The sequence below is a fragment of the Rhodococcus sp. IC4_135 genome (assembly GCF_011602025.1).
In the GTDB taxonomy this organism is placed as follows: domain Bacteria; phylum Actinomycetota; class Actinomycetes; order Mycobacteriales; family Mycobacteriaceae; genus Rhodococcus_F; species Rhodococcus_F baikonurensis.
The window spans coordinates 115,343-345,055 of sequence record NZ_JAAOLG010000003.1; the positions used below are offsets into that span (position 1 = coordinate 115,343).

The 229,713-nt window shown below is 61.9% G+C and carries 221 protein-coding genes and 2 pseudogenes (1 of these 223 running past the window's edge); 125 read left to right on the forward strand and 98 right to left on the reverse strand.

Annotated elements, in window-relative coordinates; translation table 11 throughout:
* Together G8767_RS08630 and G8767_RS08635 are read left to right on the forward strand one after the other, a co-directional pair.
* Positions 1–1,013: the end of a LuxR C-terminal-related transcriptional regulator gene (locus G8767_RS08630; RefSeq protein ID WP_166809870.1), read on the forward strand. The gene continues 1,687 nt to the left of window position 1, outside the view; the window shows 1,013 of its 2,700 coding nt (coding positions 1,688–2,700); its start codon lies off the left edge, out of view; the stop codon is at positions 1,011–1,013.
* A 14-nt stretch (positions 1,014–1,027) separates the two neighbouring features.
* Entirely contained in the window at positions 1,028–1,849 is an 822-nt protein-coding gene (locus G8767_RS08635; RefSeq protein WP_124568007.1) for a hypothetical protein, read from the forward strand.
* Here G8767_RS08635 and G8767_RS08640 read toward each other — a convergent pair.
* The 3 genes from G8767_RS08640 to G8767_RS08650 are packed head-to-tail and all read right to left on the reverse strand — an operon-like array spanning position 1,841 to position 4,926.
* A complete protein-coding gene (locus tag G8767_RS08640) occupies positions 1,841–3,541 on the reverse strand; it encodes a SulP family inorganic anion transporter (RefSeq protein ID WP_166809871.1) in 1,701 nt (566 codons plus the stop codon). The two genes, G8767_RS08635 and G8767_RS08640, sit on opposite strands and share 9 nt — an antisense overlap.
* A complete protein-coding gene (locus G8767_RS08645; protein WP_166809872.1) occupies positions 3,538–4,251 on the reverse strand; it encodes a GAP family protein in 714 nt (237 codons plus the stop codon). The genes G8767_RS08640 and G8767_RS08645 overlap by 4 nt, the downstream gene beginning before the upstream one ends.
* A 15-nt stretch (positions 4,252–4,266) precedes the next feature.
* Complete coding sequence (locus G8767_RS08650) at positions 4,267–4,926, reverse strand: GAP family protein (RefSeq protein WP_095972315.1); 660 nt, start codon at positions 4,924–4,926, stop codon at positions 4,267–4,269.
* Positions 4,927–5,184: 258 nt separating this feature from the next.
* On the opposite strand from G8767_RS08650, the gene G8767_RS08655 reads away from it, so the two are divergent.
* The gene (locus G8767_RS08655; RefSeq protein WP_095972384.1) at positions 5,185–5,397 is read left to right on the forward strand and encodes a hypothetical protein; all 213 of its coding nucleotides are present in this window, start codon (positions 5,185–5,187) and stop codon (positions 5,395–5,397) included.
* A 97-nt stretch (positions 5,398–5,494) separates the two neighbouring features.
* On the opposite strand, the gene G8767_RS08660 is transcribed toward G8767_RS08655, so the two are convergent.
* A complete protein-coding gene (locus tag G8767_RS08660) occupies positions 5,495–5,911 on the reverse strand; it encodes a hypothetical protein (protein WP_166809873.1) in 417 nt (138 codons plus the stop codon).
* A gap of 145 nt (positions 5,912–6,056) precedes the next feature.
* Between G8767_RS08660 and G8767_RS08665 the strand changes: the two genes are divergently transcribed.
* Positions 6,057–6,230 carry a hypothetical protein gene (locus G8767_RS08665; protein WP_166809874.1) on the forward strand — a complete coding sequence of 58 codons (174 nt, stop codon included), beginning with the start codon at positions 6,057–6,059 and terminating at the stop codon, positions 6,228–6,230.
* Between the two features lie 41 nt (positions 6,231–6,271).
* Here the strand turns inward: G8767_RS08665 and G8767_RS08670 are convergent, their stop codons facing one another.
* Both G8767_RS08670 and G8767_RS08675 read right to left on the reverse strand, forming a co-directional pair.
* Positions 6,272–6,943, reverse strand: coding sequence for a cation transporter (locus G8767_RS08670; RefSeq protein WP_206029121.1), 672 nt, complete (start codon positions 6,941–6,943; stop codon positions 6,272–6,274).
* Complete coding sequence (locus G8767_RS08675; RefSeq protein WP_095972312.1) at positions 6,943–7,287, reverse strand: metalloregulator ArsR/SmtB family transcription factor; 345 nt, start codon at positions 7,285–7,287, stop codon at positions 6,943–6,945. Before G8767_RS08675 ends, G8767_RS08670 begins: the two co-directional genes overlap by 1 nt.
* A gap of 127 nt (positions 7,288–7,414) precedes the next feature.
* On the opposite strand from G8767_RS08675, the gene G8767_RS08680 reads away from it, so the two are divergent.
* On the forward strand, positions 7,415–8,185 hold the full coding sequence (locus tag G8767_RS08680; RefSeq protein WP_095972311.1) for an acyl-ACP thioesterase domain-containing protein: 771 nt from the start codon (positions 7,415–7,417) through the stop codon (positions 8,183–8,185).
* On the opposite strand, the gene G8767_RS08685 is transcribed toward G8767_RS08680, so the two are convergent.
* Positions 8,176–8,772 (reverse strand): CHAP domain-containing protein, encoded by a 597-nt coding sequence (locus G8767_RS08685; RefSeq protein WP_166809876.1) that lies wholly within the window; start codon positions 8,770–8,772, stop codon positions 8,176–8,178. The two genes, G8767_RS08680 and G8767_RS08685, sit on opposite strands and share 10 nt — an antisense overlap.
* A 131-nt stretch (positions 8,773–8,903) precedes the next feature.
* Here G8767_RS08685 and G8767_RS08690 point away from each other — a divergent pair, with 131 nt between their 5' ends.
* The 4 genes from G8767_RS08690 (at position 8,904) to G8767_RS08705 (ending at position 12,103) form a co-directional block, all read left to right on the forward strand.
* The gene (locus tag G8767_RS08690) at positions 8,904–9,419 is read left to right on the forward strand and encodes a toxin-antitoxin system HicB family antitoxin (protein ID WP_095972309.1); all 516 of its coding nucleotides are present in this window, start codon (positions 8,904–8,906) and stop codon (positions 9,417–9,419) included.
* A gap of 64 nt (positions 9,420–9,483) precedes the next feature.
* On the forward strand, positions 9,484–10,359 hold the full coding sequence (locus G8767_RS08695; RefSeq protein WP_095972308.1) for a DUF4097 family beta strand repeat-containing protein: 876 nt from the start codon (positions 9,484–9,486) through the stop codon (positions 10,357–10,359).
* A gap of 14 nt (positions 10,360–10,373) precedes the next feature.
* Positions 10,374–11,315: an ATP-binding cassette domain-containing protein gene (locus tag G8767_RS08700; RefSeq protein WP_166809877.1), complete on the forward strand. Its 942-nt coding sequence runs from the start codon at positions 10,374–10,376 to the stop codon at positions 11,313–11,315.
* A complete protein-coding gene (locus G8767_RS08705; protein ID WP_166809878.1) occupies positions 11,312–12,103 on the forward strand; it encodes an ABC transporter permease in 792 nt (263 codons plus the stop codon). The genes G8767_RS08700 and G8767_RS08705 overlap by 4 nt, the downstream gene beginning before the upstream one ends.
* Here G8767_RS08705 and G8767_RS08710 read toward each other — a convergent pair.
* Both G8767_RS08710 and G8767_RS08715 read right to left on the reverse strand, forming a co-directional pair.
* Entirely contained in the window at positions 12,058–12,852 is a 795-nt protein-coding gene (locus G8767_RS08710) for a 2-phosphosulfolactate phosphatase (RefSeq protein WP_166809879.1), read from the reverse strand. The genes G8767_RS08705 and G8767_RS08710 overlap by 46 nt on opposite strands.
* Positions 12,853–12,865: 13 nt before the next feature.
* Positions 12,866–13,693, reverse strand: a complete 828-nt coding sequence (locus G8767_RS08715) for a transglutaminase domain-containing protein (protein ID WP_166809880.1) — start codon at positions 13,691–13,693, stop codon at positions 12,866–12,868.
* Positions 13,694–13,754: 61 nt separating this feature from the next.
* Here G8767_RS08715 and G8767_RS08720 point away from each other — a divergent pair, with 61 nt between their 5' ends.
* On the forward strand, positions 13,755–14,795 hold the full coding sequence (locus tag G8767_RS08720; protein ID WP_166809881.1) for an ABC transporter substrate-binding protein: 1,041 nt from the start codon (positions 13,755–13,757) through the stop codon (positions 14,793–14,795).
* On the opposite strand, the gene G8767_RS08725 is transcribed toward G8767_RS08720, so the two are convergent.
* The gene (locus tag G8767_RS08725) at positions 14,770–16,062 is read right to left on the reverse strand and encodes an MFS transporter (RefSeq protein WP_166809882.1); all 1,293 of its coding nucleotides are present in this window, start codon (positions 16,060–16,062) and stop codon (positions 14,770–14,772) included. The two genes, G8767_RS08720 and G8767_RS08725, sit on opposite strands and share 26 nt — an antisense overlap.
* Positions 16,063–16,194: 132 nt before the next feature.
* Between G8767_RS08725 and G8767_RS08730 the strand changes: the two genes are divergently transcribed.
* The gene (locus tag G8767_RS08730) at positions 16,195–17,316 is read left to right on the forward strand and encodes an endonuclease/exonuclease/phosphatase family protein (RefSeq protein WP_166809883.1); all 1,122 of its coding nucleotides are present in this window, start codon (positions 16,195–16,197) and stop codon (positions 17,314–17,316) included.
* On the opposite strand, the gene G8767_RS08735 is transcribed toward G8767_RS08730, so the two are convergent.
* Positions 17,287–18,366: an alpha/beta fold hydrolase gene (locus tag G8767_RS08735; protein WP_166809884.1), complete on the reverse strand. Its 1,080-nt coding sequence runs from the start codon at positions 18,364–18,366 to the stop codon at positions 17,287–17,289. The two genes, G8767_RS08730 and G8767_RS08735, sit on opposite strands and share 30 nt — an antisense overlap.
* 106 nt (positions 18,367–18,472) lie before the next feature.
* On the opposite strand from G8767_RS08735, the gene G8767_RS08740 reads away from it, so the two are divergent.
* Positions 18,473–19,075: a TetR/AcrR family transcriptional regulator gene (locus G8767_RS08740; RefSeq protein ID WP_206029122.1), complete on the forward strand. Its 603-nt coding sequence runs from the start codon at positions 18,473–18,475 to the stop codon at positions 19,073–19,075.
* Here G8767_RS08740 and pip read toward each other — a convergent pair.
* Positions 19,063–20,022, reverse strand: coding sequence for a prolyl aminopeptidase (gene pip / locus G8767_RS08745; protein WP_166809885.1), 960 nt, complete (start codon positions 20,020–20,022; stop codon positions 19,063–19,065). The two genes, G8767_RS08740 and pip, sit on opposite strands and share 13 nt — an antisense overlap.
* 100 nt (positions 20,023–20,122) lie before the next feature.
* Between pip and G8767_RS08750 the strand changes: the two genes are divergently transcribed.
* From G8767_RS08750 to G8767_RS08795, 10 genes are all read left to right on the forward strand, one after another.
* On the forward strand, positions 20,123–20,581 hold the full coding sequence (locus tag G8767_RS08750; protein WP_019745870.1) for a hypothetical protein: 459 nt from the start codon (positions 20,123–20,125) through the stop codon (positions 20,579–20,581).
* 4 nt (positions 20,582–20,585) lie between these two features.
* Positions 20,586–21,182, forward strand: coding sequence for a hypothetical protein (locus G8767_RS08755; RefSeq protein ID WP_124567990.1), 597 nt, complete (start codon positions 20,586–20,588; stop codon positions 21,180–21,182).
* Between the two features lie 84 nt (positions 21,183–21,266).
* Positions 21,267–21,881, forward strand: coding sequence for a TetR/AcrR family transcriptional regulator (locus tag G8767_RS08760; RefSeq protein WP_095972295.1), 615 nt, complete (start codon positions 21,267–21,269; stop codon positions 21,879–21,881).
* Positions 21,882–21,896: 15 nt separating this feature from the next.
* Positions 21,897–22,757, forward strand: coding sequence for a 3-hydroxyacyl-CoA dehydrogenase (locus G8767_RS08765; RefSeq protein WP_095972294.1), 861 nt, complete (start codon positions 21,897–21,899; stop codon positions 22,755–22,757).
* Between the two features lie 152 nt (positions 22,758–22,909).
* Positions 22,910–23,953, forward strand: a complete 1,044-nt coding sequence (locus tag G8767_RS08770) for a ParB/Srx family N-terminal domain-containing protein (protein WP_124567988.1) — start codon at positions 22,910–22,912, stop codon at positions 23,951–23,953.
* Positions 23,954–24,135: 182 nt separating this feature from the next.
* The gene (locus tag G8767_RS08775) at positions 24,136–29,604 is read left to right on the forward strand and encodes a glutamate synthase-related protein (RefSeq protein WP_166809886.1); all 5,469 of its coding nucleotides are present in this window, start codon (positions 24,136–24,138) and stop codon (positions 29,602–29,604) included.
* A 36-nt stretch (positions 29,605–29,640) separates the two neighbouring features.
* Positions 29,641–31,431, forward strand: coding sequence for a sulfite reductase subunit alpha (locus tag G8767_RS08780; RefSeq protein WP_166809887.1), 1,791 nt, complete (start codon positions 29,641–29,643; stop codon positions 31,429–31,431).
* A 46-nt stretch (positions 31,432–31,477) separates the two neighbouring features.
* Complete coding sequence (locus G8767_RS08785) at positions 31,478–32,371, forward strand: hypothetical protein (protein ID WP_124567985.1); 894 nt, start codon at positions 31,478–31,480, stop codon at positions 32,369–32,371.
* 129 nt (positions 32,372–32,500) lie between these two features.
* Complete coding sequence (locus G8767_RS08790; RefSeq protein ID WP_166809888.1) at positions 32,501–34,120, forward strand: ABC transporter ATP-binding protein; 1,620 nt, start codon at positions 32,501–32,503, stop codon at positions 34,118–34,120.
* Positions 34,117–35,664: an ABC transporter ATP-binding protein gene (locus tag G8767_RS08795; RefSeq protein ID WP_166809889.1), complete on the forward strand. Its 1,548-nt coding sequence runs from the start codon at positions 34,117–34,119 to the stop codon at positions 35,662–35,664. Before G8767_RS08790 ends, G8767_RS08795 begins: the two co-directional genes overlap by 4 nt.
* Before the next feature lie 11 nt (positions 35,665–35,675).
* Here the strand turns inward: G8767_RS08795 and G8767_RS08800 are convergent, their stop codons facing one another.
* Both G8767_RS08800 and G8767_RS08805 read right to left on the reverse strand, forming a co-directional pair.
* Entirely contained in the window at positions 35,676–36,263 is a 588-nt protein-coding gene (locus G8767_RS08800) for a sugar O-acetyltransferase (protein WP_346842967.1), read from the reverse strand.
* A gap of 101 nt (positions 36,264–36,364) precedes the next feature.
* Positions 36,365–37,522 (reverse strand): acetyl-CoA C-acetyltransferase, encoded by a 1,158-nt coding sequence (locus G8767_RS08805; protein ID WP_166809891.1) that lies wholly within the window; start codon positions 37,520–37,522, stop codon positions 36,365–36,367.
* Positions 37,523–38,189: 667 nt separating this feature from the next.
* Between G8767_RS08805 and G8767_RS08810 the strand changes: the two genes are divergently transcribed.
* On the forward strand, positions 38,190–38,609 hold the full coding sequence (locus G8767_RS08810) for a hypothetical protein (RefSeq protein ID WP_166809892.1): 420 nt from the start codon (positions 38,190–38,192) through the stop codon (positions 38,607–38,609).
* A 96-nt stretch (positions 38,610–38,705) separates the two neighbouring features.
* Here G8767_RS08810 and G8767_RS08815 read toward each other — a convergent pair whose 3' ends face one another.
* Positions 38,706–39,791: an ABC transporter substrate-binding protein gene (locus G8767_RS08815; RefSeq protein WP_166809893.1), complete on the reverse strand. Its 1,086-nt coding sequence runs from the start codon at positions 39,789–39,791 to the stop codon at positions 38,706–38,708.
* A gap of 72 nt (positions 39,792–39,863) precedes the next feature.
* Positions 39,864–40,694 carry a siderophore-interacting protein gene (locus tag G8767_RS08820; protein ID WP_166809894.1) on the reverse strand — a complete coding sequence of 277 codons (831 nt, stop codon included), beginning with the start codon at positions 40,692–40,694 and terminating at the stop codon, positions 39,864–39,866.
* A gap of 169 nt (positions 40,695–40,863) precedes the next feature.
* Here G8767_RS08820 and G8767_RS08825 point away from each other — a divergent pair, with 169 nt between their 5' ends.
* Positions 40,864–42,450: a helix-turn-helix domain-containing protein gene (locus G8767_RS08825; protein WP_166809895.1), complete on the forward strand. Its 1,587-nt coding sequence runs from the start codon at positions 40,864–40,866 to the stop codon at positions 42,448–42,450.
* Between the two features lie 31 nt (positions 42,451–42,481).
* On the opposite strand, the gene G8767_RS08830 is transcribed toward G8767_RS08825, so the two are convergent.
* Entirely contained in the window at positions 42,482–42,796 is a 315-nt protein-coding gene (locus G8767_RS08830; RefSeq protein WP_206029123.1) for a hypothetical protein, read from the reverse strand.
* 172 nt (positions 42,797–42,968) lie between these two features.
* Between G8767_RS08830 and G8767_RS08835 the strand changes: the two genes are divergently transcribed.
* Positions 42,969–44,084, forward strand: a complete 1,116-nt coding sequence (locus G8767_RS08835; RefSeq protein WP_166809896.1) for an agmatine deiminase family protein — start codon at positions 42,969–42,971, stop codon at positions 44,082–44,084.
* Positions 44,085–44,120: 36 nt separating this feature from the next.
* Positions 44,121–44,693 carry a TetR/AcrR family transcriptional regulator gene (locus G8767_RS08840; RefSeq protein WP_166809897.1) on the forward strand — a complete coding sequence of 191 codons (573 nt, stop codon included), beginning with the start codon at positions 44,121–44,123 and terminating at the stop codon, positions 44,691–44,693.
* A 10-nt stretch (positions 44,694–44,703) separates the two neighbouring features.
* On the opposite strand, the gene G8767_RS08845 is transcribed toward G8767_RS08840, so the two are convergent.
* Positions 44,704–45,354 (reverse strand): TetR/AcrR family transcriptional regulator, encoded by a 651-nt coding sequence (locus tag G8767_RS08845; RefSeq protein WP_124567974.1) that lies wholly within the window; start codon positions 45,352–45,354, stop codon positions 44,704–44,706.
* A gap of 167 nt (positions 45,355–45,521) precedes the next feature.
* Between G8767_RS08845 and G8767_RS08850 the strand changes: the two genes are divergently transcribed.
* The 6 genes and pseudogenes from G8767_RS08850 (at position 45,522) to G8767_RS08875 (ending at position 53,299) form a co-directional block, all read left to right on the forward strand.
* Positions 45,522–46,910: an NAD(P)-binding domain-containing protein gene (locus G8767_RS08850; protein WP_206029125.1), complete on the forward strand. Its 1,389-nt coding sequence runs from the start codon at positions 45,522–45,524 to the stop codon at positions 46,908–46,910.
* Positions 46,907–48,061: a serine hydrolase domain-containing protein gene (locus tag G8767_RS08855; protein ID WP_166809899.1), complete on the forward strand. Its 1,155-nt coding sequence runs from the start codon at positions 46,907–46,909 to the stop codon at positions 48,059–48,061. Before G8767_RS08850 ends, G8767_RS08855 begins: the two co-directional genes overlap by 4 nt.
* On the forward strand, positions 48,058–49,098 hold the full coding sequence (locus G8767_RS08860) for an NAD(P)-dependent alcohol dehydrogenase (protein ID WP_166809900.1): 1,041 nt from the start codon (positions 48,058–48,060) through the stop codon (positions 49,096–49,098). The genes G8767_RS08855 and G8767_RS08860 overlap by 4 nt, the downstream gene beginning before the upstream one ends.
* Before the next feature lie 19 nt (positions 49,099–49,117).
* Positions 49,118–50,779: pseudogene (locus G8767_RS08865) on the forward strand (class I adenylate-forming enzyme family protein).
* Positions 50,776–52,521, forward strand: a complete 1,746-nt coding sequence (locus G8767_RS08870) for a hypothetical protein (RefSeq protein WP_166809901.1) — start codon at positions 50,776–50,778, stop codon at positions 52,519–52,521. The pseudogene G8767_RS08865 and the gene G8767_RS08870 overlap by 4 nt, the downstream one beginning before the upstream one ends.
* Positions 52,511–53,299 carry an SDR family NAD(P)-dependent oxidoreductase gene (locus G8767_RS08875; RefSeq protein ID WP_166809902.1) on the forward strand — a complete coding sequence of 263 codons (789 nt, stop codon included), beginning with the start codon at positions 52,511–52,513 and terminating at the stop codon, positions 53,297–53,299. The genes G8767_RS08870 and G8767_RS08875 overlap by 11 nt, the downstream gene beginning before the upstream one ends.
* A gap of 191 nt (positions 53,300–53,490) precedes the next feature.
* On the opposite strand, the gene G8767_RS08880 is transcribed toward G8767_RS08875, so the two are convergent.
* Both G8767_RS08880 and G8767_RS08885 read right to left on the reverse strand, forming a co-directional pair.
* Positions 53,491–54,273 (reverse strand): enoyl-CoA hydratase/isomerase family protein, encoded by a 783-nt coding sequence (locus G8767_RS08880; RefSeq protein ID WP_166809903.1) that lies wholly within the window; start codon positions 54,271–54,273, stop codon positions 53,491–53,493.
* Positions 54,274–54,328: 55 nt separating this feature from the next.
* Entirely contained in the window at positions 54,329–55,945 is a 1,617-nt protein-coding gene (locus G8767_RS08885) for an AMP-binding protein (protein WP_124567967.1), read from the reverse strand.
* A gap of 162 nt (positions 55,946–56,107) precedes the next feature.
* Here G8767_RS08885 and G8767_RS08890 point away from each other — a divergent pair, with 162 nt between their 5' ends.
* The 17 genes from G8767_RS08890 (at position 56,108) to G8767_RS08975 (ending at position 75,266) form a co-directional block, all read left to right on the forward strand.
* Positions 56,108–56,959, forward strand: coding sequence for a LuxR C-terminal-related transcriptional regulator (locus G8767_RS08890; protein WP_166809904.1), 852 nt, complete (start codon positions 56,108–56,110; stop codon positions 56,957–56,959).
* A gap of 663 nt (positions 56,960–57,622) precedes the next feature.
* Positions 57,623–58,420, forward strand: a complete 798-nt coding sequence (locus tag G8767_RS08900) for an amidohydrolase family protein (RefSeq protein ID WP_240952079.1) — start codon at positions 57,623–57,625, stop codon at positions 58,418–58,420.
* A 227-nt stretch (positions 58,421–58,647) separates the two neighbouring features.
* Positions 58,648–59,655 carry a nitronate monooxygenase gene (locus G8767_RS08905; protein WP_166809905.1) on the forward strand — a complete coding sequence of 336 codons (1,008 nt, stop codon included), beginning with the start codon at positions 58,648–58,650 and terminating at the stop codon, positions 59,653–59,655.
* Between the two features lie 270 nt (positions 59,656–59,925).
* Positions 59,926–60,774: an acetoacetate decarboxylase family protein gene (locus tag G8767_RS08910; protein ID WP_166809906.1), complete on the forward strand. Its 849-nt coding sequence runs from the start codon at positions 59,926–59,928 to the stop codon at positions 60,772–60,774.
* 2 nt (positions 60,775–60,776) lie between these two features.
* Positions 60,777–61,484: an RraA family protein gene (locus G8767_RS08915; protein WP_166809907.1), complete on the forward strand. Its 708-nt coding sequence runs from the start codon at positions 60,777–60,779 to the stop codon at positions 61,482–61,484.
* A gap of 222 nt (positions 61,485–61,706) precedes the next feature.
* Positions 61,707–62,618: a 2-dehydropantoate 2-reductase gene (locus G8767_RS08920; protein ID WP_166809908.1), complete on the forward strand. Its 912-nt coding sequence runs from the start codon at positions 61,707–61,709 to the stop codon at positions 62,616–62,618.
* Positions 62,615–63,793, forward strand: a complete 1,179-nt coding sequence (locus G8767_RS08925) for a pyridoxal phosphate-dependent aminotransferase (protein WP_166809909.1) — start codon at positions 62,615–62,617, stop codon at positions 63,791–63,793. The genes G8767_RS08920 and G8767_RS08925 overlap by 4 nt, the downstream gene beginning before the upstream one ends.
* 143 nt (positions 63,794–63,936) lie before the next feature.
* Positions 63,937–64,761 (forward strand): class II aldolase/adducin family protein, encoded by an 825-nt coding sequence (locus G8767_RS08930; protein WP_166809910.1) that lies wholly within the window; start codon positions 63,937–63,939, stop codon positions 64,759–64,761.
* Positions 64,762–64,965: 204 nt separating this feature from the next.
* Complete coding sequence (locus tag G8767_RS08935) at positions 64,966–65,418, forward strand: Lrp/AsnC family transcriptional regulator (RefSeq protein ID WP_124567959.1); 453 nt, start codon at positions 64,966–64,968, stop codon at positions 65,416–65,418.
* A gap of 224 nt (positions 65,419–65,642) precedes the next feature.
* A complete protein-coding gene (locus G8767_RS08940) occupies positions 65,643–66,494 on the forward strand; it encodes a LuxR C-terminal-related transcriptional regulator (RefSeq protein WP_124567958.1) in 852 nt (283 codons plus the stop codon).
* A gap of 268 nt (positions 66,495–66,762) precedes the next feature.
* Complete coding sequence (locus G8767_RS08945) at positions 66,763–67,533, forward strand: enoyl-CoA hydratase-related protein (protein WP_124567957.1); 771 nt, start codon at positions 66,763–66,765, stop codon at positions 67,531–67,533.
* Positions 67,534–67,624: 91 nt separating this feature from the next.
* Positions 67,625–69,040: an aldehyde dehydrogenase family protein gene (locus G8767_RS08950; RefSeq protein ID WP_166809911.1), complete on the forward strand. Its 1,416-nt coding sequence runs from the start codon at positions 67,625–67,627 to the stop codon at positions 69,038–69,040.
* The gene (locus G8767_RS08955) at positions 69,037–70,092 is read left to right on the forward strand and encodes an enoyl-CoA hydratase/isomerase family protein (protein WP_206029126.1); all 1,056 of its coding nucleotides are present in this window, start codon (positions 69,037–69,039) and stop codon (positions 70,090–70,092) included. Before G8767_RS08950 ends, G8767_RS08955 begins: the two co-directional genes overlap by 4 nt.
* Positions 70,093–70,422: 330 nt before the next feature.
* Complete coding sequence (locus G8767_RS08960; RefSeq protein WP_166810080.1) at positions 70,423–71,781, forward strand: MFS transporter; 1,359 nt, start codon at positions 70,423–70,425, stop codon at positions 71,779–71,781.
* A gap of 41 nt (positions 71,782–71,822) precedes the next feature.
* On the forward strand, positions 71,823–72,635 hold the full coding sequence (locus G8767_RS08965; RefSeq protein ID WP_166809912.1) for an enoyl-CoA hydratase/isomerase family protein: 813 nt from the start codon (positions 71,823–71,825) through the stop codon (positions 72,633–72,635).
* 166 nt (positions 72,636–72,801) lie between these two features.
* A complete protein-coding gene (locus G8767_RS08970) occupies positions 72,802–74,427 on the forward strand; it encodes an AMP-binding protein (protein ID WP_206029158.1) in 1,626 nt (541 codons plus the stop codon).
* Positions 74,428–74,489: 62 nt separating this feature from the next.
* A complete protein-coding gene (locus tag G8767_RS08975) occupies positions 74,490–75,266 on the forward strand; it encodes an enoyl-CoA hydratase-related protein (protein ID WP_166809913.1) in 777 nt (258 codons plus the stop codon).
* A 118-nt stretch (positions 75,267–75,384) separates the two neighbouring features.
* On the opposite strand, the gene G8767_RS08980 is transcribed toward G8767_RS08975, so the two are convergent.
* From G8767_RS08980 to G8767_RS08990, 3 genes are all read right to left on the reverse strand, one after another.
* The gene (locus tag G8767_RS08980; protein ID WP_019745891.1) at positions 75,385–75,864 is read right to left on the reverse strand and encodes a carboxymuconolactone decarboxylase family protein; all 480 of its coding nucleotides are present in this window, start codon (positions 75,862–75,864) and stop codon (positions 75,385–75,387) included.
* Positions 75,861–76,985: a dihydrodipicolinate reductase gene (locus G8767_RS08985; RefSeq protein WP_166809914.1), complete on the reverse strand. Its 1,125-nt coding sequence runs from the start codon at positions 76,983–76,985 to the stop codon at positions 75,861–75,863. The genes G8767_RS08980 and G8767_RS08985 overlap by 4 nt, the downstream gene beginning before the upstream one ends.
* 61 nt (positions 76,986–77,046) lie before the next feature.
* On the reverse strand, positions 77,047–77,727 hold the full coding sequence (locus G8767_RS08990) for an NUDIX hydrolase (protein WP_166809915.1): 681 nt from the start codon (positions 77,725–77,727) through the stop codon (positions 77,047–77,049).
* 79 nt (positions 77,728–77,806) lie between these two features.
* Here G8767_RS08990 and G8767_RS35720 point away from each other — a divergent pair.
* From G8767_RS35720 to G8767_RS09020, 7 genes and pseudogenes are all read left to right on the forward strand, one after another.
* Positions 77,807–78,649 (forward strand): annotated as a pseudogene (locus tag G8767_RS35720) (ADP-ribosylglycohydrolase family protein); the annotation flags it as partial.
* Between the two features lie 585 nt (positions 78,650–79,234).
* Entirely contained in the window at positions 79,235–79,744 is a 510-nt protein-coding gene (locus G8767_RS35725) for an O-acetyl-ADP-ribose deacetylase (protein ID WP_240952087.1), read from the forward strand.
* A gap of 270 nt (positions 79,745–80,014) precedes the next feature.
* The gene (locus G8767_RS09000; RefSeq protein ID WP_166809917.1) at positions 80,015–81,157 is read left to right on the forward strand and encodes an Ig-like domain-containing protein; all 1,143 of its coding nucleotides are present in this window, start codon (positions 80,015–80,017) and stop codon (positions 81,155–81,157) included.
* A gap of 29 nt (positions 81,158–81,186) precedes the next feature.
* Complete coding sequence (locus G8767_RS09005) at positions 81,187–82,932, forward strand: Ig-like domain-containing protein (RefSeq protein WP_206029127.1); 1,746 nt, start codon at positions 81,187–81,189, stop codon at positions 82,930–82,932.
* A 104-nt stretch (positions 82,933–83,036) separates the two neighbouring features.
* Positions 83,037–85,160, forward strand: a complete 2,124-nt coding sequence (locus G8767_RS09010; RefSeq protein WP_095972274.1) for a phospholipase C, phosphocholine-specific — start codon at positions 83,037–83,039, stop codon at positions 85,158–85,160.
* An 81-nt stretch (positions 85,161–85,241) separates the two neighbouring features.
* A complete protein-coding gene (locus G8767_RS09015; RefSeq protein WP_124567162.1) occupies positions 85,242–86,711 on the forward strand; it encodes a cellulase family glycosylhydrolase in 1,470 nt (489 codons plus the stop codon).
* Between the two features lie 83 nt (positions 86,712–86,794).
* Positions 86,795–87,856 carry an alpha/beta hydrolase gene (locus G8767_RS09020; RefSeq protein ID WP_166809919.1) on the forward strand — a complete coding sequence of 354 codons (1,062 nt, stop codon included), beginning with the start codon at positions 86,795–86,797 and terminating at the stop codon, positions 87,854–87,856.
* A 7-nt stretch (positions 87,857–87,863) separates the two neighbouring features.
* On the opposite strand, the gene G8767_RS09025 is transcribed toward G8767_RS09020, so the two are convergent.
* Entirely contained in the window at positions 87,864–88,190 is a 327-nt protein-coding gene (locus G8767_RS09025) for a helix-turn-helix domain-containing protein (RefSeq protein WP_019745900.1), read from the reverse strand.
* A gap of 56 nt (positions 88,191–88,246) precedes the next feature.
* On the opposite strand from G8767_RS09025, the gene G8767_RS09030 reads away from it, so the two are divergent.
* Positions 88,247–89,131, forward strand: coding sequence for an NAD(P)H-binding protein (locus G8767_RS09030; RefSeq protein WP_095972271.1), 885 nt, complete (start codon positions 88,247–88,249; stop codon positions 89,129–89,131).
* A 61-nt stretch (positions 89,132–89,192) separates the two neighbouring features.
* On the opposite strand, the gene G8767_RS36290 is transcribed toward G8767_RS09030, so the two are convergent.
* Complete coding sequence (locus tag G8767_RS36290; protein ID WP_003943237.1) at positions 89,193–89,321, reverse strand: hypothetical protein; 129 nt, start codon at positions 89,319–89,321, stop codon at positions 89,193–89,195.
* A gap of 179 nt (positions 89,322–89,500) precedes the next feature.
* On the reverse strand, positions 89,501–90,073 hold the full coding sequence (locus G8767_RS09035) for a TetR/AcrR family transcriptional regulator (RefSeq protein ID WP_095972270.1): 573 nt from the start codon (positions 90,071–90,073) through the stop codon (positions 89,501–89,503).
* A 53-nt stretch (positions 90,074–90,126) separates the two neighbouring features.
* Between G8767_RS09035 and G8767_RS09040 the strand changes: the two genes are divergently transcribed.
* Positions 90,127–90,564, forward strand: coding sequence for a DUF2867 domain-containing protein (locus G8767_RS09040; protein WP_124567164.1), 438 nt, complete (start codon positions 90,127–90,129; stop codon positions 90,562–90,564).
* Here G8767_RS09040 and G8767_RS09045 read toward each other — a convergent pair whose 3' ends face one another.
* From G8767_RS09045 to G8767_RS09055, 3 genes are read right to left on the reverse strand one after another with little or no spacing between them, the layout of a single operon-like run.
* Positions 90,565–92,193 carry a sodium:proton antiporter gene (locus G8767_RS09045; RefSeq protein ID WP_124567165.1) on the reverse strand — a complete coding sequence of 543 codons (1,629 nt, stop codon included), beginning with the start codon at positions 92,191–92,193 and terminating at the stop codon, positions 90,565–90,567.
* A gap of 39 nt (positions 92,194–92,232) precedes the next feature.
* A complete protein-coding gene (locus G8767_RS09050; RefSeq protein WP_166809920.1) occupies positions 92,233–92,898 on the reverse strand; it encodes a YoaK family protein in 666 nt (221 codons plus the stop codon).
* Positions 92,899–92,912: 14 nt separating this feature from the next.
* Positions 92,913–94,466, reverse strand: a complete 1,554-nt coding sequence (locus tag G8767_RS09055; protein ID WP_124567167.1) for an MBL fold metallo-hydrolase — start codon at positions 94,464–94,466, stop codon at positions 92,913–92,915.
* A gap of 244 nt (positions 94,467–94,710) precedes the next feature.
* Between G8767_RS09055 and G8767_RS09060 the strand changes: the two genes are divergently transcribed.
* Entirely contained in the window at positions 94,711–95,688 is a 978-nt protein-coding gene (locus G8767_RS09060; RefSeq protein ID WP_095972266.1) for an ABC transporter substrate-binding protein, read from the forward strand.
* 2 nt (positions 95,689–95,690) lie between these two features.
* On the opposite strand, the gene G8767_RS09065 is transcribed toward G8767_RS09060, so the two are convergent.
* Positions 95,691–96,569 (reverse strand): alpha/beta hydrolase, encoded by an 879-nt coding sequence (locus G8767_RS09065; protein ID WP_166809921.1) that lies wholly within the window; start codon positions 96,567–96,569, stop codon positions 95,691–95,693.
* A 98-nt stretch (positions 96,570–96,667) separates the two neighbouring features.
* On the opposite strand from G8767_RS09065, the gene G8767_RS09070 reads away from it, so the two are divergent.
* Positions 96,668–98,608, forward strand: a complete 1,941-nt coding sequence (locus tag G8767_RS09070) for a BTAD domain-containing putative transcriptional regulator (RefSeq protein WP_166809922.1) — start codon at positions 96,668–96,670, stop codon at positions 98,606–98,608.
* A gap of 10 nt (positions 98,609–98,618) precedes the next feature.
* Here G8767_RS09070 and G8767_RS09075 read toward each other — a convergent pair whose 3' ends face one another.
* The 4 genes from G8767_RS09075 to G8767_RS09090 form a co-directional block, all read right to left on the reverse strand.
* Positions 98,619–100,196 (reverse strand): carboxylesterase/lipase family protein, encoded by a 1,578-nt coding sequence (locus G8767_RS09075; RefSeq protein ID WP_166809923.1) that lies wholly within the window; start codon positions 100,194–100,196, stop codon positions 98,619–98,621.
* Between the two features lie 26 nt (positions 100,197–100,222).
* The gene (locus G8767_RS09080; RefSeq protein ID WP_166809924.1) at positions 100,223–100,900 is read right to left on the reverse strand and encodes a GAP family protein; all 678 of its coding nucleotides are present in this window, start codon (positions 100,898–100,900) and stop codon (positions 100,223–100,225) included.
* Positions 100,901–100,974: 74 nt separating this feature from the next.
* The gene (locus G8767_RS09085) at positions 100,975–102,663 is read right to left on the reverse strand and encodes a two-component system, sensor protein (RefSeq protein WP_166809925.1); all 1,689 of its coding nucleotides are present in this window, start codon (positions 102,661–102,663) and stop codon (positions 100,975–100,977) included.
* Positions 102,660–103,319, reverse strand: coding sequence for a response regulator (locus G8767_RS09090; protein WP_166809926.1), 660 nt, complete (start codon positions 103,317–103,319; stop codon positions 102,660–102,662). Before G8767_RS09090 ends, G8767_RS09085 begins: the two co-directional genes overlap by 4 nt.
* Before the next feature lie 173 nt (positions 103,320–103,492).
* On the opposite strand from G8767_RS09090, the gene G8767_RS09095 reads away from it, so the two are divergent.
* The 3 genes from G8767_RS09095 (at position 103,493) to G8767_RS09105 (ending at position 109,928) form a co-directional block, all read left to right on the forward strand.
* Complete coding sequence (locus G8767_RS09095) at positions 103,493–104,953, forward strand: MFS transporter (protein WP_166809927.1); 1,461 nt, start codon at positions 103,493–103,495, stop codon at positions 104,951–104,953.
* A 76-nt stretch (positions 104,954–105,029) separates the two neighbouring features.
* The gene (locus tag G8767_RS09100; protein ID WP_166809928.1) at positions 105,030–108,425 is read left to right on the forward strand and encodes a BTAD domain-containing putative transcriptional regulator; all 3,396 of its coding nucleotides are present in this window, start codon (positions 105,030–105,032) and stop codon (positions 108,423–108,425) included.
* Between the two features lie 117 nt (positions 108,426–108,542).
* Positions 108,543–109,928, forward strand: coding sequence for an FAD-binding oxidoreductase (locus G8767_RS09105; protein ID WP_166809929.1), 1,386 nt, complete (start codon positions 108,543–108,545; stop codon positions 109,926–109,928).
* On the opposite strand, the gene G8767_RS09110 is transcribed toward G8767_RS09105, so the two are convergent.
* Positions 109,909–111,237 carry a diacylglycerol kinase family protein gene (locus tag G8767_RS09110; RefSeq protein ID WP_166809930.1) on the reverse strand — a complete coding sequence of 443 codons (1,329 nt, stop codon included), beginning with the start codon at positions 111,235–111,237 and terminating at the stop codon, positions 109,909–109,911. The two genes, G8767_RS09105 and G8767_RS09110, sit on opposite strands and share 20 nt — an antisense overlap.
* 143 nt (positions 111,238–111,380) lie before the next feature.
* On the opposite strand from G8767_RS09110, the gene G8767_RS09115 reads away from it, so the two are divergent.
* Genes G8767_RS09115 through G8767_RS09130 form a run of 4 tightly spaced genes read left to right on the forward strand, consistent with a single transcriptional unit; the run spans position 111,381 to position 113,356 of the window.
* Positions 111,381–111,815, forward strand: a complete 435-nt coding sequence (locus tag G8767_RS09115) for a hypothetical protein (protein ID WP_166809931.1) — start codon at positions 111,381–111,383, stop codon at positions 111,813–111,815.
* Positions 111,812–112,075 (forward strand): hypothetical protein, encoded by a 264-nt coding sequence (locus tag G8767_RS09120; protein WP_124567178.1) that lies wholly within the window; start codon positions 111,812–111,814, stop codon positions 112,073–112,075. Before G8767_RS09115 ends, G8767_RS09120 begins: the two co-directional genes overlap by 4 nt.
* Positions 112,063–112,707, forward strand: coding sequence for a TetR/AcrR family transcriptional regulator (locus tag G8767_RS09125; protein ID WP_166809932.1), 645 nt, complete (start codon positions 112,063–112,065; stop codon positions 112,705–112,707). The genes G8767_RS09120 and G8767_RS09125 overlap by 13 nt, the downstream gene beginning before the upstream one ends.
* 10 nt (positions 112,708–112,717) lie before the next feature.
* Complete coding sequence (locus G8767_RS09130; RefSeq protein WP_166809933.1) at positions 112,718–113,356, forward strand: DUF5701 family protein; 639 nt, start codon at positions 112,718–112,720, stop codon at positions 113,354–113,356.
* Here G8767_RS09130 and G8767_RS09135 read toward each other — a convergent pair.
* Positions 113,353–114,786 carry an amidase gene (locus G8767_RS09135; RefSeq protein ID WP_095972381.1) on the reverse strand — a complete coding sequence of 478 codons (1,434 nt, stop codon included), beginning with the start codon at positions 114,784–114,786 and terminating at the stop codon, positions 113,353–113,355. The genes G8767_RS09130 and G8767_RS09135 overlap by 4 nt on opposite strands.
* Before the next feature lie 68 nt (positions 114,787–114,854).
* Here G8767_RS09135 and G8767_RS09140 point away from each other — a divergent pair, with 68 nt between their 5' ends.
* From G8767_RS09140 to G8767_RS09150, 3 genes are read left to right on the forward strand one after another with little or no spacing between them, the layout of a single operon-like run.
* Positions 114,855–115,487 (forward strand): TetR/AcrR family transcriptional regulator C-terminal domain-containing protein, encoded by a 633-nt coding sequence (locus tag G8767_RS09140; RefSeq protein ID WP_206029128.1) that lies wholly within the window; start codon positions 114,855–114,857, stop codon positions 115,485–115,487.
* Positions 115,484–116,338, forward strand: a complete 855-nt coding sequence (locus G8767_RS09145; RefSeq protein ID WP_166809934.1) for an alpha/beta hydrolase — start codon at positions 115,484–115,486, stop codon at positions 116,336–116,338. Before G8767_RS09140 ends, G8767_RS09145 begins: the two co-directional genes overlap by 4 nt.
* A 58-nt stretch (positions 116,339–116,396) precedes the next feature.
* Positions 116,397–117,692, forward strand: coding sequence for an HNH endonuclease signature motif containing protein (locus tag G8767_RS09150; RefSeq protein WP_166809935.1), 1,296 nt, complete (start codon positions 116,397–116,399; stop codon positions 117,690–117,692).
* 76 nt (positions 117,693–117,768) lie between these two features.
* Here the strand turns inward: G8767_RS09150 and G8767_RS09155 are convergent, their stop codons facing one another.
* From G8767_RS09155 to G8767_RS09170, 4 genes are all read right to left on the reverse strand, one after another.
* Entirely contained in the window at positions 117,769–118,467 is a 699-nt protein-coding gene (locus tag G8767_RS09155) for a type 1 glutamine amidotransferase domain-containing protein (RefSeq protein WP_095971771.1), read from the reverse strand.
* 139 nt (positions 118,468–118,606) lie between these two features.
* Positions 118,607–120,040 carry a lipase family protein gene (locus G8767_RS09160; RefSeq protein ID WP_206029129.1) on the reverse strand — a complete coding sequence of 478 codons (1,434 nt, stop codon included), beginning with the start codon at positions 120,038–120,040 and terminating at the stop codon, positions 118,607–118,609.
* A gap of 145 nt (positions 120,041–120,185) precedes the next feature.
* Positions 120,186–120,878, reverse strand: a complete 693-nt coding sequence (locus G8767_RS09165; RefSeq protein WP_095971769.1) for a TetR/AcrR family transcriptional regulator — start codon at positions 120,876–120,878, stop codon at positions 120,186–120,188.
* A gap of 58 nt (positions 120,879–120,936) precedes the next feature.
* Positions 120,937–121,107 carry a hypothetical protein gene (locus tag G8767_RS09170; RefSeq protein ID WP_166809936.1) on the reverse strand — a complete coding sequence of 57 codons (171 nt, stop codon included), beginning with the start codon at positions 121,105–121,107 and terminating at the stop codon, positions 120,937–120,939.
* A 154-nt stretch (positions 121,108–121,261) separates the two neighbouring features.
* On the opposite strand from G8767_RS09170, the gene G8767_RS09175 reads away from it, so the two are divergent.
* Positions 121,262–121,675 (forward strand): hypothetical protein, encoded by a 414-nt coding sequence (locus tag G8767_RS09175; RefSeq protein WP_166809937.1) that lies wholly within the window; start codon positions 121,262–121,264, stop codon positions 121,673–121,675.
* Positions 121,676–121,679: 4 nt separating this feature from the next.
* Here G8767_RS09175 and G8767_RS09180 read toward each other — a convergent pair whose 3' ends face one another.
* The 3 genes from G8767_RS09180 to G8767_RS09190 form a co-directional block, all read right to left on the reverse strand.
* Positions 121,680–122,957: an RNA polymerase sigma factor gene (locus tag G8767_RS09180; RefSeq protein ID WP_166809938.1), complete on the reverse strand. Its 1,278-nt coding sequence runs from the start codon at positions 122,955–122,957 to the stop codon at positions 121,680–121,682.
* A gap of 3 nt (positions 122,958–122,960) precedes the next feature.
* Entirely contained in the window at positions 122,961–123,389 is a 429-nt protein-coding gene (locus G8767_RS09185; RefSeq protein WP_007735729.1) for a YciI family protein, read from the reverse strand.
* Positions 123,390–123,550: 161 nt separating this feature from the next.
* On the reverse strand, positions 123,551–124,144 hold the full coding sequence (locus G8767_RS09190; RefSeq protein WP_124567188.1) for a hypothetical protein: 594 nt from the start codon (positions 124,142–124,144) through the stop codon (positions 123,551–123,553).
* Positions 124,145–124,236: 92 nt separating this feature from the next.
* Between G8767_RS09190 and G8767_RS09195 the strand changes: the two genes are divergently transcribed.
* Together G8767_RS09195 and G8767_RS09200 are read left to right on the forward strand one after the other, a co-directional pair.
* Positions 124,237–125,208, forward strand: a complete 972-nt coding sequence (locus G8767_RS09195; protein WP_166809939.1) for an alpha/beta hydrolase — start codon at positions 124,237–124,239, stop codon at positions 125,206–125,208.
* Between the two features lie 9 nt (positions 125,209–125,217).
* Positions 125,218–126,297: a PucR family transcriptional regulator gene (locus G8767_RS09200; protein ID WP_240952060.1), complete on the forward strand. Its 1,080-nt coding sequence runs from the start codon at positions 125,218–125,220 to the stop codon at positions 126,295–126,297.
* 22 nt (positions 126,298–126,319) lie between these two features.
* Here the strand turns inward: G8767_RS09200 and G8767_RS09205 are convergent, their stop codons facing one another.
* Positions 126,320–127,219 (reverse strand): LysR family transcriptional regulator, encoded by a 900-nt coding sequence (locus G8767_RS09205; protein ID WP_166809940.1) that lies wholly within the window; start codon positions 127,217–127,219, stop codon positions 126,320–126,322.
* Between the two features lie 142 nt (positions 127,220–127,361).
* Here G8767_RS09205 and G8767_RS09210 point away from each other — a divergent pair, with 142 nt between their 5' ends.
* The 5 genes from G8767_RS09210 to G8767_RS09230 all read left to right on the forward strand — a co-directional run bounded on the left by G8767_RS09210 (position 127,362) and on the right by G8767_RS09230 (position 132,973).
* Positions 127,362–128,774 carry an FAD-binding oxidoreductase gene (locus G8767_RS09210; RefSeq protein ID WP_166809941.1) on the forward strand — a complete coding sequence of 471 codons (1,413 nt, stop codon included), beginning with the start codon at positions 127,362–127,364 and terminating at the stop codon, positions 128,772–128,774.
* Positions 128,775–128,787: 13 nt separating this feature from the next.
* Positions 128,788–129,429 (forward strand): histidine phosphatase family protein, encoded by a 642-nt coding sequence (locus G8767_RS09215; RefSeq protein WP_124567192.1) that lies wholly within the window; start codon positions 128,788–128,790, stop codon positions 129,427–129,429.
* Positions 129,429–130,628 (forward strand): winged helix DNA-binding domain-containing protein, encoded by a 1,200-nt coding sequence (locus tag G8767_RS09220; RefSeq protein ID WP_124567193.1) that lies wholly within the window; start codon positions 129,429–129,431, stop codon positions 130,626–130,628. The genes G8767_RS09215 and G8767_RS09220 overlap by 1 nt, the downstream gene beginning before the upstream one ends.
* Before the next feature lie 135 nt (positions 130,629–130,763).
* Positions 130,764–132,239, forward strand: a complete 1,476-nt coding sequence (locus tag G8767_RS09225; RefSeq protein WP_124567194.1) for an aldehyde dehydrogenase family protein — start codon at positions 130,764–130,766, stop codon at positions 132,237–132,239.
* Positions 132,236–132,973, forward strand: a complete 738-nt coding sequence (locus G8767_RS09230) for an SDR family NAD(P)-dependent oxidoreductase (protein ID WP_124567195.1) — start codon at positions 132,236–132,238, stop codon at positions 132,971–132,973. The genes G8767_RS09225 and G8767_RS09230 overlap by 4 nt, the downstream gene beginning before the upstream one ends.
* Before the next feature lie 73 nt (positions 132,974–133,046).
* On the opposite strand, the gene G8767_RS09235 is transcribed toward G8767_RS09230, so the two are convergent.
* Entirely contained in the window at positions 133,047–133,697 is a 651-nt protein-coding gene (locus tag G8767_RS09235; RefSeq protein WP_166809942.1) for a TetR/AcrR family transcriptional regulator, read from the reverse strand.
* 304 nt (positions 133,698–134,001) lie between these two features.
* Between G8767_RS09235 and G8767_RS09240 the strand changes: the two genes are divergently transcribed.
* Positions 134,002–135,351 (forward strand): lipase family protein, encoded by a 1,350-nt coding sequence (locus tag G8767_RS09240; RefSeq protein WP_124567197.1) that lies wholly within the window; start codon positions 134,002–134,004, stop codon positions 135,349–135,351.
* Between the two features lie 17 nt (positions 135,352–135,368).
* On the opposite strand, the gene G8767_RS09245 is transcribed toward G8767_RS09240, so the two are convergent.
* From G8767_RS09245 to fepB, 5 genes are read right to left on the reverse strand one after another with little or no spacing between them, the layout of a single operon-like run.
* A complete protein-coding gene (locus G8767_RS09245) occupies positions 135,369–136,226 on the reverse strand; it encodes a siderophore-interacting protein (RefSeq protein WP_124567198.1) in 858 nt (285 codons plus the stop codon).
* A 21-nt stretch (positions 136,227–136,247) separates the two neighbouring features.
* Positions 136,248–137,072, reverse strand: a complete 825-nt coding sequence (locus tag G8767_RS09250; RefSeq protein WP_124567199.1) for an ABC transporter ATP-binding protein — start codon at positions 137,070–137,072, stop codon at positions 136,248–136,250.
* Positions 137,073–137,095: 23 nt separating this feature from the next.
* Positions 137,096–138,145, reverse strand: coding sequence for an iron chelate uptake ABC transporter family permease subunit (locus G8767_RS09255; RefSeq protein WP_206029168.1), 1,050 nt, complete (start codon positions 138,143–138,145; stop codon positions 137,096–137,098).
* 2 nt (positions 138,146–138,147) lie between these two features.
* Complete coding sequence (locus G8767_RS09260; protein ID WP_260395409.1) at positions 138,148–139,209, reverse strand: iron chelate uptake ABC transporter family permease subunit; 1,062 nt, start codon at positions 139,207–139,209, stop codon at positions 138,148–138,150.
* Between the two features lie 4 nt (positions 139,210–139,213).
* Positions 139,214–140,227 (reverse strand): Fe2+-enterobactin ABC transporter substrate-binding protein, encoded by a 1,014-nt coding sequence (fepB, locus tag G8767_RS09265; protein ID WP_166809944.1) that lies wholly within the window; start codon positions 140,225–140,227, stop codon positions 139,214–139,216.
* A gap of 107 nt (positions 140,228–140,334) precedes the next feature.
* On the opposite strand from fepB, the gene G8767_RS09270 reads away from it, so the two are divergent.
* On the forward strand, positions 140,335–141,951 hold the full coding sequence (locus G8767_RS09270) for an AraC family transcriptional regulator (protein WP_166809945.1): 1,617 nt from the start codon (positions 140,335–140,337) through the stop codon (positions 141,949–141,951).
* Here the strand turns inward: G8767_RS09270 and G8767_RS09275 are convergent.
* Positions 141,939–142,316 carry a VOC family protein gene (locus tag G8767_RS09275; protein WP_166809946.1) on the reverse strand — a complete coding sequence of 126 codons (378 nt, stop codon included), beginning with the start codon at positions 142,314–142,316 and terminating at the stop codon, positions 141,939–141,941. The genes G8767_RS09270 and G8767_RS09275 overlap by 13 nt on opposite strands.
* 97 nt (positions 142,317–142,413) lie before the next feature.
* On the opposite strand from G8767_RS09275, the gene G8767_RS09280 reads away from it, so the two are divergent.
* From G8767_RS09280 to G8767_RS09290, 3 genes are all read left to right on the forward strand, one after another.
* A complete protein-coding gene (locus G8767_RS09280) occupies positions 142,414–143,139 on the forward strand; it encodes a TetR/AcrR family transcriptional regulator C-terminal domain-containing protein (RefSeq protein WP_166809947.1) in 726 nt (241 codons plus the stop codon).
* A 32-nt stretch (positions 143,140–143,171) separates the two neighbouring features.
* Entirely contained in the window at positions 143,172–143,591 is a 420-nt protein-coding gene (locus G8767_RS09285) for a hypothetical protein (protein ID WP_346842968.1), read from the forward strand.
* An 88-nt stretch (positions 143,592–143,679) separates the two neighbouring features.
* On the forward strand, positions 143,680–144,042 hold the full coding sequence (locus tag G8767_RS09290; protein ID WP_234036585.1) for a hypothetical protein: 363 nt from the start codon (positions 143,680–143,682) through the stop codon (positions 144,040–144,042).
* 7 nt (positions 144,043–144,049) lie between these two features.
* Here G8767_RS09290 and G8767_RS09295 read toward each other — a convergent pair whose 3' ends face one another.
* The 3 genes from G8767_RS09295 to G8767_RS09305 are packed head-to-tail and all read right to left on the reverse strand — an operon-like array spanning position 144,050 to position 147,551.
* Positions 144,050–145,687: an AMP-binding protein gene (locus tag G8767_RS09295; protein WP_166810084.1), complete on the reverse strand. Its 1,638-nt coding sequence runs from the start codon at positions 145,685–145,687 to the stop codon at positions 144,050–144,052.
* 14 nt (positions 145,688–145,701) lie between these two features.
* Positions 145,702–146,166: a MaoC/PaaZ C-terminal domain-containing protein gene (locus G8767_RS09300; RefSeq protein WP_166809949.1), complete on the reverse strand. Its 465-nt coding sequence runs from the start codon at positions 146,164–146,166 to the stop codon at positions 145,702–145,704.
* Between the two features lie 14 nt (positions 146,167–146,180).
* Positions 146,181–147,551, reverse strand: a complete 1,371-nt coding sequence (locus G8767_RS09305; RefSeq protein WP_042448184.1) for an MFS transporter — start codon at positions 147,549–147,551, stop codon at positions 146,181–146,183.
* A 219-nt stretch (positions 147,552–147,770) separates the two neighbouring features.
* On the opposite strand from G8767_RS09305, the gene G8767_RS09310 reads away from it, so the two are divergent.
* The 3 genes from G8767_RS09310 (at position 147,771) to G8767_RS09320 (ending at position 149,648) form a co-directional block, all read left to right on the forward strand.
* Positions 147,771–148,469 (forward strand): TetR/AcrR family transcriptional regulator, encoded by a 699-nt coding sequence (locus G8767_RS09310; protein ID WP_240952064.1) that lies wholly within the window; start codon positions 147,771–147,773, stop codon positions 148,467–148,469.
* Between the two features lie 36 nt (positions 148,470–148,505).
* Positions 148,506–149,357, forward strand: a complete 852-nt coding sequence (locus tag G8767_RS09315) for a PHP domain-containing protein (RefSeq protein ID WP_166809951.1) — start codon at positions 148,506–148,508, stop codon at positions 149,355–149,357.
* A 75-nt stretch (positions 149,358–149,432) separates the two neighbouring features.
* Entirely contained in the window at positions 149,433–149,648 is a 216-nt protein-coding gene (locus G8767_RS09320; RefSeq protein ID WP_095971749.1) for a hypothetical protein, read from the forward strand.
* Positions 149,649–149,656: 8 nt separating this feature from the next.
* On the opposite strand, the gene G8767_RS09325 is transcribed toward G8767_RS09320, so the two are convergent.
* The 3 genes from G8767_RS09325 to G8767_RS09335 form a co-directional block, all read right to left on the reverse strand.
* Entirely contained in the window at positions 149,657–150,184 is a 528-nt protein-coding gene (locus G8767_RS09325; protein WP_166809952.1) for a CinA family protein, read from the reverse strand.
* Positions 150,181–150,660 carry a hypothetical protein gene (locus G8767_RS09330; protein WP_166809953.1) on the reverse strand — a complete coding sequence of 160 codons (480 nt, stop codon included), beginning with the start codon at positions 150,658–150,660 and terminating at the stop codon, positions 150,181–150,183. The genes G8767_RS09325 and G8767_RS09330 overlap by 4 nt, the downstream gene beginning before the upstream one ends.
* Before the next feature lie 162 nt (positions 150,661–150,822).
* Positions 150,823–151,971, reverse strand: a complete 1,149-nt coding sequence (locus tag G8767_RS09335; protein ID WP_166809954.1) for a glutamate--cysteine ligase — start codon at positions 151,969–151,971, stop codon at positions 150,823–150,825.
* Positions 151,972–152,142: 171 nt separating this feature from the next.
* Here G8767_RS09335 and G8767_RS09340 point away from each other — a divergent pair, with 171 nt between their 5' ends.
* Positions 152,143–152,436, forward strand: a complete 294-nt coding sequence (locus G8767_RS09340; protein WP_095971745.1) for a hypothetical protein — start codon at positions 152,143–152,145, stop codon at positions 152,434–152,436.
* Positions 152,437–152,493: 57 nt separating this feature from the next.
* Here G8767_RS09340 and G8767_RS09345 read toward each other — a convergent pair whose 3' ends face one another.
* The 4 genes from G8767_RS09345 to G8767_RS09360 all read right to left on the reverse strand — a co-directional run bounded on the left by G8767_RS09345 (position 152,494) and on the right by G8767_RS09360 (position 156,111).
* Entirely contained in the window at positions 152,494–152,763 is a 270-nt protein-coding gene (locus tag G8767_RS09345) for a Rho termination factor N-terminal domain-containing protein (RefSeq protein WP_166809955.1), read from the reverse strand.
* Positions 152,764–152,867: 104 nt separating this feature from the next.
* Positions 152,868–155,036, reverse strand: coding sequence for a catalase (locus tag G8767_RS09350; RefSeq protein WP_166809956.1), 2,169 nt, complete (start codon positions 155,034–155,036; stop codon positions 152,868–152,870).
* Between the two features lie 143 nt (positions 155,037–155,179).
* Complete coding sequence (locus G8767_RS09355; protein ID WP_003943084.1) at positions 155,180–155,416, reverse strand: CsbD family protein; 237 nt, start codon at positions 155,414–155,416, stop codon at positions 155,180–155,182.
* A 230-nt stretch (positions 155,417–155,646) separates the two neighbouring features.
* Positions 155,647–156,111: a hypothetical protein gene (locus G8767_RS09360; RefSeq protein WP_346842969.1), complete on the reverse strand. Its 465-nt coding sequence runs from the start codon at positions 156,109–156,111 to the stop codon at positions 155,647–155,649.
* A 271-nt stretch (positions 156,112–156,382) separates the two neighbouring features.
* Between G8767_RS09360 and helR the strand changes: the two genes are divergently transcribed.
* Positions 156,383–158,605 carry an RNA polymerase recycling motor ATPase HelR gene (gene helR / locus G8767_RS09365; RefSeq protein ID WP_346842970.1) on the forward strand — a complete coding sequence of 741 codons (2,223 nt, stop codon included), beginning with the start codon at positions 156,383–156,385 and terminating at the stop codon, positions 158,603–158,605.
* On the opposite strand, the gene G8767_RS09370 is transcribed toward helR, so the two are convergent.
* On the reverse strand, positions 158,567–159,328 hold the full coding sequence (locus tag G8767_RS09370) for an IclR family transcriptional regulator (RefSeq protein WP_095971733.1): 762 nt from the start codon (positions 159,326–159,328) through the stop codon (positions 158,567–158,569). The two genes, helR and G8767_RS09370, sit on opposite strands and share 39 nt — an antisense overlap.
* Before the next feature lie 69 nt (positions 159,329–159,397).
* Here G8767_RS09370 and G8767_RS09375 point away from each other — a divergent pair, with 69 nt between their 5' ends.
* The 5 genes from G8767_RS09375 (at position 159,398) to G8767_RS09395 (ending at position 163,550) form a co-directional block, all read left to right on the forward strand.
* Positions 159,398–160,225: a fumarylacetoacetate hydrolase family protein gene (locus G8767_RS09375; protein ID WP_166809957.1), complete on the forward strand. Its 828-nt coding sequence runs from the start codon at positions 159,398–159,400 to the stop codon at positions 160,223–160,225.
* The gene (locus G8767_RS09380) at positions 160,222–161,166 is read left to right on the forward strand and encodes an acetaldehyde dehydrogenase (acetylating) (protein ID WP_020909649.1); all 945 of its coding nucleotides are present in this window, start codon (positions 160,222–160,224) and stop codon (positions 161,164–161,166) included. Before G8767_RS09375 ends, G8767_RS09380 begins: the two co-directional genes overlap by 4 nt.
* Positions 161,163–162,191 carry a 4-hydroxy-2-oxovalerate aldolase gene (gene dmpG / locus G8767_RS09385; protein ID WP_020909650.1) on the forward strand — a complete coding sequence of 343 codons (1,029 nt, stop codon included), beginning with the start codon at positions 161,163–161,165 and terminating at the stop codon, positions 162,189–162,191. Before G8767_RS09380 ends, dmpG begins: the two co-directional genes overlap by 4 nt.
* A 160-nt stretch (positions 162,192–162,351) precedes the next feature.
* Positions 162,352–163,050 carry an NUDIX domain-containing protein gene (locus tag G8767_RS09390; protein ID WP_166809958.1) on the forward strand — a complete coding sequence of 233 codons (699 nt, stop codon included), beginning with the start codon at positions 162,352–162,354 and terminating at the stop codon, positions 163,048–163,050.
* 38 nt (positions 163,051–163,088) lie between these two features.
* Entirely contained in the window at positions 163,089–163,550 is a 462-nt protein-coding gene (locus G8767_RS09395; protein WP_166809959.1) for a DUF6389 family protein, read from the forward strand.
* 97 nt (positions 163,551–163,647) lie between these two features.
* Here the strand turns inward: G8767_RS09395 and G8767_RS09400 are convergent, their stop codons facing one another.
* The gene (locus tag G8767_RS09400) at positions 163,648–164,142 is read right to left on the reverse strand and encodes a DinB family protein (RefSeq protein WP_166809960.1); all 495 of its coding nucleotides are present in this window, start codon (positions 164,140–164,142) and stop codon (positions 163,648–163,650) included.
* A gap of 128 nt (positions 164,143–164,270) precedes the next feature.
* Entirely contained in the window at positions 164,271–164,714 is a 444-nt protein-coding gene (locus tag G8767_RS09405) for a hypothetical protein (RefSeq protein WP_166809961.1), read from the reverse strand.
* 162 nt (positions 164,715–164,876) lie between these two features.
* Here G8767_RS09405 and G8767_RS09410 point away from each other — a divergent pair, with 162 nt between their 5' ends.
* Positions 164,877–165,218: a VOC family protein gene (locus tag G8767_RS09410; protein WP_166809962.1), complete on the forward strand. Its 342-nt coding sequence runs from the start codon at positions 164,877–164,879 to the stop codon at positions 165,216–165,218.
* A 10-nt stretch (positions 165,219–165,228) separates the two neighbouring features.
* Here the strand turns inward: G8767_RS09410 and G8767_RS09415 are convergent, their stop codons facing one another.
* From G8767_RS09415 to G8767_RS09430, 4 genes are all read right to left on the reverse strand, one after another.
* Positions 165,229–166,263 carry a MerR family transcriptional regulator gene (locus tag G8767_RS09415; protein ID WP_166809963.1) on the reverse strand — a complete coding sequence of 345 codons (1,035 nt, stop codon included), beginning with the start codon at positions 166,261–166,263 and terminating at the stop codon, positions 165,229–165,231.
* Positions 166,264–166,276: 13 nt separating this feature from the next.
* Positions 166,277–166,942 carry a HEAT repeat domain-containing protein gene (locus tag G8767_RS09420; RefSeq protein WP_346842971.1) on the reverse strand — a complete coding sequence of 222 codons (666 nt, stop codon included), beginning with the start codon at positions 166,940–166,942 and terminating at the stop codon, positions 166,277–166,279.
* 81 nt (positions 166,943–167,023) lie between these two features.
* Entirely contained in the window at positions 167,024–167,494 is a 471-nt protein-coding gene (locus G8767_RS09425; protein WP_166809965.1) for a DUF2269 family protein, read from the reverse strand.
* Between the two features lie 34 nt (positions 167,495–167,528).
* Positions 167,529–168,203, reverse strand: coding sequence for a DJ-1/PfpI family protein (locus G8767_RS09430; RefSeq protein WP_166809966.1), 675 nt, complete (start codon positions 168,201–168,203; stop codon positions 167,529–167,531).
* A 206-nt stretch (positions 168,204–168,409) separates the two neighbouring features.
* Here G8767_RS09430 and G8767_RS09435 point away from each other — a divergent pair, with 206 nt between their 5' ends.
* Entirely contained in the window at positions 168,410–169,354 is a 945-nt protein-coding gene (locus G8767_RS09435; RefSeq protein WP_166809967.1) for a helix-turn-helix domain-containing protein, read from the forward strand.
* Between the two features lie 98 nt (positions 169,355–169,452).
* On the opposite strand, the gene G8767_RS09440 is transcribed toward G8767_RS09435, so the two are convergent.
* Together G8767_RS09440 and G8767_RS09445 are read right to left on the reverse strand one after the other, a co-directional pair.
* Positions 169,453–170,556, reverse strand: a complete 1,104-nt coding sequence (locus G8767_RS09440) for an iron-siderophore ABC transporter substrate-binding protein (RefSeq protein WP_346842972.1) — start codon at positions 170,554–170,556, stop codon at positions 169,453–169,455.
* A 149-nt stretch (positions 170,557–170,705) separates the two neighbouring features.
* Positions 170,706–171,377: a DNA alkylation repair protein gene (locus G8767_RS09445; protein WP_166809968.1), complete on the reverse strand. Its 672-nt coding sequence runs from the start codon at positions 171,375–171,377 to the stop codon at positions 170,706–170,708.
* A 196-nt stretch (positions 171,378–171,573) separates the two neighbouring features.
* Here G8767_RS09445 and G8767_RS09450 point away from each other — a divergent pair, with 196 nt between their 5' ends.
* Positions 171,574–172,920, forward strand: coding sequence for an APC family permease (locus G8767_RS09450; RefSeq protein ID WP_095971723.1), 1,347 nt, complete (start codon positions 171,574–171,576; stop codon positions 172,918–172,920).
* Positions 172,921–172,945: 25 nt separating this feature from the next.
* On the forward strand, positions 172,946–173,314 hold the full coding sequence (locus tag G8767_RS09455; RefSeq protein WP_095971722.1) for a hypothetical protein: 369 nt from the start codon (positions 172,946–172,948) through the stop codon (positions 173,312–173,314).
* Between the two features lie 59 nt (positions 173,315–173,373).
* Here G8767_RS09455 and G8767_RS09460 read toward each other — a convergent pair whose 3' ends face one another.
* Positions 173,374–174,078, reverse strand: a complete 705-nt coding sequence (locus G8767_RS09460) for an SDR family oxidoreductase (RefSeq protein WP_166809969.1) — start codon at positions 174,076–174,078, stop codon at positions 173,374–173,376.
* Between the two features lie 349 nt (positions 174,079–174,427).
* Between G8767_RS09460 and G8767_RS09465 the strand changes: the two genes are divergently transcribed.
* The 3 genes from G8767_RS09465 to G8767_RS09475 all read left to right on the forward strand — a co-directional run bounded on the left by G8767_RS09465 (position 174,428) and on the right by G8767_RS09475 (position 176,167).
* The gene (locus G8767_RS09465) at positions 174,428–174,646 is read left to right on the forward strand and encodes a hypothetical protein (RefSeq protein WP_095971720.1); all 219 of its coding nucleotides are present in this window, start codon (positions 174,428–174,430) and stop codon (positions 174,644–174,646) included.
* 30 nt (positions 174,647–174,676) lie between these two features.
* The gene (locus G8767_RS09470; protein WP_095971719.1) at positions 174,677–175,642 is read left to right on the forward strand and encodes a hypothetical protein; all 966 of its coding nucleotides are present in this window, start codon (positions 174,677–174,679) and stop codon (positions 175,640–175,642) included.
* Between the two features lie 87 nt (positions 175,643–175,729).
* Entirely contained in the window at positions 175,730–176,167 is a 438-nt protein-coding gene (locus tag G8767_RS09475) for an SRPBCC family protein (protein WP_095971718.1), read from the forward strand.
* A 13-nt stretch (positions 176,168–176,180) separates the two neighbouring features.
* On the opposite strand, the gene G8767_RS09480 is transcribed toward G8767_RS09475, so the two are convergent.
* Positions 176,181–176,807 carry a TetR family transcriptional regulator gene (locus tag G8767_RS09480; protein ID WP_240952065.1) on the reverse strand — a complete coding sequence of 209 codons (627 nt, stop codon included), beginning with the start codon at positions 176,805–176,807 and terminating at the stop codon, positions 176,181–176,183.
* Positions 176,808–176,887: 80 nt separating this feature from the next.
* Between G8767_RS09480 and G8767_RS09485 the strand changes: the two genes are divergently transcribed.
* On the forward strand, positions 176,888–177,571 hold the full coding sequence (locus G8767_RS09485; RefSeq protein WP_166809970.1) for an SDR family oxidoreductase: 684 nt from the start codon (positions 176,888–176,890) through the stop codon (positions 177,569–177,571).
* A gap of 25 nt (positions 177,572–177,596) precedes the next feature.
* Here the strand turns inward: G8767_RS09485 and G8767_RS09490 are convergent, their stop codons facing one another.
* Both G8767_RS09490 and G8767_RS09495 read right to left on the reverse strand, forming a co-directional pair.
* Complete coding sequence (locus tag G8767_RS09490; protein WP_166809971.1) at positions 177,597–178,001, reverse strand: DUF4259 domain-containing protein; 405 nt, start codon at positions 177,999–178,001, stop codon at positions 177,597–177,599.
* Between the two features lie 108 nt (positions 178,002–178,109).
* The gene (locus G8767_RS09495; RefSeq protein ID WP_166809972.1) at positions 178,110–179,195 is read right to left on the reverse strand and encodes a PQQ-dependent sugar dehydrogenase; all 1,086 of its coding nucleotides are present in this window, start codon (positions 179,193–179,195) and stop codon (positions 178,110–178,112) included.
* A 500-nt stretch (positions 179,196–179,695) separates the two neighbouring features.
* Between G8767_RS09495 and G8767_RS09500 the strand changes: the two genes are divergently transcribed.
* Both G8767_RS09500 and G8767_RS09505 read left to right on the forward strand, forming a co-directional pair.
* Positions 179,696–181,531 carry an acyl-CoA dehydrogenase gene (locus G8767_RS09500; RefSeq protein WP_166809973.1) on the forward strand — a complete coding sequence of 612 codons (1,836 nt, stop codon included), beginning with the start codon at positions 179,696–179,698 and terminating at the stop codon, positions 181,529–181,531.
* 20 nt (positions 181,532–181,551) lie between these two features.
* Positions 181,552–182,037, forward strand: a complete 486-nt coding sequence (locus G8767_RS09505; protein WP_166809974.1) for a hypothetical protein — start codon at positions 181,552–181,554, stop codon at positions 182,035–182,037.
* Positions 182,038–182,055: 18 nt separating this feature from the next.
* Here the strand turns inward: G8767_RS09505 and G8767_RS09510 are convergent, their stop codons facing one another.
* The 3 genes from G8767_RS09510 to G8767_RS09520 are packed head-to-tail and all read right to left on the reverse strand — an operon-like array spanning position 182,056 to position 185,033.
* Positions 182,056–182,751: a hypothetical protein gene (locus G8767_RS09510; RefSeq protein WP_166809975.1), complete on the reverse strand. Its 696-nt coding sequence runs from the start codon at positions 182,749–182,751 to the stop codon at positions 182,056–182,058.
* The gene (locus tag G8767_RS09515; RefSeq protein ID WP_166809976.1) at positions 182,748–183,776 is read right to left on the reverse strand and encodes a nitronate monooxygenase; all 1,029 of its coding nucleotides are present in this window, start codon (positions 183,774–183,776) and stop codon (positions 182,748–182,750) included. Before G8767_RS09515 ends, G8767_RS09510 begins: the two co-directional genes overlap by 4 nt.
* A gap of 45 nt (positions 183,777–183,821) precedes the next feature.
* The gene (locus G8767_RS09520) at positions 183,822–185,033 is read right to left on the reverse strand and encodes a YbfB/YjiJ family MFS transporter (RefSeq protein ID WP_166809977.1); all 1,212 of its coding nucleotides are present in this window, start codon (positions 185,031–185,033) and stop codon (positions 183,822–183,824) included.
* A gap of 110 nt (positions 185,034–185,143) precedes the next feature.
* Here G8767_RS09520 and G8767_RS09525 point away from each other — a divergent pair, with 110 nt between their 5' ends.
* Together G8767_RS09525 and G8767_RS09530 are read left to right on the forward strand one after the other, a co-directional pair.
* Complete coding sequence (locus G8767_RS09525; protein ID WP_166809978.1) at positions 185,144–186,061, forward strand: LysR family transcriptional regulator; 918 nt, start codon at positions 185,144–185,146, stop codon at positions 186,059–186,061.
* Positions 186,061–186,750, forward strand: a complete 690-nt coding sequence (locus tag G8767_RS09530) for a hypothetical protein (protein ID WP_166809979.1) — start codon at positions 186,061–186,063, stop codon at positions 186,748–186,750. The genes G8767_RS09525 and G8767_RS09530 overlap by 1 nt, the downstream gene beginning before the upstream one ends.
* Before the next feature lie 39 nt (positions 186,751–186,789).
* On the opposite strand, the gene G8767_RS09535 is transcribed toward G8767_RS09530, so the two are convergent.
* Positions 186,790–187,260: a hypothetical protein gene (locus G8767_RS09535; RefSeq protein ID WP_095971782.1), complete on the reverse strand. Its 471-nt coding sequence runs from the start codon at positions 187,258–187,260 to the stop codon at positions 186,790–186,792.
* 115 nt (positions 187,261–187,375) lie between these two features.
* Entirely contained in the window at positions 187,376–188,002 is a 627-nt protein-coding gene (locus tag G8767_RS09540; RefSeq protein WP_206029132.1) for a class I SAM-dependent methyltransferase, read from the reverse strand.
* Positions 188,003–188,105: 103 nt separating this feature from the next.
* Here G8767_RS09540 and G8767_RS09545 point away from each other — a divergent pair, with 103 nt between their 5' ends.
* Positions 188,106–188,354: a DUF3253 domain-containing protein gene (locus G8767_RS09545; protein WP_172436627.1), complete on the forward strand. Its 249-nt coding sequence runs from the start codon at positions 188,106–188,108 to the stop codon at positions 188,352–188,354.
* 43 nt (positions 188,355–188,397) lie between these two features.
* On the opposite strand, the gene G8767_RS09550 is transcribed toward G8767_RS09545, so the two are convergent.
* The 8 genes from G8767_RS09550 to G8767_RS09585 all read right to left on the reverse strand — a co-directional run bounded on the left by G8767_RS09550 (position 188,398) and on the right by G8767_RS09585 (position 197,363).
* The gene (locus G8767_RS09550; RefSeq protein ID WP_166810090.1) at positions 188,398–189,264 is read right to left on the reverse strand and encodes an NmrA family NAD(P)-binding protein; all 867 of its coding nucleotides are present in this window, start codon (positions 189,262–189,264) and stop codon (positions 188,398–188,400) included.
* Between the two features lie 55 nt (positions 189,265–189,319).
* A complete protein-coding gene (locus G8767_RS09555; RefSeq protein ID WP_240952067.1) occupies positions 189,320–189,703 on the reverse strand; it encodes a hypothetical protein in 384 nt (127 codons plus the stop codon).
* Positions 189,704–189,941: 238 nt separating this feature from the next.
* Entirely contained in the window at positions 189,942–190,460 is a 519-nt protein-coding gene (locus G8767_RS09560) for a MarR family transcriptional regulator (RefSeq protein ID WP_166809981.1), read from the reverse strand.
* 20 nt (positions 190,461–190,480) lie between these two features.
* Positions 190,481–191,980 (reverse strand): amidase, encoded by a 1,500-nt coding sequence (locus G8767_RS09565; RefSeq protein ID WP_166809982.1) that lies wholly within the window; start codon positions 191,978–191,980, stop codon positions 190,481–190,483.
* A 57-nt stretch (positions 191,981–192,037) separates the two neighbouring features.
* Positions 192,038–193,546: a carboxyl transferase domain-containing protein gene (locus G8767_RS09570; RefSeq protein WP_166809983.1), complete on the reverse strand. Its 1,509-nt coding sequence runs from the start codon at positions 193,544–193,546 to the stop codon at positions 192,038–192,040.
* Entirely contained in the window at positions 193,497–194,750 is a 1,254-nt protein-coding gene (locus G8767_RS09575; RefSeq protein WP_166809984.1) for a CoA transferase, read from the reverse strand. The genes G8767_RS09570 and G8767_RS09575 overlap by 50 nt, the downstream gene beginning before the upstream one ends.
* Before the next feature lie 46 nt (positions 194,751–194,796).
* Positions 194,797–196,149, reverse strand: coding sequence for an MFS transporter (locus G8767_RS09580; protein ID WP_166809985.1), 1,353 nt, complete (start codon positions 196,147–196,149; stop codon positions 194,797–194,799).
* Positions 196,146–197,363 (reverse strand): M20 family metallopeptidase, encoded by a 1,218-nt coding sequence (locus G8767_RS09585; RefSeq protein ID WP_166809986.1) that lies wholly within the window; start codon positions 197,361–197,363, stop codon positions 196,146–196,148. The genes G8767_RS09580 and G8767_RS09585 overlap by 4 nt, the downstream gene beginning before the upstream one ends.
* Positions 197,364–197,528: 165 nt before the next feature.
* Between G8767_RS09585 and G8767_RS09590 the strand changes: the two genes are divergently transcribed.
* The gene (locus tag G8767_RS09590; protein ID WP_020971326.1) at positions 197,529–198,596 is read left to right on the forward strand and encodes an Lrp/AsnC family transcriptional regulator; all 1,068 of its coding nucleotides are present in this window, start codon (positions 197,529–197,531) and stop codon (positions 198,594–198,596) included.
* 42 nt (positions 198,597–198,638) lie between these two features.
* Here G8767_RS09590 and G8767_RS09595 read toward each other — a convergent pair whose 3' ends face one another.
* The gene (locus tag G8767_RS09595; RefSeq protein ID WP_020971327.1) at positions 198,639–199,271 is read right to left on the reverse strand and encodes a TetR/AcrR family transcriptional regulator; all 633 of its coding nucleotides are present in this window, start codon (positions 199,269–199,271) and stop codon (positions 198,639–198,641) included.
* A gap of 195 nt (positions 199,272–199,466) precedes the next feature.
* On the opposite strand from G8767_RS09595, the gene G8767_RS09600 reads away from it, so the two are divergent.
* Complete coding sequence (locus G8767_RS09600; RefSeq protein WP_166809987.1) at positions 199,467–200,879, forward strand: aminotransferase class V-fold PLP-dependent enzyme; 1,413 nt, start codon at positions 199,467–199,469, stop codon at positions 200,877–200,879.
* Positions 200,880–201,019: 140 nt separating this feature from the next.
* Here G8767_RS09600 and G8767_RS09605 read toward each other — a convergent pair whose 3' ends face one another.
* A complete protein-coding gene (locus tag G8767_RS09605; RefSeq protein WP_240952112.1) occupies positions 201,020–202,435 on the reverse strand; it encodes an amidase in 1,416 nt (471 codons plus the stop codon).
* Positions 202,436–202,501: 66 nt separating this feature from the next.
* Positions 202,502–203,728 carry an MFS transporter gene (locus tag G8767_RS09610; RefSeq protein ID WP_166809988.1) on the reverse strand — a complete coding sequence of 409 codons (1,227 nt, stop codon included), beginning with the start codon at positions 203,726–203,728 and terminating at the stop codon, positions 202,502–202,504.
* Between the two features lie 120 nt (positions 203,729–203,848).
* Between G8767_RS09610 and G8767_RS09615 the strand changes: the two genes are divergently transcribed.
* Positions 203,849–204,748, forward strand: a complete 900-nt coding sequence (locus G8767_RS09615; protein ID WP_166809989.1) for a LysR family transcriptional regulator — start codon at positions 203,849–203,851, stop codon at positions 204,746–204,748.
* Positions 204,749–204,816: 68 nt separating this feature from the next.
* Complete coding sequence (locus G8767_RS09620; protein WP_166809990.1) at positions 204,817–205,305, forward strand: hypothetical protein; 489 nt, start codon at positions 204,817–204,819, stop codon at positions 205,303–205,305.
* Between the two features lie 46 nt (positions 205,306–205,351).
* On the opposite strand, the gene G8767_RS09625 is transcribed toward G8767_RS09620, so the two are convergent.
* A complete protein-coding gene (locus tag G8767_RS09625; protein ID WP_166809991.1) occupies positions 205,352–206,896 on the reverse strand; it encodes an AMP-binding protein in 1,545 nt (514 codons plus the stop codon).
* Between the two features lie 264 nt (positions 206,897–207,160).
* Between G8767_RS09625 and G8767_RS09630 the strand changes: the two genes are divergently transcribed.
* The gene (locus G8767_RS09630; RefSeq protein WP_166809992.1) at positions 207,161–208,882 is read left to right on the forward strand and encodes a CocE/NonD family hydrolase; all 1,722 of its coding nucleotides are present in this window, start codon (positions 207,161–207,163) and stop codon (positions 208,880–208,882) included.
* Positions 208,883–208,961: 79 nt separating this feature from the next.
* Here G8767_RS09630 and G8767_RS09635 read toward each other — a convergent pair whose 3' ends face one another.
* The 4 genes from G8767_RS09635 to G8767_RS09650 form a co-directional block, all read right to left on the reverse strand.
* The gene (locus tag G8767_RS09635; protein ID WP_166809993.1) at positions 208,962–209,789 is read right to left on the reverse strand and encodes a LuxR C-terminal-related transcriptional regulator; all 828 of its coding nucleotides are present in this window, start codon (positions 209,787–209,789) and stop codon (positions 208,962–208,964) included.
* Between the two features lie 130 nt (positions 209,790–209,919).
* Positions 209,920–210,780, reverse strand: coding sequence for an acetylxylan esterase (locus tag G8767_RS09640; RefSeq protein ID WP_166809994.1), 861 nt, complete (start codon positions 210,778–210,780; stop codon positions 209,920–209,922).
* 268 nt (positions 210,781–211,048) lie between these two features.
* Entirely contained in the window at positions 211,049–211,975 is a 927-nt protein-coding gene (locus G8767_RS09645; protein ID WP_166809995.1) for a LysR family transcriptional regulator, read from the reverse strand.
* Positions 211,972–212,862, reverse strand: coding sequence for a LysR family transcriptional regulator (locus G8767_RS09650; RefSeq protein WP_124567251.1), 891 nt, complete (start codon positions 212,860–212,862; stop codon positions 211,972–211,974). The genes G8767_RS09645 and G8767_RS09650 overlap by 4 nt, the downstream gene beginning before the upstream one ends.
* Positions 212,863–213,134: 272 nt before the next feature.
* On the opposite strand from G8767_RS09650, the gene G8767_RS09655 reads away from it, so the two are divergent.
* The 14 genes from G8767_RS09655 (at position 213,135) to G8767_RS09720 (ending at position 227,971) form a co-directional block, all read left to right on the forward strand.
* The gene (locus tag G8767_RS09655) at positions 213,135–214,007 is read left to right on the forward strand and encodes an ABC transporter permease (RefSeq protein ID WP_124567252.1); all 873 of its coding nucleotides are present in this window, start codon (positions 213,135–213,137) and stop codon (positions 214,005–214,007) included.
* 11 nt (positions 214,008–214,018) lie between these two features.
* Positions 214,019–214,792, forward strand: a complete 774-nt coding sequence (locus tag G8767_RS09660) for an ABC transporter ATP-binding protein (RefSeq protein WP_234036600.1) — start codon at positions 214,019–214,021, stop codon at positions 214,790–214,792.
* A gap of 61 nt (positions 214,793–214,853) precedes the next feature.
* On the forward strand, positions 214,854–215,810 hold the full coding sequence (locus tag G8767_RS09665) for an ABC transporter substrate-binding protein (protein WP_166809996.1): 957 nt from the start codon (positions 214,854–214,856) through the stop codon (positions 215,808–215,810).
* 49 nt (positions 215,811–215,859) lie between these two features.
* Entirely contained in the window at positions 215,860–216,957 is a 1,098-nt protein-coding gene (locus G8767_RS09670; protein ID WP_166809997.1) for a hypothetical protein, read from the forward strand.
* Positions 216,954–218,090 carry a CoA transferase gene (locus G8767_RS09675; protein ID WP_124567256.1) on the forward strand — a complete coding sequence of 379 codons (1,137 nt, stop codon included), beginning with the start codon at positions 216,954–216,956 and terminating at the stop codon, positions 218,088–218,090. The genes G8767_RS09670 and G8767_RS09675 overlap by 4 nt, the downstream gene beginning before the upstream one ends.
* Before the next feature lie 79 nt (positions 218,091–218,169).
* Positions 218,170–219,153 (forward strand): nitronate monooxygenase family protein, encoded by a 984-nt coding sequence (locus G8767_RS09680; RefSeq protein WP_166809998.1) that lies wholly within the window; start codon positions 218,170–218,172, stop codon positions 219,151–219,153.
* Between the two features lie 852 nt (positions 219,154–220,005).
* Positions 220,006–220,443: a hypothetical protein gene (locus tag G8767_RS09685; protein ID WP_166809999.1), complete on the forward strand. Its 438-nt coding sequence runs from the start codon at positions 220,006–220,008 to the stop codon at positions 220,441–220,443.
* A gap of 297 nt (positions 220,444–220,740) precedes the next feature.
* Positions 220,741–221,226: a TetR family transcriptional regulator gene (locus G8767_RS09690; protein ID WP_166810000.1), complete on the forward strand. Its 486-nt coding sequence runs from the start codon at positions 220,741–220,743 to the stop codon at positions 221,224–221,226.
* Between the two features lie 926 nt (positions 221,227–222,152).
* Positions 222,153–222,806: a TetR/AcrR family transcriptional regulator gene (locus G8767_RS09695; RefSeq protein ID WP_166810001.1), complete on the forward strand. Its 654-nt coding sequence runs from the start codon at positions 222,153–222,155 to the stop codon at positions 222,804–222,806.
* A gap of 82 nt (positions 222,807–222,888) precedes the next feature.
* Positions 222,889–223,794 carry a metal-dependent hydrolase gene (locus tag G8767_RS09700; RefSeq protein WP_166810002.1) on the forward strand — a complete coding sequence of 302 codons (906 nt, stop codon included), beginning with the start codon at positions 222,889–222,891 and terminating at the stop codon, positions 223,792–223,794.
* Positions 223,791–224,927 carry a PDR/VanB family oxidoreductase gene (locus tag G8767_RS09705; protein ID WP_166810003.1) on the forward strand — a complete coding sequence of 379 codons (1,137 nt, stop codon included), beginning with the start codon at positions 223,791–223,793 and terminating at the stop codon, positions 224,925–224,927. Before G8767_RS09700 ends, G8767_RS09705 begins: the two co-directional genes overlap by 4 nt.
* Positions 224,924–225,358 carry a limonene-1,2-epoxide hydrolase family protein gene (locus tag G8767_RS09710; RefSeq protein ID WP_124567264.1) on the forward strand — a complete coding sequence of 145 codons (435 nt, stop codon included), beginning with the start codon at positions 224,924–224,926 and terminating at the stop codon, positions 225,356–225,358. The genes G8767_RS09705 and G8767_RS09710 overlap by 4 nt, the downstream gene beginning before the upstream one ends.
* Before the next feature lie 217 nt (positions 225,359–225,575).
* A complete protein-coding gene (locus G8767_RS09715; protein ID WP_166810004.1) occupies positions 225,576–226,961 on the forward strand; it encodes a hemolysin family protein in 1,386 nt (461 codons plus the stop codon).
* Positions 226,958–227,971, forward strand: coding sequence for a hemolysin family protein (locus G8767_RS09720; protein ID WP_124567266.1), 1,014 nt, complete (start codon positions 226,958–226,960; stop codon positions 227,969–227,971). The genes G8767_RS09715 and G8767_RS09720 overlap by 4 nt, the downstream gene beginning before the upstream one ends.
* Before the next feature lie 76 nt (positions 227,972–228,047).
* On the opposite strand, the gene G8767_RS09725 is transcribed toward G8767_RS09720, so the two are convergent.
* The 3 genes from G8767_RS09725 to G8767_RS09735 form a co-directional block, all read right to left on the reverse strand.
* Positions 228,048–228,266 carry a hypothetical protein gene (locus G8767_RS09725; protein WP_095971685.1) on the reverse strand — a complete coding sequence of 73 codons (219 nt, stop codon included), beginning with the start codon at positions 228,264–228,266 and terminating at the stop codon, positions 228,048–228,050.
* Positions 228,267–228,320: 54 nt separating this feature from the next.
* On the reverse strand, positions 228,321–228,602 hold the full coding sequence (locus tag G8767_RS09730) for a WhiB family transcriptional regulator (RefSeq protein ID WP_095971778.1): 282 nt from the start codon (positions 228,600–228,602) through the stop codon (positions 228,321–228,323).
* A gap of 297 nt (positions 228,603–228,899) precedes the next feature.
* Positions 228,900–229,064 carry a hypothetical protein gene (locus G8767_RS09735; protein WP_166810005.1) on the reverse strand — a complete coding sequence of 55 codons (165 nt, stop codon included), beginning with the start codon at positions 229,062–229,064 and terminating at the stop codon, positions 228,900–228,902.
* Positions 229,065–229,713: the final 649 nt, after the last annotated feature.

A 229,713-nucleotide genomic window follows, 5' to 3' on the forward strand; every position in this document is an offset into this window, starting at 1 on the left:
TGGGGTATGTCGCTTCCCTCAGCGGCGACATCGGGGCGATGAGAGCGCATTCCACCTACGCTCTCGACTACGCGATCGAACACCGAATCACGACGACAGCGGAATACGAGTTGTCCGCGTCGGTGGTCGCCTTCGCGGCGTACCTCTGCGCCACGGGTGATCTTCCGTACCGCATCCCCACCATCGGAAACTACCGGAGCACAGACGTTCTCGGCGCCAGCGCGCCAGTGTTCGGTTGGCATACCGTCGTGACCTTCGGGCTTCACAGCCTCGACGACGCGGCCGATCGACGGTCGACTGCCGCCGACATTCGCGACGCCATGCTCAGTGCTGTCGAACTACGCACCTTCGCGATGGCGACCCTCGCTCTCCTACCGCCCGTCGTCAACGCCTGCTTGTCGGTCGGCGAAGTGGAATGGGCCGGCCGACTCGTACGCGATGCGGCCGAGCGGTTCGGCGAGACCTCCGAGATACATCTCGCACGAGGTGCCGTCGCGTTCTCTGCCAACAAGTTCGCAGAAGCCCTCGCCGAAGTCTCCGAAGCTCTCGCAACCTCCGAAGCGCCGCTGCTTGCGCATCACGTCTACGCCTGGACACTCGAGGCGGGGATCCACGCCGCAACAGGTCACGAACGCAAGTCTTTTCGCTCTCTTCACAAAGCTCTCCACGCCGCAGAAACCGGTGGCCTCCTGCGGCCCTTCCTCGACTACGGAACAGCCCTGCGGCCGATATTCGACGAGTTCAGTGGACATTTCGGAGATCAGGAAGTTTTTGCCGAACAGGTACGCAATCGAGTACGCCCACAGGAGCTGGTGAGTGCGCCGATCCTCACCCCGGGTGAGTACACCGTGCTACGCGAACTGGCTTCGGGAGACACCACGGAGTCGATCGCCGACACGCTGTTCCTCTCGGTCAACACGATCAAGACGCACCTTCGCGGGATCTATCGCAAGTTGGAAGTGAGCAACCGACGCGACGCGCTCAAGGCTGCGCGACGCGGCGGTCTCATCTGAGCAAGACTGCTTCCATGCTCCCGAAGCTGTACTCCGACTCGCGCGATCGCTTGATGGTGTGGGCAAGACGCACACCGAGCCGTCGCCTGGCGACCGATGCAACCGTCGATGTTTTCGAAGTCGGTCTCGTCGACAGCGCCATGACTCTGGCAGCTCAAGCCTTCACGTCCTTGCTCCCGGTCATGATCGCGGCGTCCACCCTGGAGAAACTGAAGCCGTTGGCCGACGCCGCCAAGGACGACCTCGGGGTCCAACTACCCGACGCCCAAATCATCAACACCTCCACTGCGGCCGCGTTCGGAATCGTCGGTTTGCTCATGCTGCTGATCAGTTCCACGTCCTACGCTCGCGCTCTCGGCCGGATGTACGGGCGCATCTGGAGCGTGCCGACTGCGACGCTTCGTCAGGCGTGGCGTTGGATAGCGGTCGTGTTCGTCGTGGCGACATCGGTGGTCGGGGCGGCCCTCTGCCGAGAACTGAACGGTGTGCCGGGGGTGGGCAGACTCCTGGAATTTGTTGCGGTCTACGTGGTGTGGGCGCTCGTCTGGACTGCCGTGCCGATGCTGTTGACCGCTAATCGCATGACCACTCGTATGTGCGTCGGGTCCGGGTTGCTCACCGCGACGGGTCTGAGCGGACTGCACGTGGCAGGCACCCTTTTCCTGCCCCGTATGACCAAGACCTCTCAGGACGAGTTCGGCCTCCTGGGCGTGATGTTCACCGTCATCGGCTGGCTGTTCGTCTTCTCGGCCATCGTGGTTGTCGCGTCGTCGATCGTCGGATCGGTGGCCAAAGATTCCGGCCCGCTGGGCATCTGGCTGCGAACCTCACGCTGACGTGCCGCCTCCACCGGCAAGCGCCTGCGACACCGTCGGATAGACGTCGACCTTCAGCGCGCCCCGGTCAGCACCGGACAGAACGTCGCGGAACTGTCCGATGTCTCGGGCTACACGGAAGCTCACGTTCTTGCGAGCCAACGAGTCTCGAAGCTGAGCCAACATCTGGGCCGCGCTGACGTCGATGAACGGTGATGTTTCGGCGTCGAGCACCACCATCGTGGTCCCCGCGGTCACCAGGCCGGTGATCTGATCACGCACGTGATCGGCATTGGCGAAGAACAGCCCGGATTCCACCCTGACCACCACGATGCCGTCGAGTGTCCTCAGATCGGGGTGACCGCTGGCGTCGACCCAGCGCGTGCCGTCCTTGGCCAGAGCTGCCACATGCGGTTTGGAGACTCGATAGAGGAGCAGCAACATCGAGACGGCAATTCCGATGATCAAACCGGGCAAGGTGTCGAACAGGAGAACTCCGAACATCGCCGCGATCGCTGCGGCGAAATCGGCCCGCGCGGCGTGGCCGTAGATGCTGCCCAACCTCTTCGTCCAGACCCGGTACAACGCTGCGAGAGAGGAGAAATCGACCAGCTCGATCACGGCGGCGATGACCACGGCGGAGAGCGTCGCCTCCGGCAACTTCTCGAACAAGCCGGTCAGAAACAGCAGTGTCAACAGTGTCAGTGCAGCGACCACCAGTCCGCTGACCTGAGATTTGGCGCCCGCGCCCCCGTTGACAGCGGTCTTCGAGAGGCTGCCGTTGACCACCATTCCGGAGCACAGACCCGATCCGAGATTGGCCGCACCCAGTCCAGCGAGTTCACGATTGGCGTCGATCGTGTACCCCGCCTTGGCCGCGTATGTTTTTGCAGCACCCAGACCTTCGGCGAATCCGATGAGCAGAACGCCGACTGCCGGTCCGACCAGATCGAGATAGTCCTCGGCTCCCACACCACTCGGCAGACCCATCGACGGCAGTCCCGAGTCGATGTGCCCGACGATGTCGATGCCGCGATCGTCGAGGCCGAACAACGCGACTGCGGTAATGCCCAGCAGCACGACGAGGAGCGAACCCGGTACCAGCGGAAGCCATCGCTTGACGCCCAGGACCATTGCCAGGCTGAGCAATCCGATGATCACCGTCGGTCCGTCGACCTCACCCAGTTCCTTCACCACTGTCCACGCCTGGACGAAGAAGTTTCCCTCCCCCTTCTCCACGCCCAGGAGTTTGGGTACTTGACCGATGATGATCGTGAGCGCGAGACCCACGATGAATCCCTTCAGAACCGGCTCGGAGATGAAGGAGGCGATGAAGCCGAGGCGCATGAATCCTGCCAGCAGACCCACGAGCCCGGTCACGATTGCCAATGCGGCCGACAGCGCGATGAATCGGCCGTCGTTTCCCGAAGCCAGTGGCGCGATCATCGCCGCGGACAACGCTGCGGTCGCCGACATCGGCCCGACGATCAGGTGTCGCGAACTACCTGCTGCTGCATACAGAATCAGTGACGGAACTGCAGCATAGAGCCCGACTACCGGCGGAACTCCGGCGATGGTGGCGTACGCGAGCGCTTCGGGAACGAGGACGGCCCACACGGTGAGGCCGGCAATGATGTCGGGGCGGAGCCAGCCGCGCTGGTAGTCGGAGAGCGATCCGAAGACCCACCACGTCCGTGTGTGCGGAGCACTCATAGTCCTTGCACCCCTTTACTGATCTGCATCGCCGCGATCAGGACGAGAAGCCCGACGTTCAGCAAGTGCGTGTTGGTGGCTATCCAGGTGCGGATCTTCTGCAACGGTTCGGTTGCCTCGTCCTTCTTGATCAGAAGGAGGGCGACGGGCACCGCAACCGAGGTCACGGACACCAGCGAGAAGATCACGGCCGAGACGATCTGCGAGGTGGGTTCCACAGTGCTGAGCCGCAGATTCATGGCGGCGGCGATGGCACATGACATGTCGATGGGGTTGAGGACGAACAGCGCGAAACCTAACGCCCCTGATCGCATCGGCCGGAAATGCTCTACCGACTGGAGCATTTTCGGCAGCTGCGGGGCGGCGGCGACCACGTCGCCGGGTGCGACGGCCGCCGCCATGGCCTGGACTCCGCGGCGGCTGCGTGTGTAGACGAACCAGGCTCCCGCCAGCAGAGTCGCGCCGAGAACGAGATGGAGGATGGGCACCCACAACGGGGGGTGAGTTCGCTGGTGCACTTGAAGGGCCGTCAAAATGATGTATGCGCCGGCCAGCGCGACAACTATTCCGAGATACCACCCGATCAGGTACGCGATGCTGTTGATCCGCGCTCGTTCGGAAAAGAGCACGGCAACAACGGCAACCACCGCCAGCGGGCTCATGATGATCCCGAGCGCCAGCGGGATCTGTTGCAGTAGCAACGATCCCATACCTACCTCCAGTTGTCAGAGACCGCCGATGCCCTTACCGATGAGAACAACACCGATAACCAGGATCAACACACTCATCACCGTGGCGTTGTTGTCCTGCAACCACACCTTCAGCTTGGCAAGCGGACCGCGCAGTCGCTCCGCGGCAACGAGGTAACCGATCACAGGCACACACACTGTCGAGGCCGCGATGATCGTGAAAACCAGAATGGCGACAACAACTTCTCCGGATCCAAGCGAAGCGGATCCGATCGAGATTCCGGCCGCGATACACATCATCAGATTCTTCGGATTGATCGCAGCCAGAGCGAAGCCCAAGCCGAGGCCTTTGGCAGCGGTCATGTCGTCGATGGCTTGCATCCACTTCGGGGTTTCGTGCTCGCCTCCGCGTCCGCGCCATTGCTTCGCTCCGAACGCAAGAAGTAACACTCCCAACGCCAGCTTGATCCACGAGACCGTCGCCGACGGATCACCTTCGGAGTCGCCGAGCTTGCTGGACAAGAGCACGAAGATCACAGTGGCGACAACGATTCCGAGTATCCAGCCCAGAGCGAACCCGACGCTCGTGCTGCCGGCTCGCTTGGACAATAACATCAAGATTGCAGCGATGATCGGGATCGGCGATACCGCGACGCCGACCGCGAGGGGTAACAGATCCCCGATGACAGATCCCATGCCGACCTCTTCTCTCTCCCGGTCGACACTAGGGGCGGGGGCCCTGCGCAGCCTCACACGAAAAGGATGAACAGAACCGTGGCGACATTCACCCGTAGGGGATGAAGCCCGAGGAGCATGCGCGAGTAAGACTGGATCTCACGGATGCGGAGTCCTGGATCGAGCAGCGACGCCGATTGCACTTGACGACACCTGATTTCGAGACTCGGCGCGGGGCGGGTCCGAACCTCACGGCCCTACGAAATGGAGCGGACACTGATGAATGCTCCCACTCGGTATCAATTCCTCATCGACGGCGAAGTGTCGGACCGTGTCAAGGCCGCATTTCCCGACCTCAGTGTTGCTAGTGCGGCCGGCGGATTCACCAGTTTGTACGGACCCGTCGCGGACCACACGGCCATGCGAAGCATCATGGCCCGCCTCGATTCCCTCGGGTTGACCGTCGCCGAACTGCGAAGGCTCCCGGACTGATCCGAGCCACCCGTCCATCGGATCGTCTCCGCGCACGAGCGATGGTCCCGACCGAGTCGATTCGGTCGGGACCAACTGCCCTCGAGTTGTTCGGTGCCTAGACTCTGTCTGTATCCCAAGTAGCGACGGCCCAGATCACAACGACATCGAGCGCGATGACCAGGATCGACCACAACGGGTAGTACGGCATCCACAAGAAGTTGGCGATGATCGAGAGCGACGCAATGACTATTGCCGCCGCCCTGGCCCACACTGCACCCGTGAAGAGGCCCAGAGCCACCGCGATCCCGATGATGCCCAAGATGATGTGGATCCAACCCCACGTCGTGATGTCGAACTTGTACGTGTAGTTGATACCCACGACAAACAGATTGTTGTCTGCGACGGCCGCGATGCCCTGAAGCAGAGCGACAATGCCTGCGGTGAGCAGCAGAATCGCTGCTGCAAACGTCGTACCTACCGCGAAACCCTGCCGGACAGGGTGATTCGCGGGTTCCCGCGGTGGAGCAGTCATCAGCGTTCCTTTCGACAGAATGCACTTCCCTTACTCAGTCTCGAGGGGCTGGAAAGCGAAAGCATCACCCGTCGCGGATGAACCGCAGGTCATCGGCCCGTACCCGCTTGCCGGCGTCGCAAACCAACATTGGCAGACTGGCACTGTGCAGCACACCGTCGTCGTGATCACCGATATCCACGCTCCACCTGCGGTGATCTTCGATCTCGAACTCGACATGGACGAACACTCGGCCTCGCTCCGAAAAACGGACGAGGTGGCCGTGACGAGTACGCACAGAAGCTGGCACCCCTTTCATCGAGTGAGCACCCTCTGCTGAAGCAGCGCAGAGAGTGTTCACTCGACTGAACCTGTGCTCACTCAGCAGCAGTCGCACTCGTCACCTTTCTCGGCCGCAGCCACGACCGGGCAGCACGGATCGCCCTTCCACGCGTTGATGCCTTCTTTCACCGCGATGACGGCGATCACCAGTGCCGCAATCGGATCCGCCCACGACCAGCCGAGCACCGAGTTGAGTAGCAAACCGACCAGCAAGACCGCAGAGAGGTACGTGCAGAGCAGAGTCTGCTTCGAGTCCGCGACCGCCGAAAGGGAACCCAGCTCCCGACCGGCTCGGCGCTGCGCGTAGGACAGGGCCGGCATGATCGCCAAACTGACTGCAGCCAAGACTATTCCGACGGTGGTGTGCTGGGCCTCCCCCAGACCGAACAGCGACCGAATCGCGTCGAACGAGACATACGCAGCGAGCCCGAAGAACGAGAATGCGATCACGCGTAGCGCCGTCTTCTCGCGGCTCGCGGGATCCGGGGCCGAAAACTGCCAGGCAACCGCTGCCGCCGAGGATACTTCGATCACGGAATCAAGACCGAACCCGAACAGGGCCGCAGACGACACTCGCGTGCCCTCCGCCAGCGCAATGATCGCCTCGACGACGTTGTAGCTGATCGTGATCGCCACGAAGATGCGGATTCTTCTCGACAACAGCGCTCGTCGGGCAGTCGAGAGACCGACACCGTCAACGGGCGTAGCCATCAGCAGCACCCCTCTGATTCGCTGTCCGGGCAGTACGACGGATCCACGGCGAGTACGACCCCGAGTAGGTCGTCGAGCGCCTGACCGATATGTGCGTCGGCGAGTTCGTATCGCGTGCGACGCCCTTCCGGTACGGCCACCACCAAGCCACAACCGCGCAGACAGGCCAGATGGTTGGACAGCTTCTGCCTGGTCACCTCCAGCGCGTCGGCGAGGTCCGACGGATACCGGGGCGCGGTTTTCAGCTCGAGCAGTATCCGTGTTCGAGTCTCGTCGGACAGTGCATGCCCGAACCTCGCAAGCACCGCCACATTGGTCACCACATTCATGCCCTCGACATCCATACGAACGACAGTACATCGAAATCTGTATTCAGAAAACAGTGACTCCAATGGTTCAAGATCCAGCCATCGGGTAACGCAAGCCTGGAACGACACCGACCAGACTTCGATCAGCGGGAGCCCGCATCCGATGAACCGTACAAAAGCCGACGATCACACAGCGATGCCGGAACTGCCGGAAACCGGCAGCGTCTTCCAAGTCTCGTGGCCGGTGCGAACAGGAGACATTCACACCGACAGAAGCCTGCGCCTCGACGCGATCGCGCGTTACCTCCAAGACGCAGGCTTCGACAACCTCGTCGACCGCGGCGCCATGGATACCCATCCGCTCTGGATGGTGCGAAGAACGGTGATCGACGTATTCGAACCGGTCGTCTGGCCGGATCGAGTTCATTTGCAGCGTTGGTGTTCCGGCCTGTCGAGCAAGTGGTGTTCGATGCGAGTTCGCATCAGGTCCGACGGCGGCGGATTGATCGAAACGGAGGCGTTCTGGATCAACATCGATCCGAAGACGGGAATGCCGGCCACCATCAGTGAAAAGTTCACCGCCGCTCTTGCGTCGACGGCCGTGGACCAGCATCTCCACTGGCGTCGGTGGATCGACCCGGAATCCACAACGACACCTTCGGCGGAGACGCCATTCCCGTTACGCTCGAGCGATTTCGACCCCTTCGATCACGTGAACAACGCGATCTACTGGCAACCCGTCGAAGATGTGCTGCCCGACGAACTACGAAGCGGACCCTTTCGCGCGATCCTCGAGTACACCCAGCCCATCAAGAGAGGCGAGCAGGTGAGCGTGCAAACCGGCACGAACACGCTGCACATCGACGCCGGCGGCGAGGCACGTGCATCAGCTCGATGGTTCGCGCTGGCCCCGAACCGCAACGATCAGGGGTGAAGTTTTCCGAATCCCACAACGGCAGAGTCGGACTGCCAGTCCAGATCATGCACCCGCACCTTGCCGAACTCGTTGCCGCCGACCGTGATCGCCGAGTCACCATCCACTGCCACAACGATATTGGTGTGCTGGCCGACCCATCTCGAACTGTCGTAGATCACCACATCACCCACGTTCGGTGTGTACCCACTGCCGTTCTCGGCGTACGCGCCGATCCCCTGGTAGTACTCCTGCAACGTGTACACCCCCGGGATGCGCCAACTTCCGGAGTTCGGGTTCGACAACGGTCGACCCGCTTCCTTCATGATCCAGCTGACGAAGTCTGCGCACCACTCTTCGTCGATACCGTCGGAATAGAAGGTGCCCGGCCGGTCATTCTCGTGCTCGGACCGGAGTAGGTCGAGCACACGAGCCTGATCCGAAGTCACCGCACCGGCATCGACCGTCGGGAACTCGGCGGTGTCCCAGGGCAGATACCGCGAAGGCGCGACTGCGACGGCAACCGCACCGACCACGATGACGAAGCCGAGCACCCCGGCAATCCAAAGCACGATACGGCGGCGACGTTTGGTTTCGGCAGGACTCACCCTTACAAGTGTGCCAGTCTGCCGAGAATCGATCCGCAAACCACCTCGATGACCTGCCACTTCTCATCAAATCCACACGGATGTGCCATCAAACTATTGCTATGGCACCAAAGTGGTGCCATAGTGGTGCCATGGACTTGACACCGTACGTAGACAACCTTCGCCACGAACTCGCGGTGGCGGCCGAAGCGGGCGGGGAAGACGCAAAGGCACTCGCCGATCGTCTGACCGCACCGTTGGAATCAGCAGTGCGCCTCACCCTCCTCGACGCATTGTCCGCAGCGGCTGCCGAGATCACGCGTGACCTCGCACCGGGCTCGGTGGACCTGCGCCTGCGGGGACGCGAACCCGAATTCGTCGTGGCACCGGCCATCAGTGAACCGGCTCCGGCCCCCGTCGAAGAGGAACCGACTCCGGCACCGCGCCCCGTCACGGAGTCCGACGACGCCTCGATGACTCGAATCAACCTGCGGCTGGGGCAAGACCTCAAAGACCGGATCGAGGCGGCGGCCCGGGAAGCCGGGATCTCCGTCAACGCGTGGCTGGTTCGCTCGGCCGCGACGGCTCTGGAAGGCGGCACACACAGAAGCTCTCCGCGACAACGCGCATCCCAAGGTTCCGAGAGCTTCACCGGCTGGGTGCACTGACACCGGATCCAACTTTCGCTCGACCCCTTTCATCAACCGAGACAACCTCATCGGGAGTATCACCATGCCTACATACAGCACACCTGACCCCATCACCTTGAACTTCGACGTAGCAGTCGGACACATCCGGATCGCAGCGAGCGACCGCAACGACACTGTCGTGGAAGTGTTGCCCAGCAACTCGTCTCGCGAGGTCGACATTCGAGTCGCCGAACAAACGCGCGTCGAATTCGCGGGTGGCCGGCTGCAGATCAAGACTCCGAAACAGCGTGGCCTCGGGATTTTCGGGAAGACCGGATCTGTCGACATCTCCGTTCAGCTCCCCTCCGGCTCGGGACTCGAAGGTACTGCCGCAGTTGCCAGCCTGCGTACCGACGGCACCCTCGGCCGCTCACGCGTGAAGGTTTCGGCCGGCGATTGCACCCTGGACACCACCGGACCGCTCAACGTCAGCACCGGAGCCGGGGCGATCACCGTCGAGCACGTCGCCGGTGACATCGACACGAGCACCGGGTCCGGAAGCATCCGCATCGGCCGCGTCGACGGCAACGCGGAGGTCAAGAACTCCAACGGCGACATCAACATCGGTACGATCACCGGCGCGCTGAAGGCCAAGACCGCCAACGGCAGCGTCGCCGTGGAGCACGCAGAGTCCGACGCTAGCGCCGCAACTGCCAACGGCGACATTCGTTTCGAGAGCATCGAGAGTGGAGTCGTATCCGCAAAGACGGCCGCCGGACGAATCCATATCGGTGTTCGATCCGGAACGGCCGCGCGATTCGACGCTCATACATCCTTCGGTCGTGTCGACAACCAGATGAATGCCACACACGGTCCGGCGTCGTCCGAACGCCGAGTGGACGTCCGGGCACAAACCAGCTACGGCGACATCGTCATTCGACGTTCGGAGCCTCGAGAAGAATCCAACAAGAAGATCTAGCGAAAGGAACGCTGATGTCCCGTAAACCAGCCATCACCGCGACGGGCCTGAAGAAGGCCTACGACGACAAGACGGTACTGGACGGAATCGACATCTCCGTCGACCGCGGAACCGTCTTTGCGCTCCTCGGACCCAACGGCGCCGGCAAGACCACCATCGTGGAAATCCTCTCGACCCTCGTTCCCGCCGACGGCGGCGACATTCGCATCGCCGGGTACAACCCTTCCGACGATCCCGACGCGGTGCGTTCACGCATCGGCGTCACCGGACAGTTCTCGGCGGTCGACGACTACCTGTCCGGCGAGGAAAACCTTCTCCTCATGGCCGACCTTCACCATCTCGGCAAGGATGAACGCCGAACGCGCACTGACGAACTCCTGAAGAAGTTCGACCTGGTCGAATCCGCGGAGAAGCTGGCCTCGACCTACTCGGGCGGAATGCGCCGACGGCTCGACCTGGCAATGACCTTGATCGGACGACCGGAGATCATCTTCCTGGACGAACCCACCACCGGCCTCGATCCCCGGAGTCGACGCACGATGTGGCAGATCATCCGCGAGTTGGTCAAGGGCGGTGTCACCATCTTCCTCACGACGCAGTATCTCGAGGAAGCCGATCAGCTGGCAGACCACATCGCCGTCCTCGACCAGGGACGGATAGTCGCCCAAGGCACTGCTGCGGAACTCAAACGACGCATCCCTGGCGGCCACATTCGTCTTCACTTCTTCGATCGAGACCAACTCGATTCTGCTGCTGCTGTTTTCGACGGGTCTTCACGTGACGATGCCGCCTATGTCCTCCAGGTCCCCAGCGACGGGGGTGTCCGCTCACTACGTTCTCTTCTCGACCAACTCGACGCTCACTCGATCGACGTCAAGGAACTCTCGGTGCACACACCCGACCTGGACGACGTGTTCCTGACTCTGACCGCCACCGAAAGGACCGAAGCGCGATGACCACCATGACGCTTGCCTATCAGGACTCGAAAACCATGCTGCGTCGCAGCATTCGACACATCCTTCGATATCCGTCGATGACGGTGATGCTTGTCGGGATGCCAGTCGTCTTTCTGTTGCTGTTCGTCTACGTACTCGGCGGGACACTCGGGAACGGACTCGGACCAGGCGGTGGTGGCCGAGCCGAGTACGTCAACTACGTTGCACCGGCGATCATTCTGATGACTGTGGCATCAGCGGCACAGGGTACTGCCATCTCTGTCGCAACCGATATGACCGCGGGGATCATTGCACGATTCCGCACGATGGCGATCACGCGTACGTCCGTCCTGACGGGTCATGTTCTCGGCAGTCTCCTTCAGACGATCGTGAGCCTGGTAGTCGTCATCGCCGTGGCGATAGCCGTCGGATTCCGGCCTACGGCAGGCTTCGTGGAGTGGGTCGCGACGTTTGCCCTCCTCATCCTGGTCTCCATTGCCATGATCTGGTTGTCCGTTGCCTTCGGTCTCGTCAGCAAGAGCGTCGAGACGGCAAGCAATCTCCCGATGGTGTTGATCCTCTTACCGTTCCTGGGAAGCGGATTCGTCCCCACCGACTCGATGCCGACCGTGTTGCGATGGTTCGCCGAGTATCAGCCGTTCACTCCGATCATCGAGACCCTTCGAGGACTGCTTCTCGGCGAAGCGATCGGGAACAACGCGCTCCTCGCGATCGGATGGTGCGTCGCGATCACTCTCCTCTCCTACCTCTGGGCGCGGAGTTTGTTCAACCGACGCCCGGTGCGCTGACCTCGAAACACACGATCTTCGAGAACAGGTACGGTGTCGCTGTCGTCGAGTTCCGAGGCGATGGCGACGTCGTGTGGAAACCCGAGGACAATCAATTCGCGTCCTGAGGCACAGTCCCGCAGGTGGTCCTCGTACGAATCCGACACCGCCGCCCAGGCATCCGCCGCCATCCGCGCCTCGGGCGATACGTGGCCGTCCCAGCCCGCCGCGGTCAGTGCGGCCACGACAGCACCAGCGCCCCACAGATCTTCAACCGCCGGACGCAACTCTCCACCGGGCCACTTCTCCCCGGAAGCGACAATGGCCACTCGGGATCGCGGACCATGCTCGTGCACAATCCAATCGGCGACGGCGGAAGCGTTCCTCAACGAAGCGCCGACACACACCGCAACCTGGGACGCCAACGCAAACGCGATAGTCGACCCGTTCGGCGAAGGCAGTACCAGCCGACTCGGCGCCTCGGCCTCGCGAATCGTCTTGGGAGACAGACTGATCTGACCTTCCCTGGCCACACTTCGTCGTACTGCCAGGACCGCATCGGCATCACGTGCGTAGTCGACTGCACTCTCGTCGTTCCAGGAATAGGGAAGTACGTCGATTCCCGCGTCGGCGGCGACGCTCAGCGTCGTCGTGAACGAGAGGACGTCGATCACGACGGCGGTATCGACTCCCGCAGCGATCGCCTCGGCGCCACGCAGGCCCCAGTCGAATCGAAGTCCGTACTCGAGTTGGCGGTGCTCCTGATTCATGCAGGCCAGTCTCTCAGAAAGTAAGCAGCTTCTCCGGCACGCGTAAATCCTCGTGCTCGTACAACGCTCGCACGGCCACGGGATCGTCAGTGGCGCAGACGTCGGCGATGTCGTCGAGCAGTACGTCGTACTCCGCACCGGTCTTTCCGTCGTAGGCGTCGGTCATGCGGCCCCACTCGTCCCATGGCAGGGTTTCGACTTTGTTCATCGCGGCAAGGTCTTTCACGGCGTTGCCGCGGATCTCGGCGGCTCCCCAGTTCTGGGTTCCGTACACCCCGAATTGGGAGGCGTCGATCTCGCCGCGTCGATACGCCAACCACGCCTCGCCGCCACTGAGGAATTCTCCCGGCTGCAGATCGTGGGCGTGAGGAAGCACGTTCTGTCCGAGGATCTCCGAGTCGATGCGGATCCAGCGCTTACCGGCGCCGTCCCAGTACTCGGTGATCCAGTGGTCGACGCCCTGTCCCGGTTGAAAGTAGGTGGCAAAACCACAGCGGACCCGCGCGGCAAAACCGCGATAGCGCAGAAACGCACAACTCAAAACGGCAAAGTGCCGACAGGTTCCGACGACCCTCTTGTCGAGGTCTCGGGCGGAGGTCACGGGTGCGGGATCGAGCGAGAGCAGCCTTTCGAGCAGAACACTTGCCGGCCGGATCTGGTTTTCGTCGAATCGGTCGGTGGTCAGATTCAGCGACTGCGCATCGGCGGGTTGAACGACCAGGTACGGGACCACCCGGCAAATGTCCACGGGATCGGCGGAGAGCGGCTCGATGGCGGGCAGATCCACCCCGTCGACGCGGGTGAACGGTCCTGCTGATGTGTAGTCGAGAACCGCCGTCATGAGCGGAGACTAACAAACACTGCGGACACAACCACTCCACTATGGTTAGGGTCCCATAACCATGAAACCCGAGGTTGCCGTGAACCCCATGTTGAGCCGCCGTGCCATGCTGTCCGTCACCTTCGCCACGGCAGCAGGTTTTGCCCTTGCTGCCTGCGGCGACAGCGCGGAAGACGAATCCACTCCCGGCACAGAAGGTGGTCACGCCGAGGCCAACGCCTTCCCGGTGACCATCGACCACAAGTTCGGTTCCACCACCGTCGAGCAAGCACCCAGCCGCATCGCCGCGGTCGGTATCGGCGACGCAGACGTACTGCTCTCCCTCGGGCTGACACCTGTCCTGGTCCCGGTGTGGAAGGGATCGACCGACGACGGAATCGGCGTCTGGGCCGACTCGGCAGTTCAAGGCGCCGAGCCGACGCCGTTGGCCAACGCCACCACCGATTTCGACATCGAAACGATCGTGGCCGCAGCGCCTGACCTGATCATCGCCGTCAACAATGCGATCGACGAGGACCTGTACAAGCAGCTCAGCGCCATCGCGCCGACGGTGCTTCACGCGGCCGATCAGACGGATTGGGTTCTGCCCTGGCAGGAGGTCACGACCCGCATCGGTACCGCTGTGGGTGTTCCCGCGCAGGCACGGCAGGAGGTCCAGCAAGTGGAGGACCTCATCGTTCGTACCCGCGCGGAGAACCCCCAGTTCGAGGGCAAGACAGCAGCTCTCGTCATTCGCTGGAGTGACGGGAATCTTCGAGCGTTCAGCCCCGAGGCAGCGCGCGCTCAGCTGCTCACGCAACTGGGGTTCACGGCGCCTGCCGCACTGAAGGATCGGTTCGCGGGCAAACTGAACTACGAGATCTCCGCCGAGAACTACGACCTCCTCGAGTGCGACTACCTGCTCTTCGACAACTACGAGAAGGCTCGTCCCGAGATGGAGACGCAGCCGGCGTTCACCAATCTGAACGTGGTCAAGACCGGCGGCCTGATCAGCTTGGACCCCATCGTCAGTGACGCGGTGTCCATGCCCAATCCGCTCACCATTCCGTTCGTGCTGGAAGATTTCGTAGCAAAGATCAATCAGACGATCGCGGGTCGATAACCTTCGTTCGACCGGACCACACCCACAACACCACAGCCGCAACGGCCACGCAGAGCGCAACGATCACCCATGGTGACGCCGGCGCTGCGTGGCCGTTGTCGACGAGGTCGTATACGAATCCGACTCCCACGGTTCCCAGGAGCGCGAGCAGACCGCCGATCGTGTTGAGCATGCCGAAGTGCGCTCCCAGATTGCTTTCGCGACCGAGGATCGCGATGGTGTCTCGCATCGGCGGCACCATCAACATCTGTCCCAGGTGCAGCAGCCCGATCCACACCGCAAGACCGACTATCTGGGTCGGCGCCGAAGCTGCGGCGCTGACGCAGGTGGCCAGCGGAACCAGGAACGATACCGAAATGAGCACGAGCCCGAAGGTGATCGCGCGTCGATGCCCGATGCGGTGGGCGACCGCGACCGTCGGCCCCTGCCCGACGATCACCAAGACCGCTGCACCCACGTAGAACCACCCCAGCGCCGACTGTGAACCTATGCCGCGCTCGAGCTGTTCCGGAAGCATCAGATACAGCTGGCTGTACGCAACCAATTGAAAACTGCAGAGCGTCGCGAAGAGTAGAAAGTTGTTGTTGGTCAGCACGCTTCGCCAGACGTCACGCAGCGTATAGGTCGAGACCTGACCCTCGTGTGCATCACCGGGCCGGGGGAACCAGATGAAGAACCCGACCCACATGATCGCGAAGAGCAACGCCGCACTCGACGCCGTCCACGAGAACGGAAACATCAGGAGTGCGGCACCCAGCGCCGGGCCGATCACGGTTCCCAGTCGGCTGCACATCTGTTCCACCGCAAACAAATCGGTACGACGCATAACTCCGGCGGACTCGAGTTCGCGTCCGTAATCCGCGTTGGCCGACTCCACCGCGGGCGCGAAGAGTGCGGCAGCAAAACCGACCAGAAGCACGCCGACGATGACGGCGGCCATACTCTCGGCCAGTCCGAGCATCAGGAAGCCGACCACCCGAACGGCTATGCCCAGCAGGATGATCGGGCGCTTGCCGAACCTGTCGGCGAGGCTTCCACCGATGAAGAACATGCCCTGTTGGCTGAACATCCGGAGCCCGAGGACCAGGCCGACAACCCAGGCCGCGAATCCGAGATCCTCCGAAAGATGCACCGCGAGAAAGGGGACAACCAGGTAGAACCCGATGTTGAACAGCACCATCGAGAGCAGGAGCAGTTTCACCACCGGCGGCAGGACACGAACCTTCGCAAAGGTCTTGTTACCGGGGAAACGCTCACTGAATACCACGATCAGAAGACTATTGCCCGCACGGCGTTCTGTGGAAATCTGCCATTTTGCAATTGGTTAACTGTCCGTTTAGGTAGCGATGGTAATCATCTTCCGGGGGTTCGAGCACACAACAACGAGAGCCGGGATTTGATGAATGGATTGACGCGCCGCCAAATGGTCAAGGCGATGGCGGTAGCCGCGGGCACAGTCACCGCGAGCGCATTTACATTGGGTGCCAATACTTCCGTCGCGGGGGCGAGTCCCGCGCAGGAAATCAAAGTGCTCTCGCTCAATACCTGGCACGGCGGAACCAAGATCAACGGTGGCTTGCAGCTGATCGCCGACATGATCATCTCGACCCAGGCGTCGATAGTTCTCCTGTCGGAAGCCGGCACTGCTACAACTGCATTGGCCGACATGCTGACCGAATCGGGTAACACGTTCTACGGAGCTGCGTCCTCCGACGTGGGGATTCTCTCCAAGTTTCCGATCGAGGAAACAGCCGAGCTGAACTCGATGATCAAGGCAGTCGTGACGGTCGACGGCAAACAAATCGCTGCTTACTCGGCTCATCTGGCGTACACGTCCTACGCGACCTACCTGCCCCGCGGATACGGCGCGGGCGTTCCCAAACCTGGCGAGTTCTCCGAGTTCGGCTGGAACAAGATGCCGTCAGGCCCCGTCACGGATCCCGAGACGGTTCAGCGCGTGAACGTCAATTCGGGACGCCCCAAGGCAATTTCGACGTTTATCGACGATGCAGCACAAGAACGGGCCAAGGGCAGATCCGTCATACTCGGCGGCGATTTCAACGAACCGTCGGCCCTGGACTGGACCGACGGCACGCGAAATCTGTTCGACCACAACGGTGTCGTCATTCCGTGGGAATCCACCCGCCTGCTCGACCGAGCCGGATTCGTCGATGCATACCGCAGTAAGTACCCGAACCCGGCCACACACCCGGGCTTCACCTGGCCGTCCGACAATCCCGACGTCGACACCTCACAGCTCACCTGGGCACCCGAGGCAGACGAACGCGATCGGATCGACTACATTTTCGCCGACCGCGCGTCGGACCTGAAGCTGGGGGCCGTCGGAATCGTCGGTCCGCGAAAGACGATCGTGCACAACAAAAGAGTGGAAGAGAACTCCCAGGACAACTTCATCGCTTCGCCGACGCCGTGGCCGACCGATCACAAGGCCGTTCTCGCGACGTATCGGTTTGCCGGCTTCGGCGGCGGGTCATCGACCGGTTCGTGGAGCGGTTCCTGACAGGGCATCTCGTAGCCAGTCGATCATCATCGGCGTCAACTCGGGCAGCTTGGTCACTGCGCAGTGCCCCGCATCCGGGATGACGTGTACCTGCGTGTTCGGACGCTCTTCGAAGAGTGTCGTGTCCGAGAGCGGAATGTGAACGTCGTCGGCCCCGTTGACCACAAGCATCGGGGTCCGGCCGTCGTCGGCGGCCATCAAGTCACTGCGATCGAAGGCCAGGAGACCCTGCACCAGCGCCTCTTTGGTTGCCGGCGCATCGAAACCCAGTGCGTTTCCGACGATGTCGCCCATACCGTAGACCAGGCGCTCCGCGTTCGCGGTCTCGAACGCACCCTTGACCGGTGCACCGATGTTGATCACGGCATCGACCGCGCCGGTCAGTCCCGACCGCACGGCGAAGTTGCCACCGAAGGAGACTCCCAGGTGCGCCACCTGCCCGTTGCCGAGAGCGCGAGCCGTCGATACGAGCCCGTCGATCACCTCGTCGCCGAAAGCATCAAGAGGAATGGGTGATTCACCGGTTCCCGGCTGATCGAAAGCAACTACCGTCACTCCGGCATTCTTCGCGAACGCACTGGCCAACGGATGCATGTCCATCTTCCAGCCGTCGACGCCGCCGCTGAGCAACAGGACGGGTGCGTCTTCGTACCTTCCGTCCACGGAGAGGATGTGTACCGGTAGCTCGATCTCGCCGGATCGGTAGGGCAGGGAGAGGATTCGACGCTCGAATTCGAGCCCGAATCCCGGTGCGGCCTTGACGTATTCGTCCACCTGATTCTGCAGGGCCCGACGTCGCGACTCGTTGGCCAGGACGGGGAACTTGGCGATTCCGTAGATCATCGCCGCGAGTGAATGATTGCCGTCGGCGGAGTACTTTGCTGCCAGCGCGGACCATTCGTACGACCAACCACCCGGCGCGTCGGCCCACGTCGAGTTGATGGACGCACGCAGTTCCTCGAGATCCGAGACGGGGAGCCCGAAGCTCAGAAACTGACCTGTGCGTTCTTCGAAGAGGCCTCGGTGATCGACAGGAAATTCGTATGACATGGGAAAACACCCCTCAATTCATCTCTAATGCAACGATCAGTTGCATTAGCTCAGTGAACCATGCGGCCACAACTAACACAACACCTTGTTGCGATAAGGTTGGCCCATGACCTCGACACCACAACGGCCCGGAGGGCGCAGCGCCAGGGTGCGTGAGGCAGTTCTGGCGGCCACCGCGGCCGAACTGTCCGAACGCGGATTCGCGGCGATGACCATCGAGGACATAGCCGCCCGTTCCGGAGTCCACAAGACCACGATCTACCGGCGATGGAGCACCTTGTCTCAACTCGTAGCCGACGCGGCCGTCGAAATATCGGCAACCACCGTTCCCATCCCGGACACCGGCTCCATCGAATCCGACCTGCGCGAGATGGCCAGATCGATAGTCGCACTGGTGACCAGCGAGTCGGGCGGCGCATTGGTGGCCGCACTGTTCTCGGACGCAGTCCGCACACCCGAGGTGGCGAGACTCAAGCGCGAGTTCTACTCCGCACGTTACGAACTGGCAGACATCGTGGTCCGCCGAGCAGTCGAACGCGGGGAGATCTCCGAGAAGGTCTCAGCCGCTGATCTTCTGGCGGCCGTAGCCGCGCCCATCTACTATCGCCTGCTGGTCGCCGATCTACCCGTCGACCGGTCGGTTGCCGATCGTGCTGCTGCCGGCGCGCTCGCCGCGGCCCACGCCGGAGCACTCGATCAGACCGAATGAGCCAGTGAATTCAGCGCTTCCACGATTGCCTCGTTGAATCCACCGCCGCCATGCCCGGCGCCGTCGAGTACCACCAATTCACTGCCCGGCCACCGCTGGTGGATCGCCCAGGCAGTGTCGAGTGGCCCGGAAATGTCATACAGTCCGTGCACGAGAATCGCGGGAATCTCGGCAAGACGGTCCATGCCGTCCAGGATCTGATTCGGCGCCAGGAAACAATCGTTGGCCCAGTAGTGCGTGACCAGCCTGGTCATCACTCGGCGGAAGTCGGGATTCTGGTATCGAACACTCGGAGTCCACCCCGGCATCAGCGACACATGCACGTCTTCCCAACGGCACCACTGCAATGCAGCATTTTCCCGCACAACAGGATCCGGATCGGCGAGCAGTCGCGCGTAGGCCGCGGGGAGGTTTCCGTCACGCTCTTCCACCGGCAGCGGCGCGACGAACTCCTCCCATTCACGCGGAAATATTCTGCCCATGGCACGGGTGATCCACTCGATTTCGAGTCTCGTCCCGCCGGTGACCGCGCCCAATGCCATCGCGATCACCCGCCCGGGAAACGCTTGGGCGTACACCAGACCCAAACTGACGCCCCACGAAAGGCCGGAAACGAGCCATCGTTCGATACCGAGATGTTCACGAAGACGCTCGATGTCGTCGAGGATGTGCGCCGTCGTGTTCACGGTGAGATCGACGTCCGGGCCACTCGCGAGAGGAAGGCTGCGCCCACAGCCTCGTTGATCGAACAGAACTGCGCGAAAGGTTTCGGGATCGAAAAAACGCCTGGCACCGACAGTGCATCCGGAACCAGGGCCACCGTGGAGATAGAGAATCGGGATACCGGCCGGATTCCCGACGGTCTCCCAGTAGAGGCTCTGACCATTCGACACTTCCAACAACCCCGACTCGTATGGTTCGACGGCCGGGTACAGGACAGCGCTCATAGGCGGTAATTCTTCCATCAACCGACGTGTCCGGTAAGCAGCACGCGTGCGGGCTATGGCCTAGCGTGGACAGGACACCTCTGCGACGGGAGTACACCAGATGCGTGACGGGTTCAGGTTGCCGGGGTACGGCGGCGCTGCGGTCTTCCTTCGCAGTCATGCGGTTCCTGCCGCTGTCTTCGAATCCGACGTACCCACACTCGTTTTCGACGTGGGCCTGCTCAGCCCCGATCGATTCAATCAGTATCTCAGCAGACACACCGACGAAGGATTTGTCGAACGGCTGGCGGCGTTCTTCTTTCACGCGGCCGCAGACTTTCATCCCGAGAAATCGCTGCCGGCGTTCACCGACGAACGACTCGGACTGATGATCTCGGTCTGTTCCAGCACCGATCGGGAGGTGGAACTCGACTTCTCACTCGCCGAGGATCCCGAATCGGAGGACACCGAACGCGACGAGATGACCTTCGAGACAAGCCGAGTCGTCCTCGCGACCTCGGCGCAAACAGTTTCTCGACTCACCGGTGGAGTAACCACCCACTTCGACGGAGAGTGGTGACGACATGGGTTTCCTCTTCGAGGTTCTCGATTTTCCCGACGGCAGTCGGATGACCGACCTGTGGAACAACACGTGGGCCGAACCGGCAACCGGAGAGGAGATCGCTTCCGGTCACTTCATTCACCTGGGAGACGATCAGCACGTCGACGTGGAGACCGATTTTCTCAGTAGCCACCTCCCCTTCAACGTGGCAGGCTTCGGCGGAGTCTTTCCCGACGGCAAACCCTGGATGTTCGTCATGCAGAAGGCACCGGCCGACCTCGCGACCAGGCTGCGCGGCGAGGACGATCCACACTCACTTCTGCGCGGATCACTCGACCGCGCCATGTCTTTCAACCCCGATGCACTGGTGGCCGAGGAATTGTCCTGGAGGCATGACGATCTGCTGAAGGTGTACGAGGAAGAGGGAATCCCGGCGGTATCCGTTGCCGGTTGGTCGGCTGCAGATCTCCTGCGCGGTCTCTTGGCGCAGTGTTGCAACGTCGAACTCGCCGCCGTCGTCGCTGGATACCCCGAATGCGCCTACCCCCAATCGGTGCACGCATGCGAAGCCGACGTGTTCGCCGACGTGTTTGCCGGTTGGGTCAGCGGACTGCGGTGATGTGACGGAGGAGACCTCATCCTCCCGTAATTTCGGAGTAGACTCATTTATGAGCGTGATCCGAAATGAGACGAGGTGAGCGGGATGACGAAGCCGGACCAAGGGCTGGGCCGTCGCGAACGCAACAAGCTCGAAAAGCAGACACGCATCTTCGACGCCGCGGCCGAACTGTTCGCGGAAAAGGGCTACAGCGCGGTCACCACTCAAGAGATTGCCGACCGCGCCGATGTAGCCGGCGGAACCCTCTTTCGTTACGCCGCAAGCAAAGCCGAGCTGCTGCTCATGGTGTACAACGCGGAGTACCGTAAGCAGATCGAACTGGGAGAAGAGCGTGAGGCCAAGTCGACGGACACAGAAGCTCGTGTGCTCGAGCTGGTTTCACCCCTGCTGATCGCAAGTCGCCGAAACGACGAGAACACCGGCATCTACCAACGCGAGGTGTTGTTCGGCGAGCCCAGCGAATGCTTCCGGGCCGAAGGCCTGGAGCTCTCGCAACGCCTGCAAACGCGGATTGCACAAATCCTGCACGAGGGTCACCCCCACCACACCACACGAACCACCACTGCAGCGCGAACGATTTCCAACGTGCTGCACTTCGAAATAGCCCGCGCGGCATTGGACCGGATCACGGCTGACGAACTCACGAACATCGTTGCAGCACAGGTCCGATTGACGCTTGCCGGACTACCCACTGAATAGGATTGAGGATCGAAAATGACTGAATTGAAGCAGATCACCGTTCTGGGTACCGGAGTCCTCGGCTCACAGATCGCCTATCAGAGCGCCTATCACGGCTTCGACGTCGTCGCGTACGACATCAACGCCGAGGTCATCGAGAAGGCCAAGGCTCGGTTCGACTCGTTGGCCGCGGCCTACAAGGCCGAGAACGTCGAGGGCGCCAAGGAAGGCAAGGCCGACGAAGCACTGCAACGTATTACGTACTCGTACGATCTCGCCGAAGCCGTCGCCAAGGCCGATCTTGTCATCGAGGCAATTCCCGAGGACATCGCCATCAAGCGCGACACCTACGAGAAGCTTGCCACGGTAGCTCCTGAGCACACGGTGTTCGCAACCAACTCGTCGACGCTTCTCCCGAGCGACCTCAAGGAGTTCACCGGTCGACCCGAGAAGTTCCTCGCACTGCACTTCGCAAATCACGTGTGGGTCAACAACACTGCCGAGGTGATGGGCACCGAGTCCACCGACCCCGCCGTGTACCGCGAGGTCGTCGAGTTCGCGAAGAACATCGGCATGGTGCCGATCGAGCTCAAGAAGGAGAAGGCGGGCTACGTACTCAACTCGCTACTGGTCCCGCTCCTCAATGCAGCATCCGATCTGCTGATCGACGGCATCGCCGATCCCGACATGGTCGACAAGACTTGGCGTATCGGCACCGGAGCCCCGTTCGGTCCCTTCCAGATCATGGACGTCGTCGGGTTGACCACCGTCTACAACATTTCCTCCCAGGGCGGCGAGAAGCAGCGCGAATTCGCCGACTACATCAAGAAGAACTACATCGACGAGGGCAAGCTCGGCGTCGCTGTCGGCGAGGGCTTCTACAACTACAAGAGCTGATCAACCAACCGGCTCACCGCGCGGTGGCTACGACGTGAATTCACGTGGTAGCCACCGCGCGGACGTCTGTTGTCAGTAAGTCCGAAACCACCCTGAGCGATTGTGACGCAAGCTTCCTCACGTGCGAACCCACCCTCAGGAGAGATCCCCACATGCGTCGTTCCGCCATCTCGGCACTCACAACACTGGCACTGCTCGGCGCCGGAACATTGGCGGGCACACCCGCCGTCGCCGCGCCCCTCGCGTGTGGCGGCATCTCCACCGGTTCGTTCTCAGGCTCCGCCGGCGGCTCGGAGTACCTGTGCGCCAAAGAAGGTGACCTTCTGGACGTTCGCATCGGCGACGTTCACGCGACACAACCTTCCCTCGGCTACGACGAGGTGTACTACAAGCTCGGGCGCTACACGCTCGGAAAAGACACGATCAACAAGAAGTTCGACGACTGGTGCGAGGCGAACGGCCAGATCCAGGCCGCGACCGCTACTGCGGCGTCGACACTGAAGGACCCGTCGTCCTTCACCTGCCAGATCCCGGTGGGTCAGGAAACCGCCGAGAGCATCGCGCCCATGAAGACCGTGGTCGTCGGCCCCCGCGGCGATCTCTACCTGACCGACGGTCACCACACCCTCACGTCCTTCATCGAGACGGCCGACGGAGGTCCTGACCTGCACGTGCGACTCCGAGTTCTCGGCAACCTCAGCGGCCTGACCGAAGGCGCCTTCTGGACGGAGATGGAAAAGAACAAGTGGGTCTGGTCGCGTGACGTCGACGGAAACCAGGTGCCGGTCCAGTCCCTGCCGAAAAGCGTCGGCCTGGCGAACTTCGCCGACGACAAGTACCGCAGCCTGATGTATTTCTCCCGCGACATCGGATTCGCCGCAGGCTCGATCCCGTTCCAGGAGTTCTACTGGGGCGCGTGGGTCCGCGACACCGCGCCCGTCGACCTCACCAACTGGAATCGCGATGATCTCTCCAGCTACCTGAGCACGGTGAAGTCGGTGACCAAAGCGCAGACCGCGTTGGCGGGCGATGCGGTCGTCGACAGCGGATTCACTGCCACCGATCTTGGCGTCCTGCCGGCCTGGAACGATGGCAAAGCGGAGTCCAAGGGCGAGTTCGCAAAGCTCTCGAAGCCGTACACAGACGACAAGCCGGGCAAGATCGCTTACGCCCTCGCCTACAAAGCAACCCTCTGACCTGCTCAGATCCAAGTCACACCCAGCAGACTTGACTAAGGTAAGCCTCTACTCAGTAGTCTGATCCCATTCGGGTGCCGCTTCATCGAAGCAGCGACGCCCTGCCCTGACGGAATACATGCCGTCGTATCTGCCCGGTCGAACAATCTCCGGGCAACCAGGACAGGGAGAAGGTTGCTGCAGTGAGCACGTCCATCGTCGGTTTGTACGACCCCGCAGATGACAAGAGCAGTTGCGGGGTCGGGTTCATCACGCGCAAGGACGGCGTGCAGACCCACGATGTCCTGATCAAGGGCCGCGAAGCACTCTGCTCGGTCCCGCACCGCGGCGGTATGTCCTCCGAGGGCGTCGGCGACGGTGGCGGCGTCTCGGTGGACCTCTCCCTCCGGTTCTTCCGCAAGGTCACCGGGCGCTCCGACCTCCGCGCCGGCCGCTTCTGCGTCGGCAACTTCTTCCTTCCCGACGACGACGCCCAGCATGCTCGTGCAGCGGCTCTGGTGGAACGCGAACTTCTCGACAGAGGCTTCACCACCCTCGCAGTGCGCGACATCCCGGTCGACAACTCGTCGATTCGGCCGGCCGCGATCGCGCATCAGCTTCCGATCAGGCAGTGGATCTTCGAGGTCCCCACTCCGCGTCCCGAGCCCGCGGTAGTCGATCGCCTCGTGCACGAGGCGCTGCTCGCCATCGAAGCCATCGCGTACAACACGCCTGCGCTGCGCGGGTTGTACCCACTCTCGCTCAGCGCGAGAACACAGGTTCTCAAGGGCCGCTTGAACTCCGACGAAGTGATCCCGTACTTCCGCGACCTGGTCGACCCCGATCACGCCGTACACACGATGTACTTCCACACGCGGTTCTCGACCAACACGGACCCTCATCCCACGATGGCGCAGCCTTTCCGGTTCATGGCTCACAACGGAGAACTGAACACGGACAAGAAGAATCGGCTCTCCGAAGCTGCCGTCGCCAGTGCGAAACGACGTGCGATCGTCCGTCCGCCCGGCCAGTCCGACAGTTGCCGACTGGATCAGACCCTGGAAGCTCGCGTCATCGAGGACAGTGTCGACCTGGTGACGGCTGTGGTCTCGATGATGCCGCCGGCCTGGGAAAACGACACCACCCTCTCTCCCGCGGTGCGGGCGATGTTCGAGTACTTCTCGCTGTACGAGGAGAAAAACGACGGACCGGCAGCGCTGGTCTTCGGCGACGGCACCATCATCGGTGCACGCCTCGATCGCCTCGGCCTGCGTCCACTACGCACGATCGAGACCCACGACTACGTCTGCGCATTCTCCGAAGCCGGACAGATCGCGTTCCCACCCGAGACGGTGATTCACCGTGGCCGCGTCGAAGCCGGCGGAATGCTCTACTTCGATCATCGAGATCGCCACACCTACACTGCCCGCGAGGCCCTGGAAAAGATTGCTGCACAGCGTGATTACCAGTCTCTGGTGGAGCAGTCACGAATCCTGTTCGAGGACATTGCCTCCGTACCTGCGGAGAAGGTGAGCTCACCGACGCGCTACAACGGAACCTTCGAGGTTCATCAGCGCTACATGGCGTACTCCCTGGATCAGGAGAGCTTCAAATTCCTGATGGATCCGATGCTCACACACGGAGCCGAGAAGGTCTCCGCCATGGGCTACGGCAACGCCATCAACGCGTTCAGCGATCGCGAAGGCGGTGTGGCACGCTACTTCTCACAGCGATTCGCCCAGGTAACCAACCCTCCGCTCGACAGCATCCGTGAAGCGGACGGTATGACTCTCCGGGTCGCGTTGGGCGCGAAGACGACTGCCGGAGAGGGAAAACAGATCGTCATCGCGTCGCCGATCCTCGGGCATCTGGACATGCTCAAGATCCGCGAACAGAACCACACACCGCACCGCCGCTTCGAAATGCTCTACCCCGCCGGGGGTGACGCGCAAGCGATGGTCGACGCGATGACCGCACTCGGCGACGCTGTTGTGGCCTTCGCAGCTGAACAGGGCGGGATCGCAGTCCTGACCGACCGTCACGTATCTCACGAGCGTGCAACACTTCCCGCTATCATGGTCGTCGGAGCACTGAACCAGCGACTCATCGACGCAGGCCTGCGACTGCGTGTCTCTCTCATCGTGGAGAGCGGCCAGATCGAGTCCTCGCACCACGTTGCGGCCGCACTCGGCTTCGGCGCTTCGGCCGTCTACCCGTTGTCTGTGCAACTTCGCGCCGAGGAGAAGTTCGGGGCCGACCCGGACGCCGCGTTCCGGCGCTTCGCGAAGGCCGCCGAGAAGTCGCTCATGAAGACGATGGGACGCGTCGGTCTGTGCACCGTCGAGAGCTACATCGGCGGAGAATTCTTCGAACCCAACTTCCTCGATACGTCCGACCCTGTTCTGAGTCAGTGGTTCCCCAACATGAAATCCCCGGTCGGCGGCGTCGGTTTCGACACCGTCGCGGCGACCTCGAAGCAGTGGCACGAGCGGGCGAGCGAAGTCGGGGGTGAGAAGGACCTGCCACTGCTCGGTCTGTTCAAGGAGCGCGCTGACGGCGCAGGGCATTCGTTCGGTACCACCGCAGTCCGCAAGTACGTCGAACTCACCGAGGAGAAAATCGCGTTCGACAGCCCCTCGGGAACAGAACAATTCGAGGCTCTGCGTCTCCTTCCCCTCGGACGACTCGACGACGCCTTCCGCCTCGACGCCGGGGCATACCGGGCGACGAGCTTCGACCGGTTGACCACCGAACAGATCGACGACTTCGACATCACCGCCGGGTACCGGGACTTTTCTATTGTCATGGCTGCGGAACGATCGCGTCGTCCCGCCGCGCTGCGCGACGTCATCTCCGTTCCCGGCGATGTCACGTTTGCGGTGACGACAGCCGAGTTCGCCGAGCAGATCAGCCGATTCTCGGTACACGGCAATACGACGATCGTGATGCGTGGAATCCAGTGTGAATCCGCCGCAGACCGCGGGTACACACTTCGCCTGGACGGACCACTGGCCGACGACGCCGCACGCCGGGTAGCACTCGGAAACGCTCTCACCGCTATCTTCTCGGGCGATATCTCCATCGAAGCCACCGCACCGGATCTGGTTCTGAAGGCAACCGGTATCGGGGCACAGTTCCTGTCCAAGTTGCGGGTCGCACCGGCAGGTGTTCCTCTTTCCGAGGTGCAGAGCGCCAGCGACATCACTCCGAAGTTGGCGTCGGGAGCCATGAGCCACGGTGCGCTCAATGCTCCGGCACACGAAGCCGTCGCGCATGGCACGAACATGGTCGGCGCGATGTCCAACAGCGGTGAAGGTGGTGAACACCTGTCCCGTTACAACACAATTCGAGCATCGCGTATCAAGCAGTTTGCATCCGGTCGATTCGGAATCTGGGCGGGATACCTCGCCGACCCGATGCTCGAAGAGATCGAGATCAAACTCGGCCAAGGTGCAAAACCCGGTGAGGGCGGCCAGCTTCCGGCAGCCAAGGTCACCGTCGACATCGCTGCGGCCCGCGGTGGAACCCCCGGTGTCGAACTGGTTTCACCGCCGCCTCACCATGACACGTACTCCATCGAGGACCTCGCTCAGCTCATCCACGACTGCAAGGCAGCGCGCATTCGGGTGATCGTGAAGTTGGTGTCCTCGGAAGGTATCGGCACCATCGCCGTCGGAGTCGCCAAGGCCGGCGCTGACGTCATCAACGTCGCCGGAAACACCGGTGGCACCGGCGCCGCTTCCGTGACCAGCCTCAAGTACGCGGGCCGCGCGGCCGAGGTCGGTATCGCAGAGGTCCATCAAGCTCTGTGCGCCAACGGTCTTCGTCAGAAGGTCGTTCTTCGATGCTCGGGCGCACATCAGACCGGCAGCGACATCATCACCTCGGCACTACTCGGCGCAGACAGCTTCGAGTTCGGCACATCGGCGCTGATGATGATGGGCTGCGTCATGGCCAAGAACTGCAACATCAAGTGCCCCGCAGGCCTGACCACCAACCCGGAACTGTTCGACGGCGATCCCCGTGCCATGGCGCAGTACCTTCTCAACGTCGCTCACGAAACTCGGGAACTGTTGGCAAATCTGGGAATACGATCCCTCCAGGAGGCGCGAGGACGAACCGACCTCCTGCATCTGATCGATCACCCGTCCATCGTCGGCAATCTGAACCTGGGCGCGATGTTCGCGTCGGCGCCGGACAACACCGTCGACAATCCCGTGTACCTCGAGCGTGAGTACGCGCTCGACGAGAAGATCATGGACGAGGTTCGCACGGCACTCTTCGACCGTGGCGAGGCCTCGGTCACCTTGTCCGGAACCGAATTCGCCGAAGGTGCACTGCACCTGGGGAACCGGAACAAGAGCGTCGGCGGGCAGTTGGCGGTCGACCTCGAACGCGAACTCAACTACGGAGCGGCCGGGCTTCTCGCTCCGGGAGTGCTGACCGACGAACGTGGGCGACGGTACTTCGCTCCGGGCAGCGTACGCGTCCTGACGACCGGATCTGCGGGCCTGTCGTTCGGCGCATTCTGCAACGACGGCATGCACCTGGAGCACACCGGGACATGCAACGACGGCGTGGGAAAGAGCATGAGCGGCGGCGTGATCGCCGTGTGCAGCCCTGGCGGCGGCTCCAGTGACGCCGGCGGAAACGTGTTGATCGGCAACTTCGCTCTGTTCGGCGCCACCGGTGGGCGAGTGTTCGTCGAAGGTGAAGCAGGCGATCGCTTTGCGGTTCGCAACTCCGGAGCCAGCGCTGTCGTCGAAGGCGTCGGCGACTTCGCCGGTGAGTACATGACAAACGGTGCCGTCCTGAATCTCGGCGAGTTCGGTAAAGGCGTCGGCAACGGCATGAGTGGTGGGTTCTTCTACCAGTACGACCCTCGCGGCGAGCTTGCATTGCGAGCGAGCACCGATTCCGTGCTGTTGGGGTCGATCACCGCTGCGACCGACCCTCTTGCCGCCGTCCACAACCACGCAGTGCAACTCCTTCTCGAACTGCATGTGGAAGCAACGGGATCCGCGCTCGGAACCCGACTGCTCGAGAACTGGGAAGTCGAACAGCATTCGTTTGTCTACGCGATGCCCAAGGCGCTGATGCTCTACCAGGACAGCGACGCCATCCTTGCCGCCAAAACGCACAAAGAACTTCTCGAAGAGTTGGCTTCCGCCATCGCGACGCGGCAGGTACGCACCTTCAAACTCGCGGTACGAGACGAGCGTCCCGCACTCGGCGGCGCAGTCCCCGGTTTCGGAGAAACCGATACCGCAACGATGTACGCACTCCTCAGCGAGTACACCGTGCTTCACTTCGCCCAACAACTCGCCGCGGCCCGCACCCCGAATGCGTCGGGACCCGACGATCCAGCAGTTCAGAAGGCAGCTCGCAATCTGGTGCTGACCGAGGACTTCGCCCTCGTCCAGCACCTGGTGAAGTACTCGAAAGAGATTCTTGCCGGCTACGACGACGAACAGTTGGCCGCGCTGATTGCAGCCAAGCGGGTCGACGACTACAAGCAGGCGTTGAGTCTGCGCAACGTGCTGGCGATGGACAGTCCCGCGACGTACGGGTGGATTCTTTTTCAAGACAACAAGAACCGGGACAAACTCGGATCCCTGCCGAACTTCGACGAGTTGTTCGCTTCACGTGCGATCCCCGACCTGGTGTCCTGACCTCTCTCCCCCCCGAACGTAGGTGAGCTTCAAATCATGGAAATTCCGTACATTCCCGAATACGCACCGTTCACCGGCGACCAGCGAGCGTGGCTTTCCGGATTCCTGGCCGGTCTTCACTCACGAACCGTCATGCCCGGTCAAACCGGTACTGCAACAGCAACTGTGGAAAGAACTGCCGGCGCGGCCGTGCACATCCTCTTCGGGAGCCAGACCGGAAATGCGGAGTCCGTGGCCGAAGACGCGGCCGCTGCTGCTCGTGCCCACGGTCTCGAACCACTTGTCGCGGGTCTTGACACCGTGGATATCAACGCACTTTCCGCCATGCGCCGGGTACTCGTGATCACCTCGACCTACGGCGAGGGCGAGATGCCTGACAACGCGCAGCTGTTCTGGGATGCAGTCGAATCCGAGAGTGCGCCCCGGCTGGAGGGCCTCTACTTCGGCGTACTCGCACTCGGTGACACCAGCTACGACGGCTACTGCCAGTCCGGCAAGAACATCGATGCTCGCTTCGAAGCGCTCGGCGGGACCCGCGTTGTCGACCGCACCGATTGCGACGTCGACTACGAGGATGACGCGGCCGAGTGGATCGTTCGTGCCGTCGCTGCGGTGGCCGGTGTGGACGGTGATGCCGGTCCGGGCGGTGATACAGGCGCTGCGGTGGCGCCGGTTGCATCCGGTTCGCTGAAGACCAAATCCCAATGGACGCGCAAGAACCCCTATCCTGCAACTGTTCTCGCCAATCGACTGTTGTCCGGTGAGGGCTCCGCCAAGGAAGTCCGCCACTTCACCTTTGCGCTCGGCGAGGATGGTCTGGACTACGAGGCCGGAGACGGATTGGGAATCCGCCCGATCAACGACCCCGCTCTCGTCGACGCCATCATCCGTCAACTCGGGGTGAGCGGCGATTGCGTCGTCACGGCGAAGGACGGCTCGTCCGTGCCGCTGGACCAGGTGTTGACCAGCGATTACGAGATCTCGATTCCCTCTCGCGATCTGATCGACGACATCGCCCGACGCAGCGGAGACGCCGAACTGCAGCATATTCTCGACACCGAAGATCGGGAAGCGCTCGACGCGTGGCTGTGGGGCAAAGATGTGCTCGATCTTCTGCAGCTGGGCACCAGCGTTCGCCTGAATCCCGAAGAGTTGCTTGGTCTTCTGCGCCCTCTTCAGCATCGGGTCTACTCGATCTCGTCCAGCCCGCTGGCCCACGACGGCACCGTGCATCTGACGGTTGCGAGTGTGCGCTACCGCTCGGGCGAGCGGGATCGCGGTGGCGTCTGCTCGACGTATCTTGCGGACAGGGTTGGCGAGGGAGACCGGGTCGGAGTTTTTGTCTCCAAGAACAATTCGTTCCGCCTGCCCGCCGATGATGCTGCTCCCGTCGTGATGATCGGACCCGGAACCGGCATCGCACCCTTCCGCGCTTTCCTGCACGAGCGTCGGGCGCGGAACGCGTCGGGGCAGAATTGGCTCTTCTTCGGCGATCAGCATCAGTCGAGCGATTTCATCTACGAGGACGAGCTCAACGGCCTGACCCGTGACGGTGTCCTGACGCGTCTCGACCTCGCCTTCTCTCGTGATCAGTCCGAGAAGATCTACGTCCAGACACGTATGCGCGAGCAGGGCCGAGAGTTGTTCGCCTGGCTCGAGAAGGGCGCGCACGTGTACGTCTGCGGCGATGCCACCCGGATGGCGAAGGACGTCGACGACGCATTGCACGAGGTGGTCGCCGAGCACGGCGGGTTGGATGCGGATGCCGCCGAGGACTACGTCAACAACCTCAAACGATCGAAGCGGTACCTACGGGATGTCTACTGAGATGTGTCCCCACCGTGGTGAATGCCGTTGCGCAGCTGTGGCGCGCATGTCGGACCTGGACGCGCTGCTTGCGCGTCCAGGATTCCGCGGTGGACTGATCGACACGGTACCCGGGGTAGTCGGCGAAATGTTGTCCCTCTTGGGCGATGTCGTCGCGATCACCGTTGCGGGGCCAGTGGCTGTCAACGACTCGGGAAAGTACGCCGTTCCCACCGTTCCCGGTGATCCGCTGGTCTGCACGCCAGGACTCGTCTCTCTGCGTTTGAACCCTTCCGCCCTCGGTTCGGTGGTGACCACTGATGCAGAGCAGCACCTTCCGCCGACGCTCCGGATGTTCGACACTCACGGATCGAGTTCGCACACCACCTATTTGACCCCGGCCTCGGATCGTCTCGCCTTCGAAGCGATACGAAACGCGGCCGACGCTTCGAGGGAAGCCAACCCTCCCATCCAGACGTCGAATACGCCCGCATTCTGGGCCGAAGCCGATCAGCTGACACAACTCGACTTCATCCTCGCGGACAGGGGCAGCGAACGCCGCAACGGTTTGGTCGCTCTGGGCGCCCTCGGCTACCGGAGAATCGATCCTCACCTCATGGCTGCCGGGATGGAGCACCTGTCCTACCAACAACTGCCCGTCACGACGGTTGTCGCCGGGAACGGCTGCCTGCAGATTCATCGCGGTGATCTCGACGCGGCAGCCATGTTCGGCGGAACGCTGACTCTAGCCTCGGACACCTGCCGGACGATGATCGACCTGAACGGCGTCGCGGAGTGCTGGCTGACCCGCACGCACGGAGTTCACGGACTGACCAGCTCGATCGAGATGTACGACTTCCGCCGAAAATGCGTGGCAGTCTTCACCCAAACAGGTCCAGCCGAACCCGCAGTCATGGACATGTGGGAAGACGTCATGAGTTCCATTTCGGCCGCATCCTGACGCCGACGGCTGCCAATCGAGTGTAAGAAATCGGCGTACTGCGATAACCAAGAGTGGCAACCGAAGCCTAACCTCAGGTTTCGGTCACTTGTCGTGCCCGCACCCTGACGCTGATTCAAGGAGTTATCCATGCCCCGCCCTCTCGTCGAACCATCGCTGGTCCCGGCCTTGCGCCCGGCGCTGCCTGCATTGGCCGCCGGGGTGGTCGCGGCGGCTGCGTCGGGGGTCGCGATGCTCGGAGCGCTCTGGTGCGTCGTGCAACTCATCGGTGAACCGTCCATGAGTTGGGCCGAATGGGCATGCGGGCTCTGGCTCGTCGGCGTCACGCTCGCCGCCACGTCGTCGTGGCTCTCGCACCACGCCGAGGCGCTGTTCGAGGCCAGGCTCAGGCGCCAGCTCGCTGCCCACCTCGTCCGGTTGCCGGCAAGCACGCTGTCCCGCTACAGCGGGGACGCGCTGAGAAGGCTCGTCTCCGACGACATCTCGGCGCTGCACCATATGACTGCGCACCTACCTGCCGAGTTCGCGACGCTCGTGGTGGTCCCGGCGCTCACGATCGCGGCGCTGGCCGTCTCAGCCGGCCCGGTGGCGCTTCTCGCTCTGGCTCCCGGCATCGTGGCAGCACTGTTCTATCTGATCGTGATCCCTCGAATGGCTGCGCGGTACAGCGCTGAACGTGCGGATGTCATGGGCGACATCGTGACCGCCGTGGACGACTATGCCCGCGGCATCCGCGTCTGCCGGATCTACGGCGCGCAGACCGGTGCTGCCGCTGACTATGCAGAATCGACAGCACGGTTCACTCGGGGAATGCAGGAGCGCGTTCGACTCGTGGCGACCCCTGCGGCCGTCGCCGTTTCCCTCATGCAGGCGACGGCAACGTTTGCGATCGCCTATGCCATCGGATTTCGCTGGGATGCACCGACATTGGCCGCCACCGTTCTCTTCAGTCTCGCAATCGTGACACCGGCCCTGCGGCTCGGGCACGGCCTCGACTACGTCGCGGCTGGACGCTCTGCTGCAGTCCGACTCGCCGCAGCGCTGGAGGAAGCCACCCTCCCGGCTGGTGAAGCATCAACCGTTCCGGCCGCCAGTCCCTCCGATCGACTGGAGATCCTCGGCCTGACTGTCACGATCGCGGACCGCAGAGTCATCGACGGCGTCACGCATGCATTCCGCCCGTCCGCAATCACTGCGATCACGGGACCGAGTGGAGCGGGCAAGTCGACGCTGCTGAAAGCACTGGCCGGCTTCGAAATCCCGGATCTGGGTACCGTCCGCTACGCGGGCCAGAGCGTCGACACTATCGACGAGAACCTGCGGCCACGGTCCATTCTGCTCACGCCTCAGGGCGCAGACGTATTGCCTGCCACGGTGCGCGAGAACATCGCGCTGGCCGCCCCCGACGCAACAGACGCGGAATACGCCGCAGCTCTTCGCCGGGCACAGATCGACGTCAGCCTCGATGCCGATGCCGCTTCACTCTCCGGCGGAGAACGTCAGAGAGTCGGGCTTGCTCGGGTATTCCTTTCGCCCGCAACAGTACTGCTGCTCGACGAGCCGACCAGCGCACTCGACGATCGGACAGCGGCCGAACTGTTGAAAGAACTACGACATCTCGCACACGACGAAGGAAAGACGATCGTGATCGTCACCCACGACCCCGCTCTTGCAGACGACGCCGACGATCGGCTCGACCTCCGGAGTCTCATCGCATCCGATGCTGCCCTGACTGGAGCCGAACAATGAACAGCACCACTGCAGCCCGTCGACGCTTGATCACCATCGGACTCGGTTGGGTGTCCGTCGCGGTCCTCGAGGCGATCGCGTACACCTTTCTCGCGCTCTCGATCGCCGATCACCGGCCGCCGGTTCTCGTCCTGGCCACGGCCGCAATCGCCCTCTTCGTGACCGTCCTGGTCTCGCGGGGCGGATATTTCACCGGGGCTCGACTCGTCGGCGATCTCTACGACGCGCTCGGCGATGCCTTCGCCCGCGCGAAGCTGTCCTGGTTCACCGACGACAACCGGGCTCTGCTCGCCACCGTCGCCGGGCGCGGGATCCCGTCGCTGATGAGTGTTCCCGCACACCAACTTCAGACCTTCCTCGTTGCACCGCTGATCCCGCTGCTCCTGCTTCCTGGAATCGCGGTCGTCGCGGGACCCGGAGTCATGCTGCTCGTCGGGGGACTTCTCGCGGTGTCGCTCGCAGCTCAGACGCTGGCCCAACGCGCTCTCAGCCGAGCGGACGAGCGCCGGCACGAGGCCGAACTCGCTGCGACGCAGTCAACTCTCGAGCTCACCGACCATCTCGAATTACTGCGTACAGCAGCGGGTCCCACTCGTTCCGTCGAACGGATCGAGCGAAGCTGGCGGGATCAGGAAACCGCACTTGCACGGACCAATCTCGCCGCGGCGCCAGCGACATTCATCTCGGCGATCGCGACGATCGTGCCGCTGGCAGGTGCAGTAATCTTCCTCGCCGCCACCGGATTCGACGATCCTGCAGCCGCTCTCGCGCTCGTCGTCCTCACCGCCCGCGCCGCCGCCCCGCTCGACGAACTCGCGCTGGCCGGAATCGGAGTCAATGAACTGCGCGCGACGGTTCGCGACTACCGCACCGCGACTTCAGCTCCCGCGCTGCCCGAGCCTGAACCCCAGGACGCAGGTCGCCCGGCAGGAACCGACATCAAGATCGTCGACGTGGATCACGCGCCAGTTCTGCGCGGCATCAACGCGCAGATCCCCGCTGGTGATCGCGTGCTCGTAGCGGGACGCTCCGGTACCGGGAAGAGCACACTTCTCGGGCTGCTCATGCGCTTCGACGACCCGGACGAAGGCAGCGTCACTCTGGGCGGAGTTTCATTGCGCGACTTGCCCTACGACGACCTGGCCGCGCATATCGGCTACGTGCCGCAGGATCCACTCGTGTTCTCGGGCACCCTCGGGGAAAACATCGGGCTGGGAAGACCTGGGGCTACCGAAACCGAGATCGAGGACGCCGCCAGGCGCGCTGCTCTCGGCGCCGTTCTCGACCGCTCGACGCTCGGCATTCATCAGGACGTCGGGCATCAAGGGTCCGCTCTCTCCGGTGGCGAACGTCAGCGAGTGGCGATCGCTCGCGCCTTCCTCAAAAACGCACCCGTGCTTGTGCTCGACGAGGCCACTTCGGCTCTCGACGAGGGCACCGAGCGCCGCATCGCCGTCGCTGTGCAGGAATTGGCGGCCACCGTCTTCGTCGTCGCCCACCGCGACCCCTCCATCTGGGAGCCCACCCACACGATCACGCTCTGACATCGCATGCCCTAGTGCTCGCGTTGCAGTCCCTCTACTTCGGCAGGTGTACGACGGATAACCCTTGCCGGCGATCCAGCAGCAACGACATGATCGGGAATGTCTTGCAAGACAACACTTCCAGCACCGATCACGGCGTTATGGCCGATCGAGACTCCCGCACCGACGGTGACAGAGGCGCCGAGCCACGTGTTATCGCCGATGACGATCGGAGCTGCTCGCTCCCACCCCTCGCGACGCCGTCGATGATCATCGACAGGGTGCAACGCTGTCATCAGTTGAGCTCCAGGCCCGATCCTCACGTCCGCGCCGATCGTGATCAGCGCATCATCCATGAAGAACCCGTTCGCGTTGACGAATGCGTTGGCTCCAAGCCGAATGTTGTGTCCGTAGCTGCATTGGAACCGCGGCACCACCAAAGCTCCCTCACCAACCTCACCCAGAAGGCTGCCGAGAGCCTGCGCGCGGACAGCATCGTCGTCCGCCGCAGCCCCATTGAACGAGTCGAGTCGACGCCAACACTCGCGCCGACGCTGACGCAGCTCGTCATCATCGAGATACCACTCACCACGAGCAAGACGATCCGCCTGTTCTCCCACGCTCGGATCGTCGCACACCGCGCCGCGACACTCCGGCTGGGCACGGTGCACCCGAAGGAGCGCTGCAACAGAGCGGCTCCAATGCCGCCCGATTCTTCCTTTCAGCTCAGCCGCTCGATGACAGTGACGTTCGCGGTTCCGCCACCCTCACACATGGTTTGGAGTCCATACCGTCCGTCAATGCGTTCCAGCTCGTGCAGCATCGTGGCGAACAGCTTGGTTCCGGTGGCTCCAAGAGGGTGACCCAATGCGATTCCACCACCGTTGGGGTTTACTCGGGAGGGATCTGCACCCGTCTCGATCAGCCAGCTCAGAACTACCGAAGCGAATGCCTCGTTCATCTCTACGGTATCCATCTGGCCGATCGACATGCCTGACTTCACGAGCGCAAACTTGGTCGCTGGTATGGGTGCCGACAGTTGCAGCATCGGATCGTCGCCGCGCACGCTCATATGATGAATACGCGCCCTCGGCTTCAATCCATGAACCTCGAGCGCCTTCTCGGAGACGATCAAGGCCGCTGACGCGCCGTCACAGATCTGCGAGGCCACGGCAGCTGTCAGTAGCGAGCCTTCCCTCAGCGCGGGCAATGCAGCCATCTGCTCCAAGGATGTCTCTCGTGGACATTCGTCAACGACGCAGTGACCCAGTGATACGGTCTCACGCTCGAATCGCCCGTCGGCGATGGCGGCACGGGCACGCTGATGCGATTGCAGTGCCCATTCCTCCATGTCCTCACGGCTGATACCCCACTTCTTGGCAATCAGGTCGGCACCGACGAACTGTGAGATTTCGGCCTCGCCGAATCGAGCAGCCCACCCCCGTGACTTACTGAAGGGTGTGTCGAATCCGTATTCGTTGCCGGCACGCATCGCCGCAGAGATAGGAATCGCAGACATGTTCTGCACACCGCCGACAAGCACCACATCTTGGGTCCCACTCATGACTGCTTGTGCTGCGAAGTGGATGGCTTGCTGTGAAGATCCGCATTGTCTGTCGACTGTCGTTCCCGGGATATCCAGCGGTAAGCCTGCTGCAAGCCAGGCGGTACGGGCGATGTTGCCCGATTGCGGCCCGATAGCGTCGACACAACCGAAGATCACGTCGTCGACAGCCATCGGGTCCAGTTGGGTGCGGTCGAGAATCGAGGTGATGACATGGGCTCCCATGTCCGCCGGGTGTTCCCCGGCGAGCGAGCCGTTCCGTTTACCCACCGGAGTGCGGACTGCATCGACTACATAGGCCTGGGGTGCAACCATACGAACTCCTTCGAAATCGAGCTTTTGTCGGGCGTTTGGATGTCCACACTCTAACGATCAAGCATTTGCTTGGTATGCGAAGCGTGATTTTGACACCCACCCTTACCTCCGGACCAGAGGTCGCCGAGTCCGAACGTGCCCCTAGACGACCAACCCGGTGTCGACAGGCCTGACCTTCGCGATTCCGTCCAACGAAATCCACTGCTGTCGAAAATATTCGACCAGTCGACGCTCGGCCTCCCAACGTCACACAGCAGCCCGCGCCGTGTCAACCGCACGTAGATGTGAAGCAGCAGAAGTTGCGAGAACACCTGCGGGCGTTCAGCTTCTAGCGAAGCGAGTACACCATTCGCATCCATCGCCTCCACTGTAGAGACATTCAACCCGTCTCGCGAGCGGCACCAAGTTGCTCGAGCTACACCACCTGTCGGCCAGCCGAAGCATGAAAAGTTAGTACTTTCGGTGGAGCCCAATGAGATAGGGCAGTTCGCCGCGCAATAAAGGGCTCGTTTACCGATACTCGTTGCAGGACAACGATTCTACCGGCAGTAGTGCACTCGGTGATTCGCAAACCGCCACTGACCTGAAACGTGGATCCCCTTGCGGCAATTGCACTCCGAGTACAGTATGAGCACCACACCGTCTTCGATTACCGGAGGTTACCGTGATGAGTCTCGTACGCCGATTGACCGCCTGCGCATCCGTCGTTGCCGTTTCGGTTCTGGCACCCGCAGCCATCGCCTCCACGGCAGTCACAGTTCCGTTCCAAATCAACCCGGCACCGTTCGGGAACCCCAATGGCAGCTTCGACGCGCCTCCTGTCCGCTGCGTGGCGGTAGTCGGCGAACAACCTGGCACGGTGACGATCACCGGCGCCCCAGACGCCCGGTGGGGATGCATGCTGTCGACCGAAGTGCGCTGGCTGAACCTCTCGACAGGGACCTCCGGCACCGGTCGGCTTTCGGGCGACAACCAAGGAACCCCGGGTGAAATCACCCTGCAGACCGGGGCCGGGCAAGTTGCGGTCACCATATTGCCTGCCGCCGGACCGGTCACTCCAGGTTTCGCAACCTTTTTCGTGCCGTAGGCAACCCCGAAACCCGGGGTTCTTGCTGTACGGACAACCCGCCGCCACACAATCATGTGACGACGGGTGAGCGCTTTCCGTTCTCCAGTTGTCCGCCTACAGCTTCTCGCTGATGAGCGGAACGACATGCTCAGCCGCCCACATCGTTCCGATCGGACCACCACTCGTGATCGCCCACAGCACGTCCCCACCGTCGGCGGTACGAGGAGGCAGAGCGACCCAATGCCCGGATGACACAGCTCCCAGCGCCTGGAAGAGCTTTCCATCGGTCAGCTTGTCGAAATCCTCTTCGCTGCCGGCAGTGCTGCGGCCGATCAGCAGGAAGTCCGCATCGATGTTCTCGAGAAGTTCCTCGCCGACGGTGCTCTGGGTGACGAATTCCTTTGCGCGCGGGTTCTCGGCGAAGCCGAGCTCACCCAGGAATGTTGCCGGAGCCGAACCGGGTGCTGAAAGATACTGCAGCCCATTGCCGGTTCCGTAGAAGATCGCCCAGGTTGCAGTCAAGCCCGCGAGTTGCGGGTTCTCCTGGCGCACGTTCGCGAAATACCGGTCATGGTCGGCCACGATCTTTTCGGCCGCCTTCGAGAGGTCCAGGGTCTCGCCGAGTACGCGAATCGATTCCTTCCACGGTACGAGCATCCGCGATTTCGTGTCGGGACTCGTCACCACCGGTGCGATGGAGGACAAACGCTCGTAGTAGTCGCCCATGGACAAACCACCCAGGCCGTCAGCCCAGCCGACGGCAACGATGAGATCAGGCTCGCTCGCGGCAATGGCCTCGACGGGAAGTGTTCCGCCCATCGCGAAGTCGAAAGTGTCAAGATCCTCTGCGTCGTAAGGCAACAAGTACGACTGCGAAGCCGATTCCTTGACCATCGACGAGGAGAGGACCGGTTTGACGCCGAGGGCGAGGAGCATTTCCGTGTCGACAGCATTGGGCACGATCGCGGCGATACGCTCCGGCCGCTTCTCGAGAACGCTTGTACCGTAAGGCGATTCCAGGGTGAGCGGGTAGGTGGTCGTTCCTTCCGCCGCGGGAAGGGCACTTCCTTCCGAATTGGGGGAGGATGCCGTTTTCGAGTCTTCGGCCGGGGCCGAGCACCCGGTTACGAGGAGCGCTGCGGCGAGCGCGACCCCGATCAGTCCGGTGATCCGTGATCGTCTGGTGCGCAGGACTGTCATTTCTGCCTTTCGGTGTTATCGAGCGCTGTCGGTCTTACTGAGTACAGATGTCGGGTGAGCGATGGAGCCAGGTCAGGAATCTGCACGTACGGCCTCGCCGCGTTTCCAGTAGCCGGTGAAGTCGATGTCGGTCTTCGCAATTCCTCGATCACGAATGAGGTACCGACGAAGCGAGCGAACCGTCGCCTGTTCGCCTGCAAGCCAGGCGAATACGCGTTCGTCACACCATTCGGCGGCAGTGACCGCGTCGAGTAACAAAGAAGTGGTGCCGGGCTCGGCCCCCTCGCGCGGCAACCACGTGACACTCACCCCGGGCAACTCGCGCACCGATTGAATGTGAGCTGAGTTCGCAATTTCGACGAACACCTGCCCCCTGGCATCGGCGGGCAATCCTTCGAGCAGACGCGCGATCGCAGGGAGCGCCGTCTCGTCACCGACGACCAGCAGATGCTCGCAATCCTCCGGAAGTCCCTGCGATACAGAGGGACCCGCGATGTGCATTCGGTCGCCCGGACCGGCGCCGCGTGCCCAGGCGGTAGCCACTCCACTGCCGTGAACGACGAAATCGACCTCGAGTTCCCTTGTTCGCGGATCGTAGCGACGCACGGTGTAGGCGCGGGCAAGTGGGCGGCGCCCCGCAGCGAAAGTCACACTGCCGTCGACCATCACCGGTAGGACGGGGTCGGTTTCGCCAGGGTAGGCGAACAGCAACCGAATGTCGTCATCGAAGCCCGTGCTGGTGAAGGCAGGCTCGACGTGACCGTCGGCGTTGGTAAAGGTGTCGAGCTGGGTGCCGGTGAGCGTTACTCTCCTCATGCCCGGCGTCACGTCTGCCACCCGACATACCTCGAGTTCACGCAAGGTGACGGGGTACGCCGTTGTCGGACGGGTGTTTCGGGGCACGGAAAGACTCCTCGGAAGCGCACAGACGGGGGTTCGGCCCACGTTCGATCACGGCGAGACGGCCAGTAATTAAAGCTAGCCTGCCCTAATCGGATACGGTTATCCGTGCGTGCCGACTTCTTACACTCATCGGTCGCCTGTGCGAGAAGGCATCTACATTGGGGGCATCGTGGGACCACGGTTGGTGTTCTCTGCGGGAGAAATCCCCGAAATCCCTGCCGCTCGACTCGCCTCGATTGCGAATGAACGCGAGCCGCTGCTGTTCTGGGTACACACCGGACGCGCAGAACTGCAGATCGGCGACTGCGTCCGCAACGTGCCCGCGGGGGCCGCCGTGTGGGTACCGGCGGGAATCGCGTACAGCATTCGAGTGGACCCGGAGGCGGTCGCATTTCCCATCCCGATGCCCGCTGCCGACCTGCCTCCCACGTTGAACCGAATCATCGACTTCGAGATCCCGGCCGCCTGGCAGGACTGGCTCGTCCACCAGTTCGCACACAACTTGGGATTTCTGCGCGGTGGGACGGCCGTGGGTGCCGGGCTGCTCGAGCTGGTCGCGGGAGCCCATGCCAAAGAGTCGGGCGCTTCGGTGCCGTACTCCCCGCCGAGATTGCCTCGCTCGGCCGAAACCCTCGAGATCGCTCGCACACTTCTTCGGACACCAGCCGACGACACCGAACTTTCCCAGTTTGCCCGGCAACTCAAGATCGGTGTCCGCACCCTGCAGCGCCGATTCACCGAGGAGACTGGGTTGTCTTTCGTGCGTTGGCGTACCTCGGCCAGGATCGCGGCAGCAACCGCATACCTGGATGCCGGTCGCGAAATCGGTTGGACGGGTAGACAGGTCGGATTCGCGACGCCCGCGGGTTTCACCCGCGCCTTCCGTGAACACACCGGAATGACACCAAGTGCCTACGCACGTGCACACCGAGGTTCGGCGCCGATCCATGAGAACGAAACGTTGGCACAGAGCGTCGCGCTGTTGTCCGAGGAAGGCACCCAACCACGCTCGGCACCGATACCGCCGACGATCCCCACAAGCGGAACATGGGCTAGGGTCAACGACTTTCACGTCGTCGTCTGGATCTATCGAGGCTCCGCCCGAGTTACTTTCGGCGACCGAACGTGGAATCTGAGGCGGGGCGACGCGATGTGGCTTCCAGCGGGAGTTCGCAACAGTGTCGAGATCGCGGAAGGCTCTCTACTACTTCCCCTCGGGTCCCAGCCGGGCGCCTCTCCGGTCGCCGCACCGCCGCCACGTGTGCTGCACTTCGCGCGCGAAGCGGAGAGGTATCTGTTGCACACGGTGGTCGCGAATTACACCCACCTGCGCCCCGAGATCCACGACCCGGCGCGGATCTCGAGGCTGGTCCGCAGCTCTGCGGCGGCTCGTCCACACGGCAGTCGTCAGAGCGATCCAGTCGAGACGATCCTTGGCGCGCTTCGGGCCGACCCCACCGATTCGCGCACGCTGTCGGAGTGGAGCTCTCGACTCGGCGTCGACGAGAACTTGCTCCACCAAGGCTTCACTGAGGCCACCGGCCAGAGCTACCCACGCTGGCGTGCCCAATTACGTATGACCCTCGCCCGTGCTCATCTCGAGGAGGGTCTCTCGGCCGGAGAGACTGCCCGCCGACTCGGCTACGCGCACGCCTCCGGCTTCACCAAGGTCTTCATCGCTGCCCACGGCATGTCGCCGCGGGCTTACCAGCGCCGCGGTTGGCGGGGCGCGGCCGAAGGTCTCATCGACTCGTGACCCTTCGGTCGGAGTATTCCGACAGGCCCCACTACACGAACAATGCGGCGGCCATTCCGGCGAAAACCAGGGAGATGGCAAACAAGTAGAGACGCAGAATTCCGCGATATCTCTCGCGAGCCTGCTCCACTTCGTACGAACTGCTCAGTGTCCTGAAGAGAACTATGAGCATCAGAGCGACGGCTGTGAACAGTGTGACCACGATGACCCAGTCGGTCGTGGTTTCCACCGGCGCTTTGCCGTCGTCGCGAATTGCCCACTGAGCCAGAAAGTTCAGCAAGAACCCCAAGATGATGCCGAGCGAAGTCACCATTGGCTGGCGGGTATCCCGAATGTCGTCATTCATGCTCACTACTTTCTTGACTGAATTTTCAGTCAGGGTCTATGCTCTGTGCAAGTAAGTCGACGCCAGAAAAATCTGGTGGGATCGAACAGTAGCTGGATGTTGGCCCGTTCGCGCGATGAGCAGATTCCTCGGCGACCAAGCGAGCACGCGAAAAACAGAAGGAGTCACCGCAATGCACAGACGTCGGTTCATTCAGGCAGGCGCCGCTGCGCTCAGTGGCCTCTTTTTGGCAGGTTGCGGCGATTCCGACTCAGCCTCGGGCGGGAGCAATGGAGATGACGATCTTCGCGAGTGGGTGATGCCGGAAGAGGGTGATCCGCACAAGCGCACCTGGATGGCGTTCGGCGCCAGCGAAGCGATCTGGGGACCGGCCCTCCTGCCCGAGGTTCAGCGCAACCTTGCGACGATCGCGCAAACTATCGCGCAGTTCGAGCCCGTCTCGATGCTAGTCCGTTCCGAGGAGCTGGACTTGGCACGCACCCTCGTCGGCCCATCCGTCGAACTGATCGCCGCACCTCTCGACGACCTCTGGATGCGCGACACCGGTCCCGTATTCGTGAAAGGCAACGGGACCAAAGCGGGTATCGATTTCAACTTCAACGGCTGGGGCGAGAAGCAGGATTTTGATCAGGACGGCCGCGTCGCAGCGTTTGTCGCAGCCCGCGCGGGTGTCGAATCACTGCCAACCGATCTGATCCTCGAAGGCGGCGGCATCGAGGTCGACGGCGAAGGAACGGCCATCATCACCGAAAGCTGTGTCCTCAACGACAACCGCAACCCGGGATGGTCGAAGTCGGACGTCGAGGCCGAGCTCGGTCCCCTGCTCGGTCTCGACAAGATCATCTGGCTACCCGGGATCGCAGGCAAGGACATCACGGACGGCCACACGGATTTCTACGCCCGCTTCGCGCGACCGGGTGTGGTGGTTGCCGGACTCGACACAGACCCGGAGTCGTTCGATCACGACGTGACCAAACGTCACCTCGAGATTCTCGAGAACGCAACCGACGCACAGGGACGAAAGCTGGATGTTGTCGTCCTCGAGGCGCCTGTTTCGATCAGGCCGGACTTCGAATCAGATGATTTCGCAGCCGGATACATCAACTTCTACGTATGCAACGGAGCGGTCATCGCCCCTGAATTCGGTGACCCCGAGGCCGACCAGGCCGCCAAAGGCGAGTTGGAGCGCCTCTTCCCCGACCGTCGTGTCGTGCAGATCAACATCGACGCAATCGCCGCCGGTGGTGGCGGTATTCACTGCACCACCCAACAGGAGCCTGTGGACTGAAAACCCGCCCCGACCATCCTCGTAGAATTCGGACTCGTGTCGAACCGTCAAACGCAAATCTTGGAAGCAGCAGTCCGCGTCATCGCTCAGCACGGCGTACGCGGACTGAGAGTGGAGACGCTCGCTGCCGAGGCCGGCGTGTCGACGGCACTCATCTACTACCACTTCCAGAACCGCGCCGGTGTGCTGCGCCGGGCCCTCGATCACGTCAACGATCGCGCCGCTCTGTACACCGAAAGCGCCTTCACGGAGACAGACCCGCGTGCGCAGCTCGAGCAGATGCTCCTGCTGGAGTTTCAGAATTCCCCGAAGATTCGGGAGAACAGCATCGCCTGGGGCGAACTCCGAGCAAGCGCCGTCTTCGCCGACGAGCTGCGCGAGCCGCTGCGCACCACGACGCAACGATGGGCAGACGACGTCGAATCCTTGATCCGACAAGCGCAGGACTCCGGGCTCGCTGACCCGAAGGCAAGCCCGGCCGACGCCGCCGAACGGCTCACTGCACTGGTCGAGGGTTTGAGTGAACGCTGGCTGAGCGGCTCGATGTCCATCGAACGAGCCAGAGAACTACTCGTCGGCGCGATCAGCGTGGAGATCGATCCGAAGTAGCCCTGAACCGCTAGTCGGCGCCCTTCGATTCCGGCGACAGGGCCGGGAACCATATATCGGTCAGAACCTCGGCCGCTTGAACCCGCGTCACGTCGATCGTCCCCTGCACGGCCCAGCGTGTGAAGAATCGCTCCAGCTGACTCACGAGCAGTTCGACGCGCAACCTCGCCTCGTCGTGCTGTTCCACCGGCCACCGGCCCAGATACTTGGGCATGGCGTTCGGTAGTTCGGTCATACCGTCCCGAGCTGTCTCGCGGAACTCCGGTTCGAGTGCCACGGCCTCGTCCCACGCCGGCAGCAGGCGCTTGTTCTCGTCGAACCAGTCGAAGGCACGTTCCAGCCATGCGGTGAATTCCACGCGAGAGTTCGTGTCGAGGACTCGATCGAGATCGATGTAGAAAGCGAACGCACTCGCCGCCATCCCGGCCGCGCCGATCGTCCTGAGCATCTCCACCTTGCTGGCGAAATGCACGTAGAACGTGGCTCTACTGCATCCGACGACCGAGGCGATGTCGTCGACCGTGACTGCCGCATATCCCCGCTCTTCGAACAGGGTGCGTGCGGCGTCCACGAGTTTGGCCCGCGTCGCGCGTTTCTGCTCGTCGCGAAGGGTTCCCCGCCTGTTCTTCGGGCCATCGGTAGTCGTGCTCACGTCGCCCACCTTGCTCGCATTTCGACCTCCTGGCAAATCACCGACTCACCGTCATCAAAAAACATTGCGTCATTCATTGACACGTCGTCAGCGAATGGCGCACTATGACTCAAGTCACTTCTCGGGCTTCGATTCTTCTTCTCGCACGCCCGAGACAGAATAGAAAGCGATGGCGAATGAGCCCCTCCCCCTTGCCGAGCGTGTGCATCATCGGCGCCGGGCCCACCGGAATCACGACGGCCAAGCGAATGAAGGAATTCGGAATACCCTTCGACTGCTACGAAGCGTCCGACGAGGTCGGCGGAAACTGGTACTACAAGAACCCCAACGGAATGTCGGCCTGCTACCAGAGCCTGCATATCGACACGTCGAAGTGGCGCTTGGCATTCGAGGACTTCCCGGTCTCCGCCGACCTTCCCGATTTCCCCCACCACTCCGAACTCTTCCAATACTTCAAGGACTACGTCGAGCACTTCGGCCTGCGTGAGTCGATCATCTTCAACACCAGTGTTGTTGCAGCAGAACGTGATGCAGACGGACTGTGGACCATCACGCGCTCCGACGGCGAAGTTCGCACCTACGACGTCCTGATGGTCTGCAACGGACATCACTGGGATCCCAACATCCCCGACTACCCGGGTGAGTTCGACGGCGTGCTGATGCACAGCCACAGCTACAACGACCCGTTCGATCCGATCGACATGCGCGGCAAGAAGGTTGTCGTGGTCGGAATGGGCAACTCCGGCTTGGACATTGCTTCCGAACTGGGCCAGAGATACCTCGCCGACAAGCTCATCGTCTCGGCGCGCCGCGGCGTGTGGGTGTTGCCGAAATACCTGGGCGGCGTGCCGGGAGACAAACTGATCACCCCGCCCTGGATGCCTCGGGGTCTGCGCCTGTTCCTGAGTCGTCGATTCCTCGGCAAGAACCTGGGAACCATGGAGGGCTACGGACTACCCAAGCCAGACCACCGTCCGTTCGAGGCCCACCCGTCGGCCAGCGGTGAGTTCCTGGGACGCGCCGGGTCCGGCGACATAACCTTCAAGCCTGCGATCAGCAAACTCGACGGAAAGCAGGTTCACTTCGCGGACGGCACTTCCGAGGACGTCGACGTGGTCATCTGCGCCACCGGCTACAACATCAGCTTCCCCTTCTTCAGCGATCCGAATCTTCTGCCGGACAAAGACAACCGATTCCCGCTCTTCAAACGAATGATGAAACCCGGAATCGACAACCTCTTCTTCATGGGACTGGCGCAGCCCATGCCGACGCTCGTCAACTTCGCCGAGCAGCAGAGCAAGCTCGTCGCGGCCTACCTCACCGGTAAATACCAACTGCCGTCCGCCAGTGAGATGCAGGAGATCACCAAGGCCGACGAGGCGTACTTCCTCGCTCCCTATTACAAGTCACCGCGACACACCATCCAACTCGAGTTCGATCCCTACGTCCGCAACATGAACAAGGAAATCGCCAAGGGCACCAAGCGCGCAGCGGCCTCCGGAAACAAGCTCCCCGTTTCGGCCCGTGCAGCAGCACACGAACTCGAGAAGGCGGATCGCGCATGAGCACGGTGAACGGTCACTGCAACAACGAGTTCGACGCCGTCCGCACCGCCTTCGAGGCTCAACTCGAATCCGGCGAAGAACTCGGCGGGTCCATCGCCATCACCGTCGCCGGAGAATCCGTGGTCGATCTCTGGGGCGGGTACGCCGACGAATCCCGTACCACTCCTTGGGGTCCGGACACCATCGTCAACACGTTCTCCATCACCAAGACCATGACAGCTCTGTGTGCGCTCCTGCTGGTCGAACGCGGCCAATTGGACGTGTTCCAGAAGGTCGCTCATTACTGGCCCGAATTTGCGGTAAACGGCAAGGAAGACATCGAAGTTCGCCACCTCCTCTCGCATACGTCCGGAGTCTCCGGTTGGGAGCGTCCGATCGAACTGAAGGACATCTACGACCTCGCGGCGTCCACCACCCGCCTCGCTACCCAGAAGCCGTGGTGGACCCCCGGTACGGCGTCGGGCTATCACGCGATCAACTACGGCCATCTCGTCGGTGAGGTCATTCGTCGCATCGACGGGCGGACTCTCGGCAGGTTCTTTGCCGAAGAGCTCGCCGGTCCACTGGGCGCCGACTTCCACATCGGCACGTCCGCAGAACACTTCGGCCGAATCGCCACTCTGGTTCCGCCGCCCGCATTGGAATTCGACCTGTCTACTCTCGACCAGGACAGCATCTTCATCAAGACCCTGACCTGCCCATTGCTCGACTATCCCGAGGTCAACACCGCGCCCTGGCGGGAAGCTGAAATCGGCGGAGTCAACGGTCATGGCAACGCCCGTTCGATCGCTCGGGTCCAATCCTTGATCTCGAACGGTGGTGTGCTCGACGGCCAGAAGTTGCTCTCGCAGAGCACCATCGACCTGATCTTCGAGATCCAAGCCGACGGTATCGACCTCGGGATCATGACTCCACTCAAGTTCGGCATCGGCTACGGACTGCCACACCCGGATACCGCACCCCTGGTTCCCGACGGACGCGCCTGCTGGTGGGCGGGAATCGGCGGCTCGATGCTGGTCAACGATCTCGACCGTCGGATGACCTTCGCCTACGTCATGAACAAGATGGCGCCGGGTCTGATCGGATCCGATCGCAGCAACGCGTATCTGAGTGCCGCATACAACTCCGAGATCAGCGAGGTCAACTCATGAAGGCAGCTCAGCTCATGGGGCCTGGTCTCCTCGAGATCAACGACGTGCCGGTCCCCGAGATCGGTCCGTCGGAACTACTGATTCGGGTTGGTGCAGCGGGAATCTGCCACTCCGATCTCCATCTCCTGCACTTTCCGTACAAGATGCGCGAAGAGCCGCTGACCATCGGCCACGAGATCGCCGGCACCATCGAAGCGGTCGGGACCGGCGTCGACGGTCGCTCGGTCGGCGAACGCGGCGTCGTCTATCTGTGCTGGTCGTGTGGGCAGTGCCGAGAATGTATGAGCGGCAACGAGAACATGTGCCTCGCCGCTGGACGCACCGCGATGCCACCCTGTCCCGGGCTCGGTCCCGAAGGCGGTATGGCCGAGTACGTGAAAATTCCGGCCCGCTCGTTCGTTCCCATCGGAGACCTGGACTTCCTGCAGGCAGCACCACTCGCCGATGCGGCCCTGACGAGCTACCACGCCATTCGCGGCGCCCGCGAACATCTGCAACCCGGTGCCACCGCGGTGGTGATCGGCATCGGCGGACTCGGTCACGTTGCAGTACAGATACTTCGGGCGATCAGTGCCGTGCGCATCATCGCTGTCGACGTCGGACAGGATCAACTCGATCTCGCCAAACGCTGCGGCGCCGACATCACGCTCGAATCGGGACCGGACACCGCGCAGCAGATCCTCGACCTCACCTCGGCCAGAGGCGCAGAAGTCATCTTCGACTTCGTCGGTGTCGATGCAACTGCTCAGATGTCCGTTCAAGCGGTTGCGCCGAACGGCGCGTATCGCATGGTGGGTCTCGGAGGCGGAAACCCCGGGATCACCGCCGAAGCTGCCGGTGGACCGGGCTGGCCGTGGGGCGCATCGATCCGGAAGTCCTATGGCGGCAACAGAAACGACCTCGTCGATTCCATCGCCCTGGCACAGGCCGGTCTGGTAACGGTAGAAGTAGCCCGCTTCGACCTCGCTGATGCCCGCGACGCACTCGACCGTCTCGAACACGGCAAGGTCACCGGACGCGCAGTGCTCGTACCCTAATCTTCGAAAGGCGCTTCACGTGACCACTTCCGCTGATACACAAGCATTCATCGCGTCCGTCATGGCCGGGCTGACCGGTCCCGGTGGCCCTTTCGAGATGCAAGTCGAGGACGTACTTGGCAGCTCGATGCCCGTCATGAAGAACCGTGACAAGGCACTCGGCGACGTGCTCGCTGCATCCTTCGACTACGGATCACGCGACTACCTGGTGACCAAGGACCGACGCTTCAGCTACCTCGAGCACGGCGAGGCCGTAGCAGCATTGGCCACGGCACTGCGCGAGCGGTACGGCGTCCGCAAGGGCGATCGGGTGGGCATCCTCGCCGCCAATACGCCGGAATGGGTGATGACCTTCTGGGCGGCTCAGGCGCTGGGTGCGATCGCAGTAGGGTTCAACTCGTGGTGGGTGGCGCGTGAGGTGCAGTACGGAATCGATCACACCACTCCTACTGTCGTGATCGCCGACGCCAAACGCGCACAAGTTCTTTCCGAGCTGAACACCGATGTTCCCGTGCTCACGATGGAGGAAGATCTAACGGCTCTGATGGAGAAGTACTCGGGATCGCCACTCCCCCGAACCACGGTCGACGAGGACGATCCGGCTGTGATCCTGTATACGAGCGGAACCAGTGGGCGCCCGAAGGGGGCAGTTCACACTCACCGAAACGTGTTGGCCGTCATCGACTACCACCGCTACAGCGATCGCCTCGCTGCGGCGTTCACCGGAAAACCCAGCGATGGCAGACCAAGCGACTTGCGGTATCTGCTGACCGCGCCGCTGTTTCACATTGCAAGCCTGCATAACCTGGCGATCCCACGACTCGCAACGGGCGGAGCCGTCGTCATCCACCAGGGCGCCTTCGACGTCGACGAGGTCCTTTCCCTCGTCGAACGCGAGAAGGTCACCAACTGGGCGGTGGTCCCCACCATGGCAACCCGACTCCTCGAACACGGCGATATCGAGAAGTACGACTTGACCTCACTGAGCGCCTTTGCATTGGCGTCAGCGCCGTCGTCCCCGGCCTTGCAGGAACGCCTGCGTGCACGCCTGCCTTTTGCGCAGCACACTTTGGTAGACAGCTACGGGCTCACCGAATCCTCTACTGGCATTTCGGTTGCCACGCCACCGGAACTTGCCGCGTTCCCCGGAACTCTCGGCCGGCCGATCATCGCCGTGAGCGTGGAGGTCCGAGACCCCTTCGGGAGTGCAGTCCCCGACGGGGAGGAGGGTGAAATCTGTGCGCGAAGCCCCTATGTGATGTTGGGATACTGGAACGACGAGACCGCGACGGCTGCCGCTATCGGTCCTGATCGGTGGCTCCGAACCGGCGACTTCGGAGTTGTCGAAGACGGCCGGCTCCGCCTGACAGGCCGCCGGTCCGACCTGATCCTGCGCGGCGGCGAAAACGTCTACCCCGTCGAAATCGAGCAGACCATCGACGAGCATCCCGCAGTCCTCGAATGCGCTGTGATCGGGATTGATTCGGCAGACCTCGGCTAGGAAGTGGCGGCCGTTGTCGTTCTTCGCAGCGAGGGAGCGGCGACCGAAGAAGAACTGCGCGACTATGTCGCCGAAAGGCTCGCCTACTTCAAGGTGCCGGTGAAGTGGAAACTGAGCACAACTCCTCTGCCCCGCAATGCAACCGGGAAGACCATCCGCGCAAAGGTGGCTATCTCATGACCTATGACGCCGTGATCAACAACGGTCTGTGGTTCGACGGCACCGGGGCGAAACCAGCTGTCCGGAATCTGGGCATCCGAGGCGGGTTGGTCACCGCCATCTCGCTCGATCCACTCGACGAAACCGGCTGTCCCCGTGTCATCGACGCGCGGCGCAAGTGGGTGATCCCGGGCATCGTGGACATCCACACTCACTACGACGTCGAAATCCTCGAGGGGCCGGCGCTCAGCGAATCTCTCAGACACGGAGTCACGTCGATCTTTGTCGGATCGTGTTCCCTGTCCACCATTCACGCCAGCCCGTCGGACGCCGGCGATCTTTTCGGCAGAGTCGAGGCGATTCCGCGCAAGCACGTTGTCGATGCACTCACGCGGGCCAAGACCTGGAACTCCGCGCGTGAGTACATCGCGGCGCTCGAGTCACTTCCGTTGGGACCCAACGTCGCAGCATTCATCGGGCACTCCGACATGCGAGCCGCGGAGATGGGATTGGACCGTGCAACGCGGAAGGATGTGCACCCCACCGACTCCGAACTCGCGTCGATGGAAGCACAATTGACCGAGGCGCTTGACGCCGGATTCGTTGGGATGTCCAGTCAGCAATTGTTGTTCGACAAACTCGACGGCGAGACCTGCCGCTCACGCACACTGCCGTCGACGTATGCAACCACGAAGGAACGACGTCGACTCAATGCGATTCTCCGCCGTCGGGGACGGGTATTTCAGGCTGGACCTGACCTCTCCAACCCCATGAGTACCGGAGCGATGGCGTTCTCCAGTGCTGGCCTGTGGCGCAAGCGACTCAAGACGAGCATGCTCTCGGCGGCTGATATCAAGTCCAACAAGTTGGCCGTGGTGATCCTCGGTCCGCTGGCGCATCTGGTCAATCGACTCGGCGGCGACCTGCGCTGGCAGCACCTACCGGTTCCCTTCGAGGTGTACGCCGACGGCATCGACCTGGTTGTCTTCGAGGAGTTCGGATCCGGCGCTGCAGCACTGCATCTGACCGACGAGATGGAACGCAACGTTCTGATGCAGAGTGAGGAGTACCGGCGACAGTTCCGCAAGGACTACGACCAAAAGTTCGGTGTCAAAGTCTGGCATCGAGATTTCTTCGACGCCGAAATCGTCTCCTGCCCCGACGAATCCCTGCTCGGCAAGAGCTTCGGACAGGTCGGCGTTGAGCGCGGAGGCCTCCACCCGGTCGACGCCTTCCTGGATCTGGTCCTCGAGCACGGCACGAAGGTGCGCTGGCGCACAACCATCTCCAATCACCGGCCGGAGATTCTGGACAAGTTCGCCCAGGACAACGGTGTCCAACTCGGGTTCTCCGACGCCGGAGCACATTTGCGCAACATGGCGTTCTACAACTTCGGCTTACGACTACTCCGACGTGTCTACGACGCCCAAAAGGTCGGGCGGCCGTTCATGACCGTCGAGGCAGCCGTGCATCGTCTCACCGGTGAACTGGCCGAGTGGTACGACGTGGATGCCGGGCACCTCCGATTAGGTGACCGCGCCGACCTGGTTGTGATCGATCCCGCCCACCTCGACGATTCACTCGAGACGTACGCGGAGAGTCCAGTTGTGGAGTACGACAATCTCTCCCGCATGGTGAATCGCAACGACCAGACTGTCACCGCAGTGTTCGTCGGCGGCGAGTACGTCTTCGGAGACGGAGAAGCAGCACCCGTTCTCGGCAACCGCCGGACCGGAAAGTTCTTGAAAGCAGGTGCCCATTAACACGTCCAGATTCGCCGGAAAAACCGCAGTCGTCACTGGCGCAGCCTCGGGGATCGGCGCGGCCATCGCACTACGACTTATCAGCGAAGGCGCGCGGGTGGCCGGAATAGACATCGCGGCAGAGGGTTTGAAGGAAATAGCATCCCAGCACGGCGCGTCTTTCCTCGCCGTTCCCGCTGACGTCACCAAGGAATCCGATGTCGCCGAGGCTATTGCCGCTGCGGCAGCGGAATTCGGCGGTATCGATCTGGCTTTCAACGTTGCCGGGGCGTCGAGGGTGGGTCAGATCGTCGACCTCGACGAGGCCGACTGGGACTTCACCATCGACCTGGTGCAGAAGGGCGTCTTCCTCTGTACCAAACATGAAGCTCGACATATCCGAGAGCACGGGCGCGGCGGTGCGATAGTCAACGTTTCCTCCCTCAACGCGCACGTACCGAGCCCCTACGGGAGCGCGTACGCGACGGGTAAGGCCGGGGTCGAGATGTTCAGCAAGAATGCCGCGATCGAACTGGCGGCGTCGAAAATTCGGGTCAATGCAGTTCTGCCCGGCCTGGTCGACACCCCGTTGGTCGCACCGGTCATGAACTACGAGCCTGCCCGCGACATGTTTCTGAGCCGAATCCCCATGTCCCGAGCGGCAACTCCCGACGAGATCGCCGGACCGTGCCTCTATCTCGCCAGCGACGACGCCTCGTACATCACCGGAACCAGCCTGGTCGTCGACGGCGGCTGGGAGGTCTCGAACTACCCGGATCTGACGACGCTGGGCAATTAGTTCAGTTACCGGGCAACACACATTGAGTGTCGAGGCCGAGGACGTGGTTGAGCCGGCCGAAGGGAACATGCTGGGGTGTCCTTAACCATTGGGCGCCTCCCGTCCTACTGTCACCGATGTTCGACGGACGGGAGGCGCACTCCCATACGGGCGCCGAAATGGCACGCATCGATCGCGCCTCGGCCGTCAGGTCACCACTCGGCGGGGCGGCCTTTGAGCTGCTCCCAGTACCGGCGGTGTGCGTGGCGTGACGGTGCGCTGGTCATACCGGCGGCCAGTTCGCTGCGGTCGAGAGGGTCGGAAAGGTCGGCGATGTCGCGCAAGGCTGCAGCTTGCAACGCCCGCTTGGTGTATGCGTAGCTGTCGAGACAGTCTTCGGGAGTCAGTTCGGCGATCGCAACGGCCCGGTCGATCAACACGTCAGCATCGACCACCTCATGCAGAATCCCCATCTCGTGAGCTTCCTGGACGGAGAATATCTCTCCTTGTAGGCACGTTCGGGAAGCTACCGGTTGGCCCCATGCGTACGCGAGCATGCGGAGATACACCGCAGGCATGGGAATTCCGATGTTGACTTCGTTGATCCCGAATCGAGCTTCACCAGCTGCGGCGACGGTACGATCACATACCGCTGCGGTGATCAGGCCGCCGGCGAAAGCGTGCCCGTTCACTGCTGCCACGGTCGGTCGAGGGTAGGTGAACAGCCGCATGTTCGTCGCGCGGTAGTCCTGAAACCATGACGCGACCGCCGCGGGATCGCCCGCAAAAAGCCGGAAATGTTCGTCGAGATCCAGTCCCGCAGAAAAGCGTGCACCGATGCCGGTTAGAACAACCGGAGAGTCGCCATGCTCACGCTCGAGAAGATCGAACGCCTCGTGGAGGTCGGCGAAGAATGCGCGGTTCTGCGCGTTGACTGGGTTGGTGTTCATGGTCACGACGGCGACTCGGCCGCGCCGTTCGATGTTCCAGCTCATTGGGTTCTCCTTGGTTGAGATTTTGAAAAGTGTTCCAGTGTAGATGGTTTGGCGGTCAAAGTCCGAGAAGCTGTAGCGCTTGCTCGCGCATCTCCACTTTGCGCACTTTGCCACTGACCGTCATCGGGTATTCGTCCACGCAGTGGACATAGCGAGGAATCTTGTAGTGGGCGAGTTTGCCGGCACAGAAGGCTCGAAGGCTTTCGGCGTCGATGTGTTCGGCGCCGGCACGCAAACGCAACCACACCATGAGTTCCTCGCCGTACTTGTCGTCGGGTACCCCGATGATTTGGGCGTCGAGGATATCGGGGTGGGTGTACAGAAACTCCTCGATTTCTCGCGGGTAGATGTTCTCGCCACCACGAATCACCATGTCCTTGATACGCCCGGTGATTCCGACGAATCCGTCCTCATCCATCATTGCGAGGTCACCGCTGTGAATCCAACCGTCGGCATCGACAGCTTGGGCAGTCTTTTCGGGGTCGTTCCAGTAGCCGAGCATTACCGAGTAGCCGCGGACGCACAATTCGCCGGACTCTCCCCGTTCCAGGGTGTCACCGGTGACCGGATCGGCGATCTTGACCTCGACATGCGGGTGCGCGCGCCCCACAGTGGACACGCGCCGGTCGAGCGAATCGTCGACCCACGTCTGGGTGGACGCGGGGGACGTTTCCGTCATCCCGTAGGCGATCGCAATTTCGGGTGCCCACTGCGTGATTCGTTTCATTATCTCGACAGGGCAAGGTGAGCCCGCCATTGCGCCGGTGCGTAGCGAGGACAGATCGTACGATGCGACGTCGGGGACGTTGAGCATTCCGATGAACATCGTCGGTACACCGTACAGAGAAGTGCACCGCTCCTGCTCACATGCCTGGAGCGTCGCAATCGGGTCGAAAGCAGGCGCCGGAATCACCACGCACGCACCGTGTGTGGTCGCCCCGAGGTTACCCATCACCATGCCGAAGCAGTGATAGAACGGCACCGGAACACAAATCCGGTCGTTCTCCGTGTAACCGAGCAACTTGCCCACGAAATACCCGTTATTGAGGATGTTGCGATGAGAGAGCGTAACCCCTTTCGGGAAACCTGTTGTCCCTGACGTGTATTGAATGTTGATCGGATCATCAGGCGAGAGAGTTGCCTGGCGCTCCCTGAGTATCTCGGGTGAAATCCGTTGACCACGTTTGAGCAGATCGGCCCACTTGTCACTCCCGAAGAACACCACATGATCAAGGTGCTCCGACCGCGGTGCCACCTCGTCAAGCATCGCGGTGTAGTCGGAGGACCTGAACGCGGAAAGCGCGAAAACCATCCGGATTCCGGCATGGTTGAGTGCGTACTCCAACTCGTGTGTGCGGTACGCCGGGTTGATGTTGACCAGGACGGCACCCACCTTCGCTGCTGCGTACTGGACGATGGTCCATTCCGCGCAGTTGGGTGCCCAGATGCCGATCCGGTCACCGGCAACGATGCCGTCGGCGATAAGTGCCAGAGCCAGCGCATCGACATCCGCGCGCAAGGTGGTGTACGTCCACCGGCGGCCGGTCGGCACATCGATCACGGCCTCGTTATCGGGAAACTTCACCGCGGTCCGGTCGAAGTTGTCGCCGATCGTCATCTCGAGCATCGGTTGCTCGGTGGGGCCGATGGCATGGCTAAGTCTGAGGTTCATATGTGCTCCTTCATTCCTGAGAAGCAATGTGACCTGGAAAACAGTCGTGGTGGGACCCCCAAAGGTAGGCGACGCACCCACTACCTACCTTGGTAGGTACGCGTTGCGTTGTTGTGACGGCACTCACTAGCCTCAATCAAAGGTAAGTGGTTGGAGGCCCAGATGACCGCAGCTTTCGAGGCGAGCACCCCGATCGAGCGACGGATTCTCGCACGCTCGATGGAAATCCTCCGCCGACAGGCGGCTATGGACATGGTCTTCGGTGGTCCGGTACGGCAGGGCGCCGTATCCATGGAGATCACCGACCTCGCCGGCGTCCGGACACGCTCTGCGGTCAATCTCGTGGTGCGCAACGGTGAAGGACTCGGCGGAAAGGCGCTGATGTTGGCCAGACCGGTTTCGGTCGCGGACTACATTTCAGCGCAAGGCATCACCCACGTCTACGACCACGCCGTCCGGCCAGAGGCAATCGAAACCCTCGCGGCCCTACCCATCGTTGTCGATCGTGTTCCTAGAATCCTGATCTACCTTGCTGCGAGAACCCACGTTCGTCTCGGCGACCGCTGGTTCGACAGTTTTGCTCCGTTGGTGAGACGAATCGAGCGTGACATCGCAGTCGAGGACGAAGTGGGTCGGAGATTGAGTCTGATGCGCGCGAGCGCAGAAGCGGAGCGATCATCCCTCACTCGATCTGACATGTTCGACATCGCGAAGGAGCTGACCGATCTCGCAGGCCACATCGAGGATGCCTCGCTCCGTGCGCGAATCGAAGCTGTCGGAAACCGATTCGCGCCGACGCTGATCCCGAGTGCGCCTGTCACCTTGCTCAGGCCTCGTGAAATCGAGGTTCTCGAGTTGGTTGCACGCGGACTGAGCAACCGTGAGGTCGCAGAAACACTCGGGTTGCTCCCCAACACCATCAAGTCCTACCTCAAGAGCACCATGCGCAAGTTGCACGCAAACAACCGGATCCAGGCAGTCTTGGCTGCACGTGAATTGGGGATCGTCAGCTGAACATTCGACCTCGGGTTCACCGCGTTTGCCGCGGGTCCTATGTCGAGCGTCATCGCACCGGCAACCCGTTCTCGGCACGTACCCCCCAAAGGAGTTAGCCGAACGTCGACCTACTTTGGGGGGTGTAGATCGTGCTGTAACCGGACTCACACTGTTCGTCGTACACCAGCCCGCCGCTGGAGAACCAGTGAGCCAAGCGAGCAGGAAAGTCGATGTCCCGTACAACCGTTCCAGGAAATACCCCGGCCACCGACCCCGATGCGTCGTATCGCCATTGCCAGCTGCACCGGCACGACCATCGAGTTCTACGACTTTTTCATCCACGGCAGGGCCGGGGCTCTCCTTCCGGAGATGTTCCAAACCGAGTACCACTACACCGGCGCTGGAATGGCTTACGCAATCGCAGGAGTGATCGGCAGTGGTACCGCACCGATCCTGGCCGCCGAACTGGCCGGACGCTTCGGTGGTGAGGCCGTGGGGTGGATGCTTGCGGCCTTCGGTGCGCTCAGCCTCATCTGCGCCACTTTCCTCCCCGAGACGCGTCAACGCGTCATGGAAAAGCACTGCGAACCAGACCCCGCCGAAAGTCCGCGCTGCCTGAGGCTTCGACGGACAACGGGAAAGACGAAAGGCGAAACTGTGACAAAGACAATCGATGCGTGGATGCAGCACCCGACTCAGCGGTGGCTGGACATGCCCTTCCTGGACTCACTTCGTCGGTGGTCACACGGCACGATTCCAGATACCGAACCACCGGTCTCGTGGACCCTCGACCGTATGGACGAAGCCGGCGTCGAGATCGGCATGCTGAGTGCTTGGCATGGACCGTCAGGAGCACTCATCAGCAACGACGAAGTCGGCGCCGTCGTCAAGAGCCATCCGGACCGCTTCGTCATGGTCGCATCAGCCGATCTGAGTCGACCGATGGACGCGGTGCACGAACTGCGACGATGCGCCGACGAATACGGCGCCGTAGGTCTACGGATCATCCCGTGGCTATGGGGCCTACCACCGGACGATCGCCGCTACTACCCGTTGTACGCGGCGTGTTGTGACCTCGACATCACGTTCTGCACCCAAATCGGCCACACCGGACCACTCTGTCCGTCGGAACCTGGTCGCCCCATCCCGTACCTCGATCACGTAGCACTCGAATTTCCTGAGCTTCGGATAGTGGCAGGCCACATCGGGGTGCCGTGGACCAACGAAGCTATCTCTCTCGCAACGAAATACCCGAACGTCTACATCGACACCTCGGCGTACAAGTCCACGCGCTACCCCACCGAAATCGTGGACTACCTGCGCGGTCACGGCCGACACAAGGTGTTGTTCGGTTCGAATCACCCGGCTTGGCCGGCATCCGACTGCCTCGCCGGAATCGACGCACTCGACCTCGACGAGACAACCCGCGCCGCGTTCCTGCGCAGCAACGCAATCCGCGCTTTCAAACTCCCGTACTGACGGGCGAAACATCCCCAGGATGCGCCAGCAACGCACCGGGATCGCCGGATACCCGTCAAAGACCGTGCGTTGAACGTAGGGCCTGAAAACGGCGTCGGCGCCGGCATCGGCGTCGGCGTCGGCGTCGGCGTCGGCGTCGGCGTCGAACAAATATGAGCCCGTTGCACTCTCATGACTTCCGGTACGTCCTGCGAACCGATGGTCACCAAAATCGTGAAGGAGATTCAATGCTTTCTACCGCTTTTACCCAAACCTTCGGCGTGCGTCATCCGATCGTGCAAGGAGGCATGCAGTGGGTCGGCCGCGCCGAACTCGTTGCTGCAGTTGCGAATGCCGGCGCCTTGGGCATGCTGACCGCTTTGACACAGCCCACACCGGAGGATTTGAGAAAGGAAATCGCTCGTACGCGGGAGCTGACCGACCAACCGTTCGGAGTGAACCTGACCATTCTTCCGGCGATCACGCCGCCGCCGTACGAGGAGTACCGGCAGGTGATCATAGAATCCGGAATCACGATCGTGGAGACGGCCGGATCGAATCCTGCTCCACATCTACCCGATTTTCACGCAGCAGGGATCAAGGTGCTTCACAAGTGCACCAGCGTGCGCCATGCCGTCAAGGCACAGGACGTCGGCGTCGACGGCGTCAGCATCGACGGATTCGAATGTGCCGGCCATCCAGGCGAAGATGATATTCCGGGGTTGATCCTCATTGCAGCAGCAGCCGAGCAGATATCCATCCCCATGGTCGCTTCCGGAGGCTTTGCCGACGGTCGGGGTCTCGTCGCTGCGCTCGCACTCGGCGCCGACGGGATCAACATGGGAACCCGCTTCCTGTGCACGGAAGAGGCCCCCGTTCATCGGGCCGTGAAGGAAGCGATCGTCGCAGCCAAAGAGACTGACACAGAGCTGATTTTCCGTCCATTGCGCAACACTGCCAGAGTCGCCAGCAACACGGTCAGCCGCGAAGTCGTTGATATCCTCAGTCGCGGTGGTCAATTCGAAGATGTTCGTGAACTGGTTGCAGGAGTTCGAGGACGCAGGGTCTTCGAGACAGGCGACCTTGATGCCGGGATTTGGACGGTCGGGACGGCGCAGGGTCTGATCCACGACATTCCAACCGTTGCAGCACTGATCGATCGGATCACAGCCGATGCAACGCATCTGATCGAAGAGCGTCTCCACGGCCTCATTGTCGCTGAGCACGAAGAAGTCGAAGTGCAAACGCTCGATTGATCGATCGGTAAGCCAGGGTCAGCCAGTATCTGCCAACCTCAGGCCATTCTGTACTGATCTATATCAATATCGACCCATTTCGGAGCATATACGCAATCGCTCGGCGTCCTTCCATCGATAGAGTGTCATTCGACATACGAATCGCAATATGTCGCGTGTTCGAATGATGAGTGTGTCTGACACTCAACAGATTCGAACTCTCCGAATCGCCACCATCTGTCGATCCGGCCTTCGGTCGCCCATCTATTTCGATAACCAGGACACCCATACATGACACAATTCGCAGACTCGCAGGGTTACATGGGCCCATTCTCGCGTGACGGGACGTCCAGCATCGCACCGACTCCACCGTGGCACTACGCCGCGGACTTCGTCACGGTGGAGTACTGGTCCAACCCCGCCGCTGTGGAGGCCCTGCTGCCTCCTGGGCTGACCCTTCACCCGGACGAGCAGGGACTGACGACGTTGTCATTCGTCGACTGGCAAGCGTGTACCGACACCGGCGGGGAATTGCTGGATCCGATTCGGGCGCAGTATCGCGAGTGCATCATGCTTGTGAGTGTCGTGTACGAGGGAATTCCGATGCACTACAGCCCATACATCGTGGTCGACCAGGATACGTCGATGGCGCGTGGATGGATCCTCGGATATCCGAAAAAGCTAGGCTCCGTGTGGATCACCAAATCGATGGGGGTCCCGTCGATCGCCTCGCCCAACCTCGCGCCCGGGAACGTCTTTGCCGGGACCGTCGCGGTGAAGGACCGAAGACTGGCCGAAGGAAACGTCCGAATAACCTCGGAAGCCGACGATTCCGCCGTCACCTTCGGCAGCCGTCCGATCGTCGCTCTCCGTCATTTTCCCTCGATGTTCGAAGGTCAACACGACGAACCCGCCGTGTTCGAACTGGTCCGACTTCAGGCCGAGAACGTGATCGCCGGCCCGGTTTGGGAAGGAACGGCGAACCTCAGCATCCTCGAATCACCAACGGAGACCATGAGCGCGCTGCCTCCTGTTCGCGTGGGACGAGGCTGGCGCTACTCACTCGCGATGACCAACCGGTACAACTACCGACTCCGGGACCTTCGAGGTGCCCGCCCAGGCGACTCACAGGAGAACTGATCATGGATTCCGTACAGCTCCAGCGCACCTATCTGGATCTCACCACGCCACATATCGCCGACGCCTGTTTGCGATTGGGCGTTCCCGTGCGTTGTGCTCCACCGAGCATTCGGCCCTTGTGGGCAAACATGCATATGGTCGGCCGAGTAGCACCGGTCCGTCATCACGGCAGTGTCGACGTCTTCCTGGAGGCCATCGAAAGCTCGGAATCCGGCGACGTGTTGATGGTCGACAACGGGGGACGAGAAGATGAGGCTTGCGTCGGAGACCTGGTAGCACTCGAGGCTCAGCGCGCCGACTTGTCGGGCATTGTGATCTGGGGGCTTCACCGGGACACGAGTGAACTGCGAACTATCAGATTGCCGCTGTTCAGCCAGGGCGCATTGCCGACCGGCCCCCAGCGTCTCGACGGCACAGATTCTCGAACCCTCGTTTCCGCACGGTGCGGTCGGCACACCTCGACCGCTCACGATTTCCTGGTCGGTGACGATGACGGAGTGATCTTCGTACCTTTGAATCGCGCCGCAGATGTGGCAGAACTTGCGACCACGATTCGAGACACGGAGCGATACCAGGCTGCGTGCATGCGGCAAGGTACGACCTTCCGTGCGCAGGCACAGTTCGACGAGTTCCTTACCACGCGGAAGGAACAGGAGGACTTCACCTTCCGCGAGCACCTACGATCAATCGGTGGTGCCATCGAGGAATAGTGCGGAAGGATTTTGGCATATATCCACCCTTTGGCCTACTTTCTTCCACCATCCAGATCGATCCGCGCCAATTTTGGGATAATTTCCCAAACGCATCCGGCTAATCTTCTTCTATCAACGGTCTCGAACATGAGTGATCTCCGGGAACCGTGACTGACCAGGATCAATCGGTCGCTCTACGAGCCCCTCATGGTTCATCGATAGTCAACGAGGAGAAGAACTTTGACTTCGAACAGCAAGTCTCGTCCAGTTGCGGTCATCGGAGCGGGCGCCATCGGGCTCTCGCTGGCTTCCGCTTTTGCCCGGGCCGGGCATCCGATCACTGTGTGCGGCGGGCGGGTTCCCTTCGATCGCATCGAGATCGCAGAAAACGGCATCTCCGAATCATGGTCGGTTCGACATGTCACCGAGCCAGGTGAGATCGAGGGGCCCGTCATCGCAATCGTCGCCGTCAAAGCCCATCACACCGAAACCGTTGCCGATTGGCTTCGCGCGGTAGACCATTCGGAATCCAGAGTGTTGGTGGCACAGAACGGCGTCGAACTCTCCGAACGAATCTCGCCGTATATCGCTGCAGCACAGATCGTCCCGAGTGTCGTCTATCTCAACGTCGAACGAACGGCACCTGGACGAGCGGTACTTCGGCGGGTCGGAGATGTAGATCTGGCGTTACCCGAAGGCGAGGCGGGCACGGCCTTGGCGGCCGAGTTACGAGCGGGTCTCATGCGGGCATCAACTGAGACCGATTTGAAGACGGTCGCCTGGTCAAAGCTTCTCACCAACATCACGGCGAATCCGCTGACTGCGTTGACCGGGCGGAGAGCAGATGTAATGCGCGACCCGGAAATCGGGAACATCGCGCGTCAGATCATGCACGAGGCCGTTGTCGTCGGTAGGGCAGACGGCGCGGCGTTGACCGACGAGCACGCGGAGCGCGCTATGCACTGGTTGCAAAGCGTTCCGGAGGGCAGCACCACCTCGATGCGCCAGGATCGACTGGCCGGCCGCCCACTCGAGTACGACGCGCTCACGGGGGCGGTCGTCAGGACTGCGGAACGGCATGGTGTCGACGTCCCCGTCAACCGCTTTGTGCTGGCCCTGGTGGCGGCAATCCAGGCGGAGGAGATCGCGTGAAAATCTCCGCACGCGCGCAGGCAATTGCACCCTTCTACGCGATGGAATTCGGAAAACGCGCTGCTGGATTGGAACTCCAGGGACACCATGTTGTGAAGTTGAGTATCGGTGAACCGGACTTCGGAGCGCCTCCGCCGGTGCTGAAACTGATGCGCGAGATCATGGACGGCCGAGCAATGCCGTATACCGCGTCACTCGGGTTGCCTGCACTGAGGCAATCGATCGCACAGTTCTATCGAGATCAGCACGGAGTCGAGGTCGACCCCGCCCGTGTAGTCGTCACTGCCGGTGCTTCAGCGGCACTGGTGCTCCTCATGGCTGCGCTAGTTGACACTGACGACGAGGTGATGATCGGAGATCCTTCTTACCCGTGCAACCGTCAGATTGCGGAGAGCTTCGGCGCCCGCGTGAATCTCGTACCCGCACCTGCCGAGACCCGATACCAGTTGGACGCGCAAGCGGTGCGGTCGAATTGGACCGAATCCACCAGCGGAATCATGATCGCAACGCCGTCGAATCCAACCGGCACTTCTGTTGCACTGAACGAGTTGGCGTCGATCTGCGAATTCGCACGCGATGCCGGTGCGTGGCGAATCGTCGACGAGATCTACTTGAACCTGAGCGACCATGATGACCGGGGCGCAGCACCGCAGAGCGCGCTGTCCGTCGACCCGGACTGCATTGTGGTGAACAGCTTCTCGAAGTACTTCGGCATGACGGGATGGAGGTTGGGCTGGTGCATCGTTCCCGAAGCCCTGGTTCCTGCAATCGAGCGTCTCGCACAGAACTACTTTCTCTGCCCGTCGTCGCCTGCCCAACATGCGGCACTTGCCTGCTTCACTCCGGAGGCATTGGCCGTGTGCGAGCAACGCCGTATCGAATTCGGGCGCCGTCGAGTTCGGGTCGTCAACGGCTTGAAAGAGATCGGACTGCCGATCCCGGTCGAACCGAACGGCGCGTTCTACGTCTATTTCGACGTAAGTCACACCGGTCTGACCGCATGGGAGTTTTGCGAACGCGCCCTCGACGAGGCACACGTCGCACTGACGCCTGGCACCGACTTCGGTGTACACAGCGCAAAGACGCACGTCCGATTGTCCTACGCCGCACCGATGAGCGAACTCGACGAAGGACTCGCCAGGTTGGGCAAGTTCGTGACTTCGCTCGCGGCGTAGGGATTCTCTGTATCGAGCAACCGTTGCACAGAGCGACCCGGAGGATGAACATCGACTTCATCAGTGTCGAAATCGTATACAAGCTACGCATCATCCGCCGGTTGGACCGTTAGCCATGACATCGAGCACAGAAAGGTTTCGCCATGAGCAATACAGTTGAATCGACAGAGGAGACAAGTCTTCTCGACAGGCCCGCAAGTATCGTCAAACCCGGAGCTGGTGTTCCCGGCCCTCCGGCGGGGCTCAACATCGAGGACGAGCGGCGTCTTCGCAAACGAGAACTTGCGGCGTCACTGCGGTTGTTCGGCAAATTCGGTTTCGGCGAGGGTGTTGCCGGACACATGACCGTTCGCGATCCAGAGTTCCAGGACGAGTTCTGGGTCAATCCTTTCACCATGAGTTTCAAGGCGATTCGCGTCTCCGATCTCATTCGGGTCAATCACGCGGGCCGGGTGGTGGAAGGTGAGGGATCGGTAAACCTTGCCGGCTTCTTCATTCATTCCGAGCTGCACAAGGCTCGTCCGGATGTCGTCGCGGCCTCGCATACTCATTCGATCTACGGCCGGGCGTTGGCCTCACTCGGATTGCCGATCCTTCCCATCAACCAAGATGCAACTGCCTTCTACAACGACCACGCGCTGTACGACTTCTATGGCGGGCCTGCGGGTTACCGTGAAGAAGGCGAACGAATCGCAGCTGCACTGGGAGACGCGAAGGCCGCGGTTCTGCAAAATCACGGACTACTCACAACAGGGCAGTCCGCCGGTGAGGCTGCTTGGTGGTTCATAGCCATGGAGCGGTGTGCGCAGGTGCAACTGACAGCAATGGCAGCCGGAACACCGATCGAGATGGACCACGAGACAGCAACCTTCTCTCACCGCGAGGTCGGATCTGCATTTGCGGGTTGGCTCAGCTTCCGACCTCTGTGGGACGACATCACACGTGAGCATCCGGAGTTACTCACCTAGATCGAAAGTCATTGGCAATATAGGGATCTGACGGCGTCGGTTGCGCACCGAAATCAGTGCGCAACCGGGGACCGCGATCGGACTTTGCGAAGCAATGTAACTGCTGGAAGCGATCTACACAGAGCACATGAACGAGGCACAGTCTCCTATCGGGAGTTTCCGAGATCGCTCCTCGACGGCAGTCACTGTGGGAGGATGATGTTCATGGACGCGGTCGACAGAGAAATTCTCACCGAGCTCCAACAGAACGGTCGTCTCACTGTCACGGAACTCGCGGAGCGGGTCCGCATCAGTGTTTCGCCCTGCCATCGTCGCCTCCGCGCGCTGGAACAGGCAGGCGTGATAAGTGGCTATCGCGCGGAACTCAACGCGAGTGCTTTGGGATTGAACTTTCATTCGCTTGTATTCGTCACGATGTTGAATGCAGACCGCGGTACCCTCGACGCTTTCGAGGACTCCGTCGTCGATATCCCCAATGTCATACTTGCGCAACGCCTCTTCGGTGATCCGGACTATCTTCTGCGCATCGTCGCCCGAGACTTGCCGGCGTTTCAGAAGTTGTACGACACGCGACTCGCTTCGCTGCCCGGGGTTGCTCGCCTCAGCTCGACCCTCGTGATGAAAAGTGTGGTCGACAGTCGATCGCTACCGCTCTGACGGGCCCCTAGCGCAGGAATGCATCGAGATCTCCGGTCGCATCGATCAGACACTCGATACCTACCTTTGGGGGTACGACCTTGCCTGAATGTGACGCCACTCACTAGCCTTCGAGACAGAGGCACGGAAGCCGACACGATTTTGTCGATACTCCATCGGACTCGCCCTTGAAAGCGGTAGGTGATCTTCCGAGGAGTCGATCCGAACTGACAAGAAGAGAACCGATGATCAACGCTGAATCTTTGGATCTGCGCGTCGAGCGCCACCTGAAGGGACGCCTCGAGCAACTCCGACGCGCCAGCGGGTTGCCGGTCCTGCTGGCGGGCACAGCTACACCTGGAGTAGGAGGCCGGCGATTGCGGATCACCACACTCTCAGGCACCTTCGGACGTGGACTTCTCGGTTTGGAACTCGCTGCAGGCCAAGGGGTTGGCGGTATCGTCGTGTCCCGAGCGACCCCTTGCCGTGTGGACAACTACGCAACGGACAGGTCGATTACTCACGAATTCGACCACATAATCCTCGGCGAAGAGAGAATACACTCGATGTTCGCGTTACCCGTCGTGGTGGACGGCACGGTTCGCGGCGTATTCTACGGCGCAACACGTGAACGCAGACAGATCGGTGATGTCGCGTTATGTGCTGCGGGACGCGTTGCTGCTTTGACGGCAAAGGATCTCGAGCGTTTGCAGACAACTGATGAACACCCCGCCGACGAGGCGCCTCGCCGACCCATTGTGAACTTCGCTCGGATCGACCGAGCTGTGAACGAACTCAGGTCGCTTACGGACACTGTGTCCGACAGTGTAGTTCGTGGCCGACTCACCCAGATCATCGACGATCTCGGCGTAGCCTCTCGCCGCCCGACCCGTGGACCTGAGCGGGTGACGGTCACGCGACGCGAACTGGAGACCTTGCGCCTGGTAGAACTCGGCGCAAGTAATCTCGTCATCGCAGAGCAATTGGGTCTGAGCATCCAAACTGTCAAGGCTTACATGAGTTCGGCAATGCGGAAGCTCGATGCGCAAAACCGTACCTCAGCGGTGCACAAGGCCCGGGCCGAAGGCTTGCTCTGATCTCGGCCGAATGTCTTGCGCCCGTGGGTGCCTGGTCGAATGTCGGCTCCTTCCGTCCAATGAATGTGCTCTCACACGAATACCAACTTTTGCGTGTAGTAACCCACGCACTCCTCGTCGTAACGTCACCCTGGTTCGACCACCGAGTGCCGCTGTGAATGCGTTCTCGCGGAATCATTCTGCCCGACAAGGGCTCCGTGACGGTGATCGAGAGCAGTTGACCGATCACGAATGATCGGGCCATGCGCATCGACAGAGGAGTTGAGCAATGCCAGTCAAGGAAGAAAACGATGGTGACGTCACCATTCTGACAATCGAGCGGCCGGAAGCGCACAACGCGGTGAATGCGGAGACAGCCGTCGCACTGGCGTCGGCCATTCAACGGTTCGGCCGAAATGACGAGTCCAACGTTCTGGTACTTACCGGCAGTGGGTCCACCTCGTTCTGCGCCGGCGCCGATTTGAAGGACATTCCGCGTCTGCTCGCGAACGCAGAGTTCTGTGACTCGGTCGGGCCGATGGGCTTCGCCAAGCTGGACCCGGGAAAAGTCACGATCGCGGCTGTCAACGGATACTGCTTTGCTGGTGGACTCGAGCTCGCTGCATGGTGCGATTTCCGGATCGCTGACGAGCAAGCTGAGTTCGGCGCACTGAATCGGCGTTGGGGGGTGCCGTTCTTCGATGGAGGAACGCTGCGACTGCCGCGGATCGTGGGTTTGAGCAATGCTCTGTGGATGATGGAATCGGGGGCTCGATTCGACGCCACACGAGCTCGTGAGATCGGATTCGTCCAAGACGTTGTCCCAACTGGTGAGGCGCTACCGCGCGCCGTCGATCTCGCACACCACATCGCGCGATATCCGCAAGAAAGTCTTCGGGCTGATCGTCGGTCCATACTCGCATCGGGCGGGTACAGGACCGATGAGGGTTTAGCACTCGAAGATGACTACCGTCGCTCCTCGCTCGACAATCCGGAGGTGATGGAACGCCTCGAGGCCTTCGCCCGTGGTGAGCGCCCCGAGTCGCCCAGACCCGCATGACGGTTGCCTGTTGACGCTGAAAGCACTACCGCAGTAGTCGAATACACAACCGAGAGCATCGCACTTCCTGAGTGCCGACGAGGAGATTCTGATGATTGATCGAACTGCAATGTACATCGACGGCACGTGGACATCAGGTAGCACCGACACGATTCCCGTGGAGAACCCCGCCACCGAGGAAGTCATCGGTGCGGTAGCCGACGGAACGGCAGCGGATGCCGATCGAGCGGTTTGTGCCGCCCGCAACGCCTTCCCTGGTTGGGCTGCGACCTCACGCGCGGAACGGGCGAGGTTGTTGAGCAGGTTGTCCGAGGGGCTCGAGAAGCGGGCAACGGAGATTGCAGAAGCGATCGCAACCGACGTCGGTACACCCATGAGAATCGCCAGTCGGATTCAAGCTGCTCTGCCCCTGACGGATATCCGAAGCTACATCGACTTGCTCGGCGAACAAGCGCATGAGGAAACGATCGGCAACTCGCTCATAGTGAGGGAGCCGGCAGGTGTTGTCGCAGCGATCACGCCATGGAACTACCCACTGCATCAGATTGCGTGCAAGATTGCACCGGCCTTGGCTGCTGGATGCACCGTCGTCGTCAAGCCCAGCGAGGTGGCTCCGATGGCTGTCTACCTGTTGTTCGACGCGATTCACGAAGCCGGTTTTCCCCCTGGCGTGGTGAATCTGATCAGTGGATACGGGCCGGTGATCGGTGAAGCCTTGGTCACCCATCCGGAAGTGGACGTGGTTTCGTTCACGGGATCCGTCCGTGGCGGCGCCCGCGTCGCCGAACTCGCTTCTCGGTCGATCAAGCGTGTGACGTTGGAGCTGGGCGGCAAGTCGGCAAATGTCATCCTCGACGACGCCGATATCGCAACCGCAGTGAAAGTTGGTGTGTCGAACGCCTTCCTCAATGCCGGACAAACGTGCACGGCTTGGACCCGGATGCTCGTCCCCGCGGATCGCCACGAAGAAGCAGTCGAGTTGGCAAAGGCGGCCGCCGAGGGCTTCTCTCCGGGTGATCCACTCGATCCTGAAACCAAGCTCGGACCACTGGTCTCACGAAATCAACGTGACCAAGTCCTCGACTTCATCAAGAAGGGTATCGACGGCGGCGCTCGCCTCGTAACCGGAGGCTTGGCCGCGCCCGACGGACTAGGCCGTGGATACTTCGTACGTCCGACCGTATTCGCCGACGTAGACCCCGATTCGGTCATTGCGCAGGAAGAAATCTTCGGGCCCGTGCTTTCTATCATTCCGTACAAGGACGAGACCGAAGCGCTTGCTATAGCCAACAACTCGTCGTTCGGTCTGCACGGCGCAGTGTGGTCCGCCGACCGAGTCCGAGCACTCGCTTTCGCGCGTCAGGTACGCACGGGACAGATCGATATCAACGGCGGTGCCTTCAACCCGCTGGCCCCCTTCGGCGGTTACAAGAAATCGGGAGTGGGTCGCGAACTCGGTCGCCTCGGGTTGGACGAGTTCCTCGAGACGAAGTCGATCCAGCTTTGAACGCCGTCGAACCTGGAGTTCGCATCACCGTCGAAGGGCACTCGGGCAGAACCACACTAAACCGTCCACGCGCACTCAATGCCCTCGATCACGGAATGGTTCGCACCATCGGAGAAACACTGGGCGAGTGGGAGAATGACAGTCGCATTCGTACAGTGATACTCGACGGCAGCGGTGAGCGCGGCCTTTGCGCCGGCAGCGACATCAGATCGATCTACGACGATGCTCAGACCGGTGGTACGGCTTCACTCGAGTTCTGGCGTGACGAGTATCGGCTGAATGCGCAGATCGCGCGATTCTCGAAGGAATTCGTCGCAGTGATGGACGGGCTCGTTATCGGAGGTGGGGTAGGCCTGTCCGCTCACGGTTCCATTCGAATCGTCACCGAACGCACCCGAATCAGCATGCCCGAGACAAGTATCGGATTCACTCCCGACGTCGGTAGCAGCTACCTGTTGTCCCGCTCACCTGGCGAGCTAGGCACCCACGCTGCGCTGACCGCGGGAAGTCTAGGCGGCTCTGACGCAATCCATTTCGGATTGGCCGACTACTACGTCCCAAGCAAGAAGCTGCCTGCTCTCATGATTGCACTCGCGACCTTGCCAGCCGATTCCGCTGTGACATCGTTCGCCGAATCTCCGCCCGAAAGTCCGCTTGCGTCCGAGAGAATATGGATAGACCCGTGCTTCCGCGCAGATGATGTCGAAGAGATTGTGTACAGACTTCAAGCGAGTACTGCAGGTGACAAGGCAAATTCGGCTGCCGCCAAGGTGTTGGCCAACTCGCCTACGGCACTCAAGGTAACACTGCGTGCATTGCGATCGGCACGCGAACTATCGCTCGAGGCCGCCATCGAACAGGAATACCGAATGGCCGCAGCAGGCCTGAGTTCCGCCGACTTCGTCGAAGGTATTCGAGCGCAGATCATTGACAGAGATCACCACCCTCAATGGTCGCCTGCAACGCTCGAAGAAGTCGACGAACAGCTGGTCGATCGATACTTCAGTGTTCCGGAACTTGGCGATCTCGGGCTCCCACCTGCTCAGAATTAGACCACGTTTCTCCTGACCACCAGATGACTCACGCCTTCACTGACAGATAAAGTGTCAACGAAGGCGTGAGTTTTCGCGATACACGAGATTTCACGGTCTCGTGGCCTGCGGCTGCTCACCAATGTGCGCACAACTCTGTGTTCCGATCCTCGAAACTTGCGTTCGAATACCAACTTTCAGGTGTAGCGGATCTGTGACCCGAGTCATACCGTTCTCGACATCGTCCATTCGGACCGAACTGTTCAGGAGGACACTGTGAGCGCACCACCCACCCCTGTCGACAACGGAGGCATCCCGACCATTCCGCAGCCTCGGCTCCGGAAAGTTGCGATGGCCAGCTCGATCGGCACGACCATCGAGTTCTACGATTTCTTCATCTACGGCACGGCTGCCGCGCTCGTTTTCCCCACCATCTTCTTCTCCGGAATGTCGAGTTCGATCGCCACGTTGGCATCTTTCGCAACTTTTGCTGTTGCGTTCTTCGCACGGCCGGTCGGGGCAATCTTGTTCGGACACTTCGGTGACTTGATCGGCCGCAAGCGCACTCTCGTGTGGACCTTGTTGATCATGGGCATTGCCACCGTCGCAATCGGCTTGTTGCCGGGCAGCAACTCCGGGGTGTTCGGCCTGTTCCCCAACGGAATTGGCACCACAGCGCCTGTCCTCCTTGTCCTCCTGCGGTTTCTACAGGGCTTCGCAGTGGGCGGTGAATGGGCCGGCGCCGTATTGCTGACCGCAGAGTACGCCCCCAAGAACAAGCGCGGCCTCTACGCGATGTTCCCGCAGTTGGGGCCCGCATTCGCGTTTTTCCTTTCCAGCGGAACATTTCTCGTCTTCACAATTGCGGCCGGTACTGACAACAACGCCGACAGCGCATTCATGACCATCGGTTGGCGCATCCCGTTCCTCATGTCAGCTCTTCTCGTGGCGGTCGGACTCTGGATCCGCCTGTCTGTGGAAGAAACACCGGTGTTCAAGGAAGTGCAGCGTCGTGACGCAGTCACCGACGGGCGCAGTCGACTACCGTTTCTCGATGCGATTCGGTTCCAGTGGCGAGAGATCCTGATTGCCGGTGGTGCACTTGCCAGTCTGTTTTCGCTCTTCTACATGGGCACCGCATTTCTGACGAGTTACGCGACGAAGAATCTCGGTTTCTCTCGAATCACGGTCCTGACGATGGGAATGATCGCGGCTGTGATATTCGGACTCACGATTGCGTTGTCGGCAGCGTGGTCCGATCGAATCGGTCGACGCAAGGTCATCATGTTCTCGTGCAGTCTCGCAGTGGTGTGGTCGCTCGTGATGTTCCCACTCCTCGACACACAGAACATCGTGCTGTACGGCGTCAGCTTGATCGGCACGCTGGTGATCTTCGGAATCGCCTACGGGCCTGCAGGTGCCGCACTTCCTGAAATGTTTCACGAACGGTACCGATACACCGGCGCAGGACTGGGATACACCTTGGCCGGCGTCCTCGGCGGGGCGATTCCCCCGCTACTGGCATCGGTGTTCGTAGCCAATGGCGATGTCATGTACGTGGGAATCATGCTTGCCGGATTGTCGCTTCTCAGCGTGCTGTGCACGTACCTCATGGTCGAGACCAAAGGCCGACGGATCGTCCAAGGATCGCCGACCGAAGACCTTGCGGACCGCAGTGATGGCGCAACGAGCGACAGTGTAAATCTCTGAAATCTCCGATCAAGCCCTTGAGCAGGAAGTCCGTAAACCGCATGAACACAAGCAGTCCCGAGTCGAAGGTCCTATACGAGAAGCGAGGCGAGGTAGCGTACATAACTCTGAACCGTCCCGACGCCAAGAATGCAATTGATCTGGAGATGCACGAACGTCTGAGTCAGATTTGGGAGGATTTCCGCGACGACGACACCGTGCGAGTAGCGCTCCTTACCGGTAGCGGTGACGCGTTCTGTGTCGGAGCAGATCTCAAGACACATCTTCCTCTGTGGGTCGGCGCAGACGCTGATCTTCCCCGCCGGAAGGTCACCGACGGATTCGGCGGTATCACGCGAGGATTGCACCGCATCCGAAAACCGATCGTTGCTGCGGTAAATGGTTGGGCACTCGCCGGCGGATTCGAGATCGCACTTGCCTGCGATATTCGAATCGCTTCTGAGAATGCACAATTCGGCTCGTTCGAGGTCCGAAGAGGGCTCCACCCGATGGATGGGGGCATTGTCCGACTCGTCAATATGTGTGGACTGAGCACAGCAATGGATATCATCCTCACGGGCAACCCGTTCGATGCGGAACAGGCCCAGCGCTGGCAGTTGGTATCCCGGGTAGTCCCGCACGACGATTTGATCACGGAGGCGGAAGCTACCGTCGCGTCGATCCTACGAAATGACAGAGCAGCAGTGGAATCGGCCAAAGACACGGCGCTTGAAATCATAGGGCGACGCCTCGATGACGCACTTGCTGTCGAGGCACTGCTCGGGTACTCCGTTGTCGCGTCGAACCCTACTGTGAGACAGCGACTGGGCAAATTCTACGAACGTACCGATGAGGGGCGCGTGAGTGGAGATTGACTTCAGCAGATACCAACTTTCGAGAGTAGCCGATAATGTTTCGGCGCAGTAGGTTTCGAAACACGGCCACGCAGGTCGCGCTATCTTGCCCAACATTTTGTGCATCGTGTGCCTTTGAGTTCGAGAGTTCGAAGGCGCCGAGATTCAAGGAGTTTCCGTGTCCGAGATGAGCTACGCCAGTGGGCCCTCCGATCTGCCGTTGATCGGTTTGACCATTGGTGATCAACTGGAGAAGACCGCCGAACTTTTCCCTGAGAACGAGGCCCTCGTTGATGTTCAGTCGGGAAGACGGTGGACCTACCGACAACTTGACTCGGCCGTGTCAGCACTGGCAACGGGGCTGTTGCGGCTCGGAGTGGCGAAGGGTGACCGAGTCGGGATCTGGGCGCCCAACGTGCCCGAGTGGGTCCTGATCCAATACGCTGCAGCCAAAGTCGGGGCAATCTTGGTAAACATCAATCCTGCGTCGCGCGCGCAAGAACTCGCCTACGTGCTCTGCCAGGCCGAGATCACAGTGTTGGTATCGGTGAGTCGCTTCAAGAACTCGGACTACGTTGCGCTGATCGACGAGGTCCGTCCGGAAGCGCCATTCCTACGCGAAGTAATCCAGATCGGCACACCGGCTTGGGACAGCCTTGCCGGGACTCCCATCGACCACGTTGCTCTTTCCGGTCGGATGAAATCCCTGGACCGTGACGACCCGATCAACATCCAATACACCTCAGGCACCACCGGTTCACCGAAAGGCGCAACACTCACTCACCACAACATCCTCAACAACGGATTCCTCGTCACAGAGGGACAGGGCTTCACCTCCGACGAACGGTTGTGCGTGCAGGTGCCCTTCTACCACTGCTTCGGAATGGTGTTGGGGAATCTCGGTTCTTTGGTTCACGGTTCGTGTGTCGTAATCCCCTCCCCTTGGTTCGATCCCGCAGCCACCCTCGCCGCGATCCAAGCCGAGCGATGCACTGCCCTGTACGGCGTACCGACAATGTTCATCAGTCTGCTCGAGCACCCGGTCTTCACCCGCGCTGATCTGTCGAGCCTTCGCACCGGGACGATGGCCGGCGCACCGTGCCCTGTCGAGTACATGAAACGCGTTGTTGCAGAGATGAACATGGACCGAATAACCATCAGCTACGGCATGACCGAGACTTCACCCATCTCAACCCATACCCGCACAGATGCATCCCTCGAGCGGCGAACGTCCACCGTCGGCACACCGTTACCCCATGTCGAGGTGAAGATCGTAGATCCGGAGACGGGACTTACCGTTCCCCGTGGCACGACCGGAGAGCTCTGCACCCGCGGTTACCTGGTGATGCAAGGGTACTGGCGGGAACCGGAGAAGACTGCGGACGTCATCGACATTCATGGATGGATGCATAGCGGCGACCTCGCCACCATGGACAGCGAGGACTACGTCAATATCGTCGGGCGCTTGAAAGACATGGTGATCCGAGGCGGAGAGAAGCTCTATCCGCGAGAGATCGAAGAGTTCCTTTACTCACACCCCGGAATTGGCGACGTTCAGATCATCGGAGTTCCCGATCCGAAGTTCGGTGAAGAGTTGTGCGCCTGGATCCGCATGCGCGAAGGCCACCCGCCGTTGAATGCGCACTCTCTGCGCGAGTTCTGCACAGGGAAACTCGCGAACTACAAAATTCCTCGCTATGTGCACATTACAAGTGAGTTTCCGATGACGGCGACTGGAAAGATCCGCAAGATTGCAATGCGCGAGCAGAGCGTACGTGATTTTCAACTCGACGATTCGGTTGCCACTGCATAAGCAAATCTAACCGGGGCTAGGTCCCGATATGAACTGCACAGTCCCCAAACAGGAAGTCCCTCATGTCTATTGATGTCGATCGATTCGACCACATTGCCGTCATCACCATCAACCGCCCCAAGGCGCGGAACGCGCTCGATCCTGCTCACAACACGGCGCTCGGCGCCGCTGTGGCTGAGTTCGAAGCAGACCCGAATCTGTATGTCGCAGTGCTGACCGGAGCGGGGACCGTAGCGTTCTCCGCGGGAGCCGATCTCAAGACCTTGCTCCCTGAGTACCAATCGAAGGTACGTGCGGGCGAATCCCCGACATGGAATTTCGGTGGATTCACAACCATCGATCGAGCGAAACCCATCATCGCTGCCATCAACGGCCACGCACTGGCAGGTGGCTGCGAGATGGCGCTTGCCTGCGATATCCGCCTAGCGTCGCCGAATGCGACAATCGGACTGGCGGAAACGAAGTGGGCGATCATTCCGGGTGCCGGCGGTACGGTCCGCCTACCCAGAACAGTTCCGCTCGGGCTCGCGATGGAGATGATCCTCACCGGGGATCCGATCGATGCCGCAGAGGCGCTGCGAGTCGGCCTTGTCAATCGGATCGTGCCCATCGAGAAGTTGTTGTCCGTTGCAGTCGACATGGCCCAGGTGATCGCTTCACGAGGCCCTCTTGCGGTGAAGGCTGCTCGCGCTTCGATTCTGGAATCGAAGAGTCTGCCCGAGCGCGCCGCAATGGAGAACGAATTCAACCATTTCCTCAGTGTCGTTCGCACAGACGATGCAGCGGAAGGGTTCTCGGCGTTCAGTGAGAAGAGAAATCCTCAGTACCTGGGAAAGTGAAGAGAAGCGCGTCATGCAGCCCAGCGTCACTCATCCCAGCTCGCTTGCTGTTCAATCGTGACGTCGCGATAGATACACAGCTCGCGTTCCGCCACGTTCGAATCCTGAGAGGTCACATTCAGTTGCCGGGCAACACACATTGAGTATCGAGGCCGAGGACGTGGTTGAGCCGACCGAAGGCCAACCACGATCCGAGGCACATGCTCAACTCGACGATTTCTCGCTGGGAGTAGTGAGCTGTCATACGTTCCCAGAACTCGTCGTCGAGTCCGTGGTGGTCGAGAGCGTATCTCTCGGCGTATTCGGCAGCGAGGCGTGTCCTGTCGTCGAAGGCATCGGTGGTGCGCCAGTCCGTGACAGCCTGATCGAACGTCGATTCCACTGTCTCGCCGTCGCGCTCGGTGCGCCAGTCCTGACAGAAGATGCATCCGTTGATCTGAGCAATCCGAAGCCTGGCCGCCTCGAACTCGCGGAGTCCGAGAGTGCCGTCCGTGTAGACCTTTTGGGAGAAGCCGGCGGCCGCGGGCCCGATGCCTGGGACCATCTCGCCCCACACGTAGCCGATCGGATTCTTGCCTTCGGGTATGTCGATGTTCATGTGAGTACCTCCGAGTTTCGGGCACCGAGCTTGCCGACGCCGGGTGTGAGCGGAACGTCCAGCGCGTCGTAAAGACCGGGTTCAGCCTGACGAAGCCACGGAATTGCGTTGACGAGACGTCCTACAGCCGTGGCATTTCCGCCGGCTGCGCGGTTTCCACCTTCATCGGTGGCCTCGACGTTGATCTCGATACGTGGTCGTCCTTCGACGATCACCTTGTGCGCACCATCCCCACCGTCGGGCGGAAGCGGCCAATCGCGGGCACAGGACGGATGAATACGCGTGACGTGTTCGATCACGATCAAGGGTTCCCCGCCGACGATTCCCTGAACCTCGAATCGCAGTGCGCCCTGGGTGCCGGCCGCGAACTCCCCCATATGGTCGGTCGACACGGTTTCCTCGAGCGGGCGGCGCAGCAAGGTCTCGCGGATCTCGTCGAGTTCCACCCCGAGCGCCCGGGCGATGAGCCGAATCTGGCCGCCCCAGACCATGGTGGGCACACTCGGCGCGACCATGGGAGGTTCGTAGTCCATCGGCTGACCCATCCCGATCAGGTAGCGGACCGAATCCGGCTGTTCGTAGGTCGTGTAGTCGAAAATTTCCTGACACCGGATCTGGTCGATTGTCCCCGCGAGCCCGCTGACGAGAATCGGCAGGATGTCGTTGCCCCAGCCTGGGTCGATGCCGGAGACGAACAGAGCGCCGCCGCCTGCCTTGGCTGCAGCTTCGACGGGATCACGAAGCTCGGAGGGTGCAGATTTCGGGTCGTACAGCGCGTATACGGACGGCGTGACCACCACAGCTCCGGCGGCCAGCGCCCGCGTGATGTCTGCAACCGCGTCATCGGGCCGAATGTCACCGGAAGCCGCGTAGACCACCGCGCCCGGGGACCCTGCGAGCACGGCATCGGCATCATCGGTCGCCGCGACGCCCAGGTGCACTCCCAGATCGGCGAGATCACCGGCGTCTCGTCCGACCTTCGCCGGGTTGGCAACGATGACGCCGACGAGTTCGAGGGCAGGATTGGCTGTCACAGCGCGAATCGATGCACGCCCGACATTGCCCGTACCCCACACGACGGTCGGAATCTTGGACTCGGCTTCATTCGAAACTGCACCCATCAACCGGACATTACCCAGCTCAGCGCGTCAGGTCAGCAGAATTGCAAGAATTCGTTTCACTTCATCCGGCCAAGAATGCCATTGCCTGCGCAGTCAGTGCGCCGTCACCGCGTCTCCGGTAAGTCTCGGCGGGCCGGCCGTTACCCGGCCTACTCATCTCGCCGGTACTTTCGAGCGCGTCGAACACCTGCCGGCGGAAGCTGTCCTTCTGAAACGGACGATCGAAGATCACCTCGTACAGTCCCCGAAGTTCGGCGACGGTGAACGATCCTCCCGACAATCCGTCCGGATCCACGTACGACGCGTACCTCGTGCGGAGGTCCGTGACCGCGAGTCGCACCATGTCGGCGTGATCGAACGCGAGTCCGCTCACTGCTTCGTCGTCGTACACATCGACGAGAAGTGCCGAATCGGGCAGAGCCGATTCCGGTAGGCCCACGGTATGCGCGACCGACAGAACCCAACCGCGATCGTCGCGGTCAGGTCGGTCGAAGATCGCCAACTGGCGAAAGTCCGTCCGAGCCAAGTCTGCCTTGACCGACAATGCACGATCAGCTGCGGCCGTGAGCAACTCGCGTTCGTGGAGAAAAGTTCCCGGTAGCGCCAGCGAGCCCAGACGGTGCCGAACAACCAGAACCTTCAGGGATTCACCGCTGTACGTCAACACCGCGACGTCCACTGCCACGGACGGACGCGGGTAGTCCGATAATGCCCTGCCGCTCGTGTCTGTCCATTTATTCACCCTTGCATGTTATCTCAAACATGATCTATGGTTAGCGCAAAGTTGATCAAACGATCTCCGCGAACTTGAAAAGGTGGCTATGAAACTCACCGCACAGCAGTCCGATCGAGCGGCCGGCGTTCTGCTCGGCACCGCAGCAGGCGACGCACTCGGCGCCGGGTACGAATTCACCTATCCGAACACCGAGGTCACCATCGACATGATCGGCGGCGGTCCGTTCAACTGGGCGCTGGGAGAATGGACCGACGACACCTCGATGGCAGTTTCAATCGCCGAGGTGGCCGCGACAGGAATCGACATCGGCGGCTCTGATGGCCTCGATGCCATTGCAGCACAGTTCATCCGGTGGTACGACTCGAAGCCCGCAGACATCGGCAACCAGACGCGAGCGGTATTGTCTACCCGCTCCGAAAGCGCAGCCGTCATGGCGGATCGTGCGCGGGCGATCAGCGGCCGCAAGGCCGGCAACGGCTCGCTCATGCGCACCGCTCCCGTCGCCCTCGCCTACTTGGACGATGCAGAGCGAGCCAGTTCGGCCGCGCACCGGATCAGTTCACTCACGCATGACGACCCGCGCGCCGGACAGGCGTGCGAGTTGTGGACCCACGCCATCCGCCATGCCGTTGTCGCCGGCAACTTCGAGGGGGCTCGCGACTTCCTCTCCGTTGCCGATCAGGAGGTCGCCGAATACTGGGGCCCGCTGCTCGATCAGGCCGAAACCGGGAAACCTCAGGACTTCTCCAAGAACGGTTGGGTGGTGCATGCACTTCAAACCGCTTGGTGGGCCATCACTTCCACGGACAATGCCGATGCTCGCCACCTCCAGTACGCGCTGGAAGCAGCCGTGCGAGCCGGCGGGGACACCGACACGACTGCGGCCATCGCGGGTGGCCTCCTCGGCGCCCGTTGGGGAGCGTCGGCGGTTCCCGCCCGGTGGCGCCGGATCATGCACGGCTGGCCGGGATACCGTTCCTCCGATCTGGTTCGCCTGGCGATCAAGACTGCTCGCGGCGGCACCGACGACAAGAACGGTTGGCCGTCGACGGCAGAACTCGATTACTCGCGGTTCCGCGGAACCCACCACCTGACCACGCACCCGCACGACGACGGCGTCCTGCTCGGCGGCGTCGATGCGGTGTCCACTGCGGACTACGACGCTGTGGTCAGCCTGTGCCGCATGGGAACACGGCAGGTCTGCTTCGATCACGTCGAGTTCTGGTTGGTCGACGACGGTCCCGATTCCAACGCCAACCTCGAGTTCGTTCTCGACGACGCAGCGCGCACCGTCCAGGCGTTGCGGGCTGAAGGCAAGCGCGTACTCCTTCATTGCGTTCAGGCACACAGTCGCACACCGTCGGTTGCGGCGCGATACTCGATGTTGATCGGACGTGACCCCTACGACGTACGCTCGGCTATGCCGTGGGCTCGCCCCAAGCGTGAACTCTGGAACACGGCCCTCGGAAACACGGCCCTCGCGAACACGGCCGTTGGAAACACAGGAGGATCCATGCCCGCTATTACCGTCGTCGAAGGCGACATCACGACGCTGGCCGTCGACGCGATCGTCAACGCGGCCAACTCCAGGCTCCTCGGCGGCGGCGGTGTCGACGGCGCGATCCACCGCGCCGGCGGACCGGAGATCCTGAAGGCTTGCGAGGTATTGCGCAACACCAGCCTCCCCGACGGCCTGCCGGTGGGTGCGGCCGTAGCCACCACCGCGGGAAAACTCCACGCCAAGGCCGTGATTCACACCGTCGGCCCGAGGTATTCACGATCCGAGGACCGATCCGGATTGCTTCGGTCGGCGTACACGCGCAGTCTCGCCGTTGCAGACTCGATCGGCGCACGAACCGTCGCCTTTCCGTTGATCTCGGCAGGGGTCTACGGCTGGCCGAAGGAAGATGCGGTCCGACAGGCCGTTTCAGCGATTCGCGCGGCGAAGACCGAAGTCGAGACGGTCACACTGGTCGCATTCAACAAGGAGACGGCAGACCTGATGCGCCGCGCGATCGCTTGACCGTTTGCCGGGCCCACATCACACCACGTTGAAGCGCTGCAGACCGGGCTGGCGAGTGGAGAAATTTCACCGGTTGGACGTTTGTCCAACAATTTGTCCGATTCGCATATTTCGCGGCGCGCTCTGTGTTCTACTCCTCTCCAGGGTTTGAGCTGGTGGTGAGCAAACGACAAAGACGTATTCGCTTCTCTGTCAGCTCGAGGCCGGTTCCCGGACCCGGCTTCAAGCCGAGAGCTCGATTTTTTCGAGCGCTACTCAAGGAGAATGTGAATGGTGTCGACGTTGATGCGCCGAGGAGTGGGGGTGGCTGCGTCCTTGACCGGATGCGTTGCCCTGGTCGTCGGCGGAGCGGGAGTGTCATCCGCCGCTGATGTGAACCTTCCGTTCACGGCGTCGTGTCACGGGTGGCAGTTCCCCGGCCCGATCACACACGACGAGACACGCGATTCCGGCGTCACGATCAGTGCCCCGACCGTGGTTCCGCCGAACTCCACCTTCACCTACCGCCTTGCCCCCAAGCCGATGACGGTCCCCAAAGACGGCTACGACCTCAGGTCGGTCGTGAACTGGACGCGTCTCAAGTTCGATTTCGACATTCCTGCGGGCACAACCTTCGTGGGAGCGCAGATCGTGGCCGGGACCAGCTCGAATCTGGGTGGGGTCGCTCCCTCGGTCACTCGTGTGAACGATGCCGGTTCACCCGATCCGAATGGGACGCATCTTCGTATCTCGGGCAACAACATCACCGCGGGCAACGGACCGAATACCGACGACAACGGCGGCGGCGGAATCGAAGTCGGTGGAGGAAAGACGTTCCAGCTCCCGGCAGTCGACGTCACCGTCACGTCCGGGGCCGTCGGCACCCAGATCAAGCCCATGCTCCGCGTTTCCGATACCAACTCGGGTTCCTACGACAGTGCCGCCAACTACCTGACCTTCCTGCAACAAGAGACCCTGCTCGGCGGCGTGAAGTACTGGCTGACCACCAATTGCTCACCACGCGACAACCGTTCGGCCGGATTGAACGCTGGCGGCCAGCCACTCGCCGTGATCAATGTCGACTCCAGCCTCGCCCAGACACAGACGCGAATCGACGCACCCGGTAAGGCTGTCGTCGGCGACTCCGTCGAGTTGACGGCAACGGTCACTCCTTGGCCGTCGGGAGGAACGGTGCAGTTCCGTGACGGAGGAGTCGATCTCGGCGCTCCGGTGGCCGTCGTCAACGGCGTCGCGAAGGCTAACCGCACGATGACAACAGCGGGCGACCACAACATCACGGCGTACTACACGGGATCTGCAGGCTTCATGGAATCGATGTCGGGTGCCGTGACGATCAACGTCGTCGAACCGTCCGAGCCCGAGCCTGGCACCGGTAGCCTCGGCAGCCTTGGTACCCCCGGATTCGGGTCGTGAAAACTGTGAGCAGAAACCAGGATTCGTCGATGAACTCGAAACTGTTACGCAGCTCTGCGATTGCAACCGTCTCGGTACTGGCCGGCGGCTTGTTCTCCATCGTCGGCGGCGGAATCGCCTCTGCTGCCCCCGAGACCAAGAGCGTGGCCTTCACAACTGCATGCCATGTGCGCGAGATGGACGGTGCGGCAAGCCCGATCACGTTCAACGAGACACTCGGCTCGGGGGTCACCATCACCGCGCCGACCACCGCGGCACCGGGTGAGACCATCACCTACCGGGTGCAGCCGAACGAGATGAAAGCAAACAGCGGCGGCCATGCCAGCCGTGGAGTCGTGCATTGGGCCCGAATCAAGTACGACTTCGACATCCCGTCGGGCGTCGAATTCGTGAGTTCCCAGCTTGTGGCGGACAGTGCGTACGGCCTCGGATCCGACAGTGCCACTCCAACAGTCACACGGATCGACGACGGCGGTAATCCATCGGCATCCGGAACGCACCTGCGTATCTCCGGATCGAATCGGACCACCGGAAACGGTCCGTCCTCCGCGGTTCGATCGAGTGACGGCATCATCGTCGGCGCCAACACCAAGTTCCGACTCCCCGCAGTCGACGTCACGGTCAAAGCCGGCGCGGCCGGTAGCGAGATCAAGCCTTCGCTGAGGGTTTCCGATCCCGGCTCCGCCAACTACGACGACGACCGCAATGCGCTCACCTTCGTCCAGCGCGAAAAGGACGTCTTCGGCGTCAACTACTGGGAGCGCTACAACTGCTCCCCGAGGGACAACCGGAACTCCGGCCTCAACGCCGGCGGGCAGGCTCTGACGACGATCTACGTCAGCCAACCGACAACGACCACGATCCAGATGCCCGGCTCGATCCAAGCCAGCACTCCGACAGAGCTTGTCGCGAAGGTGGATCCGGCTCCGGTCACTGGAAACGTTCAGTTCAGGGTGGATGGCGCTGACGTCGGTTCACCTGTCACGCCTGGTGCCGACGGCACTGCCCGGCTACCGCATACCTTCTACACCGCCGGAACTGCGCGTGTCTCCGCGACCTTCCAGGGAGTCAACGGATTCCAGAGTTCCAACTCGACGGAGGCGATGGTCACGGTGACTGCCGCCCCTGTCGTCAAGCAGACCGACACTGCCGTGAACGTTCCTACCGATGCAAAGACGGGCGTATCGGTGTCGCTGAGGGCGCAGGTCACGCCGACACCCACCGGCGGCACTCTCCAGTTCAAGGACGGCGCTGCTGATATCGGTGCTCCGATCCCGGTGGGCGCTGACGGCAAGGCCACTCTCGAACATGCCTTCACCTCGGCAGGATCTCACGCAGTGTCGGCCTACTACTCCGGCGCAACAGGTTTCATGCCGTCGATGGCATCGGCCCAAACGGTCACCGTGTCCGATCCCGCGCCCTCCGATGTCACCACCTCGACCTCACTGGCAGCACCCGCGACGGCCAAGCAGAATGTCGCAACAGAGCTGACCGCGACGGTCGCTCCCAATCCGGGCGGAGGCTCGGTTCAGTTCTTCGACGGTGACCAACCCATCGGACAGCCCGTTGTCGTCGGAGTCGATGGTGTGGCGCGCCTGACCCACGCTTTCGCATCGACTGGTGATCATCGGATCACGGCGTCTTTCGCGGGGCGAAGTGGATTCACACAGTCCGCGTCCGACGAATCCGTCGTCAAGGTCTCTGCTGCGCCTGACGATGGCGGGAACGGCGGCTCGGGCAGCCTCGGTTCACTGAGCGGTCTCTTCGGTTCCTGATCGTATTTCGCTCGACACTGTTGCCGCTGCACCGATTCGGAGCAGCGGCAACAGCATGTCACGGCTGTAGTCATAGCACTGATTGATTTATCGATGGAGCACAGGTGTCCAGGAATTCTCTTTCTCGACGGTCCTTTCTCGCCGCCGGGGTCGGTGCGACTGCAGTCGCCGCCACTTCCCTTCTGCCCCCGTCCCTTCAGCGCGCACTGGCAACGCCCGCAAACTCCGGTGGGCTCGATTCGATCGAGCATGTTGTCCTTGTCATGCAGGAGAACCGATCTTTCGACCACTACTACGGCGCACTGAGGGGTGTTCGCGGGTTCGGGGATCCGAATGCGTTGCGACTACGCAGCGGCCACAGCGTCTTCGAACAACCCGGGCCTACCGGTCCTGTGCTCCCCTTCCCCATCCGCGACTCCGCTGCGGCACAACGCATGGACACCCAGAACGTCACCGGGCTGGATCACAGCTGGGCGGGCGGACATGCCGCACTCGCCGACGGCTGGCACGACGGCTGGGTAGCAGCAAAGACCGGCACGACGATGGCATACTACGACCGGCAAGACATCCCATTCCATTACGAACTGGCGGACGCGTTCACGATCTGCGATGCCTACCACTGCTCCGTGCCGACCTCGACGAGCCCGAACCGGAACTACTGGGTCTCGGGATACACCGGATACGAGCCACTTTCGCCCAATCCAACCGAGTCGATCCTGCCCTCGGATCCACCCGGCCCCGAGGGAAGAGCTGTCACCAACGCGGCCTACAACCCCTGGCACGCCGGCTACGGATGGAAGACGGTCCCCGAGCGGTTGCAGTCCGCCGGCATTTCCTGGAAGACCTACCAGGAGTGGGACAACTTCGGAGACAACAATCTCGAATACTTCACTGCCTTCAAGAAAGTGGCGGCAGGGCTGCTTGGCCGACCGAGCCTGCTCCCTTTCGAACTGCAGACCCTGGCCGGGTTCTATCTCGCCCTGCCCTCGATGCCGGCGCCGGTTCAGGATGCAGCGGTACTGGCCCTCGAGGATGCCGCAGATCAACTGTCGGCTGCTGATCGCCAACTCTACGATCGCGCGCTGTACCGATCCCGGCCCGGCACATTGGCCGCCGAGTTCAGGAAAGACGTCGAGTCGGGTCGACTGCCGCAAGTCAGCTATCTCGTTCCGTCCGAGGTGGATTCGGAGCATCCGTCGGGATCGTCACCCGCGGCGAGCGCAACACTGCTCTACCAAGTTCTCGACGCCGTCGCCTCCGATCCGGATCTGTGGGCCAAGACGGCCGTGATCGTCAACTTCGACGAGAACGACGGTTACTTCGACCATGTACCGCCGCCCCGACCGCCGCACTCGATCGAAACCGAATGGGTCGGCAATCAGCCGCTCGGTCTCGGCCCGCGGGTGCCGATGACGATCATCTCGCCGTGGACTGTCGGCGGTTTCGTTTGTTCCCAGGTTTTCGACCACACGTCCGTCACACAATTTCTGGAGAAGCGGTTCGGAATCACGCAACCGGAAATCGACCCGTGGCGACGCACGGTGAGTGGTGACCTGACGTCGGCGTTCGACTTCGCCAACCCGCGTAGCCGACCGACCGTGTCCCGTCCGCAACCCACCCCACCACTGGAACCGCGCTGGACGCCAACCCCACCCACCGAACAGAGAATGCCCCTGCAGGAGAGCGGTACTCGACCAGCGCGGGCACTTCCCTATCAGCCCGACGCTCACATGAGCGTAAACCCTGGCGCCGGCTCGTTGACGCTCCATCTGGCCAATACCGGTGCCGCATCCGCACACCTGGCCTTGTACCCGTATGCGCGAGAGTTCGACGAGCCGCGACATTACGACGTCGAGGGCGAGATCGACGACATCGTTGCGCTCAACGAACGCGTCTACAACCTGACCCTGTTGGGTCCCAACGGGTTCAGACGAGAGTTCGGCGGAGCGACCGACAGCGCGGCGGCCGCGCTCGACGTCTCCACCACCGTCGACGCAGGGTCGCGCACTCTCATGCTGTCCACGACAAATTCCGGAAGTCGTGCACTGTCGGTCAATGTGGACGGGGAACGACGGAAACTCGCTGCCGGGGCACGCGGTCGGTGGACGGTGATGTCGGTGGACGGTTGGTATCAGGCCACCGTGACAGTCGACGAAGATCCTGAATTCAAGCGCGTACTCGTCGGGCACATCGAAAACGGGCGGACCAGTGTCAGCCAACCGACGTGAATCAACAGCCAGCGATCGAGTCCAGACCCGAATTTCCAGTGGGACAAGTCAATCCATCCACACTTTTGTAGGAGGCTATCCGTGCGTCGCATCCCGCTCTCGGCACTGATCATCGCAGGCTCGCTGGTACTGGGCAGCGGCATTGCCGCCGCCGAAGGTAGCCTGCCCATGCCCGGCAGTGCCGGTGGCACGGACGTGCCGCCGTCATATCTGACCGACGACGCCGGCCGCTCTCTGATCCTGCGAGGGTTCAACACGGCGTCGAGCGCAAAAAGCGCTCCGGACGGCATGCCGAAGTTCACCGAAGCCGACCTCGAGCGCGAACACGCGGACATGGGAACAAATTTCGTGCGGTTCCTGATCTCCTGGCGATCGGTGGAACCCGAACCGGGACAGTACGACCAGGAATATCTCGACCGCGTCGAAGACCGGGTCAGCTGGTACGCCGACCGCGGCTACAAGGTCATGCTCGACATGCATCAGGACGTCTACTCCGGCGCGATCACTCCCGAGGGCAACAGTGGAAACGGCGCCGGCAACATCGGCAACGGCGCACCGGCCTGGGCGACCTACATGGACGGCCTTCCGGTCAGCCCTCAAGACCGGTGGGAGCTGTACTACATCCAACCCGGTGTGATGCGTGCATTCGACAACTTCTGGAACACCACGGGCCAACACCCCGAACTGGTCGAGCACTACGCGAATGCCTGGCGGGCGGTGGCCGAACGTTTCGCAGGCAATGACACCGTCGTGGCCTACGACCTGATGAACGAGCCGTGGGGCGGTTCCCTGCAGGGCCCCGCATTCGAAGGTGGACCACTCGCCGCCCTGTATCAGCGAACCACCAACGCCATCAGGGAAGTTGATCAGGACAGCTGGGTATGTGTGGCTCCGCAGGCGGTCGGCGTCAACCAAGGTGTCCCCAGCGGGCTCACCAAGATCAACGATCCACGTGCCGGCGAGCAGCGCATCGCCTACTGCCCGCACCTGTATCCGCTGCCCCTCGACCTCGGTGACGGATACTCGGGCCTCTCACGCACTCTCACCGACGCGACCATCGACACCTGGCGCGACAGCGTCGAACACATAGCCGGAAACGTACTCGGCGGCGCTCCGATCATTCTCGGCGAATTCGGGCTCGACACAACACTGCCCGGCGCAGGCGACTACATCGACCGCGTCTACACGACCGCCCGAGAACTCGGCGCGGGCGTGTCCTACTGGTCGAGCGATCCCGGGCCCTGGGGTCCGTATCTCCCCGACGGAACACAGACGATCCTCGTCGACACCCTGAACAAGCCGTATCCCCGCGCCGTCGCGGGCACACCCACCGAATGGTCCTCGACCGTTGACCGTCTCCAGCTGACCTTCGCCCCGGACCCCGCGGTGACGGCACCGACCGAGATCTATCTACCTGAGAGCGGCTTTCCCGGCGGCGTCGACGTCGCGGGTGCCGACATAGTGAACTGGGATCCCCAAAGCCGCCTCCTCACAGTGGAAACCGCGGACGACACGGGTCCCGTCACAGTCACGGTCACTCCGGCTGCCTGATCTCGAGAGTCGAAGTTCCTGGATATCCGTCCCGTTCTTTCGTAACGTACACACGACGGGTGATCAGCCGACGGAAGGCGAGTATGTCCACGGAGAAGATGTCTGTCCAAGATCGTGTTGCGCGGGTGGTTCTCGATGTCGTCGGCGCCTTACCGACCGGCGCGCAGCGCATTCTCGGTGGCAGGCCTAAGGAGGTCGACGGGCAGACTCTGCACCCCGAGATCCAGCTTGCGCTGCGATTGCTCTCGGCAGTGGAAGGTACGAGCTTCGAGAATCTTCCGGTCGAAGAGGGACGCGCTCAGATCGACGCCGAATCACGGCTGTTCGGCGGTACACCGATCGACATCGAGACGGTTCGTGACCTCGAGATCCCGTGCGGGGATCACGCAATTCCCGCACGGCTGTATCGCCCGGCCGGAGTCTCCACGCCCGCTACACTTTTGGTGTACTTCCTCGGCGGCGGGTTCGTCCTCGGCAGCCTCGAAAGCGGCGACAGTGTGTGCCGCTTCCTGGCCCGACACGGCGAAATCAGCGTGTTGTCGGTGGACTACCGGCTTGCGCCCGAGTTCCCGTTCCCGGCCGGGGTCGACGACGCCGTCGCCGCCTTTCGGTACTGCGTCGAACATGCCGCAGAACTGGGCGCGGATCCGAGATCCATTGCGGTGGGCGGAGACAGCGCCGGCGGGAACCTGGCTGCCGTCGTCGCGCAGTCCACGACCGAAGACGCCGTCAAGCCCGTCTTCCAACTGCTCTTCTTTCCCTGGGTCGACCTCTCGTCGAAGCGTCCGTCGCACAAATTGTTCGGCACCGACTTCTTTCTCACCGACGCCCAACTCGATTGGTATGCAGCCCATTACCTGTCGGGCGGCGCTTCGGCTCTCGACCCGCGAGTCTCGCCGCTGCTCACTCCGGACCTGGCCGGACTGCCGCCCGCGTACGTTGCGGTAGCCGGTTTCGACCCACTACGCGACGAGGGCGAGGCGTATGCGAACCGGCTGCGAGAGGCCGGAGTCCCGGTCGCGCTGAGGCGTCACAGCGGATTGATCCATGCCTTCGTCAACACCACCGGCGTCGGCCATACCGGGCAAGACGCGATGTTCGAGGCCTGCGGCGCTCTACGGGTGGGACTCTCGGGCCCGCACTGACGGCAGATCAGGAAACGGGGAGAGCCAGATCCGCCCACTCGACCATCGCTTCGAGCACGGAGCGCAGTTCCATCCCCGTCGCAGTGAGTTCGTACTCCACTCGCGGCGGCACCTCGGCGTAGGCAGTCCGGGTCACCAGGTCGAACTCCTCGAACCGTTTGAGCCTGGCCGACAGTGTCCTTGGACTGATGCCGGGCAATGCGCGTCGTAGTTCCGTGAAGCGCATGGGGCCGTGCGTGAGCTCACGAACGATCAGTGTCGCCCAAGGTCCGTCCAGGACCAGCAGGAAGCGCGCGACGCCACACTCCGGAAGCACGTGACCTGATTCACTCATCGATTCCCCATTAGTTCACTTGAAGTAACTGGTTCCCGATCTGAACTATAGGCGTCATGACTTACACAGTGCATGGCGCCACCGGCGCACAGGGTTCCCCCGTTCTCGCGGGATTGGTCGCGGCTCTCGCCGGATCGACAGGCGCGGAGGTCCGGGCAATCACCCGTAACCCCGACCAGACGTTCGAGGGTGCGAACACCGTCGTCGCGGACAATGCGTCAGTCGACGCTCTCGCCGACGCTTATCGCGGGGCGGACGGGGTGTTCTTTCACCTGCCACTCGCCGGCGACACCGAGACGCTTGCGGGTTACGCCCACAACGTTCTGGCAGCAGCGAGAGTGGCACGTCCTTCACGCTTCGTGATCTCTACCAGCGGCACGGTCATCGGCGACACCACTTCGCCGCTTGGCGGTCCCAACGCCCCCGTTCTCTCCGAGCTCGTCGACGGACTTCGCGCCGAAGGCATCGCGGTGACCGTCCTGACCCCACGCTTGTTCCTCGAGAATCTACTTCTGCCCACCGTTCTGTCGGGGGTGAAAGACGATGGCGTCCTGCGTTACCCACTGCGTGCCGATCTCGCGGTCGCATGGAGTTCACATCTCGACGTCGCTGATGCAGCCGTCGCGGCCTTGACTCTCGACGGGGCACCGGACGCGGTCGACATCGGACAGATTCCGGCGATCACCGGCACCGAATTGGCCGAGGCATTCGCTCAACACTTCTCGCGCGCAGTAACTTTCGAAGCCGTGACACCCGACGCCTTCGGTGCGTCGATTGCACCGATCATCGGAGCGGGCGCAGCGGCCGGGGTTTCTCAGCTCTACACGGGGCTTGAGTCCGCCGACAACGTCGCGTTCGACTCGGCGACGGGTTCTGCTGCCACCTTGGGTATCACTGCCCGCAGCACCCGGGCCTGGCTGGCAGATCTCGGGGTGAACTGACCGGAACAACGCAAACGGCCGGCTCCGCGAAGCATCGCGTGGAGCCGGCCGTTTTCCGGGGTCACCGGTGCGTGCGGGTCTTCAACTGGCGGTTCAGCTGCCGACTCCCGAAGTCCAGACCGGCACCGTCACTGGTGGCCAGCACGGTGAGTCCAGCGGCGACCAGCAACGAAATAAGCACAACGCTCATGGTGAGTCACCTTTCTTCCTGTCGTGAAACGGTTTTGCGCCTCCGGGAAATGTCGACATATCCGGCACCCCACTTCAGCTGACCTCAAAGTATCTGTAACTATGGGTTACGCGCAATGTGTGGTCCCTCACCTGAAAGCGCAGGGTGATGCGCAGATCACGCTGCGCTCGTTGGCGGATTTACCCGGCCAGAACCATGTTCACGAACTCGTCGGCGAGTGCATGACGGTCCGCATCGCTGCGAGGAACCGCATCGGGCGCACTGTGCACCAGTTGCATCTGCCCCAGGTACATCGAATACGCAAGTACGCCACGATATTCTGCCTTCTGCCCGTCCATACCCAGATCGATCAACAACGTCACGATGTAGGCGACTCGACGCTCGGTGACACGTCGAACCACCGCAGAAACCAAAGGATGGTCGATCCCGGCAAGCAGTTCCAATTCCGCACGGCGTCCTGCCAGTCCGGTCGTGACCGCCTCGACCAGGCGACGCAATCTGACCTCCGCCGGTTCACCGGACGACTCGACGGACGAGATCAGACGCTCGGTTGCCAGGACCTCCCATCGATCGAGAGCAGCCTGCAGTAATTCGTCGCGGCTCGCAAAGTGCCAATAGAAGGAACCCTTGGTCGATCCGAGCGTGCGCGCCACCTTTTCCACGGCTACTGCATCAGGCCCATGGCTGGTCAGAGCCTGGAAAGCTGCATCGATCCACTGGTCGCGAGAGAGTCGGGCACGGGCATTCGTCACCTCCGTACGGTACCGTATGGGTAGGTTCCATACGGCACCGTACGGAGGACGAAATGACACTCGCTTTCAAGGCCATGCCTGCACCGGACTGGGCAGAAGCCACCACGATCACCATCCCGTCTGTTCCGACCCATACCTCCGAGGAGTGGGCGCAGGCAGTCTTCGACGTCAAGAATGTCCCCGCGCCAGTCCTCGCGATGTTCTGGCTCAGGGAGCGGGTAGTCGGACTGCTCGGCATCGCCCAGGGACGCCCAGACACCTTTGCCGTCGACAAGATCGCCGACGGCGAGGCCCTCATCGAAGCGGACGAGAAACACCTACGATTCGTCGCCTCGGTTCAGGCCGACAACGACGCCGGTCTCCTGCACGTCGTCACTGCAGTGGAGCTGAAGAACCGCGCAGGCCGAATCTACTTCGCACCCGTTCAGGTACTGCACGGCGTGATCACGCGGGCAATGATGACGTCCGCACGAAAGAGACTGTGCACGTGATCAACCGTCCGGACCGCCCTTGAGTTCCAGACTGATCTGATCGGCATCCAGCGCGGCAAGTGCCGATCCGAGCATCCGGGCGTCAAAGAGCCCGTCGTCCCGCGCGTCGAGGAGCGCTTGACGCTGCGCGTCGATCACGTCGAGCTGGGTCTTCTTCTTCGACTGCCCTTCCGGTGGAACGAAACCCGCAGAAGCATCCTCGAGGAGAGCGAGCAATCGTCGATGTTCGTCGAGTTCGGAACTGGTGAGGTCCTGGTCTGCCGGGCCGACCGCTGCGACGACGCGCTTCAACGTCCCGCCCTGCAGTATCAATGAGCCCGCAGCCACCAGGAACGCAACCAAGATCAGGAGTGAGCGGCTCGGGGTGTCTTCCGGAAGAGTCTGCGCGGCAGCCAGAGTGACCGCTCCGCGCATACCAGCCCAGATGACGATCGTGCCTTCACGCCATCCCAGAGGCGCGGCAAGGTAGTAGTCGATATCGGCAACCGTCCGCCGAACCCGAATCTTGAACCGTTCCATCTGATTCGCCGAAGGCTCCCGACGCCTACTGCGGCGTCGTTCGTCCGGTGGGTAGTCCTCGGGATTGTCGAGGCGATTCGCGATGTCGGAGAGTCTGGGCTTCATGCGTTCTCGAAACTTCGCCCGTGCTTGGAGTGCTCGCAGGAGCGGGGCCACGTACAGGGCCCGCACCAAGATCGTGAGGAACAGTGCACCCGCCGCCACGAATACCGCCGTGTATATGCCCTCGTGGTCGACCCGGACGTCGTCGACTATCGACGAGAGTTCGAGGCCCATCACCAGGAAGATCGCACCTTCGAGGACCAGTTCGACTGTGCGCCAGTTCTGGGAGTCCGACAACCGATGACTCGGCGACAGCTTCCGGGGAGCGTCGTAGCCGGTGACGAGCCCGGCCACGACGGCAGCGACCAACCCTGACGCACCCAACTCTTCGGCAGGGATCGCCGCCAGAAACGGCACCGTGAACGAGATAACCGTGTTGACCGTCGAGTCGGTGACACGGGCGCGAACCATCAGGTTGACCTTGCCGACGACCACACCGATGACCGCTGCCACGACCACGGCAAAAGCGAACTTGCCCAACACACTCCACAGCGACACCGACGCGGCCGCCCCGGCGATGGCAGTACGCAGCAGAACCAGAGCGGTGGCGTCGTTGAGCAGGCTTTCGCCTTCGAGGATCGACACCACCCGCGGCGAGACCGGGAGTTTCTTGACGATGGACGTAGCGACGGCGTCCGTCGGGCTCACGATCGCGCCGAGTGCAATACCCCACCAGATGCCGAGTCCTGGTATCACCCAAGAGAAAAACGCACCGAGAACAAGCGCACTCACCACCACGAGCAGAACGGAGAGTCCACCGATAGCACCGAACTCACGCCGAAACTCCATCGACGGCATCGAGACCGAGGCGGAGTAGAGCAGCGGCGGAAGCACGCCTGCCAGAATCCATTCCGGATCGATGTCCACCGCGGGGACAAAAGGTAAGAGGCTGACAACGATCCCGGCCATCACCAGAATCAGCGGTGCTGCGACTCCGATCCGTGCTCCGAGCGTCGAGGCCGCGACGATACCGAGCAGACCGAGCACCACGATGATCAGAGCATCCACTGCTTCCCCCCACACCCCGGATTTTGTGTCTCGCTCTTTCTACACCTGCGCCGGCGCCGGGGGCGAGACTTGCCAGGCGACGGCGATCAGAACAACCGTGAATGCCGATGCAGGCCACAGAGCGTGAAGACCGATCCCCCGATGAACCAACGCACCGATTACTGCTCCGGCGATCAATCCCGCGCACATCCCGAAGTGTTGCAGCCACGCCCACTTCGGGCCGCCCAGGAAGGCTCCGGTCAGACGCTGGCCCATCTTGACCAGCGCACCGGTCATGTACGTGACGCCGATCGTCACCTCGCCGTCGCGCTGGAACACCGAGTTGACGGCTCCCATTGCCAAAGCCATTGCCGAGATCGCGCCGGGGGTGACGTCGAGGCTGCTCATTACCGAACCGATGGCAAGCAGCCCGGCCACAACCGCGAGCACCGTGACCTTGCGAGCCCGGACGGAATAGCGCTCCGTGAAGTGGGTGACGACGGTTCCCAGCGCGATTCCCAGGAGGAAGAGCACGATGATCCCGCCGGCCACCCGCGCGGTCGACCACACCCCGTCGGCAAACGCGACGCTCGCCTGCGTCATGTTGCCGCTCATGAACGAGACGAAAGGCCCTCCGAGCGTGATGAATCCGAGCGCGTCGACGTAACCGGCCAGCCCGGCGAGCGCTGTCGCCAGGCCGATCAGCGACCTGCTGTATCCCGTCACCCGACGAGCTCGGTTCAGCTCAGCTTGCTGGTGCGCAACTCGTGACCCTTGGACGTCTTGCAGCGGCCGGTCTCGAGATCCCACTGCCAGCCGTGCAGATCGCAGGTGAGGTTGGTGCCGTCGACGACACCGAACTTCGACAGGTCGGCCTTGAGGTGGGGGCAACGACGCTGAATCTCGTACCCGCCCAACTCGATCGACGCGCTGTCGTCGTGGGCCTCGGCGAACCAACCGTCGGCGTAGGCGATGCGTTCGTCGGTGAGGCACTTGAAGAACGTGTAGAGGAACTCGTTGTAGCCACCGATGCGCCACGCCGTGAACCGCGTCGACAAGAAGATGGTGTTGACCCAGTCGGGCTCGTCGTCACGCAGAACAGTGCGAACCAGTTCGGGAGCGATGCGGAAGCCGTAGCGGTACTTGCCTTCTCCTTCGATGGGCTCGCGAACGATCCGCTTCGGGAAGTCGAGGACGACGGTCTCCTCCCCCATCACGAGTCCGACGGGGTAGCCGATTCCGTCGCAGATGAGGTCGGACTGAGCCATGATCGGCTCGAACTTGGCCTTGAGACCGTCGAGCAGCGGCTCGCCTTCGGCCGGAGCCCACGTGGCCTTCTGCGCGGCGATGACCGGCGCCATCTTCTGCGCCATCTTCTCGATGTATTCGGCCTTGTTCGAGAAGATCTTGTCGACGTCCGCGTCCGGGATGGGATGCGTCAGGGCGACCTTCTCGCTTCCCCGAAGTTCGACGGCCGAGCCGGGGATCATCAGCAGACCACGATCGTTGCCGTTGATGCGCATCTGCTCGAGGAACGTGATCTGGTCGGGGAAGATGTTTCCCTCGTCACCGTGATCGTCGTTGAGGTAGCGCAGGTCGTCGTCGAGGAAGACCGGAGGGCCGGCCGACGGGACAACCCAGGCAGCGTCGACCTGGGAGATGTAGTTGCGGCAGCGGTCCATGCCGCGCTGACGCTTCTGCTTGCCGAAGTTGCGCTTGGTGCCCTTCGGGATGTCGTAGACCATCGGGTACCAGATCGCGCCCGAGTACTGCAGCAGATGGATGTCGACCTTCCCGAAGGCGTCGGTCAACGGGTCGAGGTCGACGGGCCTGGCGTCGTTCATGTTGAAACAGGTGGTTTCCCCGTCCGAGACGACGAGGCCCGAGTCACCGATCGGACCGTCCGCGGGAGCGCGTAGAGCGATGATCATGATGTCGAGGTCGCCCTTGGGGCCACTGACCGTGTGCTTGACGGAATCCTCGGTCTCGAAGAACTTGTGGAAGCCGAGCTTCTCGAGCTCACGCTTGAGGTCCGGCACCGGGTAATCGGGGAGCAGGACGGTCGCGTCCTTGTTGACGTGCGCGATCAGATTCTTCGGATCGAAGTGGTCCTTGTGCAGGTGCGAGACGTAGAGGTAATCGCAGTTGCCGAGCGCGTCCCAGTCCAATTCGGTGTTGTCGGGGAACGGCACCCAGGACGCGAAATACGTCGGGGTCACCCATGGATCACACAGGATGGATCCGGCCTCGGTCTGGATGTGAAATCCTGCGTGGCCGACGCTGGTGATCTGCATTGCAACCTCCGAAATCGTACTGCTGGTCAACTCAGCATAGTCGGCGCGATCAGGGCCAAATCGCGATCGAGGAGGCGGTCGGTTGTGACGTCATGCACGTCAGAGGTCGAAAGTGGGTTGTGGATCAGACCGGCCGGTGACGCGGACAACACTCCCTGTGCTGGCGTGTTCGCCGTATTTCTTGGCGCTCGCGGGAGCTGTTTCAGCATTCCCGGAGACAGCCTCTAAGGCTAACCTAACAAGCATGACTCGACTCCTTTCTCCCTCCACGACCGATCGCGACTACTGGGCGATCGTGGACAACCTGACGCGACGCGGTTTCTTCGGCGTCGGCGCGGGCGTCGCTGCGACCGCGTTTCTCGCGGCCTGCGGCAGCACGGAAAGCTCGACGCCCGACAACGCGGAGACCTTCGAGTTCACGCGCGGCGACGAGAAGCTGATCATTCCCACGGACCCCCGGAATGTCGTTGCCCTCGATCCACGCGATGGCCTCGAATTGTCGATCCTCGCCGGATACCCGGTGACCGCCTACCCCACCGGCGCCGCCGAACACCTGCGCCGTGAGGTCCCGGATGCCACGGGTGTCGAGATCTTCGCCGAAGGTGCTTCGGATCCCAACTTCGAATACATCTCGACCCTCGGCGCAGACCTTCTCGTCCTCAGCGCCGGCTGGTGGGACACCGGGTCGTACGGCAACGACCGGATGCAGCAGATCGCACCGGTCCTCCCCGTCGGCAAGGACTTCACCCCGGAGTGGCGGAAGGTCATGTCGGACTTCCTCACCGGCATCGGGCGCAGCGATCGCGCCGAGGAAGTCCTCGCCGAGTACGACGCCCATGTGGCGCAGGTCCGCCCGACCGTCGAACCGCTGATGGCCGGCAAGAAGGTTGCCTTCGTTGCCGCCGCAGAGGATCAGATCGCGTGGTTCCAGAACGATTTCCGCACCGCCGTCGCCGAGGACCTCGGGTTCGAGGTGCTCCGTGAAGGCCCCGACCTTCGCGTGATGCTCGGGTCGGAGCAGTTCAACCGCCTCGAAGAAGCCGACGTCATCTTCGCCTTGGATCGCAGCGCCTCCGGCAGCGTGTACACCTCGCCGACGTGGCAGCGCCTGCCCGCCGCGCAGGCCGGTCGCGTCATTCCGTTCGACTACTACAAGGCCGCGGGATACGCCTTGACCGCCAAGGTCCTGGTCGACGACTTGGCTGCCGGGGTCAAGCGCTAGAACTACCTTTTCAGTAGGGTGCGGATCGTTTCGACCACTTCGGCAGGCGCCTCTTCTGCCATGAAGTGACCAGCGGACAGCGTGCGGTGTTCGAGATCGGGCGCCCACGCTTTCCACAGGGCCTCGGCGTCGTAGCCGAGCATCGAACCCCAGTCCTGCTGAATGACCGTGACCGGCATGTGCAGTTGGTTACCCGCATCGCGATCTGCCTGATCGTGTTCGACGTCGATGCCTGCCGACGCCCGGTAATCGGCAACGATCGACGGCACCGCCTCCCGTGAGGCGCGCAGGTATTCGGCCCGCACGTCTGCCGGAATCGCTTCGCGGTTCTGCGTCCACACGTCGAGAAAGTACTCGAAGAATGCGTCGGCGCTGGCGCTGATCATCTGCTCGGGGAGACCGGGTGGCTGAGCCATGAGATAGAGATGAAATGCCACAGCAGCGTTCGATCCGTGCAGGATGTCCCACATATCCAAGGTGGGGAGCACGTCCAGCGAACCGAGCTGCGTGATCACGTTCGGATGATCCAGCCCCGCTCTGACGGCAACCAGTGCGCCACGATCGTGGCCGACGAGGGCGAACTTCTCGTGTCCTAATTTCTTCGCCACCTCGACGATGTCGGCAGCCATTGTTCTCTTGGAGTAGGTGTCCGGGTTTTCCTCGACCGGTTTGTCGCTGGCCCCGTATCCGCGGAGATCCGGGCAGATGACGGTGTGATCCGACGCCAAGGCAGTGGCTACGTGACGCCACATGAGGTGAGTCTGGGGGAAGCCGTGCAGAAGGACCAGTGGGGTGCCGCTTCCACCGACCGCGACATTGAGTCGCACGCCGTCCGTGGCGGAAATCTGCTGGTAGTCGAAGTCTGGGATGGTGATCGTCATCGGTTGCTCTCGTTCGTCGGGGTGATGGCAAATCGGGGTGATGGCAATCAGCTTCGCCGCAGTCGATGAGCATTCGATGAGCGCGATAGCGTGGGGAAATGCGAGACCACACAGCTATCGGAGTTCTCGGACCCGTGGTCGCGTGGAACGATTCGTCAGGGTTGATCGATCTGAAGGGCCCACGACACAGAGCGGTCCTCGCTCGTCTGATCATCGCCCGGGGACGTGTCGTTCCGGTGGACGTGATTGTCGACGACCTCTGGGTCGATCCTCCAGCCGGGGCGACCAGCGCAATACGTACGTTCGTTTCCGCACTGAGGCGCTCACTCGAGCCGGATCGTGCGCCGCGAACGAAGCCGAAAGTCATTGTCACCGACGGGCCTGGCTACGCCTTTCATGCTGCACCCGACGCCGTCGACGCCTGGGAATTCGAAAGACTGGTTCGTGAAGCCACCCACTCGACGCCCGCGCAATCACTCGAACTGCTACGAACCGCGCTCCAGTTGTGGCGAGGACCGGCGTACGCGGAGTTCACCGAAGAACCTTGGGCTCGATCCGAGCGGTCACGCTTGGAGGAACTGCGTCTGACTGGTGTCGAAGGCTTGGCATCCGCGCTCCTCGATCTCGGGCGAACCGCCGAAGCAATTCCCGAACTGGATGCCCACGTGACGGAACACCCTTGGCGCGAGGATGGTTGGCGGCTACTCGCTCTCGCGCTGTACCGCACCGACCGTCAAGGCGATGCTCTGGCAGTCATCCGTCGCGCACGAAAGTTACTCGCCGAAGAGTTGGGTATCGACCCCGGTCCACGACTGACCGACCTCGAGTCCGACATTCTCCGCCGCGAGACTCACCTGAATCCTGTAGCAGCAGAACAGATCTTCGCTCAGGTTTCGGCAGCGTACGACCGGACCGTAGCGGCAGGATCGAAATCGAGATTGGAGTCCACAGTCGGCCTCCTCCGAAGTCTGGCAGTTGCGGGTGGAAGCGGACTGGAGACTGCCCGAAACCAGCGACTGACCATCATCGGCGCCGCTGAACAAGTGGACGATGTCGAACTCACCGCACGGATCATCGGCAACTACGACGTGCCCGGAATCTGGACACGATCCGACGATCCTCGGCAGGCTGCGCAGATCGTCGAGGCCGCTCAGCGCACCCTCGATCGACTTCCGGTCGGCAACGAACTCGCTCGGGCCAGACTGTTGGCAACAATCGCACTCGAATCGCGCGGACTATCCGGTCATCGCGGACTCGAATGTGCCCGTGCTGCAGTGCAGATCGGTCACGCTCTCGATGATCCAGGGCTCCTGGCCTTCGCTCTGAACGGGTTGTTCATGCAGACGTTCTGGACTACCGGTCTGGCCTCCGAGCGCGACTGTATCGGTCGTGAACTGGTAGACCTCTCCGTTCGACACGGCTTGTCCACCTTCGAGATCCTCGGCCATCTGATCCGCATGCAAGCCCTCAGCGCACTGGGGCAATTCGATGCAGCCGAGCTACACGCCGAGACAGTTGATCGATTGGCCGGACGTCACGAGCGACCGTTGGCAGCGGTGTTCACCACCTGGTTTCGCGCTATGCGTACTGCCGCTACCGGCGCGGAAGCGGCGCACTGCGAGAAGCTGTACGAAGCTGCGGCGGTGAACCTTTCCGATTCCGGTATGCCCGGCCTCGAGGACGGCATACTCCCTCTCGCAATTCTCGCCCTCCGCGTATGGAGGGGACTGCCGGCGGTTTTCGACCCGACTACGCAGTGGGGCCCGTACGAACCCTGGGCCCGGCCGCACCTCCTTCTCGCGCACGGGCAGGTGAGCGAGGCCGCCGGAGCAGTCGAGGCAATGCCGGACCCACCCAAAGACCTGCTCTCCGAGGCACTGTGGTGCCTGACTGCCGCAGCGGCCACTGCAGTCGGCGACCGTCGAGTCGAGGAGCGTGCGCGAGCTGCACTCCTACCTGCCGCCGCCGAAATAGCCGGCGCCGGAAGTGGAATGCTCACTGCGGGTCCCGTCTCGCACTATCTCACCAAACTGCAGTAGACCGGAACCATCAGGTGAATGCGATCACCCTGTCACCCCACGCCTCCCGGATCTCGCGGTCGAGATCAGCGACGACGGCGTCGTGCTTGTCGATCAACAGTGTCGAGCGTGTATCGGTGTCATAAGTGGGCCACCCCGGAGCCGTACCCAGTTCGCGATCGGCCCCGGTGCCGTAATCACCTGCAGCTCTGGCGAAATCCAGCCACCTCGCCTGCATACGCTGCGATACGTGACGCGCCGCGCTCAGTCCCCCCAACTTGTAGGTGATGTCCCGTGCTCCGTGGTTGATGTTGCCGAATACGTAGGCGAGTTCGGTACCGTGCGTCGCACCGATCTTCAGCGCCTTGAGCATCGGCGGCGCGTAGTCGAAGCGATACAACCACGTCGGCGCAATCTTGCTGTGCGCCTCGGCAATCCACAAGGTCGGCAGGCGGAATCCGAAGTCACGGGTCAGGCCGAGACCGGCGCCCAGCTTGGACAGTCCCGAATACGCACCTTCGATCTGAGAATGATCGGGCAACTCGAGCCCTGGATGCTCGTCGGCGATCTCTGCGAACATCGACGTGATCACGACGGGATCAATCGGCATCAACGGCGACTTCATCATCCGGAAGAGCGAAGACTCGTCCTTGTTGGTTCCGATGATCAGCGGAATCGGGTGTGCGTTGCCGTGACGGAACGCTCGCACCGGGTAGTCGGGGAGCAGATCACCGTCGACGATCGGTGCGAACGCCAGAGTTCCCGGTGTCTCCTGCGGAACCCGTGCGAACAGTTCGTCCGAAGGCCCGAGAAGGTCCTCGGCGGCAGTGGTTCGCAACAGCCCCAGATCGGCCTCGCCGCCGCTGAAGATCTCGAGAAACAGCTTCGCGACGATCTCGCCGCGTTCACTCCCGTACACCGAAGTGGCGGGCGAACTTTCGGCGATGGCGCGATGAAACAATCCGCGGGCGGACGGGACGGTCATCAGCGTCGTCACGGCGCCGCCGCCTGCCGACTCACCGAACAGCGTCACTCGATTCGGGTCACCACCGAAGGCTGCGATGTTGCCTTGAACCCATTGCAGCGCTGCAATCATGTCGCGGAGAGCGACATTGGGCTCGAAGGTATGTTCACTCGAATTGAAGGACGAGAAGTCGACGAAGCCGAAAACACCGATCCGGTAGTTGATCGAGACGACGACAACGTCACCGTTCTCGGCCAATGTGGTTGCGTCGAAAAGTGGTTGGCTGGATGCTCCGCGGAAGTACGCTCCGCCGTGAATCCAGACCATCACCGGTTTACCCGGCGCATCCGCACCGACCGGGCGCGGCGCCCACACGTTGAGGAACAGGCAGTCCTCGTCCATCGGAACGTTCTCACCGAGCGGAATCATCGCGAGTCGACTTTGCGGCTCACACGGCCCGAATTCTGTTGCGTCCTGAACCTCGGTCCACGGCTGCGGCGGAACCGGCGCGCGAAATCGCAGTGGACCGACAGGGGGTGCCGCGTAACGAATCCCCTTCCAACTCGACACCGAGCCTTCCGTCGATCCTCGAACCGGCCCGTACGTTGTCTCGACTACCGGCGCTTCGCTGGGTGTGATCGTCATTCGATTTCTCCTCGAAAACAAAGTGGCTACTTCGACAGGGCTTCGACAACGTGCGAGAGTTCCAATGCTGCCAGCATCAGGAACAAAACGGTCATGATTGCCGCATTGTGGTGGATCAGAGTGCTTTTGGTGGAGCTCAGCGCATCGGTCACCTTCGCTGAGGGCACGGCAGCCAAGGCAGACAACACGATCAAGGCAATCGACGCTCCGGCCGCGAACAGTACCGAGTACGCGATCACCGTTATCCAAGTGAAGTGCCCGCCCCCGATGATCGAACCTGCCTTGAGTTCGAGCGGCAGGTTCTTCGCGTTGGGTACGGTCAGCAACAGTCCCAGGACGGCAGCTTTGGCCGGTTGAATCGAGTCGATCTGCGCCAACCACGACGGCATCGCCGGCTCGGCATCGTCTTTCGGGCGGCTACGCCAACTCGAGTACGCGAGCGCCAGGAAACCGACGGTGAACACAACGGCGAACAACGTCTGGACGGTATGCGCGCCGCCGCTGGACTTCGATTCCACTCCGGTGGTGGAGAGTGCCGTGGCTGCCGTAACCGCAGCTGCAGCCAGGAGGATGCTCGCGGTGTACGCGAAAGCATTTGCCTTCGCCCGAGCCGACAGCAGGATCGCGATGATCGCAACCAGAGGAATCGGGCTGATGACGACGCCAGTGGCGAGTGGGATGAGCTGCGCGGTAATCGATTCCATTTCTGCGACCGTACAAGCCGCAAATCCGGCCACTGGCGAAATGTTCGGTCTCCACGACATTGCCACTCACGGTGTCACAGAAGCACGGCGGTGAGGACCACCTGGTCTTCCTCTTCGACAAGTTCGAGGGACGTTACCGTACCGGCGAGCGATTCAAGCCCGATCCCCGAGTCCCGTGCCACCGGCAGCCGACCCGGCGAACTGATTCGCACTACTACCGCCCGAGCATCGGAAAGTGTCACCTCGAGGAAGACGGGCCCTCCTTCACCGTGTTTCACGGCGTTGGTCAGCCCCTCCGACAGGATCTCCACCACGCTGTCGAGCCGAGCGGAGCCTGATCCGATCACGGGCCAGACTTCGTCGTCGACGTGACTGACGAGCGGAATTGCGTAGCGCCACACCGTGACCAGATCATCGATGCGCTTTCGGGCATCGGAGTCAGCCGGCTGATCAGAAGACGCAGACAGGTCGCTTTCCAAGCCGTCGAGAATTCGGGCAATGGTCTCTGCAACATCGACACCGCTACCGGCCCCTGAAGTCCACGCGGCCGCTACGAGTTCGCTCTGAACCGACGAATGCAACAACCTGGCTAGTCCACGTCGGGTGTGCATGAGCTCGGAATGGATACGAGCTGCATCGAGCGCTTGCCGACTCAGGGCGCTGCGGAGTTGATGCTCCTCGTCCTGACGCTGCGTATCCGCAGCCCTGATCAGACAGACGGATAACGCAACCAATGGGTAGACGGCCATCGACGAGAGGTAGAAAGTAGGGACATAGCCGAACGCAAACAGGAGCAGACACGTCGCGGCACTGCTGATCAGCGCACTCGAGCAGTACACCGCGGCGAGAGTTGCAATCCTTCGTAGGGGGCCGTCTCCGTTCCGAACGATGCGCCGGGCGCACACATTGCCACCGACAAAGATCCAGAAACCGGCGCCGAGCTGGACCGCCGTGAATGTCACGCCGTAAGTCGCGAGCAGGTAGACGGTCACCAGTGCCGTGTACGCGAACACCGGTACGTACAGTGGCGCCGGTTCAACGCTGCGTACGACGCCGATCAGTCGATCTCTCGCCGTCAGCCGCACAGCCGGCGTCGGTGATTCCATCGGGGGAATCTCCCGGAACAGTCGATGACTCATCGGGCGAACCACGTCGTCGGAGATTCGCTTCAAGAGAGCTGCCCCTCGCCCTCCTTCGAGTTCCGATTCAGCAACCGTGTGCATGACTGTCTCGATACTGCGCTCGAGCTCTCTCCGACACTGCGCACGGGTCTGGTCGAGGCGAAATCGATCGCGGGTCTCTTGGAGCTGGACGGCGGCCCCGGCAACCTTCAAACTCCGTTGCAGCGCGATGCGGTCACGGAGAGCACTTACCAGTACGGCGGTCAACGACAAGAAGACAACGCTGCACACGACGTTGAGTGCCACCCGGACGAGCATCGGTCTGGGGTCGACGGGGAGTTCGAGCGCGCGGGTGATCGCGTCGAGGACGAACGGGCGGATCGCGCCGATCACTGCGAACAGGGCCAGGGCCGCGAGCTGCGATCTGTGTGCTGCAAGGACAGCCCTCGCAATCAGCAGCATCACCCCGACAATGCAGTGGGTCGCACAGGCGCCGACTGCCATCACGCCGACCTCGCGCACCCCTGTACACAGGTAGTAGTTGGCCATCACGGTCACCGCGAACGGCAGCGTCAGAATCCAGGACCACTTGGTGACGATGTTCCGATCACCGAGTCGAAGCCACCACTCGCGCGGGTTCACACCGAGTCGGTCACTTCGGGTACACCGAAATGGCGGATGAATATGCTCGCAGCAAGCACTCTCGGATTGGTGGACGAATCGTGCGTCAATCCCAGGCTCTCGAGAGTGCGCGCGATGAGCTTCTCCACCCCTCGGATCGAGGACCCGCGATGCGCCGCGATCGCCCTGTTCGACCAGCCGAGCGAGATGTAACGCAGAAGATCGAGCTGTGATCTGGTGAGGCTCGACAAAGCGGAATCCGGATCACTCCCGAGCGTCGGTGGCTCGGTTTCCGTCAACGCGGCCTCCACTACGCCGATCAACTGATCCGCCGACTTGACAGCCGCTTTGTCCACGAACAGCGATTTCGGCGGCACACCCGCAGAACCTGGCGCTGTCGATGCGTTGGGGTAGTTCGTCAGGAACACGATCGCGCAATGCGGAGCCTTCACCGTGACGATGTTCGCGAGATCGACGCCGTTCGGCCGCACGCCAAGGTCGATGTCCGTGACCAAGAGGTCAGGATCGAATCCGTCGAACTCCGTGAGCGCTTCGACCGCCGATCCGGCCGTATGGACCACGAACCCGGCGTGTGTGAGCGTGTCACCTACGAGCGCACGCATCAGTGGTTGGTCTTCCACCACCAACACCCGTCGCACCCACTGGCTGGTCTCCATGACCAGAGATTAACCGTTGGGAGAGTGCGCATTCGACCGAACGGGTGGTGACCGATCCCGAGTAACACGGCAGTTATCGACCATGTGGGTTCCAAGCATTTCGCCCGATATGTCCCAAGCGTCGGAGCGCAGGGTGTTCCGAGTACACACCCCTTCGACCATCAGGACGGGCCATGACCGCACCGATCACCCCGAAGAACACCGCAGTACGGAACACCGCAGTACGCCGAGCCACTCTGCTGGCAGTGTGCGTGAGCACCGCGATGCTCATGCTCGACATCGCCGTCGTCAACACCGCCCTGCCATCGATCGCATCCGATCTCGACACCGGTGTCAGCGCCCTGCAATGGGTGATCGACGCGTACACGCTGGCATTGGCGACCGTGGTTCTCAGTGCCGGATCGTGGGCAGACCGACGGGGTCGACGCCATGTCTTCATCATCGGCATTCTGTGGTTCACCACGGCATCTCTGTTCTGCGCGCTCGCGCCGAACATCTGGGTGCTCGATCTCGCGCGGGCCGCTCAGGGCATCGGCGGTGCCGTACTCTTCGCCTGCTCACTTGCTTTGCTGGCGGACGTGTTCGCGAAGGGCCCGCAGCGCGCAACGGCTTTGGCTGCCTACGGCGCCACGATCGGTGGCGCGTTTGCCGTCGGCCCATTGGTCGGCGGACTACTCACCGAGTTCTTGGATTGGCGCGCAATCTTTTTGATCAACGTTCCGATCGGGTTGATCACCCTGGCGCTGACGGTGCGGTGGGTTCCGGAATCACGCGATCCTCGACCTCGGGGCGCGGACGTGCTCGGGCAGATTCTGGTGTCCACCGGACTGGCAGCTCTGGTGTTTGGTTTGTTACGCGGCAACGAGGCCGGGTGGTTCGAGCCGCAGCCGGTAATCGCCGCAGTGATCGCCACCGCTGCCCTGATCGGTTTCTACCTACACGAGCTTCGTACCACCGAGCCCATGCTGCCCCCGCATCTGCTCGCCAATCGGGCCTTCGCCGGAGCGCAGATCGCAGCGTTCTCGATCTCCGCCTCCCTGTTCGCGGTCTTCGTCTACACGACGATCTACCTGCAGAACGTGCTGCATCTGTCCCCTATGGACGCAGGCCTGGTGTATCTACCTGCGACGATAGCGATGTTCGTCGTCGCCGGTGGCACCGCGAAATTGGACGGACGCATCCCCGTCTCAGTCTCATTGACGTGTTCGCTACTACTCGTCTCCATCGGTCTGGTCATGATGACCGTCGTCGACGTGACCAGTTCGCCGCACGCGATACTTCCCGGATTTGTTGTCGCGTGTATGGGGGCCGGGGTGTTCAACCCCGTCATGAGTGGGTTGGTTCTGGGCGAAAGCACTTCGAACCATTCAGGATTGGCCGCAGGGATCAACGACGCGTTCCGACAGACCGGCATCGCGGTTGGGGTTGCCCTGCTCGGTGCCTTCCTACCGGCGCAGTCGATACTGCCCGGCGGATCACCGGACGACTTTGTCAGTGGACTCCGATTGGCACTGTTTGTCGCTGCCTTCATCGCGGCTCTCGGTGCGTTGGTCTGTGCGGCGACGCTGCGCACTACCAGGGTCAACCAGACTCTTTCCGAGGAATCCGAGCAGGTGTTGACGAGAACTAGTTGACCGTTTTGTCCTGCATGTATGAATTTCACTCCTTAGAATCGAACCGTCCTGCGTCCGCAGGTACGAGGGGAAACGGATGATCTATCGACTGCTCGGGCCGTTGGAGGTCGCACGCGGGCCGGCGACGAGCGACGTGATCGATCTGGGCCCTCGAAAACAACGATCGGTCCTTGCCGTCCTACTGCTCAACCGTGGTCGCGTCGTCTCCACCGACCGCCTGATCGATGCTCTCTGGCACGACGACGCACCGGCGAGTGCGATGGCAAGCATCCAGGCGTACATCTCCAACCTGCGCCGAGCACTGCGCGTCGAAACCGGTACGGCGTCACCGATAGTGCGTCAATCGCCTGGCTATGTCCTCGACGTCGCTCCGGCAGACGTCGATCTGTCGGTGTTTCTCGACGACGCCGAAACCGCGCGACAACACGCTGAGAACGGACGGTGGCAGGAGGCATTGACGACCGCTGACCGTGCCCTCGCCTCGGTCCGGGGGCAGCTTCTGGACGACCTGAACGACGCGCACTGGGTGGAGGTGGAAGCCGCAGCCTTCGAGGAAGTGCGGACCGAGTGCCGGGAGACCCGGATAACGGCGCTTCTGGCTCTCGGGCGCCTGGCACCCGCGCTGGTCGAAGCTGCTCAACTCTGTAGCGAGTACCCGTTCCGCGACCGGACCTGCTGGCTCCGAATGGTTGCCCTGCATCGGGCGGGTAGGTCACCGGAAGCCTTGGAACAGTTTCGATTACACGCGTCTCGGCTCGACGCCGAGCTGGGACTGGAGCCCGGCGGGGAGCTGACAGCACTGCAAGGCGCCATCCTGCGCCACGAACCGGGATTGGCCGCTTGGCCGCGCACTCCGGGATGGACGGGAGCCGAACAAGTTCCGGTCCCGACTTCACCCCCAGCGGTAGCAGCCATATCCGAGACTGATTCCTCACGCTTGTTCGTCGGGCGCGAGGACCAGACGGTCGTCGCCGACAAGATGTTCGACGACGTTCGCCGGGGCTCGCCTCGCTGGTTGATCTTGACCGGCCCCGCCGGTATCGGGAAGACACGATTAGCCGAGGAGTGTTCGACAAGAACAACATCCATCCAGGGAGCCGCCGTATGGGCACGTTGTCCGGAGGACGACGGAACACCGCCGTGGTGGCCGATCCGCCGACTGGTTCGCGAACTCGGTGTCGACGCCGACGTCGTACTGACGCCGCCGACCGGCGCCGATCCGGACGCGGCGAGATTCGCCGTCTACGAACGGGTACGCACCACCATCGAAGCCGCGGCGACAGATGCACCGTTGACCGTCGTCATCGACGACATTCAATGGGCCGATCCCACCTCACTTCGTTGCCTGACCTATCTGGTCGGCGCAATGACCAGTGCCAGAGTCTGGTTCGTGTCGACGCTCCGAGACTCGGAAGTCGTTCCGGCAGTGCGCAAGTTCGAGGAAGCCGTACTCCACGGCGAAGGAAACCGAACCATGATTGTGCCGGCGCTCGCGCAGGCCGAGGTTGCAACACTCGCAAAGTGTGTCTCCGGGGACACGCTCGACGACGCGGAGGCGCGAACCCTGGCGGAACGAACCGGCGGCAACCCACTGTTCGTCTCGGAGTACGCCAGGCTTCCGAAGAACGAGCGACTCGGCGACAGCATCCCCCTCGCGGTTCGGTCTGTCCTCGGTCGCCGGCTTTCCGCAGTGGAACCGGCAGTGTTGCAAACTCTTCAGGTTTCCGCAGTTATCGGCGACGGCATCGAGGTGTACACGCTCGCCGCAGCCACCCGTCTCGATGTCGACACTCTCGCCGATTATCTCGACGCGGCTGCTGATGAACGAATCATCGTCGCGGACTCGGCAAACGGCGGTTACGTCTTTGCTCATGGCCTTCTCCGAGACGAAGTCCTCGAAGCGATGCCCACGCTTCGTCGCCGGCGGATACACGCCCGAGTTGCCGAAGTGCTCGAACACTCTTCCGATCCGGACCGGCTGAGCCGCCGCGCGCAACATCTGATGTCTGCACTTCCCCTGGTCGATCCACTCGTTGTTCTGGAGGCGTGCACGGCTGCGGCGCAGGACGCAACCGATCGTTGGAGTTCCGAAACTGCAGCCGAGTGGTGGGAGGCCGCGGTCCGCGCGTTCGACCTACTTCCGGCATCCCGGCAATTGGCCGACGATCGGGATGACCTGCTGGTGGCCAGAGTCGAGGCTCTTGCCCGAGCCGGTCGAGGGCAGACGGTTCTCGACGTCGTCAATGCCGGTCTCCTCGAGGCTGTTCGGGAAGACCGAACTTCCGCAGTCGGGCGATTGGCAGGCGCACTACTTCGCGCAGCCGGAGCCTGGCCGTGGGTTTCGTACGGTCGTGATCCAGGGCCACTGCTCGAACGGCTCGCGGCGGTGGAGCCACTGATCGAGAACGACAGAGCAGCTCACGCAAGGGTTCTCGCTGCACTGGCGGTGGGCAGTTGTTACCACCCCGATGCCGAGATCCCGAATCGATGGAGTGCCCGCGCTCTCGACATCGCCCGCGAACTCGACGATCCAGATGTGATCGCCGACGCCTTGCTCGGACGGATTCTGCTTTTCTCCGGAGTCGCGGTGCACAGCGTCGAATCGATGCGCCTACTGCGCGAGCTTTTCGAACTGCCGCACCAACAAGCGCGTGTCGACAGCGTCGTCGCACACGCCGTCGCGAGCATGACGGAGATGAATCTGGCCAATGTCGATGCCGCCGTCAAACACCTCAGGCAGGGGATCATCGGATGCGAGCTACTGAAGCTCCCGGTGGTTCGCGTCCAATTACGCTGGATGGAAGCAACTCTCGCCGAATGGCACGGAGACTTCGCGCAAGCCCGGCGGCAGTACGAGACGGCCAGGCAAATCCACCTGCAAACGGAGCTGTACACGGCAGGTAGCGCAGACCTGGCGTTCAACACATTGGAATGGGAGCGAGGTGCGTTGGCAGAATCCGACCCTGGTGTGGTGGAACCTGATTCGTGGATCATCGCCATCGACGCCGCCCGAGGCGAGCTCGAGGCCGCTTCTGAAGGCATCAGGAAGTGGCTGATCAATCGTGGGCCGCAGACATGGACAACACTCGGGCACCAGACACTACTCGCACGGATCGTCGCAGATATGGAGTTGGTCGACTACGCCGACACGTTCATCGACCTTCTCGAGCCGCACACCGGCCGCATCGCAACGGTAGGCCATGTCGGCGAACTGGGCTCGGTCGCCGAAGCCTCCGCACGACTACATGCCCTGCTGGGTCGCATCGAGCAGGCATCGACTCTTCTGGATCGGGCCGAGAAGGTCGCCGGCGGTTCCAGAGGAGCACCGACACTGCTGCGATGCCGACTGCTGCGGGCCCAACTTCGGGAGCCGTCGACCGAGCGTGATCGGGAGCTGACGGAGGTTGCGACGGAATCGGAGGCACTCGGCATGCTCGGTGTAGCTGCCCGGGCGCGATCGATAATGCCCTGAACAGCAAAAAACGTGCTTGGACAAAACTTGGATTCGTTCGAGTACGCACGTCAAGAACCACCCAAGCGCGTTCGGACATCCTTCCCTTGACCGAAGACGGATGAGGAAAGGAAAGCCATGAACCTTCAGACCCCCACGCTCGACGCCGCGGCCGAATCACTGCGCGCAGAGGTGACCGGCTCCGTAGCCCTGCCGGGTGAAACGGGATACGAGTTGGCGACTCCGTGGAATGTTGCGGTCCCGGTCACTCCCGGTGCCGTGGTGGCTGTCGAGAACGCGCAGGACATTGTTGCGACTGTGCGATTCGCGGCGAAGCTTGGCCTGCGCGTCGGTGTTCAGCGCACCGGCCACGGCGCGGTACCCCTCGGCAACGACGTTCTGCTCGTTCACACCGGCAGGCTCACGGAGTGCGTCATAGATCCCGAAAACCGCACTGCCCGAATCGGCGCCGGCTTGATCTGGCAGGACGTCATCGACGCCGCCGCTCCCCATGGCTTGGCGCCCCTGGCAGGTTCTTCACCCACCGTCGGAGTCGCCGGCTTCCTCACCGGCGCCGGCATCGGCCCGATGGTGCGCACGTACGGACTGTCCTCCGATCACGTCCGTTCATTCGACATCGTCACCGGCAGCGGTGAACTCATTCATGTCACTCCCGACGAACATGCCGAACTGTTCTGGGGGCTACGCGGAGGAAAGGCCACTCTGGGAATCGTCACAACCATCGAGATCGACCTACTACCCATCACTCACTTCTACGGCGGCGCGCTCTATTTCGACGGCGCAGATGCAAGCGTGGTTGCCCACGCGTGGCTGGATTGGTGCGCCGACTTGCCCGAACACAGCTCGACCTCGATTGCCTTTCTGCAACTTCCGCCCCTTCCACAGGTTCCGCCGCCGCTGGCCGGCAGGCTCACCTTCGCTGTCAGATTCGCAAGTCTTGCCGAGGAATCCGATGCCACGCCACTGATCGACCGAATCCGTTCAGTCGCAACACCACTGATCGACACAGTCGGCGTGCTGCCGTACGCCGCCGTCGGGGCAGTGCATGCCGATCCTGTCGACCCAATGCCGACGCACGAATCCACGGCATTGACCACCGACCTGTCACACGAGGCTGTCGACGCACTGCTGGCCGCTGTCGGCCCCGGGTCCGGTTCACCGCAAACAGTCGTCGAACTACGTCTTCTCGGGGGCGCCCTCGCACGAGAACCGAAGCACCGCAGCGCCTTCTGTCATCGCGATGCCGCTTTCACGTTGTTCACGGTCGGCGTTCTCGCCCCACCGATGTCGGACGCGGTTGTCCCGCACGCCGAGGCTCTCAGTCGCGCAATGGCGCCCTGGACGAACGGGTGCGCTCTCCCCAACTTCGCACCGAGCGTCGACCCGGAGAAGATTGCCCGCACCTACGACGAGGACACCGCTCACTGGCTCAGCGCATTGGCGAACACGCATGACCCACAGGGAGTTCTGGCCGTCGGCCAGGTCATGCGCCGGATTTCGTGAACTTCGCCAACTCTCGCAATCGGACCAGATCCCAGGCATGCCTGGGGCGGCGTACCCCGGGACGATCTTTCGGGACGCGGACGCGGAGTGCCTGCGGGCTGACCGTGCACCGAACCGGGGTGCGCATCACCAGAGCTTCGCCGTCGACGCCGACCGGAATTTCGTCGGTGTCGGCGTCGACGATCACCTCGAATCCGGTGCCCTGAGCCAGACCGTGTTGATGTGCCCGATGGAGCAACCCGACGGCCTGGCGGGCGCTGCCGACGGAGATCGCGACGATGCCGAGAGTGCCCCGGTCCAATCGCGGCCGATGGCCGAGCCCCGCCAGGTCGTTCATCTCGTACGGTCCGTTGCTGACCAGCACAGCCTGTGGGCCCACGGCAGACAGGCTTGCGGAGCGCGCGGTCAGCACCGCTCCCGCACGTCCGGCGAGCAGATCCGGGAGTTTCTGCAGAAAGGTGCTGGTCTTGGCGTCGCGGTACTCCGGACTCTGGACAACTTCGGCGTATGCCCCGAACGATGCGTTGTTGACGAAGGTTCGACCACCGACATTTCCCAGATCCACGGTGACCTCGACGCCGTCGACAAGAGCGTCGAGGCACCGTGACGGATCGTCGAGGTCGAGACCCAGATCCGCGGCGAAATGATTGCGCGTCCCGGCGCTGACGACCAGGAAGGGCAGGTCGTGTTCGGCCGCAACAGCGGCAACCAACCCCTGAGTTCCGTCGCCACCGGCAACACCGAGTAGGTCGGCGCCGTCCGCGACCGCTTGCCTGGCCAGGGCCGTCACGTCGATCTTCTCCGGCCCCTCGAGCAGTGCGACCGCGGCTCCCCGTTCCTCGGCCTTGCGTTTCAAGTCGAACTTCTCGACCTTGCCACCGCCGGAGTTCGGGTTCATCACGAAGAAAGGCTTGACGGGCGGCGGCGCCGGTCGCTCGACTACCGGCAGTTCCTTCTCCTCCCCCTCCAAAGCGGTGCGAGCGCAGATACCGGCTATGACGAACAACCCGATCGAGAGCAGCACCACCCACAGGAGTCGTTCGCGGACCAGGAAGGCGAGCACCACGATCGGTGTCAGAACCGCCACGGCCAACGAGATCCAGCGGAGAAATCCGCGGGTGGTCAGAAACCAGTACACCGCTACGACGCACACGACCACCCCACCGATCCCCAGGATCAGCATGGTCAAGGTCTTCAGTCCGGCGAAAATCAGGAGCACCACGACTGCAAGAACCAGCGCCGCAAATGCCGCACGTGCCAACCAACTCTGTTTCGACGAGGGCCGATCCGTGTGGGCAGGGGTCGTCATCGAACCACCTCCCCGCGATTGTCATTTCGGCCGGTACTTCGACGCTATCCCTTCGACGCAGGCCAGTCACCTACCGGAAGGAAACCCACTTTTCATGCGCTGATACTTTATGACGACACCTCGTCATAAAAAGGAGAAGGCCCGTGACAACACCGACGTCCGCAGCATGGGGATCCTCAGAGGAGCCTCTGACCTTGGCGCGGAAAGCCGGTCTTCACGGGCTGCGATGGATGGCCTGGCTGGCCGGCGCGACTGGCCTCGCACAATTGGTGTCGACCGGGCTGAACTTCACCGACACCGTCCGCGGAGTCGCGCCGGCCACCTACCCGACGGTGGACGTGGTGTGCAGTGTCGTGGCGCTCGTTCTTCTGGTCAGCCTGCTTGTCGGCCGACCCAACGGCCCCGCGATGTTGTCGGGTCTCGCCCTCCTCATGGCCATGCTGATGGCGCCGACTCTCCACAAACATGCACCCGAGTCGCTCTGGCTGGCGGCGGCACACGCCGTCGCGGTCGTCGGCGTCATCATGCTGTCGGTGATGACTTCGCGGTTCTCCAGTGCCGAGTTGGATCGGCCGTGACACCGGATTCACCCCTCGCGCTTGCGGCCGAAGAATGGATCACTGATCTGACTGCCGCGGAGATGGAGCGATTGCGCAAACGCACGACCCTCACCGCCGCCGAAGAGCAAGAGGTCTGTCGATCCGTGCGCTCGATCGCGCAGCAGATGATGCTCGTACCCGTCTCGATGTGGCAGGGTGATCCACGCCTTGTTGCGGATCTGTTCGACCTCCCCGTGACCGTGAATCAGACACAGGAGGAACGACCATGCCGAAGCTGACCGGTGGCGCGACAACTGCGGAGCACAAGATTGCTACCCGAGAAGCCATGTTGGACGCGTTCATTCACGAACTTCACGAGCAGGGCTGGCAGAACGTGAAGCTGCAGACCGTGGCTCAGGCAGCCGGCGTCTCGCGGACAGCGGTGTACAACTACTTCCCCGACAAATCTGCATTACTGCTTGCGTGGTCCACCCGCGAGATGGATAGATTCCTGCTCCTGGCCGAGCGTGAACTCGCGGATCGCGAGAATCCTGTCGACCGAATCGAGATCCTCGTCAAACTGACACTCGTCGAGTTCTCACTGCAGCGATTCACGGGAATCGCTTTGGCCGAATTGTTGTCAGCGCAGGATCGCGAAAACTTCCTCGAACATATTGTCCCCCTGTCTGATCTGGTCGAACAACTCGTCCAGGAAGGTATCGACGCTGGCACTTTTGTCGATTCGGACGCCGGCGCTACGGCGCAACTCATCCTCGCCTGCGTGGAGAGCCGACGGCCGATGCTCATGGCCGGTGACCGAGTGGACAGCGTCGTGGCAACCACCGTCCCGTTCATCATGCGCGCGTTGGGCGTCACGTGGCCGACTTCCCTCACCGCCGATCCCACCGATCGGCCTGCTCACGATCGGTAGGATCGCAGGTATGCACTTCGACCTCCCGCCCATCGATCAGCAGGCCGAGCGATTGATCGAACTCGGGGTACACGAGATGGCCGGACTTTCTGCGGGCGACGTCAGGGCAGCCGCCGCAGCCGGACAGGCCGATGTGGGACTGCTTACCGTGCACGAAAGACTCGCTCCAGCTTCTGTTTTGGCTTCACTGCTCGAACACAAGAACAAGCGGGGCTTCATCGTCGTCGACATGGCCGACGTCGATCTGTTCGCTCCTACCGAGCCGGCCGCGTTACCTGACACCGCGATGTATCTGCTCGGTGAAGTCGACCGCGGGGATCACCTGGCCAATTGGAGCCCGGACGAAGCACTGCCTGCAATCGTCGAGGCGGACCGGACGCCGCTGACACTCACCGAAGGCATCCACTGGTTGCTGCAGCGCCCCGACGTCCTCGAACGCGGAAAGTGCTTCATGACCATCGGCTCCCGATTGCGCAAGCCCGATGGATCTTTCGACACCAGGACTCCCGCCGTGTGGATCAGCAACGGAACCGGTCGCGACGGCAAAGACAACCGCAACGCCCCGAAGGTCGGGTGGTGCTGGTGGGGCAACCGCCACACGTGGTTGGGGTTCGCATCGGCGAGCGACCGGGTACCGCTCCCGAACTAGAGCACGGTTGCGCGGTCGAATCGGTACCGATCCTTCCACGGCATCTCGGCCTCGAGCATTGCAGCAGCAGAGAGCAATTCCGCGTCGCAACCCCACTTCGCCGAAATCATCACACCGAGCGGAACGCCGTCTTCCGTCCAACCGAGTGGCAGACTGATCGACGGGAAACCGGTTGCATTGGCGACGACGGTGTTTCCGGTGAATGCAACCATGTCGATCAATTCGGTCGCGGGATCTTCGTCGTTGCGCAACTCCCCGATCGCGAGCGGAGGCTTCGTCACCGTCGGGGTGACTACAAGGTCGGCGTCGGCGTAGTCGAGGCTCCATCGCCGCGCCCAGGCTTGAACAATTCCGATTGCCGCGGCCAGATCGCCCGACGGCACCCCGCTTGCTTGAACTCGCAAGTGCTGCACTATCGGACGGAGAAGGTGCTCGTACTCCTCCGGGATCGGCTTGGTGCCGGCCAAGGACGAGAACATCTTGACGAACGCATCGACGAAAACATCATCGCGGGCTTGAGGTCGCTCGAACACGTTGTGCCCCAAGCTCTCCAAAACACTGCCGACCTTCGATACAGCGTCCGAGAGTTGCGGATCCACGACTCCGCCGGAGACCGATCCATGCGCTAGAGCGACAGTCAAGGGCCGAGCGCGCACTCCCCCAGCCTGTACGACGAACTCTTCGAACGACTTCGGCCGCGCCGGGTGGATAGTTCCGGCGCCAGGTCGCGTCGCCAGAACGTCCAGCAGCGCAGCGGTATCGCGAACCGTCCGGGCGATCGGCCCTTTGCTCGCAAATCCGAAGTTGTCATGCCCCGCCACGCCCATCGTGATCAAACCGCGGCTCGGCTTGAGGCCAACCACTCCGCACGTACTCGCCGGAGAACGCAACGACCCCGCCGTGTCGCTTCCCTGCGCAAACGGAACCAGACCAGCTCCGACGGCGGCTGCGGCGCCACCACTGCTGCCGGCAGCACTTCGTGTGCGATCGAACGGACTGCGGGCAGGCGGAGCAACTTCCGGCTCGGTGTAACAGGCTGCCCCGAACTCGGGCACCGTCGTCTTACCGATGTCGATCAGTCCACCTTCTCGGATCGCCTCGACGATCTCGTCGTCAGCGTCCGGCACGAAGTCGCGAAAGAGCGCCGATCCGAAGGTCGTGCGAATGCCGCGAGTAGCGTCAAGGTCTTTGATTGCCGTCGGAACGCCGAACAGGCGCGGAAGGGGCCCGGCGTCCCGCTCGTCCAACCTGCGCTGTGCTTGTTCGGCGAGGGCGACTGCGTGCTCCCCGGCGATCGTCGTGAAAGCACCGACGTCGTCGGAAGTGGTCGCACGGTCGACGAAGTACCTGGTGACTTCGGGAATCGAGACCTGCTTGGCGGCGATCACACCGGCAAGTTCGACGGCGGACAGTTGGTGGAGATCAGTCATCGGGCAGCGCTCCTTGTAGGTCAATAGACACTTGTAATTTCGATACGCGTATCGCTATTGTTGTCAGCATGGTATCCGAATCCGCCAGCTCTGCAAGGGCCGGTCGACCAAAAGCATTGAGTCACAGACAGATTCTCGATGCCGCGGCAGAGATCGCCGATACGGACGGCCTGGATGCGGTGTCATTTCGAGTGCTCGCCGAACGACTCGGCATATCGCCGATGTCCGTCCACCGCACAACCGGTGGCATCGACGCCTTGAGGCGAGATCTGATCTCGACTCTCGTAGGCGAAGCCGTCTCGTCAATCGACTGGCCGACCGACTGGCGCGGGGTTGCCCGCACGTTCGCCTACGGCCTCCACGATCTCCTGATGCGCCATCCCCTGGTCTTGGAAGCCCATCGGCAGGCATCACTGGAAGCACCCGGGGCCGACGATACTGCCCACCGAGTAGTGAACGCCCTTTCCTTGGTCGGCCTCGAGGACGAACAGGCCACGTACGCGTACGGCGCGCTACACGATTTCGTCACCGGACACGTCGCAATTCAATTGGGACGCGGCGCTTTCGACAGTGCACCGGCCGATCGACGCGAGGCATCGGTGTTCGCGCTTCATCACGATCCCACCCGAAGGTTCGAGTTCGGAGTCGCCCTCATCTTGGACGGTGTGGCGTCGATCGCGCAGCAAGGAAACACACCATGACGAGCAGCGTGACCACAACCGAAATTCGCGACGCCTCGGGGCGTCGTATCGCATTCTGTGAGTACGGCGATCCGACTGGCCACCCGGTAGTCGTGGCCCACGGATCACCTGGCAGCCGATACGAGGGGCTCTCACTCCACAACGCGGCTGCGACGGCAGGCATACGGCTGATAGTCCCTGATCGACCCGGCTTCGGACGCACGGATCCTTACACGGACAAGGGATTTCATTCCTGGGACGACGACTACGTCACCCTGATCGATCACCTCGAGGTGGACTCGGCCACACTGATGGGTTTCTCCGGAGGCGGCGGTTACGCGCTCGCAGTCGCTGCAGCCGTTCCCGAACGAGTCTCGAAACTGGTGCTGGCGTGCGCCATGATCCCCGGGGCGCCGCGAGATACTTTGCGACGCAGAATAAAACTGGTATCCGCGCTGTATTTTGCCGCCAACTGGGCTCCCCGCATGGCCGGCGCAATGCTCGCGGGAACCGGAGTGTTCTCCAAGCTACGCAGCGACTCCGTCTCGATCTGGCCGGCCGCCGATCAAGCCGTCATGACCGACGAGTCGCATCGTCCCGCTCTCCAATTGGATTCATCCGAAGGGATCGCGCAGGGCGGGTCAGCTGCGGTTGTCGACTTGGCTCGGTATCGCCACGAGATGCCAGGATTGTTTCAATCCATCTCGGTACCAACGGTTTTCCTACACGGAACCGAAGACGGAAACGTACCCATCGAAGTAGCCCGCTGGGCACACTCTTTGATCTCCCACTCACGCTTCGAAGAAGTCAGCGGGGGCGGTCATCTGTTCGTAGTCGCGGACCCCACCCTACTGATTCGCGCCCTCAGATAATTCCCCTTGACTCGAACGCGTGTTCGAGTATGCTTTGGGTAGGGGATCGGGGGATTCAATGAGTGTCTATCTGTCGGACGTGGTGTCGGGTTCTGCGGTGGGGTTACGCGGACGTCTGTGGCAGTTGACGGCTGCTGAGTTACGTGCTGCTGCGGTGTCGGCGAGCGCGGAGATTCTGCGTCTCGAGGCTGTGCGGGTGGCGGTGGTCGACGAGTTGTCGTTGCGCCCGGATGATCAGGTGATCGCCAGCCGCGGCGCGGGTTCCTGGTTGGCGGCGAACACAATGCTGCAGGTTCGGGACGGGAAGAAGATCGCCGCTCTCGGTGCGGCGTTGCGGCCGTTTCCGGCAGTGGCAGCCCGGTTCGATTGCGGGGATTGTTCGTTCGATCATGCTGTTTTGATCGTGGCGTTTTGTGAGTCGCCGCCGAAGGGAATGCCGGACGAAGCGCTACCGAAGTGCATCGACTTGTTGTTGGCTGCCGCGTCCGGTGTGGAGGCCACGACCACGAAGGTGCGGAACGTCATCGCGACGTTGGAGCGAATCTTCGAATCCGATGAGATTCCGCCCGCCGAAGATATCGACCGCAACGAACTCCGGATCGCCTCGACGTTGAATGGTCGGGTGGTGGTGCGTGGGGATTTCGATGCCCTCACCGGCGAAATGTTGTTGTCCGCCCTGTCGAATCTGACGATGCCCACCCCGGCACCGGATGGGACGCCGGATGCTCGTTCGGCGGCGAAGCGGACTGCGGACGGGTTCACCGAACTGATCCGCCGCTACCTGGACTGCGCCAACACCGGAATGGATGGTGGGCAACGGCCGCACGTGAACGTACACATCAACGCCCGGGATCTAGCCGAGCACCGGGACTGCGCCACGACACCCACCGATGGTGGGTCTGTGTCGGATCTCGATGTAGGGCACATGCCCTGGCTGGGACCACTCTCGGTATCGCAGACCAGGCTTCTCGGGTGCGACTGCTTCCTCTCGACCGTCTTGCTCGATGATCACGGGGCGCCGTTGGATGTGAAACCCGGGAAACGGTTGGTCACCGCCGAACAGAGAGTGGCATTGATCGCGAGAGACAAAGGCTGCGCGTTCCCCGGATGCACATGCGTGCCGGCATGGACGGATGCGCACCATATTCGGCACTGGGCCAACGGCGGCCCGACGGTGATGAACAACCTGGTCTTGCTGTGCCGTTCGCATCATCGGTTGATGCACCGCAAATCCGGGTTCGTCGGCAAATGGGAGATCCGGATCGGGGTCGACAACAAACCGTGGTTCATCCCGCCGCCCTCGATCGACCCGCAGCGGCACCCGCGGCCGGCGAACACCACCTTCACAACCTGAGAAGAGTTCGGGCACAACAGAACATAGCCGAGCACCGCATCGAAGAGATCCTCCGATGCGGTGCCAAAAGTCATGCTCAGCCCAAGTCGGCGACAATCCGCTCGGCGAGTGGCCTTGACGAAGCCGGATTCTGGCCGGTGTAGAGCTTGCGGTCCACCACGACATAAGGCGACCACGCCTCAGCCTTCGAAAATTTGCCGCCCAATTCGCGTAGTCGAGTTTCGAGCAGCCACGGAGCCTTGTCCGCCAGACCAGCCTGCGTCTCCTCTTCGTTGGTGAACGCGGTCAGCTGATAGCCGTCGAACAGCCAGCTTCCATCGGATCTCTGGGCCGGCAGGAGTGCCGCCGGCGCGTGACAGACCGCCGAGACCACCTTGTCCGCGTCCAAGAAGTTCACGAGAAGCTCACCGAAGGATGCCGACACCGCAAGATCCTCCATCGGTCCATGTCCACCCGGTACAAAGACCACGTCGTAATCGGCGGCATCGGCGTTCTCCAGAATCTCCGGCGAATCGAGCACCGGCTGCAGATCGGCGATGTACTTGCGCAAACGGTCGGCACCTTCTTGCCCGCCGTTCACCTCGGGCGCCAGGCTTCCCTCGTCCACAACGGGAGCTTTACCGCCAGGCGTCGCGATCACGATGTCGTAGCCGGCGTCGACGAAAACGCGATGCGCCTCGACCAGCTCTTCCGCCCAGTACCCGGTCGGGTGGGGTGTTCCGTCCTTCAGCGTCCAGTGATCTGCAGAAGTGACCGCAAACAACAGCTTTGTCATCGCGCAACCTTTCGTCGGTAACAGGAACCCAGTGGTGACAAGACACCATCGTCAAGGCCCGATCAATGAAACAACGTCCAGTCAGTGCAACACGCAGTCCTTGTGAGAATTCCTCACCACCGCAGAATCACGTCACCCACTAGGTCCCGATCGGCTTGCCGAACAGGCCTGCGACGAGTTCACCAACCGCATCCACCCAGACTGGCCAGGTCCTCTGATCAAGCGCCATAGATCCAGCGTCGAAGGTGCTGCATCCCTGTTGGGCAGGGACACCAGCGAACCGATCACGAAGCCACAGTAGAGCACTCGGCAATGCGACGACTTCCATGCTGACGTGCTCACTGAAGTGGTCTCTGGTGTAAACGACACTCGCAGAAGGATCTTGGCAATAGGTGTCGACAAGCTTGTTCACCGGGCCCACAGGCACCAACCAGTCGGGATTCGACTGATAGATGTACATCGGCACATCAGGAACCGACTTGCCCATGGCAGCTCGGGAGAGCGCGGCTCTCACCGTGGGGTGTTGGACGGGATCTCCCGGGACATCGAGGAAACCTTTGATGTTGAGGAAGGGCACTGCAGCCGACGTCCAGAGCATGCACAGGTTGTCCTTGGCAGCGAAAAGCGCTCGGCCGGCGGGGTTTATGTGCTGATCGATGAAGCCGGCAAGTTCCGAATCCTCTCGGCTCACTCCGATGACACCGGCAGCGACGATCCCGGCCCCTAGAGCGTTGTTGGCATTGTCGAGCAAAGCGCCGAGATCCGCGGCAACACCACCTTCGGCGACTCCGACGATGTTCAGTTCCGGCGCGTACGCCTGCCGTATTTCAGCTGCGTGACCGGTAGGAATCGATCCACCCGAGTATCCGAGCAGCCCTACGCGAGTTGACCGCCCTTGCAACTCCATGGGTTCGAAGTTCTCAGCGGCACGAATACCGTCGAGCGTGATCCGGGCCGCTACGGGGCCGGAGGCGAAGGAAGAATTGGGTCCCTGATGATCGGGGACCGACAATGCCCAGCCCTGCGCCAGCGCTGCCTGCACTTCGAGGAACTGAGTCCCACCGGTCGCAGCGCCCGTCACCAGCCACGGCAACGCGCCTTGCTGCATGACATACGAAGGTGCGCAGTAGCTTCCGAGTGAATCCTCTGCCATCTGAAAGGACAGCAGCGGACGCGGCCCTCCATCGCGCGTGTCGCCGCGTGGCTTGATCACTGTGGTTACAGCTGGAATCGCTTCACCTGCAGCATTATTGGATCGATACGAGATCTGCCACGCATCCACGTTGGCCGGAATCAGATTGAGAGTACCGAGATTCACCGCACGGGCGGCAATGATCTCACCCGGCTCCCTGGCTTCGACGACCCCGACAGGCGGTTCATAGAAGGCCTGGTCCAGTTCAGGCAATGGCGGTGCAACCGCAGGCGGCAGGGCAGGCTGGACCTGAACTTGGGTGGGAACACCTTCGTCCGGCGCCGCTGAGGCAGGTGCCGAAAGTCCGATCTGCCCGATTACTGCAATCACGGCAATAGCCAAGCCCCCGCGTTGTCGGTCAGTTGTCCAGCGTCGTCCCATACCAATTCCTCCCCGGAAAAGCACAGATTGCCTTGTGTTGCCGCAGTTCTCGTCACGAGCACACAAGTTAGATGCGAGTGTCTAACATAGTGAGGACGAGAGTAGAGCCTTGTGGGCTGGATTACAATCCCCTGGTGTTCGCGACCTATTCGCCGGCACGAAGGGGTGCGTCGTCAATCAACGCATTCAAGAGCACCGTCATCAGATCGACCAGTACCGACACAGGAGGACGAGGCTCCGTAGTGCTCCACTGATGCACCAGCGCGGTAAGCGCGCCGATGAAGGCGGTGGACGCCCATCGGTAACCACCCGGCGGTTCGTAATCGTCGCCCACAATCCCTTTGATGATCGATTCGAAAAACGTTGCCCAGACCGAACGTTGGTCCACGCGATGCTTTTCCACGCGAGGACTGACACCTACGACGTCGATGAAGGCAACGTGTGCGCGTCGTGGGTCACTTCCGACCGACTCGACGAAGGCGGCCATGGCCGTTGCCGCCTTGTCACGGAGATTGACCGAAGGCTCCGCATCGAGTGCGTCGACCATTGCAATTCTGGCGTCGAGTTGAATCTGGTCATACAGCGCGAGGAGTAGATCCTCGCGACTGCCGAACTCGTCGTAGAACTGCCTTCTGGCCAGACTCGCGGACGCACAAATGTCTGCCACCGAGCTTCCGGCATACCCCTTGTCTGCGAACACGCTGAGAGCAGCATTCAAGAAGAGGGAACGGCGTTCGGCCTTGCGAGCCGCGACCGACCTTCCGCCATAGTTTCTGTCCGTTTCAGCGATTGCCACGCCTGCCAGAGTATGCGGCATCGTGCCCCACACAAAACGCATCTGACCTGCTGCGTAGTTCCTTCACCACCACCACTGACGCACTGACACGGCAGCTCGATCAAGCCAATACGAATGCCACGGCAAAAAGAGTCCAGGCGGCCGCGAGAACCGTCGACGCAGCGGTAACGACCCCAGTCACCGCAGGTCGAGTACTGCGGTTGCGTGCCGCGATGATCCCGATCGTCATCAAGGTCAGCGCCATCAGGAATGACAAAACCACGATCTTCATCAGCAACCCCTTCGACGTCGGTCAACAGAACCGGAGACTATTTAGATAGTACACAAATAGATCGTGCATTAATCAAACTACGAATCCGTCAGGGAGTTCTTGACAAATTTCGAGAGGGCCTGTCAGGCTAGTCCTGACGAAAGGAGAACTTCTCATGGAAGACCTGATCGAACGCGCCCTGACTGCGAAGGTCGAGACCGCCGCGATCGCTACGGTCAACGCCGCTATCACCGAGGCCGGCACTCAGGCAGACAAGATTGTCGGAACGGACCCTTTACCTGGCAGCCCTGAGTGGGAGGCGGAACAGGACACCGATATCCCGGCGCAGCGTCAGATGGCGTGGCAGTTGGCCTGTTTCCGGATTCAGCTCGCAGCGGGTATCGATTCGACGGCAAGCGTCATGAGCCTGCGTAGATTCGGCGCAACGTGGACAACCATAGGCCGGGCGGCCGGAATGACTCGTCAGTCCGCGCATGAACGGTGGGGTCGACGCGTCGCGGACATGCTCGATCCTTATGGAGTAGGAATGCCGCCCATGGTTCCTGACGACGATCCGTCGCAGGCGTGACCACTCATCGCAGATCCGGGAGTAGTGCATCCGCCTTCGCGACCAGCACTGCACGCTCACGCTCGTTCCCGGCCAGCCGAGCGGCTTCGAGGAGTTCGGTCCTAGCCTCCTCGGATCGGCCGAGCTGACTGAGCAACTCGCCTCGAACGCTCGGAAGCAGGTGGTAACCGGCTAACTCACCTGAAGCGACAAGCTTGTCGACGAATTCGAGCGCCGGGGCCGGACCGTAGGCCATCGATACCGCCGCCGCATGATTGAGGTCGACCACAGGTGAGGGTGCCAGTTGCGCCAAAGCCTCGTAGAGGATGACGATCTTCTTCCAATCGGTGTCCTCGAAAGTTGCTGCTCGCGCGTGGCATTCGGCGATTGCGGCCTGCAAGCCGTACGGGCCGCGTCCACGCCCGACGGCGTCAGCCCGTTCCAGCGCCGCAAGTCCCCGTGAGATCTGTAGGCGGTCCCACCGAGTCCGGTCTTGGTCGGCCAGCAGAATGGGCTCACCCGTCGAGGTAGTCCTGGCACCGAATCGTGAAGCCGTCAGCTCCATCAACGCGACGAGGCCGTGCACCTCGGATTCCCCCGGCACCAGCTCGGCCAGTATCCGCGCGAGCCGCAGCGCTTCTGCACTCAGATCCGCACGCATCCACTCGTCCCCTGAACTGGCTGCATAGCCTTCGTTGAACACCAGGTACAGCACTCCGAGTACGGCGCCCAACCGTTTCGAAAACTCTTCTCGCCCTGGAACTTCGAATACCGCTTTCGAAGCAGTCAATGTCTTCTTCGCGCGCACGATTCGCTGCTGCACCGTCGCTGTCGGCGTCAGGAACGCTTTGGCGATCTCGTCCGTGGTCAACCCACCCACCACCCGAAGAGTCAAGGCTACCTGCGCTTTTCGATTCAACACGGGGTGGCAGGCGATGAACATCAGCCGAAGGACGTCGTCGTCGATGCGATCTGGATCCCAGCTGACGTCGTCGAAGTGCGAAGCGTCGTTTTCGAGTTCGCGCGCAAAGTGGGCGTAGCGCTCGTCCAACCTCTCACGTCGTCGCCACCCGTCAATTGCTTGTCGTGTCGCAACAGATGTCAGCCAGGCAGCGGGATTTCGCGGAACCCCGGTGGCAGGCCACTGCTCGACGGCTTCGAGCAGAGCCTGCGCGGCCAGGTCCTCGGCAAGATCGAGATCTCCGACGGTGCGAGTCAACGTGGCGACGATCTTCGCGGATTCGATTCGCCAAACCGCGTCGACAGCCTTTCTCGTTTCCTCTCGCACCGCCTCGTCGGTCATGGTTCAGCCTGCGACCGGGCGATCGGTACCGAGTTCTTCGCGCCAGCCGGCCTCTTTCTGGATGTACTCGTTGTCCTGATCGAAGTCCGACATCTCACTCACCCGACGCACTTCGAGCTTGCTTCCCGGCCCCAACGGGCAGCGCTTTGCCCACTCCAATGCTTCGTCCTTGGTCGAGGTCTGAATGATCCAGAATCCCGAGAACAACTCCTTCGTCTCCCCGTACGGGCCGTCGGAAACCAGCGGAGGATCGGATTCGAAGTCGACGATGAATCCCTCCTCCATGGCCAGTCCCTCACCGGCCAGCAAGACACCTGCCTTGATCAGGGACTCGTTGTACTGCCCCATCGCAGCGATGATCTCGTCGAAGTCCATGTCCTTGGATGCTTCGATGGCCTCGTCGGTGGAACGCATGATCAGCATGTACTTCATGGGAATCTCCTTCGTTTGTGGGCCGTTCCGTTCGGCCCCTCTGCCTACACGTCGAACGGCACACTCACCGATCGACAAACTTCCGAAACTAATTTTCCGAGGACATAACCGCCGGTCGAGATACGCTGCCCACGGTATCGGCAGACGAGCCGTCGGGCCGGTCAGAAGTCGAGAAATCCCGGCACAACTTCACGTGCGAGCCCAGTCGCGTCAGTGCTCCCGTAGAAATACGCCGACCCGTAACCGAATAGGTACTCCTCTACGAACTCGGGGTGGGACTCGTCGACTACCGGCCACCCCTCCTCATTGATCTGGAACAGGAACCTGTGTCCGTCCGCCTCGACGGCAGTGGCGTAGGACGGTTCGTTCTGGATGAGCACCGGTTGCGGAGCTATCCGCACCAACGGCATCACGTCGTCGTCCGGAGGAATCCTGATCAACGCCGCGCTGCCCAGGCCCTCGTGGGCGCCCGACGATTCCGCACTTCGCGATGACGGTGGGTGCAACACAGCCCGGACCCCGATGTTCGGGTATTCGAGGTCGTCGTCGCCGATGGTGAAACCTCGACGGATGAAAACCGAAAGCTCTCGCTCACCGAGCCACCGCGCCGTGTGTGCCCCGAGCGTCAAGAGATAATCATGCGTCTGCAAAATCGGCTGAGCAGCGAAAACCTGCGGCGGGCGTCCACCGATCCTGGCTCCAACTTCCGAATCGCTCGAACCCACCCCGAGATGTACTCTGTCCACCGGCGCCATCCTAGGGAGATCCGACGGGTGTCGGACAGAGACTCCCCAATTTCCTACAAACCACCGGTGCCGCGAGCCCATGCAAGCTCGATGATGGGTGCATGACAACATTTCCCACTATCGACCCCGAGCTCGCCGCAGCAATCTCCATGTTGCCGAATATCGACTTCACGGACGTCCTTAGCGCTCGGACCATGTTCGACGGGCTGATCCGCACCATGTTGGCCGACCGGTCGTTCGACGGAGTCGTGCTTCACGAACTATCCGCGCCTGGTCGAGGCAGCGATCCGGAGGTCCCGATTCGCTTCTTCACTCCGGATAACGCCGCCGGCCCTGCCCCTGTCCTTCTCTGGATCCACGGCGGCGGATTTGCAGTCGGCACAGCAGAATCCAGTGACCCTTTCTGCATCCAGGTGGCACGCGAACTCGGATTCGCAGTTGCCAGCGTGGAGTACCGCCTCGCTCCTGAGACGCCTTTCCCCGGCCCCCTCGACGACTGCTACGCCGCCCTCCTCTACATCCACTCCCACGCCGAGGAACTAGGTGTAGATCCCAACCGCATAGCAGTCGGAGGCCAGAGCGCGGGGGGCGGACTTGCCGCAGGCACGGCACTGAAAGCCCGCGACGAGGGCGTTGTACCCGTGGCATTCCAATTCCTCGAAGTCCCTGCTCTCGACGACCGCCTGGAAACGGTCTCGATGACGAACTTCGTCGACACACCAGGATGGACCCGCCCCAAGGCCATCCTGTCGTGGAACTACTACCTCGGCGAGTCGTATTCAGGCCCCGAAGATCCTGACGTTTCTATTTACGCTGCACCGTCCCGGGCCACCGACCTCACAGGTCTGCCGCCGACCTACCTCTCCGCCATGGAACTCGACCCGCTCCGCGACGAAGGAATCGAATACGCCCTTCGGCTGCTGCAAGCGGGAGTCAGCGTGGAATTGCACTCGTTCCCCGGAACCTTCCACGGGTCGGGATTTATCGCGACCGCAGCGGTCAGCGAAAGGGGTGCCGCCGAAGCCCTCACTGCGCTCCGGAAAGGGTTGCATTCGCTGTCACCGGTCTCGTAGCGTTGCAAGATGCAAGGACTGATGTACCGGCTTGCCGAGCTCGACGCAGACTCGGCAGGCCTGGTACGTGTGATCGACTACTTCGACTCCCTCGTACGTCACGGCGCCGACACGGCGTCCCTGCTGCGCGCAAGCGCACAGTTGGCGGATTGTGTTGCGGGTATCGAGATCGTGGAACACGGTCGCAGCAAGAAGAACTTGCGCCGTTGTGACCCGCGCGGCCGATGGTCACCCGAACCTCAGCTCCCACCGAGTATGGCCAGAGACATCGCTGTAGACGATGACGTTCTCGGGACGGTATGGATCGAGCGAGCCGGGACGAGCTTGCCGCTCGACGAAATGCTGGTGGACCGGATGGCCTTGACCGCCGCGATAATCCTGCAACCACGACGGTTACCTACCGTGGCCGAGCACAGTCGAAATTTGTTGTTCCCGATGGATGAGCTCGCGGTGCTCACCTCGTGTGCCGGTCTCGGTATCGAACCCCATACACCAGTCCGTGTAGTGGCAACCAAGGCAGTCTCAGACACAGCTGCCAGCAGTGCACGCCTTGTTATTTCGCAAGATTGCACACCTGGCAAAGCCGCTGGGATAGAAGCTGATGGCGAGTATCTGAATCTCGTGGCGGGTTCGTTCGCACCGACACCCGAGCTGTCCGAGGCAGCGCTCTCATCCTCCGTCCGCGCCGGAATATCCTTGGCCGCAGCCGCTTCCGAGGTGCATACCGTTGTCGCCACTGCACGATTCGCTCGCACACAGGCGTCAGCGACAACACCGATCGTGAACGCGGACGATCTCGGCGCCCTCAACCTCCTGGCACCGGGAGCGCGGATTGATCACTCTAAAATTCCGGATCTAGTTCTCGCCAAGGAGATCGGCAGTACCAAGCAGGGATTCGAACTGCTGGAAACCTTGAGGACGTATCTGCGATCCGGAACATTGAGGGCCGCAGCCGATGCCATGCATCTTCATCACAGCAGCGTCGCGCACCGATTGTCGAAGCTGTCCCAGCACGTCGGATTCCACGTCGACACCCTCGAGAACCGAGCACGCGCAACGGCCATGATGCTGGTCCTCGATAGCGGATAACGCCCACCCCGCATCTCATGCGCTACGCAGTCGTTGACGATCTTTCACGTTCAGCGAGCGCCACAAACGGCGCAAGCGCCGGATTCGGATTATCCGGGCGGTAGGTCACTGCAACGTCGAGAGTTGGTTGCTCACCGGCGATCTCACATAGATGTATCCCTGGGATCCGGAGCATCCGTGCCCTGCCCTGGGGGATCGGCGCAATACCCACCCCATCCGCGACGGCGTGGAGGACCTGCTCGTCGTCAGCTTCGAAGCGAACGATATCCGGAGTGCTGTTCGGCCAAAGTTGTTCGAGCGTATGGGAATACATTCCAGGTGCATTCTCCTCGGGCCAGAACACAACGGGGACGTCCATCAGATCTCCGAGTTCGAGTGTCGCTCGGCCCCCGAATGGATGGTCTACAGGAACCGCAACCAGTATCGGTTCCGAATCGAGGACAATCAGGGGAAGTTCGCGATCACCGTCATCGAGTGGCGGGCGCACAACCGCGATGTCTACCGCTCCGCTTCGGACGAGATCAACTGTCTGCGCTGAAGTGCCACGATGGACGACGACCTCCACGCCCGGGTACAGCTTTCGATAGGTGCTGACCAGATCCGCGACTGCGCCGCCTGCCCACGAGCGGGTGTACGCGATGCGCAGTTCCCCATCCACACCACGCGCGGCCAACCGAATTCGTTCGACCGCCCGGTCCGCACACCCGAGCAAAAAGCGCGCCTCTCGTACCGCTACCCGGCCGGCGTCGGTGAAGGTGAACTGTGGACCACGACGATCCACCAACGGCACCCCGAGTTCGCGCTCGAGCACCTTGATCTGCTGACTGAGCGCCGACTGCGCTACGTGGACGTTCGCTGCGGCGCGAGTGAAGCTGCCGTGATCCGACAGAGCGATCAGATAACGGGCGCGCTGCAGGTTCATACGGCGATTATAAGAAGAACAGATGGTCGTGTCACTACTTGGTCTTGGACACGGCATCACCTGAGGTCGGAGGATCGAGTTCACGGAAGTTCCACCGCTTGTCTTCCGAAGAATTGTCACCCGATCGATCACAAGGTTGCACATGAACCCCCGAACACTCACGGAACCACGCGAACCTGCAACAGATGCGAGGCTTCTCGATGCCCTCGCGGAGATCGTCGGCCAAGCGCACGTCCTCACCGATCCCGAACTGATCGAGGGCTACACACGCGACTGGACGGGACGTTGGATCGGCGACGCGATCACGGTCATTCGACCGGGCAACACTTCCGAAGTGTCTGCGGTGCTTCGAGCCTGTTTCGACGCGGGGGTTCCCGTCACACCTCAAGGCGGAAACACCGGACTGGTCGGGGGCGGAATCGCCTCGGCTGGGTCCGTGGTGCTGAGCACCAGACGTCTAGAGACGATCGAATCCGTCGATCCCATCGGCCGGACAATCGCAGCCGGCGCCGGCGTGACCGTTGCCCGCGCCGACCTTGCTGCCTCTGCACACGGACTTCGATTCGGAATCGACTTGGCATCAAAGGAATCGGCGACACTCGGCGGCATCGTCGCGACCAATGCCGGTGGAACACGCATGGTCCGATACGGAAATACACGGGCGCAGATCCTCGGCATCGAGGCAGTACTCGCCGACGGTTCCGTCCTGAGCAGGTGGACGCCACTCGTCAAAGACAACGTCGGCTACGACATTCCAGGGCTACTCGCCGGCAGCGAGGGAACTCTTGCCGTCATCACCAAGGTCTTGATGAAGCTGGTCACCCCCGCGACCGACACCCAGGTTGTGCTCGCCGGTGTGCGCGACGTCGATCAAGCGCTTCATTTGTGTAATCGCGTGCGTCAGAGCGGATTGACCGTCGAAGCCGCCGAGATCATGACTGACGACGGCATCTCCCTCGTTTGTGCACACACCGATGCACGTCGCCCGTTCGGCACCCCTTCACCGATGTACACACTGATCGAGGTTTCGTCGCCGCGCGAGACGGAAGAGTCGCTCCTGGAGGTTCTCTCCGACTCTGCCGATCTCATCGAGGACGCGACTGTAGAGCCTGGTCCGGCGCGGAAGCCGTGGACCCTGCGGGAAAGCCACACCGAAAGCATCAGCGCTTCGTCGACGACGCCGGTGGTCAAACTCGACATCTCCGTCCCCCTGTCCGTGATGGGAACGTTCATCGAAAGCCTCCGAGAGACGTTGGTCGATCGTTTCCCCCTCGTTCGACCAATCCTGTTCGGGCACTTCGCCGACGGAAACATTCATGTGAACCTTCTGGATGCGGAGCCGAGGGTCGCCCACGAACTGACCGATACGGTGTTCCGACTCGTCGCCGCCCACCATGGAAGCATCAGCGCCGAGCACGGGATTGGTCGCGCGAAGTCGCCGTGGATATCGCTGGGGCGCACTGAGGCCGATATCGCCGCAATGCAGTTGATCAAATCGTCCTGGGATCCACGTGGAATCCTCAATCCTGGAATACTGTTGCCGGAAAAGGTGTAAGCAAAGGGGACTCGTGCAGGATCTTTACGTCGTCACTCATCCTCATGCCGAACACACCGCGCAGGATGTGGTCGGGGGTTGGCACAATTCGGTTCTCACGCCTGCCGGCCGGCGTGATGCAGAAATGATCGCCGAAGAGATGAAGCGTCGACGCACAGGAGCTTCGCGCCCGATCTGCATCACCTCGTCCGACCTCGAACGATGCTCTGAGACATCCGCAATCATCGCCCGGACACTCGAAGTTCCGGCGACAACAGACTCTCGATTGCGCGAAATCAGCTTCGGAGAAGCAGAAGGGCGCCCGAACTCCTGGCTGGCCCAGCGGCAGGTCCCGGCTCCCGACGACAACCGCCTCGATCACCGTGGCCCCGTTGCCGGTGCCGAGACCCGCCGCGAAATCGCGTCGAGGGTCGGCGAATGCGTTCACGAATTGATGACCGACCTCGACCACGACCACATCGTCGTAACACACGGCTTTGCACACACATTCGTCATCTCCGCCTGGTTGCAGATCCCCGTCGAAGCCGCAGGGTTTGCAACCTTCGCGACCACGCCCGGTGCAATCACCCATCTCCGACACGACGACTACTGGCGCAACCGAACCCTCGCGCAACTAGCCGATACGTCGCACCTGGACTGTGGCACGATGTCCTGATGCGCCATGTCTCCGACGACGAACGCCGTGCACGCATGGGCATACGTCATGCGCTGGCTCCCGCATTCCTCGTCGATTCTCCCGAAGCTGCGACCAATGCCATGACGGTGCTTCACGCCACCGAGTCGGCGACGGTCTACCTGTCCTGCTGGGCGAGGGTTCGGTCGTTGGACGCCGCCGACGTCGACCGCGCCCTGTACGAGCAGCGAAGCCTCGTGAAGCAATTGGCAATGCGCCGCACACTCTTCACTTTTCCCCGAGACTTGCTGCCGGCCGCGTGGTCGAGTGCGTCCGCCCGGGTCGCCAACACCGAGCGTGCTCGAATGTCCAAGGACGTAGTCAAAGCCGGACTCGCCGTCGACGGCAACGACTGGCTCGATCGCGCACGCTCCGAGGTACTGTCACTGCTGGCCGATGCGCCTGAAGGGCTTTCAGCAGTCGACGTCCGTCAGGCGGTGCCGATGATCGATGTGAAGGTCGAGGGTTCGGCAGGTGAAATCTGGTCGGCACCCAGGGTTCTCACTCACCTCGGGGCCACCGCAGACATCATGCGCGGCACCAACACCGGACGCTTCCCCACCTCGCGCCCACTGTGGACTCTTACTCGGCACTGGCTCGACGACGCCCCCGTCGCTCTCGAATCCGTTGACGTCGAACCCGCAGACGGATACCGAGAAATAGTCCGACGCTGGCTCTACACCTTCGGGCCGGGGACGGAAGACGACATCGTCTGGTGGTTGGGCTCGACGAAGACGGTCGTCCGGGCTGCCCTCGCCGAACTCGATGCCGTTGCAGTCACACTCGACGGCGGTGGCACAGGCTGGTTGCTGCCGAACGACGTCGCGGAGGTAGGGGATCCCGGTCCTTGGGTGACGCTCCTGCCCGTGCTCGACCCGACGATCATGGGCTGGAAGGGCCGCGACTTCTATCTCGGACCGCACCGCAACCAACTCTTCGACACCCGCGGCAACGCCGGTACCAGCGCATGGGTCGACGGCCGCGTCGTGGGCTGCTGGATCCAGGACGAAGCCGGGGTCGTCCATCTGCGCCTCATCGAACCCGTGTCAGCGTCTGCGCGGCGCTCTCTGGAGGCCGAAGCGGCCCGACTCACCGAGTGGCTGGGCGGCGTCAAAATCGGTACCGGGTACGTCTCACAAGCAATGAAGCAGGCGGCCGGCGTTCTTGCCGCCAGGTCCTGAGAACACGAGCAGAACACTGCTCTAGCTGGCCTTTCTTCCAACCCTTTTCAGCTGCGGGTACTAACAATCATCGACAAGTGTACGAAACGTACAGTACACTTTTGAAGTCAATGATTGACCGACCTAGGAGGTCCCATGGAGGGTCAAGCAGTTCGTGAATACGGTGCGTTCATCAATGGAGCGTTCCAAGCCATGGGCACATCCACATTCGAGGCGCGTGACGCCGCTTCCGGCGCTCTACTCGCCACACTGTCTCGGTGCGGGCCCACGGAGATCGATGATGCGGTCGAAGCCGCCAGGCGGGCATTTCCGGCGTGGGCGAACCTGACCACAGAAGAACGATCCGCACAAATCTTGCAGTTTGCCATGCTCGTGGAGGATCGAGCCGAAGAACTTGCCCAACTCGAGTGCAGGGATACCGGGCGACATATCAGGGAGATGCGAGAGGACTATCGAGCCGCCATCTCGCACCTGCGATACTTCGCGTCAATCTCGTTGGCCCACCATGGCTTCGGCCGCGAGTTGGCATCGGGATACCTGGTCGCGAAGCGAGTGCCGTTGGGCGTCTGCGGACAGATCATTCCCTGGAACGATCCCGTGGTGATGACGGCGTTCAAGATTGCACCTGCTCTGGCTGCGGGAAACACCGTGGTACTCAAGCCTGATGAAAATGCCTGTGTTTCGATCATGGAGCTGGCGAGGATCGCCGCCGACGTGTTTCCCGCAGGCGTTTTCAATGTTGTCCCTGGTCTTGGCGGGGAGGCCGGCGCAGCCCTGATAGACCACCCGAAAGTCAGCAAACTCGCTTTCACGGGAAGCACCGAAGTCGGCCGACTCGTGGCACACGCCGCAGCCTCACGGCTGATCTCGACCACGCTCGAACTCGGTGGCAAGAGTCCCAGCATCGTGTTTCCTGATATCGAGGATGTAGACGCAGTGGTCGCCGATGCCACCGCGGGTGTCCTCATGTGCAACGGCCAATCCTGCTTGGCCGGAACACGTCTCTTCATCCACGAGGATATCTACGACACCTTCGTGGAAAAACTTGTCGCATCATTCCGCTCAATGCGAGTCGGGCCGCCACTGAACGAGGACACCGAACTGAGCGGATTGATCCACCAGGAACACGCCGAACGTGTGATCTCCATGATCGAATCAGGAATCGGCGAAGGCGCACAGCTAATTACAGGCGGGAATCTGATACAAGTGCCGGGATTCGAAGCCGGAAACTTCGTCGCGCCGACGATTCTCGAGGTGACCAACTCGATGCGAATCGCACAGGACGAAATATTCGGACCGGTCCTGTGCGTCCTCAGATGGAACGACTACGAGCATGTGATCGCAGAAGCAAATGACACCCCGTACGGTCTTGCTGCTGGGATCTATACCTCAAACCTGAAAAACGCGATGGAAACCGCGGATCGTCTTGACGCGGGCTGCGTCTGGATCAACCAGTACTTCAACCTGGGCGGCGGCGTTCCCTTCGGAGGATTCAAGGAAAGCGGGCTCGGGCGAGAGTTCTGCCTCGAGACTCTCAACGAATACACCCAACTCAAATCGATCACGGTGGTCACGTCGACTCCCCTCCCAAAGCAAGGATTCAAAAGTTGAACATCTCAGGAAATACCATCTTCATTGCGGGCGGAACGTCCGGCATCGGTCTCGAACTCGCACTGGCATTACAGAACGAGGGGAACAAGGTAATCGTCGGCGGACGGCGTTCCGCTCTGCTGCAGGAGATCTCGGACAAGAATCCTAAGATCAGCACCGTCGTCATCGATGTGGACGACCCGAATTCCATTCGGGAGGCATACGAATCCGTTACACACGACTACCCCGACCTGAACGTTCTCGTGACAATGTCAGGAATCATGTACCCGGAAGACTTGAAGAACCCGGACTTCCTCGACATCGCCGAGCGAACGGTTACGACGAACCTCCTCGGGACAATTCGCTTGGTCGGCCAGTTCATCCCGCATCTGTTGACGACGCCCAGCGCCACTATCGTCACTGTCTCATCCGCTGTCGGCTTCGTCCCGCTACCCATCACGCCCACGTACAACGCGACGAAGGCGGCTGTTCATCTCTTCACAGAGAGCATGCGCGTACAACTTGCCGATACCTCGATCCAGTGCATCGAACTCATCCCACCAGGAGTCCGTACCACGCTGATGGGCCAGGAGAACTCGGAATCTGCCCTACCCCTTGATGATTACGTCGCAGAAACCATTGCTCTGTTGAAGGCTGACAACAACGCCACAGAGATCGTGGTCGAGGCCGCCAAGCCGCTTCGTCATGCCGAGATGAACGGTGAGTACCAGAACGTCCTGAAGATGCTCAGCTGACGGTACCGAATTGACACACGTCGCAACGCTGGAGAGGGCGGATCACCCTCTCCAGCACAAGGGATCTCAACAGTCAATCCTCTTGGTCGCCACTCCGGAGCCCACGAACTGCGTGATCGATGATCGAGCGCACTGTGTTGTCGTCGATACTCGCGTGCCCGACCAACATCCGGTAGATCAACGGCCCGAAGAACAGATCGATCGCTTCCTCGGTGTCGATGTCTTCGCGGAAGTAGCCGGAATTCACACATCGCCGAATCAGTTCGGCGAAGCCTCTACGACGTTCGTCGAGAAAGAAAGTGCGGAAGTATGCCGCCGTCGTCGGATCGTTGGCACACGCACCGACAAGTTCGGCAAAGATCGAACCGAGTGGACCCCGGTAGAACTCTCCGATGTCACCCAGATAGTCGTTCAAATCAGCTTGCGCACTATCGGTCTCGGGAAACGTCAGATGCCGAGCCATGAGCACACCGAATGCTTCAGCAGCGATCGCCTGCCGCGACGGCCAGTGCCGATACAGAGTCACCTTGCTGACGCCCGACTGTTCGGAGATCGCATCGATGGTCGCAGCCTTCATGCCACCGGACTTCAAAAGAGATTCCGCCGACCGGAGGGCCTTCTCGTGGGCCACCTCACTACGTGTACCGCTCGGAGGAGTGAGCAAGCCCGTCTCTGCCTCACCCGGGCCGCGAGACACATCGCCATCGGGAGCGCGCTTACCCATGTCTACCCCTTCATCCTTCAATGCCGTGCAGCACAGAGCATTTCCCGGCACCAGACGCCCCTGAACGGCCATGGGGGACCCAAGGCAGCAGTTCGGCGCGATAGCTACTAGTCGTATCGTACACATCTCATCCTGGATTGAATCATCCAGGAATCGGTGGCGACCTCAATCCCATTGCATCCATATGTGATTCAAAGAAGCACGACAAACTCTCTCGTTTATTACTCAAAAGTAAGATAGCGTGTGTTCGTCATCACACCAGTTCGTCAAGCGTCGAGGGAAATACGACATCGAAGGGTCGATCGTGACATCAAGGATTCTCTTTCGTGGAGTGGTGGCGCTGACTGCCATTGCACTCACAGGCATCACAGCACCTACTGTCGCCGCGCAACCGTCGGCGGATTCTTTCTACCAGTACGACGGTTCTGCACCGCTGTCGACGTATCCGCCTGGGGCCGTTCTCAAAACGAGAACCTTGCCCTACCACGTCGTCAACATTCCTGCCCCATTGCTGGCCGTGCAGGTGTTGTACCGGTCGACCGACGCCCTCGGCCGACCGTCTGCGAATGTCACATCGATTCTCCGACCACCCAATGCCCAGCCGGACAAAGTTGTCTCGTTCCAGTCGGCTTACGATTCACTGAACCCGGAAGACGGTCCGTCACGAGCTGTCGCCGGGGACACCCTGATCGGCGGCCTGACCACCAGCGGACGCAATGTCGCCTTCGGCGGGACTCTCGCTTCCGGCGAAGCGGTCATGTTCGCTCCCCTACTGGCGCTGGGCTACACCGTCGTCATTCCCGACACCGAAGGGCCGAACGCAGACTTCGCTGCGGGACCCGAATACGGAATGATGACTCTCGACTCTCTTCGCGCCGCCCGGAATACTCCCGAGACAGGTATTGCCGACTCAGCCCAGATCGGCCTGATGGGATACTCGGGCGGAGCAATCGCCACCAACTGGGCGTCCATCCTCGCCCCGGACTACGCCCCGGACATCAACGAGGACCTGATCGGCGCCGCCCAGGGTGGACTGTTGGTCAACCCGGCAAACAACCTCCGGTACGCAAACGGAAGCATCGGTTGGGCAGGCGTTGTCGGGATGGCAGTCGTCGGACTTGCCCGTGCCTACGACATAGATTTCGATCCGTATCTCGGCGATCGGGGACGCGAACTCCTACCTCGCATCGAGGATGCCTCGATCGGTAACGTCATCCTGCAGTACCCGGGAGTGACCTGGCAGGACCTAGCCAAACCACAGTATGCGAACCCCAACTCGGTGCCCGAGTACGTCGACGTCGCCAACAAGATCAACATGGGCAACGCGCCGATACCCACCATCCCGATGTTCATCGCTCAAGCCGCAAACGGAGCCCTCGAGGGCACCCAGCCAGGTGGACCGGGCGTCGGCCCTGGCGACGGAGTCATGGTCGCCGGGGACGTCCGCTCGCTCGCCACTCGCTATTGCGACTCAGGTTTGTCCATCCAGTACGACCAGTACGACACCATCAGTCACGTTCCGGGTGGCGCGCTTTGGCTCCCCGGCGCCATCACCTGGCTCAACGACCGTTTCAACGGGAATCCTTCGCCGAACAACTGCTCGAACATCGCACCGGGCAATTCCCTGGTGCCGGAAGAACACGCCGCGGGTTGAAGAATCCAGCAGTCGCGTCAGATCCCGATTGCCAGATCGTCGATATCCGCAAGTGTGCCGCCATTTTCGAGGATGCTCGTGTAATTCCGAAGTCGGTTCTGATCGATCTCGGTGGTGCTCACTCCGCGCTTCCAGTACCCGAAGACAACTACATCGTCCTTCGCCAGGCCGACGGTCTTACGGAAATGCGCTCGGATGGAACGCATCTCATCGCGCTCCCCGGCTCCCCACACTGCGTAGTCTCCTGGGTTCTCGAGTTCGAGAGCGTGCTCGGCGAGACGCCCTTCCACGTGGTGCAACTCCAGGCCGGGAATCACGGGCAGTTCCGCGAAAGCCCCTGCATCACCGGTGGCTACCCAACCGACGCCGGTCAGTCCTTCCGGCCACTGGAGCAGGATCGAATAGAGGGCAGGTATCGCGGTGTCGTCGGCGAACAGCGCGACGCGGCGACCAGCGACCTCGGGAACGAGGAAGTGCGGGCGGGGACCGGTGAGCGAGAACGAGTCACCCACACGAAGGTCGGCTGCCCACTTCATCATCGGACTGGTGTGGCCGTGCAGCACTACGTCGAAGGTCATCGAACCGCTCGACGCGTCGAAGGTGCGCACTGTGTAGACGCGAGAGACGTCGCCGAACTTCGGACCGAGCTGGATGCGGAATGCGACGTTGGGACGCAACCAATTCGGGTCTTCCGCCGACGAAGTCAAGTGGACGGTGATGCGCGAGATGCTCTCGGTCGGCCGTTCGACGCGTTCCACGACAGCGACCACGTCGTTGAGGCCACGGTCGTGGTCTTCGCCGCGTGGCGCTTTCACCGACGCAGAGGACGAAGTTTCTTCGTTTCGGGCTTCTTCGGGGCGAGGTGAGGTTGTCATCGTTTTCTCCTGATCGTGGTTTCAGTTCTGGACGGGTAGCTGACTGACAGGTCTGCGGTCACGCGGAACAACAAGTGGCCGTCCGGTTTCCGGATCTTCGAGGACAAGAGCCTCGAGGTCGAACACTTCGCGCAGCAACTCGGGGGTGAAAACCTCCGAGGCACTGCCCTGCATGACTATTTTCCCGGACCGCATCGCGACTACGTGCGTGGCATATCTGGCCGCGAGGTTCAGGTCGTGGAGGACTGCCACCAATGTTCGACCGGCCTGATGAAGTTGGGAACACAGGTCGAGAACTTCGATCTGGTGGGCGATGTCGAGAAAAGTGGTCGGTTCGTCGAGCAACAGCACCGGAGTACGCTGCGCGAGGGTCATGGCTATCCACACCCGCTGACGTTGTCCACCACTCAATTCGTCCACCAATTGATCTGCTGCATATCGCATTCCGACCTCAGCCAGCGCGTCGGAGACGACGCGCTCGTCTTCGGGCGACCATTGGCGCAGCATGCTCTGATACGGATAACGGCCGCGGGAGACCAGGTCTGCGACACTGATCGCGCCGGGCGAAAGCGGGGACTGCGGCAACAGAGCGATTCGGCGAGCGACGTCCTTGGTTCGGTAGGACCGAATATCGTTACCGTCGAGCACAACCCGACCCGATCGAGGTGTGAGCATTCTGCCGAGCGCACGCAACAATGTCGACTTGCCGCACCCGTTCGGTCCGACGACCACGGTGAACCCGCCGTCGGGGATTTCGAGAGTCAACTCGTCCACGATGGTTCGATCGGCGTAACGGAGTTCGATCTTCTCGGCGTGGAGCCGCGGCACTGGCGTAGCTGTAGTCATTGATCTCTTTCGTAGCAAAGTTTTCAGGCCTGACGGGCCAGCAGCCAGATCAGATAGGCACCACCGAGCAGACTGGTGACAAGACCGACCGGAGTGCGGAGACCGACCTCGACCGCTTGCGCGATCAGGTCGGCACCCGCCAGCAGAACTGCGCCGAGCAGGAAGGAGGTCGCGACAAGAACACCGCTGCGCCTTGCCAATCGTCGTGCGATCTGGGGAGCTGCGAGCGCAACGAAAGCGATGGGGCCGGTAGCTGCTGTCGCTGCTCCGGTGAGCGCGACCGCAAGCAGGATGCCGGCAAATCGGTATCGCTCCACGGAAATTCCGAGTGAGGACGCTGCGTCGTCGCCCATCTCCATCATGGTGACGCGCCTGGACACCACGACGAGAGCAGGAACGAGAACACCGACGGCGATCGCAACGCTGACCGCGTGTGGCCAACCGCGCCCGGTCAGTGAACCTGCCGTCCACTGCTGCACCACGGTGGCGTCGTCGATATCCGCGCGCACCACCAGGAACGACATCACGGCACTCAGCATCGCGCCCACGCCGATGCCGACCAGGACAAGTCGAAGACCGCCGCTGACTCCGTCTTTGCGAGCGAGTGCGTACACGAGCAATGCGGTCAGCATGCCGCCGAGGACAGCGGCACTCGCGGTCTGCAGGGCCCCGCCGCCGAAGAACACGATTTGAACCACCGCCGCAGTCGCAGCGCCGGTGGTGAAACCGATGATGTCCGGCGAGCCGAGTACATTGCGCGAAAGCGTCTGGAAAACCGCGCCGGCCACACCAAGGCTTCCGCCCACTCCGATCGCCGTGATCAGCCGCGGCAGCCGGCGGTTCTGGACAGACCGAACCGCCGCTGGCGTGCCTTCGCCCTGCAGTGCGCGCCACACGTCACCCAAGGACAGATCCAAGGTTCCGTACATCAGCGTGACCAAGGAAAGGGCTAGAAGTGCCGCACTGATTGTCATGGCTACGAACAGCACTCGCGGAACTATTCGCCACGACCACGAGCCGATTCGAACCACCCAGCCTCGAAACAGCGGTGGGACCGGCTGCGCGGCAATCATGTTCACAGTGACGCCACTCGCCGCGAGCGAACGAGCGCAACAAATAGCGGACCACCGAGCACTGCCACCGCGATCCCCGTCTGCAGATCTCCCGGCGCGGTGGCAACGCGACCGAGAACGTCGGCCAAGAGCAGAAATGCCGGAGCGACGACGAGCACACACGGCAGTAGCAACCGCAGATCCGGTCCGACGACGCCCCGCACGATGTGCGGCGCGGCCAGCCCCACGAATCCGAGCGGTCCGGCCGCCGCGGTGGCGGCCCCTGCCAGCAGGATGACTGCGACAGCGGACCCGACCCCAGCGGGTCCGGTGCGGGCGCCAAGACCTTTCGCGACGTCCTCACCGAGCGCGATCGCATTGAGTGGACGAATCAGCAACAACGACAACCCGATACCGACGATGACGAAGGGAAGGACGGTGACGATCACGTCTCCGCCGCGCCCCTGCAACGAACCCACTGCCCAGAATCGGAACTGATTGAATGCGGCCTCGTTGCTGATGAGAACCATGCTGGTGAGCGCCGTGATCGCCGTTGCCACAGCGGCACCGGCAAGCGCCATGCGCGCTGGGGTCGCGGCGCTGCGATGCGCAGACCCCAACATGTACACCCCCACCGAGGCTACGGCCGCGCCGGCCAGCGCGAACCACAGATAACCGCCGACCGAAGTCACCCCCAGATAAGCAATCGCAATCACGACTGCCGCTGACGCTCCGGCGTTCACACCGAGTAGCCCCGGATCGGCCAGAGGGTTGCGGGTGATCGACTGCATCAGCGCACCGGCCAGTCCGAGTGCGGACCCGACCACCAGCCCGAGAATTGTTCGAGGCAAACGTGATTCGATCACGATCAAGTGCTCGTTGTTACCGGCGTCGTAGGAAAGAACTGCGTCGAGCACCGTGGAGACGGGAATGTTGCGTGAGCCGAGGACGAGTCCTCCGACGGATGCCAGCACGATCACGACGATGGAGACGACGACCAACAACCCCGCACGCGCGGCCGTCCCGGACCTCAGCGGCGCTTCGGTCCGGGGCGGTGCGGTCCGGGACGGTGCAGAAATACCCACGCGGTCATCCACCGAACGTGGACACCAGCGACTCGACTGTCTGCTTTGCACTGAAGTAGTCGAGACGGAAAGCCGCCGTACCCATGGCGTAGACCCGATCACCCTTGACCGCAGGTTGATTGGCTAGAAGCGGATCGGCGGCAAGTTGCTTCTCCACGTCCTTGGGTCCCATCGAGACGGCGAACAGCGTCTGCGAACCGTCGAGTGCGGCAGACATGTTCTCGGAGCTGACGATCGCGACGCCGGAGGCTCCCCGCTTGTCCGGCGCGACGAACTGCTCGGCAGGCTCGGCATAGGTGAAGCCGAGCGAGGCCAGCAGATTGCCCTGCGGGCTGTCGGCTCGGAACGTCCAGACACCGTCGGCACCCATGTAGACCAGTGCCGTCACCGGCTGCTCGGGAAGCGTGATCTTCGCGGCTTGGGTGGTGACCCAGCTGTCGTATTCGTCGACGGTCTCGGCGGCCTCGCTCTCGAGTCCGGTCACGGTCCCGAGCTGATCTGCGAGCTCCTCCCAGGAACTGGCGCCGTAGTCGAGAAGTACGGTGGGTGCGATGTCGCTCAGCTGCGCGTAGGCGTCGAGCGTCGAGTCGCCGCCGTTGGCGGACCCGATGATCAGATCGGGCTCGAAGGTCTCGATTGCGTCGAGGTCCAGCTCGAGATTTCGGTAGAGCACCTCGACGCCACGATCGGCTGCCACGCCCGACCACTGGGAGAAGAACCCCTGGCTGTCGGTCATTCCCGACGGCGTTGTCGCCGCACTCGCGACCACCGGAGCACCGATCGCAAGCAGTGTGCCGGTCAACGACGGCGAGGTGGAGACGATCCGAGTCGGCTTTGCGGTGATCTCGGTACTGCGGCCGCCGTGCTCGACGGTGCGTGGCCATCCCTCGGTGGACCCGGAGGTTGTCTGGTTGCCCTCGTTTCCGGTGTCACTACCGGACGAATTGGAGCAGCCGGCAAGAGCGAGGGCGACGACCGCGGCGAGTACTGCCGCCGTCGGACGTAGAGATCTGCGCATGAGTATGTGGCTTTCTGAAGGTACGAGGGTGCGCCGCTGCGAACGCAGACGGACCGGAGGTAAAGTTAGCCATACTTAAGTAGCAAGGGTTGTCCAGGAGCGCCAACGTGTTACCACTATCGGGAAGGTCGGACCAGATCTACGTGGGCCCGATCCGTGCCGGCCGCACCGAGCCCAGCACGGGTCGCTCACCCCTTCTGTTCTGGGTTCTTGCAGGCAGCGGACGCGTCAGAACCGGATCGACCGTCTACGAGGTGCCGGCAGGGGAGTTGCTGTGGATCCCCGCGGGCGCACGATACGCAATGGAGACGGACTCGGATTCCGTCGCGTTTCCCATCCTGCTCCCACCCTCGGACGGCGTCACCGACGGACCGGCCACCGTGACACGGCTGCGCGTTCCGCCCGGCTGGGAAGACCGACTGATCCACGAGTTCGTTCACAATCTGGGCTATCTACGCGGGGACGCGGCAAAACCGGCGTCTCTCTTCGAGATGATCGCCCGGGCAGACGACGGGTCCACGTCGCTGCCGCGATTGCCGCACTCACGGGAAGCGTTCGAAATCGCGCACGCCCTCTTGCGAACACCTGGCACCGACGACACCGAAGGACAATTCGCGAAGCGCGCCGGGATCAGCACTCGAACGCTCCAGCGGTACTTCGTGGAGGAGACCGGCCTCACCTTCACCCGCTGGCGACTTCGAGCGCGGATCGCCGCCTCGTTGGAGTACCTGAAGCAAGACCGCGAGATCAGTTGGATAGCAAACGAAGTCGGGTTCGAAACGGGCAGCGGATTCACTCGCGCCTTCCGAGCCCAGATGGGAGAGAGCCCGAGCGACTATCGCCGACGGACCCTCTCCGGTCCGTCCGATCGCAGTACGCGAACCGACGATGACCAGGCCTTGGTCCGGATGCTCGCAGAGTCCAGACGACCCGGCGAGACCGCGCCACCGATACCGGCCAACGCGACGTGGCCGCGCGTCAACGGAGCCCACGTTGCAGTGTGGGTCTACCGAGGGCGAGCCCGGGTGGATGTCGCCCACCGCAGCTGGGAACTGCGCACCGGCGAGGCCATGATTCTGCCTGCAGGCGTTCGCAATACAGTCACAGTTCCGTCCGGATCACTGCTGCTCCCGCTCGGCTTCCGTGCCTCGAACGGGTCGACCGTATCTGCCGACGCTCTCGAGACCGTCCAATTCTCCCCCGATGACGAGTTGGCATTGCTGCACACTTTCGTCGCCGCCTACACACCCTTGCGCCCGCGGGGCCACGACAGCACCGCGGTGTTCGACATCATCGCCACCGGGCCACTCGCACAATCGGTTTCAAACGAGGGCAATGCCGATTCGATTGCCACGCGACTGGCAGCGACAATCGCAGCCCGGCCGGCCGACCCTCGCACTCTGGAGGAGTGGGCCCAGGAGTTCGGCACCGACGCGGCCAGGCTGCGCCGGGAGTTCCGGACCGAGACCGGCACCACGTATCCGCAATGGCGATCCCTTTCTCGGATGACCCAGGCACGCACCCAACTGCAACTCGGGATTGCACCCGGCACGGTGTCGAGGAACCTGGGTTACGCGCACCTGCCCGCGTTCAGCCGAGCGTTTCGCACTGCGCACGGAATCTCACCGCAGCGCTTCCAAGCCCAGTCCGTCGAACGCGCCCTCTGGTTACGTTCGGTGCCGCGCGCCGCCGAGCCGAGCACTCGGGTTCCTCACATCCACTGAACGAGTTGCCACACGATGCCGTTGGGATCGACGAACTGGCAGTAGCGCTCGCCCCACGGTTCGGTCTCCGGCTCGGTGACGACGGAAGCGCCTTCGGCGGCGATGCGCGTGAACTCGGCGTCGACGTCATCGACCACGAATGCGATGAGCATGCCCTGGCCGGCCGAACCTGCGACGAAGTCGGGCTTGAACGTCCCGAGCCCGGTGCGCAGGAAGACCACGTTGACCCCGGCATCCGGATGATTCAGGGAAACGAAGCCGTCGTCGGCCATGGCCTCGGTGAAACCGAAATGAGTTTTCGCGAAGTGGGCCGAGGCGTCCGTGTCGGTGACGTTCAAGGACAGAGCAGTGCTGGTGATTTTCATCGTGGCCTCCATGATCATAAACCTTGTGCAGTGCATACAGTATGTACCGTATAAGGTATACCACCGTTGAGGTATTCCCGATTTCTGGAGACGACTGATGGCACGCGAACTGATCGACCTACTCTGGCGCGATCACCCCCTGGCACCGAAGGGTGGCGCCCGTGGCCCGCGCGCGAAGGTCACCACCTCACAGGCGGTCGACGTCGCCATCTCCGTCGCGAACACCGACGGCCTCGACGCCGTGACCGTGCGTCGCCTGGCCACCGACCTCGGCATCTCGGGAATGGCGCTCTACACCCACGTCGGATCCCGCGACGATCTGCTGGTGCTCATGGTCGACGCCGTACACGCGAACAGCCCACGTCTGCCGTACGGAAACCTGACGTGGCGCCAACGCGTTCGTCGGGTCGCAGAGGAAGAACTTGCCCTCTATGCGGAGCATTGGTGGCTCCTCGACATCACCGATCAGCGCTCCGCGTTGGGTCCGGGAACTATCGCGAAGTACGACCACGAACTTCACGCGTTCGACCGCACGGGACTGACCGACATCGACCGGGACTCCGCCCTGACATTTGTCGCCGACTTCGCCCGATCCTCGGCGCAAGCACGGCGCCCCGACCCTCGCGCAGCCGACATGGCCGAGGTGTGGTCCTCCTGGAACCAACGCCTGGCCGCTTACCTCGGCGACGACTTCCCGTTGGCTCAGCGCGTCGGCGGCGCGGCGGGAGAAGCGAAGAACACCCCGTACAGCCCCGAGGCGGCGTGGGAGTTCGGGCTCGACCGGGTACTGGACGCTCTCGAGGGGCTTGTTCACATCGAATGACTCGTTCAGATCGAATGACATTATTGCAATTCGTGGGTGACAATATCTCCGTGCAGCGCTTCGCTTGGTCTCGACGGTTCGGTGGCAAACCTTCGTTGTTCGAACCGCGAGAGCTGTTGCACGCCTATGAGAATCGGTCGACCCGAGAGGTGCGGGATTCCGGCGAGCTTCTGATCGAGATTCCGCTGAGCGACGCGAGCATCTTGGAGATCACCATCCTCGATCCCTCCGCGGACTGGATCGAGCCCCGAGTTCGAGGGCTGTGCAGTTCGCTGGACGAGATCGACCGACGAGCCCAACGCATCCTCCGCGGGGGATTCAGCATCGGCTGGATCGAACTCGAATCAGAGCGACACGGCATCATCGACTATTGGGAAGACGGCGTGAACAACGAGTACCCCGTCGCCATTGTGTGGAACGGAAATTCCTGGGAAGAAGCGACGACCACCTAGCCCCGAATTCAGCGGCATATATCCGCGAAGACGGGGTAGACGAGTAGATACCAGCGGCACATCGACTCAACTCCAGGCGTGGTGGACAATGTTTCTCAGCGACCAGTCAATTCGTCGTCACACCCGCCGTTTCGGAGCAGCTCTGTCGCCTTCACACAAGTGGCCTCCGCCCACCGAAACACAGCGCATCGCACGCTGGAGTGAGCGGTCGGAGATGCTCGGCGCGCTGTCGGTACTCCTGTTCTGGGCTTTCGGTTTCGGCATCCTGCTGGGGGCGGGCGCGATTACAACAGGAATCTTCGCGCTCCGACGTCACCCGAAGAAGTCTGGCGGGCATCTGCTCTCGAATGCCCGCCAGCTGCCCTGGGATGCAATAGTCGGCCTCTTCACCGGCGTCATCGGTCTTGCCCTGAGCGGTTGGTTCTTCGTCGTGGTCCTACCCAACATGTAGGCGTCTGCTAGCCGAGACCGTTGGCGTGCGTGGCCAATGTTCGGAGTTCCCGTCGCAGTATCTTGCCGGTGGTGGTGAGCGGCAAGCTGTCGATGAACGTGATCTGCCTGGGATACTGATAGAAAGCAAGGCGACTTTTCACGTGGGTCTGCAACTCTTGGCGAAGCTCTTCCGAAGACTCCGTTCCTTCGGACAGAACGACAAAAGCATGAACAGCTTCCCCTCGCAACGGATCCGGCACACCGATGACACCGGCCATGGCTACCTCGTCGTGCGAGAGCAGGCACTCCTCGATCTCTCCGGGACCGATTCGGTACCCGGCGGACGAAATGACGTCATCTGCGCGTCCCTGGTACCAGAAGTTCCCGGCGTCATCGGTCCGACCCAGATCGCCAGTGTGAATCCAACCGTCGTACACCTTTTCATCGGTCTTCGACGGTTGGTTCCAATAGCCGAGGAACTGTCCGGGATTGCCTGCCTTCACACAGATTTCACCTACCTGTCCCACCTCGACCGGCTCGCCGAACGGATCCCGCAGGGTGATCTCGAAGCCGGGAAAGGCCCGACCCATCGAACCGCTGGCGGGGTTCCACCTCGAACGTGAAGTCCCGATGGTCAGATTCATTTCTGTCTGCCCGTAGAACTCGTTGACATCTACGCCGAACGTGCTCGCCACCCAGGCTTGCAGGGCGTCACCGAGCGCCTCGCCACCAGTTCCCAATGCCCGCAACTGAATACCACGCGCAGCAGTCTTGTCGATGCCGATACTTCGCATCTGCTTGAGCGCGGTGGGCGGAATGAAGGCGCCCGTAACCTTGTGACGGCTCAGTATCTCGACCGCACGCGCCGGCGTGAATTTGTCGGGCGTCGCGACCACGGGACACCCCAACGCAAGTGCGGGGAACAGTACGTCGAACAGACCACCGATCCAGGCCCAGTCTGCCGGCGTCCAGAAGACGTCTCCCCGCTGGGGAGCATTGTCGAACGCCGTCCGCACACCGGGCATGTGCGCCAGGAGGATTCGGTGCCCGTGGAGCGCACCTTTCGGATTACCGGTCGTTCCCGAGGTGTAGATGATGATGGCGTGTGAATCGGGACCGGTGGCCGCCAATTCCGCGCTTTCTGCGGCATTGTCGACGAGGCTGTGGAAATCGAGGAGTTGAACGGGCGTCGAATGAAACTGCTGATCGAAATCTCCGACAACGATTACGGCTTCGAGGCCAGGGATGTCGCTGATTCCGTCGACGACTCGTTCGTAACAGTCCTTGTCGATCACAAGAACCTTTGCACCGGAGTCACGCATTCGATGTACTAGCGCATCCGCGCCGAACTTGACCGAAAGCGGAACGGTGACCATTCCGGATCGGAAGGCGCCCAGATGTGTCGCGAGAACCTCGATCCCCTGTGGGACCATCACACCGACGCGGTCCCCTGAGACAAGGCCGAGGTCCGCGAGCACGGTTGCGAACTTTCGGCTTCTCGTGGCAACTTCACCGAATGTGTACCGAGTCCAGTGTCCAGCGGTGTCTACGACCAAGGCTAGATCATCTGGATTCTGCACATCGACACATGCGTGCGCGATGTTGAATTGCTCTGGCACAGTCCATTCGAAGTGTTCTGCTTCGAGATCCTGCCACCATGGCATATGCGGCCGAGAACTCACCGAGCACCCACTTCGAGGTCGAGGGAATAGGTCTCGCCCACCAGGAAAGAGAATTCGCCGGAGAAGACAAGGTCTCCGTCTTGGTTGACGAGTGAACCTTTCGACGTCACGATCGCGGTCTCACCGTCCGAGCGCGGGCGCACCGACAGCACTTCCGACACCGCATGCACCGAGTCGCCGAGGTAGGTCGGCCTGTGGAATCTGACCTGGTCGAGCCCATAGAAGCACTGCAGATACCGGGGATCCAACTCCACCAGGCCGAGCAAGGTGGACAACATGAGAGCACCGTGGGCGATCTGTCGACCGAAGCGCGTCTGCTGCGCGTAGTCGGGGTCGAGGTGAAGAGGATGGCGGTCCCAGGTGAGGTCGGCGAAACTTCGCACATAGTCTTCGGTGACGACTCGCGGGTCCGTTACCGCAATGTCTCCGACAGAGATCTCCTCGAAACTCTTTGTGATCATTGAAGTTTCCTCTATTAGTTGACAACCGTTGAGCGTTGATCGACCGGCGGCAGATACGCCCCGTTGTCATCGATGTACATGTCGCGACTTCCTTCGTCGAGATCGGTGTCACGGACGAAGTAGACGCTGATCAGCGAAATAACCGACAGGGCAGCGATATACACAGCGACCGCAAACGATCCTCCGGTTGCGCGAACCAACATGGCGGCAACCATCGGCGCGATTGCACCACCCAAGAGCACCCCGATCTGAAAAGCGATGGACGCTGCGCTGTACCGCACCCGTGCGTCGAACAATTCGGCGATGAACGTCGCCTGCGGCCCGTACGAAATGCTGAGCATGAATGCGCCGACTGCCAATGCGCCGGTGGTGATCCAGAAGTTGCCGGTATCTATCGCGGCGAATGCAACGAAGACCCACACTCCCATGCCGGTGATGCCGACCATCAGGATCCGGCGTCGGCCGAATTTCTCGGACAGTTGGCCGAAGATCGGAATGAAGATGACTGCAACGAGCGCGGACACCATGACGGCGCCGAGCATGAGGTTTCCGGACAGCAGATCGAACTGATCGGCGTATGTCAGGCTGTAGGTGTTGAGGATGTAGAAGTAAGCGCCCGTGCTGATCATCGAACCTGCGGCAAGAATGATTTGGCGAGGATAGTTCTTGAACGCGTCGACCATCGGAATCTTGACCGCGGTGTTCTGCTGCTTCACGCGAGCGAACGCGGGTGTCTCTTCCAACGCGGTGCGAATGTAAAGTCCCACGGCAACCAACGCGATACTCAGCAGGAAGGGAATTCTCCACCCCCACACCAGGAATTGGTCTCCGGTGAGCGCCTTGGTGCCGAACATAACGGCCGTCGCCAGCAGAAGGCCGGCCGGCACACCGACCTGCGGCATGCTGCCGTAGAAGCCGCGGCGATTCTTGGGTGCGTATTCCACAGCAGTCAGAACTGCACCGCCCCACTCACCGCCGACACCGAAGCCTTGAATCAGTCTCAGCAATACGAGAAGAATCGGGGCCCACACGCCGATCTGGGCGGAGGTCGGAAGGACGCCGACCAGGAACGTCGCGGCTCCCATCAAGAGAAGTGCAAGAACCAGGACCTTCTTGCGTCCGATGCGGTCACCGAAGTGGCCCATCACAACGCCCCCGAGCGGCCGCGCCAGGAAGCCGACCGCGAAGGTGGCGAACGAGAGAATCGTCGCGAGCGCGGGATCTGCACCCGAAAAGAACAGTGGCGCAAAGACCAGCGCGGCGGATGCGCCGTAGATCTGAAAGTCGTACCACTCGATCGTGGTGCCGACCAGAACCGATCCCGCCACACGCCGCAGGGCAGGCCTGTCGACAGTTGCGGGAGATGGAGGATTCGCGTCGTTCATGTCATTGCTCCTTGTATGGAGTGCCCTGTTAGCTCTCGCACCGAGAGGGAGGCTCGACAAGGAGACTATGCAGTGACCCAGGGCACAGTCAAGCTTTTTTCAATCGATCGATTGATTAGTCGAGACGCAATTCGCCAGTATATGAATAGCTATCAATCAACTGATTGACGGTCAGTCGATTTCGGCGGCGATGCTAGCATGATTGGGCAACCAACCGAAATGAGGATCATGGACCTGGGGCGCGTTCAACGGGCGGCAGTCACGCTGTTCGCGACGAAAGGGTTCGCCGCCACCGGCATTCGTGAACTCGGAGCAGAAGCCGGCATCAACTCGGCAACGCTCTATCACTACGTCGGCAGCAAAGAATCACTGTTGGCTTCGATCATTCGGTCGTGCCTCGACGAGCTGACGCAGTCGGGAGAGCGGGCAATGCGTCGCAGCGCCGATCCCGTAGTCCAGCTCGCCGGCTTGGTGTCCTCACACGTCGGCATTACCGCCGTCAACCAACTGACTGCCCGCGTCGCCGAGTACGAGATGCGCGGGTTGACCGGCGACAACAGAATCGAGTTGCAGACGCTGCGCGACGAGTACGAGCTTCTTTTCGGACAGATCCTCGAACGCGGCCAACGCGTGGGAGCCTTCGACATCGAAGATCTGGCCTTGAGTCGACTCGCGATACTCGAGATGTGCACCGGGGTCGCGCACTGGTACCGGCCCGGTGGGCGCCTCGAGTTGGAAGATGTACAACGATTCTTCGTGAGCACGACGTGCAAGCTTCTGTCGGTTCCGTCTGACGAACTGAACGGCGTGGAATTCATTCACGACGTTCGAAAGCTGGACAGCGAGCCCGAGACTCAGTCCTCTGAAATTTGGGGCACCCACGCACAGAGCGACTTCGTGCGCCGGTCCGAACCGTAATCACACCAGAACTCCCGGCTGTGGTACGCACTGAACATGCACCTACCTGCGGACAGCCATGTTCACAGTGAGTGGTCGTGGGACACCGGCGGACCACAGTCCGACGCTTCCGGGCGAATGCAACAGACTTGCGCGCGTGCCGAAGCAATCGGATTGTCCGCGTTGGTGTTCACCGAACATCTCGACTTCGATGCTCGTTGGCGCACAACCGCCGCAGATCTGATGCCCCATCAAATTCATCTGCTGAGCACCGACGGCTACGTCCGCGTACCGATCCTCGACCTCGACGGCTATCTCGACAGCATCGAACGATGTCGACACCGTTTTCCTGAATTGCAGATTCTCACCGGAGTCGAGTTCGGGCAACCGCACCTGCACGAAGCGCAGGCGACGCAACTCCTTGATCTCGGTGTCATCGACCGAGTATTGGGTTCCTTGCACACGCTCGAAGTCGGCGAAGATCGAAGTGAACCGAACACTCTGTTCCGCATTTGGGACGCCGACGAGGTCATGTGGGCGTACCTCGAAGAGATTCCGCGCATGGTCGCGGGTTCCCGCGTCTTCGAAGTGTTCACCCACATCGACTACGCGGTGCGCGCATGGCCGACCGAAAGTGCGGGACCGTTCGATCCCCGCCGATTCGAAGAGGGATTCCGAAATGCCATGCGCGCCATAGCCAACAGCGACCGGGCCCTCGAGATGAACACCCGTCGGCTGTGGCCCTGGATACCCCAATGGTGGAGCGAAGAGGGAGGCAAAGCGGTGACATTCGGCAGCGATGCACATGTGCCCGAAGCTTTGGCAGCCAACTTCCCGGAAGCGACAGCGATGCTCGAGCACTACGGATTCCGTCCGGGTCAACGTCCGGAAGAGTATTGGACCCGCTGATCCACCTGATTCCAAGATCTACATTTTCCGTGAACTCGGGTTGTCGGAGACGGATCAACCCGCAATAGTCGATGTATGGATCGGTACAAGATCACGATGCCCGACGGCTCTTCGACCGAGGAACCTTTTAACTCCGACATGGAAGCAATCACTTGCGCAGTGGATGCCAACCGAGGAGTCAGCAAGAACCTCGTAGTCGAAAAATACACGGCCGACGGTCATCTGGTTCCTACCGCGCAGGCACCTGCGAAACAAACAGGTCGTCACAAGAAGAACCGTTCGAAGCGTTGAATAGTCGACTAGATTCCAACTCTCGAAATCGGTGTGTGACGACCGGATCCGTGACGCAGAAGTAGTTGGATCGCATGCTCGACGGTCGCTCCCAGGACTGCTTCGGGGTCACCTGAGAAAACCTGTTTCTCTGTTTCCGCGGTCCCATGGTCGACGACACCGAACCACACTGTTCCCGGTGGAACGTTCTCCTGGGTATCCGGCCCGGCTTCGCCGGTGACAGCCAGTGCCAATGTCGCGCCGAACAGTGTGGCAGTGCTGTGTGCCATGACCCGTGCAGCGTCCTCGCAGACGACCGGGCCGTCAGGAACATGAAGAACGGAATGCTTGACCGCTCGGGTATAGGCGACGATCCCGCCACAAAACCACGATCCCGCGTTCGGTGCCTTCCCCAGATGTGCAGCGATGTTCCCGGCAGTCAACGATTCCGCTGTGGCGACTGTCAGGCCACGCTCTTCGACCACGGTGGCCAGCCGACGGCACAGCGCGTCGAGGTCCTTGTTCGACTGAATTTCGGGACGTGGATCGTCAGTCATATGTTGCCACTCTTGTCTTCGCTCCTCCCTACGCCGGTCTGATGTGCCGGCCCCACTCCACTTTCGCTGGAAGTCGATTCAGTGGTCTCCGCGGCAGGTTGCTCGTCCGCGGGGGATGCAGTTCGACCACCGGCAGTCTCTTCCGCCGGTGGTGCCTTGAACTCGGAATCGGTGACCGGTTCGCCGGCCCCTCCGGTGTTCGGCCCACCAGAACTCTCGGCCTCCTTGAAGGCCGACTTCTTTGCGGACTCCTGACGTCCGTCGTAGGGCGGCACAGCCGGTTCAGACGCGGTGGGCTCGGCAGGAGTCGTCTCAGTTCCTTCCACCCCCGAGATCGTCTCCTCGTCGTCGAACGAACCGGAAGGGCGATCTACCGGACCGCCTCCGGGTTCATTCGAGCCCGTGCCTCGCGAGCCTACGGCTCCACGCGCAGACTGAGGTTCCTCGGACGCCCGCTCGCCAGATTCGTTTTTCATGACTAACCCTTCGCCATCATGCAACTCGCGACGCGACCTACAGACGGGATGACTTCTGCACGGGGAGTCGACAAGTCCTCATTTCCAGTGAACTCGGCACGAAATTGGAAGTCAACGCCTCCCCGTTTCCAGTAGGCCCCGTTATCTGCAGGTCCCGGCGGCCTACAGCTCACTGACCTCTTGCGAACTGCACCCTTCGAAAGTGCGTCGGGCGCACTCGTCGATCACATCGGCCACCCGTGACCGGCGTGCGAGTTGCCGGCGCTGCACGATCGCTCCGTTTCCGTTACTGAAGACCTTGTCCAAGGACGCCGTGACCTGCTCGAATTCTCCGAATGCGGTCAGAGCAGGTTCGACATGATCGACCAGTCGCCGAACCGCCTGGTGTGCAGTCAGCAAGCGTACCGATTCGACGTCGAGCGACCTCCCGTCGAGTCCGTCACGCGCCGCCCGCCAGCAAGCCGCGCGGAGTAGCTCCTGATCGACGGCAGGCGCAACCTCACCTTTGGTGATCGCAGCGGATGCGGTGCCGACGAGTGCCTGCACCAGTGTGGCCAGAGTCATCGTCTCCTCCACGGTGGCGGGAACGTCGCTGATCCGAATCTCCACGGTGGGAAGGTGATCCGACATGCGCACGTCCCAATAGACCATGTGCGGATCGAGAATGACCCCAGTCTCCAGCATCGCTGCAACAGCATCTTCGTAGTGCCCCACGGACTCGAAGAAGGGCGGCGGACCCGAACTGGGCCACCTGCCGAACAGAACGTAACGCCAACTCGCATAACCGGTATCGCGTCCGGCACTGATCGGCGAGTTCGCCGTCAATGCCAACAAGGTAGGTAACCACGGACGCAGATGATTGATGATCTGGACCGATCGTTCTCGATCTTCGACACCCACGTGGATATGGCAACCACACATCACACCTTCGGTGATCGCACCGAATTGACCGGCCATTCGTTGGTATCGCGACTTCTGTGTGATCTCGTCGACCGGTGGATCGTAGAAAGGCGTCCCGACTGCGATGAGTTGGCAGCCCACGCGGGCAGCGGCATCGGCGGTGAGGGCACGGGACTCACAGAGTTGATCACGAAGATCACGAATGTGACTGCCGATCGAAGTGGCCGTCTCCACCTGACAACGCGTGAGTTCGAGTTGCAGCGAGATACCGAGTTCTCGCCCCGCGGCAGCAACCTCGGAATTGCGGGGGCTGGGATGCCCAGTCTGGGGATCACAGAGCAGAAACTCCTCCTCCACACCGAGAGTCGGTGTACCTACGGAGAATAGGTCGGGATTCGGCTTCGCATTCATAGGCCTTCCTCGCACCGGTTTCCTGCACATCCGATACTTCGAGCGTACGACGTTCTCCGTCTTTCGGCACTACTCCATCCGTTTCATCCACTCGTCGATCGGGTAGTTGCCCTGTGAACAGACGACGAGCGAAGAATCGCAAGTCTTCATGAGCTCAGGAGGGAGTGTGCCGTGACCAACGCGAGCGGGAGTTCACCGGTAGATGACGAACACACCAATCGATCGCACGTCGGGGAGGCAATCAGCGACGGCCGCAACTATCCCGGATACCTGCTGATCGGTTTGGGCCTGGCAACACTCGGATTGACCTTGGTGGCAGCAGGTTACGGATTTCGCGGTTGGGCAGTCATTGCAGGCATCGTGTGCGTGGTGTCCTTCATCGTCGGGACACTGGCCATCTTGATGGAACACCGTCGGGTCAAGCGACTGGAAGGTCAGGAACTCTTCGATCAAGAAGGGCACTGAGCCGAACGCTCGAGTCGTATTCTGCACAAGCAGAATACGACTCGAGCAGAATGGAGCTCAGTGATTTCGGAGTTTCTCGATCAGCTCACCCTTGTTCAGTTTCGAGTAGCCGTGCAGATCGAGTTCCTTGGCGCGTTCGTTCAGCTCGTCGACCGTCCACTCCTCGTACGGCGAGGATTGCCCGCCGGACTTGGCGACATTCGACCGCCCTCGATTGGCGGCCGCATTGGAGATTCGGGCCGCCTTCTCCTTGGAATCGCCCTTCTCGCGTAGCTCTTCGTAGAGTTCTTGATCCTTGAGCTGAGGTTGTGAGTCCTTGCGAGCCACTGTTTCGTCCCTTCACTCGTCTTCACTCCGGCGGTGTGGCCGAACTTGCGGTGTGGCCGAATTGGCAGTTCGGCCACACCGCAAGTTCGAACGTACGCCGACACTCAGGATGTGGGCGGCACCTCGAAACGCCCCCACACGCGGTGCGTCTTCAGAAGCTGAGCCAGCGAGGCCAGGGCCCCTTCCGCGTCCGCATCGACCACGACTCCCAATGCAGACTCGTCGATACCGGCGGCGGCCAGCGCACTCATGCTCTCACCCCAACCACCAATTGCCTTGCTGTGGCGATACATTTCGTTCAGCAGAGTCTCCACCCGTGGATCCAACTTGCCCTCGCCGATCCGAGAAACGTCGCCGCTCAGCAGGATTGCGTCGAATTCGATCGAACGAGCTGTGAGGTACGTTCGCTGCACCGTCACCGCGTCGTCACCGTCCCCGATGGTTCCGCCGTGCGGGCCGAGGATCAGCGGCACCATACCGGCGTCGAAGATCTTGTCTCGAACGGCGACAACCGTTTCGAGGTCGGAGTTCTCGTCGACCAGTAGTGCGATGATCCTTCCGTCTACCGGCCATTCCTCACCGACCTGGGACAGCGCAGGGCTGAGCTCCGGATCACTCAACGGCTCCGTCGGTTCGGGAACCGGAAGTCCAAGCCCCCCTGCGACGATCGACACGAGACCCGCGTCGATGTTCGCCAAGATTCCCAGATTCCGGATCTTGATGTTCTCCTCGTAGCACTTACCCAGTTCGAAGGTATACGCCTGCGCGACGTGCTCCTGCTCGACAGGGGAGAGACTGCGATAGAAGAGTCGAGCTTGCGAGAAGTGATCGTCGAACGATGCCGGCGCCTGCCTCACCTTTCGCCCTGAAACTTCCTCGGGCACCTCGATGTAGGCCGCGCTGTCCGCCGAGGCCAGGAACGGGCACCCGCCGTCCAACGAATTGGGATGGTACGGCGCGACTCCGGTATGCACACCGTCCTGATGGAAGCCGTCGCGGAGCATGTCGTTGACGGGCGAGTGAGGACGGTTGATCGGAATCTGGTCGAAGTTGGGGCCACCGAGTCGCGTGATCTGGGTGTCGAGGTACGAGAACAAACGCGCCTGCAGGAGACGATCGTTGGTGATGTCGACGCCCGGGACCAAGTGACCCGGATGGAATGCAACCTGCTCGGTCTCGGCGAAAAAGTTCGTCGGATTGGCATCGAGTGTCATCGTTCCGATGACCTGAACCGGTGCGAGTTCTTCGGGCACGATCTTGGTGGGATCCAAAAGATCTATGCCTTCGAACATTTCGTCTGCGGTATCAGGGAACACCTGCACGCCCAGATCCCAGGACGGATATGCGCCCGCCTCGATGGCGTCGGCAAGATCGCGGCGATGGAAATCCGGATCCACACCGCCGGCGATCTGCGCTTCCTCCCACACGAGTGAATGCACTCCAGCGGCCGGCTTCCAGTGAAATTTCACCAGATTCGTCTCGCCGTCGGCATTCACGAGCCTGAACGTGTGAATGCCGAAGCCCTCCATCATGCGATAGGAGCGCGGGATGCCTCGATCGGACATGTTCCACAATGTGTGCGCCGTGGCTTCGGTGTGCAGCGACACGAAATCCCAGAAGGTGTCGTGAGCACTCTGCGCCTGCGGAATCTCCCGGTCCGGGTGAGGTTTAGCGGCATGGATGATGTCCGGGAACTTGATTCCGTCCTGAATGAAGAACACCGGGATGTTGTTGCCCACCAGATCGAAGACACCTTCGTCGGTGTAGAACTTGGTGGCGAAGCCGCGTGTGTCTCGGACGGTATCCGCCGAACCGCGTGAACCCAGAACTGTGGAGAAGCGTACGAATACCGGGGTTCTGGCACCGGAAGCGAACAACGAGGCTTTACAGATGTTTTCGGCTGCACCATTGGCCAGGAACGTGCCGTGCGCGGCCGCACCGCGGGCGTGGACGACGCGTTCCGGAATTCGCTCGTGATCGAAATGTGTGATCTTCTCACGCAGATGGTGATCCTGGAGAAGAGTCGGGCCCCGCTCGCCTGCGGTGAGTGAGTGGTCGGTCTCGTAAAGCCGTGTACCGGTTGCAGTGGTGAGGTACTCCCCCCGCTGGCCGCGACCGTTTCCCTTCACCTTCTCCTCGGCACCCGCGACGGTACGCACCTCCGGCTGCCGCTGGTCGTCCTTGGGCGGCAATGGCTGTCGAGGCTTGACCGGCTCTTTCAGGTCCGGCGCTTTCGGGGCCGGTGCACCTGGGACGGACTGAGATGAAGGCATCGAACAGCTCCTCTTGATCGTCATGCTGGGCGCACGAATTCTGGTACGCCCTAAGTAAGTAGAGATTTCAAACTGAATGCGGAGCCACGACTCACCCCCGGGCTGGGATCAATCCCAGGCCGAGGGCGACGAGTGCGTCAGGGCTATTGCTCGGACTTCTGTCGCGCTTCGTCCGCGGCCGCTTCTGCGCGAGCCTTCTCGGCTTCTGCCTCTTTCTTCGCGACTTCTCGTTGGCTTTCGGCTTTGTCCTGCTGAGCACGGCCCTCTCGGGTCAAACTGTCGTTTCCGGAGACCGCACCAACGGCTTCCTTCGCCTTACCCTTGACGTCCTCTACAACGCCTTTGATGCCCTCGCTGGGGCCGCTCTTGTCGTCTGGCACGTTGACCCTCCAATTCGTTCGGATTCTCGCTCGGGGTTCCCGCGCAGGCAGGACTCCCACACAGAAGGCCCTACCCCGTCGAAATTCGCATAAACATTCAGTGCTGGGACGAGGTGCGGGCATGACTCCTGTGGTCGAACTGCGACGTTGTTGCACCAGTGCGAATTTCGTTCAGCGTTACGTGCGCGACGCTTTTGTTCAGTCCGGCCTCGAGTAGCGATCAACCGTTCTCAGAAACGGTCGACCGGGCACAGGAATTGGCGGGACTCGTTCCAGAACGGGAAGAGGTCTGTGGTCGTGGCCGCGGGGTGGTCGATCCCGGCGAGAGTGTAGAAATCGAGGATCGTCCGACCAGCGGTTGCGCTGACCTCGCATGCCTGCAAGCTCAGCTTTGCCTCCGCCACGAAGCCGATGCTGCGGGCAAAGGGACCGAGAGTCCCGGCATTGACGAAGCTCTCGAGATTTTGTCCCCACTGGTTGTAGTCCGACTGCAAAGCAAAGCTGCATGTTTCGCCGAACAACTCGGTGCAGGTGGTCGGCTGCCCACCGATCGTGTGCTCCGTATCGGCAAGCTCGTGAGAGGTGCGTTCGCGCGGGGATCCGGAAAGCAACAGCAAGATGGCGACGGCCAAGGCAACCACCAGAAGGATGCTTGCGGCCGTTGCCAGTATCGCCTTCACAATCCCTCGATCCACGTAAGTTCATGAGGGCAACCGATTTTCGAACACCGGCCAGTACATTTGTACCCGCGGCGTTCAGGGTCCAAACATCGACCAGGCTGGGAGCCGTACGTCAGTCTGGGGGATCTGTTATAGGAACTGTGAGGGAGGATCAACACTCCCTTCCACTATCAATGTATATCTCACCGGGGGCCTTGCGGCAAGACCCGGGTAGTGCCGCAGAATGGCTCTTCCGATCCCGCACGACCGACTACGGGATCGGAACAGCCAGCGGAAGTGAGGGCACGTGCCAACCCAGGGACACGAAGAAGAACTGCGATCCGAGCGGAACTATGTGGAGGGGCTCTACGCACGCCTCGATGCGGAGCGCGCCCGAGTCAAAGGCAGGTACAACACCGCTCTGCGCGGAAACGGCGAGGCACTCATGGAACGCGACGCCGAGGTGCGCGCACTTGCCAAAGAGGTGAAAAGGCTGGACGTAGCCGACAACGGACTGTGCTTCGGCCGGTTGGACTCGCTGTCGGGTGAGACTTCGTACATCGGCCGAATCGGCCTTCTCGATGCGGACAACGACTATGAACCGGTGCTGCTCGATTGGCGGGCGCCGGCGTCTCGCGCGTTCTACGTTGCCACCGCTGCCAACCCGGAAAACATGCGTCGACGCCGTCAGTTCCACACCCGTAGTCGACGCGTGGTCGATTTCACCGACGAGGTACTCGGACGCCCCGACGGCGTAGAACACGACGCGCACAGCGACTCCGCCCTGCTCGCGGCAGTCAACGCACCCCGCGGTGAAGGAATGCGGGACATCGTGGCGACGATCCAGGCCGAGCAGGACGACATCGTCCGGCTCGAGCACCCAGGGGTGTTGGTGATCGAGGGTGGCCCGGGTACCGGGAAGACCGTCGTCGCCTTGCACCGCGTCGCCTACCTGCTCTACACGCAGCGAGAGCGGATGGAACGTCACGGCGTTCTCGTGGTCGGGCCGAACCCGGCGTTCTTGAACCACATCGGCCGCGTACTGCCCTCGCTGGGAGAGTCCGACGTGGTGTTCATGACCACCGGTGATCTCGTTCCCGGCCTGCGCGTCACCGCCGAGGACACCCCGGCCGCCGCCGAACTCAAAGGTTCGCTGAAGATCCTCGACGTTCTCGGCGCAGCGATTGCCGATCATCAGCGATTACCCGAGAACCCGCTGTTGATCGAATTGGCGGACGTCACCGTGCGAATCGACGCCGAAACCGCGGAGTGGGCCCGAGAAGAAGCCCGTACGAGCGGACTCCCCCACAACGACGCTCGCACTGTGTTCACCGAAATCCTCACCTGGGCGCTGACCGAACGGGCGATAGCGCGGATCGGCAAGGGGTGGTTGACACGCAGTGACCGTGAAGCCTGGGAGCAAGTGCGAGCAGACCTGACCGCAGAGCTGGTGGAAAACAGCGCGTTTGGCGCGGCGCTCGACACCCTCTGGCCGATCCTGACTCCGAAAGAGCTACTGACACAGCTGTTTACTTCTCCGGCACGACTACGTGCGGCAGGCGCGGACGAGAAGCTGCTTCGCCAGGACGGTGACGGCTGGACCGTCTCGGACGTTCCGTTGCTCGACGAATTGGCGGACATGCTCGGCCGGGACAAGCCCGTCGACCAGAGTGCCGAACGTGAACGCCGCGACGAGGCTGCGTATGCAGCGGGCGTATTGGACATGATGATCAGCCGCGAGGACCTGATGGACGACGAGGATCACCTTCTCGCCCAGGACATGCTGTACGCCGAGGACCTGGCTGACCGCTTCGTCGAACGTGATACCCGGGAACTCGCCGAACGCGCTGCTGCAGACCGTGACTGGACGTACCGGCATATCGTCGTCGACGAGGCACAAGAACTGTCCGAGATGGATTGGCGGGTCCTGATGCGCCGTTGTCCTGACCGGTCTTTCACCGTGGTAGGCGATCTCGCGCAACGACGTTCACCGGCCGGTGCCCGCTCGTGGTCGACGATGATGGAGCCGTATGTCCCCGGTCGCTGGATCTACCGATCACTGTCGGTGAACTACCGCACGCCGGCCGAGATCATGAGCGTCGCCGCCGCATTGCTCGCCGAGTTCGCGCCGGGAGTCCAACCACCCGAGTCCGTCCGCGCCTGCGGGATCGCGCCGTGGTCCAGACAGATCTCGGCCGACGAACTGGCCTCCGCCATCGACGAATTCAATCAGGACGAGGATGGGCGCGAAGGTACGAGCATCGTCATCGGACCTGCGGATGTGCCCGGCGCCGTGCCGGTTTCGGAAACGAAGGGCCTGGAGTTCGATGCCGTACTCGTGGTGGAACCGGAACGAATCATCGCCGACGGTCCACGCGGCGCATCGGAGCTCTATGTCGCCCTCACCCGCGCCACCCAACGTCTCGGCGTCTTGCACGAGGGTCCGCTGCCGCAAGCCCTGAGCGGACTCGTCCAGTTCGAGACGGCGAGGTCACCGCAATCGTTCGCGACGAGCGATCGTGCTGTGTAGCCCTTCGGCAGCCGCGCGAACGTAAGGCACTTGGCTCTCGGGAACGAAGCGGCTGGTGGGGCCGGTGACACTGATGGCGGCGACCGGTTTGTCGTTGGTTCCGAATACCGGAGCCGCGACACACGCAAGACCAGGGGCCGATTCCTCACGCTCGAACGCAATGCCGGTCTCGACAACTCTGTTCAGTTGAGTGTTGAGAATGCCGGGCGCGACAATTGTGTGCGGGGTGCGCCTGGTCATCGGTTCCGACAGCACTTCGCGGCGAAAATCGCTGTCGGAGAACGCCAGGAGTGCCTTTCCGATCGCAGTGCAGTACAGCGGTATCCGGCCACCGGTCCGAGACGGGGAGTTCGCTTGTCGATGTCCGCCGATCTTCGCGACGTACACGACGTCGTGGCCGTCACGGACCCCCAGGTGGACTGTCTCGTGGGTCCGCTCGTACAAGTCTTGGAGGAACGGCATCGCCATCTCCAGGAGGCTACGTTCGAGAGAGGCGAGCATGCCGAGTTCGAAGAGACCGCCGCTGAGTCGGTAACCGCCGTCGATGCGGTCGAGTAGTCGGTTCGCGACCAGTTCGTTGGCCAGGCGGTGCACCGTCGCCTTGTGCAGTCCTGTCCGTTGGACCAGGACGGCCAGAGGCAACATGTGGTCGTCGGCCCGAAAAGCTCGCAGGATCGTCACCGCCTTGCCCAGCACGGTGTCGAGGTTTGCGCCGCCAGTCACGTGCCCAGCGTATCGCTGAGTGAGACAGTTCCCTGGCGCAACCTCGGTACTGCGGCGAAGGTAGTGGTCATGAGCCAGCCCACGAATACCAGTACAGCTAGCGAGACCGACATCGCAGCTGCTGCGGACCGCCTCGCAGCCGCCATTGCGAGCGGTACTCCCTGCGCGCCTGTGCGCGATCTGATCGGCGCCGACGATCTCGTCGCCGCCTACGCTGTCCAGCGCCGCGTCGATGAAATCCGTCGGCAGGCGGGTGCCGTCGTCGTAGGCCGCAAGATCGGCCTGACCTCGGTGGCAGTCCAGCAGCAGCTCGGTGTCGACCAGCCCGACCTCGGCGTTCTGTACGCCGACATGGAGTTCCCCGCCGGTGGCGCCATCCCCATGAGTCGTTTGATCCAGCCCAGGGTCGAAGCGGAAGTTGCCTTCGTGCTCGGTGCCGACCTTGTGGACGGACCTCTCGACAGCGCACAGGTGCGCGGCGCAATCGACTACGCCGTCGCCGCGATCGAGATCTGCGACAGCCGCATCGCGTCGTGGGACATCAAGTTCGGTGACACCGTCGCAGACAATGCGTCCTCGGGCGTGTACGTCCTGGGAACCGAACGTCGGACCCTCGACGAGGTGGAGCCCGCCGGCGTCGTCATGTCGATGTCCGTCGACGGCACCGAGGTGTCCACCGGCGTCGGAACCGCCTGCCTGGGCGATCCGATCGAAGCAGTCGTCTGGCTCGCCCGCACGGCACGCGAGTTGGGGCAGCCACTGACGGCGGGCCAGGTGATCCTGTCCGGCGCACTCGGCCCCATGGCGCCGGTCACCGCAGGCAACGAAGTCACCGTGACCGTCTCCGGGTTCGGTTCCGTCACCACCAGTTTTTCCAGCGAAGAGGACAACGCATGAGCAAGGTCAAGGTCGCGATCATCGGATCGGGCAACATCGGCACGGATCTGATGATCAAGGTGCTGCGCAACTCCGACTACCTGGAGATGGGCGCGATGGTCGGCATCGACCCGGCGTCGGACGGCCTCGCCCGTGCTGCGCGTCTGAACGTGCCGATCACAGCAGAAGGTGTCGAGGGGTTGATCGGTCTCCCGAACTTCGACGAGATCGAGATCGTCTTCGACGCCACCTCGGCAAAGGCTCACGTCGCCAACAACGCGCGGCTGGCTCCCCTCGGCAAGCGCATGATCGACCTGACGCCTGCAGCGATCGGCCCGTACGTCGTGCCGGCCGTCAACGCGGACGAGCACCTGGATGCACCCAACGTCAACATGGTGACGTGTGGTGGCCAGGCCACGATCCCGATGGTTGCCGCCGTTTCTCGAGTGGTCCCGGTGGCGTATGCGGAGATCGTCGCGTCCATCGCCTCCAAGTCCGCAGGTCCCGGAACGCGCGCCAACATCGACGAGTTCACCGAGACCACGTCCGAGGCGATCGTGGCTGTCGGCGGCGCCCGCCGCGGCAAGGCCATCATCATCCTCAACCCCGCTGAGCCGCCGCTCATCATGCGCGACACGGTCTTCTGCCTCGTCGACGCCCCGGACCCGGCTGTTCACGAGGAGATCCGTCAGTCGATCGAGAAAATGGTCGGCGACGTCTCCGCGTATGTTCCCGGCTACCGGCTCAAGCAGGAAGTCCAGATCACCGAGATCCCGGCCGACCAGCCGGTCGAGACATTGCTCGTCGACGGCAATCGCCCCACCCATCAGGTGTCGGTGTTCCTCGAGGTCGAGGGTGCTGCACACTACTTGCCTGCGTACGCCGGCAATCTCGACATCATGACGTCCGCCGGAATGCAGATCGCGGAGCGCATCGCCCAGCAGAAGGAAGCAACCAAGTGAGCAACCGCAAGATCTTCGTCCAGGACGTCACCCTTCGCGACGGCATGCACGCTGTCCGCCATCGCATTTCGCCTACCGACGTCAAGCGGATCGTCACAGCTCTCGACGCTGCCGGTGTCGACGCGATCGAAGTTGCACACGGTGACGGCCTCGCCGGCGGCTCGCTCAACTACGGCCCCGGGTCGAACACCGACTGGGAATGGATCGAAGCTGCGGCCGAGGTGCTCGAGCACGCTCGCCTCACCACGCTGCTGCTTCCGGGTGTCGGCACGATCAGTGAACTCAAGCATGCTTACGACCTTGGTGTACGGTCGGTTCGCGTTGCCACGCACTGCACCGAGGCCGACGTCTCCGCGCAGCACATCGAGACTGCCCGCGAAATCGGCATGGACGTCTCGGGCTTCCTGATGATGAGCCACATGGCTCCTGCCGAAGAACTGGCGAAGCAGGCCAAGCTGATGGAGTCGTACGGCGCGCACTGCGTCTACGTCACCGACTCGGGTGGACGTCTGGTGATGAACGACGTCGCCGACCGTGTTCGCGCGTACCGCGACATCCTCGACGAGGGCACCGAAATCGGTATCCACGCCCATGAGAATCTCTCACTCTCGGTGGCCAATTCCGTTGTTGCAGTGCAGAACGGCGTCACACGCGTCGACGCTTCACTTGCCGGTCACGGCGCCGGCGCCGGTAACTGCCCCCTCGAGGCCTTCATCGCCGTTGCGAACATCGAGGAGTGGGAGCACGGCTGCGACCTGTTCGCCTTGCAGGATGCTGCCGACGACATCGTCCGTCCGCTGCAGGACCGGCCGGTCCGCGTCGATCGAGAGACCCTCACACTCGGCTACGCAGGCGTGTACTCGAGCTTCCTCCGCCACGCCGAGGCTGCGTCGGAGCGCTACGGAATCGACGTTCGCACACTGCTGCTCGAAGCCGGACGCCGCCGTCTGGTGGGTGGCCAGGAGGACATGATCGTCGACATCGCGCTCACCCTCGCAGCGCAGGCGACAAAGGAAGCTGTCTGACGCACTGCCCAGTTCGCTGATACTCGAGTCCCGCTCCCGTCTCCGGACGGGGGCGGGACTTCTCAGTTGAGCCGAGAGGTTCTGTCATGACGGCGCTCAACCTCTGAAACTGTTGTTGCCCAATAACGCCGAGGGACCGATCTTCGCTACGGTGGATGACATGACCGAACCTGACAGCGACAGGCAGATACACCCAACTGCAACGGTGGGATGTGCCGGCGTCGACATTCCGGACAGCCGGGGTCGCACCGGCCTCGACCGAACAGGCTTCGGGCTGCACGGTAATCCGAATGTCGAGGTCGAACGAGTCGAGGTCACCTCGGACGGTTGGCATGTGTTGCGTCGCAGCACCTTCACTTACCGGCGAAGGGACGGAACCCTCGAGACACAGCAACGGGAAACCTACGACCGCGGGAACGGCGCGACGATCTTGCTGTACGACCCCGAACGGCGCACCGTCCTGTTGACGAAGCAATTCCGCTTTCCCGCTTACGTCAACGCACACCCCGACGGAATGTTGATCGAGACCGCAGCCGGTTTGCTCGATTCCGACACACCGGAAGTAGCCATTCGGCGAGAGACGAGCGAAGAGCTTGGCGTCGCAATCGGTGAGGTGCAGCATCTGTTCGATCTGTACATGAGCCCCGGATCCGTCACTGAGAGAGTGCATTTCTACGCCGGCCGATACACTCCGGCGGACAGAACCGGCAGTGGTGGCGGGGTGCCGGACGAAGGTGAGGACATCGAAGTCCTGGAGTTGCCGTTCGAGACGGCACTCGACATGATCTCCGGCGGAGAAATCGTCGACGGCAAGACGGTCGTTCTTCTTCAATGGACGGCCATGTCGGGGGCGCTCTGACTCGAAGTCGATTGCCTGAAATTCTATATCCTGTACCGATGGAGTCTGCCGAGTACCGTGACGCGCTGAGATCTGTCCTCGACACTGCATCGTCGGTGGTCGAAAGCCGGCTGGCGGCGATGCGCGCCACGGCGACCGCACATACCGAAGGCATTGTCATCGATGTCTCGCTCGACCAAGACGGCGAGGGAACATTCGGCGTCTGGGCACGATTCGAGGGTTCCGACGCATTCAGCCTGAATCAGCAAATCGGTGACGAGAGAGAGCTATTCGGCGTGATCTGGGGCGAGAAAGGCTGGGAACCGCCGGTTCCTACTCGGCCGCTAGAGTGGTCGCACGCGAAACTGGAGGAAGTTATCGTCGGTGTCGTCGCCGAGTGGATCCACACGCTCATTTCCCCGACTGCATCCGAACTGCGCTGGGAAGTAACAACTCCCGACGGAGCGACCGACCCGGTTCCCGTAGGCCCCGATTTCAGTCGTGGACATTCACCTCGATGAAAGCGCGGAAGCTGTCGGCGAGACGAACGACCTCACCGCCACTGTTGTCGCCCAGGATCTGCCAGTTGCAGCGGCGGATCTATCGGGTGTTGCGATGTCACCGGCCGGTCGAACCGTCGATCAGTTCGCGGAGGATATCAGCGTGCCCGGCATGGCGTCCGGTCTCTTCGATCATGTGCACGAGCGCCCAACGGACACTGGGAGCGGGTCGTTTCGCCCCTGGTCGCGGGATGGGTGCGGCAAGATCTGTGCATCCGTCGAGAACTGCGTTGGCGCGCTCGACCGTCTCGCGATAGCGACGGACGACATCGTCCACGCTTTCTTCCGATGACGGCTGAAAGGTCGCCTTCCAATCCGTCACGTTTTCGGCGAGAAACATCGCCCGCTCGACAAAGATCAGATGATTGATCAGCCCGAGCAAGGTGGTTCCCGACGGAACAACTGTGTTGCGCACCTGAGGTTCCGGAGCACCCTCGACCTTGGCGGCAATCGAATCACGGAGGTAGTCGAGAAACGCTCGTAGCGTGGATGCCTCGCTGTTTCCCGCCCGAGGCGGTGGGACATCACGGCGGCTGCGACGCGACGTAGCCATGGCGGTTCTCCTTCCTCCGCGACGAACGGTCAAGAGGCTTCCTGGACGAGCAGGGTCGATTCTTCCGGTTCCACTCCGATCCCGCATCAAATTTTGCCGTTGCAGCAAAGACAACTTGGTTGCCGGTATCAGCGTGCCGAGTTCAGGTCGCGCACAAGTTGGGGCCTCCGCCACTTGCCGACCTCGAAAGGCCACCGCCGCAGCGGATAGGCGAGACGAGCCACGAAGTAATTGACGTACTCGACGACGCCGAAAGCCCACACCGCCACGACGCCCAACGCCGCGCCGGAGTGATCTGGTAACCAGATGACAACGCCGAGAAGCGCTATCGCCAACAGGAGAACATCGAGGACCCGAAACACGCGGTAAAGCGCTGCGAGGCGGGCCGGCATCGACTCCAACTCGGTCCAGCCTCGTGCAAGCAGCCAATAGACACCTGCTTGCACGAGGATCACAAGCAGTGGGGCCAGCGCCGACCACATCGCAGCGGAGTCTTGCGGACCTTCGAGGCGAGGAGTCACGACGCCGACAGCCACAGCGGCGAATACGGCCGCGGCTGCCAACTCTCCCATGCCAAGGCTCAGGTACCTGCGTCGCACACTCTTTCGCCGTTGATCCACCACGAAAGCAGACACTATCCGCTGATCACTCCGCAGCAGGTGCGAGGCGTTGCCTAAGATCGTTCGAAAGGCATTCACGTGTACAGAGGTTGGTGTGGGATGGTGCGATTGGCCATGGTTACGTTCGATGCAACGGATGCCCGATCGTTGGCCACCTGGTGGTCGGAGCGATTCAGCAACGCGAGCATTGACGGCGGCGAAGACTTCCTCACGGTGACGGCCCCGGATCTCCCGCTCACTCTCGGTTTCCAACGAATCGATCAGGCTCGCAGCCAAAGGAATACGCTTCACCTCGACTTCGACCTCGAGTCGCACGATCCTCCACGAGACGAGGTCGTCGCAGCGTTCGTCGCGGCAGGCGCGGCCCACGTCGAGCGCCACGAAGCGGGTGGATCGACTTGGGACGTTCTCGCGGATCCGGCGGGAAACCTTTTCTGCGTAGGTGATCCGCACTAGTTCTCCGCTCTCAGCTCCCGATACGCGGTCGTTCGCGCCGACGTGGTCCTCGATCGCGCATCTCGAGAATCGCCGCCGCCGTGGACGCGACCGTCTTGTCGTCGTCGCTGGCGATCCCGACGAGCGCTTCGCGTGCTGCCACGCCGGGAATCTCGGCGAGCGCCTGCGTGATTCGCAACCTCGCCGGGGCGTCGCCAGTGCCGTCGAGCCTTGCCTGCACGGCATCGACGACCTCACCGCTGGTCGGTGAGTGCTCCGCGAGAAGACCGAGCACCTCGCCGGCCTCGACGTCGCGTCGCCCGTCGGCGACCATCTCGAGGAGAGCGGGCATCGAGACGGCCTCTCCGCGAGATCCGAGGGCGAGAGCGGCGTCGGCGCGGACTATCGCGTCCGAATCATCGAGAGCTCGCTTCAGTGACCGAGTTGCTTCCTCGGCGTGGATCCCGGATATGGCCGACGTCGCGCGGCGTCGAACCTCGACGTCCTCCGATTCGAGCCCCTTCGTGAGACCGGCAAGGCCCGCACCTTCGGTCCTCGCCAACGCCCACTGCAACGCACCCGCCACGTTGGCATCCTCCTCCGACAGGATGGCTTCGACGAGTGCGTCGACGGGCAAAGCCGCATTCGCATCCTGCGACAGGATCGCTTGCTGACGGTGGGCGGCGAACTCGGATTCGAGTGCACGCAACAGCGAGACCATGCGCAGGACGTCGTCCCACTCCGAAGGGGCGGTGGCGTCGACCCTTTCGAGTTTGGTCAGCAATTCCTCCTCCGCCGCGATCCGTTGACGAGTGTGTTGCATGAGTTCACCCACCAAATCGGCTGGGGCGAAGTCCGGCTCGTCCAGTGCACGCTTGGCCTCGTTCAACGAGAGCCCCAACGTCCTCAGGCTTTCGACGTGGAAGAGTCGACGGATGTCGTCGGCGGAGTACTCGCGGTAACCGCCGGACGTGCGGCCCGTCGGCTTCACCAGCCCCAATGTGTCGTAGTGACGCAGCATCCGTGTGCTGACACCACAGCGCCGCGAGACCTCGCCGATCAACATCCGTCTCCCCTTCCTACGCGTCCGGGCCGATTGCCGCGACGCGCTTCGCCAACTCGTGCGAGAGAGCGAACCCACCGTCGGGGTCGTGCCAGAGTTGCTTTGTAGCATCAGCATGCGCCCGAACACGCGGATTCGTGCTTGCACCGGCCGCGTCGAGCACTGGAAGTACACCCTCGCCGAGCCCTGTCAGAGCTCTGCTGAGACTGAGTTGCATCTGCAGTTCACCCCGTCCGAGTTCGGTGGCCAGATCGGTCGCGAGTGCACCTTCACCTCCAACGGGCACGAGAGCCACGGCCGCACGCCACGCACTGCGCGCGACTTCGTCGTCCTGGTCGTGAACCAGCGCAGAGACCTCGGGCCACGCGATCGGATCGCCGATCTTGGACAAGGTGTGGAGCGCCTGGCTGCGGGCTTGCGAACCGTCGGACCCGAGCTCACGGATCAGCTGCGGCACCGTGATTTCGGCCGGCAGGCGGCACAATGCCCAGGTCAACATGTCGCGGACGAAGAAGTCCGGCTCGACGGCACACCGATCGAGCAGGGCATTCGTCAGCTCAGGGTCCGGGCGTGTGCCGGCGGCGAGCGCGGCTCGCAGCCGAACCGAGGGATCGGCTGCGGCCAGTGCGTCGACGAGGTGAGCATTCTGCCCACCGTGGTTGGTTGTGTTCACGACAACCACCTCCTTCGTCGACCATTGGAGTCCTTGTCACTGTGTCAAGGTCAAGCTCCGCTGTCACCGACACGTGAAAATCACCTCGGACTACACGCCGGTTGTCGACCCTGGCCGAAAGATCATCAGTACGACGACAACGACCCACAGCAGATTGAAGATTCCCGTGGAGGTAACCAGTCGACGAGTCAGCCGCGTTGCGACGTCCACACCGGTCCCGGTTCCGTCGATCGCAGCCATCGTCAGCCGTTGGGCAGGAAGCACTACCGCGGTGAGTATCACGGCGGCGGCGACGGTGAGTGCAATCGAGGTGAGGATCCACAGGTCACCGAGTACCCCGAGATCGACGGCGGTCGCGACACCGAGCATCGGAACGACGATCCCGATCGTGGCGTACACCCGAACGATGCGATGCAACATTCCCGTCGTCGCAACACTGCCGCTGTCCGGATCGGCGAGCGCGGCACGGCTCGCCACCGGGAACATACTCGCCGCCACAGCGACGGGGCCGATGGCAAGAATGGCCGCAATCACATGGAGGGACAGCAGGATTCCGGTCATGGGAGTTCTCGCGTTTCGGTACGCGTAAGCGTATTCACGCCGAGCCCGGGGCGAAGGTGATTACAGGCTCGGCGCCTTTGGCCGACCACACCGTCCCACGACGCTCGTAGTCGAAGAGCGCTTCGACCTCGAGACTTATCCGGGGCCCGAGGCATCGTTCCAACAGGTACAGGCCCAGGTCGAGACCGGATGTCACACCGCCGGCGGTGATCAGGTCACCGTCGTCGACGATTCGCGCCTGGATCGGAATCGCCCCGCCGGCCGCCAGTGCGTCCACGGCGAGATGATGCGTCACGGCGCGGCGCCCGACGAGAAGCCCCGCCATCGCCAGTGCCAATGACCCTCCACAGACGGTCGCAACGAGAACACCGGGATCGTCGAGTGCGCGGCGCATCATGACAGGCAGTTCGGTTTTCGTTGTGGCCGCGAGCCTTTCCGGCAAGCTGGTACCCGGATGGTTCGCATTGGGTTCGAAGAGACCCGATGCTCCGGGAACGATGATCAAATCCGCGTGTTCTACATCGAGGGTCGCAGTGGCGGTCATCGCAAGTTCACCACTCCCGCTCAGGACGGTCCGAGGCCCCTCCGCGCTGACGAGTTCCACGCTCAACGCCCCACCGCTGGCGAGCCCCCCGGCGTAAAGCACCTCGTACGGGCCCACGACATCCATGGGATCGAATCCGTCGAACAACACGATTTGCGCGTGCACTGCAACCTCCGATTTTGTGCGACGCACTCCTGCGCACGTCGCTGTCCCCTACGACAGTAGGAGGAAATTCGCCTCCGCAGCGACGGCTGAAAGCCAACCTTCGACGGTTTTCAGACAATGTCGAAAATTCTGCAAAACACCAGTTGAAGAGCTTTTTCGATTCACGAGTTCATCGGATCTCGCGCCACATACGCTAAGTTTCAGACATGCATGACGTTGCAGTTCTCGCGTTGCCCGGGGTGGTACCGATGGATCTGGCGGCACCCCTCGAAGTCTTCGGACGATGCAGACTCCCCTCGGGTGCACCGGCGTACCGGACCGCAGTGTGCGCGCTCACCGAGGAGGTGGAGACCGGAACGTTCACAATGCGAGTACCGCACGGACTGCCACGCCTCGCCCAGGCCAGCACGATCATCATCCCCGGCACCGCCGATCTCGACGTGCCGATCGACCCCGCGATCATCGATTCCCTCAGATCAGCCGCGGACCGCGGCACACGCATTGCGTCACTGTGCGTCGGTGCATTCACACTCGCCGACACAGGCTTGCTCGACGGACTTCGCGCGACAACCCACTGGGCGGCAGCGTCGGAGTTGGCCCGCCGACACCCGGCCATCGACGTCGATGCCGCCGTTCTCTACGTAGACAACGGACACGTCCTGACTTCCGCCGGCGCCGCGGCCGCACTCGACCTTTGCCTGTACATGGTGCGTCAGGACTACGGGTCTGCGGTCGCCGCCGACACGGCGCGACTGAGCGTGATGCCGCTCGAACGTGCCGGAGGGCAAGCACAATTCATCGTCCACGAACCTCCCGTACCCAGCGGGACAACCCTTCGACCACTACTGAACTGGATGGAGGAGAATCTCGGGGAGCAACTCGACATCACGGCGATCGCGGCCAAGGCAACGATGAGCACCCGCACGCTCAACCGCCGGTTCCAGGAACAAATCGGTACGACGCCGTTGCAGTGGCTCCATCACGCGCGGCTCCGCCAAGCGCAATTTCTGCTCGAGACTACCGACCACTCCATCGAACGTGTTGCGGGACAAGTCGGATTCAATGCCGTCACCACGTTCCGCGAACGCTTCCGAGACTTGGTCGGCACCAGCCCCCAGCGGTATCGGGCACAGTTTCGAATTCCGCGCTAATCGACCTACCGAACCCGGCGGAAGCTGATCGCACGTCCGGCAATTCGGTTGTACAGCCTTGCCACTCAGGCTCTTTCCATCCTGTTCGCTAACCAGGCTTATCCCTTGACGTTGCCCGCAGCGGCGTTCAGTACTGTAGCGACGTCGTCGAGGATGTACGGGATCGTCAAGACCGTTAGTCCGCCGAACGCGAAGTTCTTGTCGACGCTGAAGTCCTTGGTGGATGCAGTACGGCCGTCGACGATCACCGGCTGCGCGGCAACCAGGGGCTCGGCGAGGAACGCGTTCAGGGAGTCCTTGTCGTAGGCAACCACGAACAGGACGTCGGCGGCGATCAGAGGCGCCTGCTCGGTGCTCAGTTCGAAGTACACGGCCTCCGGGTCCTTGGTCGGATCGGCCTGCTGGATCGTCGGCTCGTTCTTCAATCCAAGCTGTTCGAGAAACTCGACGCGCACGTCGGTGTCCTTGCTCACCGCGAACGTGCTCGGGCTGTTCGGGAGTGCGATGGTGACGGTCTTACCCTGCAGCGCAGGGTTCTTGGCAGCTGTCGCGCTGATCGCGGCGTTGGTCTTGTCGATGAGTGCGGTGGCCTCGGCCTGCTTGCCCAGCGCCTGACCGGCGATGGTCACCTGGTCCTGCCACGACGCGGTCCACGGCTCGTCCGGGAAGGAAACCACTGGCGCGATCTTCGACAGTGCGTCGAATTCCTGCTGAGTGATACCGGAGTACGGGGCGAAGATGAGATCCGGTTCAGCCTTGGCGAACTGCTCGATGGGAGCCTCGCCGGTTCCGTCACCCGACAACAGAGTCGGCTGCTCGCCGCCCAACTTGTCGAGCGCCTCGGCGTCCCACTTCAGAATGCCCTTGTCGTCGGCCCCGTACTGAGGTCCGGAGAACGTGGGCATCGCGACCGGGACGACGCCGAGCGCCAGAAGGGCGTCCTGGTTGGACCAACCCCAAGTCGCGACGCGCTGGGGCTCCTCCTTGATCTCGGCCGTGCCGAGGGCCGACGTGATGGTCACCGGGAACGCGGCATTCGCTGCGGACGAGGTCTCGCTGCCACCGTTGTCGTCGTTGTTGCTGCATGCCGCCATTCCGGCCACGAGGCCGCATGCCGCCAAGACAGCTACGATTCCGCGGACACGGCGGACACCGCCCGGGTTCCGTCGCTCTGACGGCCCACGCCCCAAAATCCTTGTCACTGCAACACCTCTCGACCGATTGATCTGCTCACACACCCCGCGCGGATGATGGCGCTCAACATAGCACGAAGGTAACCCTATCCTCAGTCCTTACGAGTGCCCGTGTTCACACCCGACACGAACGCAGCCATCGAAGAAAGCCAGCCTCCCTACCCAGCAGTCTGTCGTCGCACCATCTCCGAAATCCAGATGGGCGCAAACGGCGAGGTGCAGTTCGGGGGCGTCGGGTAGTCCTCGAGCACTCGCAGACGTTCACCGATGTCGATTGCCCGGGCACGGTACTGGGCATGTTCGATCCCGATCTGGGCCAGGCAATGGTTCATCGCCCATTGCAGGCGATCAGGGGCATCCTTCATCTCCGCCTCGATGACGTCGAGCAATCCTGAAAGATCAAGGCCCTCGGGCTTCTTCGCTACGCGCTCGGTAGTCAGGGCCCAGCCGGCGCTCGCGACCACGGGATCGGGGTCTGCGGTCCAGGCCACGCGCAACTCCTCGGCGTTCGGGTTCTTCTTCACCACGTAGTTGACGAGCCAGTCATGCACCTTGGGAGTACGCGCCTCACGCAACATGACGTCCAACTCGTCACTCCCGAACGCCTTCGGGCGGCAGATCAAAAGGGCTAGCAGCCGCGCGGCGGTATCGCCAGTCGTCCAAAGCTGTTGTGCGAGTTCCTGCTGAGTCTTCAATCGCTTCGCAACGGCGCGCAGCTTGGTGAGGTTCACGCCGTGGTCGTCACCGTGCTTCTCGTTCACCGCACGCGCCTTCGGATCCTCGAGCGCAGCAAGCTCGTCCATCACCGCGGCAACCGTCGCTTCGGCCACGTCGTCCTCCAGTCACTACTTCTGCAATTCACGCACTGCTACTCACTCACATACAAGGAAAGCACGGGAAGGCGCGCGATCTGAACTGCACGGCCACTGTCCACGTTTGATCTGTTGTTTGAAATTTCGGTCATTGGGTACATGACTGCTCCTGAGGTGGCGGCACGTCACCATGAAGACAGGACGAACCTTGCATATGCGACGCGCCGCGAGTGCTGAGAACGTGGACGAAACCGCACGCCGCGATGAAGGCGGCGGTAAGAACGTTCTCACTCGGGCTATCACCGGCCCACTCCTTTTCGTGTTCATCCTCGGAGACGTTCTGGGCGCCGGAATCTACGCGTTGGTGGGCGTCATCGCCGGTGAAGTCGGTGGAGCCGTCTGGGTACCACTGCTCGTAGCGCTGGTCATGGCGTTGCTGACCGCGACGTCGTATGCCGAACTGGTCACCAAATATCCGCGAGCGGGCGGCGCAGCAGTGTTCGCCCAACGGGCGTATCGGAAACCACTGATCTCGTTCCTCGTCGGCTTCTCGATGCTGGCGGCCGGTGTCACGAGTGCAGCGGGGCTCGCCCTCGCATTCTCGGGTGACTACCTCAAAGCCTTCGTCGACGTCCCGACCGTTCCCGCCGCGCTCGTCTTCCTTCTCCTGGTGGGACTTCTCAACGCCAGAGGCATCAAGGAGTCGATGCGCGCAAATGTCGTCATGACAGTCGTGGAGGTCACCGGACTTGTCCTGGTTGTCGTCCTCGCGTGCATAGTTCTCGGGCACGGCGACGGAACCTTGAGCCGCGTCGTCGAGTTCGACGACAGTCGATCACCTGCACTCGCCGTGTTGGCCGCTGCATTGCTCGCGTACTACTCGTTCGTCGGCTTCGAAACGTCCGCGAACGTCGCCGAAGAAGTGAAGAACGTGAGCAAGGTCTACCCGCGTGCACTCTTCGGAGCCTTGCTGACGGCCGGCGCCGCCTATGTCCTTGTCGGCCTGGCTGTCTCGGTGGTTCTGCCCGCAGACGAACTCGCCGCGTCCTCCGGCCCCTTGCTGGCGGTGGTGTCAGCCGCCGACGTCGGCGTTCCTCCTCGCCTGTTCAGCCTGATCGCTCTGGTCGCCGTCGCCAACGGCGCACTGCTGACGATGATCATGGCGAGCAGGCTCACGTACGGAATGGCGTCGGAAGGCTTGCTCCCCAGCGTATTCGCGCGGGTGCTGCCGCGGCGCCGGACCCCTTGGGTGGCGATCATCGCGACCACCGCCGTTGCCATGGCCCTGTGCGTCACCGGCTCGTTGTCGGCCCTGGCGGAGACGGTGGTACTCCTGCTGCTTTTCGTATTCATCAGCACCAACATCGCGGTCCTGGTTCTACGTCGTGACGTAGTGCAACACAAACACTTCCGAACGCCGATCATCTTTCCGATCCTCGCCCTCGGTACGTGCGTTGCGTTGCTCACCCAGCAGAGCGCCGCGACATGGTTGCGCGCATCATTACTCTTGGCCGTCGGAGTTGTGCTGTACGCCCTCTCCCACCGGCGATCCACGAAGTAGGGTGCGAAGTTCACGAGGGGGTGTGATGACCGACAGTTCTGACGCACCAGATGTAATTCAGCGTCGAGAGCGAAAGATCGACAGGCGAACCCTGACGTACGGCCTGTCAGTCGTACTGGCTACCGCGGTATTGGTTATCGCGATCGTGTGGTTGGGCTCGCGACGAGGCGAATGCTTCGGCACCGACACCTTGCTGTGCTCACAGAAAGATCGCCGACTGGCGGTCTTCGTCCCGAGCCTCGTGTTGCTGCTCGGCTCCGTAGGCGCGTTCTTGCGATCTTCCCTGCGATTGCACCGCCTGCGGCGCCTCTACATCCGGCCGTACATGGCATGGCTCCTGACGGGGCTCACCGTCGTGTATCCGGCAGGAGCTTACCTCCTGATCTATGGATGAAAACCTCTGAATACGTCTGTTCGACAAACAGATTCACGGCAAAGGTTCACAACCCTGGGTCAGAAGCGCTGATCGTCGATCGCAGTGAGGACTACTTCCCGCATCGACGACGAAGCCGACAAACTCGAAATCGTGCGTACCGTATCCACAACGTCATGCACCGGGACCAGAGATCCCTCTCCCCTGGCGGCAGCGACGTCTCGGGGCACGTCGAGTCCGTCTTCTGTATTGAGATATCCGAGATGCAGGACAGTCACTGCGAGTCGGTCCGTCCTATAGCCCTCTCTCAACGCGTCGGCAATGCCGTTGATCGCGAACTTCGATGCACCGAACGCAACCTCCGGCCTACCGCTTCGCGGGAGTCCCGAGGTGGACCCGGTCAAGATGATCCGAGGTCGAGGACGGCCGATCATTCGCGGGATCAGGCGCTTGAGTACAAGAATCGTGCCCGTGATGTTGGCATTGATCATTTCAAGCATGTCGACGTCGGATTGATCTGTGAACGCATAGTCGGAAGTGAAGGCGTCGCCTTCCCAGATTCCGACGTTGCAAATCAAAGTGTCCACACCCCCGACAAGCTCCTGATCGATCGAGTTCGCTGCCCTAACAGGGTCGGTCAAGTCTGCTTCGATCCACTCGGAGACGTCGAACCCGCCAGGGCGCCGACGCGAGATGCCGAGAACATCGTGGCCATCGCTCCGCAATCCCTCGATCAACGCACGACCAAGACCTCGGCTCGCACCGACAACAACCGCCCTCGCCACAATTACACCCTTCGTCGCTCGCTCGAACGGATCCTATCGATCCAGCCGTCGCGGGTAGTTTCGTCGAGACGCGAGAAATTCGGATTCGCACCGTAGTGCAGCTGGACAACTGCGGGCTCGCCACTATTTCAGAGATTGGCTGCGTGCGCACGTCGCCGCCCTGACCGCCCGACATGAAGCCGGCCGTGAGAACGAATAGAAGGTCACCGATGCGCCGACGAATTTCATCGACGCGCAGCTGCGAGGAATCGTGGGGATCGAACTGCACGTGGCCTGTGTAACGGAAAAGCGAAGTTGAACCAGAACCGCTCCCCAGGGGATCGCCGCCGGTCTCGACAACGGTTGACCGGTGACGCCGTCGTCGGGTCCTGCATTGCGCACCGGTTCGGCATATCGGAATCGAAACCTCGAAGTGGCCTACATCTCACTCGTCCAGGCAACGACTCCCGGTAAGTCGACCTCACTCGTTCGTTGTGGTTACCACGCGGTAGGTCGGGGTAGCCCGCGTAGCGGCGGTGGCTCCGCGACCCGCGGAGCACTCGTCGAGCAGAAGCTGAACATCACGTAAAGCACGCACCGACGAAGGGACGACCCCGCTATGAGCAACTCCGAAACCACGTCCGCCTTGATCACGCAGCTACGCATCCTCCTCGGACTGACGCACGCCGAGATCCAGGTCGCCGAAACGCGCGTCGCTCAGGCCAGAACCGAAGCTGTTCGACGCGAACTCACGGAAAACGCCGAGAACGGTCGTGAAAGGGCCGGTTCCATCGAGTCCACAATTCGCGATCTGGGTGGCGTACCTGAATTGGTCGGTCCGTTCATCGGGCGAGCGACAGCAGGAGTGAAAGCGATGGTCGAACAGGCCCAACCTTTCGACGAAGCTGTACTGGGTGACCTTGCGCTCGAACATCAACTCCTCGACCGCTCGCGCTACCTCAAAGCCCTGGCCACAGCCGGCGGCGATCAGACCGTCGCCACATTGGCCGATCGACTCATCACTGCGCACTCGGCGACTGTGGAGTGGCTGACCACCGTCCTGGCCGAAGAGGCGCTCGGGGGCCCGGCAGCTTTGCGTCGCACTCCCTTCCAAGCGGCCACAGGCGCAGCCATTCGACTGGTGAACGTTCCCGTCTCCTGGTCCACTCGCAGCCTCGACCGTGCGATCGACGCCGTTCGCACCTCGCCGCCGGTATTGGGTGAGCTGATCAGCTGGGGTGCGTATGCCGGCGACGTGACCGTGAAAACTCTGTCTGCCAGTAGGGACGCGGCCATTGCCACTGCAGAGAAGGTCACTCGCCGAGAGGGCGCGGACGGCGCCGCAGACGTATTCCGTTCGGTGCGAAAGTCGAGTGGGCTACTCGACCCCACTGAACTTCCCATCGAAGACTTCGACGAACTCAACGTCGCGCAGGCCGTCTCCGCGGTGAAGGAACTGACCGAGGCCGCCCAGGTGCGAGATATCGTCGCGTACGAGGAAGCGCACAAGAACCGACATGGCGTTGTCTCCGCTGCTCAGGCAAGGCTGGCAGCGATCGCCCAGGAAGTCGTCGGTATCAACTAGATCGTTCGACCGCGACGCTCGGCGTTGTCTCGTCGAACCCGATGCGCGAGATCCAGACTTACGAAACCGAATCGAAAGGCACGAAACATGGTCGAAGTCACCCGAAAGTTCACCGCCGAAGTACCGATCGAGAAGGCGGCCGCGTTTCTCCGCGACTTCGCCAACGCCCCACTGTGGGATCCGGGCACCGAGAGTTGCACCCAGACCTCGGATGGCCCGATCGGTATCGGAACCCAGTGGCACAACGTGTCCAAGCTGTTCGGCATCGGCACCGAACTGACGTACACCTTGGTGACCGACGAGCCGAATCACATTGTGCTCGAAGGAAAGAACAAGACCGCCACGAGTACTGACGACATCACCTTGACCGCAATCGGCGCGAACTCGACTGAAATCGACTACCGAGCGAACGTCGAATTCAACGGCGCTGCCAAGATCGCCTCCCCACTGTTGAAGGCGGGATTCGAGGCCAAGGTGGCACCCGAAACGGTCAAGAAGATGACCGGGGCTCTCGAGGCTCTCTGATCGGCACGTTGCGTCAGGGTTTGGTCGCCGACGTCAGCGCCGATTCGCGATCCGTCGAATCCAGCGCAGCGCGCGCGGAATCGAGAATTGCCTCGGAGAGGGGGGATCCCTTCGTAGCTCGCGCGAGGACCAATGCGCCGAGCATGGTGGAGAGCCGGACGAGACCGTCCGCTTCCTCGTCAGCCAGGGCTGCGGCAAAATCACCCACGCCCTCCGTGTAAACCCGACGGGCCCCGCTGTCTGCAGGCTCGCGCGCCATGTCGGCGGCGAGCGCGGCAGCGGGGCATCCGGCTGCCGGGTTGTCGCGATGCTCCACCGAGAGATAAGTGTCGATCAGAGCTTTCCGGGCAGAGTCACGTTGCCCTGCATGCTCTTCGAGCCCCGCACTGTGAAGCTGAGCCAACTCGGCAAACGCATGGGCGGTAGCTTCGTCGATCAGCGCATCCTTGGACGCGAACTGCTTGTAGAAACCACCGTGGGTCAGTCCCGACGCCTTCATCAAGTCTGCGACGCTGAGGTGAGTGCCCTTCTCACGGAACAGACGGGCGGCATTTTCCACGACGCGTCGACGGTTCTCTTCCGCTTGCTGCTGCGATACGCGGCCCATCAGCATCCCTCCGGCTTGGATTTCACTTGACATCTATCTTAACCCGATCTTAGATTACATTCATAATCTAAATGTCGGAGCAGCCGACGCTAGCCGCAGCACTGGGAGAAATCATGGACCTGAACAACACCGTTGCCGTTGTGACCGGAGCCAATCGTGGACTCGGACGGCATTTGGCCGCGGGACTCGTCGAGCGCGGCGCGAAGGTGTACGCAGCCGCCCGCAATCCGGAAACTGTCGACCTGCCCGGCGTGATTCCCCTGAAATTGGACGTGACGGACGCCGAATCGATCACGGATGCGGCCCGAATCGCATCGGATGCGACCTTGCTGGTCAACAACGCCGGTATATCCACCTCCGCGGCCTTGATCAGCGGCGACATCGATGACGTTCGACGCGAGATGGACGTCAATTTCTACGGCCCACTCGCCGTGACCCGAGCGTTTGCTCCCGTCATCGAAAACAACGGAGGCGGAACAGTACTCAATGTTCTCTCAGTGCTGTCCTGGTTCCATCCTGCCGCACTCGGGTCTTACGCGTCATCGAAGGCAGCGGCATGGGCGATGAGCGACGCCGTTCGAGAAGAACTGGCGCCGCGCGGAATCTCCGTGTCGGCACTCCATGTCGCGTACATGGACACCGACATGGCCGCGGGCGTACCCGCCGAACAGAAGATCGATCCTGCTGATGTCGCGGCGCAAGCACTGGACGGCGTCGAAAGCGGGCTCGCCGAAATTCTCGCCGACGACACCACCCGGTACGTCAAGCAGAGCCTGTCGTCGTCGAACTCCGAGTGACCGAGAGACTGTCGACGGGCGACACTCATCCCACCGATTTGAGACTGGCCAATCTGCTCAGAATCGGTGCCCGCCAAGCCTCGAGATCTTCGGGACCGTTCTCTTCCCACAACTCGTGCAACTCCGACGTGTCGCTGTCGGAGACTGCGCGCTCGAGAGCGTTGAGGATCCAGGTTTTCTGCTCCGGGCTCAAGGTTCCGGCGTACCCGGCGGCGTCAATCTCGTCCAGCTGCACGGGCTTCGGCGCAACCCCCTGCGCAACCGCAAGAATCTCGGCGACAGCGATGGCTGTTTGAGCATCATCGGCATCGAGGTAGCCGTCGTCGGGGTGGCGAGCGTAATCGTCGATGTCGTAGTCACCCGCCTGTATCGCGCTGAGCAGGTCGCCCGCTACGTCGTTGTCGAAAGGTCCTGAACCCCAAGTCCCCATGCTGTCTCTCCGATCCGTGCCCGCGTCATCTGTCGTAGCGATAGTAGTGAATCACCGGCCTCGGCCAGGCTCGTCCGGCTGAAAGTGCTGCGTTCGCCGTATATCGACTCAGCGCAACGGGACGCGAATGATGCGGTCGTCACCGGGGTTCGGGTCGCCACGACCGTCCGTGTTGTTCGTCAATATCCACAGCGACCCATCGGGAGCGAGGGCCACGTCTCGAAGGCGTCCGTATGTGTCGACGAAGAACTCGTCGGCCGTTGCGAGATCGGTCAGCGGCACAACCCGGAGCCGCTCGCCACGAAGATTGGCGATGTAGATCGTGCCGTCGTGGATGGCGATTCCGCTGGGGCTGGCATCATCCGGTGACCATTGTTGGAGCGGGTCGATGAACCCGTCCTCGCCGGCAATGCCTTCGACCTCGGGCCACCCGTAGTTTCCGCCTGCTTCGATTTCATTGAGCTCGTCCCAGGTATCCTGCCCGAACTCGCTGGCGTACATCGTGCCGTCCTCGGCCCAGGCAATGCCCTGCGAGTTGCGGTGGCCATAGCTGTAGACGCGCGAGCCGGCAAACGGATTATCTTGCGGTACACCGCCATCCGGAGTCATTCGAAGGATTTTCCCGGACATCGAGTCGAGGTCCTGAGCCCTGTCTCGACTACCGGCATCACCGACGGTGGCGTACAGCATCCCATCCGGACCGAAGGCGATGCGACCTCCGTTGTGGTAGTTGGCCGAAGCGAGTCCGTCGAGAATCGTCTCGGCCTGCCCGAGACCAAGCGCTCCGGGATCGCCGGTGATGTCGAAGCGCTCGATCCGGTTTTCCCCGTTCGCGGTGAGGTACACGTACAGACGATTTTCATGTACTGCGATTCCCAGGAGACCGCCCTCGCCCCTAGGGCTGACACCGTCGACGACTCCCGTCTCGCGGGTGATTCCGCTACCGTCGACTTCGAGGATTCGCGCGCTGTCGCGCTCGCTCACAAGTGGCGTCCGGCCGTGGAAAGCGATCGACCAGGGCGCGTCCAAGCCGTCGGCGACGGTCTCGGGTTCGCCGAAGGCCACGGCAGGCGCCGATCGTGTTGTCGTACTCGCCCGCGGATCGGGCCCTTCAGGATCCTCGCTACCGCAGGCCGTCAGAAAGGCCGAAACGAGCACGGCGGCGCCAAGCCCTCGGATCTGTCGTCGTGTCATGGGCGCGCCTCCCCGGTTCAGACGGTATTTAGCCCGACGGTAGCGCGAATTGGCCCCGAGAACGGGGCGATACTCTCTCTCTGGGCGGTCGCGGATCCCCGACAACATCCGGTTGACGTTGGCGTTCGACGCCGCCGCAACTGATCAAGGAACCCCTCGGCTACCAACGACACATGCTTCTGGTCTATCGAAGTCCATACTCACTGATCAGGGCGAATGCGTACGTTCCCGAAGTTGGGATGGGCTTCACTTGCTGCATAGCTGCTTTGAACAAGGTGGTCGTTACATGAGCACTTCTCGACCGACATGAGCATTCGTTCGGGAAATATTGTACGAGTGAATGTTTCAAAGCAATCTACGGCTGCGCTACTTCGCAGCAAAGTCATTCGTCGCTACCTACGGTTGCGTACTGAATTCCTTGTGGGGCAGGCTTTCTGTGTACCGCTGACGAGCCGTATTGCTGACGAACAGTATCGCTGACGAACCAAGGTCGGAGAACAATGGGTCACTACAAAAGCAACGTCCGTGATATCGAGTTCAATCTGTTCGAGGTACTCGGGATCGGCGAACTGTTGGATGCCGGTGCTTACGGGGATCTCGACACCGACACTGTGCGCAACATTCTTGCCGAGGTAGCGAGGCTGGCGGAGGGCCCGGTCGCCGCGTCCTTCGCCGACGCAGATCGGAACCCTGTCGAATTCGACGCACCCAATCACGCGGTCGTGGTCCCGGAACCGCTACGCAAGACCGTCGAGGCGGTGAACGAGGCCGGTTGGTCTCGGCTCGGTTTACCAGAAGGCATGGGCGGTGTTCCCGCTCCGGCGCCGCTGGTCTGGGCGATCGGCGAAATGTTGGTCGCGGCAAACGGATCGGCGAGCTTCTTCAACATGGGCCCGCTGATGGCAAGCGTGCTCTACTCCATCGGAAACGAACAGCAGAAACATTGGGCCAAAGAGGGATTCGAGCGCGACTGGGCCGGAACCATGGTGCTGACGGAACCCGACGCCGGATCCGATGTGGGCGCAGGCCGAACAAAGGCGATCGAGCAGGGCGACGGTACGTGGCACATCGAGGGTGTCAAGCGGTTCATCTCCGGCGGCGACGTCGGAGACACTGCCGAGAACCTCTTCCACTTGGTGCTTGCACGACCCGAAGGAGCAGGCCCCGGAACCAAAGGGCTGAGCCTGTTCTACGTTCCGAAGTTCCACTTCGACTCGGAGACACTCGAACTGGGCGAACGCAACGGCGTATACGTCACCGGCGTCGAACACAAGATGGGCCTCAAGTCATCCCCGACCTGCGAACTCACATTCGGGGCCACGGACGTTCCCGCGGTCGGCTGGCTCGTGGGTGACGTGCACAACGGTATCGCCCAGATGTTCCAGGTCATCGAGAATGCACGGATGATGGTGGGTACCAAGGCAACAGGAACACTGTCCACCGGCTATCTCAATGCTCTGGAGTACGCAAAAGAACGAATTCAAGGTGCGGACCTCACCGAACTGACAAACAAGACCGCACCCCGAGTCGCGATCACGCACCACCCCGACGTCCGACGCAGTCTGGCGATGCAGAAGGCCTACGCCGAAGGCCTCAGAGCGGTCTACCTCTACACCGCTGCCCATCAGAATGCCGATGTCGCCGAATTGGTTTCCGGTGCAGACGCCGAATTGGCCGCGCGGGTCAACGACCTACTGCTGCCGATCGTCAAGGGCGTCGGCTCCGAGAAGGCCTACGAACTGCTCACCGAGAGCCTGCAGACCCTGGGCGGCTCGGGCTATCTCCAGGACTACCCCATCGAGCAGTACATCCGCGACGCCAAGATCGACACCCTGTACGAGGGCACCACGGCAATCCAGGCGCAGGACTTCTTCTTTCGAAAGATTGCCCGCGACCGCGGTGTTGCACTCGCTCACGTAGCCGGTCGCATACGAGAGTTCATCGACAGTGAGGCCGGGAACGGTCGTCTCAAGGCCGAACGAGTCCTACTCGAGACCGCGTTGACCGACGTGCAGGAGATGGCCGGGACGCTCACGGGCTACCTGATGGCTTCCCAAGACCAGCCTTCCGAGTTGTACAAGATAGGCCTCGGCTCGGTGCGCTTTCTGTACGCGGTAGGTGACCTGCTCATCGGATGGCGACTGCTGGTGCAAGCCGAAGTCGCGTTGGCAGCCTTGGATCGTAATGCGTCGGCAAAGGACCGGTCGTTCTATCGGGGCAAGGTGGTCGTCGCGTCGTACTTCGCGAAGAACATCCTGCCCGTCCTGGCGTCGACCAAAGAAATCCTGGGTTCCCTGGACAACGAGATCATGGAACTCGAGGAAGAGGCGTTCTGACAACATGCCACAGTGAAGGCATGTATATGCCCGACTTCGACTACGTGAAGGTATGGAGCTTTCCGATCATGGGGCCGGATGCACCAGACGACGCCCCTACCAACGTCGTCGAGGCGTGCCAGGCCGTCGGCAGGGATCTGCAATGCCGATGGCACGGCCCTGATACGTACATGCAGAACTGCGTGTGGACGGTGTCGATGCTCGATGACGGTCAGTGCCACCTCGCGCTCGACGCTGGACCGCGGCCGAAGCACAAGAGTGCAGGAACCAGTTCCCTGATCGGCATCAGGTGCGTCGAGCCGCACGTCGAACAGTCTGCACAGGAACTGAGGGCCTTGATCGCCGGAGAAGTCCAGGATGAGCTGGCCGGCGGATTTCCGTTTGTGCACTGGCCCATTGAGAAGAACGGATTTCTGATGCCGTCATTGCGGGACGGACGTGCGGTATGGGTGGTTCGTAGCTCGAATCGCATTGTCTCCGAGATCGGCGAACTCTGCCCGAGATGAAGATGCTTGCTGCGTGATTCAACCGTGGTCGGGGACCGGCGACGGAATCTTGTTGGAACGGTATGAGTCTCCGCGACGGGTCGGCCGCCAGAGACGCCAGTGTTTCGCTGACAGCCGGAACGGGAGATGGTCTTGTAGGTGACGAGCGCCGGACGACAACCGTTCGTCTGCAGGCAGATTGAGCCACAGGGACAGTGAGGATGCCGCGTTGCCGAGGGTTGCGCGTATTCCAGATTCGCCCAGAGTCCGGCCGTATCCATCTACGGCAAAACCGCCGAACATGTCCGGGGTGATGTCGGGATACGGCGCGCGGGTGTCCGGGTCGATCAGGCGCACGGGCGCGCTGTACGTCAGTGCCGCCAAAGAATGTCCGTAGGTTGTGACCGCATCGGACCGGACAAGCACACCGAGCGCGTCGTCGACGAAACCAGGTGGGACGTTCCATTCGGTATGGGTTTGCGCTTTGAGTCGTGGCCCACCGAAGATCCCGGTGGCAAGCTCGAACAACTGCTCGGTCGGCGCGGGCGGCCCACCCTTGTGAATCTCGAACGTCCAGGACGGCAACCGGACTGGTTCGACACAGGCCTCCAGGAATGTGTGCAGGCGTTGAAATGCCACGTCTGGACGCTTGGCTCGAAGCGAGTGTGCACCACCGGGCAACCCGTCGTACGTCACTACCTCCGGCACTGTGATGTCGGGTGTCCGCACCATCACAGATTGATCAATCGCGTAAGCACGACCTCTGCCGGTTCGGCAGTGGCGTGACGGTACCCGGTGCCGGCCCACAGGTGCATGTGCTCGGGGTCTCCCTGTGCAACAGCGGCTTTGCGCATCGGGTTGGTCAGATGATGGATGGCCGGGTATCCGACGGGCGCCTGTGAATCGTAGCGGTCGATGAACTCGTTCCGAAGTGCCCGTGCGGGACGTCCCGTGAAAGCTCTTGTGACGACGGTCTTTCCACGCGAGGCGTCGGCCAGGGCCGACTTGTGTGGAGCCGAGGCACCACTTTCCTCGGTGCGCAGCAATACAGTACCGACTACTGCGGCCTCCGCTCCGGCATGCAAAGCCGCTGCGACGTCGGCGGACGTTGCGAGTCCACCTGCCGCCAACAGTGGAACCGACGTGCGGTGACGGATCCGAGCGATCAGTTCGGTGATCGGTGTTTCTGCCGGAACCTGCAGGGGAGTAATGGTTCCGGAGTGACCACCGGCAGCCGCAGATTGCACGACGAGCAGATCAGCACCGGCGTCGACGGCAAGAAGTGCCTCTGCCTCCGAGGTCACGGTGAACACGACAGTCGAACCGGCCGCGCGCAGTGCCTTGACGACGCCGGGGGCGGGAAAGCCGAAAGTGAAACTGACCACCGGAACCGGGTTTGCCAGGAGGAGATCGATCTTGTCCTCGAAATAGTCGTCGTCCTCGACCGGTTCCCCGACGGGAAGTGTGACGCCGTAACGATCTGCCTCTACCTGAATCGCCTCGGCATAGGTTCGGAAGGCGGCGGCGTCGACAGGTACCGGGTTGGGCGCAAAAACATTGACACCGAACGAGACTCCCTCGGTACGCATGGTGTCCATCTGGTCGGAGAGAGCCTGTGGCGTCTTGTATCCGGCGGCAAGGAAGCCGAGGCCGCCGGCGCGCGCGGCGGCCACGACAAGAGCCGGAGTCGAGGCTCCACCGGCCATAGGGGCCGCGATGACAGGGACTCTCAGGTCGAGATCGGTTGTGAGTGCACTCATTCGAACATCTCCAGTCCTACGCCGGACAGTGCTCCGGCGGTTTCGTCATCTGACATCAAAAACTACCTTCTCATTCGAGGTGGCCGTCCGAGGGCCCGCATCGAGATCGGAAGGGAATCGGTATCGCAAGGCTGCGGCAGCCACTGCCGCGGCAAAGACGACGGCACTTCCGAGCAGCAGAGCGTCGCGGTACCCGTCTCGTAGCAGCGGAGTGACAACGAGCGGACCAAGAATCTGACCGACGCTGTACCCAGCAGTCAGCAACGCCACTGCGCGAGGGAACTGCAGGTGCGCGCCGATGGCCAACACGATCGACCCGACACCGAGGAAGGTCACTCCGAACAGGAAAGCGGAGATCAACGCAGGGCCGACGCCGCCGATCACAGCAGGAAGCGCTATGCCCACCGCCTGAATCAACAGTGCAGCCAGCAGCAGAGTCGGCCGCGACCAACGCAGGCTGAGCCAAGCCCACAAGGCGCATGACGGAAATGCAGCCAACCCGACCACTATCCAAGCACCACTGCCCACCCATTCGGGTGCGGCGAGATCGATTGCGGCAACAAGGAACGTGCCCGCGATGATGTAGCCGACGCCTTCCAGGAAATAGCTGATGAACAAGGGCGTGAACCACCGGCGTGTGCGTTGGGAACCGATAGTTGCGGGTGCATCCGGTGTGATGATCGGACGTGGTTCCGGTGTCAGTCTCCAGGCTACGACCGCGCACACCGCTGCGAGGGTCGCAGATGCCAGCCAGGCTGTACTCCAGGTACCGATGAAGCGGATGACGAACACGAGGACACCGGACAAGGCGATACCCAGCCCGACTCCGCCGAACCCCCACCCGGCCAGGAAGTGGGACGTTCCCCGAAGGTGTGCGTGCAAAGCGCTGACGGCGATCATGAAGACGAGTGCGCTGGCGACGCCTGCGACGAGCCTGAGGACAAACCACATCGATCCGTCGTGTGTGGTGGGCATGAGCACCAACGTCGCGATGAGAACCACCAACGACGTACGCATCACCGCTGCCGAACGCACCACCCCGGGAATGAAGATTCCCGCGAGCGCACCGATGAGGTACCCGACGTAGTTGGCCGTGGCCAGGGTGGCGCCGAGCGAGGCGGACATACCAGCCTGAGAGTGCATCAGCGGCAGGATCGGTGTGTAGACGAACCGACCGATGCCCATGCTCGCGGCCAACGCAGCGCCGGCTTGGACTGCGTGCGTTCGCGGAGAAGCCGCGCTCTGGGCTGAGGTCATGGACTTATCCTGTGCCTCGTTCGTGCCGGACCGCCACGACCGCTTTGCTCCTGACTGATAGGCGCAACCTCCCACCGCACGTAGCATCCGGGCACGTAGCATCTGGGATTGTGGAGCTGCGTCAGCTGAGATACTTCGAGGTCGTCGCCGAGGAACTGCACTTCGGCCGAGCCGCGGCACGGCTACTGATAGCCGGGCCCTCGTTGTCGCAGCAGATCAAGGCACTCGAACGCGACCTCGGCGTCAAGCTGTTCGTCCGCGACCGCCGCTCCGTCGCCCTGACCCCGGCCGGCGCTGCGCTGCTCCCCGACGTCCGCGCACTGCTCGAGCGAGCCGAGAATCTACGCCGTCGCGCGGAACGTTTGTCCGGAGCTGAGCCCGTCCGGATCGGCTACGTCAACTGGCTTCCCACGGATCTCGTCGCGCGCACCTCAGGGGTTGCGCAACTGCACGTCGACCCGTGGGTGGTGCCCTCGCACGCGCAGGCCACGCGGGTGGCAGACGGTAGCCTCGACCTTGCTATCGCCTGGGTGCGGAAAACCGATGTAACCCAACATGGTTTGAAGGCCCGCCTGCTCGGCGCGGATCGGATTCACGCGGTCTCCTCCGGTGCGGACACCACGCCGGTGCAGGCGCGAGACGTCGTCCTACTGGTCGACGATGACACGACCTCCTGGTGGTCGTGGAATGTATTTGCCGAAGAATTCGCCCGCGATACCGGCGCGCAGATCCTGCGCATCAACGATGGCGGGATCACCGGCCCCGCATTCTTCGATCACGTCCGAGCTATCGGCCGCCCCGTGGTCAACTCACCCAAGGGTCAGACCACAACGCTGCCAACCGATCTCACCGCACGTTCAATGGTCGACCCGGCAGCAGTCTGGACGTGGTCGCTCCTGTGCCGCGAGAACGAAACGCGCTCTGCTGTTCTCGCCGCCGTCGACGCTCTCGCTCGGGACGTCACTGATCTCGGTATCCAAGAAGACGGAATATGGCTACCCAAGGACGATCCCTACCGGAGGAATTGATGGCACGACGTGCAATTCGTGTGTTCTGGGGACGGCGGCCCGAATCGGTTCAGGCCGTGTCGATCCGGTGGCGGCGAACCCTGGAACAAGTCGAGTTCCTGTTGCCGGAGGCAGTCGGTGGGTCGTGGCAACAGGTCCACTCATCCGGACCTGCCACCACCCTGACCGTCGAACAATTGACCCAGGTACTCGACAATGCACGGACTGCCGAGAATTGGTCGGATCGTCTGGGAATCGGATTGAGACTCACATCCGGCGGTGGCCCAGAATGGGAACTCGAACTCTCCGGGCTGGCGGGCGGCGAACCGGAAATCGTCCTTCAGTCGATGGTTCTCGCTGTCAGCGCGCCAGCTGCCGCCGAAGTTCCTGAGACAGAACTACTTCGGATGCTCGCCGTTGTGTGGGAACCGGACTTCGGAGACGTCACCGACGACAACATCCTCGACGCTCTCGAAGACGAGTCCGACTATCGCGTCGGTGATCCCGTAGTGGGCCGAGTCGGTTTTCTCTCGGCAGCCAGGGCAGATGCGCTCCCTGCCGAGTTGGGAGTCACAACCTCCGCAGTGCCGGGCCGGGGCGTACTGCTTCAGATCGGATCCGTCGATACAGTCCTTCGGGCATACGAACGCCTCCGTGACGCCGGGGCGCTGGAACCGCTGCCCCGTCCATTGGATCGGGCAGTCTTCTGAAACCTTGCTGTCGACGATGACCGCGAATCGGTAAAGAACTCAGCCCTCTCCCGGCTGCCTCTTCGCGCCGCCGTTGCGAGCTTCGATGGCCTCGATGGACTTCGTGAACGACTTTCCCAACACCTGAGTGCCGAAGAGCCCGAGTACCGATGCCAGGAGCTTTCCCTTGATGTTCTTGCCGTCGCGGACCACGACGGCGTCGACATCGGTCAGGCCGGTGGGCTGCTGGGTCAGGGTGTAGGTGTGGCTCGAGGCGCCACCCCACAGATTGGAATCGGTGGTTGTCATCACGACGCGATGCGGGTCGGTCCAGTCGTAGTGCAGGCGTTCCCAGATGCCGCTCGAGCCCTCGGTTACATCAGCCTCGTGGGGGCCCTGTTGGTGCACTTTCAGGTAACTGTCCGCGCTGCGGCCGAAGATTTCCTCGCGGCCCGGCCCGAAGTCGGTCAGGCCGGCGAGGACCTGTTCGGGCGTCGCGGTGGTCGTCTGGTGAAGATGGATCGTGGTCATGGCGCCTTCCTTCAACTGTGGATGATCCGGTGCTGAAATACGGAGGAGTGACTCATCCAGCACACCACTCGGACGAAATGAATGAAAGAGGACAGTTCCGCTCTGCCTCGAACCGTTATTCGCCGCTGCGCCGACTGGCAGTGATTGCGCCGTGCGGCCGGTAGCCGCTCCCCGTCCGGGTATGGGTCTCGATCACGTCGAAACCAGCTGTGACCAGCACTTGGGAAAGTTCAGCCACCGGCCATCGATAACCGGTTGTCGCCGCGTGATCAAAAGCCTCGACGCTTGCGCCTTCGAAGAAGCCCACCAGCAACCCACCGCCTGGGCGGATCACACGCGCGAATTCAGCGAGCGCTGTCTCGATATCTTGCGGGTGGTGGTGAATGAGTGAGTACCAGGACAGCACGCCGCCCAGAGAATCCGCTTCGACGTCCAATGCCTCGAAGCCACCGACCTCGAAGGAAAGGTCTGGGTATTGATCGCGAGCGCGTTCGACGAACTCCGGCACCAGATCGATCCCACTCACGGCCAGCCCGCGCTGGGCCAGGAAGTCCGTCCACTGCCCCGGCCCACACCCGGCGTCGAGCACACGGCCGGTCAATGTGGCGGCCCAACTGGTCACCAGGGCCCGATCAGATGCGTGCGTCGAATCCATGTGGCCGAAGAGATCCGTGTACTCCTGGGATCGGGCTGAGTACGAATCTCGGACGGTGTCTCTTCGTAGTGCGCTCGCGTTCTCCATTCCGTCAATGATCGTCGATGCGAGCCGACCTGATTCGCAACTCGCCGTAGCAAAGCCTGCAGCGGTGTTGACTGCGAGCGGTCACGATCGGAAGCTGGCTCACATGGTGGAAGAAAAGGATCTGTCCGCGAAGATCCGCGAATTGCTCGGTGCGCGATCGCCCACGTCGAGCATCTGCCCCTCTGACGTGGCTCGCGCAGCGGCACCCGACAATTGGCGTCCGCTGATGGAACCCGTCCGAGAGGCTGCCCGCCACATGGTCGCCGACGGCGAAGTACAGATCACCCAGGGCGGCGAAGTCGTCGACCCGGAATCCGTACGAGGTCCGATCAGAATTCGGTGGGCTCGTTGATCAACCGCGTGACTTCTGGCGACACCGCTCTCGCAGCGTGAAATCAGCGGAAACGGTCCAGATGCTCACGCAAGAACGCATCCAGGCTTCGTGGCTCACGCCCCAGCACACGTGTCACCGTGTCGGTGGGTGACTCCGGGCGCGAGATGGCAAGCTCCTGGATCTCCAGAATGTGCTCAGCCAGCCACGGAGGCATGTGGGCATGATCGACGAGGTTTTGCCGCAGTTCGTGCGGTGGCAGGTCGATGTATCGGACGGGGCGACCGAGCATGCGGGTCAGAGAATCGGCGATGCCACCGTAGCCGACCGCCTCGCTGCCCGTCAGGACGTAGGTACCGCCGACGAGGTCGGCGCGCGTGAGTACTGCGGCCGCGACGTCGGCGATGTCTCGGCAGTCGATCCAATTGCACGGCGCGTCTCGCATAGAGCCCAGAATGACCCCCTGCGCAGCCACCCCCGGGGCGAGGAGCAACAAATTCTGCATGAACGCGTAAGGGCGGAGCAGGGTGTGACGGAGTCCGGATGCGCGCAGGTGTTCGCCGACGGCATGGTGGCCGCGGGAGAGAGCGATGGGGGAGTCGGCCGCGGCGGCAGGGTCGGAGATCTTGACGATGTGTTCGACGCCGCTCTCGGCGGCTATGTCGATCACACGCGTTTCGAGCTCGACCTGGTCGAGGCCGTTGGCCATGGCGAGGAAAAGCTGTTCGGCCCCTTTGAAAGCCGTACGTAGCGAAGTTGGGTCTGCGGCGTCGGCCGGCACTACTTCGACCACACCGTCGGCCAAGTCGCCCAGGTGAGCGCGCAGCCTGTCCGGGTCGCGGGACAGGGCTCTACTCGGCACACCCGAGGATGCGAGACTGCGTAGCAACGCGCCGCCTGTGGTTCCGGACGCTCCCATGATGACGATCATCGTGTTCCTTTCGGTCGTCCCCAGGAAACCGGGGATCTTTGACATGTGTTGTCGGTCAGGGATTCTGACGGCGCCATCGCCAACTCACGATGACGGCAGCGACAGCGGCAGATATCGGCAGGTCGATATGCAGGCGAGCAAGCCAAGCGGTGTCGACCACGCTCGTGTGATCTGGTAGCCAACTGGAGGCGAACCACCCGACGAGGCCTGCGATTACAGCGGCTCCGACGGCAAGAATTGCCGCCACCATGATGCGAGGCAGGGCCGTCGTCCACGGTCGTGACCTCCCGCGACGCTGCAGCCAGGAGCCGATCAGCAACGCCACCACAGCCGACGTGCCCGCGATGGACGTAAAGGCCGCCATCGTCAGGCCCGATTGGCCGGATGCGACTCCGCCAGCACCCGCCATCAATGCAGGGGCAAGGTAGGCGACCAGCACCTCTCTCCACAGGGTGAAAGGTCGTGCGGTGCGACGATCGGCAACCGGGACGCGTCGATTGGAATCTGTTATCTCCCTATTGTTTTCGTGACGGCTCGGTGGGGTGAGTCCGGACATGAAGGAGACCAACTTTCCGATTTTAATTAGGTGGCTAACTATTTGGGCATGAAAGGAGAAGCCTCTGTCGAGATTCAACGACGATTCGAATCGCTACGCGAATGCCTGGAATCCCAGCCGACTACTCCGCAGTCAGCGCACCGATACCGCGAACGACCCGCGAGAGCAGATCCAGAAAGACCGCACGCTCGTCGACGGTGAGCTCGCCGACCATCTCCTCGAGACGGGCAAAGTGCTCTGGCGCCATGTCACGCAAACGCTGAGCGCCACGAGCAGTCAGGACGACCACCGCACCACGCCCATCCTCGGCGGACGGACGCCGAGCAACCAAACCCTCCTGCTCGAGCCCATCGACCAGCCCGGTGACCGTGGCTCGCGAGACGCCGAGATCAGCGGCCAGCCGCGAGGGAGACTTCTCCCCGTCGTGATCTTCCAGATCCGCAAGCAGTCGATAACGGCCGGTCGACAGTCCATACCTCGCGAAGTGAACCTCGGTCGCTCGGCCGAGCCGCGCACCCGCCGAGATCAGCCGCACCGCAACCAGCACCGCCTGCGGATCGGACCCGAGGCCGTAATGCTCCAACTGCCTCCGCGCCTGACCCAACGTGGGTGAGTCGTGATCGGTTCCGTCCACTGCCATGCAACTAATATGGCACCTAACTACATTCTGGTCAACCCTCCATCAGAGCCAGTGTCAACGCTGTCGAAACCGTGCGCGAGTTGCAACAGGTCCAGATCGGCATGACTGCGAGCCAGAACCTGTATGCCCATTGGCAGCCCGTCAGAATTGAAGCCTGCAGGCAGGCTGATGGCCGGCACGCCCAAAAGTGTTGCGATTGTCGCGACCTCCATCCACCGGTGGTACGACGACATTGCCCTGTCGTTTATCGATGTGGGCCAGTCCATTTCGATGTCGAATGGGAACACCTGCACACTCGGTAGCACGATGAAGTCGTACGTATCGAAGAGAGTCAGAAACGCGTTGTACATCGCGGTTCGTTTCACCGAAGCCTCGTAGACGTCCAGCGCCCCGATGGGTGGACGCCCATCCGTTCCATCGACCAGGCCCTCCACCTCGTATCGAGCTTCGGGCTTGAGCGCCGCCCGCGTGACCGGGTTGCAGTAGAGGGGGTACAGCTGAGAGCCGGCGAGCCAGTGCCGGAACGTCAGCCACAGCGGCCAGAGATCCTCATTTCCGTTGAACCCGAGCGCTTTCGGAAGACAAGGTTGTGAATCCATCTCGATTCCGAGCGCTTCGAAGACCTGCAATGACGATTCACAGATCTCGAGCACTCCCGACTCCATGGGGAGATACCCGCCGAGGTCACCCATCCACACTGCCCGCGCGCCGGAAAAATCTCGCTCCAGCGTCGACGCCAGGCCTCCGTCCGAGTCGAGGGACAACGGAGTGCGCGGATCGTATCCCGACATCGTTTGTAACAACATCGAGAGATCTGTCGCGGTGCGTGCCATCGGTCCGGGAACCCCCGCCTGTTGCACGAACACATCCGGTCCCTTCGCCGGTACGCGGCCGAAGGATGGACGGAGTCCGAGAATGTTGTTCCAAGCGGCGGGATTTCGAAGCGATCCCATGAAATCACTGCCGTCCGCTACCGGGACCATGTGAAGAGCCACTGCGACGGCAGCACCACCGCTACTTCCACCCGCCGATCGGCTCGGGTCGTAGGCGTTGCCGGTTGCACCGAAGATCTCGTTGTAGGTGTGTGAGCCCAGCCCGAATTCCGGAACGTTGGTCTTGCCGACGAAGATCGCTCCCGCGTCCCGTATGCGAGCAACGTGAATCGAATCACTTTGCGCTGCAGGCATGTCGAATTCATCCCGAAAGAAGCCTCGAGTCGTCTTGAGACCTTTCACGTCTGCGGTGTCCTTCACCGCATGAGGGAACCCATGCATCCATCCCAAATCGTGACCGTCGGCCAGGAGTTTGTCCCGCCCCTGCGCCTCCTGCACCAATTCCTGCCGTGGGCGAAGGCTGACAATGGCGTTGACCGAAGGGTTCACCGACTCGATGTGGTCGAGATAGGCGTTCATCACCTCCTCGCATGACACTTGCCGATCATGGATTGCCACCGACAAATCGGATGCGTCAAGACGAACGATTTCGTTTCCAACGGGCGACGTGGGCTGTGAAGACGTCAAGTGATGCTCCTCGAGTCGGTGCTGATCAGTAGTCCAGTGAAATGGGGCGCGGCCGGTTTACATCGCTACCACCACAGGAGATTCCGCGATGTGACTGAAGTGCGTCAGGCGTCCGCTCAGGCGCTGTTCGGAAGTCTCTCTCAGTGCGGAGACCAGTGCGGCGCGTAATGTCCGGCCGACGCGTTCACAGAATTGGTCAGGTTCGTCGGCGGCATCGGGGTGCTCGGGTATCACCGCATGCACGATGCCGTCTGCCAGTAGATCCGTTGATCGAATGTTCTGCGCCGAGACCATCTCCGGCGCATGGACGATATCGCGGTAGATGATCGCACTTGCACCCTCCGGAGGTAGCGGGGACAGCCAACCGTGCTGAGCGGCGAGAATGCGGTCCGCCGGCAACAGCGCCAGTGCGCCCCCACCCGCACCCTGGCCGAGGAGCAGCGATACCGTCGGCGTCCTCAGCGCCAGGAGTTCTGCCAGGCACTTCGCGATCAGAGTCGAAAGTCCGTCCTCCTCTGCTTCTTTCGACAGATCAGCGCCGGGTGTGTCGATGACCGTCACGAGCGGCAGGTCCAGCTCTCGAGCAAGGTTGATTCCCCGGCGCGCCTGACGCAGTGATGCCGGGCCGAAGGACTGATGTCCGGTCTGGGCGTGGCGATCCTGCCCGAGCAGAACGCACGAGATGTCCCCGAAGCGAACCAATGAAAGAAGCAGAGCAGGGCTATGTTGACTTTGCCCGGCTCCATTCAGGAGCAACACGTCTGAGGCTGCATGGGCAAGTAGCTCACGAACGCCCGGCCGTCCGGAACGGCGGGAAGCAAGAACCGTTTCCCAGGAGGGTGTCGCGGGGCCACTGACATTCGAGAGCGCCAGTCCGCGCTCACCGAGTGTCGGGCGCGAGGTCAATACCCTGAGAAACACATCCAGTGTCTCCGCGAGCTTTTCAGGAGAGCGGATGGCATCCACCAGCCCGTGCGCTTCGAGGTTCTCGGCCGTTTGGACCCCCGGCGGGAACGGGATGCCGTACAGGGTTTCGTACACCCTGGGACCGAGGAACCCGATGAGCGCCCCGGACTCGGCGATCGTGACGTGACCGAGCGAACCCCAAGAAGCGAAAACTCCACCCATGGTGGGATTTCGGAGATACACCAGGTAGGGCAAGTGGGCTTCCTTGTGGGCGGTCACGGCGCCGGTGATCCTGACCATCTGAAGGAACGCCGTCGTTCCTTCCTGCATCCGTGTTCCACCGGAAACCGGCAGGGCGACAAGAGGTAGCGCTTCTCTCGTCGCCCGCTCGATGGCATCGACGAGGCGTCCGCCGGCTGCTACACCGATCGACCCCGCCAGAAATCCGAACTCACAGATCAGTACCGCGACTCGGCGCCCACGTACCGTTGCGGACCCGGTCATCACGGATTCGTCCAGCCCGGTCCGTTCACGCGCCGCTGCCAGTTCGTCTGCGTACGCGCCGTGAGCCACGCTCTGACATACACTCGAATCCCACGATGCCCAAGAGTCAGGATCGAACGTGAGATCGATCATTTCGTGTGCGGTCAGACGGTTCATTGCCTTGGTCTCCTAGCCATTTCAAGATTTCTGCGCCATCCGCGCCGAGCACCGGCGGCGGTCGATGTTCAGTGCGAGTAACCTCGGTGCCGTCAGTGTCGAAGAACCGCAACGGTGGTCCCGGAATGGTCAGCCTCCCGAGTGTTCGATGATCGACCTCGACGAGTAGCCCCTGCGAGCGGGTCTGTTCCCACTCGTACACCTCACGCAGGTTTCGGACTCTTCCCGCCGGAACGCCGGTGGCCTCCAGCTTCGCCAACAGTTCTTCGGTCCCGTAGGCCCCGAAGACCGCTTCGACCAATTCGTTGACCTTCTCACGGTTCTCGACCCGCTCCGGGTTTGTCGCCATGCCGTGTCTATCCGGTTCGATCCAGAATCCGTCGCAGAAGCGTTTCCACAGGCCTTCACTGCCGACTGCGATCTGTACGGCACCGTCTGCCGTCGGAAATAGTCCGTACGGACAGATCGACGGATGATGATTGCCCTGAGCCTCGCCGATCTCCCCTGCGACGGTCCATCTCGTCCCCTGAAAGGCGTGCACACCGACAACACTCGCCAGCAGTGAGGTTCGAACAACCTGTCCCCTGCCCGTCACCTCCCTCCCTCTGAGTGCTGCAAGAATTCCGAACGCTCCATGCACTCCGGCAAGGAGATCGGCGATAGGAACGCCGACACGTTGTAGGTCATCGGGTGACGAACCGGTCAGAGACATCAATCCGGCTTCGCCTTGGGCGATCTGGTCATACCCGGCGCGGCCGCCCTCAGGACCGTCATGGCCGAATCCGCTGATCGACAACACGACCAGTCCGGGATTGATCTCCGCCAACCTTTCCATCGGGAACCCCAAGCGGTCCATCACGCCGGTGCGAAAATTCTCGATCAGAACGTCGGCGCTTGCGATGATGGCTGTGAGAGTTCGACAACCGTTCTCGGACTTGAGATCCAAGGCGATTGATTCCTTGTTTCGGTTTGCCGACAGGAAGTACGTCGATTCACGTTCGCCCTGGGTGGGGTCGACGAAAGGTGGACCCCACCCACGCGTGTCGTCTCCGCCGTCAGGTGTTTCGACCTTGACGACGCGCGCTCCAAGATCCCCGAGCATCATGGCCGCATGCGGACCGGCCAGTGCCCTGCTCAGATCCACGACGACTGTACCCGCCAGTGGTCCTTCGTAATTCGGTGTCACTGCTGCTTCTGCAGGCACTGCCAAATCCTCTCGGGTGATGGGAGACCTGCTCCGTATCGATGAGCTAAACACTGGAAGGGGAGAGGGATTCGGAAACTTCGCCGGCAGCAGTGAGGTCCTTTCCTTTCGACTCGGGCAGGAAGAAGATCACGGTGGCGACCGAGATTGCCATCAGAACAATGGCGTACCAGTTGAAGACGCCGGGAATTCCCTTGTCGGCGAAGAAGGCCTGTAGATACGGAGTCGTACCACCGAAAACTGCGACGGCGAGGGAAGTCGGTAATCCGATTCCGACCGCGCGCATGCGAGTCGGGAACATCTCGGAGAACACGGCAGGACCGATGGACACGGTGCCGGCCATGAATACCAGGGCAATTGCCATTGCCACGAACAACTGCCACGCCTGCCCCCGAATGATGGAGGTGAGCGGAAACAGCAAGGTGATCATCATGATTCCCGAGAAGATCAACACCGGGCGCCGGCCGATGCGATCCGAGACGGTTCCCCAGACAGGCAACATGATGATGAACACGACATTGGCGGCGGCTCCCGCCCACATTGCTCCCGAAGGATCCACGCCGTGGACACTGATGGCATACGCCGGAGTTGCCACGGCCCACACGTAATAGTTGACCGTCGATCCGACCGTCATCGCAGCGACTCGCACCAGCAGACGACGATGTTCACGGATCTGCGACCACAGTGAAGGCTTGGACTTCTGCGATTCCGACTTCTGTGATTTGGCAGATGATTCGAAGATCTCTGTTTCCTGCAACCGTGATCGCAGGTACAGCGCGAACAACCCGAAGACTCCGCCGAGCACGAACGGAATTCGCCAACCGTAACTGCTCATTTGGGCGTCAGTGAGTATTCCCGAGAGGACCGCCGCCAGAACTGCGCCGCAGATGATGCCGATGGTTCCGGAAAAGTAGATCAAGCTGGCCCACAAGCCGCGCTTCTCTCTCGGCGCCATTTCCGATATATACGTATTGGCCGAGGGCAACTCTCCGCCGTGAGCCAGACCCTGGATCATTCGACACGTCACCAAGACGACGGCAGCCCAAGCTCCGATCGTCTCGTGCGTTGGGGTGAGGCCGATGATCAGACTCCCCACTGCGGCGAGCCCGACTGCGACGGTCATCGAAAACTGTCGGCCGCGGCGATCCGCGATCAAACCGAAGAGCACTCCGCCGAATGGGCGGGCGACGAACCCGACGGCGAAGACTCCAAAAGTCTTCAGCAGATCGGACATCGGGCTTCCGCTGGCAAAGAACTGTGGTGCGAAGAACACCGCAAAAAGAGCGTAGATGTTCCAGTCGAACCACTCCATGGCATTTCCGGTGCCGATTCCGAACAGAACCTTCAGGTTCTTCTTCCTCGACGAGGACTGTGTGGCTTCTTCGTGGTGATCGCTCATCGTGTACCTCCAGCGGTGACGGCCAGCTTTTCGACAGCCAGAGCCGAATAGACCGCGGCCGCATCCCCGAGCACACCCTCGAAGAACTGTGCACGCGGTGAATGGTTTGTCGGAGCAGCGATCGGATCACAGCCCGGCATTGCTGCGCCGAGACCGATGAACGCTCCCGGCACTCTGTCCAGGACATAGGAAAAATCTTCGGAACTGCTTGTCGGCCTTGGTGATTCCAGGTAGTGCTCCTCGCCGAGCAATTCACGAATCACGCCCTCACCGAATGCAACTTCTTCCGCATTGTTGACGGTCAAGGGGAACTGGGCACGGAAATCGACGTCCACCTCTACGCCGTGCGCGGCGGCAATGCCCTCGAGTCCACGGCGGATCACTGCGCCGAGTTGTTCCTCGTTCTCTGCCGACCAGTGACGGACGGTGGCACCGAAATGTGCGGAATCGGGGATCACGTTGTGTGCCGTGCCCGCATCCACGACCCCCACGGTGATGACAACCGGATCGAATGCGTCGAAATCCCGTGTCACAATGACCTGCAGCGATGTGATCATCTGTGCCGCAGCCGTGATCGGGTCCTTCGCGCGGTGCGGCGACGAGCCGTGACCACCCGCGCCTCGCACCGTCACGTCGAGAGTGTGCGACGCCGACATGATCGGCCCCGGCCTGCTCACGAAGAGTCCGGCCGGGATCCCGTTGGCCATGACGTGCAGTCCGTACGCGTAGTCGGCACGCTTTCCGGATACATCCAGCACGCCCTCGTCGATCATGTTCTTGGCCCCACCCCAGCCCTCTTCACCGGGTTGGAACATGAACACGACGTCACCGGCCAAGTGATCGCGGTGATGAGAGAGCAGCCTCGCCGCGCCGACCAATGCGGTTGTGTGCAAGTCGTGTCCGCACGCATGCATGGCTCCGTTCGTAGAGGCAAAGTCCACCCCGGTGCGCTCGTCGACCGGAAGCGCATCCATGTCGGCTCGCAGCAGCACTGTCGTCGTATCGTCTGAATCCCTCGCTGTACCTCGCAGGACGGCCGTAACCGAGGTACTCGAGGTTCCGGTGGAGATCTCGAGTGGGAGTCCCTGCAGCGCTTCGAGCACCCGCTCCTGGGTTCGTGGTAGTTCGAGGCCGATCTCCGGCTCACGATGTAACTCGTGCCGCAGCGCGACGAGGTCGCCCTGCATCTCGTCTGCGTCATCTTTCAGGTTCACAGAATGTGGCCTTTCGTTGGCAGGGGAAGACTCGCGAATTTCCGGAGACAGGCGCAGGTGCGATCTGCTGTTCTCGCAGCCCGGCACGATGTGTCGTAGGTAACGATCTAGATAGCTATGATGAAGCTTCCCTTAGGAATGATCGAGAATTCGCAGGAATTTCGCATGAGTGATGAATCAATGAAGGAATTCGACATGCTCGATGCGGCGGACCAGGCAATGGTTCACGCATTGCAGATCAACCCGAGGGCAAGTTGGTCGCAGATCGGGAAGGCTCTCGACCTCGATCCGGTGACTCTGTCCCGTCGATGGATCCGGCTGGTCGACCGCGGTGCAGCATGGATCGGGTGCAATCCTGGCCCGATCCTGGCCGCGTCCGGTCTGGGAAATCTTGCCTTCGTGGAAATCGACTGTGTCAACGGCAGCGTGCAAGCCGTGGCGCACGCGCTCAGCGAGCAGCGGATGGTGACCGGAATCGAACACGTGACGGGCGCGCGCGACCTGCTGGTCACGGTGATGGTGACGGATTTGAGCGTCCTGTCGCAGTGGGCCACCGAGGAGTTGGGTGCCATTGCCGGCGTCGTATCGAGCCGCATCCAGCTCGCCGGGACGATTTACACCGGCGGCAGTCGGTGGCGGTTGCGTGCGCTGAGTTCGAGTCAGGCGGATGCTCTGGCGGCAACGCGCATCACGGTGGATCACCACGGCGCGTTTCGGCCGACGGACATGGACCGACGCATCATGGTTGCACTGTCGGTGGACGGTCGAGCGTCGTACACCGAATTAGCCGAAGAATGTGGCGCCAGCGTCGACACGATTCGACGACGTGCGCGCCGCCTTTTTGCCGCTGGGATGGCCCGACCCCGCTGCGAGGTGGCGCGCCCTCTCTCCGGAAGCCAGGTGACCGTCATCCTCTGGGCCCAGGTTTCGCCGTCTCAGATCGGCCATGCTGCACTGACGATCTCGGCTATGCCCGAGGTCCGTCGATGCACGGGGGTCACTGGGCGCGACAACTTGCTGATCGTCGCGTGGGCACGGTCCGTGGACGACGCGCAGCGACTCGAAGGACGGTTGTGCGAAGCACTTCCCGGTCTCTCGATCGCAGATCGCGTGATCTCGCTGTGGACGATGAAGCTCAACGGTCACCTGCTCGACGAGCGGGGGTACCGCGTGGGAGCGGTGCCGATCAGCCCCGGTGAGCCGGCCCGTCGCAGTGTGGAACCTTCCGCGTGAAGCTCATTGCGCAGTCTTCGAAAGACCTTGGAAGCAAGACACTCAACTCTTTGCGGTGCCGGACAAACCGAGTGAAGTCGGCAATATGTGATCGACCAACATGTCGACGATGCGTTCAGCTTCGTCAGGAGCGAGGAGAGTCGCGAACCGGACGGTCGAGCCCGCGATGTGATTGCACGTGAAGACAAGCTGATCGACGTCGTACTGCATCGACTCCGGCACCACGCCACGGATAACGTCAGCGATGAGAGCACTGGTCTGACGTGTGTTCTCCACATCGATCCGAGCGAGGTCGGGGTTTGCGACGGCTGCTGACCACACCGCCGCGTACGTGGTGTCGTCGCGGAAGATCTGCCAGTAGCCGCGGACAATGGAACTGATGACTTCGCGTGCGTCTTGCACCGTCCCGGCGGGAGCGATCGATTCGATGAGACGGGCACGCACCAGGCCTTCGTATCGCTCGAGCAGCGTCTGCACGATGGCGGCCTTTCCCGGAAAGTATCGGTAAATCGACGGGAGCCGAAGGCCTGCTGCCGATGCCAGTTCACTCATGGTCATGGCATCGATGCCGTCGCGCGCGATGAGCTCTGCCGCACAATCCAAGATGGCCTCGACGCGCGCCTTGCTGCGCTGCTGTTCCGGAAGGCGACGGGAGGGAACGGCGTCGGTCGTCATCGTGCAATCTCCGTCATGGATACGAGAATATACGGCCTTCGCCCCTTGACATGACAGAGTGTCACGTTCACCATATGTGAAAGGTTCTCACGTATCGGTTCGTTTGTTCGCCGGTGCGCCGACGATCCTCTTCGATTAGTTCGGCTTGACATCGCCGACGACCCAATCAAGTTGACACACAAGAGGAGTCAAGACGTGTTGGAAAACGGTGTGCCGATCGACCAGGTGCTGGCGGAGCTTGCCGAACGGCATCGAATGGATGACCCGTACGCAGATCGTCCCGGCATGGTGAACATGTACAACACTGGTCTCGACACCGTCGAGAAGGTCGCAACAGATGCCTTCGGAATGTACATACATGTGAATCCCCTGTACTCGTCGACGTTTCCGAGCGTCTATGCGCTGGAGAAGGAGTTGGTCCGCGCCGCGAATGACATGCTGCACGCGCCCCACGACGCCACCGGCAGCTGGACCATGGGTGGCAGCGAAAGCATCATGATGGCCACGAAGGCCGCACGAGACGGAGCGAAGCACATCACGCGGCCGAACATGGTGCTTCCGATCTCGGCCCATGCGGCATGGTGGAAGGCTGCGCACTACCTCGGCGTCGAGGCCCGGACTACGACGGTGGACCCGGAGACGTACAAGGCCGACGTCGCTGCAGTCAAAGCGGCCGTCGACGAGAACACGATCTTCGTGGTTCTGTCGGCACCCCAGTACGGGCAGGGCGTGATCGATCCGATCGAAGAGATCGGTGAGTTCTGCCTGGAACAGGGGATTCGCCTCAACGTCGATGCCTGCATCGGTGGCTGGGTTCTTCCGTTCGCCGAACGGCAAGGATGCGAGATTCCGCTGTGGGACTTCAGAGTTCCCGGCGTCAGCTCGATCACCGTCGACCTGCAGAAGTACGGGTACACGAACAAAGGATGCTCGCTCGTTCTGTATCGCAGTCGCGAACTACGTCTTCCACAGTTCTTCGCACACGCGAATTGGACCGGCTACCCGATCGTCAATTCCACGGTGATGAGTTCGAAACCAGGCGGGTTGCTCGCCGCAGCATGGTCGATCGTCAAACACATCGGAGACGACGGCTACATGCATCTCGTCGAAGAGGGTCTGCGGATTCGCCGGGAACTGGAGGCGGGGGTCGCCGCGATACCAGGGCTGCGAATCATGGGGAAGCCCGAATCCACGCTCGCTGCAATCACAACCGATCCAGACGCGGACGAGGGCGTCGACTTCTTCCTCTGGATCGACGAACTCGCGAAGCGGAACTGGACCATGCAGCCACAGTTGACGCAGCCCGGCGTTCCTCCGAGCATCCACTTCACGATCGCGAAACAGCATGGTGATTACATGGCCGAGTTCATCGACGTCATGCGAGAGGCCTTGGACGCAGCGCGACTTCGTGACCCCTTGATTCCGGCGGAGCGCCTCGCCGAGATTCACGCCCTGCCCGCCGACACTACTTTCGCCGACATCGTGCCCGTCGTGATGGACAGCTTCGAGGACGGGAAGCCGTCGACGAAGACGCACCTCGTGCTCGACGCCCTGCCGATGCCGCTGCGAGAGATGGCGATGCTCGCCTACTTCGACGCACTCACGTGAGCCGGCGATCAGTGTCGATCGACGAAACAGCAACTCGCCGAACACCAAAGATCTCCCGTTGACTCGAAGGAGATCGTTGGTCTCCGTCGACGGCCGCCACGTCCGAGAATCCTGTCGACCACCGAGGTGAGTCGAGGTACTCACGAGAAAGCGCGACCGTTCGGATGTTCGCTCGGAAAGGGCAAAACCCCTTCCAGGGCGAGACCAATGGTGAAGGCCGTATGGTCGTCGTACGGCCGCGTGACGATCTGTGTGCCCGTGGGGATTCCGTTCCGAGCGAATCCGGTGGGGATTGTCAGCACCGGGCAACTGCTCAGGATGTTGAAGGTGATTGCCGGTACAGCCTCGAGATAGAACTCCAATTCTGTTCCAGCCACCTTGATTCCGTGCCCGACGTAGTCGTCACCGGCAAGAAGCCCGTCCGTCGCCACTGCCGGAGTGATCAATGCGTCATAGGTGTCGAACAGAGACCCGATCGACGAATACAGTTCGGCTTCGATCGCGAGTCCGTCGAGGAAAGTCGCGTCACCACGGGTGCGGCGTGCCCATCGGGCGAATTCCTTCGCGTACTCCGTGACCTTGTCGGGGTGCGCGGACGCTTCGGCAGAAATCGAAGCACCGAATACGTGGTCGTAGTGAATGGCAGCAGCGCGCATGATTGCAGCGCGTGACAGGTCGACTTCGACGATCTCGGCGCGTGCGCCCAGCGCAGTGAGAGTATCCACCAACTTCGCCGTGTTCTCGGCGACGTCCGAAGCAACCGGCCAGTCACCCAACGCGGGAATCACGGCGATACGCATGCCTGTGCACGAACGCATCGCGAAGGTAGATAACTGCGATGCCGGTACATGCGAGGCAATGTCGGTGGAGGTCGGTCCCGCGATGACTGATTGCATTGTGAGACAATCGCTTACGGTGCGAGCCATCGGACCGCAGTGGCAGTAGCGATCGAGGTTGAAGGGAGGATCGACCGGGACACGTCCGTGCGGTGGCTTGAACCCGACAATTCCGTTGAACGACGACGGAGTTCGGATCGATCCCGCAACATCGGAGCCGGTAGCCAAGTGCGTCATACCGGTGGCAAGTGCGACTGCCGATCCGCCGGAAGACCCACCGGAGGAGTATTTCGTGTTCCACGGATTGCGAGTGACGCCCCACAACTCGGACTGCGTGAACGCGGCCGAGGAGAATTCCGGGGCGGTCGATCGCGCGTGGACGACGGCACCGGCGTCGATGATTCGCTGCACGAAAGTCGAAGTGTGAGTGGCGATCACATCCTCATAGACCTTGGACCCTTGAGTCCACGGTTGACCTTGCACCGGTTCGTCCTCTTTCACCACAACGGGAACACCGGCGAACGGAAGCCCGTCATCCCAGCCGCGGGCGTAGTGACGTTCGGCTGATTTCGCTTGTGCCCGTGCAGCATCGAAGAACGTATGTCCCACTGCATTCACGGTTGGGTTGAGCGCCTCGATACGCTCGATGGTGGACTCGAGCACTTCCACCGGAGACAGCGATTTGTCTCGGTAGCGGCCGAGCATCTCGGTCACGTTCATGAAGGTTACATCGGACATCGCGCGCATATCTGTTGTCCTGCCTGTGTGAAAAATTTGTGTGGTCGGCTACGTTGTCTGTTCCTGTTTTGCCGCGACAGGACTGCGGATTACCGCGAGCAGCATTGCAAGAGTGGCGATTCCCGCTGCGATCCAGAAGACCGATCGGGGACCGGAGTGGTCGTGAACGCGTCCGCCCACGAACGCGCCGAGGGCGATGCTTGCATTGAAGACTGCGACCCAGAGGGCGGATGCAGCCTCTCGGTGTGCGGGAGCTGCGTGTGCGATCCATGTCTGAGTACTCACGGATACACCGCCGTAGAAGAAACCCCATGCCGCCATGAGCAGAGCGCCGGCGATCAAGGTGGCGGCCCAGATCGGAAACAGGGCGAGTGTCAACGCTATTCCCACGCTGAGGACGACGACCACCGTCTTCGAAGACTTGGCGGCGGATGGCCCGGCAATGAAGTTGCCGACGACGCCGAGGACACCGTAGATCAGGAGCATCGTGCCGACCTGCGAAGCGTTCGACCTTGCAAAGAACTCCAGTCCCGGACGCACATAGGTGTAGGCCGCGAAATGAGCGGTGACGAGGAGAGCGGTAATTGCGATTCCGACCCGGACTCCTGGGTTCCGAAAAGCCTCCAGGAGACTGCCGAGCGACAAGGCTTGATCGGCCGGCATCGTCGGCAGGACAGCGAACATGGCGAGCGCGATCACCGCCGCGGCGCAGCTGAGAGCCCAGAAAGCGACGCTCCACCCGGCTGCCGCCCCGATGTACGTCCCAGCAGGAACACCGAGAACTGAGGCGACGGCGATTCCGCTGAAGATGATCGTGGTCGCCAACCCGACGGATCTGGTCTCCACCAACCTGGGAGCCAGGCTCGCGGCGAGTGCCCAGACTCCGCCCATGCTCACCCCTAGAAGGACGCGAGCCACAGCGAGGACAGCGAAGCTCGGCGCAAGGGCTGTGAGGGCGTTCGCCGCTGCGACGAACAGCATCAAGACGATGAGCGTCGACCGACGATCGAAGCGCCGGGTCACAACGGGCACGAACGGCGCAGTGGCCGCTGCCACCAACCCGGTGATGACCAGCGAGAGCCCGATGGTCCCTTCGCTTTCCACCAGAGCAGCACCGATCGGGGTGAGTAGCCCGACCGGCATCATCTCTGCCGCGACAACGACGAAGGTGGACGCTGCGATCAGGGCGACAGCAGCCCAGTGGTTCTCGGTGGTGTGTGCGTGGGTTGGGGATGTGGGCGCAGGGCTGTGCTGCCCGGGCGCGGAATGTGGCATGTAACCAGGGAAGCTCTCACAGGCCACCGGATCAACGGCGAATCGCTCATCCAACCATTAGCCCAATTCATCGATGAGCAAGGATGGAGTGCGCGAACGAGTCGTGGATCGGAGTGAAATATGTCGGAACTTCCGATGCGTGAGATCGAGTGCTTCCTCGTGCTCGCTGAAGAACTGCACTTCGGTCGCACCGGAGAACGGTTGTTCATCTCCCAGAGTCGGGTCAGTCAGCTGATCAGCGCGTTGGAGCGTCGTATCGGCACAAGCCTCGTAGCGCGGACCAGTCGCCAGGTGCACCTCACTGAATTCGGCGCCGAATTTCTTGCGTCGCTGGCTCCCGCCCACCGAGCACTCGCAGCAGTGATCGACGACGCTCGAACGAAGGCGCGCAACATACCGACACCACTTCGGGTGGGTTTCCAAGGAGCAATTTACGATTCGATCGCGACGGCAGTCTCTCGCTTCGAGATACAACATCCGCAAATATGCGTGACCATCAAGGAATTACCCCTTGGTGATCCGTTCAGTGATGTACTCGCCGGGCGAATCGATGCGGCGGTAGCCCTTCTCCCCGTGGATGAGCCCGAACTGACAACCGGGCTCGTCTTTTCTCGACAGCCCCCGACACTGGCCGTCTCAGTCCATCACCCGTTCAGTGAACTGGACGTGATCGACGCCGAGCATTTAGCGCAGATATGCCTGGTACCGATCACTGGACCCGCCCCTGACTATTGGCAGCGTGTGAATTCCCCGAGCACAACGCCGGGCGGAGCCACGATTCCCACGCAGGGTGGGGCGAGCACCGTTCAAGAAGGCCTGTCGCAGGTCGCATTCAGCCAAGTCGGCCTCATCCTGTGTGCCGCTACCGCTGCATACAGCCAGCGCTCGGACATCACATTCGTGCCGATCAACGGATTACCTGAATCTGCATTGGGACTGTTGTGGCGAACCGATCTCGAAAGCCCACGACTTCGCGCTTTCGCGAAGGCGATCGAGGAAGCACACACCTGTCCAACCTGACGGCGATCAGTCAAGTCGCGGAAGGACTCCGGGGCGTTGGTGCGCATCGTGTGTGGGATGATCACGCCATGTCTGCGATCACCGATTACTTCACGGCACCCTCGGATGAGCACGCCGAATCTGCACTCGAAGGACTCGTCGACCTGGAACCAGCGGCGATCGAGGCGAACGATGCCTCTCGCCCGCGGATCCAGCTGGCTGCGAGCGGAACCCCAGTTCTACAGGCGAAGGGTGTCGATCCAGTTGTCGCACTCGGCCGGCTGGAAGCATCCCTCACCGCTCGACCCTACGACGAGGTCGCAAAAGGTCCACGCTGCGGGAAACTCGTCGCAATGAGCGACGACGGCGACACCCTCGTGCTCACGGTTGCCGACGAATTACGTGATGCACTAGCGGAATTGAACGCTGAAGGTGTCGCCGCTGCTGCGGCAGCCTGGGCGATCGACGAGATGGGTGAGCCGTCGGAGAACACGCTGCCCTTCCTGACCGCCTTCGCCGAACTAGCTGCCAGAGCTGTGGCCGAAGGCGAACGAATGTACGGCTACGTCGTCATCTGACGCTCAGATTCTCGCCAGATATCAACCGCCGCAACATTCGCCGAAGTCAGTTGACCTGCCGATCCCGACCTTGCCAGAACTCTTGACGAAGCTTGAACTTCTGGATCTTCCCGGTAGCAGTGCGTGCCAACTCCGGACGGAATTCGACCCGCTTCGGGCACTTGTAGCCGGCAAGTCGCGTGCGGCAGTGGGCGATGAGTGCTGCTTCGTCGATCGATTCCGCGCTCTCGTCGAGCACGACGAGCGCAGTTACCAATTCACCCCACTTCTCGTCCGGGATACCGATGACTGCGACCTCCCTGACCGCTGGATGTGACATGAGCGCGTCCTCGACCTCGATCGAAGTCACGTTTTCGCCACCGGTGATGATGACGTCCTTCTTCCGGTCGGCGATCGTGACGTAACCGTCCTCGAAAGTGCCGCCGTCGCCGGTGTGGAACCAATCGTCCTCCAGCGCACTCGCTGTCGCCTCGGGATTCTCCCAGTACGACGCGAGGATGTGGTTGGACCGTGCGAGCACTTCGCCGGTGTCGTCGACCTTGATCTGCACACCGATGGCCGGTGCGCCCGCTCGCCCGAGCAGTCGAGCTTGCTCGGGCACCGGTAGGTCGTCCCACTCGGAACGCATGCGCGACATCGTGAGCAGTGGCGACGTCTCGGTGAGACCGTAGATCTGAATGAACTCCCAACCAAGGTCGACCCTGATCCGCTCGATCGTTCGGGTCGGGGGTGGGGCGCCGGCGACGATGATGCGCACCCGGTCGCGGCCGGGAATTTCGCCTTCCCACGTCTTGGCGGCGTCCAGGATCGCCGAGACGACAGCCGGCGCGGCACACAGATACGTGACACCGTGCTCCTCGATGCGGCGCAGGATCTCAGCACCGTCGACCTTGCGCAGGACGACGCTCTTCGCGCCGATTGCCGTCGTGACGAAGGGGTGTCCCCAGCCATTGGCGTGGAAGGTCGGGAGCGTGTGCAGGTAGACGTCTCGATCGGTAACGGTTGCCTGCCAACCGAACACAACCGCGTTGATCCAGTTGCTGCGGTGCGTCAGCTGCACACCTTTGGGACGGGCAGTGGTTCCGGAGGTGTAGTTGATCGTGGCGGTCGCGTTCTCCTTCGTCGCCGCGTCCGCGACCCACGGCCTCGGATCGGCATTCGGCCCCCAGATCCGATCGTCGTCTCGGCCGAGGACGAACGTGCGCTTGCACGGCACCTCGGCAACAAGGTGCTCGAGTTCGGGGTCGACCAACAGGACCTCGGCCCCCGAGTGCTCGACGATGTACTGGATCTCCGGAACACTGAGCCTGTAGTTGATCGGCACCAGCACCCTGCCCCATCCGGCGACGCCGTAGAACGAGGCGAGGAATCGGGCCGCGTTGTGCGAGACGATGGCAACGCGACCACCGACCGGGACGCCCAACTCGTCGAGCGTCGCCGCTTGCCGACGAGCGAGGTCGCCGAGGTCGGCGAACGTGATCTCGCCCCACGACTGCGCCGGCTGATCCGGCTCGTCGACGATGGCGACTCGATCGGGGTAGACAGTGACCGCCCGGTCGAGGAAATCACTGATGGTCAGCGGGATGATCATGCGCACTCCAGGTCTTGGGCCGAGTTTGTGGCCCGGGAGATCCGACAAAGACGGATAGCTTTGCCCGCGTTCGGCACTGTTACCACCCTCCGAAGAGGGTATCGATTCCAGGTTCCCTCAGCCCCCTCTTCGGAGGGTACGAAGTGTGACTGTCACCGATCACCCTGTGCTTCATGCCTCACCCTCGTGTCGCCCGAGATCGGTCCAGCCCGGTCGAACGTCGAGGGTCGGACACATTCGATTCGCCCCATCCAAGGAGACTTCATGGCACACGTGTACAACTCCGGCGTCGAAATTCCCATGCGGGACGGCGTCACACTCGCAGCTCTCGTATTCCAACCCCTTGAAGGCAACGCCCCCACCCTGTTGCTGCGCACTCCCTACGGGCTCGCATCCCACGGCGCCGGACCCACCGAAGTCCTGCCTTTCGTCGACGCGGGCTACGCCGTCGTATGGGTCGAAAGCCGTGGAACATTCAAGTCGGAGGGGGAATTTCGGCCCAAAACGAACGAACCGGAGGACGGCTACGACACCGTGGAATGGATCATCTCGCAACCGTGGTCGGACGGACAGGTCGGCACCTATGGGCCGTCGTATTGCGGAATGACACAGTGGGCGACCGCGTCCACGGGACATCCCGCGCTGAAAGCCAGTGTGGTGAAAGAGACGGCGATGAATTGGTACCGAGGTTTGTGGTATCACCCCGGCGGTGCGCTTTCTCAAAGCTTTTCGACGTTTTGGCCTACAGCTATGAACGCAAGCAACGAGCGCAGGAAGCTTGCTGCAGGGCGGGGCAGCCTCGATCGCGTGCTCGACTTGGGCGGCGGTCTGCTCAACGGTCGTGGACTTTCTCTCAACGACCACACACCGATCTCGACCCACCCATTGCTTCCCCTCGAGCAGTGGATGAGCGAGATTCTTGATCACCCCGACTACGACGAATTCTGGAAGGAACAGGACTTCACCACTTCGGTTCCCGAGATGACCCAGCCCGTCCTCTCCATCGCCGGCTGGTACGACATATTCATCGTCGAGCAATTACGCGACTTCGAAAGGTTCCGGAGAGAGGCTGGTTCGGAGGAAGCTCGAACAGGTTCACGTCTTGTCGTCGGCCCCTGGATTCACGAACTGGACTACTCCTCCGAATTTCCCGACCGCGACTTCGGCGCCATCGGAGCCGCCGCAGCGTGCGACCTGACCGGTGCGCACCTGCAGCATTTCAATCGGTGGCTACGCCCGGGAGTTGATGCACCCGCGCCGTCACCCGCGCCGGTGAGGCTGTTCGTCATGGGAATCGACCAGTGGCGGGACGAACAGGACTGGCCGCTACCGGACACGACATATGTCGACTACTTCCTCTCCGGTGATGCCCCGAACGGCCGAGGAGAACTGCTGCTGGGCGGACCGGGGGCAGCGTCGGAGTCTCGATACCGGTACGACCCACGAGACCCGGTACCCACTGCAGGTGGACCGAGCATGCCCGCGCGGTTCGGATTCAACGGTCCCGTTGACCAGAAGGAGGTTGCATCGCGACCGGATGTCTTGTGCTTCACCGGCCCAGCACTCGATGAGGACACCGAGGTCACCGGATACGTCAAGGCAACGCTGTTCGTCACCTCCGACGCAGTCGACACCGATTTCACCGCCAAACTCGTCGATGTATTTCCTGACGGGAAAGCCATCAACCTCTGCGACGGCATCCTGCGTGCCCGCTACCGCAACGGCCTCGATCGCCCAGAACACCTGGTCCCGGGAGCGGTCTACGAAGTCGAGATCGATGTGGCCGCGACGTCCAACGTGTTTCGTGCTGGGCACCGGATCCGCGTCGACATCTCCAGCAGTAACTTCCCTCACTACGACCGCAACACCAACACCGGCGGTTTCGTCAGTCGCGAATCCATCGACGACGCCGTGGTCGCGCACAACACCATCCTCACCGGACCCGACCACCCCAGCCGTCTGGTTCTTCCCCGGATCAACCGCTGACCAGTACCTGCACTGACCGGCGGTTGCCGGAACCACACTCATGGTCCCGGCAACCGTCCCAACGGTGTGAGCATGACGGTCACGCGATCATGCCGTCCCGACGAGCAAGGACAACAGCCTCCAACCGGGTACTCGCGCCGAGCTTGTGCATAGCGGACTTCATGTAACTCTTGACCGTGAACAGAGCCAGACCCAACACTCCGGCTATCTGAACATTCGTCATGCCCGCGCCGGCCACCGTCAGGACGTCGATTTCACGTTTCGTGAGCGAAGCGCTGCCGACGCTTTCGGAGCGTCCCCCCTCGTCGACCAGCCGGGCTGCGGCCTTGACGAGCGCCGCACGCACATCAGCATCACCGACACTGCCGGCAAGGAGCCGTAATTCCGCATAGACCGATCGCACCTGCTCGCGCAAACGCGCATTCACGGTCGCTTCTTCGGACAACACACCGTTCGTCGAAGTCACGGCACTGACAGCCAGTTCTTGCTCCAGCGCCCGCGCTTCCTGCACGACGGTGTCCTCGATGCGACCTCCCACGACCTCGGAAGTGCGAAACGCGCCGTAAATGACTCCCACCGTCTGACGCCCGACAATGATCGGCGTGGCGACCAGCGCCTTGAGCCGCTCAGCTCGGATGACCTTGTCATATCGGTGTGTGATCACCTGGGTGTCGAAATAATCGTTGACGGCGATCGGCCGGCGCATGACCGCCACCTTGCCGCCGAGTCCCTCACTCGGATCCAGCGTCAGGCCGGGGAGCGCTCCGAGGGTCGGACCGTCGAAGCGCTCGATTAGGAGGTTTCCGGCTCTGTTGACGGGCCCACCGAATGCAAGGGAGGCCCCTGTCGAGACCCGGACCCGCTTGAGGGCGCGCTCCATACGCGTGCCCAGATCTTGCGCAGTCAAATCGTTCGATCCCCTATCAGGAGGGTGTAACCCAGCGCTCAGTTCCGTCCCCCTGTGACGGCTATCATAGCGACGCGAGCAGGCTACACCGTCCCGACCCGGACTTTGTCTTCCACCGGCAGTGACCAGGTCAGCCCGGGATCTGCAGGGCCAGATCGTTGCGGTCGAAGTCCGAGAACTGCTGGGTGTCAGTGCAGTATCCGCAGTTCGCCCCGAAGAACTCGGTGCGAGCGTTCGGATCGTCGAGTAACCAGTACCGCAGCCAGGCGGTGCTCGGCCCGCGCATGTCGCCACCGGTGATCGCCGTACCGAAGTGCGTCGCGCCGCGCAGTTCCAGATACTCGGCGGGCACGTGGTCGGCATCCTCGTACATCGCCCGCACGATCGCCGGCCAGACGATCGCGTCGGCCTGACCGGCAAGATAGAGAACCGGCTCGTCGATGAGGTCGACATCGTTGAGCGGGCCCGGCTGGATCGCGACGGCAGTGTCGACGCGGTCGTCGATCGCGGCATTGATCGCCGCAGATCCGCCCTGCGAGTGCCCCACCGCACCAATATGTTCCAGGTCAACTTTGCCGAAGAAGACACTGGATGGGTTGGCTGCCTTACTTTCGATGAGATCAATTCCCGACCGCATGGTGATGGCGAAGTTACTTGCCGGGGTATTGGCGGCCACCACGATGAATCCATGGCTGGCGTAATGGCGCAACAAGGAGGTGTAAGCGCCGGGGAGCACGCCGGTCCCGTTCCCCCAGATCACAACCGGATGCTTCTCGCCTCGTGCGCCGAGCTGACGCGGGTAGTAAAGAGTGTGCACCAGCCCGATCGACACAGTCGGCGTGTACGGCCCTGCGCTCGCCCAGTCGTGACCGACGCTCGGGATGCCGGGCGTCTCGGCGGCGGCCGTTCCGGCCGGGCCCGCGAGTCCGAGTGTCGCGCACAGCGCAACCGCCGCTACAGCATTCGCGAACAATTGCAGAGATTTTCGCATGAAGGTCGACCTTTCGAAGTTGCGGCAATTTCGGTGCAGACGGTTCGATCACGGGACGCTCGGGGTCCTGTATTCGGTAGGTGAACCACATTCGGTGAATTGTCGACCCAGAGTGACGTGTATTACATAGTTTCCGGAAGGCGGTCCGTCGGCTTTGTTCGAGAAAACGGACTATGCCAGAAGTGTTGTGTCTGAACACAAAATCATCGTTCCCGACAGATAGCCGGCCGCCGCGAATACCCAGAGTTCAAGAGAGAATCACCTCTGCCTAAGGCTCCCGCGCGGATTGCTCGGCGCACAGCCGTAGGAAGTGTTCGACGATCTGGGTGTTCTGGCCATCCCTTGCCACGGCTGCGATCTTGCGCGGTGGAAGCTCGAGTATCTCGCCGACCGTGCAACCGCGCTGGGATGCGCGCTCAGCACTCGAGAGTTCGAGAATCACAGCACCGATTCCTTCATACGCGAAATCCGCGAAGGCGTCGCGGTGCTGTGACCTCATCACGAAGGCGTGGTCGATCCGAGGTTCGATCGAACGCAGGTGGCGATACACGTCAGATGTCTCGAACCGTGGTGCGACGACCAGGCCGATGCGCATCAGGTCTTCGCCAACGAACACTCCGTCAACCGGGGCTGGAGTGCCGGGCGGGCAGACGAGTCGCAAGTTGTGGTCCGGAAGGCGAACGATTCGCGTCCCGGGGACACCGGTAGGCGGCGACTCCATGATTGCCACGTCCGCTGTGCCGGCCATGACCGGGTGAATTGCGTCGGCGACTGACGACCCAGGCGGATCCGAGATGGTGATCCTCAGGTTCGGCACCTTGGTACGCAGCGCTCCGAGCAATACCGCGGTGGGATCGTCCGCAAGGCTCGCCGTCGTGGCGACGCTGAGGTGAGGGAAAGCTGACAGCACCGACTCGCTGTCGATCACCAATCGGTCGAGCGCGGCCAACGCATCGCGGGCTGGATCGATGAAATTTCGTCCGCGTGCAGTCAATGTCGCGCCGGCCCGCCCCCGATTGAAAAGCTTTCCTCCGACGCGTCTTTCAAGTCGCGCAATCGATTGAGAGACGCTCGACGTTCCCGTGAACCGGTACGCCGCTGCCGCCGTGATACTGCCGTGTTCGACGACTGCGAGGAAGTCTTGTAGCTGCTGCGGATCGATTCGTGGACTCGCAGACTCGCCGAAGTTGCTCATCCGGCATTCCCCAGTCCACCCTCGTCACGCAATCGAGTCGTCGTTTCGATAAACGCTTGTGCCGCAGGCGATGGCGTCGAACCGTGAAACATCCACAGATCGCGACTGAGCGGGGGGCGAGTACGACGAAGCACCACGCCTTCTCCGACGGTGTCAGCGACGGATTCAGGAAGGAATGCGACCCCGACTCCCGCGCGCACAAGGGGAATCATCGAGGCCGCAGAAATGGTCTCCGCAACCACGGCCTCGTCCACCGTGCGTTCGCCAAGGCGTTCGGCCAATAGCCGCCGTGTCACATCACCACGCGGGCTGGCGATCAACCCGATTCGAAGAAGATCGGTCAACTCATCTGCCCCCTCCCCGCTGCTTCGTGCACTCGGCACCAGCGCCACAATTCTTTGCCGACCGAGGAGAATTCGTTCAACACCTTCGTCGAACACCTCGTCCACCCCGATGCCTACGTCAGCCTGACCCGAGGCGACCACCATTCCGATTCCGTCGGTGTCGTTGCTGAGCATCGTCACCGCAACATTCGGAAACCTGGTTGTGAACGCACCCAGAGCTGTGGCCGCCGGATCACGCGCCAGCGTCCGCGGACATACGACCGTCAGCCTCCCACGCTGCACGACGTTCAACGGATGCAAAGCGTGATCCAGATCCCGGTACGCCCGAAGTACTTGGGCTGCCGGACCGGTGAGATCGCGTCCAGCGTCCGTCAGGGTGACTCCCCGCGAACCGCGCCGGACGAGCGTCAGCCCGCACTCTTTCTCCATTCTGGCCAGAGCCTCCGAGATGGTCGGCTGGCTCACTCCCAGTCCGCGTGCAGCCGCCGAAATGCTGCCGCGATCCGCAAGGGCGAGAAAGTATTCCAGATGACGTCGGTCCACCAGGGCGCTCCCTTCTCCGTAGAAATCTGCGTGTGCGCACGGTTCCGGCCTCGTTGGCTCGCTGAGTTCGGCGGGGTTTGCCCCCGGCCGAGGCCATAGGGAAACCCTATGGCATCCCTCTCGAATGTGGCGTAGACGGGAAGAAGAATCCCGTGATCTGCTTCACATATGAACGCAGTGAGCAACAACCCGGGGAGCTTCGATCAGACGTACCCGTCTGCTTTTTCGGAGCGACCATCACGGCCTGTGAGCACTCCGGGGGAGGCACAGAGATGACCGAAACCATAACCACGAGTGCGTCATCGGGCTCGGCGTCACCCCGATCTGCGGAGCGAGCGCACTCTGAGCCGAAGCCCGCTCGACGGCGTCGAGTCGGCACTCGCCTCACCATCGGGGTACGACTGGCCCAGGTCGCGCTGCTTCTGGTCCTACTCGGCGCGTGGCAACTCGTCGCATCGCAAGGCTGGATCGAGCCGGTTCTGGCCAAAACGCCGGGGGAGGCCTGGAATTACTTCACCGCAGCGGTGCATTCGGGTGAGATTTCGTCCAACTTGCGCGCCACGATGACTGCTGTCGTGATCGCCTGGATCCTCGCGAGTGCCGTCGGAGTGGCGGTCGGACTCTCACTCGGCCTGCTCCCGACCCTCGAACGCATCATGAGTCCGTTCTTGGATGCGGCGAATGCCATGCCGCGCCTAGCGCTGGCGCCCCTGCTCATCGTCATTTTCGGTATCACGATGACGGCGAAGGTCGCTCTCGCGTTCACACTCGTTTTCTTCATAGTCTGCTCGAGCGCACGGGCCGGCGTGAAGTCGGTGGACGACGAATGGCTCCGGCTTTCCACTGTCCTCAATGCCAGTAAGACGCAGGTGTTTTGGCATATTCTGCTCCCCGTCGCGACCCCCGGCATCTTTGCCGGTCTTCGGTTGGGGCTGATCTATTCGCTACTTGGCGTGGTGGGTTCGGAACTGATCTCGTCACGAGACGGGCTGGGCCAGCTTGTGTCGATCTACTCTGCCCAGTTCCGCATGGAAGCGGTCTACGCGATCCTCATACTTCTCGCAATCGTCGCAGTCGTCCTCAACCAGGCCATGAATTTCGCCGAGCGTTACCTCCTTCGGTGGCAGCCCCCGGCTCGACGATGACAGGAATCATCATGGATACCAACGTGATTACGCCCGCAGTCCAACTCGACGGACTGACGATATCCTTCCCCTCACCAGACGGATCGGTGAAGACAGTGGTCGATGATCTCGACCTCACAATCCCTCGCGGACAGTTCGTGAGTCTGGTCGGCAGGAGTGGTTGCGGCAAGACCACCCTGCTCAACGCGCTCGCTGGATTGGTGGAAGCGACGGAAGGCAAGACCGAGGTCCTCGGCACAACGCCATTCGACGCTCGTTCCCGGATGGGCTTCATGATGGCTCGAGATGCGCTGTTCCCGTGGCGAACAGCGCAGAAGAACGTGGAGTACGGTCTCGAATTGAGAGGAGTACCCAAGGCGGAGAGACGAACTCAATCCGCGCGCTGGCTTGCCGCCGTTCAAATGTCCGAGGCATCACAACTGTGGACTTGGCAACTCTCCCAAGGGATGCGTCAGCGTGTCGCGTTGGCCCGAACGTGGGCTCTGGATCCGGACATCTTGTTGATGGACGAACCCTTTGCCGCCCTCGATGCGCAAACCCGAGTCGAAGTACAGCGAGAATTCCTCGAGCTTTGGCAATCCCAGGTAGGCCGGACGGTCATCTTCGTAACCCACGACCTCGGCGAAGCCATCTGTCTCTCCGACCGCGTTCTGCTGCTCGGGGCCGGCCGGGTGATCGACGACGTCAGCATCGACATCGAACGCCCCCGCGAACTCGAAACCCTTACCTCCGAACCTCGATACATCGAAATCTTCAACCGGCTGCGCGGTCAACTCGACCACTGATGTGCCCAGCCAACTCAGCTCGACTACTGATGCGCCCAGCCCATCAAGGAGCAGGAAACCCATGAAACTTCGACCTTTCGTCGGCACAGCCGTAGCAACGGCCCTACTGCTTTCCGCGTGCGGAGGGGGAGGGCGTCCGAACGACGGTAGCGTCGCCATCGGGGTCTACCCCGCGAGCGCTTTGTCCCTCCCTGTCTACGTCGCCGTCCAACAAGGAATGTTCGACAAGGAGGGCCTCGACGTCGAGCTTATCGACGGAAAGAACGGGCCCGAGCTCATCAGCGGTCTCATCGGCGGCACAACCGATCTCGCGGTCGGCGCACCCGGAACCGTCGTGCCGGCCATCGAGCAAGGGCAGAGACTGCGGCCCCTTTCCCCGTACGGGTCGATCGATCTTGCCATCGCCGTGACGAAAGACAGCGGCATCGCCACCGTCGAGGATTTGCCCGGCAAGCGGATCGCCATACCGTCACGTGGCGGTGCGGCCGAGCAATTCGTCAATCAGCTTCTTGCGGAGCGAAACATCGATGCATCCACAGTGCAATTCATCGCAGCGGCACCCACCGCGAGTCAGATACCACTCGCGCGGAAGGGCGACATCGATGCCGCGGTTCTCACCGCTGCCAGTCAAGCCGTATTCGACGCTCAAGGAATACCGATGGCACCGATTACCTCAGTCAACCCTGTGGGCTCTGACGGCGTGAGCTCATACGGCCTGGGCACTGTGCTCGTCACGACAGCCACATTCGCCGAATCCGATGCTGCTGCCCCCGTTTGTGCGGCGCTCGAGGCCGCAGCAGGGTGGATAGCCGATCCCGCCAACGAGCAAGCAGGGGCTCAACTTCTCACCGAGCGGATGAATGTCCCCGCCGACAAAGCCACCGAGGTGTGGGCTTCTCAGAAGAACCTCTGGCCGGTCGAGATTTCGGCCCACCGATGGACGCAGAACGTGACATGGGTGAACAACCAGACCTCGGGCAAGTCCGACGCAGATGTCCCTTTCGACACCCTCTGCTGACCAACTCCCATACCCAATCCAGTTCGACTACCACGAAAGAGAAGAAACGATGACACAACTCGCTGACCAGTCAACCCGATCCGAGTCCACACACGATCGCCGGCAGCTCACCGAGGCTTGGTCCGCAGTCACCGACAGCCTGGCGACGTTCGGGTCGACAGCTGCCGCCACCGGATCACCGCTGGACAGCACCGAAGGTGTACGGCACGCACTTCGCCTGTTCGGATACCTCGCCGAGATGAACATCGAGCGCCAAGACGTGCTCCGACCTGAACTCTTCACCCTGATGTCACCGATGCGAAAGTTCTGGGGAGATGGCATCGACGTCGACTACTGGACTGCGATGATCGACCCCAAGGAGACGTACCGAATTCACGGTAACCGCGGCACAGTGCCGTACGTCGCGGTCCTCGCCAATCGCGTCGGTGCGTCTGGGACCGACAGGGTCGCCGACAACATCGTCATCGACGACAAGGTGTGCGACGCGGACGGTAACTTCGAGATCTTCATCGCACAAGAGCTGGAGGGGCGCAGCGGAATTCGACTGGACGAGCGTTGCTTCGACGTAGTAGTGCGTGTCTATCACAAGACGCGAAGCGCGGAGATCGATCCCGTGCTCCACATCGAGCGTCTCGGCCCGCCGCCTGGCGCACGCCCTGATCTCGACACGGCGTGGCTGGTCCAGCGCCTCACGAAACTTGCCCGGGGTATGGATGTCAGCCTTCGACGCAGTCTTCAGCTCATCGAAACGCTCAGTCAGTCTCCCAACGAGATTCGCGTGACCTCGGAGCAACGAGGGTGGGGAGACTTCTACGGCACCAGCTCCAACCAGTACGTTGCCGGCTGGTGGTCACTGAAAGATGCTACTGCCGTGGATATTACATTTACTGTCCCGGACTGCACCTACTTCGGCGTAATGCTGTACAACCACTGGTTCGAGTCCTTCGAGTACCGCGACCACACCGTCAACCTCAACGACGCCCACTTCGAGCGCAACGACGATGGAACCGTGACGATCCGAATCGGGGGAGTAGAAGGCGACAGAAACCGGTTGAACCCCTGCAACCACACCGAAGGCATTCTGTTGGCGCGCTGCCTGGAGCCTGCCGAGTCCGTCGCTTCGCCTCATGTGGAGATCATTCGATGACCGACGAAGTTGACCTGCCGTTGGCAGGTGTCCGCGTAGTGGAGATCGGTCAACTGATCGCGATACCCAGTGCCGCACAGCAGTTGTCCGACCTCGGCGCCGAGGTCATCAAGCTGGAGCCTCCGGGCGGTGAACCGGCCCGTCAAATCGACGCCGACTATGCGCGTGGCATCTTCTACGGGTACAACCGTGGGAAGCGTTCAATCTGCCTCGACCTCAAAGACTCCGCCGATCTGCGACGGGCTCAGGATCTGATCGCGTCGAGCGACATCTTGCTGCACAATCTTCGCCCGGGAACGCTTGATCGATTGGGATTCTCCTCTGCCGAACTACAACGCCTGCGACCGGAAATCATCGCCGTCTCGGTGAGCGGGTACGGGGCGGAAGGCCCGTCCTCTACCCGCGCCGGGCTCGACATCGCCGCGCAAGCGGAGAGTGGACTGATGTCGGTGACGGGCGAGGCTGATGGCCCACCACAACGTGTGGGCGCACCGGTCATAGACCATGCAACGAGCTATGTCGTCGCGCAGGCGGCTCTGGCAGCGCTACTGCGACGTGAGCGCACCGGCAAAGGATCGTCCGTCCGAGTCTCCCTGCTGGACGTCGCAATCCACTTGCAGACGGCCAACTGGATCGAGTGGCAGGTATCGGGCAAACCTATGAGTCGCAAAGGGAACGGGCAACCAAGCGTCGCACCCGCTGCAGATGTCTTTCGTGCCCTCGACGGCGAGCTGGTGATCAGCGGATACCAACCGCGAGCCTGGATCGAACTGTGCAAGGCGATCGACCTGCCAGAGTTGGCCGACGATCCGCGGTTTACCACCAACGAGCTGCGCGTCGAAAACCGTGCAGACCTCGTCACCACGATCGAGAAGCAGCTGTGCCACCGTAGTGCCGCGGAAGCGGTAGAGCATCTCACTGCGGCCGGAGTGGTTGCCGCGCTTGTGCGCAACTACGACGAGGTAATCTGCGCCGACGATGTGATTGCGAACCGTACCTTCATTCCCGGCGCCAACGAACATGGCGAACAATACTTGACGCCTGCCATGCCCTATCGGTCCGAACCTCCGATGGTACGAACTGAGTCCTCGCAGGTTCCGGCCTTGAACGAGTGGGCTTCGTCAACGCATTGAAGCCGGTGTGAAGTCGAAATTCAGTCGGCATCAACGTAACTGACAAACCGATATCCATGCATCATCGAGGAGATGTCCAGTGCTGACAACTGCATTTACCGAGACGTTCGGAGTGCGCCACCCCATCGTGCAGGGCGGCATGCAGTGGGTGGGGAGAGCAGAACTCGTAGCGGCAGTTGCAAACGCGGGCGCGCTCGGCATGCTCACTGCTCTGACACAGCCGACACCTGACGACCTTGCCCGAGAAATATCCCGAACCCGCGAGCTCACCGATCAACCTTTCGGGGTCAACCTCACAATTCTCCCAACGATCACGCCCCCGCCCTACGATGAGTATCGCAATGTGATCATCGACTGCGGAGTAAAAGTCGTCGAGACAGCCGGCTCCTCTCCCGCACCGCATCTGCCGCACTTTCACGCCGCCGGCATCAAGGTTCTCCACAAGTGCACCAGCGTCCGCCACGCGGTCAAAGCCCAGGCCCTCGGCGTCGACGGCATCAGTATTGACGGGTTCGAATGTGCCGGGCATCCAGGGGAAGACGACGTACCGGGTCTCGTCCTCATCGCTGCAGCAGCAGAACGGATCAGCATTCCCATGATCGCGTCCGGTGGATTTGCCGACGCGCGAGGATTGGTGGCTGCCCTGGCGCTTGGCGCCGACGGCATCAACATGGGCACCCGGTTCATGTGCACCGATGAGTCTCCCATTCACCGCAACATCAAGGATGCGATAGTTGCTGCGTCTGAGGTGGACACCGAGCTGATTTTCAGGTCACTACGTAATACGGCTCGCGTAGCACGCAACAGCGTCAGCCAAGAGGTTGTCGAAATTCTCTCCAGCGGTGGCAAATTCGAAGACGTTCGAGATCTTGTAGCCGGTGTGCGGGGCAGAGCGGTGTTCGACAGCGGCGACCCCGAGGCTGGCATCTGGACGGCTGGGACTGTGCAAGGATTGATTCACGACATCACCACAGTGGGCGAATTGGTGGAACGAATTGTCGCAGAGGCCGAAGCTCTTATTGCCGGACGGCTTGCCGGCCTCCTGGATCGTGTCAGCGCCTGACGCTATCCGAACCGCTGAGCGCTACTGTCGGCGAGTTCTTCGCACATGATTCCTGCCGTTGCGCTCGCCGACCCGCATGCCGCCGATACTTCGTCCTCGATGCGTCGTGCGGTGACGGTGAGCTCTTCCGGCTAGCCTCGCGGCTCGTCATCGCCGCTCGCTCGTTTCGGGCGCATCCGGACGATCATTGACGTCAGGATGAGGAAAGCACGGGGAGGAGTCGTTCAATCAGCTCAAAACCCGCGATCACCAGGCACCTTAGTATGCTTTTTGACAATCAAACGTAGTCAACTGTGCCAGCAGTGGACCAAAGCCCGAAACCGCACTACTGACGGAAGCAGCAGGCGCCATCTCGCACTCACCGGCGAAAAGATTGCAGCACTACGACTCTGCGAATCGCCGACAGCGCCCACTACACGTTCGATCGCGACACTGCCGCGATGTTCGGGTCTGATCCACCCAAACGCTCCGACCTTGTCAAAGGGCTCGGAACCGATGTCTTCACACGAGATATCAGTCGCGGGCCGCGCGAACTCACACCTACCGGCACGTCGCTGCAACACCTCGTGCTGGCGAATATCGATCGCCTCCGCAAGATCGCCAGCTACGAACCAGCCCGACCGAAGTAGACCCTCAACGACGCCGTCCTCTTGCGGTCGCATTCGACCGTGAGACGTAGGCGTACGCACGACAGCCTTTTGGCACGCAACTCCAACCTTCAGAAGTTGAGGGTGGGCTCAGCCTGCATTTGTACTGTCGAGATGCCGCGAAGATCAGCGAAACATTAAAGGTCCCGGCGCCGGTGATCTAGGCTGATCATCGTTTTCTATCTGCTCGTGACGGGGGAAGTACGTGTTCGGCTTCTATGTGACAGCGCTGTTCGTCAGCGGAATCGGCGTGATCGTTTTGGCGCTGGTGACCTCCGAACTGCACCCCGGCCGCCGTCTTGTCAACGGTCTTATCGGCACCGCGTTCCTGAGCTACGGCATCTACCTGGCCGTGTTCCTCCACGGTGGCGAGTACCGAATCTTCCTCTGGGTCTTCATCCTCCCGTTCATCTTGCTGGGCCAGGCGATGCGCACCGTCGAGGTCCCCGCGCCTCCCGGGGCGTCCTCCCCCGACATCGACGACCACCTCGTCGACCCCGCCCCGGCACCGACTCCGGCTCGTACCGCCGCCACCCGCGAACGCATGGCCGCGGCCAAGTCTGCCCAACTCGAGGCCCTTCGCGCCAAGCATGCCGCCAAGAGCGATGAGTTCGACGATCACGCGCCGTCTACGCCTGCCTGACGAGAGGCATAGCGGCGGCAACTAAACCATTAATGGTTTGCTCCGCCAATTTCTTCCCCGCCACCTCGACCGACCGCGCGGTAAGACGCACATACTTTGACGAACTTCGGCGACTCGCCCGAGACCCGTCAAAGTTGCGGGGCGTGTCTCGCTAATCTGCGCTGCATCTCGACAACAGCTGTCGCTGAAATTCCGGGCGAAGATGGCCTTTTCCGCAGACAGGAGCATGCCTGGCCACAGTTAGTCACAGCCTCCCTGTCGGCACCGACCCGGAAGCAGACGCAGTTCGAAGCGGGAATGAAAGTCTCCACAACTCGACTCGCGCTCCTCGAACTCATCGTCAACACCCTTGCCGAACGCGCGATAACCGACGCCAAACAAGCTGCATCCATTCTCAATCCAACGGCGCAAGGTGAGCACAAACTGAGCATTTCTGATCTGGCGGGCGTGATCACCGGACTGGTCGAGACACTCTCGGACCGCCGCGACGACATGAAAGCGCGTTACGCCCTTGTTCTCGAACTCGGCAACGAACCATTGCTTCGAAGAAAGCTGACGACACAGTCCGAGGTTCACGCCATAGCCCGAGAAGTGACAGCGATGCTTCTCGACAGAGCAGATCTGCCGTGTTCCAACGAGCGAGTCGAGGAGTTGATCGCCCTCACGGATACGTTGGTGTTTCAGCGAACGATCATCCAGGAGAACACATCCCCTGAATCTATCCTCACCGCCTATCTGCGAGGCGTAGCTTCCCTCGCAGGTGACCTCACTCGAGAGTCTTGAGATCTGACCGATTTGATCGCACCGCTTGAAAGCTGATCCGACTTCGATTTTCGCCCACAGACTCTTACCTGACCGCCGGTGCTGAGCGACCGAATTTGCACGAGACCGTGCTGGGAGTTGCGTTGCCACACATGCATTCCGGCAAAGAACAAGAAAGAAGCAGCTGCCGCCATCGTCAGATCTTCACCTGCGCAAATGCATTGGTCAAGACGGATCAACCCAGAACAATGAGACGAGCGCGATTAACAAGGCTTACCTCCCGTCCTCGTGTGGCGTTGGCGACAGTCAAGGGGCCAAGAACGCGTCGCGACCTAGCCCTCGAACAGCGGGCGGCTGCGAATGCGTCACTGCACCATCGTTGCCGGTAATCTCCGACGTCCCAACAGATTTCGAGAGCCAGTGCTTCACCTGCACGATCACACGTTCATGCGTGACGCCGCCGGTACCATCACACATACCTGGCCCACCACCGATCGACTGCCTGAGGCGACACCACCTTTTCCAGCGCCATCCGACATCGAACGCAACCACACGAGACTGCTCGCCCGAGCAGTCAACGCCTTACTCAAACCTTCAGAAAGAAATCCAGCGATACATCTGGCACGGCTCCGACCGAGGCTGCTGCTCGTGCAGCGCTGAACGATCTCGCCGAGCACCAGGGGCAGAAATATCCCTGACGAATGCCTTATCCGATCCGCATGACCGTGGTTCGGTTGGGCGGAACTGGATCGATCTTCGCGAAGGACGAAGATCTGACAGGCGCAGACCAGGGCACGTCGAGAGTCGGCGACCATTTTTCGAATCCGCAGGAGAGCCTCGGAGCGCTAAGGGGGCAATTTCACTCGACGATGGCCACTCGCATGGCGGTTTATCCATGGCTTTGGTGAGCGAAAGAACCGATGGCACCAGGCAGGATACGATGCGGTATGCGCAGGCTGGCTGGATCGTTCGATCGTGACCTCCCCGGGTTGCCGCGTGGCCGCGGCCGACTGGCTGCGGACGAGGTCCAAGACGCACAACGCAATCGCATTCTGCGCGCCGTGATCTCGTCGACTGCGGAGAAGGGGATCGCCTCGACCACGATCGCCGATGTCGTCGGCCGCGCCAGGGTATCTCGCCAAGCTTTCTACAAGCAGTTCGAGAGCAAAGAAGCCTGCTTGATCGCAGCGATCGACGCCGGCATCGAGACGATCGTCTCCAACATCACCTCCACACAAAGCTCGACCACCAATTTATCTCCACACGAACAGCTTTCGGCTGTCATCGAGAAGTACCTCGAGACGTGTTCGTCCGAACCCGAGTTCGTCCGCGCTTGGGTGGTGGACCTACCTGTGGCCGGTCCGGCAGGGGTTGCGAAGCGCAACGAGTACCTGGAACTGCTCGCCGACGAATTGCTCGTCGGCTACGCGTCCAGATCTTCAGAAGCCCCGGGGCGTGAAGTGTTTCTCGCGGCGATCGGCGGATGCAACGAGTTGTTCTACCGCCAGGTGGTCGACGGGTCCAATTCGTACATGAATCTTCATGCGCCGATCATGTCCTTCCTCGAACGGGTACTGGATCTCTCGTCCGACGGTTCGTAGTCCGGTGTTGACAAGCCTCGGGTAGATCGCCATGCTCATTTATAAGTACTGTCGCGTACTTATAAATGAGCGAGGAGTGGCCATGGGGATCTTGAGGGGACTGACTCAGCGTCCGATCGCGCCGCTCGGCCGGGTTGCGATCCGTCCACGGCGAGTCGACTTCGACTGGGAGAAAGCGCCTTTGGTGTGGTTGCCGAATGAGCCGATCGCCTCATACCTCCTCGGTTCGATGAACCTCGTCATCCCCGAGGGCGAGCGGATGATGATCCAGGCCTTCGAGCAGGCTCTCCCGGACGTGCACGACGAGAAGCTCCGCGAGGACATGCTCGGTTTCATGGGTCAAGAATTGCTGCACGCAGAGGCGCATGACGAGGTCATGAATCAGGTGTTCACACGGCACGGAATCGACCCGGCCCCGTTCAACCGCCAGATGCAGTACTTCTTCCGTAAGACTTTGGGCGTCGGCGACGACACCGATCCGCGGTCCACCCGGCAGCGTCTGATCGAGCGTCTCGGGATTTGCGCGTCCTCGGAGCATATGTTCGCGTTCGTAGGCGACTGGGCACTGAACGCGGACTTGGAGAAATTCGGCGCAGATCCGCAGATGCTTGACCTCTACCGGTGGCATGGGGCCGAAGAGGTCGAGCATCGTGCCGTGGCGCACGAGGTCGCCACGTACTTCGGAGTCGGCTACTTTCGCCGCTGTATCTCCATGCTCATCACGTGGCCGATCTTTTTAGGGTGGTTGCTCCGTGCCGCGATGTATCTGAGCCGCAACGACCCCAACACGCCGAACATCGGTTATCCGCGATTGCTCCTGGAATTCGTCCGCGCCGGACGCCGCGGACTGGTGCCTGGTGTATCGAAATGGTTCTGGAGCGGTGCGTCGACGTTCGTGCCCGGATTTCACCCCGACGGTGTGGGGTCCACAGCCCAGGCCCTCGCCTACGTCGCGCAATCGCCAGCGGCCAAGCGGGTCAACACATGACACCCAACGCGCCCGAGGTCACACAGCGGTGGCCGGCCCCCCGCGAGATCCCGGTCGACCTACGACGCGGCACGCACCGCGACTCGATTCTGCGCATTCTGGATGTCCTGGTCTCCACGCAGGTGAAGTGGGCGGTCTTGATTCATCGCGACAAGCCACCGAAAAACCGGACCGACGAGTACAAGACAACGCTCACGGTGTCGGAACGCACGACGGTGGCCAGCGACAACGCCGTGGTCAGCATCGAACTGCGGGCACCTGACGGCAGCGACCTCGAACGGTGGCACCCCGGGGCTCACCTCGACCTGTACCTGCCCTCAGGACGCATACGTCAGTACTCACTGTGCGGCGATCCTGCCGATCGCCGCTGTTACCGGATTGCGGTACGCCGCATCCCTGATGGTGGCGGCGGATCGAACGAGGTGCACGACGAGTTGCCAGTCGGTGCCGTCGTCGGCGTTCGTGGCCCACGCAACGCGTTCGGGTTCGTCGAACCCGGGCGAACCAAGCGCGCGAAGCGCGTTCACTTCGTGGCGGGCGGTATCGGCATCACCCCGATACTCCCGATGATCCGCGAGGCGGAGCGCATGGGCCTGGATTGGTCGCTGGTGTACGTCGGTCGCGAGCGACGCACGCTACCGTTCCTCGCGGAATTGTCACCGTTCGGTGATCGGGTCACCATCCGCACCGACGACGAATACGGCCTACCCACCGCGACCGATCTTCTCCCGCCGAACGTCCGCAGCGGTGATGCAATCTACTGTTGCGGTCCGGTCCCGATGATGGACCTGATCACCGCAGGTGCACGCAACCAACCCGGTGTGGAAGTGCACGCCGAACGCTTCTCCGCCACACCGGTCGTCGATGGACGTCCCTTCCGGATCCAACTGGCTCGCACCGGTCAGGTCATCGATGTCGCCGCCGATCAGACCGCACTGGACGCAGTGCTGCGTGTGAACCCGAAAGCCCCCTATTCATGTCGTCAGGGCTTCTGCGGCACCTGCATGGTCCACGTCATCGACGGCGATGTCGATCACCGTGACAACTCGTTGAGCCCAGCCGAGCGCGCCGAGGGCAAGATGCTGCTGTGTGTTTCACGGAGCAACAGTCCCTGCCTGACGGTCACCACATGAATCCACCGATTCCCCAACGACCGGAGTACCTGTTGAACGACGATCAACTGACATCGCGGGTGGTGGACCTCCTGATCGCACTGGAGGAAATGGACGCCGATGCCGTGCGTGCACTCGTCGATCCCGACATCGAATGGCGCAACACCGGCCTGCCCAGCGTGAAGGGAAGGAAGAGCGTCGAACGAGCTCTCACGATCGTCTCTCACCTGATCACCAGGTACGAGGTCGTGGAAGTGCTCACGATGAGCACCGACCACAACACCGTGTCCTCCCGGCGAAGAGAGATCATCCGCATCGGATGGTTTGCCATGCACCTCGACGTAGACGGCCACTACACATTCGCAAACGGCCTGCTTCGCATTTGGGACGACCGCTTCTCCTACCGCCGACTGCTCCGCGGATTGCGATTCGGCCCACCCACCCGCACCTGAGGATCGCGAGGGTCGCTATCCGCCTGCCTGGGTCAGGTACTTCATTCGTTCGACTTTTCGGGGAAACCGCATGGCGATGGGAACTTTTCCGGCAAGGTAAACGTAGATTAAAAAACAAGGCTTCTTCCGCATCGACAGAGAGACCAATGGACAGTCACAGACCCAGGCCGGACACACCCCACTACATCACCGCATGTGATGGCGAGGTGTCCGGCTCATGATGATCGCCCTGACACTCCTGCTGGGCGTCCTGGTCGTTCTGCTGATCACCGCAGTCACCGGCTACTTCGTTGCCCAGGAGTTCGCCTACATGGCCGTGGACCGATCCCGGCTCAATTCTCTCGCCCAGACGGGCGATTCGGGTGCAACGCGGGCTCTTGCGGTGACCCGCCGCACCTCGTTCATGCTCTCCGGAGCTCAACTGGGCATCACCGTCACCGGTCTGCTGGTCGGTTACGTTGCCGAACCTCTCATCGGTCAGTCGCTGGGAACGATCTTCGGCGGCATCGGCATCCCCACCGCCGTGGGGATGGGCATCGGTGCCGTGCTGGCGCTGCTGTTCTCGACCCTGGTCCAGATGCTCTTCGGTGAGCTGTTCCCGAAGAACCTCGCCATCGCACGTCCCGAACCTGTGGCCCGGTGGCTGGCCCGCTCGACCACCCTCTACCTGAAACTCTTCGGCTGGCTGATCTGGATCTTCGACCAAACATCGAACCTGCTGCTCCGCGCACTCAAGATCGAGCCGGTGCACGACGTCGAGCACTCCGCTTCTGCCCGCGACCTCGAGCACATCGTCGCCGAGTCCCGCGAAACCGGGACTCTGCCGCCCGAATTGTCGACGATGCTCGATCGCATTCTCGATTTCCCCACGCGCCCAGTGGAGCATGCGATGATCCCTCGCACCCATGTCGACACCGTCCACGCCGACGACTCCCTCGACCACATCCTCACCCTCATGGGGCGAGGGCACTCCAGATATCCCGTCGTGGGGGAAGATTCCGAGGACATAGTCGGTGTCATCCACCTCCAAGATGTTCTCGACCTGACGCCGACCACTGATCTGACCGCGCGCACACTCACCCGCCCCGCCCTGATCCTCCCGACCACACTTCCCTTGCCGAAGGCCCTGGCCGAACTCACCGACAGCAGAAACCAACTTGCCTGCGTCATAGACGAATACGGCGGCTTCGCCGGTGTCATCACCCTCGAAGACATCGCCGAAGAACTCGTCGGCGAAATCACCGACGAACACGACCCTGACCTCCCACTCGAACTCCCCGGCGAAGACGGATCCTGGACCGTCAACGGTGGCGTGCACCTCGACGAGGTCGAGCGCACCATCGGACACGACCTCCCGGGTGGTGACTACGAGACGATCGCCGGCTTCACCATCGCCCATCACGGCGAGCTCCCACCCGAGGGAGCCCGGATCCGCGTCGAACTGCCACCTGATCCTGCCGACCTGATTTCCGACGACGAACAACCTCGATATTCACTGGTCATCGATGTCCTGTCCGTCGAGCGGCACGTCCCCGCCTCACTACGACTACGCCTCGACCCAACCGCAGTGGCCGGGACTGAAACCGCGGAGGAGAACCGATGAGCAACCCCTGGATCGTCATCGCCGTCACCGTCGCTCTCATAGCCCTGAGTGCCTTCTTCGTCGCCGTCGAATTCGCCCTCATCTCCGCCAAACGGCACCGCCTCGAAGATGCCGCCCCCAACAGCCGCTCCGCCCGAGCCGCTCTACGCAGCGCCTCCGAACTGACCGTGCTCCTCGCCGGCTCCCAACTCGGCATCACCGTATGTACCCTCGCGCTCGGTGCAATCACCAAACCCGCTGTCCATCACTGGCTTACCCCTGCCTTCTCGAGTTGGGGCATGCCGCTCTGGATCGCGGACGTCGCCGGTTTCGTTCTCGCATTGATCATCGTGACTTTCCTGCATCTGGTCGTCGGCGAAATGGCACCGAAATCCTGGGCGATCGCCCACCCCGAGAAATCAGCCACACTGCTCGCCATCCCGATGCGCGGATTCATGTGGCTCACCCGACCTCTGCTGCAATCGCTGAACTCGATGGCCAACTGGTTCCTCGTCAAAGTCGGTGTGCAACCGGTCGATCACGTCGGCAGCGGCCAGGACCCCGACGCCTTGCGGCACCTGGTCGAACACTCCACCAACGTCGGAGCCCTCGACGCCGGATACTCCGCGCAACTTTCCGGCGCCCTCGACATGCAGACCTTGACCGTCCGCGATCTGCTTCGGAGCAGCAAAGCTCCGACCTCCGTAACCAGCTCCGCGACCATGGACCAGGTGCGGGCGATCTCGAAACAATCGGGACACCTACGAATCCTCGTTCGCGACAACGGTGTTCCCCTTGGGATCGTGCACGTCCGCGACACCCTGCTCCAACCCGACCACACCCACGCCGAATCCATCATGCGACCGGCATTCACCCTTGCGTCCGATACCCCCGTCCACCTCGCACTCGCGGCGATGCGGGAAAGTCGCAATCACCTGGCCGTGGTCACCGACGAACGAACGACGGTCGGCATCATCACCCTCTCCGATGTTCTCTCACGACTGTTCCCCCGCCCTGAACCGGCGATCTGACACCGCATGAGGACAGCCTTTCGCACGGATAGCGCTATCCGTACAGCAATTGTTCGGGAAAGATCGCGATCAGATCTCAGATCTCCCCGTCCCAGGCATCGATACCCTCGTGCGTATCCGGAGTTGGAATGCCATGCCCGAGCCCCCGTGCCCTCATTTCCTCGTTCACGAAATAGAACCGTGCTTTCTCACGCGGAGTCAGGCGATCACACCGGCGATACAACGAGCGGTACTCCTTGACGAGATCGCCGCTCGCCATACGGTAAACCGACAGCGGCACCGGCTCACCCGACATCTGATCGCATCCTCGGACTGCATGATCTGCCGCCCCGCGCTCGTCGCGACTTCGTCACTGGGCGTGCCGCCTTCGGTCAGCTTCGCTCATGCCACCCCACGTTCCATACAGCTCACCCGCACCGAGGGCGTACTCGCGGCACTGACCGAGCACAGGACAGGTCTGACATATCCGCCGCGCCAGCAGTTCCCGGCGGGATCGGGCATTGCCACGCTCGCCTTCCGGCGAAAAGAACACCGCCGCTTCGACCCCACCGCACGCGGCGTACTTCTGCCAACAACTCGGTTCGGCGGCAACCTCTTTCCCGGACTGCGCCGAGCGCACTGCGGATATCATCGGGAACTCCTCTCTCACTCGAGAACCTCGGATCACTGAAACCAGATCCGAAGCCAGGAGACGTATCTCAAAGCTTCGCTCTTGCAACGCCACTGACGGTTAATCAGGCGACTTCCTACGGGTTCATGCCAGTATTAGAATCTGGCGTGGCCGCCAAGTGCGGCCGTGAAGGCCGCCGGCTGCGGCAACGGTTGGCATCACCATTTGATCGCCCTGCCGAAGGTGGGCTCGAACCCACACGCCTGGTAGCCAATCGGGCGCTGAATGCGCGACAGATCGCCATAACATGCCATGCCGTCACCGCAGCACCCGCGGTCGAGCACCTAACCGGCCGCCTCCCGGGACCGGACGGACGTTCGGAGCGCCGAGGCGGGCAGACTGTCCGGCATTGGCGTACCGCAGAAGCAAAGCGAGCACGAGGAAGGAGAGGACGAGGACAAGGGTGAGAACAATCGAACCCACGGCGGAGCTTCCTTTCCGAGACCACGAAAGAATCAGGTTCACTCAGAATCGATCACCGAACCGGCCGAGGGAAGAATCCGACCCAGATCTTCGCGATATCCTCCCAGGTCAAGACTCTGACTGGACGCAACGACGTCTCAGAAACAGCACTCTGGCAGGAGACCTTTTCCGAGAAGCCACCCGCGCTCGGCCGCCCACGCTTGCGTTGGCCTGGCGATCCCACCGACCGCACGGTGAAGTCAATGAACGATGGATTGCGGCAGTTTACCGCTGGCATGCAGCTCACGGTCAGAAACTCTGCCGCGCACGGCATTGGCGAGATGATGGAGCAAGATGCACTCGACCGACTTGCGGTTCTGAGCATGGTCGCTCGATGGGTCGATCAGTGCGAACTCGTTCAGCCCGAAACTGTCGATTCGAATGAGTGACAACTGACATTCATTCGGCGACTACGCGATGAAGCGTCGCGTTACATTCCGAGTGCCCGGGTGATTGTTGCGAGGACCTGCGATTTCCGAGAGTTTCCGGGTGAAGATGACCTTTCCCCCGAGCTGAGAGCGAACCGATTCGCAATGCTCAACATTGACCATTCGCTGGACGCTCAACGTAATGAACCCGTTAGGCGCAAGGAAATCTGCGCGGCACGGAG

What these genes read in the sequence shown, in the direction of transcription:
- G8767_RS08635 (WP_124568007.1), top strand. Translation starts at nt 1,028, where the DNA reads ATGCTCCCGAAGCTGTACTCCGACTCGCGCGATCGCTTGATGGTGTGG.
- G8767_RS08640 (WP_166809871.1), bottom strand. Translation starts at nt 3,541, where the DNA reads ATGAGTGCTCCGCACACACGGACGTGGTGGGTCTTCGGATCGCTCTCC.
- G8767_RS08645 (WP_166809872.1), bottom strand. Translation starts at nt 4,251, where the DNA reads ATGGGATCGTTGCTACTGCAACAGATCCCGCTGGCGCTCGGGATCATC.
- G8767_RS08650 (WP_095972315.1), bottom strand. Translation starts at nt 4,926, where the DNA reads ATGGGATCTGTCATCGGGGATCTGTTACCCCTCGCGGTCGGCGTCGCG.
- G8767_RS08655 (WP_095972384.1), top strand. Translation starts at nt 5,185, where the DNA reads ATGAATGCTCCCACTCGGTATCAATTCCTCATCGACGGCGAAGTGTCG.
- G8767_RS08660 (WP_166809873.1), bottom strand. Translation starts at nt 5,911, where the DNA reads ATGACTGCTCCACCGCGGGAACCCGCGAATCACCCTGTCCGGCAGGGT.
- G8767_RS08670 (WP_206029121.1), bottom strand. Translation starts at nt 6,943, where the DNA reads ATGGCTACGCCCGTTGACGGTGTCGGTCTCTCGACTGCCCGACGAGCG.
- G8767_RS08675 (WP_095972312.1), bottom strand. Translation starts at nt 7,287, where the DNA reads ATGGATGTCGAGGGCATGAATGTGGTGACCAATGTGGCGGTGCTTGCG.
- G8767_RS08680 (WP_095972311.1), top strand. Translation starts at nt 7,415, where the DNA reads ATGAACCGTACAAAAGCCGACGATCACACAGCGATGCCGGAACTGCCG.
- G8767_RS08690 (WP_095972309.1), top strand. Translation starts at nt 8,904, where the DNA reads ATGGACTTGACACCGTACGTAGACAACCTTCGCCACGAACTCGCGGTG.
- G8767_RS08695 (WP_095972308.1), top strand. Translation starts at nt 9,484, where the DNA reads ATGCCTACATACAGCACACCTGACCCCATCACCTTGAACTTCGACGTA.
- G8767_RS08700 (WP_166809877.1), top strand. Translation starts at nt 10,374, where the DNA reads ATGTCCCGTAAACCAGCCATCACCGCGACGGGCCTGAAGAAGGCCTAC.
- G8767_RS08705 (WP_166809878.1), top strand. Translation starts at nt 11,312, where the DNA reads ATGACCACCATGACGCTTGCCTATCAGGACTCGAAAACCATGCTGCGT.
- G8767_RS08710 (WP_166809879.1), bottom strand. Translation starts at nt 12,852, where the DNA reads ATGAATCAGGAGCACCGCCAACTCGAGTACGGACTTCGATTCGACTGG.
- G8767_RS08715 (WP_166809880.1), bottom strand. Translation starts at nt 13,693, where the DNA reads ATGACGGCGGTTCTCGACTACACATCAGCAGGACCGTTCACCCGCGTC.
- G8767_RS08720 (WP_166809881.1), top strand. Translation starts at nt 13,755, where the DNA reads ATGAAACCCGAGGTTGCCGTGAACCCCATGTTGAGCCGCCGTGCCATG.
- G8767_RS08730 (WP_166809883.1), top strand. Translation starts at nt 16,195, where the DNA reads ATGAATGGATTGACGCGCCGCCAAATGGTCAAGGCGATGGCGGTAGCC.
- G8767_RS08735 (WP_166809884.1), bottom strand. Translation starts at nt 18,366, where the DNA reads ATGTCATACGAATTTCCTGTCGATCACCGAGGCCTCTTCGAAGAACGC.
- G8767_RS08740 (WP_206029122.1), top strand. Translation starts at nt 18,473, where the DNA reads ATGACCTCGACACCACAACGGCCCGGAGGGCGCAGCGCCAGGGTGCGT.
- pip (WP_166809885.1), bottom strand. Translation starts at nt 20,022, where the DNA reads ATGAGCGCTGTCCTGTACCCGGCCGTCGAACCATACGAGTCGGGGTTG.
- G8767_RS08750 (WP_019745870.1), top strand. Translation starts at nt 20,123, where the DNA reads ATGCGTGACGGGTTCAGGTTGCCGGGGTACGGCGGCGCTGCGGTCTTC.
- G8767_RS08755 (WP_124567990.1), top strand. Translation starts at nt 20,586, where the DNA reads ATGGGTTTCCTCTTCGAGGTTCTCGATTTTCCCGACGGCAGTCGGATG.
- G8767_RS08760 (WP_095972295.1), top strand. Translation starts at nt 21,267, where the DNA reads ATGACGAAGCCGGACCAAGGGCTGGGCCGTCGCGAACGCAACAAGCTC.
- G8767_RS08765 (WP_095972294.1), top strand. Translation starts at nt 21,897, where the DNA reads ATGACTGAATTGAAGCAGATCACCGTTCTGGGTACCGGAGTCCTCGGC.
- G8767_RS08770 (WP_124567988.1), top strand. Translation starts at nt 22,910, where the DNA reads ATGCGTCGTTCCGCCATCTCGGCACTCACAACACTGGCACTGCTCGGC.
- G8767_RS08780 (WP_166809887.1), top strand. Translation starts at nt 29,641, where the DNA reads ATGGAAATTCCGTACATTCCCGAATACGCACCGTTCACCGGCGACCAG.
- G8767_RS08785 (WP_124567985.1), top strand. Translation starts at nt 31,478, where the DNA reads ATGTCGGACCTGGACGCGCTGCTTGCGCGTCCAGGATTCCGCGGTGGA.
- G8767_RS08790 (WP_166809888.1), top strand. Translation starts at nt 32,501, where the DNA reads ATGCCCCGCCCTCTCGTCGAACCATCGCTGGTCCCGGCCTTGCGCCCG.
- G8767_RS08795 (WP_166809889.1), top strand. Translation starts at nt 34,117, where the DNA reads ATGAACAGCACCACTGCAGCCCGTCGACGCTTGATCACCATCGGACTC.
- G8767_RS08805 (WP_166809891.1), bottom strand. Translation starts at nt 37,522, where the DNA reads ATGGTTGCACCCCAGGCCTATGTAGTCGATGCAGTCCGCACTCCGGTG.
- G8767_RS08810 (WP_166809892.1), top strand. Translation starts at nt 38,190, where the DNA reads ATGAGTCTCGTACGCCGATTGACCGCCTGCGCATCCGTCGTTGCCGTT.
- G8767_RS08815 (WP_166809893.1), bottom strand. Translation starts at nt 39,791, where the DNA reads ATGACAGTCCTGCGCACCAGACGATCACGGATCACCGGACTGATCGGG.
- G8767_RS08830 (WP_206029123.1), bottom strand. Translation starts at nt 42,796, where the DNA reads ATGAATGACGACATTCGGGATACCCGCCAGCCAATGGTGACTTCGCTC.
- G8767_RS08835 (WP_166809896.1), top strand. Translation starts at nt 42,969, where the DNA reads ATGCACAGACGTCGGTTCATTCAGGCAGGCGCCGCTGCGCTCAGTGGC.
- G8767_RS08850 (WP_206029125.1), top strand. Translation starts at nt 45,522, where the DNA reads ATGAGCCCCTCCCCCTTGCCGAGCGTGTGCATCATCGGCGCCGGGCCC.
- G8767_RS08855 (WP_166809899.1), top strand. Translation starts at nt 46,907, where the DNA reads ATGAGCACGGTGAACGGTCACTGCAACAACGAGTTCGACGCCGTCCGC.
- G8767_RS08860 (WP_166809900.1), top strand. Translation starts at nt 48,058, where the DNA reads ATGAAGGCAGCTCAGCTCATGGGGCCTGGTCTCCTCGAGATCAACGAC.
- G8767_RS08870 (WP_166809901.1), top strand. Translation starts at nt 50,776, where the DNA reads ATGACCTATGACGCCGTGATCAACAACGGTCTGTGGTTCGACGGCACC.
- G8767_RS08880 (WP_166809903.1), bottom strand. Translation starts at nt 54,273, where the DNA reads ATGAGCTGGAACATCGAACGGCGCGGCCGAGTCGCCGTCGTGACCATG.
- G8767_RS08885 (WP_124567967.1), bottom strand. Translation starts at nt 55,945, where the DNA reads ATGAACCTCAGACTTAGCCATGCCATCGGCCCCACCGAGCAACCGATG.
- G8767_RS08890 (WP_166809904.1), top strand. Translation starts at nt 56,108, where the DNA reads ATGACCGCAGCTTTCGAGGCGAGCACCCCGATCGAGCGACGGATTCTC.
- G8767_RS08900 (WP_240952079.1), top strand. Translation starts at nt 57,623, where the DNA reads ATGCAGCACCCGACTCAGCGGTGGCTGGACATGCCCTTCCTGGACTCA.
- G8767_RS08905 (WP_166809905.1), top strand. Translation starts at nt 58,648, where the DNA reads ATGCTTTCTACCGCTTTTACCCAAACCTTCGGCGTGCGTCATCCGATC.
- G8767_RS08910 (WP_166809906.1), top strand. Translation starts at nt 59,926, where the DNA reads ATGACACAATTCGCAGACTCGCAGGGTTACATGGGCCCATTCTCGCGT.
- G8767_RS08915 (WP_166809907.1), top strand. Translation starts at nt 60,777, where the DNA reads ATGGATTCCGTACAGCTCCAGCGCACCTATCTGGATCTCACCACGCCA.
- G8767_RS08930 (WP_166809910.1), top strand. Translation starts at nt 63,937, where the DNA reads ATGAGCAATACAGTTGAATCGACAGAGGAGACAAGTCTTCTCGACAGG.
- G8767_RS08935 (WP_124567959.1), top strand. Translation starts at nt 64,966, where the DNA reads ATGGACGCGGTCGACAGAGAAATTCTCACCGAGCTCCAACAGAACGGT.
- G8767_RS08940 (WP_124567958.1), top strand. Translation starts at nt 65,643, where the DNA reads ATGATCAACGCTGAATCTTTGGATCTGCGCGTCGAGCGCCACCTGAAG.
- G8767_RS08945 (WP_124567957.1), top strand. Translation starts at nt 66,763, where the DNA reads ATGCCAGTCAAGGAAGAAAACGATGGTGACGTCACCATTCTGACAATC.
- G8767_RS08950 (WP_166809911.1), top strand. Translation starts at nt 67,625, where the DNA reads ATGATTGATCGAACTGCAATGTACATCGACGGCACGTGGACATCAGGT.
- G8767_RS08960 (WP_166810080.1), top strand. Translation starts at nt 70,423, where the DNA reads ATGGCCAGCTCGATCGGCACGACCATCGAGTTCTACGATTTCTTCATC.
- G8767_RS08965 (WP_166809912.1), top strand. Translation starts at nt 71,823, where the DNA reads ATGAACACAAGCAGTCCCGAGTCGAAGGTCCTATACGAGAAGCGAGGC.
- G8767_RS08970 (WP_206029158.1), top strand. Translation starts at nt 72,802, where the DNA reads ATGAGCTACGCCAGTGGGCCCTCCGATCTGCCGTTGATCGGTTTGACC.
- G8767_RS08975 (WP_166809913.1), top strand. Translation starts at nt 74,490, where the DNA reads ATGTCTATTGATGTCGATCGATTCGACCACATTGCCGTCATCACCATC.
- G8767_RS08980 (WP_019745891.1), bottom strand. Translation starts at nt 75,864, where the DNA reads ATGAACATCGACATACCCGAAGGCAAGAATCCGATCGGCTACGTGTGG.
- G8767_RS08985 (WP_166809914.1), bottom strand. Translation starts at nt 76,985, where the DNA reads ATGGGTGCAGTTTCGAATGAAGCCGAGTCCAAGATTCCGACCGTCGTG.
- G8767_RS35725 (WP_240952087.1), top strand. Translation starts at nt 79,235, where the DNA reads ATGCCCGCTATTACCGTCGTCGAAGGCGACATCACGACGCTGGCCGTC.
- G8767_RS09000 (WP_166809917.1), top strand. Translation starts at nt 80,015, where the DNA reads ATGGTGTCGACGTTGATGCGCCGAGGAGTGGGGGTGGCTGCGTCCTTG.
- G8767_RS09005 (WP_206029127.1), top strand. Translation starts at nt 81,187, where the DNA reads ATGAACTCGAAACTGTTACGCAGCTCTGCGATTGCAACCGTCTCGGTA.
- G8767_RS09020 (WP_166809919.1), top strand. Translation starts at nt 86,795, where the DNA reads ATGTCCACGGAGAAGATGTCTGTCCAAGATCGTGTTGCGCGGGTGGTT.
- G8767_RS09025 (WP_019745900.1), bottom strand. Translation starts at nt 88,190, where the DNA reads ATGAGTGAATCAGGTCACGTGCTTCCGGAGTGTGGCGTCGCGCGCTTC.
- G8767_RS09030 (WP_095972271.1), top strand. Translation starts at nt 88,247, where the DNA reads ATGACTTACACAGTGCATGGCGCCACCGGCGCACAGGGTTCCCCCGTT.
- G8767_RS36290 (WP_003943237.1), bottom strand. Translation starts at nt 89,321, where the DNA reads ATGAGCGTTGTGCTTATTTCGTTGCTGGTCGCCGCTGGACTCACCGTG.
- G8767_RS09040 (WP_124567164.1), top strand. Translation starts at nt 90,127, where the DNA reads ATGACACTCGCTTTCAAGGCCATGCCTGCACCGGACTGGGCAGAAGCC.
- G8767_RS09055 (WP_124567167.1), bottom strand. Translation starts at nt 94,466, where the DNA reads ATGCAGATCACCAGCGTCGGCCACGCAGGATTTCACATCCAGACCGAG.
- G8767_RS09060 (WP_095972266.1), top strand. Translation starts at nt 94,711, where the DNA reads ATGACTCGACTCCTTTCTCCCTCCACGACCGATCGCGACTACTGGGCG.
- G8767_RS09065 (WP_166809921.1), bottom strand. Translation starts at nt 96,569, where the DNA reads ATGACGATCACCATCCCAGACTTCGACTACCAGCAGATTTCCGCCACG.
- G8767_RS09070 (WP_166809922.1), top strand. Translation starts at nt 96,668, where the DNA reads ATGCGAGACCACACAGCTATCGGAGTTCTCGGACCCGTGGTCGCGTGG.
- G8767_RS09075 (WP_166809923.1), bottom strand. Translation starts at nt 100,196, where the DNA reads ATGACGATCACACCCAGCGAAGCGCCGGTAGTCGAGACAACGTACGGG.
- G8767_RS09080 (WP_166809924.1), bottom strand. Translation starts at nt 100,900, where the DNA reads ATGGAATCGATTACCGCGCAGCTCATCCCACTCGCCACTGGCGTCGTC.
- G8767_RS09090 (WP_166809926.1), bottom strand. Translation starts at nt 103,319, where the DNA reads ATGGAGACCAGCCAGTGGGTGCGACGGGTGTTGGTGGTGGAAGACCAA.
- G8767_RS09095 (WP_166809927.1), top strand. Translation starts at nt 103,493, where the DNA reads ATGACCGCACCGATCACCCCGAAGAACACCGCAGTACGGAACACCGCA.
- G8767_RS09100 (WP_166809928.1), top strand. Translation starts at nt 105,030, where the DNA reads ATGATCTATCGACTGCTCGGGCCGTTGGAGGTCGCACGCGGGCCGGCG.
- G8767_RS09105 (WP_166809929.1), top strand. Translation starts at nt 108,543, where the DNA reads ATGAACCTTCAGACCCCCACGCTCGACGCCGCGGCCGAATCACTGCGC.
- G8767_RS09110 (WP_166809930.1), bottom strand. Translation starts at nt 111,237, where the DNA reads ATGACGACCCCTGCCCACACGGATCGGCCCTCGTCGAAACAGAGTTGG.
- G8767_RS09125 (WP_166809932.1), top strand. Translation starts at nt 112,063, where the DNA reads ATGCCGAAGCTGACCGGTGGCGCGACAACTGCGGAGCACAAGATTGCT.
- G8767_RS09130 (WP_166809933.1), top strand. Translation starts at nt 112,718, where the DNA reads ATGCACTTCGACCTCCCGCCCATCGATCAGCAGGCCGAGCGATTGATC.
- G8767_RS09135 (WP_095972381.1), bottom strand. Translation starts at nt 114,786, where the DNA reads ATGACTGATCTCCACCAACTGTCCGCCGTCGAACTTGCCGGTGTGATC.
- G8767_RS09140 (WP_206029128.1), top strand. Translation starts at nt 114,855, where the DNA reads ATGGTATCCGAATCCGCCAGCTCTGCAAGGGCCGGTCGACCAAAAGCA.
- G8767_RS09145 (WP_166809934.1), top strand. Translation starts at nt 115,484, where the DNA reads ATGACGAGCAGCGTGACCACAACCGAAATTCGCGACGCCTCGGGGCGT.
- G8767_RS09150 (WP_166809935.1), top strand. Translation starts at nt 116,397, where the DNA reads ATGAGTGTCTATCTGTCGGACGTGGTGTCGGGTTCTGCGGTGGGGTTA.
- G8767_RS09155 (WP_095971771.1), bottom strand. Translation starts at nt 118,467, where the DNA reads ATGACAAAGCTGTTGTTTGCGGTCACTTCTGCAGATCACTGGACGCTG.
- G8767_RS09160 (WP_206029129.1), bottom strand. Translation starts at nt 120,040, where the DNA reads ATGGGACGACGCTGGACAACTGACCGACAACGCGGGGGCTTGGCTATT.
- G8767_RS09165 (WP_095971769.1), bottom strand. Translation starts at nt 120,878, where the DNA reads ATGCGTTTTGTGTGGGGCACGATGCCGCATACTCTGGCAGGCGTGGCA.
- G8767_RS09170 (WP_166809936.1), bottom strand. Translation starts at nt 121,107, where the DNA reads ATGAAGATCGTGGTTTTGTCATTCCTGATGGCGCTGACCTTGATGACG.
- G8767_RS09175 (WP_166809937.1), top strand. Translation starts at nt 121,262, where the DNA reads ATGGAAGACCTGATCGAACGCGCCCTGACTGCGAAGGTCGAGACCGCC.
- G8767_RS09180 (WP_166809938.1), bottom strand. Translation starts at nt 122,957, where the DNA reads ATGACCGACGAGGCGGTGCGAGAGGAAACGAGAAAGGCTGTCGACGCG.
- G8767_RS09185 (WP_007735729.1), bottom strand. Translation starts at nt 123,389, where the DNA reads ATGAAGTACATGCTGATCATGCGTTCCACCGACGAGGCCATCGAAGCA.
- G8767_RS09190 (WP_124567188.1), bottom strand. Translation starts at nt 124,144, where the DNA reads ATGGCGCCGGTGGACAGAGTACATCTCGGGGTGGGTTCGAGCGATTCG.
- G8767_RS09195 (WP_166809939.1), top strand. Translation starts at nt 124,237, where the DNA reads ATGACAACATTTCCCACTATCGACCCCGAGCTCGCCGCAGCAATCTCC.
- G8767_RS09200 (WP_240952060.1), top strand. Translation starts at nt 125,218, where the DNA reads ATGCAAGGACTGATGTACCGGCTTGCCGAGCTCGACGCAGACTCGGCA.
- G8767_RS09205 (WP_166809940.1), bottom strand. Translation starts at nt 127,219, where the DNA reads ATGAACCTGCAGCGCGCCCGTTATCTGATCGCTCTGTCGGATCACGGC.
- G8767_RS09210 (WP_166809941.1), top strand. Translation starts at nt 127,362, where the DNA reads ATGAACCCCCGAACACTCACGGAACCACGCGAACCTGCAACAGATGCG.
- G8767_RS09220 (WP_124567193.1), top strand. Translation starts at nt 129,429, where the DNA reads ATGCGCCATGTCTCCGACGACGAACGCCGTGCACGCATGGGCATACGT.
- G8767_RS09225 (WP_124567194.1), top strand. Translation starts at nt 130,764, where the DNA reads ATGGAGGGTCAAGCAGTTCGTGAATACGGTGCGTTCATCAATGGAGCG.
- G8767_RS09235 (WP_166809942.1), bottom strand. Translation starts at nt 133,697, where the DNA reads ATGGGTAAGCGCGCTCCCGATGGCGATGTGTCTCGCGGCCCGGGTGAG.
- G8767_RS09245 (WP_124567198.1), bottom strand. Translation starts at nt 136,226, where the DNA reads ATGACAACCTCACCTCGCCCCGAAGAAGCCCGAAACGAAGAAACTTCG.
- G8767_RS09250 (WP_124567199.1), bottom strand. Translation starts at nt 137,072, where the DNA reads ATGACTACAGCTACGCCAGTGCCGCGGCTCCACGCCGAGAAGATCGAA.
- G8767_RS09255 (WP_206029168.1), bottom strand. Translation starts at nt 138,145, where the DNA reads ATGATTGCCGCGCAGCCGGTCCCACCGCTGTTTCGAGGCTGGGTGGTT.
- fepB (WP_166809944.1), bottom strand. Translation starts at nt 140,227, where the DNA reads ATGCGCAGATCTCTACGTCCGACGGCGGCAGTACTCGCCGCGGTCGTC.
- G8767_RS09275 (WP_166809946.1), bottom strand. Translation starts at nt 142,316, where the DNA reads ATGAAAATCACCAGCACTGCTCTGTCCTTGAACGTCACCGACACGGAC.
- G8767_RS09280 (WP_166809947.1), top strand. Translation starts at nt 142,414, where the DNA reads ATGGCACGCGAACTGATCGACCTACTCTGGCGCGATCACCCCCTGGCA.
- G8767_RS09290 (WP_234036585.1), top strand. Translation starts at nt 143,680, where the DNA reads ATGTTTCTCAGCGACCAGTCAATTCGTCGTCACACCCGCCGTTTCGGA.
- G8767_RS09295 (WP_166810084.1), bottom strand. Translation starts at nt 145,687, where the DNA reads ATGCCATGGTGGCAGGATCTCGAAGCAGAACACTTCGAATGGACTGTG.
- G8767_RS09300 (WP_166809949.1), bottom strand. Translation starts at nt 146,166, where the DNA reads ATGATCACAAAGAGTTTCGAGGAGATCTCTGTCGGAGACATTGCGGTA.
- G8767_RS09305 (WP_042448184.1), bottom strand. Translation starts at nt 147,551, where the DNA reads ATGAACGACGCGAATCCTCCATCTCCCGCAACTGTCGACAGGCCTGCC.
- G8767_RS09310 (WP_240952064.1), top strand. Translation starts at nt 147,771, where the DNA reads ATGAGGATCATGGACCTGGGGCGCGTTCAACGGGCGGCAGTCACGCTG.
- G8767_RS09315 (WP_166809951.1), top strand. Translation starts at nt 148,506, where the DNA reads ATGCACCTACCTGCGGACAGCCATGTTCACAGTGAGTGGTCGTGGGAC.
- G8767_RS09320 (WP_095971749.1), top strand. Translation starts at nt 149,433, where the DNA reads ATGGATCGGTACAAGATCACGATGCCCGACGGCTCTTCGACCGAGGAA.
- G8767_RS09325 (WP_166809952.1), bottom strand. Translation starts at nt 150,184, where the DNA reads ATGACTGACGATCCACGTCCCGAAATTCAGTCGAACAAGGACCTCGAC.
- G8767_RS09330 (WP_166809953.1), bottom strand. Translation starts at nt 150,660, where the DNA reads ATGAAAAACGAATCTGGCGAGCGGGCGTCCGAGGAACCTCAGTCTGCG.
- G8767_RS09335 (WP_166809954.1), bottom strand. Translation starts at nt 151,971, where the DNA reads ATGAATGCGAAGCCGAATCCCGACCTATTCTCCGTAGGTACACCGACT.
- G8767_RS09350 (WP_166809956.1), bottom strand. Translation starts at nt 155,036, where the DNA reads ATGCCTTCATCTCAGTCCGTCCCAGGTGCACCGGCCCCGAAAGCGCCG.
- G8767_RS09375 (WP_166809957.1), top strand. Translation starts at nt 159,398, where the DNA reads ATGAGCCAGCCCACGAATACCAGTACAGCTAGCGAGACCGACATCGCA.
- G8767_RS09380 (WP_020909649.1), top strand. Translation starts at nt 160,222, where the DNA reads ATGAGCAAGGTCAAGGTCGCGATCATCGGATCGGGCAACATCGGCACG.
- G8767_RS09390 (WP_166809958.1), top strand. Translation starts at nt 162,352, where the DNA reads ATGACCGAACCTGACAGCGACAGGCAGATACACCCAACTGCAACGGTG.
- G8767_RS09395 (WP_166809959.1), top strand. Translation starts at nt 163,089, where the DNA reads ATGGAGTCTGCCGAGTACCGTGACGCGCTGAGATCTGTCCTCGACACT.
- G8767_RS09400 (WP_166809960.1), bottom strand. Translation starts at nt 164,142, where the DNA reads ATGGCTACGTCGCGTCGCAGCCGCCGTGATGTCCCACCGCCTCGGGCG.
- G8767_RS09405 (WP_166809961.1), bottom strand. Translation starts at nt 164,714, where the DNA reads ATGGGAGAGTTGGCAGCCGCGGCCGTATTCGCCGCTGTGGCTGTCGGC.
- G8767_RS09410 (WP_166809962.1), top strand. Translation starts at nt 164,877, where the DNA reads ATGGTTACGTTCGATGCAACGGATGCCCGATCGTTGGCCACCTGGTGG.
- G8767_RS09415 (WP_166809963.1), bottom strand. Translation starts at nt 166,263, where the DNA reads ATGTTGATCGGCGAGGTCTCGCGGCGCTGTGGTGTCAGCACACGGATG.
- G8767_RS09425 (WP_166809965.1), bottom strand. Translation starts at nt 167,494, where the DNA reads ATGACCGGAATCCTGCTGTCCCTCCATGTGATTGCGGCCATTCTTGCC.
- G8767_RS09435 (WP_166809967.1), top strand. Translation starts at nt 168,410, where the DNA reads ATGCATGACGTTGCAGTTCTCGCGTTGCCCGGGGTGGTACCGATGGAT.
- G8767_RS09450 (WP_095971723.1), top strand. Translation starts at nt 171,574, where the DNA reads ATGCGACGCGCCGCGAGTGCTGAGAACGTGGACGAAACCGCACGCCGC.
- G8767_RS09455 (WP_095971722.1), top strand. Translation starts at nt 172,946, where the DNA reads ATGACCGACAGTTCTGACGCACCAGATGTAATTCAGCGTCGAGAGCGA.
- G8767_RS09470 (WP_095971719.1), top strand. Translation starts at nt 174,677, where the DNA reads ATGAGCAACTCCGAAACCACGTCCGCCTTGATCACGCAGCTACGCATC.
- G8767_RS09475 (WP_095971718.1), top strand. Translation starts at nt 175,730, where the DNA reads ATGGTCGAAGTCACCCGAAAGTTCACCGCCGAAGTACCGATCGAGAAG.
- G8767_RS09480 (WP_240952065.1), bottom strand. Translation starts at nt 176,807, where the DNA reads ATGTCAAGTGAAATCCAAGCCGGAGGGATGCTGATGGGCCGCGTATCG.
- G8767_RS09485 (WP_166809970.1), top strand. Translation starts at nt 176,888, where the DNA reads ATGGACCTGAACAACACCGTTGCCGTTGTGACCGGAGCCAATCGTGGA.
- G8767_RS09490 (WP_166809971.1), bottom strand. Translation starts at nt 178,001, where the DNA reads ATGGGGACTTGGGGTTCAGGACCTTTCGACAACGACGTAGCGGGCGAC.
- G8767_RS09495 (WP_166809972.1), bottom strand. Translation starts at nt 179,195, where the DNA reads ATGACACGACGACAGATCCGAGGGCTTGGCGCCGCCGTGCTCGTTTCG.
- G8767_RS09500 (WP_166809973.1), top strand. Translation starts at nt 179,696, where the DNA reads ATGGGTCACTACAAAAGCAACGTCCGTGATATCGAGTTCAATCTGTTC.
- G8767_RS09505 (WP_166809974.1), top strand. Translation starts at nt 181,552, where the DNA reads ATGTATATGCCCGACTTCGACTACGTGAAGGTATGGAGCTTTCCGATC.
- G8767_RS09515 (WP_166809976.1), bottom strand. Translation starts at nt 183,776, where the DNA reads ATGAGTGCACTCACAACCGATCTCGACCTGAGAGTCCCTGTCATCGCG.
- G8767_RS09520 (WP_166809977.1), bottom strand. Translation starts at nt 185,033, where the DNA reads ATGACCTCAGCCCAGAGCGCGGCTTCTCCGCGAACGCACGCAGTCCAA.
- G8767_RS09530 (WP_166809979.1), top strand. Translation starts at nt 186,061, where the DNA reads ATGGCACGACGTGCAATTCGTGTGTTCTGGGGACGGCGGCCCGAATCG.
- G8767_RS09535 (WP_095971782.1), bottom strand. Translation starts at nt 187,260, where the DNA reads ATGACCACGATCCATCTTCACCAGACGACCACCGCGACGCCCGAACAG.
- G8767_RS09540 (WP_206029132.1), bottom strand. Translation starts at nt 188,002, where the DNA reads ATGGAGAACGCGAGCGCACTACGAAGAGACACCGTCCGAGATTCGTAC.
- G8767_RS09545 (WP_172436627.1), top strand. Translation starts at nt 188,106, where the DNA reads ATGGTGGAAGAAAAGGATCTGTCCGCGAAGATCCGCGAATTGCTCGGT.
- G8767_RS09550 (WP_166810090.1), bottom strand. Translation starts at nt 189,264, where the DNA reads ATGATCGTCATCATGGGAGCGTCCGGAACCACAGGCGGCGCGTTGCTA.
- G8767_RS09560 (WP_166809981.1), bottom strand. Translation starts at nt 190,460, where the DNA reads ATGGCAGTGGACGGAACCGATCACGACTCACCCACGTTGGGTCAGGCG.
- G8767_RS09570 (WP_166809983.1), bottom strand. Translation starts at nt 193,546, where the DNA reads ATGAACCGTCTGACCGCACACGAAATGATCGATCTCACGTTCGATCCT.
- G8767_RS09580 (WP_166809985.1), bottom strand. Translation starts at nt 196,149, where the DNA reads ATGAGCGATCACCACGAAGAAGCCACACAGTCCTCGTCGAGGAAGAAG.
- G8767_RS09590 (WP_020971326.1), top strand. Translation starts at nt 197,529, where the DNA reads ATGAGTGATGAATCAATGAAGGAATTCGACATGCTCGATGCGGCGGAC.
- G8767_RS09595 (WP_020971327.1), bottom strand. Translation starts at nt 199,271, where the DNA reads ATGACGACCGACGCCGTTCCCTCCCGTCGCCTTCCGGAACAGCAGCGC.
- G8767_RS09605 (WP_240952112.1), bottom strand. Translation starts at nt 202,435, where the DNA reads ATGAACGTGACCGAGATGCTCGGCCGCTACCGAGACAAATCGCTGTCT.
- G8767_RS09610 (WP_166809988.1), bottom strand. Translation starts at nt 203,728, where the DNA reads ATGCCACATTCCGCGCCCGGGCAGCACAGCCCTGCGCCCACATCCCCA.
- G8767_RS09615 (WP_166809989.1), top strand. Translation starts at nt 203,849, where the DNA reads ATGTCGGAACTTCCGATGCGTGAGATCGAGTGCTTCCTCGTGCTCGCT.
- G8767_RS09620 (WP_166809990.1), top strand. Translation starts at nt 204,817, where the DNA reads ATGTCTGCGATCACCGATTACTTCACGGCACCCTCGGATGAGCACGCC.
- G8767_RS09625 (WP_166809991.1), bottom strand. Translation starts at nt 206,896, where the DNA reads ATGATCATCCCGCTGACCATCAGTGATTTCCTCGACCGGGCGGTCACT.
- G8767_RS09630 (WP_166809992.1), top strand. Translation starts at nt 207,161, where the DNA reads ATGGCACACGTGTACAACTCCGGCGTCGAAATTCCCATGCGGGACGGC.
- G8767_RS09640 (WP_166809994.1), bottom strand. Translation starts at nt 210,780, where the DNA reads ATGCGAAAATCTCTGCAATTGTTCGCGAATGCTGTAGCGGCGGTTGCG.
- G8767_RS09645 (WP_166809995.1), bottom strand. Translation starts at nt 211,975, where the DNA reads ATGAGCAACTTCGGCGAGTCTGCGAGTCCACGAATCGATCCGCAGCAG.
- G8767_RS09655 (WP_124567252.1), top strand. Translation starts at nt 213,135, where the DNA reads ATGACCGAAACCATAACCACGAGTGCGTCATCGGGCTCGGCGTCACCC.
- G8767_RS09660 (WP_234036600.1), top strand. Translation starts at nt 214,019, where the DNA reads ATGGATACCAACGTGATTACGCCCGCAGTCCAACTCGACGGACTGACG.
- G8767_RS09665 (WP_166809996.1), top strand. Translation starts at nt 214,854, where the DNA reads ATGAAACTTCGACCTTTCGTCGGCACAGCCGTAGCAACGGCCCTACTG.
- G8767_RS09670 (WP_166809997.1), top strand. Translation starts at nt 215,860, where the DNA reads ATGACACAACTCGCTGACCAGTCAACCCGATCCGAGTCCACACACGAT.
- G8767_RS09675 (WP_124567256.1), top strand. Translation starts at nt 216,954, where the DNA reads ATGACCGACGAAGTTGACCTGCCGTTGGCAGGTGTCCGCGTAGTGGAG.
- G8767_RS09690 (WP_166810000.1), top strand. Translation starts at nt 220,741, where the DNA reads ATGAAAGTCTCCACAACTCGACTCGCGCTCCTCGAACTCATCGTCAAC.
- G8767_RS09695 (WP_166810001.1), top strand. Translation starts at nt 222,153, where the DNA reads ATGCGCAGGCTGGCTGGATCGTTCGATCGTGACCTCCCCGGGTTGCCG.
- G8767_RS09700 (WP_166810002.1), top strand. Translation starts at nt 222,889, where the DNA reads ATGGGGATCTTGAGGGGACTGACTCAGCGTCCGATCGCGCCGCTCGGC.
- G8767_RS09705 (WP_166810003.1), top strand. Translation starts at nt 223,791, where the DNA reads ATGACACCCAACGCGCCCGAGGTCACACAGCGGTGGCCGGCCCCCCGC.
- G8767_RS09710 (WP_124567264.1), top strand. Translation starts at nt 224,924, where the DNA reads ATGAATCCACCGATTCCCCAACGACCGGAGTACCTGTTGAACGACGAT.
- G8767_RS09715 (WP_166810004.1), top strand. Translation starts at nt 225,576, where the DNA reads ATGATGATCGCCCTGACACTCCTGCTGGGCGTCCTGGTCGTTCTGCTG.
- G8767_RS09720 (WP_124567266.1), top strand. Translation starts at nt 226,958, where the DNA reads ATGAGCAACCCCTGGATCGTCATCGCCGTCACCGTCGCTCTCATAGCC.
- G8767_RS09725 (WP_095971685.1), bottom strand. Translation starts at nt 228,266, where the DNA reads ATGTCGGGTGAGCCGGTGCCGCTGTCGGTTTACCGTATGGCGAGCGGC.
- G8767_RS09730 (WP_095971778.1), bottom strand. Translation starts at nt 228,602, where the DNA reads ATGATATCCGCAGTGCGCTCGGCGCAGTCCGGGAAAGAGGTTGCCGCC.